This is a genomic window from Polynucleobacter sp. es-MAR-4, from assembly GCF_018882055.1.
GTDB lineage: Bacteria > Pseudomonadota > Gammaproteobacteria > Burkholderiales > Burkholderiaceae > Polynucleobacter.
Genome location: NZ_JACVPF010000001.1, coordinates 461,374 through 689,830, shown reverse-complemented (window position 1 = coordinate 689,830; position 228,457 = coordinate 461,374). Strand labels below are relative to the sequence as shown.

Here is a 228,457-nt window from a genome sequence, read left to right as displayed (position 1 = left end):
TCACTTCCGCGTAGTGTTCCTGCCTCACGAAGATGTGCTGAAAGAGGCTATTGGCCGTCTTGCGCGTTTTCTTGAGCGTTATCGTCAAAAACATAGTCGTAAAGCGGCTAATTCAACAGCAACAAAGGCATCATGAAACCGATTCAAGTTGGTCTATTAGGTATTGGCACTGTAGGTGGTGGCGTATTTACTGTTCTCGAGCGCAATCAGGAGGAAATTACTCGTCGCGCTGGTCGTGGTATTCGCATTAACACTGTTGCTGATCTCAATGTAGAGCGCGCCAAAGAGTTGGTGAAAAATCGCGCTGAAGTAGTGAGTGATGCTCGTGCAGTAATTAATAATCCTGAAATCGATGTCGTAGTTGAGTTGATTGGTGGCTATGGCATTGCTAAAGACTTAGTGCTGGAGGCGATCGCCGCTGGCAAGCATGTAGTTACAGCGAACAAGGCGTTAATTGCTGTACATGGCAATGAGATTTTTAAAGCCGCCCATGAAAAAGGTGTGATGGTTGCATTTGAGGCAGCTGTTGCCGGTGGAATTCCAATTATTAAAGCGCTTCGCGAAGGTTTGACTGCAAACCACATCGAGTGGATCGCCGGCATCATTAATGGCACAACGAACTTCATTCTTTCTGAGATGCGCGACAAAGGCCTGGACTTCGCGACTGTCTTAAAGGAAGCGCAGCGTTTGGGCTACGCAGAGGCGGATCCTACTTTTGATATTGAAGGCGTAGATGCTGCTCATAAGGCAACCATCATGAGTGCGATTGCATTTGGTATTCCAATGCAATTTGAGAAGGCACACGTTGAAGGTATTACAAAGCTGGATGCCATCGATATTAAATATGCTGAGCAATTGGGCTATCGCATTAAGTTGCTAGGTATCGCTAAGAAGACAACGACCGGCGTTGAATTGCGTGTACACCCAACCTTGATTCCAACTAAGCGTTTGATTGCAAACGTTGAAGGTGCTATGAATGCCGTTCAAGTATTTGGCGATGCAGTTGGCACTACGCTTTACTACGGAAAAGGTGCGGGCTCTGAGCCAACTGCTTCCGCAGTGATTGCTGACCTAGTTGATATCACTCGTTTATTGGGTGCAAGCCCTGAGAACCGAGTTCCTTACTTGGCGTTCCAGCCTGATGCAGTTCGAGATATTGCAGTGTTACCAATGGGTGAAATCACCACCAGCTATTACTTGCGTTTGCGTGTAGCAGACCAAGCTGGCGTGTTGGCTGACATCACAAAGATTTTGGCGGCTCATGGCATCTCGATTGATGCGCTCTTGCAAAAAGAGGCTGATGAAGGTGAAAGTCAGACTGATTTGGTTGCGCTAACTCACGAGACTAAAGAAAAACACATGTTGGCAGCAATTGCTGAAATCCAGAACCTCAAAACTGTTGCTGGCGAAGTAGTGAAGATCCGTTTAGAAAATCTTTCCTAAGTTAAAGACATGCGTTACCAATCAACTCGGGGCAATAGCCCACAACAATCCTTTTTAGAAATCCTGCTTGGTGGCTTGGCTCCAGATGGCGGCTTATACCTGCCAACAGAATATCCACAGGTAACTAAAGAGCAGTTGGATTCATGGCGTGGTTTGTCTTATGCTGATCTCGCTTATGAAGTATTGAGTTTGTATTGTGACGACATTCCAGAAGCGGATTTACGCGCATTGTTGCGTAAGACGTATACAGAGCAGGTCTATTGCAATGGCCGCGCTGAAGATAACGCCAAAGACATCACCCCATTACATTGGCTGGGTGAAGAGCGGGGTACGCGTATTGGTTTGCTGAGTTTATCCAACGGACCTACCCTTGCATTTAAAGATATGGCGATGCAGTTGCTCGGCAATCTCTTTGAGTACGCCTTAAAGAAGAAGGGTCAGAAGCTCAATATTTTGGGCGCGACCTCTGGTGATACCGGTAGTGCTGCTGAATACGCAATGCGTGGCAAAGAGGGTGTGAAAGTATTTATGCTTTCTCCACGCGGCAAGATGAGCGCTTTCCAATCCGCGCAAATGTATTCTTTGCAAGACCCCAATATTTTTAACTTGGCGGTTGCTGGCGTATTTGATGACTGCCAAGATATTGTTAAGGCAGTGAGCAACGATCACAGTTTTAAAGCGAATCATCAAATTGGTACCGTGAACTCGATTAACTGGGGTCGTGTAGTTGCCCAAGTGGTTTACTACTTCCAAGGATATTTGCTGGCCACCAAATCGAGCTCAGAAAAAGTTTCTTTCACCGTACCATCTGGCAACTTTGGCAATATCTGCGCTGGTCATATAGCTCGTATGATGGGTTTGCCAGTTGCGCATTTGATTGCCGCTACCAATGAGAATGATGTTCTCGATGAGTTCTTCCGCACAGGTGTTTATCGTGCGCGTAAGTCTGCTGAAACATTGCATACCTCAAGCCCATCCATGGACATTTCCAAGGCGAGTAATTTTGAGCGTTTTGTATTTGATCTCATGGGTCAAGATGGCAAAGCGACTGCAGGTATGTTCAAGCAAGTTGATGAAGCTGGTGGCTTCGATATTTCTAAAGATGCTGTCTTTAAAGATGTCGCCAAGTATGGATTCCAATCTGGTCGCAGTACTCATCAAGATCGCCTAGATACGATTCGCAATATTGACTCGCAGTATGGTGTGATGATTGATACGCACACAGCTGATGGCGTGAAGGTAGCGCGTGAGCATTTGCAAGCAGGCATTCCGATGATTGTTCTGGAGACTGCTTTGCCAATTAAGTTTGAAGAAACGATTGAAGTGGCATTAGGACGTCCTGCAGAGTGCCCAGCTGCATTTAAAGATATCAAGTCCAAGCCGCAGCGCGTTGAAAATATCGATGCTGACGTCAATCAAGTTAAAAACTTCATTACTGCCCACATCAACTAACTCAGAAATTAAGCGCCATGACTAAGCCTCCGATGTTGACTGCTCAGCAGGCCTTAGATCACCTCCTTTCTCACGCAAAGCCTGTGAATGAGGTTGAAACACTTGCAATGCAAGCCTCTCTGGGCCGAGTGCTTGCAGAGAATGTGAATAGCCTAGTAGATGTGCCACCACTCGATAACACCTCGATGGATGGTTATGCAGTCCGTACAGCAGATACCCAAACTACTGGAAGTACTCTTCGAGTTGCGCAACGTATTCCAGCGGGATCCATGGGTACCCAACTAGAGCCTGGTACTGCCGCCAGAATCTTTACCGGCGCTCCAGTCCCCCCAGGTGCTGATGCCGTTGTCATGCAAGAAGACTGCGCCATCCCTGATGGATCAACCGATCAAGTGCAGGTTAATATCGCGCCAACATCGGGTCAATGGATTCGTCGAAGAGGTGAAGACCTAACTGCAGGCAAAACAGCTCTGACTGCGGGTACCTTTTTACGTCCACAAGAATTAGGTGTTGCAGCATCTGCTGGCTTAACGCATTTAAATGTCAAACGTAAAGTTAGAGTTGCTGCATTTTTCACGGGTGATGAACTTTCTCTGCCGGGAGAGCCGCTTAAGCCAGGCGGTATCTATAACTCGAATCGCGACACATTACTGGCGTGCATCAAATCCTTGGGCTGTGATGCCACAGACTTTGGAATTGTTCCTGACAGTCTTGAGGCTACTAAAGAAACCCTTCGTAAGGCCAGCAAAGATCATGATCTGATCATTACTTCTGGTGGTGTATCGGTTGGCGAAGAGGATCACATTAAACCTGCGGTGACTGCTGAGGGCAGGTTGGATCTCTGGCAGATTGCCATTAAGCCTGGTAAGCCTTTGGCCTTTGGTGCTGTGCGTAAGTCAGATAATTCAAGCAACAATGCGGAAACCTGGTTTATCGGTTTGCCGGGTAACCCGGTATCCAGCTTTGTAACTTTCCTATTATTTGTACGACCATTTATTCTCAAGTTACAAGGGCGAGATGCGGGTGCGCCGCAGTCTTACCCAATGCGAGCTGATTTTGATTGGCTCAAGGGTGATCGTCGTAATGAGTTTCTGAGGGTCAAGATCAATGCGCAGGGCGGTTTAGATCTATTTCCGAACCAGAGTTCTGGGGTGCTGACTAGCGCTTCATGGGGTGATGGCTTGGTAGATTGTCCGCCAGGTCAAGTATTTAAGGCTGGCGAGATGGTCAAGTACATCCCGTTTAATGCACTTCTCTCTTAATCGTATTACGATCTCTTTATGAAACTTGAGCTACGATTCTTTGCCTCCTTAAGAGAGGGCCTTGGGCTTTCCAGTGAGAGCATTGCTACGCCAGCTGAAGTAAAAACTATTGCTGACTTAAGAAGCTACCTTGCTCTGCGTGGAAATCCTTGGTCTGAAGTGTTGGCAAGCGGCAAGGTAATTCGTTGTGCCTTAAATCAAGAGATGGTGAGCGACTCTGCTCCGCTAGTGGAGGGTGCTGAAGTAGCTTTCTTCCCTCCGGTTACAGGTGGCTAAGATGCAGATGGATTTCATCCGCGTTCAGGAGGTCGATTTTGATCTATCGACCGAAGTCAAAGCACTCCGTCAGGATGACGCGCGAGTGGGTGCTGTAGTGACTTTTGTGGGTACTGTCCGAGATATGAATGACGGCAGTCAAGTCAAGGGCATGACGCTGGAGCACTATCCTGGCATGACTGAAAAATCCCTAGAGGAAATCATTAATCAGGCCAGAGGTCGCTGGGATCTTTACAAGACCCTAGTCATCCATCGAGTGGGTCCGCTTCTGCCAGAAGATCAAATTGTCCTCGTAGCGGTTACTAGCGCTCACCGGGGTGAAGCATTTTCTGCTTGTGAGTTCATCATGGATTATTTAAAAACAGCGGCTCCCTTCTGGAAAAAAGAAGAAACTCCGGAAGGTAGTAAATGGGTTGATGCCCGCGTCACTGACGATGCTGCAATGGCGCGTTGGAAAAATAACTAATATTTAAATTATTAATTTTGTTTCAGTTTTACCCCTATTAGGATAAGTTCAATGAAGAAGATAATCACTCTGGTGCTCAGTGGAATCGCATTCGCCGTCAGTGCCAGCGAGGGCCCGATTGTACAAATTGAAAATGGCCGGCTTCAGGGCGCCATTGAATATCAGATGCAGGCCTTTAAGAATATTCCTTATGCAGCCCCGCCCGTGGGTGAGCTGAGATGGAGGCCACCACAACCAGCAATTTCCTGGAGCGGAGTTCGTGATGCCAGAAAATTTGGCGCTTCGTGTCCGCAAATGTTCGTTAAAAATCTCAGCGCAGGCCTTATTCTTCCTGGTAGCGAAAATTGCCTAAAGCTTAATGTCTACACGCCACAAAACGTCAGTCAGAACATGCCAGTCATGGTTTGGTTTCATGGGGGTGGGTTGTTGGTGGATGGCGCTAGTGATCCGCAATTCACACCCATTAATTTAGTAAAAAATGGTGTCATTGTCGTTACTGTGGATTACCGTTTGGGATCACTAGGTTTTTTTGCCCCTAAAGAGTTAATAGACGAGGCAAAAGCCAAGGGTGAGCCAGTGGGCAATTACGGAACCATGGATCAAATTGCCTCACTCAAGTGGGTTAAAAATAATATTGCTGCATTCGGTGGGAATCGAAATAATGTGACGATCTTTGGACAGTCAGCCGGTGGTCGCAGTGTGACTTGGTTGATGGTTTCTGATGCGGCCAAAGGTTTATTTCATAAGGCAATCGCACAGAGTGCTCAACAAAGTCCCTTGCGCGGTATGACCGAGAAGCGATTAGGTCTCATGCCTGAGGTAGACATTGATGCCAAATACATGACCGCATTGGGCGTGAAGTCGCTGGCAGAATTGAGAAAACTGCCTGTAGATAAGTTAACTCTTGATGGCACCTCTTATTACTCTGGTGAGTTTGGTGGACCTTTTATCGATGGTCAAATCATTAAAGGCGATCCGATACCCTTATTTGCGGCTGGTAAGCAGGCGAAGGTGCCATTCATGATTGGTACGAACTCGTTTGATTCCGACTTTATGTTGCCTGGTGAACCCTCGTTGGATGTCTTTTTAAAGCAAGTTCATGAAGATCCAAAGATCATCGAGAAGCTCTATTCCAACGTGAAAGACAAATGTATTTTGAACTCATTTGTGATTCAAGATCTAATGTATCGAGCCAGCACCAAGTTGTTGGCAAATAGTATGAATGGTGTGGCTCCTGGGTACGCTTACTACTATGATTATTTAACAAAAAATATTCGACCCGCTTTCCCGGGTTCCCCACATACCTTTGAAATCACTTACGTATTTGGAAGTTTGGCATTGATGCCTCAGGCTCCTAAGCAGGTTGAGTCTTCAGATCAATGCGCCAGAATTGAAAGGGATATTGCTAGCTTTAAGAAAACCCGTGATTGGCCAAAAGATTGGTATCCAATTGTTGATAAGAGTAGCCCTCAAGATCAGGCTATAAGCAAGAGAATGTCTGAAAGTTGGGCTGCATTTGCAAAAACTGGTAATCCCAATGTCAGTGGGCAGCTTAGCTGGCCTATTTACAATCTGAATGCGGATGTAATGAGAAATTATTCTGATGGCCCAGAAACCATTACTGGTTTGCTTAAAGATCGTGTGGCTTATCAAATGCTGCATTTGAGAGAAATTTACGCACTAGAGCGACTCAAGAATGCATTCTAATTTCTTGTTCAGAACTCAATAAACCACTTTACGAGGTGGTTTTTATCAATTCAATCTCTGCTGCCAATTCCATGCCGCTTAGCCAGGCGCCTTCTACTCTGCCACCATTGAGCCAGTCCCCACAAAGCCCTAGACCAATATCTGGTAGCGAAAAAAAGCCGATTGAATTTTCTAAGCCACCGCTCGCATAGCGCCAACGGTGCATGCTGATTTCAGCATCCTGACAATTTAATCCAAGACTAGTCATACATTTCACCATTTGATCTTGGGCATCCTCTTTACTTGACTCAACATGGTTTTGGCTCCATGTCGGATTGCCATGAATGGTCCAGATATTGCCGTGGCGCATTGGCTTGGATCCATTCTGACAAATCCAGCTAATGATTTCTTGATTGATAAAAGCGGAATCAAAATCTGTGCTTTTTTGATTCGGGAGATGCGCCATCATGGTCCAACAGGCTTTCATTTGCGCTGAAGAAGCAATATCGGCGGCTCTCGCATCAAGATCCTTAAGCAAAGCATTTGCCTGAGGGGCGGGTATAGCTATTACGACAAAATCATATGCCCCTCTCATTTCAGTAAGCTCACTGCATTGAAGGGTCCATTGATCTCCTATGCGCTCTAATCCGCAAACCGTTGCCTCATAATGAATTGATAGATCTTTGGCAAGATGCTTCCCGGGTGAGTTCATATTGGGGGTGCCAACATAGCGGTATTCTTGTGAGTTACTTTCACGCCATATCCCCGCCTCATAAACTTTGATATTAGGTTTCCAGATGGCAGCAGTGCCGGCTTGGACCCAACCTTGTACTTCCTGAATAAAACGGGGGTCTCTAGCTGTAAAGTATTGAGCGCCATGGTCAGCCGACCATTCTTCACTTCGACGAGTACTCATCCGTCCACTGGGGCCTCGACTCTTCTCAAAGATATCTACTGTTATGCCATGTGATTGAAGCTTCCTTGCGCAAGAGAGGCCCGCTATCCCTGCGCCAATAATTGCCACCCTTTTAATTTCTTTATTGGTATTCATGTTCTGGGAAGTATTTTTCGAAAGGTGAGATTGATTCGCGGACTTATCACTGTTTTTGTCTTGAGAAGACTGTGCTGCCAATATTCTTGAATAGGAGGATGCATGATGAGTAAACTCCCATGCTCTAAAAATACCGTGCTAGTAGTTTTATCTTGCTTATGGCGAAAAGCAAACTTACGTCGAGCCCCTAAGCTAAACGACGCGATAGGATTGGAGCTATCTAACTCCTTTTCGTTGTCACTATGCCAGCCCATACCCTCGGCACCACTGTGATACAGATTGAGTAAGCACGAGTTATAGGCATGGCCAGTCAATTGTTCAATCCCTTGCTTGATTTGCAGTAAATCTTTAGTCCAGGCTTGAGGTATTTTTTGAACTCCAGAGTAGGTATAGAGACAATCGCGATCACCTACCCAGGCAACCTTTCTTGCAGTTCGGACCAATCTCCCAAACATGAGAATTTCATCGGACTCCCAGGTAAGCGAGTCCAATAGATTTGCAAACAGGCTATCGGAGACTTCTGCATCGTAAAAATTACTGAGATATTCAGCTCGACCATCTTTTGCCAATATCACTACAGGCTCTGCGGCATCTTGGCGATCAAATAACTGTTTTTGCATGGTTCGTCAATCAGCCTGAGGTGGGTACGCTATTTCAATAAAAACTCTAGAATAGACTTCATTATGAATTGTTTAGGATTGGTAGATTAATTATGAAGGCACCAGATAAGCGTTGCTGTGGCTCAGGCGTTTGCATCATCAATGAAGCAGGAGAGTGTTGGTGTGGGCAAGTATGGGATGGCGAAAAAATGAGTGCACCACCCCTGATGTCGGCTAAAAGCCATAGCAACGATCCGCAAGTAAGTCCGGAAAAATCTAAGTCCGGATCGCCGGACCCTCTTTGATGCAAGCTTTGCTGGCTTGCTGTTCAGCGGCCTTAAGCCAGGCTGGATTACCCCCACTTTGATTGAGCTCTTTTACTTGGTCTGAGCTGATATTGGTGATCAGTTTGCGTGCGGTGCAATCGCAGTACTCGTTAAATGATTCTGCCGAAATATCTTTCATCTTCGCATGTATTTGAGCCTGCTGTTTTGTGCATGACTCTTTGTAGCTCTTAGCAAACTTCTCTGCATTTAACTCTTGAGCATGGGTGCCTGTGGCGAACCCCACAAATAGATTGGTAAGAATGAGTGTCTTGATTGGTTTCATTATGTTTTAGCCAGTAGATAGATAAAAATACACAGCTGCAAGAGATTGATTGCAACGCTAAGCCCGTGTAATACATGGAACTGTTTACTCTTACCTTCATCTTTTGCAGCATTGATTTTCCCTGTTAGAAAAAATAGGGTAAAGGCAAATAACACAGCGCATGCTATTAGGTAAAGTCTGTTAGCAGAATCCTGTTCAAAGAATATGGCCAGCAAAGTCACAAGACCTAAGCTGGCATAGTATTTTGGGAAGAAGTTTCTGACATATTTACTGGACCACTCAACAGGGAGCACCTTAAATATGGTGGGGGCCACTACAACAGTAAAAAACAGCATGATTCCCACCATGCCAGAAATAAGATAGTTCGTAATCATGCTTACCTTTTTATTTTGGTGATCCGTAAACTCTACGCAGTGAATGGGCCGCTACGCCATCCTTCAGTGCTTCTCTGACTGGAATTGCCATCAGTCGAATGGCCGAACTTATTGCTAGCCGTTCAAGTCGTCCTGGAATAGGTCGATCAATGATGGGGTACACCCAATCGGGTAGATTCAAAAATCCTGCGCGACTAATCATTTTGACAAAAGGCTTGGAGCTGAGATTGCTTGGGAAATGATCAAGTAACGCAATGATGGATTTGGCCCTATCCCCATAGTGAAGTTGGGGTATGTATTGTTTGATAGTTTGCTCTGTAGCGAGATAGGTATTAGGCAGATTTTTAGCACCTAATTTTTCGCCGAGCATTTTCATTTCTGCAAAATATTGATCCTTCTGCTGACTTTGTAGGGTTTCGCTTCGGTATGACTCGTAGGAGCGCATAAAGCTACGAGTTTCTGTTAGATGAACCCATGCAAGCAAGTTGGGGTCATCAGCTCTGTAGGGCTCGTTAAATTCATCAAATCCGGTGACTTTCCGGTGAATCTGATTAACGCGACTGATAGCGTTATCGGCCATTTCTTGAGAGCCGTAGGTAGTTGCGGCAATGAAGAATGCTGTTCTTCCCAGTCTGCCTTTGAGATCTTCCCTAAAACTAGAGTGATCCCATACCCCCGCAAGTGCTTTGGGGTGAAGGGCTTGAAGCACTAACGAGCTGATGCCGCCAATCATCATGGAAATAAAATCCGCATGTACTTTCCAGGCGATTGACTCTGCACCGAATAGACCTCTATCCCCAGGTGGCTCTAAAAATGCGACAGGAGGGCCTCCACCGCCCACCATTTCTCGAATTGACCGACGGATGAGCTCATCAATCATTTCGTTAGTGAATCACGATATTGCGTAAGCCATCATCCTCAATAATTTCTGAGATTAAATCGAGTCGGATTCTAGGATTACTTTGAGCAAGTAAATGGTTCTTCTGGGCTGGAGGGAGTGGTAAGAGTTCGGCCAATCGATTGGCAACCCATCCGCAATCATCCAGGTTTGCTGGCATTTTGAATGCATCATCTCCAAGTAGATCTTCACTTTGGATAACGGAAATAATTTCTTGAAGTAGTGCCGCTACCTTTTCATGCTCTTTTGGTAAGGGCATCTCAGGATCGGGGTCTATCAGCTCAACTTCACCCATCCATAAGCCATCAAGCTCTTGTTTAATAGAGATCAACTTAAAGCGTTGTGTCCCGTAGGACTTAGTCATGTAGAGGGCAGGCTGAACTGCATCAAACTCCTCTAATTTCGCCAAGGTGCCAATATTAGAAAATTGGGCAGATGCACTAGTATCTGATTCACTCGAATTACCATCAAGGATGCTCACAACACCGAACGCGGTATCTTCTCGCAGGCAACGTTTCATCATGTCCAAATAACGTGCCTCAAAGATTTTGAGGGCAATAACGCCCCCTGGAAATAAGGTGGTGCCCAGCGGGAAAAGGGGAATCCAGAGGGCATTTGGTGAGGACTTATGCATGCATTTAATTTAAAGGATTTCAGCTAGTTTTGCTGAGCGCCTGAAAAGGTGTCGCGCTCAGCAGTAATTCTGGATTTCAGCTAAATTGCAAGTATTCAAAGGAGAAACAATATGATCCAAAAGTTTCGGGTTAAGCTTGCGCGCTGGATTCTGGGTAAGCATTGCCCTTGCTACCAAATGGGGTATCACTCGATGGTTGATTTTCAGCAGCGAAGCGCTGATCAGCTTGGGAGGGCTAAACAAGCCAAGGCAGTCAGTAACTAGACCATAGTTTCGCTAGGATCCTCACCTTACAATGAAAACCTGGAAGATGAGACGAAATTGCGCGTTGACCCCTGGCCAACTGCTCAAGTTTTACCTCGCTCTTGTAGCCCTCTCCTTAACCGTTGCCACAGGGTTTTTATTGGCCGGGGTGAAAATTATCCTCATCTTCACTGCGATCGAGTTGACTGCTGTTACTGCTGGTTTTTTGATTTACTGTCGGCATGCCCTGGATTACGAGGAGATTGAGATTAATGGCACGCGCCTCATTGTGAGGAAATTTATCGCCTACAAAGAGACTGTTTTGGAATTTAATACCCGTTGGGCCAGGCTATCTCAGCCAGAAGAGCATGCCAAGGTGTTTTCCATTGCGCAAACAGGGCAGAGTGTCGAGCTAGGCCAGTTTCTGAGGCGTGAGCAATTTAAGTGTCTTCTTGTTGAGCTACGACCGTATTTGGGTTGATTGCAACCATGGATCCTTCAGGGTTAAAGCTTGGCGCCCTGCAGAAATATGCGTTTAACTTGATACTGAATTCAATTCAACATATTTGCAAAACTAATCATGAACGTCAATACAGCAGTGAAGGCCGCCCTCAATACTTTGGTTGATATTGCATCCAATTCAAATAGCATTCAGCCTATCACCGGATTAGAGCTGGCGCAACGCCAAAAATTATCGATTAGCAGAATAGAGCTTTTACTCAGCGCCTTACGTGCCGCAGGAATCGTCAAGGGTACTAAAGGTCGTAATGGTGGCTATACCCTTCTGCAAGATCCGCGAATGGTCACCATTAAAGACGTGGTCTTGGCAATGAATTACATCAAGAAGCGTAAGGTTGAGGCTTGCGACATTGCAAGTGAGTTATATCAATCCTTGGAGACTTATATGCTCAGTTGCATGGCCAATATGAATCTCTCTGATGCTATTAAAGATTATGTGCCGCGATTTAGCGAGGCCAAAACCGCTCCAGAGCGCAAGACTTTTTCTTATCCAGAATTGAAGGCGCATAAGCCATCTAAGGGTGAGATTCAGAGGGTTATCAAGGCGCCATTTAAAAAAGTAGAAGACGTTCCTCTGGGACCAAACTCGATTTTTAGTTTTGGCGACTATTTGCACAAAGCAGGATAGATATAAGGCCCCACATGATTAAGGCAACAAAGCGTAATTTCATTAGCAAGCTATTTTTATCTCTTGCCCTTGTAATGACACCCTGGGTGGTTTCAGTGGCTGCTGACAGCGCTCCAGCGAAGTCTGATCCAGCTTGGCTAACGGATGCCCGTGCCAGCATTAAATCCAATAATTATGATCAAGCAATAAAGCAATTGCAGTCGGCAAACGAAGTCAACTCGGCAGACTGGAATAATCTCATGGGATACAGCCTTCGTAAAAAACAGCCACCAGATTTAGTGTCATCTGAGAAGTATTACCAGGCGGCACTCAAGATTGACCCAAGTCATCGGGCAGCTTTGGAGTATTACGGCGAGTTACTTTTGATGAAGAAGGATTTGCCTGGAGCTGAGGCTATGTTGGCAAGACTCGACAAGGCGTGTTTATTAAGTTGTGAAGAGTACAGAGATCTCAAAGCGAGTATTGCGAAGTATCAAGGTAAAAAGTAATTCTTTGTCACCGATGTCAACGAGCGATCTTGAGTATCCCCCACTAGCATTTGTTGATATCGAAACAACGGGCTCTCATTTTGAGCGCGATCGTATTACTGAGGTGGGCATCAAGTCTCTGATTCATGATCAAGTAGAGATTTGGGAAAGCCTCATTAATCCTCAAACATTTATTCCGCAAAACATACAGGCCTTGACTGGCATCCGTCCGGACATGGTGAGTAAGCAGCCTCCCTTTGGGTGTCTTGCAACAGAAATCGCCCGAGAGCTCGAGGGAAAGATTTTCGTAGCCCATAACGCTCGATTTGACTATGGTTTCTTGAAGGCGTCTTTTAAGCGAGTGGGTATCAACTTCAAACCCAAAGTGCTTTGTACCGTAAAGCTATCTAGATTGTTATTTCCTGAGCAACCTAGACATAACCTAGACACCATCATTAGCGCTCATAAGTTAAAAATTAGCGCTCGGCATCGTGCGCTTGGTGACGCGGACTTATTGCTCCAGTTTTGGCGAGTATGTGAAGCAAAGTTGGGGCGTGAAGCTCTGCTTAAAGCAGTTAATCAGCTTATTGGAAACCCTAGCTTGCCACCTAATATCGATAAGGCGCTTGTGGACTCGATTCCGGAGAAGCCGGGTTGCTATATTTTTTATGGTGAGAATCGGGTTCCGATTTATATCGGTAAGAGTATTTCACTGCGAAGTAGAGTGATGGGGCATTTTCAAGGCGCGCTCACCCAGCGCAAGGAAATGAAACTATCAATGCAGGTTTGGGATATTGATTGGATTGAGACCAGTGGAGAGTTGGGCGCACTGATTTTAGAATCGCGACTCATTAAAGAGCGCATGCCTAGTATGAACATTAAGTTACGTCGCTCTAAAGATCTCTGCGCCTGGAGACTGGGGCTCGATGAGGTCGGCGTACTAACTCCTCACTTAGTCGGTCATCGTGAATTAGATCCCGGGGTTCAAGATAACTTGTTTGGCTTGTTCTATAGCAAAAGAGAAGCCAATAATTACCTTAAGGCAATAGCTAAAAAACATCGTCTCTGCGAGGCCCTTCTGGGCCTGGAAAAGCATGTTGAAGGTAAGGCTTGCTTTGGTTATCAAGTCAAGCAATGTAGTGGTGCATGCATTGGAGACTCCGCGATTGAGCTCCACAATCTTCAGCTCAAAACTGCATTAGAGTTATTTCAGGTTCAAGTCTGGCCCTATAAAGGAGCCATTGCAATTAGAGAGGCTGGTCATATGCATGTAGTTGATCGCTGGCGCTATCTAGGCACCGCAATCAACGAGGATGAGCTCTATGAGCTGGCTGATTCTGGAGGGGCTGAATTTGATCTGGATATTTACAAGATCTTAAAAAAAGCGCTGGCAGGAAGCTTTAAGAGCCAAGTGATTCCGTTAAAGCTTGGGGATCCCGTCTAAGTCGAACCTAACTTTTAGGTTTTAAAAAACCCCAACTTTTCAGATCTCGGTAATTTCTTCAGTCTAGCCTCGGCCTTAGAGGCCTCAGATCGGTCCGGATGCTCTTGAGTTGCCAAAAGGGTAACTGGTCTACGAGCCCTCGTATAACGAGCGCCATCCCCTGAGTTATGCGCATCCAAGCGATGTTCTAGCCGGTTGGTAATGCCAGCGTAATAGCTGCCGTCCGAGCACTCGAGGAGGTAAACAAGCCAGGTCAAAATAGGGGTAAATTCGCTTAAAAAGTGGTCTAACAGACTTGAAATTATGAAGAATGCCCCTATATTCTATAGGTAGAAATAGATAAAAATAGTTGAGGTAAATAGGACTTAAAAATGAGAATAGATAAATTAACTACGAAGTTTCAAGAAGCCCTCAGCGAGGCTCAAAGCCTTGCTTTGGCAAAAGACAATCAATACATCGAGCCAGCACATTTGCTCTTGGCCATGTTGCGGGATTCCGATGGTGGCGCTAAGAGTTTATTAACTCGCGCCGGTGTAAATGTTCCTGGTCTTGAGAAGGCAACCGAGAAGCTCATCAGCAACTTCCCAGAAGTGCAGGGTACTAGTGGCGAAGTTCAGGTTGGACGTGATTTGAGTAACTGGCTTAACTTATGCGAAAAGGAAGCCAATAAGCGCAATGATCAGTTTATTGCTGGCGAGCTCTTCTTGCTGGTGGTAGCGGATGATAAGGGCGAGCTCGGCAAGATTGCTCGTGAGAACGGATTAAACCGTAAATCGTTAGAAGCGGCTATTGATTTAGTGCGCGGAGGAGAATCAGTGAATAGTGCAGATGCTGAAGGCCAACGAGAAGCCTTAAAGAAATACACCGTCGATTTAACTGAGCGTGCTCGTATGGGCAAGCTCGATCCGGTCATTGGTCGTGATGATGAAATTCGTCGCACCATTCAGATCCTGCAGCGTCGCGGTAAAAATAATCCAGTACTGATTGGTGAGCCAGGTGTAGGTAAGACTGCCATTGTGGAGGGTTTAGCCCAACGCATCATTAATGGCGAAGTTCCTGAGACCCTGAAGAACAAGCGCGTCCTCGTGCTAGATATGGCTTTGTTATTGGCTGGCGCTAAGTATCGCGGTGAATTCGAAGAACGCCTGAAGGCTGTTCTGAGTGATGTTGCCAAAGACGAGGGTCAAACCATCATCTTTATTGATGAGATTCATACGATGGTAGGTGCTGGCAAAGGTGATGGCGCTATGGATGCTGGCAATATGCTCAAGCCTGCATTAGCCCGTGGCGAATTGCATTGTATTGGCGCTACTACTTTAGATGAATACCGTAAGTACATTGAAAAGGATCCTGCGCTCGAGCGTCGCTTCCAAAAAGTGATGGTGGAAGAGCCGAGTGTAGAAGCTACCATTGCTATCTTGCGTGGCTTGCAAGAGCGTTATGAGCTTCACCATGGAATTGAGATTACTGATCCTGCAATTGTTGCAGCGGCTGAGTTGTCTCATCGCTACATTACCGATCGCTTCTTGCCGGATAAGGCTATCGATCTGATTGACGAAGCTGGCTCTCGCATTCGTATGGAGATTGACTCCAAACCGGAGGTGATGGATAAGCTCGAGCGTCGCCTTATTCAGCTCAAAATTGAGCGTGAAGCTGTCAAGAAAGAAAAAGACGAAGCATCGCAAAAACGTTTCGGCTTGATTGAAGATGAAATCAAGCGTCTGGGTGCTGAGTACGCTGATCTAGAAGAGATCTGGAAGGCGGAAAAGGGCGCTGTATTAGGTGCTGCTCACCTCAAGGAAGAGATTGAAAAGGTACGCGCTGATATTGCCAAGCTTCAGCGCGACGGTAAGTTGGAGCAAGTTGCTGAATTGCAATACGGCAAATTACCTGAACTTGAAGCTAAGCTTAAATCTGCTGCTGCTGCCGAGGCAAAAGGCAATAAAGATGGCGTAGTGAAGAATAAGCTCTTGCGAACTCAAGTGGGCGCAGAAGAGATCGCAGAAGTAGTGTCACGTGCTACAGGCATTCCAGTATCGAAGATGATGCAAGGTGAGCGCGATAAGCTGCTCAAGATGGAGGAGCTTTTACACAAGCGCGTGGTTGGTCAGGAAGAAGCTATTCGTGCGGTGTCTGATGCAATTCGACGTTCCCGTGCCGGTCTTGCTGAAGAGAATCGTCCTTATGGATCATTCTTATTCTTGGGTCCTACTGGTGTTGGTAAGACTGAGCTCTGCAAAGCTTTGGCTGGTTTCTTGTTTGACAGCGAGGATCATCTCATCCGAATCGACATGAGTGAGTTCATGGAGAAGCACAGCGTAGCGCGTTTAATCGGTGCGCCTCCAGGCTATGTAGGTTACGAGGAGGGTGGTTACTTAACCGAGCAAGTGCGTCGCCATCCATACAGCGTCATCTTGTTTGATGAAATTGAAAAAGCGCATCCAGACGTTTTCAATGTACTTCTACAAGTATTGGATGATGGCCGCTTAACAGATGGTCAAGGTCGTACTGTTGATTTCAAGAACACGGTGATTGTGATGACCAGCAACATCGGCTCACATCTCATCCAGTCCATGACAGATAAGAAGCAATCTGAAATTAAAGATGCGGTATTCGAAGAGCTGAAGAATCATTTCCGTCCTGAGTTCCTCAATCGTATTGATGAGATCGTGGTATTCCATGGTTTGGACAAAGGCAATATTGCGAATATCGCGAAGATCTTGCTGAAGAACTTGTCAGATCGCTTGGCAAAGGTCGATATGCAGATGGAAGTGAGTGATGCTGCTCTTAGCAAGATTGCAGAGGTAGGCTTTGACCCTGTGTTTGGAGCTAGACCACTGAAGCGTGCGATTCAGCAGCATATTGAGAACCCAGTGTCCAAGATGATCTTGGAAGGCAAGTTTGGTCCTAAGGATACCGTTCCTGTGGGTGTTGATAAGAATGGGGATTTCAGCTTCAGCAAGTAATATCGCTGTATTTCAGCAGGAATTTCCCTGCGCCAGTAAACTCGGTACATGACTGATGCCCTGAAAAGTAGGCGCGCCAGTGATGTCCGGGTTGTTGGTCTTATTAGCCTGGCTCACGGCAGCTCCCATTTCTTTCATTTAATTCTGCCGCCCATGTTCCCATGGTTGAAGGCAGAGTTTGGCTTTAATTATGCTGAGCTAGGTTTGCTCATGACCATCTTCTTCGTGGTCTCTTGCGCTGTTCAGGCTGCATCAGGTTTCTTGGTGGATCGTATTGGTGCTCGCCCCGTATTGTTTGCTGGTGTAGGCTTGCTTGCGGTAGCTGCACTCACGTACTCCCAAAGCAATGGCTATGCCATGTTGGTTCTAGGTGCAGTAATTGCGGGTTGTGGCAATGGCGTCTTTCATCCAGTCGATTACACATTAATCAATCATAAAATTTCACCACCAAATTTGCCTTACGCTTATTCCATTCATGGGGTGACGGGTTATATTGGTTGGGCTGCAGCCCCAGCTTTCATGGTGGCGGTCGCTAGCATCGCCGATTGGCGTATTGCTTTTCTATCTGCAGCAGCGCTCGAAGCACTGATCTTATTAACGCTATGGATTAGTAGGGCGCGCTTAATTGATGATGTAGCTGCAAGGCGTGCGGAATCGCAGGCTAGTCATGCCCAAAGCAATCCCGGTGGAGCCCCAATGAGTACCTTTGGTTTTCTGAAGCTTCCCGTTGTTTGGCTTTGTTGGATTTTCTTTTTCTTCAGCATGGCTGCAACTACCGGCTTGCAATCATTTGCACCCACAGCGCTTTTTAAAATCCATGACATTGCTGTCAGTTCTGGAAATTACTATCTCACGCTCATGTCTATAGGCGGCGCCGGAGGAATGCTATTGGGCGGTTATCTGGCCACTAAATTAAAGGTGCCCGAGCGCATTATTACGATCTGTTTTACGGTCAATATTGTGATGGGTCTTTTATTGGCCACCGGTCTGGTGCCTATCGAATTGATTGTGATTGCATTCATTGTGATTGGTCTTGGCTTGGGCATTGCCGCGCCATCACGTGATTTGATGATTCGCTCAGCGACACCCTCCGGGTCATCGGGTAGGGTGTACGGCATCGTCTACTCTGGCATTGATCTTGGAGCGGCTATGAGTCCATTAATCTTCGGGATCTTCTTAGATGTCGGTTTACCTAAGCTGCTTTTTGTAGGTGTAGCCCTTCTACAACTCATGATTATCTTGACTGGATTTAAGGTCGCATCCATAGGTAATCCTAAAACCGCCTAAAAGAGCTGCTTAGATGGTAAGTTGTTTAAACTGAACCATATTGCACTTTCTCGGAGTCTCTTGGCGCAAAGCAGATGAATACCCAGCAGTTTGACCTACAAGCCTCCCTCAATCATTTTTTGAATGCAGAATGCTTAGCCCTAGAAGCTAAGGACATCGAAGCATTTTTATGGTTAATCGACGAAAACGTTGATAGCATGCATGACTTTTTGCAGGCATTAGTTCAAACAAAATTATGGGCAAGCTGGAGTATTGATCGAAACCCCTATGTATCGATGATTTTATCTGTGGGTAAAGAAATTGATCGCCTAGCATCAGTTCATGCTGCACCTGCTTTTCATTCTAAAAAGCACATGATGGAAGTGTGTCTGATGCTTTCTTATTTTCTGATGCATGAGGATGAATGTATTCATGCAAATTCCATTAATTCCGCCTGGGTAAGCTCATCACTGGAAAAGTGGCAGCTATTGCTGGCAGCTGCCGCTCATGATCTAGGGCACCCCGGATTGATTAATGCCACTCCTGGTCAATTGGAGCAGCACAGTTTGGATTTATTAAAAGAGCTGTTGACTAATTCAGCTTACTCATCGTCCATGGTGGGTGAAGTGTTGAAAGTTTTAGAGCCTTGGGTTATGGCCACTGATCATGGGCAATACAAGACCTTATTGGAGCGCCTCAGCTTTGATCCTCCTGCCCATGTAGATTGCCTTGCGATGCTGTTAGTAGAATCCGATCTAGCAGCCAGTGTTTTGCCAAAGAGAGGTCAGGAGCTAACCAATAGACTGGTTCAGGAGTGGGCAGGGCCTTATCCTGAAAAATCGATTGCTCTTCAAAATCAGCTGGGTTATCTTAGCTTTCTTGCCAGTCTGCAGTTTATAAGCCCTCACTCCTCCAGGAGTGGACTACCAAACATATTGAATAATTCCCTCTCACAGCTTCGCTCCCCATCGCCATGAAAATCAAGCACAGTATTTTTTCCTTGCCTAAACCTATATTTTGGCTTTTGATTCTTGCCAACATCGTCTATGCATTTTGGTTGGATCAGCAGTTTGGTTCATTTTGGGCTTGGAATATTGCTGATTTAGCTAATAAGCATGATTTCAAAATAGATGATTTTGTTGCGGTAGGCCAATTTATCCTTTTTGCAGTTACTGTAGATATGGCCATCCGCCATTTTGTGGTTCGCTTTAATGAAACTACCGAAGGTAATCATCTGCCTGCAATTTTGGTTCAGGCTATCACCATCGTCTGTTATGCAGTAATCGGCTTAATTGGTTTTGTTGTGATGTATGACCACTCAGCTGGTGAGGTATTGGCCGCGTCGGGAGCCGTAGGTTTCGGCATTGTTTATGTGTTGCGTGAATTCATTGCAGATATTGTTGCTTGCATTCAAATTCAATCAGAAGGCCTAATTAGTATTGGTGATTATATTGAGGTTGAGGAAGGCGAATACTACCAAGTAGTGCAAATCGATCACCGCATGGTGATCTTAAGGAATGCGGTCAAGCATACTATTCGAGTTCCGAACCGTCGCTTTATTGGCATGACTTACGTGAATCTCAACAAGCAATCTGAAAAGGTGGGCGCTCGTCGAATTATTGATATTGAGTTGGATTCCGGGAATGATGCCGATAGGATCATTGAGTTATTAACCCAGGCTGCAGACTACATTGTTAAGGCTGATCCTCGATATCCTTGGTATCAAATACGGTTAGCAAAAATTAATAATGGAACATATACATTTACCTGGCAATATGAATGTGATCCCTCTGTAACTCCAAAGGGTTCAAAGCATATGGTGAGCTTGGCCGCTGCTCGGTTTCTCAAGTTGGGCGGCATGAATATGAATTCCACTGTTGAAGTAACTCGTTCCTCGGAGTTGGTCCGTACGATTAATAGTCGTCTCAAGGATGTTTATCGATTTGGAGTTCTTAAGGCTTTAAGTATGGAGCAGGTGACTCGTTTATCCGATGTTGCTCAGATTGTGACGTGTCGGGCCAATCAGTTGCTCATCGAAAAAGGTCATAACGCAGATAGCATGTATATCTTGATGGAAGGTGGCCTAGAGGTAACTATTCCTAACGATCAAGGTGAGCAGGTAGTTGTCGCCACTATTTGGCCTGGCGAATGTGTGGGTGAGATGTCCCTGTTGACTGGTGAACCTCGTTCAGCCAATGTTAGAGCAAAGATGAACTCCACGCTTCTAGAAATTACTAAGGCAGATATTACCCCGATTTTTGAGGATACCCCTGAGTTAATAGATGAAATTTCAACCCTACTCGAAGAGCGGAAGGCCGCAAACCAAGCTTACTTTAACCAGGCGCTAGAGCCAGAAGAAGTTAGGAAAAATATCAAAATCCTCGCTAAGAAGATTTTGAAGTTCTTTTTCAATAAAGGTTAGTCGGACTTAAGGCTTAGGCATGACTCCATTTTCTTGATATCTAGCTAGCTCGAAATGGTAATTGCCTTTGAGAAATTTGTTAGTATCGGAACAAATTTGATTTATTCTTTAAATGCCAGCATATTGAGTCAGCTCAAAGCTAGACTCTCACCCCTATTTAGGAATCTGTGGAAAAAGTTCGCGTTCTAGTTGTCGATGATTCTGCCGTGATGCGCAAAATTATTGCAAGCGCCTTGCAAAAAGAACCTTCAATTGAGATTGCAGGCTTTGCTGAGAATGGCTTGCAGGCAATAGAAGCCATTCAAACTTGTAATCCAGATGTGGTCACTTTAGATATCGAGATGCCGGAGATGGATGGCTTAACGGCGTTAAGAGAGATTCGTAAAGAAAATAAGTATTTGCCGATCATCATGTTTAGCTCCTTAACCCATCAGGGTGCTCAAGCAGCAGTGATGGCGTTGACAGCAGGCGCAAGTGATTATGTGGGTAAGCCTGCCAATACTACCGGTGGAATTGATGACACATTTAAGATTTTAGAGTCTGAATTAATTCCTAAGATTATTGGTTTAGCTAAGCGCGTTAAAGCACGCAGGGCTAAAGAGGCTCAGGCTGGCGGTATTGTTAAGCCTGCCATTCCTGCGCCAGCTAGAGCTCCCATTCCTCCAATCAAGTCAGAACCACCGCTAGCAGCTCAGATCAGCAAAGTCAGTTCAAGCATCTTGGCAAAGCCTGCAGAAGCGGTCTGTATTGGTGTTTCTACGGGCGGCCCTGAAGCTTTAATGCAAGTATTCAGCGCCTTTACCGCCCCGATTAATGTACCTATTTTTATTGTTCAGCATATGCCAGCTGAGTTCACAGCTCTTTTGGCTGCCCGATTGACTGCCATTGGCGTCATGACGGTGAAAGAGGCAAAAGAGGGTGAAAGCGCCGAACCAGGCATGGTTTATGTGGCGCCGGGTGGATTTCATATGACTCTATCAAGATCAGGCACCAAGATCATTACCCATCTCAATACCGATCCCCCTGAAAACTCTTGTAGACCGGCTGTCGATGTCTTATTCAGGTCGGCAGCCGCAGTCTATGGCAATAGATTGCTGGCGGTCATACTTACTGGTATGGGTTATGACGGCTTAAAGGGTGCGCAACTCATCAAGGAGCTCGGTGGACAAGTCATCGCGCAGGATGAGGCATCCAGTGTGATTTGGGGGATGCCTGGTGCGGTAGTTCAAGCTGGTTTAGCTGACAGCATTCTGCCAATTGATCAAGTTGCTAACGAGATTGTTTTTAGAACCCGAAAAGTTGTTGCTGGTCAACAGCATGTCTAAGGACTATCTGCCGCAGTTTTACGTCATGCTAGAGAAGCAGGTGGGAATCGCTTTGGATGACACTAAGCAATACTTGCTTGAGTCCCGTTTGCTACCCCTTGCAACTAAGAATGGATATCTTGATGTATATGCTTTCATTAAATATCTAACCCAGAATGCTGTAGGCCCAACTCATTGGCAGGCATTTGAAGCGCTCACTACTAATGAAACCTTTTTTTTCCGAGATAAGCATGTATTTGAGGCCTTAAAAAATACCATCTTCCCGGAACTCATTCAGGCTCGCAAGAATGAGAAAACACTACGGATATGGAGCTCTGCTTGTTCTGCAGGTCAAGAGGTATATAGCTTAGCGATGATGCTGAGGGAGGATTTTGCGCAACTCCATGATTGGGCTATTCAGCTTCAAGCTACAGATATCTCTGAATCAATCTTAAAAAAAGCAAAGTCTGGAATTTATAATTCAATGGAGGCGCATCGCGGTCTTGATGCTCATTACTTGAGAAAGTATTTTTCACATCTTGAGGATGATACTTATCAAATTTCGCCTGCAATTCGACAGATGGTCAATTTCTCGCATCATAATCTTGTGGGCAGTTGGCCGTTTTATCCCAAGTTCGATTTAATTATGCTCAGAAATGTCCTTATTTACTTTAAGCAAGATGCCAAAGATAAGGTGCTCTCAAAAATACGGAAGCAATTAAATGGTGATAGCAGTATTTTAATTTTGGGTGCTGCAGAATCCATCCATTCAAACGACCTATATAAATTAGTGCAATTAGATAAGATTTCGTATTACAAACCCAATATTCTCACCAAGGTCTGATATGGATAACCCAAGCGCTTCTCCTGCAATTGCAATTGACCCAATATATGCAGATGCATCCGTATTGGTGGTTGACGATAGTCGCACGCTAAGAAAGATTTTGATCCGAGAGTTAAATTCTTTGGGATTTAAAAATATATCTGAAGCTGCTGATGGCATCGAGGCGATTGCGTTTGTCAAATCCAATCCTGTAGACCTGATGCTTCTTGATATGGAAATGCCGGAGTTGGATGGTCTGGGAGTGCTCACGCAATTAAAGGCGGATGATACTCATAAAGCATTGCCAATTATTGTGATATCCGGGGCAGATCAGTTTGAGAAGACTATTAAGTGCATTGAAATTGGTGCGGAAGACTATTTGCCAAAACCGTTTGATCCAATTCTATTGCGAGCACGGATTTTTTCTTCGCTCGAGAAAAAACGCCTCCGCGACCTAGATCGCAAGCATTTAGAAATGCTTAACCATGAAAAGCAGCTGTTAGAAGTTGAGCAGATGAAGACTGAAAAGCTCATGCTAAACATTCTTCCTCGGCCTATCGCTGAGCGTCTTAAGCGTGGTGAAAAGAACATATCTGGCAGCTATCCTGATGCCACAATTTTATTTAGTGACCTAGTGGGTTTCACCAAAATGTCATCCAAGACCACAGCAACTGAGCTTGTGAAGTTATTAAATGATTTATTTACTCGGTTTGATATTCGAGCAGAGGCTTTGGGCTTAGAAAAAATTAAGACTATAGGTGATGCTTATATGGCAGTAGGTGGTTTGCCTATTCCACGCCCTGATCACGCTGCTTTATGCGCTGAAATGGCTTTGGGAATGTTTGAGGATCTGAAGAGTTTTAACCAAGAAAATAATGCAGAGCTCAATATGCGGATTGGGATGAATTCAGGTCCAGTCGTAGCGGGAGTGATTGGTTTTACTAAGTTTTCTTATGATTTATGGGGCAATACTGTAAATACAGCAAGTCGTATGGAGTCGACATCCCAGCATGGGAGGGTGCAGGTTTCACCAAGTACTTACGAAGCTCTCAAGGATGCTTATGACTTTGAGGATGCCGGTCTGATGGAGTGCAAGGGGTTGGGGGAGATTAGCACCTACCTATTGGTCGGCAAAAAGTAGTAGGTTGATTAGCTGTATTCAGTCTAGAGCCTTCCTTCATATCCGTCTTGTGAGCGCTAAACCTATAAAGTAAAAAGGCATCCAATGGATGCCTTTTTACTAACTGTTAAGATTGCTTAGCACTCAAATTTAGATACCAACTCTTTAAGTTTGGCAGCGACTCGAGCCAATTCAGCGGATGAGTTTTGAATTTCAGAAGATCCCGAGGAGATTCCACGAGAGGCAATAGCAACGGCTTCAACCGTTTCTGTAATTCTCGCTGAACTACCTGCAGAAGTAGAGATATTTCGCGATATCTCGCCAACCGTAGCGGCCTGCTCCTCAACTGCAGTAGCGATAACGCTGGAGATGTCATCGATCTTATTGATGATGAGTGTAATCTCTGCAATGGATTCAATAGCTCCCTTTGCGTCAGCTTGGATAGCGTCAATTGACTGGCCAATTTCGTTAGTTGCTTTAGCGGTAGAGCGCGCCAATTCTTTAACTTCATTTGCTACTACAGCAAAGCCTTTACCTAATTCACCAGCACGTGCAGCTTCAATAGTGGCATTTAAGGCTAGAAGATTGGTCTGCTCTGCAATGTCGGCAATGACTGCGACTACCTCACCAATTTGAATACTGCTACTGCTCAGCTTGGACATTTGCTGATTTGTGCTATTTGCAATAGTGACTGCCTGATTGGCGACCCGTGATGCCTCCATTGCATTAATGGAAATCTCGCGGATGCTTGTGCTGAATTCTTCTGCAGAGGTAGCAACAGATTGCGTATTTTGACTCACGATATCGGATGATTGCGCTACTTCATTGGCTTGAGAAGATGTCTCTTCAGCATTGGCATTGAGTTGCGCACTTACTACTGCCAATTCTTCAGAGGAGGCGCTAATCATTAATGCATTATTGCTAATTTCCTGGATGGCGCCACGCAGATTGTTTTGAAGTGTTTGGGCTGACTGCGCAATTTGGCCAACAACGCCAGCGTAATCCAGACCTTCAATGGTGGTGTTTAGACGGGAACCAGCCAAATCATTCAGGGCTTCTTTAGTTTTATGCAAAGGATCAATAATCGACTGTCTGAAGCGAATACCAATCAGAATGCTGAGTAATATTGAGATCGCGATAGTGACAAGCGTATAGATAATTGCGTAATGTTTCGCCGCTTCTGCTTCTTGATGAAATAGGCTGGCGCTCTCTAATTTAGCATCTACAAAGTCTTGTAAATTCTTATTAATACGTGGTTTAAAGCCTTGAAACTTTTCACCAAAATACATAGTAGTAGCGGTAGATGGCGCGCTCTTTTCGAGAAGGGCAATTTGCTCAATAGCTACTAAATAAATATCAAAGTCTTCAACGAGCTCATTAAATTCAATTCTTGTTTTGGAGCGAATGATATTTTCGTCAACACGTTTGATTGTCGTTCTTAAGCTTTCTTTTAGCTTTTCAATATTGCCTAGAGACTGCTCACGTAATACTTGACCTTCAGATTTATTTGCAAGGGTGGAGGATAGCAATAAGTGATTGAGTTCTATATCTAGTGCAATAGCCTCAATTTGTAATTGCTTGGAATCCTCAATTCCTTTGGCGCCTTGTACATATAACCAATCAGCACTTTTGCCCATCACGTTGTAGCTGTAAATCGAGATGCCGCCAACAATGAGTGTAAAAAATAGAATTAGACCAAAGCTCGCTACAAGTTTGGTTTTGACGGTTGATCGTCTGTCGAAGTTGTCTAAAAGGGTGCGAAACATTCGGTAGGGCTTCCTGTAGAAGGTTCATGCTTAAGTCAGGCTATTGGGTGGTGCTTGCTTGTTAGATTATTGCCTAATATAGGCTAATATCTCATTAGCCCACATTCTATCCGCCCGCCCAATTAAATGTCCATTACTATTAGCCTACATGGAAAATCACGACGAAATCCTTGCTGAATTTATCCTGGAAGCGCGGGAGATCATTGATCGATTAGATGTGGATTTTGTACGTCTGGAGGAAGATCCTAGCGAACAAGCTCTCGTTGGAAATATTTTTCGCGGTTTACACACCCTAAAGGGTAGTAGCGGCTTCTTTTCTTTAAAGAGGCTGGAGAAGCTGTCCCATGCGGGAGAAAGCTTGCTGGGCAAGATTCGTGCCGGTCAAGTGGAGCTTGATTTTGACAAATCCACTCGTCTCTTGGAGATGAATGACATTCTGCGGCAAATTATTGATGGTGTAGAGGCGAGCCATGTCGAGCCTGCAGGTGACGACCAAGAGCTCATCAATGCATTATTAGGCTTATCTCAGGCCGAAAGGATCAGTCCAGCTGAGATGAGTGCCCCTGATGTTGAGGTCAAGTTGCCGGACGCGACAGTACGGGAGGAGTCTGTAGAGGTCCTAGAGTCTACTGAAATCGCTGTTTCTGGCATTTCTGGGCAAGAAGTTGTGGTTCCCGTCAAGGTCAATCCAGAGGTGCTGGATAAGTTAATGAATATTGCTAGTGAGATGGTGCTGGCTCGCAATCGACTACTGCCGTTTTCTCAGCAATCTTCCGATAAGCTCTTTACTAGCGCAGTTCGCAGTATTGACCTTCTGACTCTAGAGTTGCAGGAGCGCATGATGAAAATGCGAATGCAACCAATTTTTCATATTTGGGATAAATTTCCGCGTCTAGTGCGAGATGTTGCGGCTGAATGCGGTAAGAAGGTACGTCTTTTGCAAGAGGGTGCAGAGACTGAATTGGATCGAATCTTATTGGATAGTATTCGAGATCCCTTGGTTCACTTAATCCGAAATAGTATCGACCACAGCATTGAGTCTCCAGAGATGCGTCTCGAAAAGGGGAAGTCTGAGTTAGCCTATTTAGTGCTTCGTGCCGCCCATCAAAATGGAACGGTGATAATAGAAGTTATTGATGATGGCGCTGGTATAGATTATGAGCGTGTTAGACAGCGTGCCATCTCTCGCGGGTTGATTAGCGTTGAAAAAGCCCACACCCTCGGCCACAAAGAACTAATTGATTTGATTTTCTTGCCAGGATTCTCGACACGTGAAACGGTTTCCAACCTTTCCGGAAGGGGGGTTGGCATGGATGTGGTCAAGAACAATATTGAGAATATTGGCGGCAGCATTGAGATTACGAGCGTTCCTGATGAGGGTACACATGTCAAATTAAAGATTCCACTTACCTTAGCCATCTTGCCAACGCTATTTGTCAGATGTGCTGATGAAATCTTTTTGATCCCTCAAAATCGTATTTTAGAGTTAGTGCGCTTTACTCCAAATGAGCCTAACAATGGAATTGAAGATTTCTACGGGACGCCTACTTTCAGGTTGAGGGATAAGCTCATTCCTTTGTTATTTTTGAATGAGCAACTAAATTTAGCTTCTACTCCTCTCAAGCCCAAGCAAAAGTTATTTATCGCAGTGCTCAATTTTAATGGCACGCTCTTTGGTCTGGTTGTCGAAGAAGTTTTGAATATTCAGGATATTGTGATTAAACCTTTGGGTGATTTGCTCAGGGATATGTCTAATTTTGCGGGCGCCACCATCATGGGCAATGGGGAGGTTGCATTGATCTTGGATATTGATGGAATTGCGCGACAGTCTGGCCTGATTGAGCGCCTGCAGGCTAATCCACTCAGGCAGGAAGAGCGTTATGTGGCACCGGTTGTAGAGATGATTTCGGTCCTACTGTTCGAAATAGCGGGACTGCATAAAATTGCTCTGCCATTGGATGCGATTGACCACATTATCAAATTGGATTCTGAAAAGATTCAACAAAACGGTAACCGTGAAGTGGTGTATTTCAATGAGCAACTGATGGATTTGGTGCGTCTAGATAAATATGTAAGTGGAGGCCTCAGAGAGGCTCAGGTACAAAATGCGGGAGCACCAGTGCTTACATGCCAGTATCGAGACCGCTTATATGGATTGGTAGTGAAGCAAGTGACCGACATTATTGAAGTTCCTGCAAAGTTACATGAATTGTCGACCCCTCAAAGGGGTTTAAATGGATGCATCATTTATAACGATCAGGTGATTAATGTATTGGATCTAGAGGAGGTGCTCATCATGCACAATATTCAGGAGGAATCCAATGAATATCCTCAAGTCATCGATGTATATCTGCCTAGTTAATCATGGAACGTTCATTTTTAGTTTTTCATGTTGGGTCTTACACTTTGGGCGTACCTGCCGAAGAGTTGATTGAGGTTAATCGTAATTTGGGATACACCAAGGTGCCGGGCAGTCCAAAAATGATTCGTGGAATACTCAATTTACGCGGATTGTTGATGCCTGCTGTAGATATGGGGGCCTATCTTGATATCCCTGATTCAACTTGCAACTCTTTCAGCATCATTTTAAAAGTGCAGGAAAATCATATTGCCCTCATGGTTGACTCCATTGGGGACATTATGGGTTTTCATATTCAGGAGTTGGTATTGCCGCCAACCCATTTATCTGGGCAGTTCCAAGAAGCTATCGAAGGGGCGTTTAAATTACCCAACAGCCTGCTTATTATTTTAGATACGAAGGCCATTTCTCGTAACGCTCAACATCCTCATGGGGTCATTCCTCTTGGGTCATTAGTCCAAAGGTAGGTCGGGCTAGATTCGAACTCGCGACCAGCGGATTAATTGGCTGCCATTCTTTTCATAATATGAAAAGACATTCCCGTACGCAAAATGCGGTGCAAGATTCTCACTTGGGTCGTATCTCGCCCCTTGATTCATTATTTCATAATGTAAAAATATCAATTTAAGTTATTGAATTAATTCAATTAATTATTTTTAGTAAATGCTGAAATAGTTCTTGCATGCTTTTCTTGGATGCTTAAACTCTTATATAAGACATAAGACTTGAATGTCTAAATATTTGAAGTACTTGTTTAACTTAGGGAGAAAAACATGGCAGATCGCAAAGCAGAAATCGCAGCACTACAAAAAGACTGGGATACCAATCCGCGCTGGAAAGGTATTACTCGTGGTTACACGGCTGAGGACGTTATTCGTCTTCGTGGCTCATTGAAGATTGAGCACACATTGGCTAAGCATGGCGCAGAGCGTCTTTGGGAATTGGTTAATAACGAAGCTTACGTTAACTGTTTAGGTGCCTTGACTGGTGGTCAAGCAATGCAACAAGTTAAAGCGGGTGTTCAAGCTATCTACTTGTCAGGTTGGCAAGTTGCTGCTGACGGTAACTCATACGCAGCGATGTATCCGGATCAATCTTTGTATCCAGTTGACTCAGTTCCTAAGATGGTTGAGCGTATCAATAACTCATTCCAACGTGCTGATGAAATCCAAACTGCCAAAGGTATCAACAAGGGCGACGCTGGTTATATCGAATATTTCGCTCCAATCGTTGCTGATGCTGAAGCTGGTTTCGGTGGCGTATTAAATGCATTTGAATTAAGCAAAGCCTTGATCAAGCAGGGCGCTGCTGGCGTTCACTTTGAAGATCAATTGTCTTCTGTTAAGAAGTGTGGTCACTTAGGTGGCAAAGTATTGTTGCCTACTACTGAATCTGTTCAAAAATTAATCTCTGCGCGTTTGGCTGCTGACGTAATGGGTGTTCCAACTATCATCTTGGCTCGTACTGATGCTGAAGCCGCTGACTTGTTGACATCTGACTATGATGCAAACGACAAGCCATTCTTGACAGGCGAGCGCACAGCTGAAGGCTTCTACAAAACACGTAAGGGCTTGGATCAAGCGATCTCACGTGGCTTGGCATACGCTGCTTATGCTGACATGGTTTGGTGTGAAACAGGTACACCTGACCTCGAGTTTGCTCGTCAGTTCGCTGAAGCAATTCGCGCGAAGTTCCCAGGCAAGATGTTGGCCTACAACTGCTCACCATCTTTCAACTGGAAGAAGAACTTGGATGACGCAACGATTGCGAAGTTCCAGCGCGAATTGGGTGCAATGGGCTACAAGTATCAGTTCATCACATTGGCTGGTATTCACTCTATGTGGTACAACATGTTCGACTTAGCTCAAGACTACATGCAGCGTGGCATGACTGCTTACATCGAGAAAGTACAAGAACCAGAATTCGCTGCTCGTGATCGTGGTTACACATTCGTATCGCATCAGCAAGAAGTTGGTACTGGTTACTTCGACGATGTTACTACTGTGATTCAAGGTGGTAAATCTTCAGTAACGGCATTGACTGGTTCTACAGAAGAAGAGCAGTTCCACTAAGAAATCCCTAAGTAGTTCGTAGCAGCAGTAATATCCTTACTGTCGCGGCATCTAAATTACCCCACAAGGGTGACTTAGATGCCGTTTTCGTTTACATTCTTCACATGACTAACTGCATACTTTGTAAAGAAGAGCTTAAGCCTGAAGAGGGCCAATTGATCTGGCGAGGAGATGACTGCCGAATCATTCTTGTGAACGATCCCGACCTACCTGGGTTTTGCCGTGTTATTTGGAATCACCATGTCGCAGAAATGACCGACCTGACCTATGGCGAGCGTGAGCATCTGATGGCTTTAGTATTTGCAGTAGAGGGGGCGGTACGTCATGTAATGCACCCAGATAAGGTCAATATTGCCGCCTTGGGCAATATGGTTCCGCATATTCATTGGCATGTCATCCCGAGATACAAGGATGATGCATTCTTTCCGGGATCGGTTTGGTCTGAAAAAATTCAAAAAACTGATGCAGGTAGGCTGGAAGAGCGTAAGCTTTTAGCGCAAACATTACCCACTGCAATACGCAGCGCTATTTCATTCCTTGCTTAATTTAAATGAGGGTAGCTAAATGGTGAGTCCAAGAAATCAAATCTTGACACCCACCTTTAAAAGCTTTTACTGTAATTTATCGCAGGTCTCTGGCTTGATTTGGTCAGGTTTTTCTTGGCCCAAATAAACTCCTATTACAGAAACTGGCCCTTTTCCAGATGATTTTCCATAGTGGCACCAATTTATTGCCTCAACGTATGAACTACCAGCAGGAATAACCTTTTTTCCTTTGGAGCCGTAATCTACTTCGAGCTCGCCGGATACTACATAGACATAGAGCGGCACAAGATGTTGATGAATATCAGTTTTCTTGCCTGGAGCAATTTCAATATTGAAAGCCTTGATGAGAGGTGCGCCAGATGGAAATTTAAATTCTTGTCCAATAATTGTTTTATTGGCTCCAATCATAGGAATTGCAGTCGCGGTAATATCCTCGTAGGCTGTTTTCCCATCAACATGATTAACCGCATTTGCAGATGCAGCAATCAATATAAAGCTTGAAGAGATAATCAGTTTATTTGTTAATAATTTAAACATATTCATACAGGCTTCCTATTGAGTTCATTATGAAAAAACCAATTATGATGGAGAGAATTTTAAACCGCAAGCGGTAGATTAGATTCAATCAAGCTCCCACTGTTTCTAGTCCCTTATTTCCGGGTTGAATCAGTTTCATCTATTTGCATCATTCGAAAACCCTTACCAGTTATTCTATAAACCAATGAATACATCTTCAAATTGCCCTGGTTCAGTTGTAGCTGGAATCTCTGGGTTTGGTACTTACGCTCCTGAGACGCGGATCTCAGCAGAAGAATTGGCGCGTGATGCCAATATTCCCGTAGAAAAATTAACAGAAGGGATTGGTTTTACTCATATTCATAAGGCAAATGAGGAAGAGCATCCGTTCACTATGGGGTTAGCCGCCGCCAAGGATGCGCTTGAAGATGCTGGACTTGATGGCAAGGACGTTGATCTCATTATTTTTGTATCTGCCGGAGATTATGACTATCGTTTTTGGTGCCCATCGAGCGCTGTGGTTCGCGAGCTGGGTTGCCATCATGCTTATGCCTTTGAAGTCAGAAATGGTTGTGCTGGCGGAAATTTAGCATGTAACGTAGCGATGGGATTGATGGAAAGAGACTCATCAATTAATCATGCGCTAGTTATTTGTGCTGATACATTGACGCGGGTGGTTTCCTCCAAGATTCCAGAGTGCCGACCTATTCTCTATTTTGGTGATGGCGCTGCTGCGGTGGTTCTGAAAAGAAATCATCCGCGCTACCAACTGTTAAGTTTTGCTGAGCATACGGATGGTGATTTAGGTGATTTGCTGAGAGTCGATGCAGGAGGAACTCGATTACCAATTAAGCCGGGCTTCAATGAATGGGAAAAGACCTACTCTAGGGTGGATGAGGATGCATTTGCAAAGTTGGTGAATCAAATCTATTTAAAAGAGTATCTGAGCGTCATGAATAAAGCGCTTGAGCGCTCAGGGCACACTGCCTCAGAAATTGAATATGTACTAATGAATCAGATTAAGAATTCTTTGCGAATTCATATTATGGAGGGCATTGGAGTGCCCGAGGATCATACGTACATCACTATGGGGGAGTTTGGCCATATTGGCCCTGCGGATTGTCTGTTTACGATGGCAAAAGCGCATCGTGAGGGTTTATTGCCTGAAGGCAAGTTAGCAATCTTGGCCGCCAGTGGCCTGGGATTTTCATGGTCGGCCAGTGTTATTCGGTGCTAATTGCTTAATCATTGTGATGCTACTGAAGTCTTTCATTATGGAAAAATCTGCGGGTGAATAAAGAATCCAAAGGAATGCTGATTGGCTTCATTGGCATTCTGATTTTTAGTCTAACTTTACCCATAAGCAAAATTACTGTTGTCACTTTCAATCCCTATTTCATTGCGTTTGGTAGGGCTGCTTTAGCCGGCTTAGTGGCATTAGCCTATCTCTCATACAAGCAGGAGCCGCTCCCCAGCAAAACAGACTTAGTGAAGTTTGCCGTTATAGCGCTGGGGGTTGTATTTGGATTTCCGATCTTTACTACTGTAGCTATGCAAGATGGATCTTCTTCCCATGGTGCTGTTATTTTGGGGATGATGCCTTTGGCTACTACTGTGATCGGAGTGATTCGCTTTAAAGAGCGCCCCTCCATTGGTTTCTGGTTGGTATCGATGCTAGGCGCTGGCTTGGTAATAACGTATGCGTTTCTTAAAGGTTCCGGCAGTTTTACCTACATCGATGGCCTCTTAGTGCTTGGCGGGATCTGCGCATGTATTGGTTATGTAGAAGGTGGCGAGCTATCCAGAAAAATGAATCCTCGCACCGTGATTTCTTGGGCTTTGGTGATTTCATTGCCCATCAACCTGGTTATGACTTATTTCACATTCTCTTCTTCGTACTTGAATGCAGATGTCATTGCTTGGACTAGTTTTGTATACCTGAGCTTATTCCCAATGTATTTAGGCTTTTTCTTCTGGTATGAGGGACTTGCAATCGGTGGCATTGCGAGGGTCAGTCAAGTTCAGCTGATTCAACCTTTTTGCACGCTATTAGCCTCAAGCTTCTTTTTGGGCGATCATCTTACGGCCATGAATATGGTATTCGCTTTTCTGGTCGTCTCAACCGTCATTTTGAGTAAGCGGATGCTGGTAAAGCGCAGCACCTAATTCAAGCGCTGCAAGGCCTCTAAATATTTCTCAGGGCTTAATGGTTGACCTTCTCTCTGCGCTTCCCACATTACTTGCCCTAGGCATTCCATCATGGCGTGCTGTGCCTCATGTTTGGATCCTAGCTTCTTAGCTAAGGTTTCCGAGATCTCTTTGATTCCTGGTGGTTGATCAATGGAGATTTGTTCGCTAATCGATAGGTGCATTGAGAGGTGCAAGAAGGGGTTGGTCTCACCGCGCTCTGGTGTGTAGTCTTGCGCAACAGCACCTTCTGGATCGGCGAGTAAGGAGTGATATTCCGGGTGTTCAAGCATCCAGTCGCTAGCAATCATTTCCATTGGTGTCAGAATTTGATTGTCAGTTTTCTTCTTCCAGGTATCGCAAAAAAAGCGACGCACTTCTTCACGGGTTGGATTAAATATTGCCACGAACTTTTCCTTTGCCAGTTTTTTGTTTGAACTCACACAGTGGTTCAACAATGCATTGCTCGCAATCCGGATTACGTGCTTTGCAGGTATATCTGCCGTGCAGAATAAGCCAATGATGCGCATCCATCAAAAACTCTTTTGGCACGCGTTTGAGTAATTGCTCCTCTACCTTTACAACATCCTTGCCTGGCGCCAAGCCGGTACGATTGGAGACTCTAAAGATATGGGTATCAACAGCCATAGTGGGTTGGCCAAAAGCGGTGTTGAGGATGACGTTCGCAGTTTTTCTGCCGACACCTGGAAGCGCCTCTAATTCTTCGCGATTTTGGGGTACTTCACCGCCATGTTTATCTATCAGTAATCGACAAGTCTCTTGTATATGCCTGCCTTTAGAGTTAAACAAGCCGATGTGCTGAATGAAAGGCTTAACCCCTTCCTCACCCAGATTTAGGAGCGCCTGAGGCGTGTTGGCAATCTTAAATAGCTGCCGAGTGCCCTTATTTACAGAAATATCAGTTGCTTGTGCAGACAATAGAACAGCAATCAGTAGCTCAAATGGGGAGCTGTATTCCAGTTCTGTTTCTGGGTGGGGATTATTTTCCCTGAGCAACTCAAAGAAGGTTTGGCGCTTTTCAAGATTCATCATGTTTTCTGCTGAGCTCTCGCAATGGCAGCGGCAATGATGGCACGCTTTCTCTCTTGTTCTTTGATAGCTTCTTCTGAGTCTGGACTTTCTGCATTAACTGATGCCAATTTAGCCGCAGCTTTCTTTGCTAGCCGCTCATCATTGTCGCGTTGCTCGCGATCCAGTCGGGCATCACGCGCTTCATATCGTGAGCGTGCGAGTTGTGCTAATTCTGGGGACCAGGCATCCCAACCAGTTTCATTGCCGGTGACATCAATCATGGTGATGCAGTCTACGGGGCAGGGCGGAATACATAGATCGCAACCAGTGCACCAATCACTCAAGACTACATGCATTTGTTTTGAGGCGCCCACAATCGCATCCACAGGACAAGCTTGAATACACAGGGTGCAACCAATACAAGTATTAGGATCGATAAATGCAACTGGCCTAGGGCGCTCCAACCCACATTCAGGATCAATCTTGGGATGCAGTTCAAAAGCATCTTTGGGGAAGGTGGGCTTGAGGATATCGCTAAGCCTTTGAATACCCTCTATACCCCCAGGCGGGCAGCGATTAGGTAATACATCACCCGTTGCCATTGCTTCTGCATAAGCTCGGCAATCTGGGTAGCCACATTTGGTGCATTGGGTTTGAGGAAGCGCGTCCTCGAGACGATTGGCAAGTTCTTTCGTCTGTTGAATGTTCATTGCAATTAGGGTGCCCTGAAACTAGAAGCGCGACCCGAAAGTCGCGCCGCTGGTTTATGCAGCTTTCTTAGATCCCAGCTTTGGGGGTCGAGCTTTTGTTTTCTTCTGAACACCTTGATGCTCACGAATAAATGACTTAATTTTTGGATACACCTTTTCGCGCCAACGACGACCAGAGAAGATGCCGTAGTGACCAGCACCAGCAACTTCATAATGGTCTTTGGAAGCTTTTGGAATGCCGGCACACAAAGCATGTGCTGAGCGGGTTTGTCCGCTACCAGAAATATCATCCAGCTCACCCTCAACAGTGAGGAGGGCAGTTTTCTTAATATCCTGCGGTTTAACTAATTCGCCCGCAACTTCCCAAGTGCCATTTGGCAGTGAATAGTCCTGGAACACAGTCTTGATAGTGTCCAAGTAAAACTTAGCATCCATATCGAGAACTGCGTTGTACTCATCATAGAAGCGAATATGCGCTTCCGCATCTTGCTCGTCTCCACGCACCAAGTTTTGGAAATAATCCCAATGTGACTGCAAGTGGTTCTGAGGGTTCATGGCGATAAAGCCCGTGTGCTGCAAGAAGCCTGGATATACCTTGCGCCCAGCCCCTGGATAGCTTGGCGGGACCTTGTAAATGACGTGGCTTTCAAACCAGTCATAGGATTTTTGATCAGCCAAATTATTTACAGCAGTTGGAGACTTACGTGCATCAATTGGGCCGCCCATCATGATCATGGAGGCTGGCGTCTTTTCACCAGCTGAGGCCATCAATGAGATTGCGCCTAATGTTGGAACTGTTGGTTGGCAAACGGAGATCACATGTAAGTTCTCGGCACCAATGGTGCGAATGAAATCTTGCACATAGTGAACGTAGTCATCGAGACCAAAATCACCTGCATCAGCTGGAACAATGCGTGCATCGATCCAGTCGGTAATGTAAACCTTGTGGTCTTGCAATAGGGTGCGAACAGTATCACGCAACAAAGTGGAGTGATGCCCAGAAAGCGGAGCAACAACTAGTACTGCTGGATCATCTTTGAGCTTCTTAATGACATCCAAATCATCGGAGAAGCGTTTGAAACGAATCAGGTTGCAGAATGGCTTTGCGACAATTGTTCTTTCATGAATCGCTACTTCGCGACCGTGCGCTTGCACTGAGCGGATACCAAACTCTGGTTTTTTATAGTTTTTTCCTAAGCGGTATAAAAGCTCATAGCTAGCAGCCAAACGATCTGAACCTGGAACCTTGGACGCGGGGTTTGAAGCATTAATAAATGCTTCGGATGCTGCTCGAGCCCATGAGCTTACTGGTTGAAGTAGAGCTTTTTGAAATTCATGTAACTGATATAGCATGTTGCCTCCTGATAATTCAGTGTAACCGCTTATTACACGTTATTACGCCAATACGCGGGCTATTGCTTTAGCTACCTTATCAATATTTTTAGTATTGAGGGCGGCGACACAAATACGGCCTGTGGAAAGGGCATAAATGCCATCTTCCTTCTGTAAACGCTCTACTTGCTCAGCACTTAAACCTGAGTAAGAGAACATGCCGCGCTGCGCTTCAATAAAAGCAAAGTCTTGCTTTACGCCAGCAGCAGCGAGTTTTTGTACAAGTCCTTGACGCATTGCTTTAATACGATCACGCATCTCGGCTAATTCATCTTCCCAAAGCTTTCTGAGTTCTGGTGAATTTAGAACTGCAGCTGCAATTGCAGCACCATGAGTAGGAGGATTTGAATAGTTTGTGCGAATCACGCGCTTCAATTGGGAGAGCACGCGAGTAGATTCATCTTTGCTCTGAGTCACGATAGACAAAGCACCAACACGCTCACCGTAGAGTGAGAACGATTTGGAGAAAGAGCTGGATACAAAGAAAGACATTCCAGATTCAGCGAACAGACGTACTGCAATGCCGTCTTGCTCAATACCAGCAGCAAAGCCTTGGTAAGCCATATCCAAGAATGGAATCAATTCTTTTGCTTTACAGATAGCGATTACTTGACGCCATTGAGCTTCAGTAATGTCTGCACCAGTTGGGTTATGGCAGCAAGCGTGCAGCAGAACAGTGGTGAACTTTGGGAAAGACTCTAAAGATTTCACCATGCCATCAAAATCAACGCCACGGGTCTTGCCATCAAAGTAGGTGTACTCAACCACTTCAAATCCAGCAGATTCAAAAATGCCGCGATGGTTTTCCCATGTAGGGTTGCTAATTGCGCAAGGCGCATTCAAGTTGAGGCGCTTAATAAAGTCCGCGCCAACGCGCAATGCACCAGTTCCACCAAGGCACTCAGCAGTAACAACGCGACCATCTTTAATGAGGGAGGAGTCAGCACCAAATAACAAGTTTTGAACTGCACTGTTATAGGGGTTTGGACCTTCGATTGGAATGTAGCTACGAGGAGAATGCTTTGCAACAATTGCCTCTTCAGCTTTGATAACGGCCTTCAAAAGAGGTACCTTACCTTCGTCCGTGTAATACACACCTACACCTAAGTTGACCTTGTCTGCACGTTGATCGGCGACATAGGCTTCTGTGAGGCCAAAAATAGGGTCTTTAGGGGCTAGTTGGACTGAGTTAAAAAGGTTCATTTGAGGGTCGAAAAGGGTTGTTAATAAGGTATTGCAGGGTTAATTGCCGTTAAATTCAGTTAAATTTACTTTAAATGGCTGTTTTTGAGGCTAGATTCAACTATTTCTAAATAAAAACGGCAAAATCATTGTTTGTACAAAATTCTCTGTGAACTAAAAGTCACAGGTGAAATGATAGCTGAGATGCCCCCTAAGTTGCCTAAAACTTCCTCAAATTCCAAAGTTGCTGAAAGCAAGAAAAGCCCCGTGGCCGATCCTTTGGGTGAGGTAGGTCATGACCTAGATCCAGCTAAGTTCGTTTCCTTCCCAGATTCGCCATTTCAGCTCTATCAGCCCTTCCCGCCGGCAGGGGATCAGCCGGCTGCAATTGACGCTCTAGTGGCTGGAATAGAAGATGGATTGACCTTTCAGACCCTTTTAGGGGTTACGGGCTCGGGTAAAACCTTCACCATGGCCAATGTGATTGCTCGAACTGGGCGTCCTGCCATCATTTTTGCTCCTAATAAGACCTTGGCTGCTCAGCTTTATAGCGAGTTTCGGGAGTTTTTCCCAAAGAATGCAGTTGAGTATTTTGTTAGTTACTACGACTACTACCAGCCCGAGGCCTATGTGCCGACGCGCGATTTGTTTATTGAAAAAGATTCGTCAATCAATGAGCACATTGAGCAAATGCGATTGTCTGCTACTAAGAGTTTGCTGGAGCGACGTGATGTGATCATCGTTGCAACTGTCTCTGCAATTTACGGTATCGGTAATCCAGGTGACTATCACAGCATGGTGATGACTTTGCGTCCGGGTGACAAGATGAGTCAGCGCGATATTTTGATGCGCCTAATTGCGATGCAATACGACCGCAACGAAACTGATTTCAAGCGTGGTGTTTTTCGAGTGCGAGGCGATACGATTGATATCTTCCCTGCTGAGCATAACGAATTGGCGGTGCGCGTTGAGCTCTTTGATGATGTTATTGAGAGTTTGCAATTCTTTGATCCGCTCACCGGAAAAATTCGCCAGAAAATTCCACGCTTTACGGTCTACCCAAGTTCTCACTACGTCACACCACGCGATACCGTTCTTAAAGCGATTGAAACAATTAAGGCGGAGTTGCGTATTCGCCTAGATGAATTTGTTAAGGACGGTAAGCTGGTTGAAGCGCAACGCTTAGAGCAGCGTACTCGCTTTGATCTAGAGATGCTTAACGAGCTGGGCTTCTGTAAAGGCATTGAGAACTACTCTCGCCACCTCTCCGGCGCTATGCCTGGTGAGGCGCCGCCTACCTTGGTGGACTATCTGCCAAATGATGCTTTGATGTTCTTGGATGAGAGCCATGTTCTCATTGGGCAGCTTAATGCCATGTACAACGGTGATAAGTCTCGTAAACATACTTTGGTGGAGTTTGGTTTCCGTTTGCCGTCAGCAATGGATAACCGACCTCTCAAGTTCACAGAGTTCGAAACGAAGATGCGTCAAACCGTATTTGTTTCTGCAACACCAGCCGATTACGAAAACACGCATACCGGACAAGTGGTGGAGCAGGTGGCTAGACCAACAGGATTGGTTGATCCAGAAATTGAAGTATTGCCAGCAAGCACACAAGTGGATGATCTATTGAATCAGATTCATGAGCGCGTCAAAGTACATGAGCGTGTCTTGGTAACGGTGCTCACAAAACGAATGGCTGAGCAGTTGACTGATTACTTATCGGATAACGGTGTGAAAGTGCGTTACGTGCACTCAGACATCGACACTGTAGAGCGTGTAGAAATTTTACGCGACTTACGATTGGGTGTCTTTGATGTATTGGTGGGTATTAATTTATTACGTGAAGGCTTGGATATTCCAGAGGTCTCACTAGTTGCTATTTTGGATGCGGATAAAGAGGGCTTCTTGCGTTCTGAGCGGAGTTTGATTCAAACAATCGGTAGGGCAGCGCGGAATATCAAAGGTAAGGCCATTCTGTACGCTGACAGGATTACTGACTCCATGAAGCGGGCGATGGGGGAGACCGAGCGCCGCCGAACCAAGCAAATTGCTTTCAATAAGGCGAATGGAATTGAGCCACGCGGCGTCCAAAAGCGCATTAAAGACATTATTGATGGGGTCTATGACGTCCAGGAGAAGCGCTCTGAGATGCAGGTGGAGCAGGAGCGGGCTCGCTATGAAGATATGAGTGAGAAGGATCTAGCGGGCGAAATTAAGCGCCTGGAGAAGCAAATGAACTCCGAAGCTAAGAATTTGGAGTTCGAAAAGGCTGCGGCCACCCGCGATCGCCTTACTAAGGTTAAGGAAATGGCCTTTGGCGCCCGTTCCAGGGATGCTGTTTAATCCTGAGCAGATTAGTGGGGTATATGGTAAAGTTGAGTGGAATGGTCGGGTATTACCCGCCCGACTGTTAGCTGTCCATAACAATCCATTACCAAGGTGACATATGAGACTTACAACCAAAGGCCGTTTTGCAGTAACCGCAATGATCGATTTAGCCCTCCGGGAAACCCATGGGCCCGTAACTTTGGCTGGAATTAGCCAAAGACAAAAGATTTCCCTGTCTTACTTGGAGCAGTTGTTCGGCAAATTACGCCGCTTCAATATTGTTGAGAGCACTCGAGGCCCCGGCGGTGGATACACCCTGGCGCGTAAGTCAGAAGAAATTAGCGTAGCCGACATCATTGTGGCTGTGGACGAGCCATTGGATGCAACCCAATGTGGCGGCAAAGGAAATTGCCATAGCGATGAAGAAAATCATGGCCGTTGTATGACGCATGACCTGTGGTCGAATCTGAACGCCAAGATGGTTGAGTACCTGAGCTCCGTATCCTTGCGTGACTTAGTGCAACAACAAGCTGGGCGTGGAATCGTATTGCACGATTTGCGCCCTAAGAAATTGAAGGCGGATAGCGTCAAGGCTGATAAGCCGGCAGCAGCCGTTACAGCAGCAAAAGAGGCCGCTCCGAAACAGCCTCTAGTGAATTCTGTTTTTAACCTGGCTAGACAAAGTTAATCTCAAAGATTTACTTTTTTAAACCAATTAATTGATAAGTAAAAAATGAACGCACCACAAGACATTCCTCAGCAGCCAGTACCGATGTTTAGTCCAAAACACTTCCCGGTGTACATGGACTATTCAGCTACTACGCCGATTGATCCACGTGTAGTGGACAAGATGTTGCCTTATTTGCGTGAGCAGTTTGGTAACGCGGCATCTCGCAGTCATGCTTATGGTTGGGCTGCGGAAGAGGCGGTTGAATGGGCGCGTTCAGAAGTTGCTCAGCTAGTTCATGCTGATCCAAGAGAGATCGTATTTACTAGTGGAGCCACTGAAAGTATTAACTTGGCGCTGAAGGGTGCCGCCCACTTTTATAAAGAGCGCGGCAATCACATCATTACCGTGAAGACTGAGCACAAGGCGACCTTAGACACTTGTCGGGAGCTCGAGCGCGAAGGCTTTGAAGTTACTTATTTAGATGTTTTGCCAGATGGCTTAATTGATTTCGCGCAACTTGAAGCAGCAATGAAGCCTGGCACGATCTTGGCTTCAGTAATGTATGTGAATAACGAGATTGGTGTAGTGCAAGATATCCCTCGCATCGGTGAGTTATGTCGTTCCCGTGGCGTGATTTTCCACGTAGATGCTGCGCAAGCGACTGGTAAGGTAGAAATTGATTTAGAAAAAACCAAAGTCGATTTAATGAGTTTCTCCGCACATAAATCCTATGGTCCAAAAGGTATTGGTGCGTTATTTGTACGTCGTAAGCCTCGTATCCGTATTGAGGCTCAGATTCATGGTGGTGGTCATGAGCGCGGTATGCGTTCAGGCACTTTAGCTGTGCATCAAATCGTAGGCATGGGCGAAGCTTTCCGTATCGCTCGGGTTGAGATGGCTGAAGAAAATAAGCGTATTCGTGCGTTGCGTGATCGCTTGCTGACTGGCTTGAAAGATATCGAAGAGGTCTATGTCAATGGCGATATGGATCACCGTGTTCCGCACAACCTCAACATTAGTTTTAATTATGTTGAAGGCGAGTCGATGTTGATGGCATTGAAGGATCTGGCTATCTCTTCTGGCTCTGCATGTACTTCGGCCTCCCTGGAGCCTTCTTATGTATTGCGTGCGCTTGGCCGCAATGATGAATTGGCTCATAGTTCAATTCGTTTTACCTTAGGTCGTTTTACTACCGAAGAAGAAGTGGATTTCACAATCAAGTTGGTGAAAGAGAAGATTGCTAAGTTGCGCGAACTCTCACCACTTTGGGAAATGTTTAAAGATGGTATTGATCTTAGTACCATTCAGTGGGCGGCGCACTAAGCGGCCTTGTACATAGTTAAGCAAGATAAAAGATATAACGAGGAAATGCCATGGCATATAGCGACAAAGTAATTGATCATTATGAGAACCCCCGCAACGTAGGCTCTTTCGAAAAGGGCGATGACCAGGTTGGTACTGGAATGGTTGGCGCACCTGCTTGCGGCGACGTTATGAAGTTGCAAATTCGTGTGAACGATCAAGGCGTGATTGAAGATGCTAAGTTCAAGACCTATGGTTGTGGCTCTGCAATTGCGTCTTCTTCCCTGGTAACCGAGTGGGTTAAAGGAAAAACTCTGGATCAAGCTTTAGAGATTAAGAATTCCCTGATTGCTGAAGAGCTGGCTTTGCCCCCTGTAAAAATTCACTGTTCTATCTTGGCTGAAGATGCCATTAAGGCGGCAGTGGCTGATTACAAAGAAAAGCATCCAGCCAAGTAAAGATAAAGAGGCTTTCATCATGGCAATTACCTTAACCGACAAAGCAGCAAAACATGTTCAGCGCAATTTAGATAAGCGCGGCAAAGGTTGTGGCTTGCGCTTAGGTGTTCGCACGACTGGTTGTTCTGGATTAGCTTATCAACTGGAATATGTGGATGAGGCTGCGCCTGAAGATACTCAGTTTGAGTCTAATGGCATCACCATCTTCGTTGACCCTAAGAGCTTGGCCTATTTAGATGGTACTGAATTGGATTTTGTGCGCGAAGGCCTGAATGAGGGCTTTAAGTTCCAAAATCCAAATGTAAAAGACGAGTGTGGTTGTGGTGAATCCTTCCGCGTCTGACGATTACTTTCGCTTCTTTGGTTTAGAGCAGCAATTCAATCTTGATTTGTCTGCGTTAGATCAGGCTTATCTAGCAATTCAGAAAGAAGTGCATCCCGATCGCCATGCCCGGGGTAGTGATACCGAGCAAAGGCTAGCCATGCAAATGGCTACCTTGGCTAATACCGCTTTTCAAACCCTTAAGAACCCCATTCAGCGCGGACTCTATCTTTGCCAGCTCCACGGGGTAGATGCCCGTCTAGAAACTAATACCGCCATGCCGGCTGCTTTTCTCATGAAGCAAATGGAATGGCGCGAGAGTCTGGAAGATCAAGATGAAGATCTTGGCGCTCTGGAGGCCTTGGCTGAAGAGGTTGATCAGTCCAAACGCGATACCTTAGTGGAAATTACACAAGCCATTGATGGCGCCAAGAACTATGAGCGCGCTGCTGAGTTGCTCAGAGGCCTACTCTTTATAGATAAGTTTGCGCTTGAGCTAGATGACGCTATCTCAGCCTTGGTATAGCTTTACACTCTAGTCCCCATGGCCTTATTACAAATCTCCGAACCCGGTAAATCACTCGCTCCACATCAGCGTCGAATTGCAGTGGGTATTGATCTGGGCACTACCAACTCCTTAGTGGCTATTGTGCGTGATGCCTTGCCTAAGGTTCTCCCAGATTCAGAAGGTCGAGAATTGCTTCCCTCGGTTGTGCGTTATCTCCCAAATGGCAGAACGCAAGCTGGTTTTGAGGCCATTGAAAGCATTGTTTCCGACCCAAAGAACACGATTGTCTCTGTAAAGCGCTTTATGGGTCGCGGCATTATCGATGTAGAAAACATTGAGAGTGCGCCATACGACTTTGTTGATGAGCCTGGAATGTTGAAGTTACGCACGGTGGCTGGTGATAAGAGCCCCATCGAAGTTTCTGCAGAAATTCTGGCGCGTTTACGTCAGTTAGCTGAAGACTCGGTAAATGATGACATCGTTGGCGCGGTGATTACTGTGCCAGCCTATTTTGATGATGCTCAACGTCAAGCAACGAAAGATGCTGCCAAGTTGGCTGGTATCGAAGTCTTGCGTTTGTTGAATGAGCCAACAGCAGCTGCCATTGCCTATGGCCTTGATAATGCCTCTGAAGGTATCTACGCTGTTTACGACTTAGGTGGCGGCACATTTGATATCTCTATCCTGCGTATGAGTAGGGGGGTATTTGAAGTGCTCTCGACTGGCGGCGATTCTGCTTTGGGTGGTGATGACTTTGATCATCGCCTGTATTGCTGGGTGATCGAGCAAGCCAAACTTCCACCGCTCTCGATTCAGGATCATCGTAAGCTCCTACTCTCTTGTAAGCATGCAAAAGAGCAATTAAGTCATAACCCATTAGCCCGTGTTCATGAAACACTCACCGATGGCACCGTTGTGAACGTCGGCATTAGTCAGGCGCAGTTCTTTGAAATCACTCAGAACCTAATTAGCAAAACACTCACAGCAGTAAAGAAAGCCTTGCGCGATGCGGGCCTCAAAGCGGATGAAGTTAAAGGCGTTGTCATGGTGGGCGGCGCAACTCGTATGCCTCATGTTCAGCGTGCCGTTGGTGAACTCTTTGGCACTAAGCCTTTAAATAACCTCAATCCAGATCAAGTTGTCGCACTGGGTGCGGCTATGCAGGCCGACTTACTTGCCGGCAATCAAAGCAAAGATGATGAGTGGCTCTTATTGGATGTCATTCCACTTTCTCTCGGTATTGAAACTATGGGTGGTTTAGTGGAAAAAATTATTGCGCGTAATACGCCCATTCCAGTAGCGCGTGCCCAGGATTTCACGACCTTTAAAGATGGTCAAACGGCTTTAGCTATTCAGGTAGTGCAGGGCGAACGTGAGTTAGCACAAGATTGCCGCTCTTTGGGTAAGTTTGAGTTGCGCGGTATTCCACCTATGGCTGCTGGCGCTGCCCGCATTCGTGTGACATTCCAAGTAGATGCTGATGGCCTGCTATCGGTCAGTGCAATGGAGCAGGGCTCAGGAGTTCAAGCCTCGATTGATATTAAGCCGTCTTATGGTTTGACTGATGCTGAGATTGCTCGCATGCTGCAAGACGGTTTTGCTTCCGCCAAGGTAGATCTCTTAGCGAGATCTTTGCGTGAAGAGCAGGTCAATGCGCAGCGACTATTGGATGCTGTACAAACTGCATTAAATTCTGACCGTGGATTGTTGAGCCCTCAGGAGCAGGATGCCGTGGATCAAGAGATGGCTACTTTGCAAAAGATTCTCACAGAAGAAAAAGATAGCGATATTCTCAGAAAAGCAGTTGATCATGCAGCTAAAGCTACTGATGAGTTTGCCCAGAAGCGCATGAACTCAAGTATTCAGAAGGCCTTAGCTGGCAAGAACGTAGCAGAAATTTAATCAAAGAAAATTACCAAGATGACTCAGATCGTTGTTCTACCTCATAGTGAATATTGCCCAGAAGGCGCTGTAGTTGAAGTAACGCCTGGTACTTCTATTTGTGAGGCTTTACTGGAAAACAATATTCCAATTGAGCATGCTTGCGATATGGTTTGCGCTTGCACTACTTGTCACGTGATTGTGAAAGAGGGCTATCAGAGTCTCAATGAGCCGGATGAGAATGAAGAGGATTTATTGGATCGCGCATGGGGACTCAATCCTCAGTCGCGCTTATCTTGCCAGGCTATTGTTGCTCGCCAGGATCTGGTTATTGAAATTCCGAAGTATTCAATTAACCACGCAAAAGAAAATCACTAAATTCAAACTCGGTATTAAACTCTAGAAATCTTAGAGGATTAACGGGCGTATGAATATTCAATATAAGGCATGCTACTTCATTGGTTTGGCGACTTTATTAAGTGCTTGCTCAAATAATAGTGACCCCTATCAAAATTCTGCCTACCCCCAGGCTTATGCGCAAAGTGATGGCTATAGCGCATCTCCGCAACTAATTTCTTCTGCGCAATTGCAGTCATTGGTTTCTCCAATAGCGCTGTACCCAGATTCCCTTTTATCCCTGATGTTCTTGGCTTCCACCTATCCGCTGGAAGTGGCAGAGGCTTATAACTGGCGCAGAACGAATTCCAATCTGAGTGGAGCTGCATTGCAAGATGCCCTGAAGGCTCAATCTTGGAACGATAGTGTCAAGTCTCTCATCTCCTTCCCCCAAGCATTTGACATGATGGGCAGTAAGCTGCAGTGGACTCAGAATCTCGGGAACGCTTATAAATTACAGCCGGGCGATGTCATGAAGGCTGTGCAGGTTTTGCGTAAGCGCGCTATGCAGGCCGGCAGCCTCAAAACCAATCAGCAAATCACAGTGAGTACGGATGCAGATTCTAATATTTTGATTGCACCTGCTAATACCCAGGTTGTTTATGTACCAAGTTACAGTCCAGCAGTAGTTTATGGACCGTGGCCATACCCGGACTATCCTCCATATCCTGCCTATAACCCTGCTTGGGGAATGATGTCTTTTGGAGTTGGTTTAGCGGTTGGTGATGCATTTTGGTCAACGCCTAGCTGGTCTAACGGCACGATCAATGTCAACAATAATGGCGGTATTAATGGCAGTAATAATTCTGGACGTTCTAACAGAGGCTTAATTGGCCCCAGTAGCATTCAGAATCAGCAGCGGCTTCTCAATGATTGGAAAAACAATGCCACCCCTCAAGAGAGGCAGGCTGCGAGATCCGCAGGCCAACGTGCTGATAGCGCTTTTCAGAAGGATGCCACTCCACAAGAGCGTACCCAAGCTAATCGCTTAAACCAAAAAGCTCGCAACGATTATCAGCAAGATAAGGCAAATCCAAATGCCTATCGTGAGGCTGCTCAAGAAAATGCGATGCGAGATCAAGCGCGTTACGACCGAATGAATGATGATCGATTTGGCGGCCGTGGTGGTTTTGGTGGTGGTCGTATGGGTGGATTTAGGCGCTAATAGATAGAGAGCTAAGAGATGAGATTATTTAAAAGTACCCTATGCTTATTGAGCGCAATTTTGCTCATGCAGTCAAATGCATTTTCTCACGCTAATTTGCCAAAAGGGGATGCATCTACCGCAGCTTTGGTTGATCTGTGTAAGAACCTAGATGACATTGATGGGCAAAACTTTTGCTTTGGGTTTGGTGAGGGCGTTTATCAGGCTTACCTGGCAAGTCGCAATCCAAAATTAAAACCAAGCATTTGTTTTTCATCTGATTCCAGTACAAGAGAAGCCATTCTGCAGGAGTTTTTAGCTTGGAATCAGGCTAACCCCCAATTCAACCAAGAGCGCGCAGCCAAGACTTTAGTTCGATTCTTCGAAACTAAGTACCCCTGCAAGTAGGGCTAGAAGCGCCATCCACTCTATTTGCACCAATTTAGAGCATGACGCACTTAAAGCAGGCAAAGCAATAATTGAGAGAGGGGCTGTGGGAATAGTATGAAGTTGTTGTTCATTCTTTAGTAATACCTCCATAGATTTTCTTTCAAACCACCCTGCGGGGTGGTTTTTCTTTGTATCTTGACGGTCGGCAATTTTCCTAAGGGAGTAGCGAATTAGAATTTAGCTATCAATGTTTAAGCTAATCAAAAATTATTTCCCTGGCCTGATGGTTTGCTTGGTCATCGCCATGTCAACCAGTTTTCTTTCTGAGAATTATGGTGGGCCTCAGTTGTTGTATGCCTTGCTGATTGGTTTGGCACTCCACTTCCTCTATCTTAATGAGACAGTAAAACCGGGAATCGATTTCTGCGCAAAAACAGTTTTACGTTTAGGTGTTGCGTTCTTGGGTATTCGAATAACCTTTGCAGATATTGGTGCAATAGGATTGAATACCGGCTTAATGGTGATATTTTCCGTCGGTGCTACGGTAGTCCTTGGATTTTTTCTTGCCAAACTATTGAAGCTGTCGCCGGACTTTGGCTTGATTGCAGGTGGTTCCGTGGGTATTTGTGGGGCTTCTGCTGCTTTAGCGGTGGCCTCCGTTCTTCCTAAAACAAAAGAGAATGAACGATTTACTTTGCTTGTCGTGGTGGGTGTAACCGTTCTCTCAACAATCGCAATGGTCGTGTACCCCTTTGCATTGCAGTTACTCAATATCACTGCTTTACCTGCGGGTATTTTTTTGGGGGCCACAATTCATGATGTCGCACAGGTAGTTGCTGCTGGTATGTTATTTGGCCCTGAGGCAGGTGATGTAGCCACGGTTGTGAAGCTATTCCGTGTTGCATTGCTATTGCCCGTTGTTTTATTTATTTCTATTTTCTTTGGTGCTGAAAAATCATCTCAGCGATTGGGTTGGGGCAGTTTACGGCTAATACCGACATTCTTATTGGGATTTGTTGCCTTATCAGTTGTTGCATCCATGCAGATTTTGCCCGGTTCCGTAACCCATTCTATTGGCGACTTATCTCGTTGGATGCTGGTAATTGCTATTGCCGCCGCCGGGCTAAAAACCAATTTTCAAGAATTAGCGAAGTTGGGATGGCAGCCGGTGGTAATGTTGGTCGTTGAGACTATATTTATTGCCGCCATCGGACTAATCTTTATTCTCAAAATGACCTAAGTTGAACTAGGCAATGGCCGCTCGAATCATTCCGGCTGCAACTGTATGGTTTGTGGCTTCATCAATTAGTATAAATGCGCCAGTTCGTTGTGATTGATTAAATAAGTCAGAAACAATGGGCTTTTGCAGAACAAAATCTACGCGACCTATTTCATTGGCATTAAGAGGGTGCGTTTCAAGAGCGTGAGACAGTGTTTGCACATCTAACACTTGTTGAATTTCTTTAACCTTTGCGCCAATCGTATTAGTGGTGTGGCGCAAGGCATATTTACGACTTAATGACAGTGGCTCACTATCTAGCCAGCAGAGATCAGCAGATATCTGCTTGCTGAGTGTCGGTGGATTGAGATCTTCAGCGCTGATAAATAAGCAACCTCTAGAAACATCGATATCCTCAGTCAGGCCAATTGCTACAGCCTCACCAGTTTTGGCGGACTCTACTTCATTGTTGGTATTTTCGTGATTTAAACGATTGCCTAAGTAGATCTTCGAAACAGTTGCTTCGCGATTTTCTGGAAGGACTTTAATTTTTTGACCAACTCGAACGCTGCCAGATTCAATTTGACCTAGATAGCCGCGGAAGTCATCGGAAGCACTGCCATCCTGACGAGCAACATATTGCACTGGAAAGCGTAATCCAGTCTTTTCAGACTGAGGGCTTGTATCTAGGCTTTCTAGCCACTGAAGTAATGTAGGGCCCTTGTACCAAGGCGTCTCTTTACTAGCAGTGACAACGTTTGCACCCAATAAAGCCGACATCGGAATTAATGTAGGTGCAGGTAAGTCAATCTTGCTGCATAAGTCTTCAATCGATGCCTTGATGGTATTGAACACTTTCTCATCAAAGTTAAGTAAATCCATTTTGTTAACGGCAAAGACAACGTGACGCAGGCCAAGTAAATGAACGATGGCTGCATGACGTTTAGTTTGCGCCAATAAGGTGGCAGGATTGGTGCTGAGATCAACACGGGTTGCATCAACCAAAATCACTGCCACATCAGATTGAGATGCTCCTGTGACTAAATTACGGGTGTATTGCTCATGTCCAGGGGCATCGGCTACGATAAACTTACGCTTTGGTGTCGAGAAATAGCGATAAGCTACATCGATGGTGATGCCTTGTTCACGCTCAGCTTCAAGACCATCAGTGAGTAGTGCCAAATCAACGCCTGCATCTGATGAAGTCACACGGGCATGCTTAGTTTTCGATAAAGACTCAAGCTGATCAACTAAGATGGACTTGGTGTCATATAGCAATCGACCAATTAGGGTGCTCTTACCATCATCTACGCTACCGGCGGTGATGAAGCGGACCACATTTTGATTTTGAGTTTGGTTCGTAGTCATCAGAAGTAACCTTCTTTCTTGCGGCGCTCCATCGAGGCCTCATTGGTTTGATCGTCCATGCGCGTTGCGCCGCGTTCTGTAATTTCAGTAATGGCGGTTTCGGCAATGATGTCAATTGGCGTAGCGGCAGTACTGAGAACTGGGCAAGTGCAGCTGATATCACCAACAGTGCGAAAACGCACGCTCAATACTTCGCTCACATCACCAGGCGCTTTAGGGGTGATGTTAGTAACGGGAACTAAGAGACTATTCTTTCGAACTACTTCACGTTCATGTGTGTAGTAAATGCTTGGAAGCTCTAATTTCTCGCGCGCAATGTATTGCCAGATATCAAGCTCGGTCCAATTGGAGATGGGGAATACGCGCATATTTTCTCCTTTTGAAATACGTGCGTTGTAAAGGTTCCAGAGCTCTGGACGTTGTGCCTTAGGATCCCATTGGCCGAATTCATCACGGAAGGAGAAGATGCGTTCTTTAGCTCGGGCTTTTTCTTCATCACGGCGTGCGCCACCCATAAGGGCATCGAATTCATATTCGGCAATAGCTTCAAGTAGGGTTACGGCTTGAGCAGCATTGCGTGAATCGGTTTCCTTGCGGAGACGTACAGTGCCTTTTTTGATGGAGTCTTCAACATGACCCACAATGAGTTTTACACCAGTATTTTTAACCACCGCATCACGATAAGCGATGACTTCTGGGTAATTATGTCCGGTATCAATATGTAGAATTGGGAAGGGGAGTTTTACTGGGCGATCACCAAACTGAAAGGCTTTTCGGGCCAAGTGAAACATCACAATCGAATCCTTGCCTCCTGAAAACAGCATGGCAGGATTGGCGCACTGAGCAACTACTTCACGAATAATGTAGATTGACTCTGCTTCTAGCCAATCCAAATGATCATCTAATAATTTTCGTTCTTGCATTTCGTAATTCGTTCTTTGCTAAGTTTTACTGCTGAAGTAATTATTTATTGACGTGTAGACCACACTCTTTGCTATCGCTCTGTAACCACCACCAGCGTCCTGCACGAATATCCTCGCCTTGTTTCACTTGTCGTGTACAAGGTTCGCAGCCAATGCTGGGGTAGCCTTTTAAGTGCAGCGGATGAATTGGTACATTCTCTTGTTTGATGTATGCCCAGATATCGCTTTCAGTCCAGTCAAACAAGGGATTAAATTTGACAATACCGCGTGCATCATCATGCTCTTCAAAATTCAACTCAACACGGGTGGTCGATTGCTCTCGTCTCTGACCGGTAAGCCATGCGTCAGCGCCAATCAATGCAGCGTTCAAAGGTTTAATTTTACGAGCGCTACAGCAAGCTTTCTTGGCTACTTCGCCATCGTAAAAACCATTCATGCCATATTGATCAATGAATGCTTGAATATCACTTTCTTCTGGATAGACTTGAGCAATCGAAATCCCATAGTGGTTTTCAGTTGTCTTGGTCATGTCCACCGTCTCTTGATGCAGGCGACCAGTGGCTAAGGTGAATAACTGAATATTGGCCTTAGACTTAGCAATCGCATCAGTGATCACCATGTCCTCAGCTGCCAGACTCGTAGCAAAGCGAACATCAGAAAAGCGTGAATCGATATCTAGTAAGCGGTGTTTGAAGGTGGCCGTCTTTCTGGCTAATTCAGACTCGGAAGGTGTATCTGCGGGGATTGACCAAAATTCTGGAGCAATCATGAAGACACCAGCTTAATTCCGACCAAAAATAATGTTCCCGCAAGCGTTGTTCTTGTGGCTCGCTCAGACAGCACGCTGGAGAGTTTTGCGCCTAACCAAATAGCGGGCACGGATCCAATGAGTAATCCAAACAGCAAGTCAAAATGCACGTTGCCGAGCCACCAATGCCCCAGTCCAGCCAGTGCAGTCAATGGCACAGCATAGGCAATATCCGTGCCTGCAACTTCAGATGCCTTTAAATGCGGGTAAAGCAACAAGATGAGCGTTGCTCCAATTGCGCCAGCGCCAATTGAAGAGACGGTTACAAGAATTCCGATTACAGCGCCAACGCTTATGGTTGCAGTCTTGAGGGCGGTGCCAGTAGGGAGGTAGCGTGGATTCGCCTGCACCCATTTTAAGATCTTGGCTCTAAAGAGAAGGGATGCTGCCGTTAATAAAACAGATATTCCAATGGAAATGCTAATGACATGATTCCAGTCTTTTGAAACTGGGCCGACATATTTCAAAACGAGGATGGAAAGTATTGCGGTGCTAATACTACCTATGCAGAGAAGGCGAACAATATCCCAGCGTACATTTCCGTGAAGACGATGTGCGGCAGTTCCAAACCCTTTGGTAATTGCTGCGAATGCTAGGTCCGTACCAACGGCGGCCGTGGGAGCAACCCCGAATATCAGCGTCAGCAATGGCGTCATCAGTGATCCGCCACCGACACCTGTCATACCAACCAGTAATCCAACTAGTGCGCCGGAAATAATGAAATGTGAAGAATCAATTAAGAAGTGAATCATCGGTGCGCCCAGTCAATTAAGCAAAGGTTTGCTCAAACTCGTCGAGCTTGATGGCATTCATGAGAAACAGAATTTGACGCTGGAAGCTTTTGCGTTCCGCCACATTCTCATGTGGCAAGCGATCATGTTCGCGTAATAGCTTGGTAATGATCGGGTTGTAGTGCTCGCGTACGGGGGACATCTGAATTCCTTGGTAAATATCTTGTTAAGAAGAATTTACCAAGGGGTCTATATATCCACAAGGAATATATAGAGATATCTAAATTACTTTTAGATATATAGGTTAAATTACTTTTCTACGAACGCACGTTCAAATACGTAATCACCTAATTGACCGAGGCTGGGAGATACCTTAAAGCCTTTGGCATCCAGCATCTCAGCGGTTTCTTTGAGCATAGATGGGCTGCCGCAGATCATCGCGCGATCTACCGCTGGATCTAGTGGAGGCAGGCCAATATCTTTAAAGAGTTGACCAGATTCAATCGCAGTAGTTAAGCGACCGGTGTGCTTAAAAGCCTCGCGTGTCACTGTTGGGTAATAGATCAATTTCTCGCGAATGATCTCGCCGATATATTCATCCTGAGTGAGTTCATTCTTAATGTAATCAGCGTAGGCTAATTCACTTACTAGGCGCACGCCATGAATCAGAACGACTTTTTCAAACTTCTCGTAAGTATCCGGGTCACGAATGATGCTCATGAATGGTGCTAGCCCTGTGCCCGTACTAAACAAGTAGAGATGTTTTCCAGGATTTAAGTCATCAATGACTAGGGTGCCAACGGATTTCTCGCTCACCAAAATAGGATCGCCCACCTGAATCTTCTGCAGTCGGGAGGTGAGGGGGCCATCCTGAACCTTAATACTTAAGAACTCTAAATGCTCTTCGTAATTAGGGCTTGCCACGCTATAGGCACGAACCAATGGTTTGCCTTCAACCTCTAGGCCAATCATTAAAAAATGACCGCTACGGAAGCGTAAGCCCTTGTTGCGAGTGGTAGTGAAGCTAAAGAGGGTGTCGTTCCAATGATGAACAGTGAGAACGGTTTCGGTGTTGTAGGCTGCCATAAACGCTTAATAATGAGGTCTAAAACTTAATTATCCTCATTCTGAGCGTGGTTCTATAGATATAAAAGTATTTAGCTTATAAAAAGGGATTCTTTTACTTATAAACGCCAAGCCCATAAGATCCTCTTGTACCTAATTGAAGGAAGTCTTATGTCTACAAAGCCATCGAGCGAAAAAACCTTATTTTTCACCTTAGCCAGAGTTTTGCTGGGTTTGGCTCTCTTGAGTCTGTCGACTTACCTTGCCCTGGAAAGTGCTAGCTATCTTGAGGTGCTTAATCAAAATGGCCTCAATCAATTCCACGCCTTTGGTTTATTGGTCTGCGTTAGTTTTTTTTCGGGAGTGTTCTTGATTGCTCAGCACGTATTGGCGCAAGATCAAGCTGATGTTGATGAGGCTTTTGAAAAGGCCATTACTTACTGATTGGGTTGGGCTGTTGGCCTATCCATACAAACTGGCTCTCCAGAATTTAGCGTCTAGCACTAAATTCCAATCCCTTCTTGTCCGCTGCCTTCTGTTATTTAAGCGGGCGGTACCTTTATATCAATAAAGATATATAGATTCTACATTTAATTATTTGTTGAAATATGACTATCCCTAGACAATGTGCTGGCTATGTATAAATATGACCATATTGACCAAACGCTAGTAGATCAGCGGGTTACTCAATTTCGAGATCAGGTTGAGCGTCGCCTTAACGGCACTCTCGCTGAAGAAGAATTCCGCCCACTTAGGCTACAAAACGGCCTCTACCATCAGCGCCATGCTTACATGTTGCGCGTTGCTATTCCATACGGCTTGTTGAGTGCGAGACAGTTACGTACCCTCGCTTTCATTGCAGATAAGTATGACCGTGGTTATGGCCACTTTACGACTCGTCAAAATATTCAATTTAACTGGGTAGAGCTTGAGCAGACTCCCGATATTTTGGCTGAACTAGCCAAAGTCGAGATGCATGCCATTCAAACTTCGGGTAACTGTATTCGCAATATTACGAGCGATGCTTTTGCTGGAGTCGCGGCTGATGAATATATCGACCCTAGGCCCATTTGCGAATTGCTACGCCAATGGTCTACCTTGCATCCAGAGTTTGCCCATCTGCCGCGTAAATTTAAGTTTGCAGTCAATGGCGCCAAAGAAGATCGCACCGTATTACTTTGTCATGATGTCGGCATTGAGCTCAAAAAAGATTCTCAAGATCGATTAATTGCCGATATCTACGCGGGTGGCGGTATGGGCCGAACACCTATTCTGGGTTCACTCATCAAGCAGAATGTTCCATGGGAGGTTCTGCCTAGCTACTTAACGGCACTCTTGCGGGTATATAACCGATTTGGTCGGCGTGACAATCTGTACAAGGCTCGGATCAAGATTTTGGTCAAGGCTTTGGGTCCAGAAGAATTCGCACGGCAAGTGGAGGGTGAATGGGCTCAACTGCATAATGCAACTAAGCAGGGTAAAGATAACTTCACACAAGCTGAGTGGGAGCGTGTCGCTAAGCACTTTACCAAGCAAAGCTACAAAACACTTCCAGCATTAAGTGATGAGCAATTACAGTCTCATGCTCAATCAAAGTTGGATGCCAATGAGAAGATTGTATTTACTCGCTGGCTAGAGCGCAACGTAAAGCCGCACCAAGTACCTGGTTATGCTTCCGTCATTTTGTCTCTTAAGCCACATGGCACTGCGGCTCCTGGCGACGCTACTAGCGCGCAAATGAATGCCATCGCCGACTTAGCTGACCAATATAGTTTTGGTGAACTTCGTGTAACGCATGAGCAGAATTTAGTTTTAGCTGACGTGGAACAGGCCGAGTTGCTTAACCTCTGGCGAGCAGCAAAAAATTACAATCTTGTACTGCCTAATATTGGTTTATTGACCGATATCATCGCTTGCCCAGGTGGTGACTTCTGCTCACTAGCCAATGCCAAATCTTTACCGATTGCTAAAGCCATCCAAGAACGTTTTGATGATTTGGATTACCTACATGACTTAGGTGATATCACTTTAAATATTTCAGGCTGCATTAACTCTTGTGGACACCATCACGTTGGCAATATCGGGGTGCTCGGCGTTGATAAAGATGGCGAAGAGTGGTATCAGATTACGCTGGGTGGAGATCAAGGTAATGATGCTTCTATCGGGAAAGTCATTGGACCTTCTTTCTATGCCAATGAAATTCCGGATGTGATGACCAGCATCATCAACACTTATGTAGAGCAACGCTCAACTGATGAACCATTTATTGAGACCTATCGCAGATTGGGCGTAACTCCATTTAAGGAGGCTGCCTATAAAAATAATGGAAAACACTCTAAAGGTGCAGCGGTCTAATTACAAAAACACTATGAACCAGCAGATTATTTATTACCCTAAAGACGGAAAACCCACTTTGATTGCCAATGATTGGCAGGTATGGGATGGCGAGCGCGATGAAGGCGGTATTCCGGATTTGGAGCATGGCTTTAATAAGGTTCTAGTGCCATTCCATTGGTGGATTACACATCACAAGAACGCTGATGTAGCCAGTAGAGCAGGTAAAGGCGAGATTGGTGTTTGGTTTGCTGCCGATGACGACATTCTGAAGCACTCTGAAATCATTGAAGAGGGTAAATCACTCTGGCCGGTGGTTGGGGCGCATTTCCCTATTTTTAGAGATGGTAGAAGCTTTAGTACCGCCGCCTTGCTAAGAGATCGCTTTGAGTGGCAAGGTGAGGTACGTGCCATTGGCGATGTCTTGATTGACCAGCTATTACAAGGCGCACGCGTCGGCTTTGATGCCTTTGAATTACGTCCCGATCAAAACCTCGATATTGCTCTCAAGCAGTTTGATCTTTTTTCGGTGGTGACGCAAAACAGCTGGCGCGATCAACGCGCCACTATTGCATAAACTCCTCACAGAAACAGCGAATGTCTACAACTCACACTCCAGAGCTTGGTAAGGTTTTTTTGGTCGGAGCAGGCCCCGGGGCTGCAGACCTCATCACTTTGCGTGGTGCAAGATTATTGGCGCAGGCGGACATCGTGTTTCACGATGCTTTGGTGGATCCAACAATGTTGGAGCTTTGCCCTCAGGCAACTAAAGTAGCTGTAGGTAAACGTTGCGGCAAGCTCTCTTCCGCACAGCATTTTATTAATAAGCGCTTAGTGGATGCGGCAAAAAACCATCAAATTATTATTAGGTTAAAAGGTGGCGACCCCATGATGTTTGGTCGTGCCGATGAAGAAATCCAAGCACTCAAGCGAGCTGGTATTCAGGTGGAAGTGGTGCCTGGTATTACTGCGGCTTTAGCTGGGGCCGCTTCGATGCAGCAATCACTCACCTTACGTGGCGTTAGTAGAAGTGTTGCTTTTGTCACTGTAGCGCAAGGGCAAGACCCAAGCAGCGATAGTCCTTCAAAATCAGAGCATATCCCTCTAGCGCAACCCAATGCAGATACCTTGGTGTATTACATGGGGCGTAAGGACGCAACAAGCATTGCTAAGCAATTAATTGAGGGCGTTACAAACCACGATGATGGGACGCCTGTCCATATTCTGGAGGCCGTCAGCACCAAGAATGAACGTCACTGGTCTAGTACTCTTGGTCAATTGGCTAATGGTGAAGCAGATGAGTGGTTTAATGCCGCTTCGCCGGCGTTAATTATGATTGGCGAAGCTTTAAGACAGAAGCCACAAGTGCTGTCCTCAGAGCTAGATAGCTCTTGCAGCGAACTCAATGATGGACTGCAAAACAGCATCGTCCTCACCAACTGCCGGCGTAGCGCTTAAAGTAATTTCAGGAAATTTTTCACGACAAGCAGTTAGAAGGGCGGGGAAGTCATTCCGTAAATGGCCGCCTTGCCCAAAAAAGACTGGCAGAACCGTTATTTCTTTGGCGCCCTTGGATACTAAAGAACTTACTGCCATCTCAAGGCTTGGCTCCATCAGCTCCAAAAAGGCGAGCTCGACCACTATATTGGAATGCTGCGCTACCCATTTTTCCTTTAAGCGGTCAAATGGCTCACGCCAGCGAACATCACGGGCGCCGTGGCCAAATAAAATGAGAGCTTTCATGCAATCCTTCTGATTGAGATTCTTTTATGTTTCAAAGCTTACCCTGAATTTCATTAAGTGTCTTTAATACCGTGATAACAGGGTGATTGCCTTTAAAGCGAACGAGACTTTTGACGGGGCCAGCACTTGCTGTTATGGGTAGACTGTGACATTCTCCCCAGAAGGCCTTAGCAATGAACAACTTTTCTCCAAAATCTATTATTGAACGCGGCGCTTGGTATGTCGTCATTCAGGCAATTCTGATTGGCTTGATTTTGTTCGGCCCTAGGGGGCAAGATTTACTGACTTCCGAGCCTCTCAAAAATATCTTTACGTCGTGTGGTATTTCAGTTGGCCTGATTTCAATCTTGGTGATGCTTATTGCAGTGATCAATCTTGGTAAAAATCTTACCCCCTTGCCATGCCCAAAAGACAATGCGCAGTTAGTGCAGTCTGGCCTCTATCGTTATGTGCGCCATCCAATATATTTTGGGGTGCTTCTGGCAGCTTTTGCTTGGCTGCTTATCTTCCCCGGTGTTTATGTTTTGGCTTATGCAATTGCCTTACTTGTTTTATTTGATATCAAGGCAAGGAGGGAGGAGATTTGGCTGGTAGAGCGATTTCCTGCCTACACAGCATACCAATTGAAAGTTAAAAAATTAATTCCAGCTATCTATTAAGATGGTGTTTTAAGTGATTGGAGAGTATATGAGCATCGAACCCTCTGTAAGACTTGTTCAGCAAAACGATTATCAGTTTGCTATTTATTACAACGAAGAGCGAGAGCCAATGATCGGTGATGAGCCACCGCCCTTGGGTCAATCGCAGGGTGCAACGCCATCACAATTTTTATTGGCAGGCGTTGCCAATTGCTTATCTGATTCTTTGTTATTTGCTTTGAGAAAGTTTAAGCAAAATCCTGAGCCAATAGAAACTAAAGCCAGTTGTGAGATAGGTAGAAACGCTGAAAATAGATTGCGTATCTTGGCAATTCAGGTCGAGATTCGGATTGGTGTGCCTGGTAACACTCTTGAGAACCTGGAGCGTGTATTGGCTCAGTTTCAAGACTTCTGCACCGTATCTTCTAGCGTTAGCCTGGGCATTCCAGTCAATGTCACAGTCATCGATAGCGAGAACACAAAACTATATCCAGCAAGTTGAGTCTTCCAGGTCTGAAATAAAAAAAGCCGCAGAGGATTATCTGCGGCTTTTTTTATTTCTAAAAATAGAGTTTGAGCTAATTACTCTTCTTCGCGACGGAGATGTGGGAACAAAATCACATCACGAATATTGGGCGCATCAGTCAATAGCATGACTAAGCGGTCAATACCGATGCCGCAGCCACCAGTTGGAGGCATGCCGTATTCAAGTGCGCGAATGAAGTCATGATCGAAGTACATTGCCTCTTCATCACCAGCTTCTTTTTGCTCTACTTGCTTGCGGAAGCGATTGGCTTGATCTTCAGCATCGTTCAACTCGGAGAAGCCGTTAGCGATCTCGCGACCAGTGATAAATAGCTCGAAGCGCTCTGTAATACCAGGGCGTGTATCGGATTCGCGGGCAAGAGGGCTCACTTCGATTGGGTAATCGATGATGTAGGTTGGCTCCCATAGGTGTGACTCGGCAACCAATTCAAATAGAGCTAATTGAAGGGCGCCAATACCAGCGTTCTTCAAGGTAGGGGAGTCTGGATTCTCACCACCTTTTTTCAATTCAGCGCGAATGAATGCAGCATCATCTAACTGAGCTGGTTCATAGCTCTTGTTGGATTGGCCGCAATATTTAAGAATTGCTTCGGTGATAGTTAGACGCTGGAAGGGTTTGCTCAAATCGAGTTCACGGCCCTGGTGAGTCAGAACAGCAGTGCCTTGCGCATCGATCGCTGCGGCACGAATCAAACCTTCTGTGAAGTCCATTAACCAACGGTAATCGGTATAGGCCGCATAGAATTCCATCATTGTGAATTCTGGATTGTGACGTGGGCTAACGCCTTCGTTGCGGAAGTTGCGATTGATTTCAAACACGCGTTCAAAACCACCAACCACTAAGCGTTTTAAATATAGTTCTGGCGCAATACGCAAGAACATCTGCATATCTAAAGCATTGTGATGCGTAATAAATGGCTTAGCGGTAGCGCCACCAGGAATGGGGTGGAGCATTGGTGTTTCGACTTCCATGAAGTCTGCATCAAGCATATGGCGACGCAAGGAAGCGATCGTATTGCTACGCGCTCTAAAAGTATTGCGGCTCTCTGGATTCACAATCAAATCAACATAGCGCTGACGATACTTAGTCTCTAAATCTGAGAGGCCATGGAACTTATCTGGAAGAGGGCGCAACGATTTGCTTAGGAGACGTAGATTGCTACATTCAACTGAGAGCTCACCCTTATTGGTCTTGAATAAATTACCTTCAGCAGAGATAAAGTCACCCATGTCCCAGTGCTTAAATGCACCATGGGTATCCGCACCACTGATTTCATCATTAATGTAGAACTGAATCTGGCCGCTACGGTCTTGGATGGTTGCGAAGCTAGCTTTACCCATGACGCGCTTGAGCACCATGCGGCCAGCCACCTTGACATGTACCTTCTTGGCAGCTAATTCCTCTTTGGTGAGGCTATCGTAGTGAGTGTGTAGATCCGCAGCTAAGTGGGTTGGCACGAAGTCATTTGGAAATGCCACTCCGCCTTCGCGTAACTTGGCTAATTTCTCGCGGCGCTCTGCAATGATGTGGTTTTCATCAACAGCTTCAGTAGCTTGATTAGGATTGGAGTTCACTTGATCGTTCATATGGAATATAGATAGCTGGAATAGGGGTAATGAATCAAACGCCTTGCTTGAGGCTGGCTTCAATAAAGGCGTCGAGATCACCATCCAAAACTTTTTGTGTATTGGAGATCTCAACGTTGGTGCGTAAGTCTTTAATGCGGCTTTGATCCAGTACGTAGGAGCGGATCTGATGACCCCAGCCCACATCAGTTTTGCTGGCCTCAAGCTTGTCTTGCTCTGCACGACGCTTTTGCATCTCATGCTCATACAAACGTGATTTCAACATCGTCATCGCTTCTGCTCTATTGCGGTGTTGACTTCGGTCATTCTGACACTGCACCACAATTCCGGTTGGCAGGTGGGTCAAGCGAACTGCAGAGTCGGTTTTGTTAATGTGCTGACCACCCGCACCAGAGGCGCGATAGGTGTCGGTACGAATATCTGCTGGATTGACATCAATCTCAATCGAGTCATCAATCTCTGGATAAACATAGATACTGGCGAAAGAGGTGTGACGACCATTGGAGGAGTCAAATGGTGACTTGCGTACCAAGCGGTGCACGCCAGTCTCTGAGCGAAGGTGCCCATAAGCGTACTCGCCATCTACCTTAATAGTGGCACTCTTAATACCAGCAACGTCTCCATCTGATTCTTCAAGAATTTCTGTTTTATAGCCTTTGCGTTCGCAATACTTAAGGTATTGGCGGAAGAGCATGCTAGCCCAGTCGCAAGCCTCTGTTCCGCCAGCGCCCGCTTGAATATCAATAAAGCAATTACAGGAATCCATTTCGTTATGGAACATGCGACGGAACTCAAGATCATGAATGATCTTGCTGTAGCTCTCTACGTCCTGTTCGATAGCGCCAATGGTTTCAAAATCACTTTCTTCTTTGGCCATGTCGAATAGTTCGATGGCACCGGTGATATTGCTATTTAAATCAGTGAGGGTAGCAACAACACCATCGAGCAATTTCTTTTCTTTGCCGAGGGCTTGTGCTTTCTTTTGATCGTCCCAGATAGTGGGATCTTCAAGAATTGAGTTAACTTCAGTAAGGCGTCGTGACTTTACTTCGAAGTCAAAGATACCCCCGAAGTGCTTGCTCACGGGTGAGCAGATCGGACAGGGTATTTGAAATAATATTGAGTTGTTCGGCTTCCATCCCCTGATTATAAGGGGGTTATTAGAGCTCAGGCCTCGTCGTGGGCCTCAATCATGAGTTGCACGCGGGCCTGCCCCTGAAAGCGGTCAGTTACTAGGCGATAGGCCAGCTTGGCCTTGGCTGGCAATGGTTGGGTCCGATTGAACCAAACCCCGGTAAATGGCTTGCTAGCGATTTGACCATCTCCAATTGGGCGGAGTTGCAAGCGTAAATGTTTTTCTTTCATGAGGCTCTGTTGCCCAACCTCAAATTCCCCGTAAAAAATGGGTTGCGGAAAGCCCTGTCCCCAGATTTCTTCAGCCAGGAGATCGCCAGTTTCTGGGGTGAACTCAGATAGATCAAGGGAGCCATCATGAATATGGCGGCGCTCTAATAATTCGTCATTTAGTAATTCATTGGCAACTTGCTGAAATACCGCATCAAACTTTTCAAAATCTGCTTTTCTAATACTGAGGCCCGCTGCCATCGCGTGGCCACCAAATTTGAGAATGAGGCCAGGCTCACGTTTAGAAACAATATCCAAGGCATCTCGCAGATGAAAGCCTGTTAATGATCTACCGGAGCCACGTAACTCTTCTCCACTAGCGCCATCTGCGGGTGCAAAGACAATCGCAGGGCGATTAAAGCGTTCTTTGAGACGGGAAGCCACGATACCAACCACGCCTTGATGCCATTCTGCATTCCAAAGGCAAATGCTAGAGCGATCAGCCATAGTGCCCGCCAATTGATCTTCGGCAAGATGGGCGAGGGCGGCTTCTTGCATTCCACCTTCAATCACGCGTCTCTCTCGATTAATGCGGTCAAGTTCATAAGCCAGCTCAATAGCCTCATCAGGTTTATCGCTGAGCAATAGGCGAATGCCTAAGGTCATATCTGCCAGACGCCCTGCTGCATTTAGGCGAGGGCCGATGGCAAAACCTAGGTCAAAGGTATTGGCCTTGCGAGGATCACGCACGGCCGCCTGAAATAGCGCCTGAATACCAGCTTGAGATACGCCAGCACGTATGCGCTTTAAGCCATTCGAAACCAAGATGCGGTTATTGCGATCAAGCTGTGCAACGTCTGCTACGGTACCTAAAGCCACAAGGTCTAATAGGTTCTCAATTTTTGGCTGAGTCTCGGCAGTAAATTTTCCGCGCTTGCGCAGCTCCGCACGTAGAGCCACTAGTAAATAGAACATCACACCCACACCTGCAAGTGCTTTGCTTGGAAAGGTGCAGCCAGGTTGATTGGGGTTCACGATTGCAGTCGCCTTAGGCGGTCGATCGCCTGGCAAATGGTGGTCGGTCACGATGACTTCCATGCCTAACTCGCGAGCTCGCTCAACCCCGGCTTCGCTGGCAATGCCGTTATCTACGGTGATGAGATATTTGGGCTTAGGATTTTGCTGAGCTGCCAAGTCAACCACTTCTGGAGTGAGTCCGTAACCCATCGTAAAACGATTTGGCACCAAGAACTGAATGGGTGTATCTGGACTACCTAGCATCTTTAGGCCTCGGAGCGCAACGGCACACGCAGTAGCGCCGTCACAATCGTAGTCCGCCACCACCAGCATGGATTCCTTGCGCTCCAGGATATCGGCGAGTAGGGCGGCAGTGCTGATGCAGTTCTTCAGCTCAACTGGTGAGAGTAGTTGCTTGAGATCTAGCGAGAGTTCATCGGGTTTATCAATGCCACGTGCTGCATATAGTCTGGCAAGTAGTGGGTGTAAGCCGCTTTGTTGCAGCCAGCTGGCCGTGCGATCAGAGAAGGGGCGCCTTGAAAATACGCTCATGCTGAAATGATTTCTGACCAAGTTAAGGGCTCTGATTTTTTCCAGAAGGCCCATGACTTTTTATTTAAGTCTTTAGCCGTAAAGATTCTGTGGCGAGCTTGGCCCTTTGGAAAGTCGATAATTTCAATTTCATCTAACTCATGGCTCAAGAGGGCGCTTCTCAAGTTATCCCAAATACTCTCAGGACGTTCAATCCAGGCAAAGGTATTTTGTAGATCTGAAAAATGAATTTCATTCTGTTGAGGTATACCAAGATATTTGGCCAATCCAGCCAATAGTGGGTGGTCTCCATAAATCTGAGATGTATTGCCCAAGAACTTAGGCGCCTGAATATCCGCTAGCTTTCCGATGCCGCTAATCCAAAGGGAGTTAATGCTTGGATATCCACGTTGCTCACGTTCTTCATTAACTGGGTCAATGTGCCAAAGCATTTGAATTTCATTTTGAAGTTTGCGCCAGAGTTTGGCAATTCCAATTTCGCTCGTATCGCGCGGCATCCACCAATCGATATTGCGGCCATGCGCCTGATCAATGGAGTGGGTGGCTAAGCTAGCGAATGGGCCGGCTGGAATAAACCAATCGCGCTGTCCTTGGAATAAAACTTTGACCCCAAAATCTTCTTCGATAAAAGGGAGAGCAACTTGAAGTAAGTTGGCGGATTCATTTACTGTCAGATCAATCTGACTTTGGGCCATCAAAATCAGATGATCTCTGGTGGCATGAAGGTGAACCGGCTGAAGGCAAGCGATGATTTCATTCGGGTCTACCGATAAATCACTTTGACCTAATAACATTACTGGAGCAATCGGCAAGCGATCTCCTAAGAGAAAGCGTTCCTGCGGCAAGCCGCTGGGCGGCTCATTCTGGTCCAATCCAGCGTCAATAGCATCCTCTCCTGACACCATCAGGGTGAAGCGTCGCAAAGCGCTTGCTGGGGAGGTGAAATTGGCAGTCATTCCCCTGATTTTAGGTGGCATTTACAGAAACCATTGGATTACCCATTTAATTCACTAAACTGTAACTATGTTGAGACTTCCTATCGAGCTAGAAATTGGCCTACGCTATACCCGTTCCAAGCGTCGTAAGACCGTGGGCAAGCGTGATGGCTTCCTTTCCTTTATTTCCGGAATCTCCACCGCAGGCATCGCTTTAGGCGTTGCCGCCCTGATTGTGGTGCTTTCGGTGATGAATGGGTTCCAAAAGGAAGTGCGCGATCGGATGCTTTCCGTACTTTCTCACGTTGAAATTACCGCTCCAGATGGTCTCGCCAATTGGGAGCCAATTGCTCTGAAGGTAGCTGCTCAGCCCCACGTAGTTGGTGTCGCCCCAATGGTGAGTTCACAAGGTTTATTGAGTCGTGATAGCGTGATGCGCGGCGTCTCTATACGCGGGGTGCTACCCAGTGAAGAGGGTAAAGTTTCTGATTTACCTAAGCAGTTCGTCGCTGGCAGTATTGAAGATCTCAAGCCGGGTGCTTTTGGAGTTGCCTTGGGTGCACAGCTTGCCAATATCGTTGGTGCGCGTGTGGGCGATCGTATTAATTTGATCGTGCCAGAAAGTGATCTCACGCCTGCAGGTGCTATGCCTAGAATGCGAACACTGCAAGTAGTTGGCATTGTGGATAGCGGTCATTATGAATATGACAGTTCTTTAGCCATCATGCATTGGAAAGACGCCGCTGCTTTATTACGCTTGAAAGACCCATCTGGTTTACGTGTCAAGGTAGACGATATGCAGCGGGCGCCAGAGATTGCTTCTGAGTTAGCTCAGGTTGTTCCACAAGCTTTATGGGTGAGCGATTGGTCGCGCTCTAACCGAAATTGGTTTGCTGCTGTTCAGACTGAAAGAAAGATGATGTTCATCATCCTGACCTTGATCATTGCTGTAGCTGCATTTAATTTGGTTTCTACTCTGGTGATGACTGTCAATGAGAAGCAGGCCGATATTGCGATCTTAAGAACCATGGGTGCAAGCCCAGGGCTCATTCAAAGAATCTTCTTAGTGCAAGGCTTAGCGATTGGCTTATTAGGCTCTCTCGCGGGAGTTGGTTTGGGTCTACTAATTGCTTTAAACATTGATGTGATTGTTCCTGCTATAGAAGCGATCTTCCGAGTGCGCTTCCTGCCACGCGATGTGTACTTTATTAGTGAGTTGCCTTCCGATGTGCGTTTATCTGATGTAGTGACGGTTGGTTTGATGGCTTTCGGCCTCTCTGTGTTGGCTACCTTGTACCCAAGTCGCCGCGCCGCCCAAGTTCAACCTGCGGAGGCATTGCGCTATGAGTAATTCCAATCAAACCATTCTGAGCGCTTCTGGTTTAGCAAAGACCTACGGCAAAGGTGCAACAGCGGTTGATGTCCTCAAAGAGATTGATTTGCAAGTGAACGCCTCCGAAAAGGTTGCCATCGTAGGATCTTCTGGCTCAGGGAAAAGTACCTTATTGCACCTTTTGGGTGGCTTAGATACTCCGAGTGCGGGCACTGTGATTCTTGCTGGGAACAATCTACATAAATTGCCAGTGAGTAAATTAGATCAGCTTCGTAACCACAGTCTGGGATTTATTTACCAGTTTCATCATCTCTTAGACGAATTCAGTGCCGTTGAGAATGTGGCTCTTCCATTACGCATTCGTGGGCTAAGCAATGAAGAGTCCATGGAACGTGCAAATACAATGTTGCACGCAGTAGGCTTGGCAAAGCGAGTGCAACACACCCCAGGTGAGTTGTCTGGCGGCGAACGCCAACGTGTTGCTGTAGCTCGTGCGCTAGTCGGTAACCCCGTTTGCGTTCTAGCGGATGAGCCAACGGGTAATCTGGATACCGAAACTGCTGATGGCGTATTTGACTTGATGTTGGATATTGCTCGTGAGCAGGGCACTGCTTTTGTGATCGTGACCCATGATCCTATTCGCGCTAAACGTTGTGACCGAATTTTGCATTTAGAGCGCGGAGTATTAAAGACGTTCGCACAATGAGCGATGCCAGCACAGAGCTCACTTGGGTTGATACCCATTGCCATCTAGATGCGCCAGAGTTTGATGGCACGCTTTCGGAAATTATTTCAAGTGCAGTGAATAAGGGTGTTAAAGCCATTTTGCTGCCGACAGTTCAAGCCTCCGATTGGAAGCAGGCTAAAAATTTAGCAAACCAGTATGGCAATCAAATTCCAGGATTAGTCTACACGCTAGGTATTCATCCTCTGTATATCAATCAAGCCCAAGAGAGTGATATCGAGATTCTTAAAAATCAAATTGAGCAATCATTGAATGATCCTCGATTTGTCGGGATTGGTGAGATTGGCTTAGATTATTTTGTCGAGGGCCTCGATCCTCAGCGCCAAGAGTATTTTTTCCATAAGCAACTCGATTTGGCTCAGCATTTCCGGCTGCCAGTAATTTTGCATGTGCGCCGTTCACAAGACGCCATCCTGAAAGCGTTACGCAAAAGAAAGGTGCCCGGTGGCATCGCACATGCATTCAATGGCAGCCATCAGCAAGCCGAGCAATTTATCGAGCTAGGTTTCAAGCTTGGCTTTGGCGGTGCTGCAACCTACGATAAAGCCTTACAAATTCGTCGCCTCTTACAAGAGTTACCTCTCGAAAGTATCGTTACCGAAACCGATGCTCCTGATATTCCACCGGCATGGCTCAAGGAGGAGGGCGGTCGGCTTAATGAGCCCGCCTTACTCCCGAGAATTGCTCAGCAATTGGCTGGCATTCGAGGCGCTAGTGAGGAAGTATTTGCAAGGTCAGTTTGGCAAAATGCCATGCATGCATTACCTCGTTGGTCATCTCTCATGACTTGCAAACCAAACCCACAATCCGCTTCCTAAGAACTTGCGCATCAATATTGCGGCGTTCATCGCCGGGGGATCGCTTCTTCTATTTTTGCCTGTCGTGCCAGAGAATTGGGCTTGGATCTGTGCGGCGACCATTGCCATCTCCCTATTTGGTGTTTGCATCAATTACACCTCAATCCAAAACTGTTATGCGAGTAGCGCATTCCTAGCGGTTTGTTGTTTCGCCTTGGGGTTTGCCTGGAATGCCCGGTACGCACAAAGTCGATTGGCTAATGTCCTTTCAATAGAGTATGAGAGCAAAGATCTTATTCTCGAGGGCAGAGTTAATGCCTTGCCACAGAGCTCTCCTGGTGGCGCAAAGTTTTCATTTGAGGTAGATCATGCATTTCTAGGGAAAGAACTTATTCAGTCGTTTCCTTCGCAGGTCTATTTGAGTTGGCAACCAGCATGGCGTAATCCCCATAGCATTCCAGAGATTATTCCGGGTCAGCGTTGGGAATTCAAAGTCAAAATCAAAAGACCCTATGGATCTCTAAATCCCCACACTTTTGACTTTGAGCGCTGGTCTTTTCATCAAGACTTTGGTGCCAGCGGATCAGTTAGGTCGGGAAAGTTATTGCTTGAAAAAGATATTGCCTTTACTGAGTTCGTTCTAGCCATGGAATATCAGCGCTGGAAATTAAGGCAAAAGATTCAACGTTTATTGCCAAGAGATGCGCGCTATGGCGGTGTGATTGCAGCTTTGGTGATGGGTGATCAGAATGCGATTGCTCAAGAGGATTGGCGTGTATTTAATGCAACCGGCATCGGTCATCTTATAAGCATCTCTGGTCTTCATGTAACGATGTTGGCGGGATTTGGTGCCATGCTTGCTGCATTTATATGGCGCCGAAATTCTCTGCCCCTATTTATTCCGGTAAGTAAAGTTGCTGCAGCAGCAGGATTTTTGACGGCATTTGTATATGCTTGGTTAGCAGGTTTTCAGATTCCGGCGCAGCGGACAATGTATATGGTCGGAGTAGTTGCTTTTGCTCTCTGGTCAGGCAGAAATCCCCGTTCATTCGATATCTGGTGGTGGGCACTTGCATTTGTTCTGTTGGTTGATCCGATGGCACCCTATACACCTGGGTTCTGGCTATCGTTTGGCGCTGTAGCGGCAATTTTGTATGCGATGCAGGATTCGGATGGCTTATTGGGTGTACCTACTGGCAGAGAGCTGCAGCTTGATTGGCGACATAGAGTGACGCAAGCTCTTAGAGAGGCTTGTCGAGTTCAGGCGGTTGTCACTATTGCACTTCTACCATTGACCTTGTATTGGTTTTCTCAGGTCTCGATAGTGTCACCGCTAGCAAATGCAATCGCCATTCCCGTGGTGAGTTATATCGTAACCCCTCTAGCTATCGCAGGCGCTTTACTCCCCGACTTTATTGGTAAATGGCTGTTGATCCCAACACATATCACGATGGATTACTTAGCAATCATGCTTACTTGGATGGCTAATTGGAAATGGGCAATCGCCTGGTCTAGTCAGCCCGCTTGGTGGGCGATGTTGTTCTCAACTATCGGCATTATTGTGGCGATTCGTCCGGGCTCTATCAGGGAAAGTTGGATGTCTAGAGTGGTCGGGCTCATGCTCACTACAAGTTTATTTATTTATCCAACTCAAAATACCAATTTATCTCAAGGTGAATTTCGGGCAACAGTGTTGGATATTGGCCAGGGCACAGCAGTCCTTATCGAAACCAAAACAAAAAAATTGCTTTATGACACCGGTCCCATTCAGGGGAAAGATAATGCTGGTCAAAGAATTATCCTGCCGTATTTAAGAGGGAGAGGAATTGATCATGTTGATCGGATGGTAATTAGCCATAGTGACAGTGATCACATTGGAGGTGCTGCAACCCTACTGAAAGAGATTCGCTTTGAGTCAATGATGGGTTCTTTGCCAAGCACCAATCCATTGCTCGCTAATCTAAGAGATAGAAGAATCCCTGCGATACCTTGCCGCTTTGGTCAGAAATGGAGGTGGGATGGGGTGGGGTTTTACATTTGGCATCCGAATGAGTTCACAGTTTTTGAGGATCAACATCCTAGAAAGCCAAATGAGGTCAGTTGTGTTCTAGAGGTTCGTAACTCAAGAACTTCATTCTGGTTGACGGGGGATGTAGAAAAGCAGGGTGAGGCCGAAATCACTGAGCGATTAACTCGTGCTGCCCTCAATGATTTGAATGATAAGAGTTTGATATTCATGGCCCCACATCACGGTAGCAAAACATCCTCATCTCAAGAGCTCTTAACTGCGCTAAATCCTGATGAAGCATTTGCACAAAACGGATATCGCAATCGATATGGTCATCCACATCCAACGGTCACCGCCCGATATGAGGAGATGAGTATCCCCTTCTATCAAACACCGATGACTGGTGCGCAGATATGGCAATTTTCGGCCGCATTAGAGTTAAACCAAGGAGAACCGCTATTTTGGCGAAAGCATGACAAGCGCTTGTGGCATCGACACTCTAAATACAGCGTAAACTGAGTCTATGAAGAAGTTCATCACATTTTTATTTATCAGCCTCTTTGTCAGCCAAATCAATGCTGCGATGATGCCTGTTGATTTAAATGCAGAAAGCACTGCGGTAATAGTTTCCGGGCATGATCATTGCCAAGAGATGGCATCAGTTGGCCACTCTGAAGAAGGTATGTCCAGTACCAACATTAGTCCTACCCATTACTGCTGTGCAGTCGTTGCGATTCTTACTGCTTCACCCGAGTTTTTTTCAGTCAAGCAGGCCGATGTATATGTGCGCAGCGATATTTCAAGACCAAAATCTAGTATTGCTGAGTCTATTTACAAGCCTCCCAAAAATTATCTTTAGTCACTTTTGATTGTGGCATTTAGATGCCTTTTGATAATTTCCGTTTTGGAGAAGACTTATGAACATGACTCACTACATGGAGCTATTGGCTGACAATCAGCCTTGGAACCTCTTAATCTTTATGGCAATACCAATTGTGCTTGCTGAAACTTTGGCAATCACTGAGCTGTATATCCTATTTACTAGGAAGTTTGATGGCTTTGTTTATCACCTGAATCGATTTGCGGGCACGACAGTAGGCCTGTATTTTATTGGTGTGATCGCCTATTTAATGACTACTGCTGTGCTGCCGATTACTAAAAATCATGAATGGCGTACTGCAATTGATGTGATAGCGGTTGGTAGTTATCTGATTGGGGGCTTGCCTTTGATCTGGATAGCCTTGCAAGAGTTTGGTTTTGTAAATAAAGCCCTAGATCAAATGGGTAAGCTCAAGATTCATGCTATCTGCGTAGCTTTGTTCTTAGTCTTTGGGCACATCGCCATGATTGCCGGCATGCTTGATCCTTCCTTACTTGGTTACAAAGGCGGTGGCGCCCATCAAATGGGTGCTGCTGGCAGTAGCGCTGACCATGAGTTCTGTCATCCAGAGATGCATGAGCAAATGAAGGGGGCGCATCAGCAGATGATGAATGGTGAAAGCATGAAAAATGTTAGTCCCAATAAAATGCCAATGAGTTCGCAAGGTCATTCGCATTAATGGTTGGTGTGCATGAATGTAAAAAGACCGCCCGAGGGCGGTTTTTTCATTGCGCTACTGAGGAATTACTCTAATTCTAATTTTTGCTTGGCAACAACGTCTTTATAAGTTGCCAGCTCTGCAGCCATTTCTTTCGAGAAGGCCTCAGGACCATTTACGTTAATGATGGAGCCGGTATCTTCAATACGTTTTCGTACTGTAGGGTCAAGGACTGCTTTTTGAGCCGCGGCATAAATCTTGTCTACAACATCTTTAGGCAAGCCTGCAGGTCCTAATAGACCGTAGTAGGCCATTCTGTTTGCAGGCGCTAAACCCACTTCAGTAAATGTAGGTACGTTTGGCAAAATCGCAAGGCGTTTAGGTGCTGCGATCACAATCGGAATCAGGCGACCATCTTTAATGAAGGGAGGGGCGGAAGGTAAGTTGTCAAACATGATGGGTACTTGGCCAGCTACAACATCGATAAGGCCAGGGCCTGCACCACGGTATGGGATGTGAACAATATAGGTCCCAGTCAAACTCTTGAAGAGTTCTGTTTGCATATGACCAATGCCGCCAGTGCCAGAGCTTGCATACGAGTATTTGCCGGGATTCTTTTTGATAACCTCAATAAACGTTTTGTAGTCTCTGGCTGGAAAGGATGGGTTCACCACAATCACATTCGGTGTCGCAGCAATATTCGTAATTGCTGTGAAGTCTTTCAGTGGGTCATAGCCAATCTTGCCATTAATTGCTGGATTGGATGCCGTAGTAGAAATGGTTGCAATTCCTAAGGTGTAGCCATCTTTTGGTGCGCGCACAACTTCTAGGGCGCCAACAGAGCCGCCACCACCAGCCTTGTTTTCCACAATGACAGATTGGCCTAATTGCTTGCTTAAAGGATCAGCCATGCTGCGCGCAATGATGTCGGTACTGCCGCCCGGGGCAAATGGAACAATGATCTTGATCGGTTTGTTAGGGTAGTTTTGGGCTATTGCGCCAAAGCTAATGAGTGAGCCGCAGGCTATTGCGACTAATTTACTAACTAATGTCATTACTTGTTCTCCAAAATAGACAATTCATGGGCATTGAGAATTCATGCCTCTATTTAGGATAGTAGACGACTGAGAGTATCCGAATAGACCTTTTCCCTACTTTGGGGCGTTATGCCTAGACATTGGGTGCCCGGAAAAGCAAAAAGGCTTCTGAGTCATATGACCTAGAAGCCTTCTACTTGTTTGGTTGCGGGGGCAGGATTTGAACCTACGACCTTCGGGTTATGAGCCCGACGAGCTGCCAGACTGCTCCACCCCGCGTCTGAAGCTGAAATTCTACCATTTTTTAAGGGTCTCTGTCGAGCAATACCTTTAAATAGAGCTCAAATAAGCGGCTTTTAGGGCTAAACATCACCCCTGAGTCAGTCTGCATAAGGAGTAACATATTGCCGTGCAACATCACCTTAAGGTTTTGAGATGTCGATTAGCAATCCAGAATTTTCCAGCTCCACACTTTTGAACCCAGTTGAGGTTCATGGAACAGGGGGCGAGCATAAAAAGAGCCTCGGCGTAATGATGCTTGCGGCAATCGGGGTGGTCTTTGGAGACATTGGTACCAGTCCACTCTACGCTCTCAAGGAGTGTTTTGATCCGGAGCACGGCATTGCATTTACACCAGAGGCGCTGTTTGGTGTGATCTCGATGATGATCTGGGCTCTGATTTTGGTGGTGACCGTGAAGTATGTGCTGTTCGTTATGCGGGCAGACAATAAAGGTGAGGGCGGCGTTCTCTCATTAATGGCGCTAGCTCTTCGCTCCTTCGATAGCAAATCAAAGAGTTACTTTTTCTTCATGATCATCGGCATGTTCGGTGCGTGCATGTTGCTTGGTGAGTCTGTGATTACGCCAGCAATCTCTGTTTTATCTGCGGTAGAGGGTATTGAGATTGCGGCACCCGCTTTGCATAAATTTATTATTCCGATCTCATTGATCATTTTGGTTGCCTTGTTTCTGATTCAGAAATACGGTACGGCTGCTGTAGGTAAATTATTTGGACCTGTGACGTTGGTGTGGTTTTTAACGCTAGCCGCCTTAGGGATAATTAATATTGGCGATGCGCCACAAATCATTGCAGCATTTAATCCTTGGTATGCCGTGAGCTTCATCATCAGTCATCCAACAACCGCTTATATCGTGGCGGGTGCGGTGGTATTGGTGGTTACGGGTGTTGAGGCTTTGTACTTAGATATGGGTCACTTCGGACGAACCCCGGTGCGTTATGCCTGGTTGATCGTAGTGCTGCCTAGCTTGTTGATTAATTATTTAGGTCAAGGCGCTTTAGTTCTGTCTAACCCAGAAGCGATTAAAAATCCGTTCTATTTAATGGTACCCGATTGGGCTTTGTGGCCAACAGTGGGTTTAGCTACTGCAGCCACTGTGATTGCTTCGCAGGCAGTTATCTCTGGCGCCTACTCTTTGGTTAGTCAGGCAATCTTGTTGGGCTTTATGCCTCGCATGAATATCCTGCACACATCTGATTCTGAGCAGGGGCAGATTTATATTCCGATTGTGAACTGGGCTCTGCTCTTTATGGTCGTAGCGACCGTAGTTTCGTTCAAGGGTTCCATGAATTTGGCGGCCGCTTATGGTATCTCGGTGACGTCAACGATGCTGATCACGACTATCTTGCTGGCTGTAGTGATGTTCCGTGAGTGGAAGATGAACATTATTCTCGTCAGCATTGTGACGATCGCATTCTTCATTGTGGATCTTGCTTTCTGGACTGCTAACTTAATTAAGATTAAGGATGGTGGTTGGTACCCATTAGCGCTTGGCTTACTTTGCTTTACTTGTCTCATCACTTGGTTCAGAGGTCGTCAGATTTTACGTAAGCGCGCCATGGAAGAAGGTATTCAACTGGCTAGCTTTATTGAGTCCTTACTCAAACATCCGCCACATCGTGTAGAGGGCACTGCAGTGTTCCTTACTGCGCACGTTGATTACTTGCCAGTTTCTTTCTTGCATAACCTCAAACATAACCACGTTTTGCATGAGCGTGTTTTCTTCCTAAAGGTCAGCATTTGGGATGTGCCTTATGTTAGCGACGAAGAGCGCATCACCATGAAAGATCTCGGTGGCAACATCCACGTAGTACGCGCTATCTACGGCTTTAAAGAAACTCCAGATATGGGCTCCATCATTGATTTGATTGAGAAGACCTTCGGCATGAAATTCGATTTGATGAATACCTCATTCTTTTTATCGCGAGACACGATCGTTCCATCAGCAATTCCAGGTATGGCAATGTGGCGTGAACGTCTGTTCTGTTGGATGTATCAAAACGCTGGTCGCCAATCTGACTTCTTCAAGATTCCTGCCAATCGTTTAGTTGAGCTTGGCGCAAAGGTCGAGATTTGAGAAAGCCAAGTTCTTTGCGCTCCTTAGTTTCATTAGGCGCTTTTCTGCTCGTTTGCTCCTTCAGCAACTTAGTGCTCGCCACTCCTGCTGAAGAGGCTCAGTTAGAGCAACTCGACAAGATTGAGCGTGAATTAGAGTTGCAGCGAGATTGGGCTAAATACCGTTGGGATAAATCAAACTCGGAGTGCTATCAAAAGTATTGGGTTAATAGTTGCTTAAAAGACTCCCGTGCTGAGTACCGTAAAGAGATTGATCCGATTCGTGCGCAAGAGGTGGAGTTGCATGAAGTGCAGCGTAAGTTGCGCGCTAGCATTAAAGATCAACGTGATGCCGCTAAGATCGCCGAACGTGCCTCTGCTGAAAAAGCGGCTGAGCGCTCAGCCAATCAGAAAGAATTTGAAGAGAAGCAAAAAGCAGCAGCAGCTCGTGCAGCAGATGTAGAGCAACGTCGTAAAGATGCGCCTAAGCGTGCTCAAGAGAATAAAGCGGGCACACAGCTCGATTAACTGATTTTTACTGCTGCACTAACTAATTACTAGGTAATACTTTGGCCAAGATTAAAACAATCTATATCTGTCAGTCATGCGGTGGGACTTCTGCTAAGTGGCAAGGACAGTGCCCTTCATGTCAGGCGTGGAACACGCTGGAAGAGGGCTTACCTGAGGTGAGTTCAAATACACGTTTTCAAGGTCTAGCGCAGTCGCTACCACGTCAAAAACTCTCTGCCATTTCTGCTGAAGACCTTCCGCGTTTTAGTACTGGCGTAGAAGAGTTTGATCGCGTACTGGGCGGCGGACTAGTTCCTGGAGGTGTAGTGCTCTTGGGTGGTGACCCAGGCATTGGTAAATCCACCTTATTGCTACAAGCGCTCGCTGAAATGAGTGCCGCAGGCATGAACGTCCTCTACAGTAGTGGTGAAGAATCTGCCGCTCAAATTGCACTGCGAGCAAAACGTATCGCATTGGATGCTCCTCAATTAGAGGTGTTGGCTGAGATTCAGTTAGAAAAGTTGTTATCCATCATGGATACGGTCAAGCCACAGGTATTGGTGGTCGACTCTATTCAGACCTTGTATTCAGAAGTGTTGAGCTCAGCTCCAGGGTCTGTTGCGCAAGTCCGCGAGTGTGCGGCACAACTCACCAGAGCTGCTAAATCTAGTGGCATCTGTGTCCTCATGGTGGGACACGTCACGAAAGATGGTCATTTGGCCGGCCCACGTGTACTTGAGCACATTGTCGATACGGTACTTTACTTTGAGGGCGATACCCATTCTTCATTTAGATTGGTGCGCTCGATTAAAAACCGCTTCGGCGCAGTCAATGAGCTCGGTGTATTTGCTATGACTGAAAAAGGTCTGCGCGGAGTGGCTAATCCTTCAGCAATTTTTCTGTCTCAGCATGCAGAGATGGTGCCTGGCGCCTGCGTATTGGTTACGCAAGAGGGCAGTCGCCCACTCTTGGTAGAGATTCAGGCGCTCGTAGATACTGCGCACATTCCCAACCCTCGCCGCTTGGCTGTTGGTTTGGAGCAGGCTCGTTTAGCCATGCTCTTGGCGGTACTACATCGTCATGCGGGTGTTGCCTGTTTTGATCAAGACGTCTTCTTAAACGCAGTGGGTGGTGTGAAGATCTCTGAGCCAGCGGCTGACTTAGCAGTGTTGTTGGCAATTCAATCATCGATTCGGAATAAGGCGTTACCTAAAGAGTTGATTGTCTTTGGTGAGGTTGGTTTGGCTGGAGAGATTCGTCCCTGCCCACGTGGTCAGGAGCGCCTGAAAGAAGCTGCAAAGCTGGGCTTCACGGTAGCAATTATTCCGAAGGCCAATATGCCCAAGACAAAGATTCCGGGATTAAGGGTGATCCCGGTAGAGCGAATTGATCAAGCGATCTCTGCAGCAGCAGAGTTAAGCTAAGTCAACAATGAACTTAGCGTAAGTCTTCTGCCTGAATGAGTAGGACTTGCTCGTCGCCTGCGGATACTTCCATCCAAATGACGGGGATCTGCGGAAACGCTCTTTTAAAGTGCTCATACTCATTGCCAATCTCAATCAAAATGGCACCACGTTCAGATAGGTAGTCAGAGGCACCAGCAATAATTTTACGGATGAGGTCCATACCGTCATCACCACCTGCTAATGCCAAGGCAGGTTCTGCGTGATATTCAGCAGGAAGAGCGTTCATGGAATTGGCATTGACGTAAGGCGGGTTGCAGATGATGAGATCAAAGAGATTGTCTTCATGGGGTTCTGGAAGCGCATCCCATAGATCGCCTTCAAAAAGTTCTACTTGAGAAGTGAGGCTATGACGATCAAGATTTCGAGAGGCAACTGCTAATGCAGGCAGACTAATGTCACAAGCGCTGACATGAATATCAGGACAAGCCAAGGCTAGCAAGATCGCTAAAGAGCCGTTACCGGTACATAGGTCCAAGGCTTTGCCATCGGCGGGCAACCAAGGCTCCAGTGAGCCATCAACAATGAGCTCAGCGATCCATGAGCGGGGAACAATACTTTGCTCGCTGGAGTAAAAAGGTACGCCCATTAACCAAGCTTCACCCAAAATGTAAGCCAAGGGCTTGCGTGTCGAGATGCGAGTTTCGGTAACTGCAAAAGCCCTGGTAATTTGCTCGGCAGTCATGACTTGTTCTAGGTGGTCGAGTGCATCTGCAGGACTTAGATTCAGTTGTTTGCTGGCGATCCACAGTGCCTCGCTCCCGGCATCAATGGCACCATGCCCATAATGCAAATCCGCTGCTTCTAGTCGTTGTGCAATTTGATCAATGCATTGATCAAGCGTCAGAGATTGCTGGGGCGCAGGGGCCATTATGTATAGAAAGTAATTAACTAAGCAGTCTTAAGCAACAAGTTGCTCGAGAGTCTTGCGGAAGATATTTTTGAGTGGCACAACATCATCCACAATCACGCACTCATCAATTTTGTGACTTGTTGCGTTAAGTGGACCAAACTCGACCACCTCTTTGCAGATCTTAGCAATGAAGCGACCGTCACTTGTGCCACCAGTTGTGGAGAGCTCAGTATCGATTTTGGTTTCAGATTTAATGGCTTTACGAAGAGCGCCAGCAAGAGCGCCATCGCCAGTAATGAATGGACTGCCGCCTAGGACCCAGTCAATCTCAAAATCTAGGCCTGCGGCACTGAGGATGCCCTCTAGGCGACTACGCAACTCTTCTGGCTTGCTCTCGGTAGAGAAGCGGAAATTGAAATCAATTGCTAGCTCGCCTGGAATGACATTGTTCGCGCCAGTGCCCGCATGAATATTGGAGATCTGAAAGCTAGTAGGTTGGAAATACTGATTACCTTTGTCCCACTCAGTTTCAACAAGTGCTTGAATCGCTGGTGCTGAAATATGAATCGGATTTTTACCAAGGTGAGGGTAGGCAATGTGCGCCTGAATTCCTTTGACCCGAAGTTTGCCTGAGAGTGATCCACGACGACCGTTCTTAATCATGTCGCCAAGCCGATCAACAGAAGTGGGCTCACCAATCACGCAGTAATCTAAACGTTGGCCATGCTTCTGCAGGCGCTCACACATAATGACCGTGCCATCATTTGCGGGACCCTCTTCATCACTCGTAATCAAGAAGGCGATAGAGCCTTTGTGATTAGGGTGGGTGATGACAAATTCTTCTGTGGCAACCACAAATGCCGCCAGTGAGGTTTTCATATCCGCAGCGCCACGACCATAGAGCATGCCATCTCGAATGGTCGGGGTAAATGGATCGTTGGTCCATTTTTCTAGTGGGCCAGTAGGTACAACGTCGGTATGGCCGGCAAACATTAAGACTTCGCCTTGATCCCCAGCCGTACCTTTTTTGATTGCCCACAAATTAGTAACCTGAAAACTCTCCGGGCCACTAACCACGCTCTCAGTATGAAAGCCTATAGCTTGAAGGCGTTTAGCAATGAGCTCCTGACAGCCCCCGTCCGCTGGGGTTACCGAGCGGCAGGAGATGAGGGCTTCAGTTAGCTCAAGGGTGGCGCTCATAGATTTAGCTTAATCGCGCAAGAGTTCGTTGATCGCAGTCTTAGCTCTAGTCTGAGCATCAACCTTTTTCACGATGATCGCTGCGTACAGGCTGTACTTGCCACAGGCAGAAGGAAGTGAGCCTGGAACCACAACAGAACCCGCTGGTACACGACCGTAATGGATTTCACCGGTTTCGCGGTCGTAGATCTTGGTACTTTGACCAATGTATACGCCCATAGAGAGAACTGCGTTTTCTTCAATAACAACGCCTTCAACGACCTCAGAGCGGGCGCCAATAAAGCAGTTATCTTCAATAATCACTGGGCCGGCTTGGATTGGCTCTAGAACACCGCCAATACCAACGCCACCAGAAAGGTGAACGTTTTTACCGATTTGAGCGCATGAGCCTACGGTTGCCCAGGTATCAACCATGGTGCCTTCACCTACATAAGCGCCAATATTGACGTAAGAGGGCATTAAAACGGCATTTTTGCCAATAAATGAGCCACGGCGAGCCATTGCAGGGGGAACTACGCGGAATCCGCCATTGGCGAAGTCTTCTGCGGTGTAGTGCTCAAACTTGCTTGGCACCTTGTCGTAGAACTGGGTATAGCCACCAGCACCCATGGGTTTGTTGTCTTCCAGGCGGAAAGAGAGCAAAACAGCCTTCTTTACCCACTGATTTACTTCCCATTTGCCGACGCTACGGCGTTCAGCCACACGAATGCTGCCGGTATTGAGGCCTTCGAGTACGGCGTTCACGGCGTTGCGAATTTCTCCAGAAACGGCCTCAGGAGACAGGTTTGCGCGGTTTTCCCAGGCTTGTTCGATGATGCTTTGTGGTGATTGGCTCATGCTTTTCAGTTAACTATCAGATTGTTAAGGGGTTTTGCCCCTGGAAGTAGATTAATCATTATATCGGTGGGGCAAAAACCCGTGTGAGGAGCCCCAAGCTTGCTATCATCTTCCCACTTTAGTAATAATTTTTACCCCCTTATTTGAACCCCTTTTTTCCCTGCAAAGTACGCCGTGCAACTGAAATCCATCAAACTTTCCGGCTTTAAGTCATTCGTAGACCCAACCCATTTCGAAATGCCAGGTCAATTGATCGGTGTTGTGGGTCCTAACGGTTGCGGAAAGTCGAACATTATTGACGCTGTACGCTGGGTTTTAGGTGAGTCTCGCGCTAGTGAATTGCGTGGCGAATCGATGCAGGACGTGATTTTTAATGGTTCGGGTTTGCGTAAACCATCTGGCCGTGCCAGCGTTGAACTCATTTTTGATAATTCAGAAGGACGTGCTCAGGGTCAGTGGAGTGCTTTTACAGAATTAGGTATCAAACGCGTTTTAACGCGTGATGGCAATTCCAGTTACTACGTCAACAATCAAGTTGTACGCCGTAAAGACATTCAAGATATTTTCTTGGGCACAGGTATGGGTCCAAGAGGCTACGCCATCATTGGTCAAGGCACGATCAACCGCATCTTGGAAGCAAAGCCAGAAGAATTGCGCGTGTTCTTGGAAGAAGCTGCGGGCGTTTCTAAATATAAAGAGCGCCGCAAAGAAACCGCCTCCCGTCTTGAAGATACAAAAGAAAACTTAGTACGCGTAGAAGATATTCTGCGTGAGCTCGATCAACAGCTCAACCGCTTAGAGAAACAGGCAACCGTAGCCGAGCGCCATGCTGAACTCTCTACTGAGATGAAGTCTCAGCAGCAGTTACTCTGGTTTGTTCGTCAGACTGAGGCTGGTAAAGAGCAAGAACGTCATGCCAATGGCATCCGCGACACTCAAGTTAACTTAGAAGAGCAGACTGCAAAAATGCGTCATGCTGAAACTGAGCTTGAGACTATGCGTACAGAACAATACGCATTGCAAGATAAGGTGTCTCAAGCTCAAGGTGACTTGTATCAAACCAATGCTGATGTCAGTCAAGTAGAGGCACAGATTCGTTACGTGCAAGAAGCACGTCAGCGCCTGCAGCAGCAATCTCAAGATTTACAAGCCCAACTTCAACGTTGGACTGTTCAAGAAACAGATGCTGCGCAAGCACAGCGCACTGCCGAGCAAGAACTCAGCTTAGCTGCAGAAAAAGAACAAACACTCATTGCTGATTTATCTGGCTTGCAAGAGCAAATGCCATCCCGCGAAGAGGCTTATCAAGTTCACGCACGCGAACTCAATGATGCTCGTGAGAACTTGGCAACGATTGATCAGCGCTTAGCTAGTTTGGGTGAGCGCGTTAAAGCTATTACTACTCAAGTTGAAGAGCTCAAGGGGCGCGATACCCGTCTTGAGGCAGAGCTTGCTGGTATGCGTAGACCCGATGCCGAAGCATTGCAAATGGCAATTGATCGTCATGCGATGGCGCAGCGCAAAGTGGATGAAGCAAGACAGAAAGCAGGCGAGGCGCAGCAACGTGTGCCAGCTGCCGATGAGGCTCGCAACACTGCACAGCAACAGATTCAATCAGCTAATCAAGAATTAGCTCAAACCGAAGCAAAGCTCACTGCATTAACTGCATTGCAAGCGAGTGTTCAGGCGCAAGGAAAGATTGGTCCATGGCTTGAGAGTAAAGGTTTAAAAGAGAGCAAACGTTTATGGCAAGAGCTCAAAGTTGAGAGTGGCTGGGAAGCGGCATTAGAGTCTGTATTGCGCGAGCGCTTAGCTGCCGTTACAGCGAAAAGCGTTCAAGAAACTTTGGCTTTAGCGAATGACGCTCCTCCAAGTCGTTTAGCGATTTTATTAACAGAAGATATTTCTCCTGCGCACACTGCTGTGCCAGCAGATTTCATTCCTCTATTGACCCGCGTTCAAAGCGCAGGTGCACCACGTGTTGCCGCCGTATTACAAGAGTGGTTAGATAATATCTATATTGCCAATAGCTTGGAAGATGCATTGCATCGTCGCGAGAAGTTACCCGCTGGCGGCGCTTTCGTTACCCAACAAGGTCATTTGGTTAGTCGTGTGGGCGTCCAGTTGTATGCGGCAGACTCTGAGCAAGCGGGTATGTTGGCACGTGCTCAAGAGATGGAAGGTCTTGAGAAGCAATTGCGTGCTCAGAAGCTAATTCAGAGTGAGTTGCAAGGTGAGTTGGATCAATGTGTTGTCAACTATCAAGCCGCCCACCAGGCTGCTGAACAAACTCGCATCGCTGCTGAGCAAGCCGTTCAAGAAGTGCATGGTTTTGAAGTAGAAAGAATGCAATTAACTCAAGCCGAAGAAAAATACAGCCAACGCGCTGAACAAATTCAGGGTGAGTTAAGTGAGCTGCGTCAGCAAATGGAGCAATTGACTCAAACTCAAGAGCAATCTGCAGAAGAGCTTGCGCAATCAGAAGAATCTAAACAAGGCTTACAAGAGAATCTGGCAATTGCTCAAGAAAAACTCGAGTTAGCCACTCAAGAACGTGATCGTCTCCGCGAGGCTTTACGTTCGTCCGAGATGTCCGCTCAAGAAGCGGCATTTGCAACTCGCTCTTTACAACAGCGGATTGCTGACTTACAGCGCGATCAAAGTACTGCTCGTATCCAGATCATGGAGATCCAGGATAAGCAGGCTACTTCTGAGCAAGAGCTTGAAACGCTCAGCGATGAAGAAGCGCAAGACAAATTACAAGGCCTCTTGTTGGCTCGCAGTGCTCGTGAAGCTGCATTAGCCAATGCCCGTACTGAACAAGATGCGTTATTGCATCAATTACGTGAAGCGGATGAAGTGCGTTTACAGATTGAGCGTAGCCTTCAGCCAATGCGTGACAAAGTGGTTGATTTACAGTTGCGTGAACAGGCTGCCCGTTTGAACTTCGAACAGTTTGCAACCTTACTTTCAGATGCTGAAGCAGACCTCACTGCATTGGAATCTAGCTTTAGTCCTGATCTCAAAGTAGGCGCATTGCAAACTGAGGTTAACCGTCTGAATTCTGAGATTCAGTCTTTGGGTCCAGTCAATATGGCTGCGCTGGATGAGCTATCCAGCTCACGTGAGCGCAAGCAGTTCTTGGATGCACAGTCTGCTGACTTGAATGAAGCAATGCAGACTTTGACGGATGCGATTGCCAAGATTGATGCTGAAACCCGTGATCTCTTGCAAGGCACCTTTGATCAGGTTAATACCCATTTTGGAAAACTATTCCCTGAGCTATTCGGTGGTGGTCATGCTGAGTTGGTAATGACTGGCGAAGAGATTCTCGATGCTGGTGTGCAAGTGATGGCACAACCTCCAGGCAAAAAGAACAGCTCTATCTACTTACTCTCCGGTGGTGAAAAAGCCTTGACCGCGATTGCCTTGGTCTTCTCCTTATTCCTCCTCAATCCTGCACCATTCTGTTTGCTCGATGAGGTTGATGCACCATTGGATGATGCGAACACCTTGCGTTATGCGCAGATGGTTGCCAAAATGTCTAATAAGACTCAATTTGTGTTCATCTCACATAACAAGATCACTATGGAAATTGCTCATCAGTTGATTGGTGTCACCATGCAAGAGCAGGGTGTATCTCGTATTGTGGCGGTGGATATTTCTTCTGCAGTATCTATGGTGGAGGCAGCTTAAGTGGATCTAGAGCAATTCATGACAATGCTAGGTTTGTCTGATTTGCAATTCGCTTTGGCTGTTATTGGCCTACTGATTCTGATTTCAGTAGCCGTTCTCAATCTCAAATACGCTCGCGCACGCCGCAAGGCAAAAGCTGCTGGTGAATACTCTGCTGATAATCGCTTTATAAAAGAACCCTCATTTGGCCAAGGTTTTGCTGAGGCTGAAGAACGGGCCGAGCCTTCTTTTGGCGAGATTAATCTCCCAGTAATCTCTGTCCCGGAAAGTTTCTCGATTGATCCTCGGATTGATTGCGTGATCACTCTGCGTTTTGACGAAGGCATTAGTGGTGCTGAAATTCTTGAAGAGATGAAGTTATGGGCTGATGGGCCATCTAGCTCAACAGCGCGCTGGATGTGTGAAGGATTAAATGCAGACGTTGATGCTGCTGAAGATTGGGAAGCCCTGCGTCCAGAAGCTTCTTATTCTGAGTTGCAGTTAGCAATTCAATTGGCTAGCCGCCGTGGCCCGATTGGTGTTTTAGAGTTGTCTGATTTCTGTTCACGCGCTCAAGCGCTTGCAGAAACTCTGGGTTCTCAAATTGATATGCCAAGCGTCAGCACTATGCTCGAGAGCGCTAAAGAGCTTGATTCCATGGCAGCAGAGAGTGATATTCAATTGAGTATCAATGTGTTGTTTGATGAGGCATGCCCTGGAGCTAACTTTGATGCACTGATGCGTAAGCGCGGTTTTAGACTCTCTCGCAATGGCCGTGCTTATGAGTTCTTTAGTAATGGCGCACTGATCTTTACTAGCGCGGAAATTGATCCTAATGCGCCAGTTCAGCAGGTGACCTTGTTGCTCGAGGTGCCTTTGGTATCTCATGAGGAACGTGCTTTTGAGCGCATGCTCGGTGAAGGTATTGAGATCGCCCAAGCCGCCCATGGTCGCTTGGTAGATGACAACGGTATTAATCTGACAGAAGCTGCTGTGATTAGCATTCGTCAGCATCTCGATGTTTTATATGCGAACCTCGAGAAGGGTGGCGTTTCAGCTGGCTCTTCTACCGCTAGCAGACTCTTTAGCTAAGGAATTGCTTTGTCGTCCTCTAGTCCGATAAATTTAGCGGATCGTTACGCATTCTTACAAGCTGAGTTAGCGCGTTTAGAGCATGCGTACTACGTTTTAGATAACCCAATAGTCCCCGACAGTGAATACGATCGTCTATATCGTGAGTTGTTAGAGATCGAGGCAGCCCACCCTGAGTGGATTACTTCGGATTCACTCTCACAAAGAGTGGGGGGTACAGCACTTAAAGAATTTGATTCGGTTGCCCATGCTGTGCCAATGCTTTCATTGAATAATGCGTTTGAAGATGCTGAGCTCATTGCTTTTGATCGGCGTTGTCGTGATGGTTTGCATGTTGATCAAGTGGATTACGCTGGAGAGCTTAAATTTGATGGTTTGGCGATCTCATTGCGCTATGAGCATGGTTCCTTAGTTAGGGCTGCCACTCGTGGTGATGGTGCCAGCGGTGAAGACGTCACTGCCAACATCAAAACCATTCGAGCGATTCCATTAAAACTATCTGGTGACAAAATTCCAGCAGTCTTAGAGGTGCGTGGCGAAGTCTTTATGTATCTTAAAGACTTTCAGAAAATGAATGAACAAGCTGCTGCCCAGGGTGAGAAAGAATTTGCCAACCCTCGTAATGCGGCAGCAGGAAGTTTGCGCCAATTGGATTCCAAGATCACTGCCAAAAGGCCGCTCTCATTCTTTGCTTATGGCTTAGGTGCATTGGAGCCACAATCTTGGCTACCTAATACCCATGAAGAATTGCTTAATGCCTATCTCAAGCTAGGCTTGCCAGTTTGTTCGGAGCGCCGTGTTCTCAAATCTGTAGAAGAGATTTTGGCTTTCTATAGCGAGGTAGGTGCCAAACGGGATTCTTTACCTTATGACATTGATGGCGTGGTTTATAAGGTCAACTCATTTTCAGAGCAAGCTAAGTTAGGTTTTGTATCCAGAGCTCCACGCTTTGCTTTAGCCCATAAGTTCCCAGCCCAAGAAGCCTTAACTACAGTTCTTGGAATTGATGTTCAGGTAGGACGCACGGGCGCTATCACTCCAGTCGCAAGACTTGCTCCTGTAGAAGTGGGTGGGGTTACTGTCACAAACGCGACTCTCCATAATGAAGATGAGGTGAAGCGCAAAGATGTACGCATTGGCGACACCGTTTCAGTGCGAAGAGCGGGGGATGTCATTCCGGAAGTAGTTTCGGTAGTGAAAGAGCGTAGACCTGCTAATGCAACAGAATTCATAATGCCAACACATTGCCCTGTATGTGATTCACATATTGAGCGCTTGGCAGATGAGGCGGTTGCGCGTTGTAGCGGCGGCTTATTCTGCGGAGCACAGCGCAAGCAGGCATTAATTCATTTTGCGCACAGACGTGCATTAGACATTGAAGGTCTGGGCGAGAAGATTGTGGATCAATTGGTTGATCACAATTTAGTTCGAACACCCGCCGATCTTTATCGTCTTGGATTTACCGCTATCGCGAATCTAGAACGCATGGGTGAGAAGTCTGCAGATAATCTTATGCAGGCAATCAATCAATCTAGAAATACGACGCTAGCGAGATTTATCTTTGCATTGGGCATTCGCCATGTCGGCGAAACCACCGCTAAAGATCTTGCTAATCACTATCAATCCATGCACGCCCTGATGGATGCGAACCTCGAAGACTTGCTAACAGTTAAAGATGTTGGCCCTGTAGTGGCCAACTCCATCACTAGCTTTATGGAAGAATCCCATAACCGTGAAGTGATTGAGCAGCTCTTAGCCTCAGGAATGCAACTCTCTGTCGAAGAAAAAGTCATCAGTGCAGCTGTGGCAGGAAAAACCTTTGTACTCACAGGTACATTCCCAACAATGACAAGGGATGAAGCAAAAGATCTACTCGAAAAAGCAGGCGCCAAAGTCGCTGGATCAGTCTCTAAGAAAACTGACTACGTCGTAGCTGGAGCAGACGCCGGAAGCAAGCTCACTAAAGCGGAAGAACTGGGTGTGCCTGTGATTGATGAGGCGGCTATGGTGGGTCTCCTTAAGTAGGTAATTTCCTACACAAACATCAGGTAGGCATTTTTGTTTCTCGTCGATAAGCTTAAGGCTTTGAGAGGGAAGAATGCATCAAAAGACAGTCAGCAAGCTCTTGGGGGTCTCCGATTGTTTGAGGATCGAGAGCAATATATGTTCAAGCGAACCGCTTACTAGCATTGCAATAATTGGGTGCGGCGCCTCAGGAGTTGCGACTCTAGCAAGCCTAATTGAATTTATTAAAAATTCAAATTATCAAAAATACAAAATAAATATTTTTGAGAAAAATTCGAACTTTGGGTCAGGGCTCGCATATCAATGCGATAGCGATGATTTATTGATGAATATGGTTAGCTCAACCACTTCCATATTTGAGAATCGAGAAACTGATTTTTGGGAATGGGTGGTTGATAAGGGTCATCAGATGGGTTCAGGCCAAGTCTTGTCGGGATCTGGGGTTTCGCCAGATGGTTACATCTCACGACAATTCTTTGGTCTGTATTTGAAAGATCGTCTTCAAGATGCAATTTCTGATGCCAAAAAAATCAATGTCTCAGTAGGGTTAGAAAATCATGAGGTGATTGATATTAAGCGTAGGAATCAATACTTTGAGGTGGCTGATTGCGCAGAACGTGTAAGCCGGTTTGATTATGTAATTTTATGTATCGGAAACATTGAGCCACATGACATGTTTAAGTTAAGGGGCAAGAGTCGGTACGTTAATAACCCATACCCTACTAATCGCTATGCCATGGGGATTGGAAGGAGTGATTCTGTTGGCATTATTGGTGGCCAACTAACTGCTGCAGATATAGCTGTGGTGTTAGCACGACAAGGACATGCTGGACCAATTCATTTTTTTACTAGAGGATCAAATCACCCCTTAATGAGGTGCTCCAAGGAAAAATTTGAGTTGATCTATTTCAATCTTAAAAATTTAGAAGTTATCAAGTCCAGGCAGTTTGGTGAAATTTCATTAAGACAGGCGCTAAGACTTGCTAGAAAGGATTTTATAAGGGCTGGAGTTAAGTGGAATAAGTTCTTTAATCCAGTGCAGCACTCCTATGAGGACTGGATAAGACACCTACTGTCCAAAGGGGATATGTATGCAGAATGGCAGAATTTTGCTATTGCAAGTGATGCTGTTATCAGCAATTATTGGGATGCCTTATCTACCTCCAGCAAACGAATTTTTATGAATAAGTATCACCGGCTTTGGATGTGCAAGAGGGTTCCGCTCCCAGTGCACACTTATTTAAAAATATATTCCCTACTGAAGGCCGGAATCCTAAATCATCAAACCCCATTGCTTGGCATTGAGGTTAGAGACCCTGACAAGTTTGTTGCCTCAATTTCAAAGGCTGACTGTTCAGGTGAGTCAATCAAGGTTGAGTGTGACTGGATTATTAATGCAACTGGACCAGCCCGATTGATTGATGGCAACTCCGGATCACTGCTATTAAACAACCTTATGAAATCGGGATTGGTAATGGTCAACCCATTTGGCGGTATTCAGGTTGATTATGAAACATCGATGGTTCGAAGGGGTGGCGATAAAGTGAAAAATTTTTACGCTATTGGGCACCTTACTTCCGGCACCTACTACTTTGTCAGTTCCTTGGATATGGTTTCAATGGGCGCCAAGAGGGTAGCTCGTGATTTAGTTGGCTCTTATTGGCGATCAATTAATCCAATGGAGTCTATAAGGAAAAAACAATTTGGGGTGGAAAATGCAAATTAAGCATCCCTTTTTATTGCCGCTTCTAATGATTTTGGTTGTAATCCCCATGCTGGCAACTGACATATATTTGCCCGCCATTTCATCTATGGGTGAAGATCTGATTGCCAATCACTCCGCGTTAATGTGGACCTTAACCTCTTACATGGCTGGCTACTCTATTAGCTTGCTAATTTCAGGCGTCCTTTCAGATATATATGGTCGAAGAGTGATTGTTCTTTACGGCATCTTGATATTTACCTTGGCTAGCCTAGCGAGCTGTTTTGTAACTTCAGTCGAGCAGTTAACTTGGTGTCGATTTTTTCAGGCCTTGGGTGGTGGGTGCAGCACTCTGTTGGCTAGAGTAATTGTTAGGGATTTGTATGATTTCAAATCTCAAGTGAGGGTTTTAAGTTATTTGGCGGCCGGTCTAATTGCATCCCCAATTTTGGGGCCAATAATTGGGGCTTACCTGACAATTAATTATGGCTGGAGATCAATATTTTATGCCCTTACCTTTTTTTCATTTATTTCATTTGGGCTTATTTGTATTTTTATGAGGGAGTCTAGACCGATCGAACTTAGTGGAGATTTATTGGTTGGCAATATTCTCAAGAAGTATTTAAAACTACTGACCCACCATGAATTTATTTTTCATACGCTAGTTATCAGCTTTGCTTGGACGGTGTATTTTTCCTTTACCTCTTCCTCTCCAGGATTGATTCAAAAGATTCATAAATTCAGCCCATTGGAATATAGCTACATCTTCTCCTTATCAGTTTGTGGATATATATTTGGAACAATTTTCATTCGTCGCAATATTGATCGCATGGACCTTAAGGACTTGGTTTATTTTTCAGGATTAATTATTTTAATTTCCACATCTTTTCTGGTGATTCTCTCTTTGTTGAATATAGACTCACTCTTCATGTTGCTGCCCTGTATTTTTCTCTCATTATTCGGAGTCGGTGTAATTTTTCCTGCTACTCAGGCAGGCGTGACACGGTCATTTAAAGCAGATATTGGATTAATTTCAGGATTGTTTTACTCTATTGAGATGATGTTTGGTGCATTTGCGAGTCTTATTCTTTCGAGCTTTTCTAGTGCCTCGTGGATCTCTACCTCGTTACTGATGCTTTGCGGCGCTGTCATGATTGTCACTCTAGCTTGCCTAGACCGGTTTTCAAGTCCCAGGCTCATTGGTCGCCATACAAAGGAGATTCTATGATGGACCTCAAATTTGCTTTTGCTGCACTTTCACGGAAAATATTGGCCTCAGATAATCCATTCTCAAGGGCTAATCGGATGGGGCACATCACGGCAAGCGGTCTAGTGATCAATGATGGTAAAGCCCTTCTTATATTTCACCCTTACGTTAAGCAATGGTTCCAGCCTGGCGGTCATATTGATGATGGAGAGGCGCCTATTCAGGCGGCGATTCGTGAAGTATTTGAAGAGACTGGTGTGGTTTGTGAATCTCTCAGCGAATTCTTAGATCCTATAGATATTGATTTGCATGAAATACCTACAAATCTAAAGAAGGGTGAGGGTGCGCATTTGCACATCGATCTTTTATTTGCGCTGCAGGTGATTGAGGAGCAAGAATCTCCTGAGGAGATTGAAAAGGCATGGGTACCTTTTGATCAAGTTAGCAGCCCGCGTATTAAGCGAGCGTTGCTAAAACTACAAGGTCAGACTTAAGCCCCTAAAGCCTCTAATAAATCCGTTTCCAACAAGATCTGCAACTTAGGGTTCTTGCTCAGGTTAGCCGCATCCAAAAGGAATACGTCTTCCACTCGCTCGCCCAAGGTGTTGATGCGTGCGGTATGAAGTGAAACCTGATGCTTGGCCAGGACTCTGGAGATGGCATAGAGCAGGCCGGTTCGGTCACTAGCCGACAGAGACAGTGCGTAGTAATGGCCACGTTCATCTGGAATCATGTGCACACGTGGCTGAATTGGGAAAGTACGCGACTGTCTTGAGAGTCTACCCATGCTTGGTGATGGCAGGGGATCATTGTTTTGCAATGCAGCTGTCAGTTCATACTCCACTAACTGTATGAGGTCACGGTAACTTCCACCTTCATCAACTAAATTACTGCCAGAGATTTGGAATGTATCCAGTGCATAGCCATGCTTTGTCGTATGAATACGCGCATCCCAAATCGAGAAGCCGTGGCGTTCAAAGTAGGCACAAATTCTGGCAAAGAGGTCTTCTTGGTCTTTGACGTAGACAGCAATCTGCAATCCTTCGCCAACTGGAGAGAGTCGAGCACGCACAACGGGTATCTCGCTATCTACTTTATTAAATAGATGTCTTGTGAGCCAGGCGATATCAGCTGCATCTTGACGAAGGAAGAAGGCAACATCCAATTGCTTCCAGAGATTCTCATAAGCCGAGTCCTCGATTGCATAAAGTCGTAGCTTGGCCCGAGACTCTTCTTGATGTTGCGCCAGCTCAGAAGATGCATCTGGTTTTGCGCCACCTAATATTCGCAACGTTACTCGATATAGATCCTCTAATAATTTTCCTTTCCAGGCATTCCATACTTTAGGACTGGTTCCACGGACGTCTGCAACAGTTAACAGATATAGGGCGGTCAGATGACGCTCATCCCCAACCTTTTTAGCAAACGCTTGCACCACTTCCGGGTCTGTAATGTCTTGTTTCTGAGCAACTTGGCTCATGTTCAAGTGCTCTGCAACTAGCCAAACCAATAGCTCGGTATCTGCTTTGTCTAAACCATGGTCTTTTGCAAACTTGCGCATGTCTGCTTTACCAAGCTCAGAGTGATCACCGCCACGACCTTTAGCAATGTCATGAAAGAGGGCGGCAATGACCAATAGCCAAGGCTTTTCAAAATGGGCGATCAGGCTACTGCAGAAAGGAAACTCGTGCGTGTGCTCAACCACCATAAAGCGTCGTACATTACGCAGCACCATCAAGATATGTTGGTCAACCGTGTAGACGTGAAATAAGTCATGCTGCATCTGGCCAACGATTTTTCTGAAGGCTGGTAGATAGCGACCAAGCACGCTGGTGCGGTTCATGAGTTGAAAAGCGCGACTAACTCCTTCAGGCTCTTTTAGGATTTCAATAAAGAGTGCACGATTTACTGGATCTTTACGCCATTTGCTATCCATCTTCTGGCGAGCGTTATACAAAGCTCTAAAGATGGTTGCAGATAAGCTTTTGACGTTAGCGGTTTGCGCAAAAACCAAAAAGGTTCGCAGAATTTGTTCTGGGTGCTTCTGAAATAGCTGGGGGTCGGTGATATCTAAGACACCTTGACGCTCAATGAAGCACTCATTGCCTTCGCCGGCAATCGCGTGAGTTGTTTTGGACTCTTGAGGGAAGAGAAGTGCTTCAATGTTCTGTAGCAGTACGTCATTCAATTGAGTGACTGCTTTAGCTGCCCAATAGTAGCGACGCATGATGGCTTCGCTGGCCAATCTGGAGGATTCTTCTTCGATACCCATTGCTGCAGCAAGGGGTGCCTGCAAGTCAAAAACCAATACATCTTGCCTACGCTTTGCAAGGAGGTGTAAGTTAGCGCGCAGTGCCTCTAAAAAACGCTGGTTGCGATTGAGTTCGGTTAACTCACGTTGAGTAACTAGACCGGCAAGACTGAGATCTTTGAATGTATTACCTAGGTGCGCCGCTTTACTGACCCAAGAAATTACTTGAAGGTCACGTAATCCACCGGGACTCTCTTTGCAGTTGGGCTCTAGGGAGTAGGGCGTATCTTGGTATTTGTAGTGACGTTGAATTTGCTCAGCAAGCTTAGCCTGAAAGAATGCCTTTGGATCCATGGCCGCTTCAAAGGCTTTTTCAAAGTCTTTAAACAGTTGTTTATTGCCGCACAGTAATCGCGCCTCTAAGAGTGAGGTGCGTACAGTGACATCTTGCTCAGATTCGGACATGCATTCTGCAGTGTTCCGCACTGAAGACCCTATCTCCAGCCCCATATCCCAGCAGCTGGCAATAAATTGTTCAACCTGTTTTGATAAAGCGAGCGCTTGTTTTTCTTCGGATGGGAGCAGAATAAGAATATCGATATCAGAATGAGGGAATAAAGCATTCCTTCCGTATCCGCCAACGGCAATTAAGCTAGCTTGATTGTTTAAGCCGCAGCCATTCCAAAGATGGGCGAGCACTTGATCGCTCATCTTTGTAAGTTGTTTGGTTAACCTGCCTACTGACTGTGTTTTTCTAAACTCGTCGTACACAACTTCGCGAGCTGCTCGCAGACTAGCTGCATCACTAATATTGCTGGCTGCCCGAGGCTCATTCATGAATTTATGCGCTTGCTAGACTTGGCCTAAAGGATAGCCCTTTAACGCAATCAGGTGCTGGGTTACTACCTTCCGACCAAGTGAGCACTTCAACTCCAGTAGCCGTTACCAAGAGGGTGTGCTCCCATTGTGCAGAGAGGCTGCGGTCTTTAGTCTTCACAGTCCATTGATCGGGCATGGTTCGTATATCTCGCTTACCTGCATTAATCATTGGCTCAATCGTGAAGGTCATTCCTTCTTTTAATTTCTCACCAGTACCAGGGCGACCGTAGTGAAGAATTTGTGGATCTTGATGAAACACTTTGCCAATGCCGTGACCGCAGTATTCACGGACTACTGAGTAGCCAGCTTTTTCAGCATGAGTCTGAATAACATGGCCAATATCACCAAGCGATGCACCAGGTTTTACTTGGGCGATGCCAAGCCACATACATTCAAAAGTAATTTGAGTCAGACGTTTCGCTAATACTGAAACTTCGCCGACCATAAACATGCGGCTGGTATCGCCGTAGTAACCATCGGGAGTAATCACGGTGATATCGAGGTTGACGACGTCACCAGTTTTTAAAATCTTCTCACCAGGAATGCCATGGCAAATCACATCATTGACAGAGGTGCAGATGGATGCTGGAAAGGGTGGGTAGCCTGGTGGCTGGTAGTTCAGTGGTGCTGGAATGGTCTTTTGGACATCGCGCATGTATTCATGGCAAATGCGATCCAATTCAGCTGTGCTGACCCCAGCTTTAACGTGCGGGGCTACATGGTCAAGAACTTCGCTGGCTAAGCGGCCAGCTTCGCGCATCCCTTGGATGTCTTTTTCGGCGGTAAATACACTATTCATGCCTTGATTATCAACGACTTGGCGGTTTTTGGTAGATCTCTAATGCTCAAAAATGAGGCATATAGCTCGTTGGAAGGTATATCCAAGGGGATTTAGATTGCTTGGGTGGGTTATGGGGTGCCTAGGTGATTGATATTTAAGCTATAATTTCGCTCTCAGGTCAATTTTGATCTGAAATCGCGGGTTGAGCCTTCCAGGGTGGCGCTTTTTAGCGCAGCTAGGACTCAATCTTAGAAATTAACCCTTAGGAGAAGTTATGTCAGTAACTATGCGTCAAATGCTGGAAGCCGGTTGCCATTTTGGTCACCAAACCCGTTTCTGGTCCCCAAGAATGGCCCCTTACATTTTCGGCCATCGCAACAAAATTCACATCATCAACTTAGAAAAAACATTGCCAATGTTTCAGGACGCCCTGAAATTTGCAAAACAAGTTGCTGCTAATCGTGGAACTATCTTATTCGTTGGTACTAAGCGTCAGTCACGCGAGATCATTGCTGAAGAAGCTGCTCGTGCTGGTATGCCTTACATCGACAGCCGTTGGTTGGGCGGTACGCTCACTAACTTCAAAACTGTTAAAGGTTCCCTCAAGCGTTTGAAGGATATGGCAGTTGCTAAAGAAGCTGGCGATTGGGAAAAGCTTTCTAAGAAAGAGGCTTTGACTAACGATCGTGATCTCGACAAGTTGCAAAAAGCACTTGGCGGTATTCAAGATTTGAACGGCGTTCCTGATGCGATTTTCGTAGTGGACGTTGGCTATCACAAGATTGCTATTACCGAAGCCAACAAGCTTGGTATTCCTGTTATCGCTGTGGTTGATACCAATCACTCACCAGAAGGTGTTGATTACATCATCCCTGGTAACGACGACTCCAGCAAAGCTGTTCTTCTCTACGCTCGTGGCATTGCTGACGCAATCCTCGAAGGTAAATCAAACTCTGTTCAAGAAATCTTGACTGCCGTTAAAGAAGGCGAAGAAGAGTTTGTTGAAGAAGGGAAAGCTGAATAATGGCCGCTATTACCGCTGCAATGGTTGGCGAGTTACGCGCCAAGACAGATGCTCCGATGATGGAGTGCAAAAAAGCATTAACTGAAGCTGATGGCGATATGGCTCGTGCAGAAGAAATTCTGCGTGTAAAGCTTGGTAGCAAAGCTGGTAAAGCAGCATCCCGTGTTACTGCTGAAGGTATTGTTGCTTCTGCCATCAATGGCACTACAGGTACTTTGCTTGAAGTGAACTGTGAGACTGACTTCGTTTCAAAGAACGATGATTTCTTGGCATTTACACAAGCCTGCGCAAATCTGATTTCTGAAAAGAATCCAGCTGATGTTGCTGCGCTACTTGCATTGCCAATGAATGGTCAAACTGTTGATGAAGTTCGTAGCGCCTTGATCGGCAAAATCGGTGAGAACATCATGCCACGCCGCTTCAAGCGTTTTGCTGGTAGCAACAAGTTGGTTTCTTACCTCCACGGCACTCGTATTGGCGTCATGGTTGAGTTCGAAGGCGATGAGACTGCAGCTAAAGACGTAGCAATGCATATTGCTGCGATGAAGCCAGTGGCTTTGTCGATGGCTGATGTTCCTGCTGAAGCAATTGCTGTTGAGCGTAGTGTTGCTGTTCAAAAAGCTGCTGAATCTGGCAAACCACCAGAAATCGTTGAGAAGATGGTTGAAGGTTCTATTCAGAAGTACCTCAAAGAGGTTTCTTTGTTGAACCAAACTTTCGTTAAAAATGACAAGCAGTCTGTTGAGCAAATGCTCAAGGCCGCTAACACCACAATCAAGGGTTTCACCATGTTTGTTGTGGGCGAGGGCATTGAGAAGCGTCAAGACGACTTTGCGGCTGAAGTTGCTGCTCAGGTGGCTGCCGCCAAAGGCGCTTAATTAGCTTCAAGATTGCTGGGCTTACCCAGTAAGGCTGTAATACCCAAAAGGGCGTAGAAATCTCGGTTTCTATGCCCTTTTGTTTGATCTGTGCCAAGCCCTTTATAATTTGGGCAAGATATTAAAAAGTACTTAAAGATCAATAAGCTAAGCAAATAAATTGCTTGGCAAATTACGGAAAATAAAACGATGCCAGCCTACAAACGTGTTCTCTTAAAACTTTCTGGTGAAGCCCTCATGGGGGATGATGCTTTTGGTATCAACCCAGTAACCATCGACTCCATGGTGAAAGAAATTGCCGATGTAGTGAATAGCGGTGTTCAGTTGGCAATCGTGATTGGTGGCGGAAATATTTTCCGCGGTGTAGCAGGTGGTGCGGCCGGTATGGATCGTGCAACAGCTGACTACATGGGAATGCTTGCCACCATGATGAACTCACTTGCACTCCAAGATGCTTTGCGCCAAAAAGGTGTTGAAGCACGCGTGCAATCTGCTTTAAGAATGGATCAAGTAGTCGAGCCCTACATTCGTCCACGTGCGATTCGTGCGTTGAGCGAAGGCAAAGTAGTAATCTTTGCTGCGGGCACTGGTAACCCGTTCTTTACTACTGATACAGCTGCAGCCTTGCGCGGCGCTGAGATGGCCGCAGAGATCGTTCTAAAGGCTACTAAGGTTGATGGTATTTACAGCGCTGATCCAATGAAGGATCCAACCGCCACCCTATACAAGACAATTACTTTTGATGAAGCAATCATCAAAAACTTACAGGTGATGGATGCAACTGCTTTTGCATTGTGTCGTGATCGCAAATTACCCATCAAAGTGTTTTCAATTCTCAAGCCAGGCGCATTGATGCGCGTGGTTCAGGGTGAATCTGAAGGCACTTTAGTACACGTTTAATAGGAGGCTTGATGTCCGCAGCAGAAATTAAAACCACTACCGATCAAAAGATGCAGAAGTCTCTTGAGGCTTTGAAATCTAACCTGGCCAAGATTCGTTCTGGTCGTGCAAATCCAGGAATTTTGGAGCACATCCAAGTCGATTATTACGGTAACCCAACACCACTAAGCCAAGTGGCTAGCTTAGGTTTGGCTGATGCCAGAACGATTAACGTTCAGCCATTCGAAAAGACTATGGTTGGCGCAATTGAGAAGGCGATTCGTGATTCTGACTTAGGTCTTAATCCAGCCTCACAAGGTACCGTGATTCGCGTACCAATGCCAGCTTTGACAGAAGAGCGCCGTCGCGATTTAACTAAGGTGGTAAAGAACGAAGGTGAAGATGCCAAAATCGCCGTACGTAATTTACGTCGTGATGCAAACGAGCATCTCAAGCGCCTCACTAAAGATAAAGAAATTTCTGAGGATGATGAGCGTCGTGCGACTGACGATATTCAGAAGATGACTGATCGCACAGTTGTCGAGATCGACAAGATCGTCTCTGAAAAAGAAAAAGAGATCATGACGGTTTAATCGTCAGATCTATTTTTTATTATTCGCCTGATGACTCAGCACACTAGTTCTACCTTAGCCGTTCCAGAGGTTAGTGCTATTCCTCGCCATGTTGCCATCATCATGGATGGTAATGGCCGGTGGGCTAGTAAGCGCTTCATGCCGCGAGTAGCGGGGCACTCAGAAGGGCTGGGGGCGGTTCGCAAAATTGTTCAAGAGTGCCGCCGTCTTGGTGTTGAATATCTCACTGTATTTGCATTTAGCTCTGAAAATTGGCGTCGCCCACCTGAAGAGGTAGGCTTCTTGATGAAGTTATTTCTAAAGTCATTAAAAAGCGAAGTTTCACGTCTTGCTGAAAACGATATTTCTCTTCGCCTCATTGGAGACCTTAGTCGCTTTGATTCCGCCATTCAGGAAATGGTGCAATTCTCTGAAGAAAAAACTGCTGCTTGTAAGGGGCTGACTTTTACGATTGCCGCTAATTACGGCGGGCGTTGGGATATTTTGCAGGCAATGCGTCAATGCCTGGCTGCCAATCCTGACTTGAAGCCTGAGCAGATATCTGAAGAGTTGCTTCAACCGCACCTCTCAATGGCTTATGCGCCAGAGCCAGATTTATTTATTCGTACCGGTGGTGAGCAGCGTGTTAGCAACTTCTTGTTGTGGCAGCTAGCCTATACCGAGTTGTATTTCACGGATACCCTCTGGCCTGATTTTGATGAAGCTGAATTACACAAAGCGTTCAACTGGTTTAGCCAGCGCGAGCGTCGTTTTGGACGCACGAGTGCTCAACTGGCTTCCGAGCCCTTGAGCGACGCGGTTTAAGTACCCCCCAAACCCTCATATGCTAAAAACCCGAATCATTACTGCCACTATTTTGATGGCAGTGCTATTGCCTATCTTATTTTTGCTGCCCCCAATCTACTTAGGTGGATTTTTTCTTGTGGCGCTAGTTGTCGCTGCTTGGGAGTGGAGTCGCATGATTGCGCCTGAAGCAAAAAAGGCCGCATGGCTCTATGCCACTTTTTGCTTAACCATTATTTTATTTTTGCTGGGTACGCAGGCGATTTCATGGCAGTTTTCTTTGTTGATGATGGCGGTCTTGTTTTGGTTCTTTCTAGCGCCATTTATTTTGGCAAAGGGGATGAACTTATCTCTTCAAAAATTCAAACCTTTTTATAGCATTCTGGGTTTAATTGTTCTTCCGGCAACTTGGTTTGCTTTGGTCTTCTTACGCGAGTTGGGCTTAGTATTTTTATTAAGCAGCATGGCGCTAGTTTGGGTTGCTGATATTGGCGCTTACTTTGTCGGCAAGGCTTTTGGTAAACATAAGCTGGCCGTGAATATCAGCCCAGGGAAGTCGATTGAAGGAGCGTTGGGCGGTCTTGTACTTTGCTACATCTATGCCTTCTTGTGTGTAATGTACCTCCCTCTTGGCGATACGCTCTTTGGTGCTTGGGCTATTCGATTTGGTTGGGTGCCGATGTTCTTGATGGTTACTGTATTGGCTGCGTTCAGCGTCTTCGGTGATTTGTTTGAGTCTCAGTTAAAGCGCTTGGCTGGTGTCAAAGACAGCAGTCATTTGTTGCCTGGCCATGGCGGCGTTCTGGATCGCGTTGATGCACTCATCCCAACAATGCCAATTGCTGCATTACTAGCCGGACTAATTTGATGTCTCTTAAACAGATTGCTATCTTAGGATCGACGGGATCGATTGGCGTCAACACCTTAGACGTGATCCGTGCCCATCCTGAACGCTTCAAAGTGGTAGCCCTGACTGCCGCAAAACAAATTGAGCGTCTTGCTGAGCAATGTATTGAGTTCAAACCAAATATTGCAGTAGTGGCTGACGCTGAGGGTGCTGCCAGGCTGAGTCAGCTCCTGCAAGGGAAAAAGATTGCCACTCAAGTTCTCTATGGCCCTAAAGCCTTGGTGAATGCCATCACCGAATCGGGTTGCGATACCGTCATGGCGGCGATCGTAGGTGCTGCTGGTCTAGTGCCGGCCATGGCCGCGGCGCAAGCGGGTAAGCGCGTCTTGCTGGCCAATAAAGAAGCGCTAGTAATGTCGGGTAATTTATTCATGCAAGCCATGAAAGTCGGTGGCGGCGAGTTGCTCCCAATCGATAGTGAGCACAATGCGATTTTCCAATGTTTGCCAGATCAATTTACAAAAAATCCATCCGAGCATTTAGGCGTTGAGGAGCTCTGGTTAACTGCTTCTGGTGGGCCATTCAGAGATAGGCAGCTTGTTGATTTAGCAGGCATTACTCCTGAGCAAGCTTGTGCACATCCAAATTGGGTGATGGGTCGAAAGATTTCAGTTGATTCCGCAACCATGATGAACAAAGGTCTTGAAGTTATTGAGGCTTATTGGCTATTTGGTTTGCCGCTTGAAAAAATTAAGGTATTGATTCATCCGCAGAGCGTAGTGCATTCGATGGTGCGTTATCGAGATGGCTCGGTGCTGGCGCAAATGGGCCAGCCTGATATGCGGACGCCCATCGCTTATGGATTGGCTTGGCCTGAACGTATTGATGCTGGTGTTGCCCCTTTAAATCTGACTCAGTTGACTGGCCTTAGCTTCACTGAGCCGAATTTTGCTCAATTCCCTTGTCTTGCTCTAGCCTTTGCTGCTGCAAAAGCAGGCGGTACTGCTGCTGCCGTCCTAAATGCCGCTAACGAAGTTGCTGTAGCAGCTTTTTTGGATGATGGCTTGCCATACTTAAGCATTCCAAATGTAGTAGAGCACTGCTTAAATACTTTACCTTCAGTAGATGCAAGTTCCCTAGAGACGATTCTCGAGGCTGATGCTCTAGCTCGTCAAACTGCGAATCAGTTCATACGAAATAGCAAAAGATAGATCGGTAGATTTGTGCAGGCTTTAATCACTCTTGCTGCATTCTTAGTCACGCTCGGTGTGCTGGTGAGCTTTCATGAGTACGGCCATTTTTTAGCAGCCCGTTTATGCGGTGTCAAAGTACTTCGATTTGCTTTAGGTTTTGGCAAGCCATTATTTACTTTTCGTGCCAGTAACGGGACGGAGTGGGTTCTGGCTTCCATCCCTTTGGGTGGCTATGTCAAATTATTGGATGGCCGCGATGGTCAGCAACGTATTTCAGTAGAAGATCGTCCGGAATCTTTTGATGTGAAGCCGCTATGGCAACGCTCTGTCATCGTCGCTGCTGGACCACTTGCCAACTTCCTATTGGCAGTTATTTTATTTTCGATTATTTATGTCTCGGGCGTTCCTCAGTTGCCGGCAAAGCTTCAAGCTCCTCCTGAGCAGTCGATTGCTGCAAAACTGGGAGTAGCAGCAGGCGATCAGGTTATTGGTTGGCAATCGCTGTCATCTGATTACAGCAGCACCCCGATTCTTGATGATTTTGATGCCGTTCCCAGTTGGAATGCTTTGCGTTGGCTTCTTTTGGATGCACTTACTGGAGAGCAGGGTTTTGCCTTGGAGGTGCAGGACGTAACTGGTGCTCGCCACGTTAAATCTTTTAGGCAGGATGATTTACCCCCAATTGCGCCAGAATCTGACCCATTTCAAGCGCTGGGATTGCTTCCTCAAGTCAGCGCACCCTCCGAGTGGAAAGAGCTCAAATTGGGGCCTATAGATGCCCTAGGCTTTGCTACCCAACGGGTGTACCTGATAACCAAGGTCTCCACCCGACTCATGTTGGGCTTGTTTACGGGCAAAACGACTCTAAAACAGCTTGGCGGCCCATTGAGTATTGCCGATATGGCAGGGAAGTCTGCTCAGGTCGGCTGGCAGCCGTTTGTTGCCTTTTTAGCCCTCATGAGTATCAGTATCGGACTCTTGAATTTGGTGCCCTTACCAATGCTAGACGGGGGTCAGCTCCTGTATGATGCATGGGAGTTGGTTGCTGGTAAGCGAATTTCAGTATCTCTGCAGGAAAAGCTCCAAAAAGTGGGTTTTTTGCTGTTGATAGGCATTTCCTTGCTAGCCTTGTTTAACGATTTGCAACGCTACCTTTCACCTTGAATTTTTTGATCCCTTCTTTTCGCTCTGTAACTCGATTTGTTGCTCAAGTCGCCTTGATTCTTGCTGCTGGTTTTTGTGTGAATGCGCAGGCTGCTGACTCCTTTGCCATTAAAGACATTCGAATTGAAGGTTTGCAGCGAGTAGAGCCGGGTACTGTATTTAGTTATTTGCCAGTTCAAGTGGGCGACACCTTCACCGAAGAGAAGAGTGCCGAGGCCATTAAAGCTCTCTACAGCACTGGCTTTTTCCGAGACGTCCAGATCCAAGCGCAAGGCAATGTGTTGATCGTGATCGTTGAAGAGCGTCCAACAATCTCCCGTATCGAATTTACTGGGATGAAAGAGTTTGATCAGGAGGTAGTGCGCAAATCCTTAAAGGCGGTCGGTGTTGCCGAGGCTCGCTTCTATGACAAAGCATTGATTGATAAGGCAGAGCAAGAGCTTAAGCGTCAGTATGTTGGCAAGGGTATGTATGCTGCTGAGGTGGTTGCAACGGTTACTCCGGTGGAACGCAATCAAGTAGCGGTTTATTTCAATATCGATGAAGGTCCTGTGGCCAAGATTCAAGAGATTAATTTCATCGGTAACAGTATTTATAGTGAGAGCACTCTCAAGAGTCAGATGCAGTTAAAAACTGGCGGCTGGCTCTCCTGGTATAGCAAAGACAATTTGTATTCCAAGCAAAAGCTCACGGCTGACTTAGAAAACATTCGCTCCTACTATCTCAATCGCGGTTACCTTGAGTTTGTCATTGAGTCGACTCAGGTTTCTATTACCCCAGATAAAAAAGGCATCTATCTCACGATCAGTATTCGTGAGGGCAATAAGTTCACCGTTAAAGATGTTCGTTTGGCTGGTGATTTATTGGGTAAAGACGCTGAGTTGATCCAGCTTGTAAGTCTTAAACCAGGCGATACCTTCTCATCCGCTAAGTTGACTGAGAGCACTAAGGCGATTGCAGATATTTTAGGTTCGTATGGTTATGCGTTTGCAACCATTAACCCGCAGCCAGATATTCGTCGTGAATTAAGCGAGGTAGACCTCACTTTGGTGGTTGATCCAGGCCGTCGCGTTTATGTTCGACAAGTGAACATTACCGGTAACGCCAAGACTCGTGACCTGGTGATTCGTCGAGAGATGCGTCAGTTTGAAAGCTCTTGGTTTGATAGCGAAAAGATTGAGTTATCCAAAAAACGTTTGGGCCGCCTCGGCTACTTCACCGAGACTGATGTATCTACACAAGACGTTCCTGGCTCTCCGGATCAGGTTGATGTGGGCGTTAAAGTGACCGAAAAGCCAACTGGGGCGGTTACTTTGGGTGCTGGTTTCTCCTCAACTGAGAAGTTGATTCTCTCTGCAGGTATTAATCAAGAGAATGCCTTTGGTACCGGTACTTCAGTAGGCTTGAATTTCTCTCTCGGCAAGATTAATCAAAGTTTGGCATTGTCAAACTACGACCCGTACTTTACTGAAGATGGCATCAGTCGCTATACCGATTTGTTCTATCGCTCATCCAAGCCTTTGTACTACGTTGGGGATCCTGATTACCAGATCAAGTCCGTTGGCTCAAACATTAAGTTTGGCGTTCCCTATACCGAGGTAGATCGCGTATTCTTTGGTTCGGGTATTGAGGTGTTCCAGATTCAATCGACTATCAATACGCCTCAGCCTTATTTGAATTACATGATGGATTACGGTGCGCCTTCACCAGGCTATCCTTCAACGCTAAATACTTACAACATACCAGTTACTGTTGGTTGGTCACGTGACGGACGTGATAGCGCATTGATCCCATCAACAGGTTCCTTGCAGCAGTTGAATGCTGAGGTAGGTACACCCCTGGGCAACATGATGTTCTATCGCCTCTTTGGCCAATACCAGAAATATCACTCTTTCTCTAAGGGAAATATTTTGTCCTTTAATGGTGAAGTGGGCTACGGCGAAGCTTATGGAAAGTATCCGTTCCCAATTACCAAGAACTACTATGTTGGTGGTATCGGATCGGTTCGTGGATATGCCCCAGGATCTCTTGGGCCAACCTATTTCAACACCAATACCGGCCTAAATCAGCCAACCGGTGGACAGTCTAAGATTGTTACCAATGTGGAGTACACCGTGCCGGTTCCTGGATCTGGTGTTGATAAAACCTTGCGGGTATTTGGCTTCGCAGACGGCGGTAATGTCTATAACGAGAATATCAATCTTGTCTTGCGATATTCTTATGGCTTGGGTTTATCATGGATATCACCACTAGGTCCGCTAAAATTCAGTTACGGTATTCCGATCAAATCTTTACCAACGGATAATATTCAGCGTTTGCAGTTCCAAGTGGGTACGGCGTTTTAATTGTTTAAGGAAAGTTTTATGAAGCTTCATCAATCTGCTAAATGGATTCAATACGGTTTAATTGCCGTTTCATCACTGATTGCTCTCCCGCAAGCACTTGCGCAAGATGCAGGAACTCGAGTTGCGGCTGTAAACGTTGAAAAAGTATTCAATGAGTCCAATATGGCTAAAGCAAGCCAAACTAAATTGCAAAATGAATTCATGAGGCGTCAGAATGAGATTCGTGACAGCGCTCAAAAAATTAAGTCTGCTGCTGAAAAATTAGATCGTGATTCAGCTGTCATGTCTGAGGCGGATCGTGTTCGTCGTCAACGTGAGTTGTCAGATCAGGATCGTGAACTGCAACGCAAGCAACGTGAATACACAGAAGATCTCAATCAGCGTAATTTTGAAGAGCGTGCCAAGATTGCTGAAAAAGCCAATCAAGCCCTCAAGCAAATTGCTGAGCAAAGAAAAATTGATGTCATTATTCAAGATCCAGCCTATGCCAATCCAAAGGTTGATGTTACTGATGATGTCATCAAGGCTTTGAATAGTCTCAAGTAAGTTTTATGCCCACCGCCATCGAGCTGGCCGAACAGTTTCAAGTAAGCTTGGTGGGGGATGGCTCCCTCGCGCTTCAGGGTCTCGCTCCTCTCGAGCGAGCCCAGTCAAGCCAAATATCTTTTCTCTCCAATCCGCTCTACCGACAGCAAGCTAGTGATAGTGGCGCAGGTGGCTTGATTGTTAATCAAGCAGATCTCGATTTTCTGCAGGCAAATCCTGGAGGTCAATCGGCAGGCCGGGTGTATTTTGTCTCCAAGAACCCCTATGCTACTTTTGCCAGAATGGCGCAGCACTTTGCTAAGATTTTGGCGCCCATTTATGCCGCAGGAGTTCACCCTAGTGCAGCAATTGACCCTTCTGTAGTCATTCCTGCTTCATGTCACATCGGACCCTTTGTGCACATCGGTCCTGGTGTGAAATTAGGTGAGCGCGTTACCTTGTTGGGTAATACTTCGGTTGCCAGAAATTCTGCTATTGGCAGCGACACTTTGATATACCCGAATGTCTCGATTTATTCAGAAACCATTATTGGTGAGCGCTGCATTATTCATAGCGGTGCTGTAATTGGCTCTGATGGTTTTGGTTTCGCCCCTGACTTTTCAGCTGCAGGTGGTGAGTGGGTCAAAATTCCTCAGACTGGTGCTGTAGCAATCGGCAATGATGTTGAGATCGGGGCATCGACTACGATCGATCGCGGCGCCATGAGTAATACCGAAATAGGTAGCGGAACAAAGATTGATAACCAAGTCCAGATCGCCCATAACGTAGTAGTGGGTAACTGCTGTGTGATCGCTGGTTGCGCAGCGATCTCAGGTAGCACCAAAATTGGTAATTTCTGCATCATTGGAGGCGCGGCTAACTTTGCCGGGCACCTCACAATTGCTGATAGAACGACAGTATCTGGAAACACATCAATTATTCGCTCCATTACCGAGCCCGGACAGCACTACACAGGCGTTTATCCTTCAATGCTCCATGGTGCCTGGGAGAAAAATGCAGCGATTCTACGCGGCCTCGATAAAATACGTCAGCGCTTACGATTATTAGATAAATCTAAATAATATCGTCACCATATTAAAAAATTAAAAACTTTATCCAGCAGGTAAACATATGAGCAAACCCATCGCTATCGATATCAATCAAATTTTGAAATTGTTGCCACATCGCTATCCATTTTTATTGGTGGATCGTGTATTGGAGATTGAGCCTCGCCAAAGTATTACAGCACTCAAGAATGTCACTATGAATGAGCCATTCTTTCAAGGGCACTTCCCAGATTTTCCAGTAATGCCCGGCGTCTTAATTATTGAAGCGCTTGCTCAAACTGCTGCACTACTTACTTTTTCAGAGGTGCGTGAAGAGAATGCCATTTATTACTTTGCTGGTATCGATGGCGCTCGCTTCAAGAAGCCAGTTTTGCCTGGTGATCAACTAATTATGACTGCCAAGTTAGAGCGTGAGCGTGCTGGTATTTATAAGTTTCAGGTGCAAGCTACTGTAGATGGGGAGTTGGCTGCAGAAGCTAACATTACTTGTGCTGTTCGTACGAAAGGTGCGTAATGACTCGGATTCATGCATCCGCTGTAGTCGATAGTAAAGCTGAGATCGCTAGCGACGTAGAGATTGGGCCATATTCTGTCATTGGTCCTAATGTCAAAATTGGCGCTGGCAGCAAGATTGGGTCTCATACCGTCATCGAGGGTTTCACCACGATCGGTAAAGAAAATAACTTTGCCCATTTTGCTGCAATCGGTGGCGCTCCCCAGGATATGAAATACCGCGGTGAGCCTACTCAATTGATCATTGGTGATCGCAATACGATTCGTGAGTTCACCACGATTCACACGGGCACATCACAGGATGAAGGCATCACCAGAATTGGTGATGACAACTGGATCATGGCTTATGTACATATTGCACATGATTGCCAAATTGGTAACCACACCATTTTCTCAAGCAACGCACAAATTGCTGGTCATGTGAAGGTGAGTGACTGGGCGATTATGGGTGGCATGTCCGGTGTACATCAATTTGTCCGTATTGGTCAACATGCCATGTTGGGTGGCGCCTCCGCACTAGTGCAAGACATTCCACCATTTGTTATTGCTGCTGGAGATAAAGCTTCTCCACACGGCATTAACGTGGAAGGTCTAAAGCGTCGCGGTTTCTCAAGTGAAACGATTTCTGCATTGCGTCAGGCATATAAAGTGCTTTACAAGGATGGCCTTAGTTTTGAAGAGGCTAAGGTAGAGATTCAGAAGATGGCGAAAGCTAGTGCATCTGATGCCGCTACAGCCGAAAAGCTGACAGAGTTTCATGACTTTATTGCCGCCTCTACACGCGGCATCATTCGATAGAGTAGATCGAGTGTCTAAACTTGCTTGTGTTGCCGGAGAGCCTTCGGGTGACTTGCTGGCAGCGCCAGTACTCAGTGCGCTAAAGCAGATACCCGATACTTCTAATTTGGAGGTTTTCGGTATTGGTGGTCCGCGTATGCAGGCGGAGGGTCTGCGTTCAGATTGGCCAATGGAGACCCTCAGCGTGCGTGGTTACGTAGAGGCAATTAGGCAGCTGCCTGCCATTCTGAGATTGCGCAAAGACCTAATTGCTAATCTAACGGGCGAAGCTCGCCCAGATGTCTTCTTGGGTATTGATGCCCCCGATTTTAATTTAGGTGTCGAGTTAGCTTTGCGTAAAGCAGGCATTCCAACCTTGCATTTTGTTTCGCCATCAATTTGGGCGTGGCGAGCAGGGCGCATTACTAAGATTAAGCAGGCGGTTGAACGCATGCTTTGCATTTTCCCTTTTGAAACTGAGATTTATGAGCGTGCTGGAATTAGCGCAAGCTATGTTGGGCACCCGCTAGCGAGTGAAATTCCTCTAGAGCCAAATCCAGCGATAGCAAAGCAAAAAATAGAAAAAATCTTGGGCCTTCCAGCTGATGCTTTGAATGGAGTTGTTATTTCCGTTCTACCGGGCAGTCGTGGTTCTGAAATTGAATTGATTGCACCAGTCTTTTTTGAGACGATGGCAGAGCTTGCGAAGCGCATGCCAGGACAAGCACTCCACTTTGTCATTCCAGTGGCAACCCCACGCCTGCGTACACCCCTAGAGATCCTACTTAAAAATACTCTTGAGAAAAATCCTGATCTCAAAATTTATTTGATTGATGGGGAGGCTGATGCTGTACTTGAAGCTGCTGATGTCGTGTTGATTGCCAGTGGAACAGCAACATTACAGGCGGCGCTCTGGAAAAAGCCAATGGTGATTTCCTATAAGGTGCCTTGGTTAACCGCGCAGATCATGAAACGACAGGGTTACTTACCCTATGTTGGGCTCCCAAATATTTTATGTGGTGAGTTTGTTGTTCCTGAGCTTCTGCAGGATGCGGCTACTCCAACTAATTTAGCCGATGCCTTATTGGCTTGGTTAAATAACCCTAGCAAAGTCACCCAACTAAAAACGCGTTTTGCAGAAATGCACGAGACCTTGCGCAGGCCAACCGGTTTATTGGTTGCTCAGGCTGTGGCTCAAACGATTGCCGCCACTAAAAATCGGGCTACTGTGTGAGTGTAATTTGGGTATGCGGTGTTGATGAAGCGGGGCGGGGTCCATTGGCGGGGGCAGTTGTCGCTGGTGCGGTCGTTCTCGATCCTGAGAACCCTATTGCTGGATTAAAAGACTCTAAGAAGTTATCGGCTGCGAGACGCGAGTTTTTATTTGAGCAAATTCAGCTCAAAGCAAAAGCATGGGGTATTGGTGAAGCGAGCCCAGCTGAGATCGATGAGATCAATATCCTCCAGGCAACAATGCTGGCAATGCGCCGAGCGATTGAGGATCTCACCACGCGTTTAGGCGCCTGGCCAGATAAAGCTTTGATCGATGGCAATCGCTGTCCCGAACTTCCAATTTCAGCAGAAGCTATTGTGAAGGGCGACACTAAGGAGCCAGCAATTTCAGCGGCATCGATCTTGGCTAAAGTGACGCGCGATCGTCAAATGATGGCTCTGCATGAGCTGCACCCACAGTATGGTTTTGCTCAACATATGGGCTATCCAACAGAGGCACATTTTTCTGCCTTAAAGGAATTTGGTGCCTGCGATCAACACCGTCGAAGCTTTTCACCGGTTCGCAATGTCCTAGCTCTGCATAGTCGATAATCCTCATTATGAAAATGGAATTTATCAGCTCAAAAGACAATTCCTTGTTTAAGGAAATTCGTCAATTACAAGCTCCCGGCCCTAAAGGCCAAAAGGCGAGATTTGCTTGTGGTCAGGCTTTGCTGGAAGGCATTCATTTAGTGCAAACCTGGGTGGGCAATCCAGCGCTAAAGACCTTGATTACCTCTGATCTTGGTTTGCAAAACCCGGAGATCGCGCAGGCTGTATATGACCATGTAGAAATTTGTCCTGAGACTCGTGTTTATCAACTGGATAAAGGTCTATGGGACTTACTCAGTGATTTAGTCAATGCTCCGCAGATTGCAGGCCTATTAGATCTCCCTGAGTCTGCATTAAACCCACAAAAATCGGTTGCAACAATTTCTGGGGATGTGATTATTTTGGATCGCATTCAGGATGCGGGTAATGTGGGTTCTATATTGCGTACTGCGGCAGCAGCAGGCTTTACCCAAGTAATTGCGCTGTCTGGTTGCGCTCACCTTTGGTCAAGCAAGGTATTGCGTGCTGGCATGGGTGCTCATCGCTTGCTAGATCTTTACGAGGGTTGGTCAACTCCGCAAGTATTGAGCGCGGTAACAGCACCTTTACTGGCTGCTACTGCTGATGGTGAGTTAGATCTCTTCAATATGCCCAAGGTATTAATGCATCCAGTTGCTTGGGTGATGGGAAGTGAAGGCCAAGGCGTTTCTGAAGACCTCATGGCTCAAGCTAAAGGTATATCGATTCCAATTGACCCCCGCGTGGAATCACTCAATGTATCTACTGCTGCAGCAATCTGTTTATTTGAAACGGTTCGAGTGCGCCGTAGTTAAAAAAATCAGGCTAAGCTAAGTCAATAAAAGACTAGCCTAAAATGGTTTTATCGGACTTAATGGATTGCAAGACAGTGGTAGCAATCTCTTCAATCGATTTGCTGGTTGTGGCCACCCAAGGAATGGATTCTTTTTTCATCATGGCGGTGGCTTCATTAATTTCGTAGCGACAGTTTTCCAACTTTGCGTAGTTGCTACCAGGACGTCGCTCATTGCGAATCTCAGATAGGCGCTCTGCATCGATCATTAGGCCAAAAATCTTATTGCGGTAGGGAATCAAATCCTTTGGCAATTGTCCACGCTCAAAATCTTCGGGAATAAGTGGGTAGTTGGCTGCCTTCATGCCATATTGCATTGCCAGGTACAGACTAGTTGGCGTCTTACCTACGCGAGATATTCCAACGAGAATGACATCGGCTTCAGCAAGGTTGCGGTTGGACTGGCCATCATCGTGGGCCAAGGAGTAGTTAATGGCCTCTATGCGGTTTTTATAGGCTTCGGTATCGGCATTATGGTGAAGTCGATTCATGGCATGGGTCGATTTAACCCCTAGGGCTTGCTCCAAAGGCGCCACAAAAGTCTGGAACATATCGAGAATCAGGCCATTAGCCTTGCCGACAATCTTATTCAGGTCTGGATTCACCAAAGTGGTGAAAACGATAGGCTGAACCCCGTATTTGGAGGCCGCCTGATTGATGCTAGAAACGGCGTCATGGGCTTTTTCAGGGCTATCTACAAAAGGTACCCGAATATGCTTAAAAGTGGCCTCAAATTGAGCCAAAATCGACTGGCTGAAGTTCTCGGCGGTAATTCCGGTGCCGTCAGAAACAATAAAAACAATGCGGGTTTGGGTAGACATGAGATTGGCCTATCGGTCGTGGTCAGCACTACAATATGTAGTTAATGAAGTATGCCGTATTTTATTCGGCCGCTCGACCAGTTTTCTTATCTTTAGAGAGTATTTTATGTCCAACCAACAGCAACAAAGTAATGATGTAGCAAATGCCTATGTTTTGCCTTTTGAGCAACTCCGGATGACCGATGTTGAGTCAGTCGGCGGTAAAAATGCCTCACTCGGTGAAATGATTTCTCAGTTGTCCTCCACGGGGGTTCGTGTTCCCACTGGATTTGCAACGACATCATTAGCGTTTCGTGATTTCTTAGAGCATAACAATTTGACCGAGCGCATTCAGAAGCGTTTGGAAAATCTCAATATTGATGATGTTCGCGCTCTAGCTGAAGCTGGTAAAGAGATTCGAGGCTGGATTGAAACTGCCCCGTTTCAAGCGCGTCTTGACGAAGAGATTCGTGCAGCATTTAAAAAATTGGATGACTCTGGTAAAGGTTCTTTCGCGGTGCGCTCTTCTGCAACCGCAGAAGATTTGCCTGATGCCTCTTTTGCTGGACAGCAAGAAACTTTCTTGAACGTTGAAGGTATTGACGATGTTCTGAAGAAGATTCGTGAAGTATTTGCCTCCTTATACAACGATCGCGCGATTTCTTACCGCGTCCACAAGGGCTTTGCTCACGCTGAAGTAGCCTTATCTGCTGGTATTCAACGTATGGTTCGCTCTGACTTGGGCGCAGCTGGTGTGATGTTTACTCTGGATACCGAATCTGGCTTTGAAGATGTCGTATTCATCACTTCAAGCTATGGCCTAGGTGAGACAGTGGTGCAGGGTGCAGTGAACCCGGATGAGTTCTATGTATTCAAAACCACTTTGGCTCAAGATAAGAAGGCGATTATTCGTCGCTCCTTAGGCTCGAAGTTGATTCAGATGCAATTCGCCCCAGCAGGTTCCGCTGAGAAGGTAATGACTGTGGATGTTGCTCCTGAGAAACGTAATCGTTTTTCATTGGAAGATGCCGACATTACTGAATTAGCTAAATATGCCGTGATCATTGAGAAGCACTATGGCCGTCCAATGGATATTGAGTGGGGTAAGGACGGTCAAGATGGTCGTATTTACATCCTGCAAGCACGCCCAGAGACAGTGAAGAGTCAGGCTGCAGGCCAGGTTGAGATGCGCTACAAGCTCAAGGGTACCTCTAAGGTTCTCGCCAAAGGCCGTGCAATTGGTCAAAAGATTGGCGCAGGTCCGGTTCGCGTGATTCGTGATCCAAGCGAAATGGATCGTGTGCAGCCGGGTGACGTATTGGTTGCTGATATGACTGATCCTAACTGGGAGCCGGTCATGAAGCGTGCTTCTGCGATTGTGACCAATCGTGGTGGCCGTACTTGTCACGCTGCGATTATTGCTCGTGAGTTAGGTGTTCCTGCGGTAGTGGGTTGCGGCGATGCGACTGAGCATTTGCAAGACGGCATGATGGTGACAGTTTCTTGTGCAGAAGGCGACGAAGGCCATATTTATGATGGCTTGATTGAAACTGAAGTAACTGAAGTGTCTCGTGGTGTATTGCCAGAGATCCCAGTCAAGATCACCATGAACATTGGTAATCCACAGTTGGCATTTGATTTCTGCCAGATCCCTAATGCTGGTGTTGGTTTGGCTCGCCTCGAGTTCATCATCAACAACTACATTGGTGTACACCCACGCGCTGTGTTGGAGTACCCAAATATTGATCCTGACCTCAAGCGCGCTGTAGAAAGCGTTGCTCGTGGCTATGCAAGCCCACGTCAGTTCTATGAAGACAAATTGGTTGAGGGTGTAGCAACGATTGCTGCTGCTTTCTATCCAAAGCCAGTCATCGTTCGCTTGTCCGACTTTAAGTCAAACGAGTACAAAAAGCTGATCGGTGGTTCACGCTATGAGCCGGATGAAGAGAATCCAATGCTGGGTTTCCGTGGCGCATCCCGTTACGTATCAGCAGATTTCGGCGAAGCCTTTGCTTTAGAGTGCGCTGCGATGAAGCGTGTTCGTGAAGATATGGGTCTGGATAACGTCGAGATCATGGTGCCGTTTGTTCGTACCATTAAGCAAGCTGAGCGCGTGATTGACATGATGGCGAAGTTTGGTCTCAAGCGTGGTGAAAAAGGTTTGCGCCTAATCATGATGTGTGAGATTCCTTCCAATGCTATTTTGGCCGACCAATTCCTCGAGCATTTCGATGGATTCTCAATCGGTTCAAACGATATGACTCAGTTAACACTGGGTCTTGATCGTGACTCCGGTATGGAATTGCTGGCAATTGACTTTGATGAACGTGACCCTGCGGTTGAGTTCATGATCGCTCGTTCTATTGAGGCTTGCCGCAAGCAAAACAAATACGTTGGTATTTGCGGTCAAGGTCCTTCAGACCACCCAGACTTTGCGCGTTGGTTGGTTGCTAAAGGCATTACTTCAATCTCTCTCAACCCAGATAGCGTAGTTGCCACTTGGGAAATGTTGGGCAAGAAAGAGGCATAAGCCACGCTAGCTAATCACTAGCAATATGCAAAAAGGCCTAGAGAAATCTAGGCCTTTTGTCTTTTGAGTAGCAGCTAAACTATCGTTTAGTTTTTACAGCCACCTTTTTCTTTGGACTGGCTTTGACTGTTGTCTTGGTTGGTGAAGCTACTTTTTTAATAGCTTTGCTGTTGCGATGAATTGGTACTGCACCCATCTTCTTGGCAGGAGATGCAATCGAGCGCGATGGGGTTGCTCCCGACCAACTAGGCTCGGCAATCGAATTAAACGCGGAGCGTAATTTTTCACCCCATAACTGATGAATCATTTGGAAGTAGGGGTTGGACTCATCCATGGTGACCAACTTACTCGCTTGCAATGAATTCTTTTCATAAACCAATAGATCTAGCGGTAGGCCAACAGAGATATTGCTGTTGAGTGTTGAATCCATTGAGATGAGGGCGCACTTGGTAGCTAGATTAAGTGGGGTATCAAAGCTAATAACCCTGTCCAAGATTGGCTTACCGTATTTGGATTCCCCGATCTGGAAATAACAAGTCTCTGGCGTAGCCTCAATAAAGTTGCCAGCTGAATAGATGTTAAAGAGTCTTGGGCGCTCGCCCTTAATCTGTCCGCCAAAAATGAGATTGCAATTGAAATCAATGCCTGCTTTTTCTAGCGCTTTGTGATCTCGGTCATAAACCTGCTTGATGGCATCGCCGATGACTACAGCTGCATCGTGAGTGCTATCCACATTCCACAGATTCTTCCCATTGAGGAGTTGGCCTTGTAGCAAGATCTCTTTAACTGCTTGGGTAATAGCAAGGTTGCCAGCGCTCATTAGGGTGAAAAAGCGATCTTTATCCTTCTGGAATAAGGACATCTTTCTAAAGGTGCCAATCTGATCAACGCCCGCATTGGTGCGGGTATCCGATAAAAATACCAAGCCATCTTTTAGGCAAAGCCCAACACAATACGTCATCCTGCAGCCCCTTTAATTATTCCTCTGAATTATCTCTTACTTGACTTTACTGGGGGCTGATTTAATTGGCTTGGGCAATTGAGATGCTGGCACTCAACTCTTCACCGCCGCCACCAGAACGAACCCCTTTGACGGGGGCTGCCGAGTAGTAATCTCTGCCAATCGCTAGGCGAACATGGCGCGCATCGGTAAAACAGGCGTTGGTGATATCAATGCTAAGCCAGAGTCCTTTATCAATATCTGAGCAGAAATCAATCCAGGCATGGCTTGCGAGGTTAGGGGCATCTTCAGCAAAGAAATAGCCGCTGACATAGCGTGCCGGTATGCCTGAGGCGCGGCAAAGACCCAGCATGATGTGTGCATGATCTTGGCAAACGCCAGATTTCATGGCAAAGGATTGTGCGGCAGTTGTTGTGGAATTGGTTTGCCCTGGGAAATACAGAATAGTTCCTTGAACTGCTGCTGCTAACTCTAGAACCTCATCAATCGAGTTTGTCTTTGGAAGGGATGCTGCGAAATATTCCAGCATCTCTGCTGTGGGTTCAGTCAAATTGGTTTGTTGGAGTAGGTGATAAGGTGAAACAGCCTTAGGGTCATCCATAAATTCAAAAGCATCTTGTGTATGTACTTCACCCTCAGCCTCAATCATCATGGAGGTGTATGCATTCTCTTGAACAAATACGCTGTAGAGGTTTCCAAAAGCATCCAGTGATGTGCTTGCCTTAATCGGGGTGCTGACTTTCCACTTAGCAATAGTTTGTCCAGCTACATCGGGTGGCGTGAGTCGTAACTCTTGAATGGAGTAGCGTACCGGCATTTCATAGCGGTATTCTGTGCGGTGACGAATCTTCAGGTGCATAGTGATCTTTAAGCTACTGCTAATGGTATGAGGTAGGCATTACTGAATTCATCAGCAATATGATTGATGCGCTCTAAGAACTCCTCAATGAACTCCTCTAAGCCTTGCGAGAAGACCTCATCAATATCGGAATAGTCCAGACTTGCTTTGAGCTTACCAAGCAGGCGTTCAATTTCTTTGGATTGCTGATTCTTCATCTCTGCAATTAGAGGGATCAGTTCATTGACGCAGCACACCAGTGAGCGCGGCATTTGCTTATTGAAAATCAAGAGTTGAGCCACTTGCTTAGGGGTCACTTGATCGGAGTAGATCTGACGATAGATCTCAAAAGCAGAGACTGAACGTAGAAGTGCAGCCCAGTGGTAGAAGTCAAAAAAGTCACCATCAGCTCCATCGATAGTCTCAGCGGCCTCACCTTCAACTGCCTTACCTTTTTTATCGGTGCGCAGTACCTTTAGTGCAGCCTGACCTTCATATTTAGTTTCTAAAATACGAGCAGTGTTATCAGCTCTTTCTAGGAGGGTGCCGACATTCATAAAGTAAAAGGCTTCATTCTTGAGCATAGTGCCATGCATCACGCCCCTAAAGAGATGGCAGCGATGTTTTACCCATTCCAGCAATCTGCTTGGATCGGCTTGATTGCGGGCTTCAAGAATGCGCTGTAACTCCAGCCAAGTGGTGTTCTGAGTTTCCCATGCCTCGGAAGTAATTTTTCCTCGAATGACGCGAGCATTCTCACGAGCGGCAAACAGGCAGGACACGATGCTAGAAGGATTGCTAGTTTCATAAATCATGAAATCTAAAACATTCTCACGAGTAACTACATCGTATTTCATCAAGAAGGCGTCTTCTAGTTTAGAAATCGTCAGTAATTTTTTCCAGCTTTGCTCTAAAAACTCTGCAGGCTGCGGGAGAAGGGAGGTTTGATGATTGACGTCCAACATACGTGCAGTATTTTCTGCGCGCTCTGTATAGCGGGCCATCCAGTAAAGGCAATCAGCGGTACGACTCAACATAATTACTTATCCCTTTTATTCTTCTAGAACCCAGGTATCTTTAGTGCCGCCACCTTGTGAGGAGTTCACGACTAAAGAACCTTCTTTGAGGGCAACACGCGTAAGGCCGCCTGGCACCATCTTGATTGTTTTTCCTGATAAAACAAAAGGACGCAAATCAATATGGCGCGGCGCAACACCCGACTCAACAAAAGTTGGGCAGGTTGATAGCGCTAGAGTTGGTTGTGCAATGTATTTATCTGGGTTGGCAATCAAGTGCTTCCGAAATTCTTCTATCTCAGCTTTGCTCGATGCTGGCCCGACCAGCATGCCATAGCCACCAGCACCATGTGTCAACTTCACCACCAACTTATCTAAATTGGCTAAGGTATAGGCGAGATCATCCGGCTTACGACACTGGAAGGTTGGCACATTATTCAGAATGGGCTTCTCACCCAAATAGAACTCAATCATGTCTGGTACATAAGGGTAGATCGATTTGTCATCGGCAATGCCGGTACCAATCGCATTAGCCAGAGTCACATTACCCGCACGATGTGCTGAAAGCAATCCCGCAACCCCCAATGTTGAGTCGGAGCGGAAGGCCAGTGGATCCAAAAAGTCATCATCGACGCGACGGTAAATTACATCAACACGTTCAGGCCCTTGGGTGGTGCGCATAAAGACTTGCTCATTCTTTACAAACAAGTCTTTGCCTTCCACTAATTCAACCCCCATTTGTTGGGCGAGGTAGCTATGCTCAAAATAAGCCGAGTTGTACATGCCTGGAGTTAGCACTACAACATTGGGTTTTTTGACATCATCAGGTTTGACTGACTTTAAGCACTCTAGTAAAAAATCGGGATAGTGCTCAACGGGTGCTACACGATACTTTTGAAATAGATCTGGGAAGAGTCGCATCATCATCTTGCGATCCTCAACCATATAAGACACACCAGATGGAACACGCAGGTTATCTTCTAAAACGTAGAACTCACCTTCGCCAGCCCGGACGATATCAATCCCGGCGATTTGTGCATAAATATCTCGCGGCACATTGACGTTGCGCATTTCAGGGCGGTATTGCGCGTTGTTATAAATCTGCTCAGCGGGAATGATGCCGGCTTTGATAATTTCTTCTTCGTGATAGACGTCATAAATAAACCGATTGAGTGCTTTAACCCGTTGGCGTAGACCGGCCTCAAGTTGTTCCCATTCTTTGGCGGTGAAGATGCGGGGCACTTGATCAAAGGGAATGGTTCTCTCAGATCCAAGATCGTCTCCATAGACGGCAAAGGTAATGCCAACTCTTCTGAAGATGAGGTCGGCTTCAGCGCGTTTGAGGCCCATCAGCGTATCGCTTTGCTGCTTGAGCCAGTTATGGAAAACTTGGTAATGGGGACGCGCTTTTCCGCTGGCGTCGAGCATTTCATCAAAAGGCAATTTCATAGTTACAAACTAATGCCTTTGGCTTAATTGCATTTAGGGATATGGGGCAGCTTGGTGCCTGAATGCACTTTATTGGTGCATTAAAGGCTGAGAAACCTGCTCCAGGGCTTAGGCGTTGAGGTCGCCCCTAGCAATGCGTCCCTTTTGAACTTCCCACTCACGTTCTTTAGTGGCTGCGCGTTTGTCGTGCTGTTTCTTGCCTCGGGCCAGCCCAATCTCGCACTTCACGTTGCCTTTGGAGAAATGCAGATTCAGCGGCACGAGGGTGTACCCCTTTTGCTCCACTTTACCGATGAGTTTTTTAATCTCAATTGCATTCAGCAGAAGCTTGCGGGTACGAGTGCTGTCTGGGACGATATGAGTGGAGGCCGATAGTAGGGGGGTGATGTGACAGCCGATGAGGAATAGCTCCGCCCGACGGATGACAACATACGCTTCTTTAATGTGGACTCGACCGGCGCGAATGGCTTTTACTTCCCAGCCTTCCAGAACCAGTCCTGCCTCGAACCGTTCCTCGATAAAATAATCGAAGAAGGCTTTTTTGTTATCGACGATACTCATATTTATTTAGCTTCTCAAGATCGATTATGGCAGACGTCTACAAGACCGTTTTAATTGGCCAGTCAGCCGACCGCATGTATGGCTTAGTCACCGACGTTGCCCGCTACCCAGAGTTCTTGCCCTGGTGTGGCGGAGTGGAAATTTTTGAGCAAACAGAGACGGTTTTGGATGCCAAAATCAATATCCACTTCAAGGGTATTAATCAATACTTTCATACTCGAAACATCAATCACCGCCCTGAAACCATCGATATGGTCTTTGTAGATGGCCCATTCAAGCATTTTTCTGGGCAGTGGAACTTTATCCCCCTGAAGGAAGATGCCTGTAAGGTGGAGTTCAAGCTCCACTGGGAGTTCAAAAGCGTCATCCTGGATAAGATTATTGGCCCGGTATTTGGTCATATTGCAGGTACCTTTGTAGATTGCTTCGTTAAGCGAGCTGAAGACCTCTATGGCTGATCAGTCAATGGAGATTCTGATTTGCGATGCCCGCTTGGGTGAGCCCCAGCTTAAACCCTTCACCTTCTATTTATCGGCATCCGAGGCCCCTACAGTGGGCCTAGCCCTGCTTAAGTCTGGGATTGCCCAAGGCCCTGACGACCCCATCTTGGCTAGAAAAGGCTGTTTTGGCGTCTTTGGTAAGCGCAAGGACTGGGACAGCCCTATTTACGAAGGTGATCGTCTAGAGCTGTATTCGCCGCTCCTGGTGGACCCCAAGGCCGTCCGCCGCAAGAAGGCCAACCAGAACCAAGATGCCAAATTCCAGGCCGCCGCAGCTAAAAGAAAGGCTAGGAGGCTATAATCGGTTTTTGCGACTAGGGGTTTTGCATGCGACTCATTCAAAAAGCACTCACTTTTGACGATGTGCTCCTTGTACCGGCTTATTCATCGGTACTCCCTCGAGATGCCAGCTTGGCAAGTAAGTTAACTCGAGATATTTCACTCAATACACCATTGGTGTCCGCTGCAATGGATACCGTCACAGAAGGTCGTTTGGCAATTGCCATGGCCAGCGAAGGTGGCATTGGGATTGTTCATAAAAATCTCAAGCCTGCTGAGCAAGCTAGGGAAGTGGCTAAGGTCAAACGTTACGAGTCTGGCATTTTGCGTGATCCTATTACAGTGGGTCCGGATGTCACGCTACGTCAAGTCATTCAACTTTCTCGTGAGCATGGTTTTTCAGGTTTCCCAGTTCTTACTGGCAAAGAAGTGGTGGGCATTATTACCAACCGCGACTTGCGCTTTGAGGAAGACTTGGATGCGCCAGTGAAATCCAAGATGACTCCACGTGAGCGCTTGATCACGGTGAAAGAGGGTTGCTCTTTAGAAGAGGCGAAGCGCTTGATGAGTCAGCATCGCTTAGAGCGCGTGCTGGTCGTGAACGACAGGTTTGAATTGCGCGGCCTCATCACTGTTAAAGATATTTTGAAAGCTACAGAGCATCCAAATGCTTGTAAAGACAGCGAAGGTAAATTGCGCGTTGGTGCAGCTGTTGGCGTAGGTCCTGACAACGATGAGCGTATTGAACTTTTAGTGCGCGCAGGCGTTGATGTCATCGTAGTGGATACTGCTCACGGCCACAGTCAAGGCGTATTGGATCGCGTGAAGTGGGTTAAGAAAAACTACCCTCACGTGCAAGTGATTGGTGGAAACATTGCCACTGGTGATGCAGCTAGAGCATTGGCTGATCATGGTGCAGATGGCGTTAAGGTGGGTATTGGCCCTGGCTCTATTTGCACAACCCGAATTGTTGCTGGTGTAGGTGTTCCGCAAATTAGCGCAATTGTGAATGTGGCAGCGGCACTCAAAGGCACAGGCATCCCTTTAATTGCTGACGGTGGTGTGCGTTACTCTGGTGACGTTGCTAAAGCGCTAGCAGCTGGCGCAAGTTCAGTCATGATGGGCGGAATGTTTGCTGGTACAGAAGAAGCTCCCGGTGAAGTATTTCTCTATCAGGGTCGTTCATACAAGAGCTATCGCGGAATGGGTTCTCTGGGCGCGATGGCCGATGGTTCTGCAGATCGTTATTTCCAAAGTGATATCAGTGCAGCGAATGCTGAGAAGCTGGTGCCTGAAGGTATCGAAGGTCAAGTGCCTTACAAAGGTAGTGTTCTTGCGATCTTGCATCAACTGACTGGCGGTATTCGTTCCTCAATGGGTTACTTGGGTTGCAAGACGATTGATGAGCTTCATGAAAAAGCGAATTTTGTGGAAATCACTTCAGCGGGTGTACGCGAGTCACACGTTCATGATGTGAAGATCACGAAGGAAGCCCCGAATTACCATATTGATTAAGACTGTTCCTTTCGTGCACGACAAAATACTGATTCTCGACTTTGGTTCACAAGTCACCCAATTAATTGCCAGACGCGTGCGTGATGCACGTGTCTATTCCGAAATCCATCCCTACGATTGCGATCCAGAATTTATTCGCAAATTTATTCAAGAGCAGGGTGGCAAGGGAATCATTCTTTCTGGTGGACCAAGCTCTGTTACAGAAGAGGGTAGTCCTCGTGCACCACAAATCGTTTTTGAATTAGGTGTTCCTGTTCTGGGTATTTGCTACGGCATGCAAACCATGGCAACCCAGCTTGGTGGCGCCGTTGCTTCTGCTGAATCCTTGGGTAAAGCCCGTGAGTTTGGTTACTCCGAAGTACGTGCTCATGGTCACACTAATTTGCTCAAAGGTATTCAGGACTTCTCTACTAGCGAAGGCCACGGCATTCTGAAAGTGTGGATGAGTCATGGTGATTCAGTCACGACATTGCCGCCAGCATTTAAGTTAATGGCTTCAACAGAGTCTTGCCCGATTGCTGGCATGGCAGATGAAGAGCGCCGTTTTTATGCATTCCAGTTTCATCCAGAAGTAACGCATACCTTGCAAGGCGAGGCTATCCTAGGTCGCTTTGTACATGAGATCTGCAAGTGCAAGCCTGACTGGGTGATGGGTGACTACATTAGTGAAGCGGTTGAGCATATCCGCAAACAAGTTGGCGATGAAGAAGTCATTCTTGGCTTGTCCGGCGGCGTTGACTCTAGCGTAGCAGCAGCATTAATCCACCGTGCGATTGGTGAGCAACTCACTTGTGTGTTTGTGGACCATGGCTTACTTCGTCTAAACGAAGGCGACATGGTGATGGAGATGTTTGCTCGCAACCTTGGCGTCAAGGTAATTCGAGTAGATGCCAAAGAGAAATTTATGTCTGAGCTCGCCGGTGTCGCTGATCCAGAGGCTAAACGCAAAATTATTGGCAAAGAATTTGTTGAGATTTTCCAAATCGAGTCTGGCAAGATTAAAAATGCCAAGTGGCTTGCCCAAGGAACTATTTATCCGGATGTCATTGAGTCTGCCGGTAAGGGTAAAAAGGGCGCGCATACGATTAAGAGCCACCACAATGTGGGTGGCTTGCCTGAAGATATGCACCTCAAGCTGCTTGAGCCATTACGTGAATTATTTAAAGATGAGGTGCGTGAACTCGGCGTTGCCTTAGGTTTGCCGCGTGAGATGGTCTATCGCCATCCATTCCCAGGACCTGGTCTTGGTGTGCGCATCTTAGGTGAGGTTAAGGCTGATTTTGCTGACCTCTTGCAACGTGCTGATGCCATTTTCATTGAAGAGTTGCGCAATACGATTGATGAAGCAAGTCAAAAATCCTGGTACGACCTCACCAGTCAAGCCTTTGCAGTGTTCTTGCCAGTCAAATCTGTTGGCGTTATGGGTGATGGCAGAACCTATGAGTATGTTGTTGCGCTCAGAGCGGTGCAAACACAAGACTTTATGACTGCACACTGGGCCCACTTGCCACATGAGTTGCTGGGCAAGGTATCTAATCGCATTATTAACGAAGTGCGCGGCATCAATCGCGTGGTCTACGACATCAGCGGAAAACCTCCGGCAACTATCGAGTGGGAATAGTTTTTATTTTGTAAGTTGTTGATTTAATTGATTTTTCAACTTACACAAAAGTGACACAAGGCGTAATAAGTACTTGATTTTATTGAGCGCAGGATTTACAGTTGCACGTAAACCTACACAAAAAAGTACTTATTGATTTTCATAAGTGCTCATACGCCAAAAATGACGCTTAAAAAAACCGAATACGCTGACGATGAAATTCCGATCTATGACGAAGCTGTAATCTACAAGCGTGGAGATTACTGGCAGATGCGTATGTGGCTGGGTAAAGAAAAAAAGTACGCACGCTTCAGCCTAAGAACACGCAACAGAGATACGGCAATAGATAAAGCCAAGAAGCAATACCATGAGCTGATGGCTATGGAGCTTTCTGGAAAGACCTACTTTTCACTGACAACAAAGCAAGGCGTTGAGTTTTATCTTGAGCAGCGCAAACGTGACATACCAGAACACATTACTGAAGGTCGCTGGAAAACAATCAATACACATTTACAGCACTGGCTTAAATTTATTGGGAAAGATGTAAAGTTAAAAGAATTGAGCAGGACTGACTGCGAGAACTACTTTAATGAGCGAAGACAGACAAAAAAGCGGAATGATATAAAAATTAGCCAGAGCACCATTGTTAATGAGCAAGCAAGCATAAATGCAATGATTAACTGGCTTTTTAAGAGGAACGAAACTTATATTGATGCGTTTGATTTTAAAAGATTAAAGCCTATTGATGCAGGTGATTTAGCACTCAAGAGACCAATTTTTACAAAAGAAGAATTGAAGCACATAGATGATGTTCTTCGGGTATACGTACATGAGCCTGCGGAAGATAAGAACGATAAAAATAATTTAACTAAGGCTGTTTGTGGCTACTTCAACGCAATATCGATGCTTACAGGGATGCGCCGTGGCGAGATGATGCAATTACAATGGAAGCACATAAGCTTTAAAGATAGTGAGCTACAAGTTAGAAAAGCGGATGGCAGGTTTGTCGATACACTCTTTTTTATTACTGTTCCTGGGGCAATAAGCAAGGTAAGGCGTACACGTCAGTTTATGGTCGGCGATGATGGATATGTATACGGCTTGTTATATCTTGCTGCAAAGCGTATTAAATTTAAAGGGTTGCCATCAAGCTATTCGAGAAAAGCAGAGCAATTCATTGAAAAAAACTTTAATCTCATACAAAAAGAAATTGCAGAAGATTTAATCTTTAGTGTTGATGGTGATACTCCAATAACGCCAAGGGCGCTGTACGTTCATTTTGATAACTTGCTTCAAAGAGCCAAAATTACAGATTCAATTCAGCGCGGTATCGTCCACTATAGTTTTAGGCACTCATTTATCACCCATAAGGTCAACAGCACAAAAGACATGATTGCTGTTGCTGAAATGGCTGGTACTAGTGTTGCGCAGATTGAGAGAACCTACTATAGAACTACTAGAGAAAAAATGCGCAAAAACGCACTCGCAGAATAGTTATACAAGTTCTACAGCGTTACGCAGCACACCTGGTCTCAAGTCAATGTAACGTTGCGTGGTTGCCATATTGGCATGACCAGCGAGTGCCATCATTACGCGAACGCTGACACCTTTCTCAGCTAAGTTTGTCAAAAACCCTCTACGTCCACTGTGACTGCTAGCACCATCAAAACCAGCGTGTTTATAAATGCCGTTTACAACTTGGGTAAGCGAGTTGGCTGTAAATGCTGCGCTACGCTGTGTTGCAAACAATGCTTGCTTGCTGTCGCGTACACGGACTGAGCGAATGTAAGTTGCTAATTCCGATTGCATGCGCTCGTTAAGCAAAACGCTGCGGCTGCGGTTGCCTTTGGTTTGTGCTGCGCTAAGGTTGATTTCTTCGCGAACGCTGCCATCGCTTGCAAGCACATCACAAACACGTACAGCAGCAACTTCGCCAATGCGCATGCCAGCTAAGTGTGTTAGAAGCAAGATGGCGCGGTTGCGTGTTGCGTTCTTTGTCGTTTTCACGAAATCCAACAAACGTTGCAGTTCGCGTTCGTTTAGTGTTTTGGCTTGCTTTGACATTTGCACCTTTCGCGTTGATATGTTTAAAGTGCTATTAGTATGTTTTCGTATGTGCAAAATTCCTACCCCTTTTTTGCCTCGTGCAAGCCTCATATAAATCAACAACTTAGCTGCACTGAGCATATTTTGTGTAATTTATGCTCAGTGATATTTAGCCCAGTCTCGTGGCTAAAGCGCCACGATTTACAGCGCAACTTGCAATTTGCAAGTTTGCAGCCCTACAAGCGTTTTGACTGCATTTCGCTGGTTTGGGTAGCTGGGCTGGCACTAGCGCAGCTTGTAGGGCTTTACAGACGGTGGACTTGCGCTGAAAAAGGGTTACAGCCCCCAAAAAACAAGCTGCGCAAAAAGTTGCAGGGGAGTACTTATGCTTTTGAGGTGGTGATTTTTGACCACTGTGTCCGCAATGTTCGCTGTCCGTGACTGTTCGTGAACATTTTGCTGGTAACTGAACCGATATTAATGGTAAAGTGGATACACATTGGAGACACGGAGGCAGTATGAAAGATGCTGGAATGCGGATACGGGTTGAACAGGATTTGCGGGAAGAGTTCGTTGCCGCTTGCCAAGCTCAACATGTGCCAGCGGCGCAGGTGCTTCGACAGTTTATGAGGGGCTACGTAGAACAGTTGAAAACGAATGCAACCAAGACTAAAGCAGCAATTAAAACTAAAAAGATGGCAGGTTAACTATGGCTGAAATCGTATACGTACTTACAAATGAAGCAATGGACGGTCTCGTAAAGATCGGCAGGACTTCAACAAGCGTAGAGCAGCGCATCAAAGAACTTGACAACACAAGCACTCCACTGCCATTCCAATGCTTTTTTGCAGGTGAGGTGAACGATTCGACCTATGTTGAAGCACATTTGCATAAGGCATTTGCTGATAAGCGAGTCCGAAGTAATCGGGAGTTTTTTCGAGTTGACCCCAACCAAGTCCGTGCTGCAATCATGATTGCTAGTCCAAAAGACGTTACGCCAAGAACTGACGTTGTTGTTGATGCTAGTGATGTACAGGCATTGCAGAAGGCAGCAGTCGCACAGGATAGACGATCAAGGCTTAAATTCAGCGAGCTGAACATTCCTGTTGGCGCAACGCTTGTTTTTGTAAAAGATGAGGCGGTGACTTGCACGGTTGTTGCAAACGGTGAAGTGGACTTCCAGAATCAAATCATGTCGCCAAGCAAGGCGGCACTCATTGCTACACAAAAGATGGGCTACAAATGGGCGGCTGTAAGCGGTAGTGATTACTGGAAATTTGAAGATGAGACGTTGACAGCTCGACGTTTGCGCTTGGAGGATGAGCAAGACTAACGCTCACATCATGCGCCCGTATTCAACCTACCAATCAAAGCTGTTTGCTACACAACTTACGTTGCGGCAACCAGCTAACAGCATTGACAAGCTCAGTCATGCAATAGCCTCAGCACGAGTTGACTTGAATCCACACCAAGTAGATGCAGCGTTGTTTGCTGTACGCAGCCCACTTAGTAAGGGCGTAATACTTGCTGATGAAGTTGGTTTGGGGAAGACCATTGAAGCTGGTATCGTCATCAGTCAAAAATGGGCTGAACGTAAACGCAAGCTGTTGATCATTGCACCAGCAACTTTGCGAAAGCAATGGCAGCAGGAGTTAATGGACAAGTTCAACATTCCAAGTACTATTCTTGAAAATGGCACATACAAGCAATTAAAGAAAGACGGGACATTGTTAAGTGGCAATAGCTTGCTTATCTGCTCTTATAACTTTGCTGCATCAAAAGCTGATGTGCTTGAGGATGTTGAGTGGGATTTGGTCGTTGTAGATGAGGCGCATAGGCTGCGCAACGTCTACAAAGTTGGAAATAAGATGGCATCAGCAATTGCTGGTGTTGTTGCAGATGTGCCCAAGTTACTGCTGACAGCTACACCGTTGCAAAACAGTTTGCTTGAGCTGTACGGACTGGTAAGCATCATTGACCCGCACGTGTTCGGTGACATTACTAGCTTTAAAGAACAGTACATCCGTGGCGTAAATGAAAACCTGCGTAACTCAAGATTAAAAGAGCGCATCAAACCTTTTTGCCAGCGCACACTCCGTAAGCAAGTTCTTGAGTACATCAAGTTCACGCAGCGTGTGGCGATGACGGAAGAGTTTGTTCCAAGCGATGATGAGCACAGGCTTTACGAGCAAGTGTCAGCGTATCTTCAACGTGAAAAGTTAAATGCACTGCCAAGAAGTCAGCGAACGTTGATGACGCTTGTTCTGCGAAAATTATTGGCATCGAGTAGCTATGCTATTGCTGCAACACTGCAAAAACTGGTCGAACGACTTGAACAAACCCAAGCACGCCAAAGTGTTCTGGAATTGCTTGATGGCGAGATTGAAGGTCTTGACGAACTGACGGACGAAATTGGCGCTGATGCAGTAGAAGAGGCAAGCGGTAAGTTGACTGAAGAAGAGCTGCAAGACTTGCGGCTTGAGTTAGCAGAGTTGCGAGACTATGCAAAACTTGCCAGCGGTATACGTGAGAACGCAAAGGGTGCGGCGTTACAAAAGGTCTTAGCTACTGCGTTTGAGAAGCTGCAAGGTATCGGTGCTGCGAAGAAGGCTGTAATTTTTACCGAATCAACACGCACTCAACGTTACTTGGCTGAGCTGCTTTCGCAGTCTGGCTTTGAGAACCAAATCTGCTTGATGAACGGGACAAACACAGACCCACAATCAAAAGCAATTTACGCTGACTGGGTTAAGAAGCATGCTGGAAGTGACAAGGTATCGGGTTCAAAAACTGCTGACATGAAGGCTGCAATTGTTGAGCACTTTAGAGACACCGCAACAATCCTAATTGCCACTGAGAGTGCGGCAGAAGGTGTGAACTTGCAGTTCTGCTCTCTTGTAGTTAACTTTGATTTGCCATGGAACCCTCAGCGTGTAGAGCAGCGTATTGGGCGTTGCCATCGTTACGGCCAGAAGTTTGACGTGGTTGTCGTTAACTTTTTGAATAAACGCAATGCTGCTGACCAGCGTGTGTATCAACTACTGGCTGAAAAATTTAAATTATTTGATGGTGTGTTCGGGGCAAGCGATGAAGTACTTGGCGTAATTGAGAATGGCGTAGATATTGAGAAGCGGATTGCAGGGGTTTACCAAACGTGCCGAACAGCCGATGAAATTCAACTTGCATTCGATGAAATACAAGAAGAGCTTGACGAGCAGATTAAGGCCGCACTTGAGACAACACGCTTAAAGCTGCTTGAGAACTTTGACGAAGAGGTAAATGCACGTTTAAAAGTTAGTCACGATCAAACTAAGGCAATGCTGGACAAAAGAAGTAGCTTGCTGCTCATGCTTGCAAAAACTGAGTTAGCAGATATTGCTAAGTTTGAGGCTAGCGGAACAGTCTTTGACCTACATGAAAGTCCAGTAGACAGTGGCGCTCTAGTGGGCACATATAACTTTGATTGGCGAGCTGCCGATAGCAAAGACCAGCACTTTTTTGCAGAAACAAGTCCACTTGCAAGTTGGATTGTTAGCAATGCGTTGGGACGTGATTTAGATAGCAACGTTACGCTTGAGCTTGATTACAACGCATATCCATTCAAAGTCAGCGCACTTGAGCCGCACCTTGGTAAAAGTGGCTGGGTTGCCGCAGAAAAGATAACTGTAAGCAGCGTTGAGGATGAGGATTTCTTGGCTATCACTGCAATAACAGATGATGGTGAAGTGCTTGATGCTGAATTAGCTGAACGGCTAATGGCAATCCATTGTTCAAGCATTAGTTCTTGTACTTCTCAAGTACCAACAGTGCAGCTTGAAATGGCAATAGGTAAACAACGTGATGCCGTGGCAAGAAAACTGGATGAGCGTAATGCTGTTTACTTTGATGAAGAGGCTGGCAAGTTAGATAGCTGGGCTGATGATTTGAAGTTTGGACTTGAGACTGAAATCAAACAGCTTGACAAGGACATCAAAGAGGCTAAGAAGTCTGCCTCCACAGCCATGTCACTTGCATCAAAGTTAGAGCATCAAAAAAACTTACGCACCCTTGAACAAAGTAGAAATGCTAAACGTAGAAGCTTGTATGAGGCGCAAGATCGCATTGACGAACAGCGTGATACGTTAATCAAGAAAGTGGAAAAACAATTGCAATGTACTGTGAACAAGACGAAACTGTTTGTTGTGCGATGGAGCTTGAAATAATGACTAAAAAACACAAATTAGAATTGAATTGGGTTGGCAAAGATAGCCGCAATAAAGTTGAGCCGCGAATACTTATTGAAGATGCAGAGCTTTCCTACCACGCTTCAAAGCGATTTACAAATGAGGACTTATTTGATAACAAGTTGATATATGGTGACAACCTGCTTGCACTTAAGGCGTTGGAGCAAGAGTACACGGGTAAAGTTAAATGTGTGTTTATTGACCCACCTTATAACACTGGCTCAGCATTTGAGCATTATGAAGACGGACTTGAGCATTCAATTTGGTTATCGCTTATGCGTGATCGAATTGAAGTGTTGCATAAACTTTTAACTGAGGATGGTTCTCTTTGGATAACGATTGATGATAATGAAGTTCACTATCTAAAAGTATTGTGCGATGAAATATTTGGAAGAAATAATTTTGTTATTCAAAACACAATTAAAAGAAGTGCTCCAACAGGTCATAAATCAATAAACCCATCACCAGTCCAAGTTGCTGACTATTTGCTTGTTTATGCAAAAAATAAAAGTAGATGGAACTATAAGCAGCAGTTTACTGAGCGTGAATTTGATACTGCTTACAACAAATTTATTGAAAATTATGAGAAAGGTACTCAATACTGGTCTTTTGTGTCTTTAAAAACAGCCTTAAAGAAATTGAACTTAACCTTGGATGAATGCCTTGAGCGTTTCCCCGAGAGGATTATTAGATTTGCACAGCCTAACTTTGAAGGCGTGGGCAAGGAAACCAAAGAACTTATTTTGGAATCAAGAAGTCGCCCAACTGAAATCTTATTGCAAAAGCGCGAAGATAACCCAGACATTTATTTGATAAAAGGCGACAGAATTCTTTTTTATAAAGACAAGATGAAAGTTATCGATGGCAAGCTAGTGACTGGTGAGTTATTAACAAATATGTGGCTTGATATTCCATATCAAGGCATCGCAAATGAAGGTAATGTGGTTTTTCCAAAAGGCAAGAAGCCAGAAAAGTTATTGCACAGAGTTATTGAAATTGCGACTGAAAAAGGCGACATAGTATTGGATTCGTTTGCGGGTTCTGGAACAACAGGTGCAGTTGCTCACAAGATGGGGCGAAAATGGGTAATGCTTGAGTTGGGGGAGCAATGTCATACGCATGTGATACCTAGATTGAAAGCAATTATCGATGGAGATGACCATTCTGGGGTAAGTAAGGCGTTAAATTGGAAAGGCGGCGGGGGTTTCCGTTACTACAAACTTGCACCATCTTTGCTTGCAAAAGACAAATGGGACAACTGGGTAATTAATAAAGACTACGACGCCAATATGCTTGCTGCTGCTGTGTGCAAGCATGAGGGGTTTACGTATAGCCCAAGTGAAACTGAATGGTGGGCACATGGTTACAGCACTGAAACAGACTTTATATATGTAACTACGCAAACGCTTACAGAAGAACAGTTGGTTGCACTGAGCGAGGATGTTGGTAGCGATCGCACGTTGCTAGTCTGTTGTGCCGCATTTAAAGCAAGTTCGTCAATGCTGAATGACAAGCTATCAAACTTAACACTTAAAAAGATGCCGCATGCACTGCTATCTAAGTGTGAGTGGGGCAAAGACGACTACAGCTTAAACATATCTAATTTGCCTTTAGCAGAGATAGCCGACGAGGAATTAGTAGCTCCTAAAACGAAAGCAGCAATGAAAGAAGCTGACTTGTTTGGCGAAGAGTAAAGAGAGTAAACATGACAGCCTTCTACAGCCTCAACGAACAATCAAAGCGCAACGTGAATGCAATCAGTTCACGGCTTAGCCTTCGTCAGCCTCAGCGCGACAGTCTTGAAATTTTGGCTTACATACTTGAGCTAAATCCACCTGTAAAAGGTGGTGACTTAGTGGCTGAACTAGCAAAGGTGCAGGAGGCCTACCCAAACGTTGCAAGCTTTGATCGTGACTTTGTGTCACTTTGCTTTGCGCTAGCCACTGGCGTTGGTAAGACACGCTTGATGGGGGCATTTATGGCTTTGCTCTACACGCAATACGGTGTGCGTAATTTCTTTGTACTTGCGCCAAACTTGACCATCTACAACAAGCTAATTACTGATTTTTCACCAGCATCGCCCAAGTACGTGCTCAATGGCTTGCAAGAGTTTGCAAATAATCCACCATTAGTGATTACTGGCGACAACTATGACAGCGGTATTGACGTTGGCAGCGGACGCTTAAATCAAGATGAAGTAACCATCAACGTTTTTAACGTTGCAAAGATTAGCAGTGAGGTGCGTGGTGGTAAAGCCCCGCGCATCAAACGCCTAAGCGAGTACATCGGTCAAAGCTACTTTGAGTATCTAGCCAGCTTGGACGACTTAGTAATGATCATGGACGAGAGCCATCGTTATCGTGCAAGTGCAGGTTTTAAGGCAATCAATGAACTCAAGCCTATGCTTGGATTGGAATTAACTGCTACACCGCAGATTGAAAGCGGCACAACACCCGAACGTTTCAAGAATATTATTTTTGACTACCCATTGGCTAACGCGATTGCGGATGGCTTTGTAAAAGAGCCAGCAGTTGCGACACGTGAAGACTTCAACGCCGATAACTATGGCGAGGAAGAACTTGAAGATTTGAAAATACGTGATGGCGTTGTGGTGCATGAAGACACAAAGATCGAGCTTGCAACATTTGCCCGTAATCACAATTTACCAATTGTTAAGCCGTTCATGCTTGTTGTGGCAAAAGACACTGCACATGCGGACAATATTGTTGAACGCATAAAGCGTGATGACTTTTTTGATGGGCGCTACAAAGACAAGGTAATCACCGTTCACTCCAACCAAAAGGGTACTGAGAGCGATGAGACGATTGCACGTTTACTTGCAGTCGAAGACCCAAATGAGCCGACAGAGATTGTTGTCCACGTAGATAAATTGAAAGAAGGCTGGGACGTTAGGAATTTGTACACCATCGTTCCATTACGTGCTGCCAACTCCTCGACACTGGTTGAGCAAAGTATTGGTCGTGGCTTACGTCTGCCGTACGGTAAGCGCATGGGTGTTGCTGCCGTTGATAGATTGACCATCGTTGCGCACGACAAGTTTGATGCCATTATCAACGAGGCAAACAAACCAAACTCAATCATTCGTTCTGTCGTTCGTATCGGCAAAGACGTTAGCTTGGTTGGTAAAAAGGCTGTGACAGTGACCAATACTGCCATTGAGCAGCTCATTGGTCGCCCTACAGTTCAACCCGTGCCATCCCAGCAATTTGAGTTGGGCGTACAGGAAAAGCCCGTGCTAACAACACGCGAAGAACAGACCGTGGTCAACTTAATCGTTGAGGCGATCAAGGAAAACGAGCGTAGGGTATCGGATGTACCAAATCTTGAAGCCCTTATCAAGCCAGACGTACAAGAACGTATCGCAAAGAAAGTGACTGAGGCATACGAGACCACTTACCAACCAGCGCAAGCTGAATTTGCTGAAACAAGTACAAAGCCCGATATTGCAGCCATTGTCAAAGATAGCTTGAAGCGGTACTTGGACTTGAATATTGGTATTCCGCGTATCAGCGTAAGACCAAAGGGCAATGTGCGAACAGGCTTTAAAGATTTTGAACTTGATACCAGTGCTATCAATCAGCAGCCAGTTGATCAAAACATTCTTATTCAACACTTGAGGACTAGTGACAGGTCAAGAATTCATGCGGACTTAGCCTACGCAACTGAAGAGCGGTTTGAGGATTACATCGTCCGTAATTTGGTGGATTTTGATGACATCAGCTACGACGAGCATGCGGACATTCTTTACAAGCTTTCTAGTCAAGTGGTAGCCAAGCTACGCAGTTATTTGGATACCGATGAGAAAGTGCTGAATGTCATTCAGTTCAACCAGCGTCAGTATTCCACCTACATTCATGCCCAAATGCAGCAGCACTGGTGGCAGGAGGCTGACGAGGGCTACGAGGTAACTGTTAGTCGTGGCTATCAAACGTTTACGGATACAAGCTACTCGGCTGATGGCGATGAGAAGCTGCGTAACGTACATCAACCTTTGGCAACGGGTGAGCGTGACAGGATCGGCGGTATGTTGTTTGGTGGCTTTGAACGCTGTTCATATCCAGTGCAAAAATTTAGCAGTGATAGTGAACGTGCCTTTGCTAGCTTGCTGGAAAAAGACTTGGACGTTAAGAAGTGGTTTAAGCCTACTCGTGATCAATTTTCTATCAGCTACCGAGATGCAAGCGGCAGTACTGCTAACTATGAACCAGACTTTGTGGTTGAAACGGCGACACACAAATACATCATCGAGCCTAAGCAAGCCAGCATGATGGATGATGTTAACGTGCTAGCTAAGAAGAGTGCTGCGGTTACGTGGTGCCAGAATGCAACTGCGCATGAGGTGAAGAATGGCGGTAAAGAGTGGGCCTACATTCTTATTCCGCACACTGCAATTCTTCCTAGTGCAACACTGAGTGGACTGGTCAAGCAATACAAGGGTTGATATGCCTAAGCTGACTGATCAAGACCGTCAAATCCGTATAGACAAAAGGATTGCTGAACTTGAGGCAGGTGCAGAGGTGCATCCTAGAGATAAAAAAAATTTACTGACACCTGCACAGCGATTGGAGTTAGATGCGGCATGGGCTGACCAGAAAGCATTGCGTAGTAAAAAAAGGGCAAGAACTCAAGAAGAAAAAGATGCCCTAGGTTGGAAATCTAAACGTCAAGTACAAATTGAAATCCTTAAAAAGTCTAGCAAGGAGATAGAAGATGGCTTGCTAGATGCCTATGAAAAGTCGATTGATAAGATTGAAATTCGGCGGGCTAAGACTTTTATAGATGCTTTTTTTAAAGCAGTTGATGAGAATAAAAGTCCTTATCCAGCAGCAAATAATGCGCTTGTTCGTTCTGGACTTAAGCCTTTCAATCGTGTGGTGTTGTCAAACCAGACTACTCGGGACAAGCAGGTACAGGAAATTGAGGAACAATTACTTAAAATGCTAAAGAGCGAGGCAGATGACGAACAGTGATGAATTCGTGAACGCGATGAACGCGATGAACACGATGAAACGGCGGCAATTTTGTGAACAAATGACCAAAATTGCGTCAATTAATGGCTAATGGCTGGCTGAGTAGTGGTTTTTGGAAATGCAGGTTTTTTGCCAACTTTTACGAAAAACCATGCTTTTTCATAAACCCGAGGGTTTTATCCCATCTCTAAGTCTGGATTTGAATGAAGCAAACTGCGTTTGCTTGTGCCTTCGTCAAGCCCATTCGCTATCGCTCTTGGCTTAACTTGGCACTTTTTAAAGCTGAACACAACGGAGTTGTGTGAAGTGGTTTTGGTTGATTTAGATTAGATTGGACGCACGACGGCTATAGCACGAGGTTTGAACCTTGGTGCTATGAACCGCCGTGTCGTGTAGTTGATTTGAGTTGAGTCGTTACTACACGAACGTAACAGAGTTGGTTTGGAGACTGATGTATTGAAACTCCCAGCCGTTTTTACACGTACTGCTCTGCGGCACACCTATTTTTTCACACGCTGTTACGTCAACATGTGTAGGGCGGGGTCATTAGCCGTCATATTTCAACCCGCGTTTTACCTGTTTTTTTACGGTTGGTTGTACCGTGGATTTGCCTATTAAATTCCCTGCGCTAGTTTGTGCGCTTTACGCTTGATTTGAGTGCTGATGACAAATATGGCCTTGGCTGCCTCTGGTTTTAGCTTCTTTCGTATGTGCCCTGTGTTCATTTTTATTTGGAAGTCTTTCAGCTTTTTCTCTTGTGCCGGTGTCAATAGATTTTTGTAGTTGTTAAGTAGGTCATGCGCCTTTTGTTTTGCCTGTATTAGCTTTACGTGTGTAAATGCAAAGGTTTGAGAGTTGATGCCATTCTCTTTTAACCAATCATTGGACTGTTTTGTGTCCTTTTGCGTCTTTGATTCGATCTGTCTTTGTAGCTGTGTTGGTTTGCGATTTTTCATGCAAGTATTTAGCCGCATTGATATGAATTCGTGAAATTCTTGGCTCTATTCAATTCAGTCCCCATCTTTCCGGTTGCCCAGCCAATGTCGGTGAAACTAAATTTGTGTTGCCCTGTAAAACATGAAAGGAAACACAAATGGCAACACTTGCATCACTCAAGCTCGTAGCAGCGAAAAAGCCGACAAACCAACCGCCTGTCTTGCAGCGTAGGAACAAACTTAGCAGCAAAGTTTTTGAACAAATCCAGCTAGCTAAGGCACAAAGCGAGGGCGGTACTTACGCTCCTACAAAGCATAAAACCGTCACAAACGCCGATGGAGAGCGTGTCGCAGTGACTGTGCCCAAGCGTATCAAGCCATGGTGGTTTGTTGCAGAAAACGGCAAGTGCTGCATTGCAATTCGATATGGCGCAAAGGTGATTGAACTTGCAAAAGGCAAGACTGCAATTGAGGTGGCTAGCCCAGATGCATTGATTGAGGCTTTGGAAGCTGTTAACTCAGCAGTCTTGGCTGGCGAACTAGATGCGCAGATCGAATCTGTTTCTGGTCAATTGCGTAGTGGGTTTCTTAAGTAAGTAGGTGGTGTGCTTGCCTAGCGCTAGCACACCCATAAATACTTTTTTAGGAACGTATATGAAAGCATTTGAATTTGTTGATGCCGCCCAGCAGCGTGTAGATGCAATGAGGCAACAAGCTAAGGCGCTACAGAAAAGAGCCAAAGAAGCCGCGCTGCGCTTAAAGCTTCAAAAGACACAGCAACGATTAACCCAAGTAGTTACCAAACCCGTATGAAATTATCAACCCAAGAACTTGTAGAAAATCTCAGTCAATTCATTGGCACAGAGCGTTACTACAGACTGCTACCAACCTTTGTGGTTACCGATGGTCTAAAGTATTTGATGGAACAGGCTGACTGCTATTGGCTTGGTCAACTTTATGGCCTGCATTTGGTAGACGTAGATTTCAACCAAAATCCGTTCACCGTCTTGAAATTCATGCGCAAAGGTCATGGTGGCAGGGTGAATATCGAAGATGGCAACGGGAAATTGCTATCTTTCCAAGGTTTTGACTACACCGACTTTCCTCTAGAAAAGTTCAGTTTGTATGGCTGTTGGAATGGCGAATACTGGGTTGGTATGCTGACTAGTGAGTACTGAAACTCAGTCAAATGAATCAAATGGCGGGGGTTTTTTCTCCCTTAGGTATGTCGCTGCAATCTTGATGACATGCTATGTGAAGAGAGTAAAAAATAAAATTACTTTTTGCTCTTTGGGTTAAATCAATTTCTTCCAGCGAGCATATTTATTTTTGCCATTGGTTTGACAAGCACACCGTGTAACTTTCTTTTCACGTAAAATATGAACTGTCCAGCGGGTGCACGTAACTATGAGATGGCGATAAAAAATGATGTTGCACAAAAGTTACACACAATCAAAACGAGCTTGTAAGTTGTTGAAAATAAACAACAATTTACAAGGTAATTATTGAATGGGAATAGGCGACTAAGTCCGCCTTTACCCATGACCATGCTTGAGTTACGAGAAACCTCCCTCGCAATACTGGCAAATACCGATGTGCAGTCCAAGGTGAGCCAGTTAGCTAACTTGTTTGCAGAGCATCAGGCTGGACGCATTGCTATAAATCCTTCCAGCAACCTTGATAGTCAAAATCATTGCCTCCCTGGGCGACCAGCTAAACCAGATTTAGTTGCACCAAAGTTTGTTCCTAAAAGAAAAATGGATACGGTTGAAGGCAGAGTCATTCTTTGGCATTCCTTGGCTCACATTGAATTTAATGCTATGAATTTAGCGCTGGATGCCATCTGGCGTTTTCCGAATATGCCTGAGGCGTATTACGAAGATTGGCTCAGGGTTGCAAAAGAAGAGTCATATCATTTCAGTTTGATTAATGCGCACTTACAGTCCTTCGGATTTGGCTATGGTGATTTCCCGGCCCACAATAGTTTGTGGGAGATGGTTGAGAGAACGACCGATTCGGTGATTGCGCGCATGGCCTTAGTTCCTAGAACAATGGAAGCAAGAGGTCTTGATGCGGTTCCGGAGATTCGGGATCGATTCAAGCAAATCAAAGATGATCGCGCTGTAGAAATCCTGGAAATTATTCTCCATGATGAAATTGGGCATGTACTTGTAGGTAATCGCTGGTTTAATTTCTTATGCGCCAATGACAATTTATCTCCGGTTGCGACTTATCGAGAGTTAGCTGAAAAATATCGCGCACCTACTTTGAGGGGGCCATTTAATTTCGAAGCACGCGAGCAAGCAGGGTTTACTGCTGAAGAATTAAATTTACTAGAATCCGTCAGTGATAAACGGACGCAGGCGGCATGAAGATTCTGAGTCTCATTCCGCCGATGACGCAGCTTAATACGCCGTATCCATCGACTGCTTATCTCACTGGATTTCTGCGCTCACGTGGTTTTGATGCCGTTCAAGAGGATTTGGCCTTGGCCTTAGTGTTGGGCTTCTTTACTCAACAGGGTTTATTGGAGATAAAAGATCAAGCGCTGAAACTGCCCGAAGAAAATCGTAGTGCGAGCATCAACTTTTTCTTGGATTACTTTGCGGATTATCAGAGCACCATCGCTTTAGCTATTGCTTTTTTGCAAGGGCGGGATAGTACGCTTGCGCATCGCATCAACAGCCGCACTTTGTTGCCTGAAGGCCCTCGATTTGCATCGTTAGACGCCTACGACGAGGAGGAGGGTGGCGATTCATTGGCATGGGCATTTGGTGCGCTAGGCTCTCAAGATCGCGCTCGTCATTTGGCCACCCTGTATCTCAATGATCTATCCGATGTCCTGCGTGATGCAGTAGATGAGCGTTTTGAGTTTGTACGCTATGCAGAATCCTTGGCTGGTAGTCAACCTACGTTTACGCCTTTAGCAGATGCTTTGGCTGCAAGCCCTACATTAATGGATGTGCATTTACAGGAGCTGACACGAGCCTCAATTGATCGGCATCAGCCTGGCTTGGTTTTGCTCTCAGTGCCATTTCCTGGAGCAATGTACGCCGCATTAAGAATCGCCCAAACCATCAAGCGAGATTACCCCAGTATCAAAATTGGCCTTGGTGGTGGCTATGTCAACACTGAGTTACGTGAACTCACGGATCCGCGGATATTTGATTTTGTGGATTACATCACCCTAGACTCGGGTGAGAGGCCATTACTTGCTCTACTTGAGCATTTGAATGGTAAGCGTTCTGCAGAAAGATTGGTGCGCACCTTTATCCGGAATGCTGATAATGAAGTTCGTTACATTAACTGGCAAGAACCGGATATTCCATTCGAGGAAGTCGGAACTGCCACTTGGGATGGCTTGCCGCTCAATTCCTATTTATCTTTACTGGATATGCTCAACCCCATGCATCGCTTGTGGAGTGATGGGCGCTGGAATAAGCTTACCGTTGCCCATGGTTGCTATTGGAAAAAATGCAGCTTCTGTGATGTCAGTCTAGATTACATCTCTCGTTATGAAACTGCTTCAGCAAACCTTTTGGTAGATCGTATTGAAGCAATTGTTGCCGAGACTGGTCAGACAGGGTTTCATTTTGTAGACGAGGCGGCACCACCCAAAGTCTTGAAAGCCCTTGCTGAAGAATTGATTCGTCGTAAGGTAGTGATTTCCTGGTGGGGCAATATCCGCTTTGAAAAGACCTTTACACCAGAGTTATGTGAGTTGTTAGCACAAAGTGGGTGTATTGCAATGTCGGGAGGCTTAGAGGTAGCCTCTGACAGGCTGCTTGATCTTATGAAGAAGGGAGTCTCAGTCGAGCAGGTTGCTCAAGTAACCAAAGGATTCTCGGATGCAGGTATCCTGGTTCATGCCTATCTCATGTACGGCTTCCCAACCCAAACCGTTCAAGAGACTGTCGACTCGCTTGAATACGTTCGCCAGCTTTTTGAGAACGGTTGTATTCAGAGCGGTTTTTTCCATCGATTTACTTGCACAGTACATTCGCCTGTAGGTCTTGACCCAGCGGCCTATGGAATCGAGCTTGTGCCATTGCCTCCCATTAGCTTTGCTAAGAACGATGTTGCCTTTATTGACCCTGCTGGAGTGGATCACGATCTACTTGGGATTGGCCTTAAAAAAGCGATTTATAACTTTATGCACGGCGTAGGTTTTGAAGAAGACGTCCATAAGTGGTTTGATATTCGGGGTATTCCAAAAGCTTCAGTAGGGCGCAATAAAATCGCCAAGGCACTGAAGCATATATAAGCATTATTCACTCAACTTATTTATTTAATTCACTGTGAGTAGCAATATGAATCTATCTCGTCGCACTTTCATCGTATCGGCCGCTTTGTCTCCAGTAGCTTGTGGCGGACTCTCGTATGAGCATGGCATTCCAGTGGTTCAGCCAAATCCATTGCCAGTAGTTCGTCCGCCGAAAATTGGTCAAGAGTGGACCTATATCAAGAAAGATGTCTTTGATGGCAAAACTCTGGATGTGATTACTGAGCGGGTTTCCAATATTGGCTCAACCATTGTGATTGACCGCATGACTGCTGATGGTGCTCGCCTACCTAGTGAAATTCAAACTTCATGGGGAATGGTTTCTACAGATACCCAGTGGTCACGCTTGCTGAACTTCAGTCCGTCTTTGCCGCTTTGGCCGGAGCAACTCTCCAGTACCTGGGCTAAGCAGTTCAATACTAAATACAGTATTGCTGGCTACCCTGACTCGCGAATGTACTGGCAGGAGTATATGAGTGTGCAGGGATGGGAAAAGATCACTGTTCCTGCTGGAGAGTTTGTAGCGCTTCGTTTTCAGACCCTGATCTATTATGAGAGTGATGATGACAACAAGGTCGATTGCATTCGCAAAGAAACAGTTTGGTTTGCCCCTCAAATTGGACGCTGGGTTGCCCGTGAAGCATCTGGTTCTTATCAAATTCAAGGGCAAATTGGGGCGGTCATTCTAGAAGGTAGCTACCAGTGGCAACTGAGTTCTTACAAGTAAACGCAATACGAAGATTGCTTTTATTATTGTCGCCAGCATTGCTGGTGGCCTGTATTGCTACGCAGCCTTATCCGACTTCAATAGCTTTGCCTCAGCCGATTACCCCTCCAAAGGTGAGGGCCCCGCAAGTTGGTCAGCAGTGGGTATATAACGTTCGCAATGTCTTTAACCAAGAGTTGGTGGATGTTGTTACGGAGAGGGTAGTTGCTATTGGGCCCCAGATTCGAATTGAGCGAAGTGGACTAAAGGCAGGGCAGCTCCCTGATGAGATTCAGCAGCCGTGGGGTTATATCTTGCAGGACCCACACTGGAACCCTCCTCAAAAGTTTTTGCAGCCAATTCCATTGTGGCCCGAGCAACTTGTCCCGGGATGGTCAGGTTTTTATCGAAACCGCTATCAAGTAGTTGGATACCCCGACGGCGACTATTACTGGGGCCTCAATATATCCGCAGTAGGGTGGGAGCGCGTTAGTGCTCCAGCCGGGCAATTTCCGGTCTTAAAGTACCAAAACGAGGCACCTTACTTCACCAGCAATGACTTCTCTCGGATTGCTAATTACCGCCAGGAAGATGTTTGGTTTTCCCCAGAAATCGGTCGTTGGGTTATTCGGCGCGGCTATGGGCGTTATTTATGGCCGGGCATGTTTTGGAATAATGCTCTCTGGGAAGACTATTTAGAGTGGGAGCTTGTGTCCTGGAAGTAAGCAAAGCGCATAAAATCAAGATATAGCTATGTATACCGTTAAAGAACTCTTTCCAACCCTTCAAGGTGAGGGCGCCCACGCTGGTCGCGCGGCTGTATTTTGTCGTTTTGCGGGGTGCAATCTATGGAGTGGTCGCGAAGAGGATCGCTCAACTGCGATTTGCCAATTTTGCGATACCGACTTTGTTGGAAGTGACGGCATTGGTGGCGGTAAGTTTGAGACTGCTGCTTTACTAGCGGACACCATAGAAGAAGTCTGGAGTAGTACTTCGGCGGGACCGCAGCAGCGTTATGTTGTCTTTACCGGTGGTGAGCCATTATTGCAATTAGATGCCGCTTTGATTGATGCTTTACATGCCAAAGGTTTCGCCATTGCTATCGAGACCAACGGCACGATTAAAGTCCCTAAGGGCGTTGATTGGGTATGCGTCAGTCCTAAGGCTGGCTCTGATCTAATTGTCTTGCAGGCAGATGAGATTAAAGTGGTTATTCCTCAGGTGGGCCATGGTTCTGTTGAAGTCTTATTGGCTCGGTTTGAGAAGATGGATTATCGCAATCGCTTCTTGCAAGCCATGGATGGACCAAACCTTCAAGAGAACCTCGCATTAGCAGTACGTCTATGTCAAAAGCGTCCTTTATGGCGCTTGAGTGTTCAGACTCATAAAATGATCGGTATTCGATAGTAGTTTTATTTAGCGTTATTTCAGAATTCAGAAAAGTAATTATGACCACCAAGCAAGAAGCTATTTCCATTACCCGCCGACTTGAATTTGACTCGGGACATCGCATTCCGAATCATGATGGTCAGTGCCGCCATTTGCATGGCCATCGTTATGCTATTGAAGTAACACTCACCGGTGTGATTGCTGATCATCCAGGTAAGGCAGACGATGGCATGGTTCTGGATTTTGGGGACATCAAGCGCCTTACCAATCAATATGTAGTGGAGCCATGGGATCATGCATTTTTGGTGGCCAAAGAAGATGCTGGGTTGGTGAATTATTTAAATTCGATTCCGAATCACAAGACGGTAGTGATGGAGCACGTTCCTACTGTTGAAAATCTAGCGAGTGCAGCCTTTAAGGTATTGCAACCTATTTTTGAAAAAGCATTTGATGGTCGACTTAAGCTGGCATCTATTCGCCTCTATGAAACCCCCAATTGCTGGGCTGACGTTTCTCACTCCTAAGAAGCAATATGCAAGCAGAGCTTGATCGCCAATTTATGCAGCAAGCTTTGGATCAAGCCAAGCGCGCTGCGGTCGCAGGTGAAGTACCGGTCGGCGCTGTATTAGTGCGAGATGGTCAAGTAATCTCAACTGGTTTTAATCAACCAATTAGCAACAGCGACCCTAGTGCCCATGCCGAAATGATGGCCTTGCGCGCAGCAGCACTAGAGGAGTCTAACTATCGTCTACCAGGCACCACCCTCTATGTCACTCTTGAGCCTTGCACCATGTGCGCTGGGGCGATGCTGCATGCCAGGGTAGACCGCGTAGTATTTGGTGCGCCTGATCCTAAAACAGGTGCCGCAGGAAGCGTGCTTAATGTATTCTCGGAAAAACAGATTAATCACCAGACCCAAGTTGAAGGTGGCATCATGAGCGAGGAATGCGGGCAAATACTGCGTGATTTTTTTAAGGAGCGGCGTTGAAGCAAATTCATTTGATTGCTCCTTCGGGGGCCAGTCTAGACACTCGTAGCCCATTGGCTGGAATCGAGTGGCTGCAGAAGCAGGGTATTGAGGTTCTCAATACTTCATGTGTAAACCGAGTTGAGCAACGTTTTGCTGGCTCCGATGCCGAGCGTTTAGCTGAAATTAACCGACTTGCTGAGCTACCTCCTGAAGTAGCTGTGGTTGCTATGCGTGGAGGCTACGGCTTGCATCGCTTGCTTCCAAATATTCAGTGGGATGCGATTGCCAATACTATTAAGAGCGGTCTACAGATTTGTGGGCATAGTGATTTCACGGTCTTCCAGCTCGGTTTATTGGCCAAGACTGGGGCAGTAACGTTGGCAGGCCCCATGCTCAATTTTGATTTTGCTTGTCAGGGCGAACAGGGCACAAACCCCAATGAATTTATGTGGGCACATTTCCAACAAGCCATCAACGAGCGCAAATTGGAGTGCACTATTCAGTCCAATCAAGCCTTCTTAAAGCAATCCGTTAAAGGTCAAGCTTCGGGTATGCTTTGGGGTGGAAATTTAACCGTATTAGCAGGTCTAGTTGGAACGCCATACTTGCCAAGCCAGCAACAAACCCAAGGCGGGATTCTGTTTCTAGAGGATGTGAATGAACATCCTTACCGAATAGAGCGTATGTTGATGCAATTATTGGATGCTGGCATATTGAGCAATCAAAGCGCTATTCTCTTGGGTGGATTCTCGGCCTATCGTCTTTACGACAATGATCGTGGCTACACGCTGGAAAGTGCAATTGAGGCCATTAGTAAATGCCTCCCCGACAATATCCCGTTATTAACAGGATTGCCCTTTGGCCACCAGGCGGAAAAGCTGACTTTGCCTGTGGGTGCGCAAGCGCACATTCAATATGATCTCTCAGGATTTACCATTCAGTCTCAGTGGTAGTTTTTCACATTAAGGATATCTCCTTGCGAGTTTTAGCATTTCTCACCAGCATATTGATTGCGAGTACTGTAATGGCAACTGAAGAGCCGAAATATGTTGTCTTGGAGAAATCTGAGCCATTTGAATTGCGTTCCTACGCACCACAGATTGTGGCGGAAGTGAAGGTAGAAGGTGATTTGGATGCAGCCTCTAACCAGGGATTTCGTTTAATTGCGGCTTACATCTTTGGAAAAAATCAGGTATCTGAAAAAATTGCCATGACTGCGCCTGTTGGCATTGAGTCAGGTGACCAAAACAAGAGTGCAAAGATTGCCATGACTGCTCCTGTAGGCATTGAGAGTTCGGGTAAGCAATGGACGGTATCGTTTGTGATGCCTGCAGAGTACACCTTAGCTAGCTTGCCAAAACCATTGGATCCACAAGTCAAAATTAGAGAAGTACCAGCCGACCAAAGGGCTGTGATTAATTTCTCTGGTTTTTACAATGCAGAGAAAGTGCAGGAAAAAACTCAGGCGCTAAGAGATTGGATGCAGCAGAAGAATTTAAAGCCGGCCGGCGAACCTCAGTTTGCTCGCTACAACCCGCCTTGGACATTGCCCTTCATGCGTCGGAATGAAGTGATGATTCGAGTTCAGGAATGAGTCTCTCAGCCTGAATTACCAGCTCTTAGACTTCAAAACTCTTTAAGACAAACCCAGCGCCTCTATCTTGGCCTAGCGCTTTGACAAGAGTAGGTAGACTTTCAGCCAATTGCTTTTCTAGAGTCCATGGTGGGTTAATGATGAACATGCCGCTAGCCTGAAGCCGGCGTTCTTTAGGGGCATTTTCAACCCGCAGTTCAACCTGTAACCAAGAGCGATTATGAGTGGCCGCAATCTTTTTCATGTGATCGGGCAGAGACGCTGATTCTCTTCTGGAAAGACATGGATACCAGATGGCATAGCAACCAGTAGCAAAGCGTTGTAGCGCCTCCTCCATCGTAGTTTCTAGGTAACGATAATCCTGCTTATCTTCGTAAGAGGGGTCGATTAAAACTAGCCCACGCCTACTGGGTGGCGGCATCAATCCCTTTAATCTTGCAAAGCTATCTTCCGCATAGATATCAATTTGCTTTGATTGCTTAAGCTCGCCGATATTGTGGCGCAGGATATCAATCTCTTTCGGGTGCAGCTCAAACAGCTTGAGTCGATCTTGCGATCTCAGTAAGCGCGCCAAAATAAATGGAGAGCCGGGATAGATCGCGATCTCTTCAGCAATGTTCTCTGCTCGAATGCATTCTAGGTAATTGGCAATGCCAGGGCTTACAGAGTTTATCTCCGAAAATTTGGCTAAACGATAAATGCCTTGATCAGCCTCATTGCTAACTGCTGCAAAGCCATCAATCAGGCTATAGATACCGGCACCAGCATGTGTATCGACAATGGTTAGGGCGCCAGGCTTTTCTTGTAGATATTCAACTAAATGAATCATCACAAGATGCTTCAGAATATCGGCATGGCTGCCCGCATGAAATGCATGGCGATAGCTAAACATCTTTATATGCCTCTCGGTTTTTGCGCTCTAATAAATAAAACTAGGGTGATGCTGATTAACACCGTACAAGCATATTGCAAAGATTGATTGAGTTCTGAGTCAAGAGTTTGTGTAAGCAGGACATAGATCGCCGCGAGACCACCCAGAGCTAGCAAGCGAGGCCCGATTTTATTGGGCGCTAGCTGAGTATCTGGAATAAACCTGACGGCAAAAGCGCCTAGCATGCCTGACCACAATCCAATAGCGCAGCCCGCCAGAACATCGGTGAGCCAGTGAGCGCCAAGCGCATTTCGAGAGAGGCCAGCGAAGCACGCAATGATAAAGATCCACCACAAGGAAGATCTTCTATCTCGATTGCTAGCAAAGTAGATGCCGGAAACTACCGCAAAAGCAGTAAGCGTGTGCCCTGATGGCATTGCTCTGTGTAATAAAGGTTCACCAATACGATAAAAATCTTCTAGGGCCAATACTCCCGCGGGACGAGGTAGGGCTAAAAAAGGTTTAATGATTTGACTAATGCTTCCGCCAATTAGTGAAGCCACCAGTCCAGCGCTCAGCAATCGGGGTGCTAACAAAAGGAGTGGAAAGCACAGGGCGAAGATACCCCAGCCATTTCCGAGAAACGTCATCCAGGCCCAGAAAGTGTCCGGGAGAATCTGGGTGTAGCGATTGATAAATAAAAAAGTCGGAGTTTGCAATTCACCAAAATAAATGGCGGTTGCTAAGCCTAGTGGTAACAGCGGGAAACACCAAACCCAAATTGATGCAATTGCTAAAAGCGATTTGCGCTGCTCAACCATGCGAATTAACGTGCTCGCCCTTGATCAGCTTCATTGAGTTGATGCACCATCTTCTCCAATACTTGGGGAACGGTAATGGCTTGCATGCAGACATTGTTGTGGCACGGTGTCTTACGGTGGTTGGCTGCGCTGACGCAGGGGGAGCATGCGAGATTGGCTGTAATGGCAATCGAGTTACCAACGGAGCCATAGAGTGCTGGAGTTTCTGGTCCAAATAGAACCACAGTACGCAAAGGCGTGACAGCAGAGAAATGACCTGGCCCGGAATCGTTAGTCACCATCACATCAGACAGTGTGTAGAGCGGCGGCAATTCTGCGAAGCTCACTTGACCTGCAAAGTTCAAAGCATTTTTAACATTAGCAACTGCACGAACTTTTTCAACATACTCAAACTCAGCGGGGGAGCCAGTGATCAAAATCAGATCATTGGGATAAAGCTGGTTTAGGCCTTGAATGAGCTCGGAGAAGCGCTGTTGTGCCCAACGTCTTTGAGGCAACAAATCACTTGCATTAGGATTTACCAAGATGAGGCGTTGCTGACCTTGTTTAAATTGAATGCCAAAAGTCTCACTTAGTTTCTCAATGCGTTCGCGAACTTTGTCCAATACTGCTGGATCAATTACCGCCTGCTCTAAGCGAACCTCTGAGTCTGCAATATGTATTTTGCTGAACGGTACTTCTATATCTTTGGCAAATGCCGCATGAATGAGGGACAGGAAATTCTTGGTAATGTGGATGTGTGGGTTGTAGTGAACTTTTCGAGTCAGCATAAAGCCACGCCACAAGCCTTCACCATGAAAGATGTGATAACCCACACGGCGACGAGCACCACAGAGGCCAGTTAGCAGGGCGGTAAAGCGGGAAAATAATTCTAAGTCAATGACGGTGTCGATGCGATGCTTGCGTGCTACAAGTAAAAATTTGAGCGTGTCTTTAATTAGGCCGCCTAAGCTAGAGGAATCAATCGTAAAAATATTCTCAGGCTTTACTGTATTTAATAAGGTCAAGCTGGCACGATTGCTTTTAAAGATCAGAAAAAATAGTTCAGCACCACGTGCCTGCGCGTTACGCATAGCTGGGTCTACCAAAATTGCACTACCCATCTCTGATAACTCAATAAAGAGTAGTTTGCGTGGCGTATCTGGGCCACGACTAAAGAGGTTCTTAATGCCATCCATCAAGGCAACTATTGGGCTTACGATTGCGCAAAGTGGCACACCGACCCAATGGTCAATGGCGCGCATGGTGCTGACGCTAATACTCATAGTTGGACTCTAGAAAATTATTTCCGTTTTAATAAAAAGTAAGCGCCAGGCAACACTGATAAAACAGTAATGGCGCCATAGCTAATGGATGCTAGTACCGTCATAGAAGGACTTACTCCCCACAATGCCAGTACAGAAGAAAGGGTGGCCTCGCGCAAACCCCAGCCAGAAATGCTGATTGGCAACATCAATAAAAGGCTCAATGCGGGTAAGCCAATCATGAGGGCTTCAATAGGTGCGTCTACTCCATAAGCCTTGAGACAGAACAGTAGCGTCAAAATGGTGAGTGAGTGAATGCCAATTGCAAATACCGCTTGAGCTACATTCATGGGCCAAGAAAAGGCTAGCTTAATGCCTGGCAGAGCATGATTCATTTTGAGGCGGTCTAATAATTTTTGCAGCAAATTACAACTAGGGCCCCAGGCCAAAATTGCAGCAATCAGCAGGCCGGAAAAGATCATGATGCCTGTAACTGCATAACCTAAGTCTGTTCCCCAGGCAGCCAAAGTGGCGCCACCCAAGATGAGGCCAAGTCCACCCAGTAAATTGTTTCCCGCTAAGCCCAGTAGGCGATCTACTAAAACCATGGAAAAACTCAGTCGGAGTTTTGGGGTTGCGTGCTCTAGGTCAACGGAGTGATGGAGTTCTTCATCAAGCTCTTTTGCTTCGGTTAATTTTCCGCTGCTATTTAAATGGCTTGCAGTGATGGCGCGATAGCTGTCACCACCAAGCGTACTTGGCAATCCTTGATTGATTAGTCCGCCAGCAAAGTAGAGTGCTACAAAATTGGCGAGGCTTCCTTGAAACCCAACTTTGCGCATTAAAAATCCCCAGCGTAGTCCACCGCAAATAAATGCGGACAGCATGGTCAAGCCTGCTGCCAAAAACCACCAAGGCTGCATCCGAATCTCAGAATCTAAAAGAGCGTGCCAATCAATTCCGCTAGTGGCTTTCCAGAGGAGGGCGACCGATAGCAAAATACGAATCGTGGGCCAAGCCCGTTTGAGGATTGCTTTCCACCCAGATGTGGCTTTTGGGGTGGTTTGGGGTTGTGAACTCATAGGCGTAAGGATAATGCCTTGAGAGTCTAAGGTCTTGAATTTGGGGAATTAACGCGCTATCCCAGCGTCCTGCCAGTTGCGGCAAAGGCTATAGTCAAATTTAGATAAAACCTGCCCAAATCGGATGATTTCTAGGCTGTCTAAGGGTTCGCATAGCTCAAAAGCCAGATTGCCTCCTATTGGCGGCTTAAATGCCATTCCTGACCAATTGATGAGTACAACACTTGCCCCGGCTGGTAATTGCCCAAACCACAGGTCAAACTGATCCTGTCGTTGGTCCAGGACAAAGACAGGAAGTGGTTGGGCATACCAAGCAGCGCGACTACCCAAAGTCCAGTTTTGGACTGCAATACCATTTGCCTTAGTGGCCTGCGCTAATTGAGCCGCTTTTTGACCGGCAAGTTTCCAACCATAGATATCGGCAATTGGATTGGACTTAATGGCGGCGGAACTAATGCCTCCCGCTAATACAAAGCCAAAGCCTAGTAAGCAAATGAGTAATTGCCCAATCAACAAGATGCGAATTGCCAGGCGATGCTGCATAGCCCAAGCTTTGGCTAAGCCAATGCCGGCAAAGGGTGCCAAACAAAACCAGGCAGGAGTAGTCCAGTGGGGTAGGCCGCCGCCTCCAGATAGCGCTGCAAAAATCACAAACGGAATTGCAAAGAAACTCAATAAGGCAATGAGAACCAACTTCTGCGAGTGTAGGCAGTGCTTCAGAAATATATAAACACCTAAAAGCAATAAGGGGCCAAAGCATGCAATCTGAATGCCCATAAAGGCTGCAACTCTGCGCCATACCCAAGTGCCACCACTGCCATGAGCAATTTGATATTTGAATGAGATCCAATCATTAATCCAGTTCCAGTAAAGAACTGGGCTAATGACAATCAAAGCAATTGCTGCTGCAAGCCAAAAGCCGGCTTTGGTAATCCAGGCTTTTTTGGGGGATGCAACGAAAACGAAGAGTAAGGCAAATGCGGTGAAGGCAGCGGTGTACTTACTCAGGCCTGCTAAACCCAGTATCAAGCCGGTAATCACCCAGTCCGCAATGGTGAAATGATCTTTGCGGGTCCAGCGCAAAGCCATCAGCATTAAACCCAAACTTAAGGGGGTAAGTAGGGTATCGGGCAAAAGGCCGATTGCTAAAACATGAGGTAATGGTGCCGCAATAATAGTTAGTACAGCCAGCAATCCACATAGATTGGCAGAGGGAAGGGTGGTAGTTAAGTAGCCCGCATTACGCCCCTGTAGGAGGTGATGAATTTCTAACGTGACTCGATATACGAAGAAAGCAGAAAGCACCCAGAGCAACTCCGGAATCAGACGAATGATTCCCTCAGATGAGGTTAGGGTAACTAGCGGCAACTGGATCCAACCGACTAACGGCGGATGATCAAAGTAACTCCAAGCAAGATGCTTTGCGTATAAAGCGTAATGGGCCTCATCTACAGAGAACTCCACCGAAAAGCCGAGGGCAAAATGCACCAGCGCAGCAATGCAGATGCTGATGAAGGCCCAGCTAGAGGGTGATTGATGGCGCATTTGATGATTTTAGACTTAGCGCACCATTGTTTGGGACAATTCAAGGGATGTCTGCATATAACCACTTTCGATCCCTGCTGCTTGTAACAGCTACGGCCATCTCTTTGGCGGGTTGTGCGGGCTTGACTGGGAACTCGATCGAGAATGAAGCGGGCCAACCATTTAATGCCGATCAGCTACCAGCGCAAGAGGATTTACCGAAATTCTCTGCTGAGAAGCCAAGGGATGGAATGCCAGATGGTTGGCATTTCTATCGTATAGCACCTTATAAAAAGAACACGATTTACCGACTTGAGAAATACCAGGGGCGCACAGTGCTAGCTGCCAATTCCAAAACATCAGCATCTGGTCTTGCAGTAAAGCTTCGTCCGCGCTCAGCACAAAACTTAATGCTTCAGTGGGAGTGGAAGGCGGTAGGGGCAATACCGCAAGCAGACAATGCTGAAAGTCAGAATGACGATGCACCGCTCCGTATTTTGGTGGCTTTCGATGGAAATAAATCTAAGCTTCCCTTAAAAGAAAAACTCACCTTTGAAATGGCTAGTTTAATTAGTGGCCAAGAGATGCCGTATGCCACGGTAATGTATATCTGGTCAGGAAAAAATCCGGTCAATACAGTTCTGAATAATGCCCATACCTCTCGTGTAAAGATGATTGTGGTTGACTCTGGTTGGGATGGTTTGGGCGAGTGGCGTAAACACGAGCGAGATTTGGCGGCAGACTACAAGCTGGCTTATGGTGAGGCGCCAGGTAATGTGATTGGTATTGCACTTCTTACAGATACTGATAACACTAAATCAGAGACCCGTGCCCTTTATGGCGATATTGAGTTGGTGCGCAAGAATCCCAAATAAGCATTAAGAATGCATAGGGCGCCAACGCTTTAGAAGTAGGGCATTGCTCAAGACGCAGAAACTAGAGAGCGCCATCGCACTGCCTGCTAGCATGGGTGATAAATAACCCAGTGCTGCCATTGGTATGCCAATGGTATTAAATGCAAATGCCCAAAATAAATTTTGACGAATCTTGTCCCACGTTTTCTTAGAGATATCAATTGCATCTGCTACCAAAGTAGGGTCTCCGCGCATCAAAGTAATTCCAGCGGCCTGCATCGCCACATCAGTCCCAGTAGACATTGCCATGCCAACATCCGCCGTTGCTAATGCTGGCGCATCGTTTACACCATCACCAATCATCGCTACAAATTGTTTTTGACCTCCAGAACCAGTTTGTAAACGTTGAATGATTTCTGCTTTATTGCTTGGCATCACTTGAGCATAGACTTCATCAATTCCGATGACTTTGCCTACACGGTTTGCGGCAGCTAAATTATCGCCAGAGAGCAGCACTGTTCGAATATGTAATGTATGTAATGCATCAACTGCGGATTTGGCGTTGGGCTTGAGCTCGTCGCCAAAGCTAATTACAGCGATTGGAGTTGATGCTGTATTTTCCATATTGCCCGCATTCATCAATACGGAAACAGTCTGACCCTGTTCTAAATAAGCTTGCGCCTTTTGCAAAATGAGAGGGTATTGACTGCTACCTTCGAGAGAGAAAACGCTTTGAAGGCGAAGTGTTTGGCCTGTAAATGGACCTGCGCTAGGCACGCCTTCAATTCCAATACCAGGCAATCCTTTGCTCGCTGAAGTCGCAATCGGTGCAATGCCTTTATCTTTGGATGCATTTAGGAGCGCCTTAGCTAAAGGATGCTCACTACCCAATTGCAAGCCTGCAGCACTAGCGAGTATTTGATCGACATCTATAGATGAATGCTCAAAAGGAAGCAGTGCCAGCATACGTGGCTTACCAACAGTTAATGTCCCAGTCTTATCAAAGGCGACGAGATTTAGTTTGTGCGCTAGCTCCAATACTTGTGGATCCTTAATCAGAATTCCAAAGCGTGCGGCAACACCAGTGCCCGCCATGATTGCAGCTGGAGTGGCCAAGCCAAGCGCACAAGGGCAGGCAATGACTAGTACAGACACGGCGCGCAATATGGCAATAGAGATGGAGTCTAAGTACAGCCAGTTGCCGATACCAGCGATGAGCGCAAGAATAATGACAGTGGGGACAAAGATGGCACTCACCTGATCTACTAATTTTTGAATCGGCGCTTTTTGAGTTTGCGCTTCTTCTACTAAATTAATAATTTGGGAGAGTACGCTCTCAACACCAACGGCTTCTGCTCTTACGATAAGTACGCCTTCATCATTTAAGGCGCCTCCAATCACTTTTGATTCAATCGATTTTTTAACGGGCGCGCTTTCACCCGTGAGCAGAGATTCATCAACATGGCTAGAGCCAGAAATAATCACGCCGTCGACTGCAATGCGTTCTCCGGGAAGTATCAGCACTCGATCTCCTGGGAGCACTTGATCTAAAGGTAAGTCGCGGTATTGATTTGTACCCATGCCAACCTGGCTTTGTAGATCAACATCGGCGTTTAACACTTTTGCATGCTCAGGCCAGAGTTTTTGCAGGGCGCGAATAGCTTCACTGGTTTGTTGCTTGGCGCGCGCCTCTAGCCATTTGCCCAATAAGACCATGCAAATAATGACTGCTGATCCCTCGAAGTAGAGCTCATGTGCATGATTTGAAGTAAGCAAGAGATATAGACTGAGTCCGTAAGCAGCGCTCGTACCTAGGGCGACCAGTAAGTCCATATTGCCCGCACCAGCCATTAAGGATTTATAGCCCGCTACATAGAAGCGCCACCCTAAAATGAATTGCACTGGTGTGGCTAAGGCCAATTGCCACCAGCCCGATAAAGACCAATGAATACCAAGAGGCATCAATAACATTGGCAAGAAGAGGGGGGCGGAAAGCAAAAAACTGAGGACGACACGACCCAAGCCGTCAGCGGCCCAAAATGACTTGGTATTTTTCTGATCCAAATTGCCCCGAGCTGAACTCTCTTTAGCCTCGTAGCCCGTCTTATTAACTAATGTAATGATTTCTGTCAGGGTGGACGAGCCCCTCCGCACCCGAATCCTTGCCTGCTCGGTAGCTAAGTTGACAGTGGCTGCCTCAACCCCAGGAATCCTGTCCAAAGCTTTTTCAACCCGACTGACGCACGAGGCGCAGGTCATTCCGCCGATATCGAGACTAAAAAACTCTGAATTACTGGATTCTGTAGGGGTCATGTAGAAGATAATCTACTGTAAGGTGAAAAAAAGCCATCCACAACCGTATTTTGACAGTTTTAAGGGGTAGGTTATGTTTACGCTAAAAGTATCAGGAATGACTTGTGGTGGCTGTATTAATGCGGTGACACGAGCTGTTCAGGCCCAAGACCCTCAGGCTCAAGTTCAAGCGGACTTGGCGACTCAGCTTGTAACCCTTGAAACAACCCTAACTCCAGAGCTAGCTGCAGAGCTGATTACAGATGCGGGATTCCCCGTTTTGCAATAGTCTCTCAGTTCGGCTTTAGCAATTTTTTGCATGTGCGGTTAATCTACCCACTATTCCATTATTTGTAGTCAATCCCAGTAGATCCTATTGGGATTCCCTCGCGGGATTGTTTATCTTAGGAGAAGTCGGTGGCGCTTACTGTAGAGGCTGTGCAAGCAGCATTAAAGAATTTAATTGACCCAAATACGCAAATTGATTTTGTGTCGGCAAAGAGCGTCAAAAATTTAAAAGTAGACGGCGGCGATATTAGTTTAGATATCGTTTTGGGTTATCCAGCAAAAAGTCAGTTTGATTCGATTCGAAAATCCGTTATCGCTGTTCTTCGCGAATTACCCGAAGTCAAAAATGTGAGTGTTAATGTCAGCAGTCAAATCGTTGCTCATGCTGTTCAGCGAGGCGTCAAGTTATTGCCTAATGTAAAAAATATTATTGCAGTGGCCAGTGGTAAGGGTGGGGTAGGAAAGTCCACCACAGCGGTAAATCTAGCCTTAGCCTTAGCGGCTGAAGGTGCGCAAGTGGGTATGTTGGACGCAGATATCTACGGCCCGAGTCAGCCGATGATGCTCGGTATTACTGGCAGACCGGAATCCATTGAAGAAAACACGATGGAGCCGATGGAAGGTCACGGCCTGCAAGCAAGCTCAATTGGTTTCTTGATCGATGATGATGCACCGATGGTGTGGCGTGGCCCAATGGTGACCTCAGCTTTAGAGCAGTTACTGCGTCAAACTCGTTGGCGTGATCTGGATTACCTGATTGTGGATATGCCGCCAGGCACTGGTGATATTCAGTTGACGCTGGCACAGAAGGTGCCTGTTACTGGCGCAGTCATTGTGACCACTCCTCAAGACATTGCTTTGCTTGATGCACGCAAGGGTCTCAAGATGTTTGAGAAGGTTGGCGTTCCGATTGTGGGCATCATTGAAAACATGAGCACTTATGTTTGCCCAAGTTGCGGCCATGAGGAGCATGTATTCGGTACTGGCGGTGGTCAGAAGATGTGCAAAGAATACGGCGTTGATTTCTTGGGTGACTTACCGCTGAATTTATCAATTCGTGAACAGGCCGATGCAGGGCGCCCAACAGTAGTGGCTGATCCTGATGGTGCTATTAGTGCAATTTATAAGACGATTGCAAGACGAGTTGCCATTAAAGTGGCGGCCTTGTCTAAAGATATGAGCAGCAAATTTCCTAACATCGTGGTTCAAAATACCTGAGGCCTTATGCGTTTTGCAGTTCTCATGCGCAAGCAGTTCGTTGACAACCCCTGGATTTCTTATCGGTGGGCGCCGCAGGAGGTATTGCCAGATTTTGGTCAATTCAATCATGTAGCTGCCGATGCGGGAAAAATTGTTGGGCAGTTTTTAGGGCGCGATGATGAGGGTGAGTCCTGGTTATTTACTGGATATGAGCTTAATCTTTTCCCGGATGAGGCTGAAGGCTACTACCTGAACCTCTCTGCTGCACAACCTTGTTGGTTTGTGATGTGGCGCTTAGAGGAAGATATTGAGCGCTATATTGATGCTCAGTCCATAGAGTTGGCCAAGTCGGAGTCCACGATTGCTGTCCCGCACCGGATTTGTGTAAGTTACAACGAAGCGGGTCGCTTATTGGATGGTGGCGAATCAGTGGATAACATCCCCCTATCTTTGGAACACGCTTCTTGGTTGCAGGAGTTTGTGAATGAGCATTACCGCCCTGAGCCTAAGAAGCGCCATCGCCCTGAATCTTTCAAAGGCGCTAATCGTGGGGTAGAAGATTAATGGCTGGCGGATTTCTAAATCGTTGGTCGCGCCTTAAATCTGGTGAGCAGCTCGAGCCCGAGAAAAAACAAACTGATCAACTCAAGCAAGAATTAGCATCTAGTTCAGATACAAGCAATCCGAATGCTGTCGCTCAAGACACTCCTCCATCTGCAACCCTCGAAGACGTCGAGAAAATAGATCGCTTTGCACCTGACTTTTCTGCTTTTATGAAGCCAGATGTAGATCCTGCAGTTCAGCAAGCTGCGATGAAGAAGATGTTCTCGGATCCGCACTTCAACATCATGGATGGTCTGGATATTTATATTGATGATTACTCCAAGCCAGACCCCATTCCTTTGGAAATGCTCAAGCGCATGGTGCAGTCCGACATGCTCAATATTTTCCGTAAAGATAAGGATGAGGAAGTCCCGGCCACACAAACTGCTGCCAATGCGGTATCTGAACCGGAAGAGCAGGCTTTACCCCTAGCTCCTCAGACTGATTTAACATCCACCCCAGCACCTATTCAGGAAGTGGGGGATAAAGAGCCCTTGCCCGTGGATAAGAAAACCAGTTAAGAAGAAATCAATGAGTCAAAAATTAGTCTGTAATTGCAATGGAACCATGCCTTTAGATGGAAAGGCGCTTGGTGTCACCATGCATACCTCCTTATGTAGACAGGAGATTGGTTCTGTCATCAAGGCATTCGATGGTAGCGACTCTATCGTGATTGCCTGTACTCAAGAGCGCGCTTTATTTGGTGAGCTGGCCGAGCAATCTGAAAAGCCTTTGATAGCGCCATTACGCTTTGTCAATATTCGTGAGTTGGCTGGCTGGACTCAAGAGGCTAAAACTTCTACACCGAAGATTGCTGCATTGCTTGCCCTGGCGGATATGGCTGAAGCAGAGCCTGTGCCGGTGGTGAATTATGAAAGCCAAGGCCGTTTGCTGATTGTTGGTTCCGGAGATCAGGCTTTGCCTTGGGCTGAAAAACTCAGCGACTCTCTTGATGTCTCGGTTCTCTGCACAGAACCAGGCGCATTGCCGATCGCCAAAAATTTTCCAATCTACACCGGCGAAGTGATTAAGTTGGATGGGTATTTGGGTAAATTTTCTGTTGACTGGAATTTACAAAATCCGATCGATCCTGAGATGTGTACTCGTTGTGGTGCTTGTGTTGAGGCTTGCCCAGAAGGTGCAATTGATGATTCGTTTCAAATTGACTTGGATAAATGCAAATCTCACCGCGCTTGCGTAACAGCCTGCGCTGGTATTGGCGCCATTAATTTTGATCGAGTAGAGCGTCAGCGTAATGCTGAGTTTGATTTGATTATGGATCTACGCGCTGATCCCAAGATGCGTATGAGCCAAACTCCTCAAGGTTACTTTGCCCCCGGAAAAGATCCGCTTGAACAAGCATTAGTGGCAAACCAATTATTAGGTTTAGTTGGTGAATTTGAAAAGCCTAAATACTTTGCTTATAACGAGAAAGTTTGCGCCCATGGCCGTAACGGCAAAGTGGGGTGCAGTGCTTGTATCGATGTCTGCTCTACAGGTGCCATCTCCTCCTTATTTAAGAATGGACAAGGCACGGTAGAAGTCAATCCTAATTTGTGTATGGGTTGTGGCGCCTGCTCCACAGTTTGTCCATCGGGTGCGATGCGCTATAACTACCCAAGCGTGACACATCAGGGTAAAGAGATTAAAACTCTTGCGAATGTATTTACCGCGGAGAGTGCTAAGACTAAACAATCACAAGCGCCTGCTTTGCTATTGCATACCCTTAAGTCGGGCACCCAAGCTCTGGATTCACTGGGACGCTTGGCGCACTTAAGGTCAAAGCAGTTTGAGGGATTGCCATCCTTTGTCCTGCCTTATGGAATTGAGCACATTGCCTCCACAGGCTTAGATCTCTGGCTTGGCGCGCTTAGTTATGGTTTTGGTGAAGTTATTCTGCTGCTGACAGGTGATGAAGATCCTGCATATCGCGCCGCACTAGAAACACAGGTTGATTTGGGCAATGCCATCTTGGCTGCCTATGGTTTTGATGCCAGATTCTCGCTAATACAACTTGGATCTACTGATGATCTCCAGCCTGCATCTGCAGCAATGGGCAAGCTGCGTCAGCGTGGCGCTTTGCCAGCAATTTGTTCGCCTGCCACTTTTGGGTTAGGTAATCAAAAGCGTGAAACTGTCGAGATGGTCTTGGAGCATTTACAAAAGCAAGCTAAAGCACCGCTTCCAGCTGGTGGCGCTGCTTTGCCAAAATCTTCCTTCTTGGGTGGTCTCAATATTAATAAAGATGCCTGCACACTCTGCATGTCTTGTGTGGGTAGCTGTCCCGAAGGCGCTTTGCTTGATAACTTGGACGAACCTAAGCTTTCCTTTATTGAGAAGCAATGCGTTCAGTGCGGTATCTGTGTTCAAACTTGCCCAGAACAAGCCTTATCCCTAGCCCCTCGCTTATTGACCGTAGAGGATCGCAAGCAAAAGGTGGAGCTCAACGAGACCAAGCCTTTCCATTGCATCAGCTGTGGCAAGGTCTTTGGAACTGCCAAGATGGTGGATTTGATGTTGGTGAAGCTGGGTGCTCATGGCGCCTTTGCTGGTGCTGGACTGGATAGACTCAAGATGTGTGGCGATTGTCGCGTTGTAGATATGGTGAAGAAAGAGTTATGAGCGAGCAGATAAAAGAGGGCACCTCTACTGAGGTTGGTGACGTTGGGCTACCAGAGGATTTGGCCAGAGCGGATTTATACGGTTTGATTGCCAGATTCTTTCATCAGCCGCCAGATCAAGAGTTATTAGATCAAATAGCCGCGTCCATTCCAGATGGGCAGGAGAGCCAGCCTGATGACGCACCACTAGCCAAGGTTTGGAATAGCGTGGTTGAGGTTGCTAAAAATAACCCCGCGAAAGCCTGGCACGAGGAGTTTGACCGCAACTTCATTAGCGTAGGTCGCCCTAATGTGATCTTAAACGGCTCTTTTTATATGGCGGGCCATTTAAATGAAAAACCGTTGGTTGATATTCGCCGTGCTTTAGACACTTTTGGCTTGGAGTCGGCTGAGGAGGTTACGGAGACTGAGGATCATCTATCTGCCCTATGTGAGGTGATGCGCTACCTCATAGCTGGGGATGATGTCGAGATCTCCAATCTGACTAATCAACGTGCATTTTTTAATGACCACATCCGTCCTTGGTATGACGAGTTGTGCGATGCAATAGAAGATATTCCAGATATGCATCTTTACCACCCGGTTGCTGCTTTAACCAGGGAGTTTCTAGCCATCGAAGGGCAGAGTTTTGACATGATTTAATGTTGCGCTGCACAAGAGGAAAACCCCTAGAAGAAAAAAAATTCCAAATATGCAAAAAATACAATTACCAATTACACTTTGACCTATATCAAATTTGCACTAACCAGGAGCATGCGATGACCACTAAATCCGCAACTGCAGTAAATGAAGAAAACAAACCTTCACGCAGAAAGTTTTTTATCGGAGCGGGTGCCACCGTTGGTGCCGTTGCCGTTGCTTCGCAAACCTCAATTGGTAAGGCAGTAATCCAAGAAATCGGTAGCACTGTTCAGGGCAAAGATGACGGCTATCAGTTGTCTGCGCATATTCGTAAGTATTACGAAACCACCATGCTTTAAACCCAGTTGTTAATGAAGTCGTTTCCAAATAATTAAATAAAAATATTTTTCAGGGACAACATATGAGTCTGACTCGTAAATCCAATACCCCACAGAGCGGTCGCTCTACACCTGCATCACGCCTCATCGGTAGTTTGTCACGTGGACTTCAGTCTGCAGTGCCAACGATGGATCGTCGTACCTTCCTCAAGCGCTCTGGCGTTGGCGTTGGTGCTGGTATCGCAGCAAGCCAATTAAGTTTGGTGCAAAAAGCGGTTGCTGAGCCTAGTAAAGCAATGCTAGATGGCAAGGGCAAGATTGAAGTTAAGAGAACGATTTGTACTCACTGCTCCGTAGGTTGCGCAACTGACGCTACTGTTGAGAATGGTGTTTGGGTTCGTCAAGACTCTGCATTTGATTCCCCGATTAACTTGGGCGCTTATTGTGCCAAGGGTGCGTCATTGCGCGAGCATGGACACGGAGATTTCCGTCTTCGTTACCCAATGAAGCTGGTTGATGGTAAATACCAAAGAATTTCTTGGGATCAAGCTTTAACTGAAATTACTGCACAGATGAAAGACTTGCGCAGCAAGTACAGCCCAGATTCACTGTTCTTTATCGGCTCTTCTAAGCACAATAACGAACAAGCTTATTTAATGCGTAAGTGGGTTTCTTTCTTCGGAACCAACAATACAGACCATCAAGCTCGTATCTGTCACTCCACTACAGTTGCCGGTGTTGCTAACACCTGGGGCTATGGCGCGATGACCAATAGTTACAACGACATGATGAATGCCAAGGCAGCTTTGTATATTGGATCAAATGCTGCAGAAGCGCATCCAGTATCCATGCTCAGCTTGTTGCATGCAAAAGAAAATGGCTGCAAGGTTATCGTAGTTGACCCACGCTACACACGTACTGCAGCGAAGTCTGATCAGTATGTCCGTATTCGCTCGGGTACTGATATTCCATTCTTGTTTGGTGTTCTGTATCACATCTTCAACAATGGTTGGGAAGATAAGAAGTACATCAATGACCGCGTGTACGGCATGGATGAGATCCGCAAAGAAGTCATGGAGAAGTGGACTCCAAAGAATGTAGAAGAGGCTTGCGGAGTTCCAGAAGCGCAGATGTATAAAGTTGCTGAAACAATGGCTAAGAATCGTCCAAGCACATTGGTCTGGTGTATGGGTCAAACACAGCACACCATTGGTAATGCCATGGTTCGTGCGTCTTGCATCCTGCAATTGGCCTTAGGCAACATCGGTAAGTCCGGTGGCGGCGCAAACATTTTCCGCGGTCATGATAACGTTCAAGGCGCAACTGACGTTGGTCCTAACCCAGATTCATTACCTGGCTACTATGGTCTTGCAGCGGGCTCATGGAAGCATTTCGCATCTGTATGGGGTGTTGATTACGATTGGATTAAAGGTCGTTACGCTCCAGACATGATGGAGAAATCGGGTACTACGGTATCTCGTTGGGTTGATGCGGTGCTCGAAAAGAATGACATGATTGATCAGCAAACCAATGTAAAAGGTTTGTTCTTCTGGGGTCATGCACCGAACTCACAAACTCGTGGCTTAGATATGAAGCGCGCGATGGATAAGTTGGATTTATTGGTTGTTGTTGACCCATATCCAAGTGCTACTGCAGCCATGGCAGCAATGCCACCTGCAGAAGGTCAGACAGTAAACAAAAATCGGAATGTTTACTTATTGCCAGCCACCACTCAGTTTGAAACAACTGGTTCGTGCACAGCTTCAAACCGCTCATTGCAGTGGCGTGAGAAGGTGATTGATCCACTGTTCGAGTCTGTTCCTGACCATGTGATCATGCAGGCATTTGCTGACCGCCTTGGTTTCGGTGAAGAGCTTTCAAAGAACTACAAGATGCTCAATTCCAAATTTGCTGGTAAGCAATGGAAAGAGCCTCAAATTGAAGATATCTTGCGTGAAATTAACCGCTCTGTTTGGACGATTGGTTACACCGGTCAAACCCCTGAGCGTTTAAAAGCTCACATGAGAATGGCGGGCGTATTTGATCCGAAGACCTTGAAGTCACGCGGTGGTGTTGATCCGGTGACTGGTTACGATACAACTGGTGATTACTACGGCTTGCCTTGGCCTTGCTACGGTACTGCTGCGATTAAGCATCCTGGTTCACCAAACCTCTATGACACCAGCAAGAGCGTCATGGAAGGCGGCGGTAATTTCCGTGCCAACTTTGGTGTTGAAAAAGACGGTAAGAATTTGTTGGCTGAAGATGGGTCTTACTCTAAGGGCTCAGCAATTACTACTGGCTACCCAGAGTTTGACCATGTATTCATGAAGAAGTTGGGCTGGTGGAGTCAACTGACTGAGGAAGAACAAAAGGCAGCTGAAGGTAAAAACTGGAAGACTGACTTGTCAGGCGGTATCCAGCGCGTTGTTATGAAAAACGGTTGCCATCCATTTGGTAACGCAAAAGCGCGCGCAGTGGTTTGGAACTTCCCGGATGCCATTCCAACTCACCGTGAAGCGCTCTACAGTACTAATGAGCCAATGATGCGTAAGTACCCAACATCTGCGGATAAGAAGAATTTCTGGCGCTTGCCGACTCTCTACAAAACAGTTCAGGATAAGAACTTGAATGAGAAGCTCTACGAGAAGTTCCCAATCATTTTGACCTCTGGTCGTTTGGTTGAGTACGAAGGTGGAGGAGACGAAACTCGTTCCAACCCATGGTTGGCTGAGTTGCAACAAGAAAACTTCGTGGAGATCAATCCTAAAGCTGCAGAAGTTCGCGGCATTAAGAATTGGGATTACGTATGGGTTAAGTCACCAACAGGCGCCAAGATCAAAGTGCGTGCATTGGTAACTCCACGCGTTGATCAAGGTACTGCATTCGTACCATTCCACTTTGCTGGTTGGTGGCAAGGCAACGACTTGCGCAAATATTACCCAGAGGGCGCTGCCCCAGTAGTTCAAGGTGAAGCAGTGAACACTGCAACAACCTATGGCTACGATCAGGTAACGATGATGCAAGAAACCAAAACCACCATGTGCCAAATCGAAAAATTTGCCTAAGTTAAAAAATAAAGTCAGGAGAACATCATGGCAAGAATGAAATTTATTTGCGATACAGAGCGATGCATTGAGTGCAACGGCTGTGTCACGGCTTGTAAGAACGATAACGAAGTACCTTGGGGCATTACCCGTCGCCGCGTTGTAACGGTAAATGACGGTGTAATTGGTCAAGAGAAATCTGTCTCAGTAGCTTGTATGCACTGTTCAGATGCGCCTTGTATGGCCGTCTGCCCAGTCGATTGCTTCTATCGCACCGATGAGGGTGTAGTGCTGCATGACAAAGATATCTGCATTGGTTGCGGCTATTGCTCTTTTGCCTGCCCATTTGGTGCGCCTCAATTCTTGAGCAAGGGCGCCTTTGGTTCCCGCAGCAAGATGGACAAGTGCACATTCTGTAGCGGTGGTCCAGAAGCTAACGGTAGCGTTGCTGAGTTTGAGAAGTATGGTCGTAACCGCTTGGCTGAAGGTAAGTTGCCTTTATGTGCTGAGATGTGTTCAACCAAGGCTTTGATTGGTGGCGATGATGAAGTGATTTCTTCAATTTACGCTAAACGGGTATCCGTACGTGAAGCGAACGGGAGATATCCAAGTAACGATATCTTCGGTTGGTCTACGGCTTATGGTCCATCAGGATCGCCTGCACCTAAACCAACACCTGCTGACAAAATTCCAGGAGCAAAGTCATGAAATTGAATTTCAAAACTCTCGGTCTATGCATAGCAGCTGGCGCTTTATTGGCTGCTTGTTCAGAACCTCCTGAAATTGCAGCAAAAGCTGCAAAGCGTCCAGACGTAGCTCCTTACATGGGTGCTGACAATGGATTCATGACGAAGGGTTGGACTCCGGGTGATCAAGCCAGTTGGACGGAGGCGATTAACAAGCGCAATCAGAAGCAATCTGAGTATTCACGCGCTAAGTGATCAGTTAAACAACAATAAATAAAACGAAAACGTTTAAGGATATTTGTATGAATCGATCATTTTCAAGTGTTAGTCGCTCCTGGGTCTTGGCTCTGGGCGTATCACTTAGCTTGCTAAGCGGTGTGAGCTTGGCCGAGCGTGCGCCAATGCAACCATTGCCATCACCAAGCGGAATTGATATTCCTAAGAATCTCAATGCAATTCCTAATGGCACTCAAGCTCAATCACAACCAGCAAATACTGCGCCTAAAGAGGGTGCAATTTGGGATACGGCTAATAGCGATCCTTACAACTACGTGAGCATTCCAGACAAAGAAGCGAGTGTATTGATTCAGCGCTCAGGTCAGCAGTGGCGCTTAATTCGTAACGGCGTGATTACTGTCTATGGTGGCTGGTTACTAGCTATTGCATTCTTTGGTGTGATTGCAATGTATACCCTCAAGGGCTCAATCAAGCTACATGAGCCGATGTCTGGTGTAAAGATCAAGCGTTTCAATGGCTTTGATCGACTGACCCATTGGACTATGGCATTTAGCTTTATTGCTCTTGCATTTACTGGCTTGTTGATTTTGTACGGCAAGTTCTTTGCCATGCCATTGATGGGTGGTGCAGCTTATGGCTCATTCTTAATGGTTTGCAAAAACATTCATAACTTTGTTGGTCCGCTATTTACATTAAGCATCGTTATTTTCTTCCTCCTCTTTGTTCGCAAGAACATTTTCGGAGAGGGTGACATGGCTTGGTTAATGTCTTTCGGTGGAATCTTCTCTGGTAAGCATGTGCCAGCCGGCTTCTTTAATTTTGGTGAGAAGTTCTGGTTCTGGTTTGGTATGGTTTTCTTGGGCTTGATTATTTCTGCCTCAGGATTTGTGCTCGATATGATCGTGCCATTCATGGATATCCAGTACTTGCGCGGCACTATGCAATTAGCCAACATCATCCATAGCTCCGCTGCTATCTTGATGACCGCAATGGCAATGGGTCACATCTACATTGGTACGATTGGTATGCAGGGCTCAATCGACGGCATGAAGACTGGCTATGTTGACGCTACTTGGGCTAAAGAGCACCATGAGCTCTGGTATGACAAGATTAATAAATAAGGACATGGCCATGAAAAAAATCATTGCTTTCACTCTCTGTTCATTTGCAAGTGCTGCTGCATTCGCTGCCTTGCCGCCTTTGACGCCAGAGGCTCAAGCAGCAGCCGATCTTGCAAAAGCTAAGACAGCATATTCTGGAAGGGTTGGGGCTTATCAGCTTTGCCAATCTATGAATAAGGTGGCTGATAAATTCCGAGTGGCTGGTACGCCTGCCCCTGCAGCTTGTGTAGCACCGCCACCATTTGTAGCACCGGTGGCAGCAGCAGCTGCTCCAGCGCCAGCAGCAAAGTAATTAGTCGGCGAGCAACTCTTGATGTAAGTAGCGCTTAGCTGCTTGTGTTTGAGGATCGGCAAAGAAAGGACCTACGGGTCCTTTTTCTTTTATCTGACCCTGATCGATGAAGATGATGTACTCCGCCAGTCTTTGCACTTGTGCGAGTTGGTGGGAGGTGAAGATGACATCTGAACCCTGCAGCTTAAATTGACGCATCATTTCTTCAACTTGCTCTGTGGTGTTTGGGTCTAAATTGGCCGTAGGTTCATCTAGTAAAACCAGATTCGGCTTTTGCAAAATAGCGCGACCTAAACACAACTTTTGCCTTTCTCCTGCGGAGAGCTTATGCGCAGGGCTATTGGCAAGTTGGCTTAAGCCGATCTGCTCCATGACTGCATTAATGGCGGCTGAGTGAATTGAGGGATCAGAGTCCTTGACCATGGCCATGTTGGCTCTCGCTGAAGCCTTGATCATTGGCGTATGGTGCAATACCAGCGATGACTTAACGGGTCCATTCGAATAGGTGATGGTGCCTGAATCCGGTTTAATCAAGCCATCGATTAGCTTGAGGAAGGTTGTTTTTCCAGCGCCATTGGGGCCAATGCAGGCACAGATTCGATCGGCGGGAATAATGGCATGAGGAATATCTAGAATGATGCGCCCATCGCTTTTGACGATGACGCCTTTCAGTTCGATAAATTGCTTAAATTGTTCGGAGGTATTAACCATAGCGACGCTCCGCAATCTCGCGTACTGCAAATGTAAAGAGGTTTGCCAGTAGCACAATAGCTAGCAGCACAATACCTAAGGCTAGAGCTAAGGGTAGATCACCCTTGCTGGTTTCTAGTGCAATGGCTGTGGTCATAGTGCGGGTGGAGTGATCAATATTCCCACCTACGATCATTACAGCGCCAACTTCCGATATTGCCCTAGCTAGTCCAGCCAATATGGCAATCGTGAGTGAAAAGCGGCAGTCCCAAACTAGCCATTTCAGGGCAGAAAGCCTTGGCAGTCGAAGTGCCATAAATGATTCCCGATGAATTCTCCAGGAATCTTCTAGAATTTGGCGGCTTAGAGCCGCAATTAAGGGGGTTGTGAGCAGTGTTTGGGCTAGGATCATGCCCTTGGGTGTAAAAAGCCATCCCCATACGCCTAAGGGCCCTGTACGTGAAAGCAGGAGGTAGACCACGACGCCAACGATCACTGTTGGGACGCCCATGAGCGTATTCAGAGTGATCGTAATTGTCTGCTTACCCTTAAATTCTTCTGTTGCCAGCAGGGCGCCGATGGGCAAGCCAAGCAATGTGCCGAGCAGCAAAGCGCTCAAGCTGACTAAGAGGGAGACCTGCACAATACCGATAACCCCAGCATCGAGATGTGCGAGGAGTGAAAAGGCGTCCTGAAAGGTCGTAAACATGGGCTCGATTCTAGCAAGGCGATGGCAAAATGGCATAAATGCAAACAATTCCTCCTTTTTTGACCCATGGCTGAAGTTATCTGCCTCTGCAATGAGGTTCTTGATATAGATCTTCGCGAATATCTCGACGAGCATCCGATTAACTCCATTGATGAGTTACGTGAGCAGGCTTCCATTTGCAATAAGTGCATGCAATGCCAGGATTTGGTTGAGGGTGAAATTTATTTGGCACGCGTAAGACGCCAACGCGCTGCAGGACAGTTTTAATGACTCAAATTCACTTAGGTCGATTTAGCGTCATGACGATGAATGTGCATAAAGGTTTATCTCCTTTACACAGAAAGTCCACTATTTATGAGTTACGTCAAAAAATGCGTAGCCACCACCCGGATTTACTATTTCTGCAAGAACTTCAACAAGAACATCGCGGGCGAATTAGGCGATTTGGCCAATGGCCTTTGACTGAGCTAACCCATTTTTTATCTGAAGACTTTTGGCATGATTGGCATTACGGAAAAAATGTCGAGTATCCCAACGGTCATCATGGCAATGCGATCCTCTCTAAAAGGCCATTGCATAAGGGTGAGAACTATGACATCTCTGCTTATCGATTTGAGAGGCGGGGTTTGCTTCACAGCATTACCCAATTAGAGGGAGTGGCAACGCCAATACATTGTTTTTGTGTCCATCTCGCTTTATTTGAAAGAGGTCGGGAGCGTCAACTAGATGAGATTATTCATTACATAGATTCTCTTGCTGGTGGTGGCCCAGCGATTGTGGCGGGCGACTTTAATGATTGGCGCAACCGCATTAGTGCACCGATGCGTGCCGCTGGTTTTGACGAAGTTTTTGAGGTGCTCACCGGCGCCCCTGCAAAAACTTTCCCAAGCGTAAAGCCGATGCTGCCGATGGATCGAATTTATGTGCGGGGCTTAAAAGTCCATTCTGCAGAAGTGCTGCATGAATGGTTGAAATTATCTGATCACTTAGGCATTACAGCGGAACTTGAAATCTTATGAACATATTAAATTACCTACTGGGATCCATCTTTGGTTTTTCATTAATTTGGGTGCCAATAGCACATGCCATTATTGTGATTCTGTTCGGATTCAGATTGATTTCCGTAAGAAGGCCGGTAGGTGTTGTTCTCGCATGGTTCCTGATTGTGGTTTTGTTCCCGGTTCTAGGTATCAGTCTCTATATCTTGATTGGCGAGCGCCCCGTTGGTCGTAAGTTGACTCGAAAAATTATTCGCATGGATAAGGAGTATGCGGCTATTACCGACAGTATGCGCAAGCGCTACTCGGCAGATAGGCAGCAGTTACCAGTAGAGGGAAGGGCGCTCAGCTTATTAGCAGAGGCCAAAAATGGCTCTCCAGTAGTTGCTGGCAATAAGATTGAGCTCCACACTAACTCGCTAAATATTCTGCAGCAATTTATTGATGAAATAAATCAAGCAAAGAAAACGCTGCATTTGGAGTTCTATATATGGGCTCTGGGCGGTGATGCGGATCGTGTTGGCGAGGCCTTAATTGCTGCAGCTAAGCGCGGCGTAACTTGTAAGGTATTACTAGATTCCCTTGGTAGTAAAGACTGGTTTAAATCTACCTGGCCTAATCGCTTCAGAAAAGCAGGAATTCAGGTAACAGAGGCCTTACCCATTCAAATCGGGCGCTTTCAATTTCGCCGCGCTGATCTCAGGCTGCACCGCAAGATTTTTGTAATCGATAACGCTATCGTGTGGACCGGTAGCATGAATATGGTTGACCCGCGTACATTCAAACAAGACTCAGGGGTGGGTGAGTGGGTTGATGCCATGGTCAGAATTGAGGGACCTGTTGCATCCCAGTTTGAGCTGACATTCTCATTTGACTGGAGTGTTGATAATCCAAATATTACGCACTTCAATGATGTAGTGCCGGCCTCTAGTCCGGATGAGGGAAAGGTCTTGGCGCAAGAGTTTTCTTCTGGGCCAGTCTATCGTGACGATATCTTGTATCAGGTACTGCTCTCTGCAATCATGGATGCGCGAGAAGAGCTCACCATTACTACACCTTACTTTGGGCCAGACGATGGTTTGATTCAGGCCTTAATGGCTGCGGCTAGTCGGGGCGTAAAAACTACTTTGATTGTGCCGAAGTTAAATGACTCTACTTTGGTCGCTTGGAGTAGTCGCAGTTATTACGCCGATCTGATGAGTGCTGGCGTCAATATCGCTGAATTTCATGGCGGCTTATTACACACTAAGAGTTTGTTGATTGATAAGAAAGTGGCGATTTTTGGTTCAGTGAATTTTGATCAACGTAGCTTACGTCTCAATTTTGAGATTAGCTTAATCGTCTATAACGATGAGTTTTGCGCCAAGCTTGAAACTTTGATTGAGTCCTACTTGGCTCAATCCGATATGGTCGATCCAGTCAAGTGGAGCAAGCGTCCACGTTGGCGCTTCATGCTAGAGAATGCCGCCCACCTGTCTTCACCTTTGCTTTAAATCGCCCCTTGAGTGCGCATCGATTCAATTTCATTTGCTGAAATGCCTAACTCAGACAGGATTGCATCAGTATGTTGGCCAACTGCGGGAATGGAATCCATGCGGTAGTCGAAGCTGTTATTGCTACCCGGGGGTAGCATGGCTGGAATAGGGCCCACAGGTGAACCCACTTGCACCCATCGATCTCGTGCTTTGAGTTGATCGTGATTCCATAGGCCTTGCATATCATTGAGGCGGGCATTGGCAATTTGGGCCTTATCTAGTTTTGCAATTACCTGCTCGGTGGTGAGCTTGCTAAAGCAAGCGTCAATGATGGAGAGCAATTCATCTCGCTTTTCATTGCGCTTGAAGTTTTTATCAAAGCGCTCATCTTTAGCAAGGGCTTGATTTTCAAGAACCACCTCGCAGAATAAAACCCATTCACGATCATTTTGTAGGCCCAGCATGACGGTGCCACCATCACCCGCCTTAAAAGGTCCATATGGGTAGATCGTTGCATGAGATGCGCCATTACGAGGAGGGGGTGTGGCTCCTTCATACGCGTAGTAGAGCGGATAACTCATCCATTCACCTAGGGACTCGAGCATAGATACATCGATAGTGGATCCCTTGCCAGTTTTACCTCTCTGCAGAAGTGCCGCCAGAATATTGGTGTAGGCATACATGCCTGCCGCAATATCTGCAATCGAGTTTCCTGCTTTGCTCGGAGTTTCTGGTGTGCCGGTAACCGATAGGAATCCGGCCTCACTTTGAATCAGTAAGTCGTAAGCTTTTTTATCGCGATAAGGACCATCATTTCCATAGCCCGAGATATCGCACAAAATCAAACCTGGATTATCTTTTTGTAAGAGCTCTGCAGTTAGCCCCATACGTGCTGCTGCACCAGGTGCTAAGTTCTGCACGAGTACGTCCGCAGTTTTGAGAAGTGCTTTGAGTGCCGCTAATGCGGATTCTTGCTTGAGATCTAAGGTCAAACTCTCTTTGGAGCGATTCACCCAGGTGAAGTGAGAAGACATGCCATTAACGCGCTCATCATAGGCGCGGGCAAAGTCTCCAGCGCCTGGCCGTTCAACCTTGATGACGCGTGCACCTAAATCAGCTAACTGGCGCGTACAAAAAGGAGCTGCAATGGCATGCTCCAGGGAAATTACGGTAATGCCATCTAGAGGGCGAATGCTCATGTAATTACTTATCCAGCTGAATGAATGAAAAGACCTGACTTCCTAGAACGAGCGAGGGAGCCCCAGAACGTGCTCGGCTACATAGGAATAGATTAAGTTAGTCGAAATTGGTGCTACCTGATAGAGACGAGTCTCTCGGAACTTGCGCTCGACATCATATTCATTAGCAAAACCGAAGCCACCATGAGTTTGCAGGCAAACGTTGGCAGCTTCCCAGGAAGCTTTAGCGGCCAGGTACTTAGCCATATTTGACTCTGCGCCACAGGCTTGTTTGGCATCGAAAAGTTCACAGGCTTTAAAGCGCATCAGGTTGGCAGCTTCCGTCTCAATATACGAATCCGCAATTGGAAACTGAATACCTTGGTTCTTGCCAATCGGGCGATCGAAAACTACGCGCTCATTAGCGTAACGACGTGCTTTATCTACAAACCAATAAGCATCACCAATGCATTCGGCAGCAATCAGCGTGCGCTCTGCATTGAGTCCATCCAGGATGTACTTAAAGCCTTGACCTTCCTCGCCGATTAAATTCTCAGCAGGAATCTCTAAGTTATCAAAGAAGACTTCATTGGTTTCATGATTCACCATATTGGCAATTGGCTGGATTGTCATACCTTTGCCAATCGCATCCTTGAGATTGACGATGAAGATGGACATGCCTTCTGATTTTTTCTTTACCTCTGCTAGTGGGGTAGTGCGCGCCAGCAGAATCATTAAATCAGAATGCTGAATGCGAGAGATCCAAACCTTCTGACCATTCACCACGTACTTATCACCTTTTTTGATGGCGGTAGTTTTGAGTTTGGTGGTATCAGTTCCGGTAGTAGGTTCTGTCACTGCCATAGTCTGAAGGCGCAATTCTCCGGTAGCGATTTTAGGGAGGTAGAGTTTCTTTTGGGCATCCGAGCCATGGCGCAGCAAAGTACCCATGTTGTACATCTGACCATGACAAGATCCCGCATTACCGCCAGAGAAATTGATCTCCTCCATGATGACGGAGGCTTCGGCAAGACCTAGGCCGGAACCACCGAATTCCTCTGGAATTAAGGCGGCCAACCAACCGGCTTGCGCCATGGCATCGACAAATGCTTCTGGATAGGCTCGCTCATGGTCCACTTTTTGCCAGTATGCAGAGTCAAAACTTCCGCAAAGGTCGCGCAAGGCTTCGCGCATATCTTGGTATTGGTCTGGCTTGGGGATAGGGTGATTCATTTGGCAATCTGTAAATAAGAGTAGTTGAACAATAGGCGTATTCCTACAGTTTAAGCAAGAATTCAGAATTGCGGGCGAGCCAAAACCAGTCTTGCCCATCCAGCTGATTGTTAGCCTTGATGGGGCTTGGGGCATACTTGGGGGATGACTAAGAACTTGCTTGCTAGCTTACCCGGGGCCCTTGCTTAATGGAGCAAATGCTGAGCCAGTTCTTCGACTTCTTTGGTATGCCATCAGTTGGTTTGCCCGCAGTATTTATCAGCGCCTTTGTCTCTGCAACTTTGTTGCCCGTTGGCTCCGAGCCCATCCTGTTTGGATATGTATCTGTTAATCCACATCTGTATTGGATTGCTATCCTTGTTGCCACCATTGGCAATACCTTGGGGGGTATGTTCAATTGGTGGCTTGGACTGCTCAGTCGCAATAGTTTCGAGTCTCTTAAGGGGCCCTCAAACGGCAGAATGCAGCGTTGGTTGGAAGAGCGGGGCCCAAAGATGCTCCTATTATCTTGGCTGCCTGGATTTGGTGACCCCCTTTGTTTGGCTGCAGGGTGGCTTAGGCTGCCTTGGGCGCCTTGCTTGATTTATATGGCCATAGGCAAGCTACTGCGTTATCTCACGATGACTTGGCTTCTAACCCTGGTGCCTAATAGCGTTTGGCATCAATTGGGGCATTGGCTTCATCTCATCTAAATTCTTCCGTTGTATCCTATATTTTTCTTGTATATCTCTAGAGGGCAATCATGTCTCAATTAAAAGGTAAAACCGCACTTGTCACTGGCTCGACTAGTGGCATTGGTTTAGCAATAGCTATTGGATTGGCAAAGCAGGGCGTCAATATTATGGTCAATGGCTTCGGTGAAAAAGATGCTGCTATTGCTGCCATCAAGGCTTGTGGTGTTGAGGTGGATTATCACGGTGCAGATATGAGCAAGCCTGCTGAGATTGAAGATCTGATTCAGCAAACTGAAAAGCGCTTTGGCGCCCTCGATATATTGGTGAACAACGCAGGCATTCAGTACACCGCTAATGTAGAAGACTTTCCAGCGGATAAGTGGGAATCAATTATTGCGATTAACTTAAGCTCAGCTTTTTACACTTCTCACCACGCTTTGCCTGGAATGAAGAAGCGTAATTGGGGCCGCATTATTAATATTGCTTCCGTACACGGCTTAGTTGGTTCAGTTCAAAAGTCGGCTTATGTGGCTGCTAAGCATGGCATTGTTGGCCTAACTAAAGTGACTGCACTAGAAAATGCAAAAACCGGCATTACCTGCAATGCAATTTGCCCGGGATGGGTGTTGACGCCCCTGGTTCAGAAGCAGGTGGATGCACGTGCTGAGCGTGATGGAATTTCAAATGAAGAGGCTAAGAAGGCGCTGGTTTCTGAGAAACAGCCTTCAGGCGAATTTGTGGCTCCAGAGCAATTGGCGGCCCTGGCTGTGTTCCTCTGTGGCCCTGACGCCTCTGAGGTGCGGGGAGTGGCCTGGAACATGGATGGCGGCTGGACAGCCCAGTAAGCTTCAGAAGGGGATTTCAAGCGAAACCCCTGTTTTCATGCCCAAACAAAATCGCCAGAATCGTCTATAGTTAGGGCGAATATGGCTGCTATAGCTATCCGTTTAAAACGATTTACAAGGAAGAAATGATGGAACATACATTACCTCAGTTACCTTACGCACTAGATGCGCTTTCACCATTTATCTCAAAAGAAACTCTCGAGTTTCACTATGGCAAACATCATCAGACTTATGTTACCAATCTCAATAACTTAATTAAAGGGACTGAGTTTGAAAATGCTTCTTTGGAAGACATTGTTAAAAAATCTGCGGGCGGTGTTTTCAATAACGCAGCCCAAGTATGGAATCACACTTTTTATTGGAACAGCATGAAGCCAAATGGTGGCGGCGCTCCAACAGGTCCATTAGCTGACGCTATCAATGCCAAGTGGGGTTCTTTCGATAAATTCAAGGAAGAGTTTGCAAAGTGTGCAATTGGTACCTTTGGATCTGGTTGGGCTTGGTTGGTGAAGAAGGCTGATGGCTCCCTAGACTTGGTTTCTACAAGCAATGCTGCTACTCCACTGACAACTGATGCAAAGCCTTTAATGACTTGCGACGTTTGGGAGCACGCTTATTACATCGACACCCGTAATGCGCGTCCAAAGTACCTAGAAAATTTCTGGAATGTAGTGAACTGGGATTTTGCCGGCAAGAATTTTGCCTAATTTCATCTGACATCCATATTTAGAAAGCTTTCATGTCATCTATTTTTACCTCATTAGGACGCACTGTTTTAGCTGGTTTTGTCCTCCTTGTTTTAATTGTTTTGGCTTTAGGTGCAAACCTCAGTTCAATTGAATTGCCATTTCTGTTCCGCTGGATTCACGTGATGGTTGGTGTAATGTGGATTGGTCTGCTTTGGTACTTCAATTTTGTGCAGATTCCTTCGATGCCAAAAATTCCGGATGAGCAAAAGCCGGCCATTGGAAAAGTCATTGCTCCGACAGCTTTATTTTGGTTCCGCTGGGCGGCCTTATTCACTGTTGTGAGTGGCTTGATCTTGGCCGTATTGAATGGTTATGCACATCAAGCATTTACGCTGCAAGCTCCATTCCGCGCAATCGGTTTAGGAATGTGGATTGCTTTGGTGATGGCATTCAATGTTTGGTTCATTATCTGGCCAAATCAAAAACGTGCCTTAGGTATCGTTGCAGTTGAGCCAGATGTAAAGGCAAAGTCAGCTCGCATCGCGATGTTGACTTCACGTTTCAACACCATGCTGTCCGTTCCAATGCTGTTTTTGATGGTTGCTCAATCACACAACTCAACATGGTTTGTTGTTGTTGCTTAAGTAAATCACTGCAGTTCATTAAAAAGGCCCGCAATTGCGGGCCTTTTCTTATCTCTAGATCCATTCAGACCATTTGAGGTCGCCTACAAAGGCTTGCCTCTACTGCAGTATTGGCGGTAGCTCTTTTGTCAGTGCGCCACGTTGTGCTGTTGCCGTTCCAAGTAGGGCAAAGCCAAGTAACTTACCATCACCAGATTCAAAGCGTGCCTCAAGACCATCCTCAGACGAGATTGTTTTCCAAGTGCCGGTTGCCCCTTTAGCTGGCGGCGAAACAATGGTCGGTAGCGAGGGGGTCTTCACCATTACTGGCATAGCAGGGTAGGTGAGAGTGGCCGGCTGTCCAATGAGGCTTGGTGCTAGAGCGCGTGCTGCCTGCATGATCGGCATGACATAGGGTAGAACCAGGCCGTCGACTTCAGCGCAATCACCAATCGCAAATATATTTTTCGAGCTAGTCTCTAGTTGGCGATTAACGGTAATGCCTACACCCGTTGCAATCCCTGCAGCCTTCGCTAAATCCAGGCGGGGCTTAAGACCTACAGCTGACAGAAACACATCGCTAGTAATCACAGATCCATTTGCGAGAGTGACTGAAATGGAATCCCCGTTGCGGTCAATCGATTGCACGGTCGTATTAAAGTGCCAGCGAATACCAGCCTCACTTAACTTTGATTGCAGGGCTTGAGCTGCTGCCTGGGGTAGTAATCGACCTAAGACCTGTGGTGCTAAGTCAATCACGTCTACTTCATAAGAATCTAATGCCAAGTCATTTGCAAATTCGCAGCCAATAAGGCCGGCCCCTAGAATGACAACACGCTTCTTACCTTCAATTTTTTTGCGAAATTGGGCATACTCAACGAGGTCATTAACGGTAATGACTTCATTGGCTGCATTGCCTTGTAAAGGCAGGCGAATTTGATCTGCGCCCAAACCCAGCACTAGCTTTCCATAGGAAATTTGTCCCTTGGAAGTTTCAATGGTCTGAGTGGCGGTATCGATGGCTGATACATCAGTCTCCCCTAGAATCGTTATTTCTAGTTGAGCTGCCATACCTTCTACATTAGTGGAAACCAATTGCTCCGCAGACTTCTTACTAGCTAGCGCAGTAGAAAGCATTGGCTTTGAGTAAAAGTAGCCTGGCTCGCGAGTCACGAGCGTGATCGGTACGGTCTTATCGAGCTTGCGCAATTCGCGAATAACTGTAAAGCCAGCTAATCCGCTGCCAATAATCACAATGCCGGATTGAGATAAATCTTTTTGATGATCCAAAGCTGGACTCCCTAATAATGCAGTTGAAAGAATGGTGTTTTGCTTAAATTAGGAGACTTGCACCATCTCAAAATCAGACTTTGCTACGCCGCAGTCTGGACACTCCCAATCATCAGGAATATCAGCCCAAGCAGTGCCAGGGGGGATGCCTTCTTCAGGCAAACCTTTTGCTTCGTCATAGTTAAAGCCGCACACGATACATTGCCAAGTTTTCATCAGGATTCCTTGCTAATAAAGATTACGAGCAGTTTAAATTCAAAATCAGTTGTTAGTTGGGATCCCATTCTTTTGCACTCAGCTTCTCAATATTGATTTATATGCTGAATAGGAATGCTATTATTTATCCAATAAATTGATTATAGGGATACCTACACATTATGGCCGCTCTACCTTCATTGCGTCAGCTTCGCTATTTTGCGGCCGTTGCTCAAGAGCTTAATTTCACTAGGGCAGCAGAGATCTGCTTCGTAGGTCAATCCACGCTGAGTGCTGGTTTAAAAGAGCTGGAAGATGTCCTGGGTGTTCGCTTGGTCGAGCGGGATAGGCAAAACGTAGCCATTACTCCAATTGGTCTAGAGATTTTGGAGAGGACGAAGACGATCTTGGCCTCATCTCAAGATCTGGTGGAATACGCGAGTGCGTCTGGTCAGTCTATGGCGGGGACAATTCGCTTGGGTGTGATTCCGACTATTGCACCATTTTTATTGCCATATGTATTGCCTGATATTCGAGAGCATTACCCCGATCTGAAAATTGCTTTGCGCGAGGATTTGACTGCAAACTTGTTGGCGCGATTGGCTGATCACCAACTCGATTTCGCATTAATTGCCTTGCCCTATGACACGTCTGGACTCTTGGTGAAAGAGTTATTTATCGATGAATTTTGGTTGGTCGCCGGCGAAAATGATCCTGCACTAAAAGGCAAGGAAATTCATTTGCCGACCAAAATGGTGGAGAGGTTGTTATTGCTGGAGGAGGGTCACTGCCTTCGAGATCACACCATGCAGGCCTGCAAGCGTTCCGATATTCGTAATGTTGACGGCATGGAGGCAACTAGCCTGCTCACCCTGTTGCAAATGGTGGAATCTGGCATGGGTATTGCGCTACTTCCTGAGATGGCAATCAAAGGAGGGCTTTTAAATGGAACCACACTGGTAGCTCGGCAGCTTGCTCCACCCGCCCCCAATAGGGTGATTGCGCTTGTTGCCCGCGCATCTACTGCACATCTTGAAGAGTTTCAGGTGCTGGCTGAAAGCATTGAGTCCAGATTTAAATCTAATCCAAAAGTGAGTCGCGCTACTCGAAAGGGCGCTCAAAAGGTTTAATGGGCTACAGGCAAGACTTTGTTATCCCTGCTAAAGTTGCTCATCAATTCACATATCCAATTTCAAAGAAAGTAGTTCATGTCCGGAAAAGAAATCATGTTTACCCCCGTCAAGCTTGGCTCTATTGAGTTAAAGAATCGCCTAGTGATGGCGCCGCTAACTAGAATGCGCGCTATCGATGGAGATGTGCCAAGTCCATTGGCAAAAACATACTATTCACAGAGAGCAAGTGCCGGCCTCATTATTAGCGAAGCAACGCAAATCTCTCCAATCGGAAAAGGTTACCCTGCAACCCCTGGAATTTATTCTGCCGAGCAAACTGCAGCGTGGAAAGAGATTGTGAGTGCTGTGCACGCCAAGGGTGGCAAGATGGTTGCCCAGTTATGGCATGTTGGCCGTATTTCTCATTCATCTTTACATCCAGAGCAGGGTCTACCTGAAGCGCCTTCTGCAATCCCACCTGCTGGCCAAACCTACGGTGCCGATTGGAAGTTGCATGATTACGAAACTCCTAAGGCGATGACGACTGAGGATATTGCGCGCCTACTAAAGGATTTTGAATTGGCTGCCGGCAATGCTAAAGCAGCAGGTTTTGATGGTGTGGAAATTCATTCTGCGAATGGCTATTTACTCGATCAATTTTTGCAAGATAAAACCAATCAACGTACTGATGAGTATGGTGGCTCTATCGAAAACCGTATTCGCCTATTGGGCGAGGTAATTGAGTCGGTTGCTAAGGTGTTCCCGAATGACCGTATCGGTGTACGCCTGTCGCCTTATGGCAGCTTTAACGATATGGCCGATAGTGATCCTATCGCCTTGTTTAATGCAGTGATCCAAAAGCTCAATGGTTACCAGTTATCTTACGTCCACATGATTGAGCCGCGCTCAACGACTGCTGGCGGGAATGATCAGGTTGATGCAGGCGCTCCAATCACTTCGGAGATGTTCCGAACTGCATACAAAGGTCAATTTATTAGCGCTGGTGGATATGACCAAGCTATGGGTGAGGCTGTCCTTGAGGCTGGTTTAGCGGATGCAGTGGCCTATGGACGTTTGTATATTGCTAATCCGGATTTGGCTGAGCGTTTTGAGCAGGGCGCAGCTCTGAATGCTTATAACCGCGCAACATTTTACGGCGGAGCGGAGGTCGGATACACCGACTATCCAACACTCTAATCTTCAAAAGATGAATCAGGGCCTCTATCGAAAAATGGGGGCCTTATTTTTTGTCTTCAGGATCTTTCAGTAGATCGTAGTGGTTCGCAACGAGCAGTAGCGCAATTGAAGCGCAGCCCATGGCAAAGAATTCCCATTGATGCAACATGGCAGTGCCAACGACAGTCATTAAGATAGTCCATCCAACTGCCATCTTGGCTTTTTTACTTAAGGGTTTCATATATCAGAATTCAGTTAAGAAGTTATCGAACAGAAAGTCTAGCTCTAGCGCTAAGCTCATTTAGGGCTCCGCGTTTATCGATCTGAGAAAGTCGTAGCGCCTCTTGTTCAAAGTCAATTTGAGCTGGATGAAACTCAATATTGCCTAAGTGAATGACATAAGTCCACACCAACTCACGACCTCGATCTTTGTATACATCTACAACGCGCTTCATTTTTTACCGCCTATAGTATTTGCAGGACTCTGCACAGAATTCATATTGTGTTTTAAATCAATTAAATTTCGTGGATCAATGCGAATCACGCCACCACGAGGGCTATCAATGTCTGCAATCAAAAAGAATGCAACAGAAATCATCATTGGAAATATCATAAAGAGGCCGACATTGCGCTTAAAGTTTCTAGCGCCAAAACCCACTAAAACATTTGCGCATACAGCAACTGCAGCCATTAACCACCAGGCGGCTGTCGGAATGCGATTCCACCATGCAGCCTGTGTATATCCCTGAGAGTTGATGACGTCATTCATTCCAGAGACCGCTAGCGCAATAGTTGGGGTGGATTGTGCGCGCGCCACTGGGAGTAATTCATTCCACATGGCATTTTCTATTGAAAGAGTGCGCTGTGTAATTTGCTTGGCAGTCTCTCGATCTTGTTTGGAGTAGAACAAGATGCGCTGATCCAAGTAATCGTTCAAAAGCCCCTTGATAGTTTCCGCCACTGGGTTCGGCAAGAGATCAGCTCTTAAAAACTCAGTGCCGATGGCATTTGCCTCTGCTTCCTCGTAAGTCTGGCGCAGATCATATCGAGCCATGGCCATGGAGAAGGTGAAACCAATAATGAGACCCAGCAAGGTCAGTGTCGCAGTCTGAATAATCCCTAAATCTGCAGAGGTCTCGGTATCCTTGGTGCGGTACTTGCTGAGTATTGCATTGCCAAACCAGACTGAGCCCGAGAGGGCTACAGCAGAAACGGCAAATACCAGTTCGGGGTAGTTGGCTAAGTGTGGAATATTAAAAAGTTCCTGGATACAAAATATCTTTAGTCACGTTTTGAATGTCACGGTGGCCTGTAAATGCCATAGTGATGTCCAATTCGTTATGAATGATTTCGAGACATTTGGTAACGCCCGCTTCACCCATAGCGCCCAAGCCATAAAGGAAGGGGCGGCCAATCATCGTGCCACGAGCGCCGAGCGCCCAAGCCTTCAATACATCCTGTCCAGATCGAATGCCGCCATCCATCCAAACCTCAATATCTTTGCCAACGGCGTTCACGATACCCGGTAAGGCTTTGATGCTAGAAATCGCGCCATCTAATTGACGACCACCATGATTGGAAACAATCAAGGCATCTGCGCCAGAGTTAGCAGCATGGCGCGCATCTTCTTCATCCAAGATGCCTTTAATGATGAGCTTGCCACCCCAGAGTTTCTTAATCCACTCTACGTCATCCCAGCTTAGCCCAGGATCAAACTGCTCAGCTGTCCAAGAGGAGAGGGAGGACATATTGCCAACACCAGTGGCGTGACCAACAATATTGCGAAAGGTTCTGCGTGGCGTCATTGCCATACCCATGCACCAACGCGGTTTGGTCATCATGTTGATCATGTTGGCAATAGTCAGCTTTGGAGGCGCAGACAGACCATTCTTTAAATCCTTATGACGTTGCCCTAAGATTTGTAAATCCAAAGTCAGAACAAGGGCAGAGCACTTGGCTGCCTTCGCGCGCTCAATCAGACGCTCAATAAAGCCACGGTCTTTCATGACATAGAGCTGAAACCAAAATGGCTTAGTGGTGCGTTCTGCAACATCTTCAATAGAGCAAATACTCATGGTGGATAGGCAGAATGGAACGCCAAATTTTTCCGCAGCACGAGCAGCCAGAATTTCACCATCTGCATGTTGCATGCCCGTTAATCCAGTTGGCGCAAGTGCTACTGGCATCGCAACCTCTTGACCGACCATGGTAGTTTTAGTGGTGCGGTTGGTCATATCTACAGCAACGCGCTGACGCAATTTGATTTTCTGGAAATCGGATTCGTTGGCTCGGTAAGTGGATTCAGTCCATGACCCGGAGTCTGCATAGTCATAGAACATCTTAGGGGTGCGCTTCTGATGCAAAAGTCGTAAATCTTCAATATTGGTGATGATTGCCACTAAAACCCCTTTGTATATTGCCAATGCCAGATGTCTGGCGCTAATTTAAGCTCTATCTTAGCAATACCAGGCAATTTGTTTCTACAATGCGTAGGCAAGGCCCTTCTTGGGGCTCAAAATACCCATTTATTCACTTATATCCTCCTGAATGCCTCAAATACCCCTGTCGACCGTCTTCTATTTAACGCTGGCTACTTTGCTGTGGGCGGGTAATGCGATCTCTGGACGGGTATTAGTGGGAAGTATTTCTCCAATTACCTTAAGTGCAGTTCGGTGGGGTCTGGCGGCACTACTGTTGCTCCCTATGGGGTGGAAGGTGTTCAAACCGAGCAGCGCCCTTTGGCAAAACAAAGGCCGTTTCTTGGTCTTAGGGCTTTTGGGGGTAGGTAGCTATAACGTGCTGCTGTACCTTGCTTTGCAAACCTCCACCGCCATCAATGTCACCCTCATCGGCGCAAGTATGCCGATTTGGATGCTCTTTATTGGCGCCGTCTTTTATAAGGTGAAGCCAACGCTGTTGCAGATGTTGGGTGCAGTTGTTTCTTTAGTGGGTGTTGCTGTCGTTCTGACGCGTGGCGAACCCACTAGTCTATTGAGTATGGAAGTAGTGATGGGTGATTTACTCATTATGTTGGCCACCATTCTTTGGGCTTTCTATAGCTGGATGATCAGTCGCCCGGGGAAGAGTACCGAACGACAATGGCCGTGGGCTGAGTTTTTGATGGCGCAAGTCTTCATTGGATTTATGTGGACGATGTTGTTTGAAGGTGCAGAGATTGCCTCAGGACACGCTTTTATTGATCTCAACTACTGGACGGGTGCACTGATTATCTTTGTGGCAATTGGACCTTCCTTGATTGCCTATCGTTGTTGGGGTTTGGGAGTGAACGGCGCTGGGCCGACAGTAGCGGCATTCTTTGCCAATTTCATCCCCTTATTTACAGCTTTACTCTCGGCTGCCATTTTGGGCGATCCACCCCAGCTTTTTCATGGCCTGGCTTTTGCCCTGATTGTTATCGGAATACTGGTCTCTTCTACAGCGAAAAAAAGTAGCTAACCCGTCTCATTTGCTTAAAAAGCCTGTTTTCAGGGGGTGGGTACCCAAACAGCACTAAATCAGTATCATTTAGGGCTAATCACACGATTTACTAGGAACTTACTATGCCAGGCTTACTCCCGAATGTTGATCCAGACGGTTTATTAGAGTTTTCGGTTGTTTATACAGACCGCTCGCTCAACCACATGTCTGAAGAATTCAAAAAAGTCATGGTGGACATCTCTAGCGTCCTGAAGGATGCGTATAACGCTAGCTCAGCTGTCATCGTTCCGGGTAGCGGTACTTTTGGTATGGAGGCAGTTGCTCGCCAATTTGCCAATAATGAAAAGTGCCTTGTTTTGCGCAACGGTTGGTTTAGCTACCGTTGGACTCAAATTTTTGATCTAGCCAATATTACTCAGGACGTTACCGTTATCAAAGGTAAGCAATTGGAAGATACTGCGCAGGGTGTTTTTGCTCCGGCACCGATTGAAGAAGTAGTGGCCTTCATTAAGAAAGAAAAGCCAGCAGTTGTTTTCGCTCCTCATGTAGAAACCTCTGCCGGAATTATTTTGCCGGACGACTATCTCAAAGCGGTTGGTGAAGCAGTTCGTTCAGTCAATGGTTTGTTTGTGCTGGATTGCATCGCTTCAGGCGCAATGTGGGTAGATATGAAGGCTTGTAATGTTGACGTGGTGATTACGGCGCCTCAAAAAGGCTGGAGTAGCTCACCTTGCTGTGCCTTGATTGCGATGGGCGACAGAGCACGCGAGCGTATTGAGTCTACACAAAGCAGCAGCTTCTCAATGGACCTCAAGAAGTGGCTCCAAATTATGGAAGCCTATGAAAAGGGTGGTCACGTGTATCACACCACCATGCCAACAGATGCACTCAAAATCTTGCGTAATGTAATGAAAGAAACTCAGGCCTTAGGTTTTGCTGCGCTGAAAGCTAAGCAACAAGAGTTGGGTGATAAGGTTCGTGCCTTATTGGTATCCAATGGCTACCACTCAGTTTCGGCAAAAGGCTTTCAGTCTCCTGGCGTAGTAGTGAGCTATACCAAGGATCCAGAAATTCAATCAGGTAAGAAATTTATTGCGCTGGGTTTACAAACTGCTGCTGGCGTGCCATTGCAGTGTGATGAGCGCCCAGACTTCCGTACTTTCCGAATCGGTTTGTTTGGTCTGGAAAAGTTAGCTCATGTTGACCGTACTGTTGGTCATCTTGCAGCAGCTCTGGAAAAAATTACTGAGACTGAAGCGCAACCAGCTTAAGCAGTAAAAAAGAGTAAGCCAAAAAGCCGTCTTAGGACGGCTTTTTCATTGCCTCAAGTGCAAGCGGATTAGGGGTGGCTTCGCTTACCTTGGTTAGGACATTGGTATCTAGGTGATGAAAAGGTTCAGCCTGGCCTTTAATCATCATCACGGTATCTTGTTCGTAAGACCAGGTGCCATCCTCCAGGATCGTCACCATAATGCGGTACTCAATCGTTTTAAACGCGTAGTCTAAAAAGGGGCTGGAGGAAATTCCGGCAGTTGGATCATCAATTTTGGCTACGCATTCAAACTGGGTTGCATTAGCTGAAGCTTTGCCTGTCGCCATGGTGATCATGCCGCGAGGAATGGTGAGCGTATGAACAATGGATCCAGTCGCCGGCTCCCAAAGCCAGTAGCCAACTTGATCATGATAGGTTTTGACTTGATCTGGTTTGGTGATATGGAGGTGATAGCGCAAACCATAAAACAACTGTGGCCCATTGGTTTGTGGATCAATTGGCTGCATCTCAATACGCTCGGTATACACCTGCTTCTTTGAACCTTCGGCTTTGGGTTTAATGTCTAAGCCCCGCTGACCTTCCCAGATCCCAGCAAGGCGGGTAAGGGGGCCTAGGTTTTCTAGGGTATTGATGGAATATCCCTGAGGCTCTGTATAGATATCAGTGGGAAAAGAGTTCATGCGACGCCTTAGTGAAATGAAGCATTAATGCCAAATAATTGAGTATTATCAAATTATCCCAAACCTGATGGAGTCTTAAATGAATATTCGCTTTGCAAAACTGACTTTGGCCACACTCATTTCCGCCTCTATTGGTTTATCACCGCTGACTGTGATGGCGGCTGATCCAGCGCCGGCTCCTGCTCCAGTAGCTGCTCCAGCAGCAGTGCCTGCTACTCCTGCACCTGCTGCCCAGCCAGAGAAGGCTGCTAAGAAGTCTAAGAAGCAGGCAAAGAAAGATAAAAAAGCAGAGAAAAAAGCTAAGAAGAAATCAAAGAAAAAAGCAAAAGCAGCGCAAGAGCCTGCAGCAGCTCCACAGCAATAAATTCGTAGTAATTAAGTTAGGGGGTCGGATCCCTCAAGGTCTAAGGGCTTTGTGGAATTCAACCCCTTTTGCTTTTCTGGTGCATTGTTACGCACCAACAACCACATAGCCCCCATTACCAAACTCATTCCACCAAGCTGAATCCAGGTAATTGGTTCGGATAGCACGATCCAGCCCATAAATAGTGTTGAGACTGGTCCAAGTATTCCGGCTTGGGCAACGAGAGGTGATCCAATGCGATTAATCGCAATCATGATTAAGAGCATGGGAATGACAGTGCACAGACTGGCATTGAGTAGGCTGAGCCAATAAATCTGATGTACTTGTACAAATACAGCTGCAGGATCGTAAATCAGAATTTGAATGATGCTCAGCAGTGCAGACGCAGAACTGGCATAGACCACTAAGCGCACGCTACCCACGCGCTTTACCATTTCTCCAGATCCAATCATGTAGATTGCATAGGAGCATGCGCTGGCAAAAACCAGCAACATGCCGAGCGCGGCCAAAGAACCAGTCGAGCTGGCATCTTGGATGAACACTACGATCACGCCAAGATACCCAACAACCAGCGCATACCATTGCAAGCGACTAATGGATTTATTTAATACAAAATAAGAAATCAACAAGACGATAGTTGGGGTGAGGTAAAGAACAATTCGCTCGAGCCCAACAGAAATATATTGCAGTCCCAGAAAATCGAGATAGCTCGAAAGAAAGTAACCCATAAATCCCAGGGCAAATATCTTGACTTGATCACGCCAAGTAAGTGCACTCATGACTTGTCGACGTGCCTGCCACCAATAAATTCCCCAGAAGAGGGGAAGGGCCATTAGCATCCGCAGGGCAATTAAAGTTTCCGCATTTGCGCCATAGCCAAATGCAAGTTTGATCAGAATAGCTTTTCCGGAAAATAGGACTGAGCCTAAGCCGGCCATTAGGAGGCCGTATACATAACGACGATGCTGGAGAATTCCGCTAGCTGATTGCATGCTGTTTTATAACAGCTTATTTAAGAGGCTCCGCATTTCTAAAATGACCTCTGATGGAGTAAGTCCAATCGGCCCAATTTGCTTAGCAACCAAACTATCTGCTGCGGATGCATGGAGCTGAACTCCTACGCAACTAGCTTCCCACAGGTTGAGATTGTGGCGTATGCCTTGGGCGGCAATTGCTGCAATAGTGCCGGTTAAGGCGTCACCCATTCCACCGACAGCCATCCCAGGATTGCCTTCGGCGCATTGGACTGGTAAATGAGTGGAAGAGGCAATCAGTGTATGTTGACCCTTGAGCACCACAATGGAGTTGGTGAGTTTCACTAAATCAGATAGGGCGCCAAGGCGGTTTGCTTGGATATCCGAGGTAGTCGTATTCAGAAGATGTGCAGCCTCTCCAGGATGCGGGGTGAGAACACTCATGCCTGGGAATGCTTGATTACGTTGCTTGAGAAGATCTAAATACTCCGGAGTATCGGCAATTAAGCCCAGAGCATCAGCATCAATCACTACTGGCACTGTTGGGTAGCGTAGTACGGCTATCAGCCAATCTCTTGCAAGATCTGAGAAGCCTAGTCCTGGACCAATGGCAATCACATCGGGTGCCGTAGACTGCAATTGCTCTTCGGCGTGAAAGCTAGCTAAGCGCACCATCAATTCAGCTTGTTCTGGCATGGCATGAGCGGCTGTAGGATCGAGCATTTCCAAAATGGTCCAGCCAGCTCCTAAGTGGAGTGCGGCGCTACCAGACAGCATCAAGGCGCCGGCCATACCAGGTGCGCCACCAATGAGCAGGACTTTGCCGGCATTTCCTTTGTGCTCTGAGGGTGCTCGCTTGAGGCGGGTGATGAGCTCAAGCGAGTTGAGTTTGGCGGGAGAATTCATACAAATAGTATCGCTCGAATCAGTGTCTTAGCAATGAATCTTATCGGGAGTATGCTTTAGGAATGAAAATCCAATTTCTCGGTGCGGCAGGTGAGGTTACAGGCTCAAGACATTCTGTGGAGGCCACTGTTAGTGGGCGTGAAGTCCGATTTATGGTGGATTTTGGTATGTTCCAGGGCGGGCGCGAAGCGACTACAAAGAATTTAGAGCCCTTACCATTTTCTCCCAAGGAAATTGATTTCGTCGTACTAACGCATGCGCATATTGACCATAGTGGTCTCTTGCCAAGACTATGCGCCCAAGGTTTTTCTGGCCCCATCTATTGCACGGATGCCACATTCGAGTTACTTAAGATCTTGCTGCCTGACAGTGCTCACCTTCAGCGTTCGGATGTTGAGCGGGCGGAACGTAGACAAAAGGCAGGTAAGTGGCGAGGGGATTTGCCTGTCGCGCTGTATTCCATGGAAGAGGCTGAGCTCGCACTTGGTCAATGCGAAGTTCTAGCTTATGGGGAGCATCTAGAGCTATGCAAGGGTATTGATTTGGAGTTCCAGAACGCGGGACATATTCTGGGATCTGCAATTGCACTGATCGATGTCACCGAAGACCATGCTAAGAAAAAACGCTGCGTTTTCTCCGGGGATATTGGTATGAAAGGTAAGCTCTTAATGCCTGATCCCACCAGGATTGAGCAGGCAGATGTAGTGGTGGTGGAATCAACCTATGGAGATCGCCTGCATAAAACTTTGGCTGATACCGAGGCAGAATTAATTCAAGTGGTGAATAGTACTCTGAGCGGTCATGGAAATATTGTCATACCCGCCTTTGCTGTTGGCCGTACACAGGAGATTCTATTTCTATTGATTGATTTGGTAAGGCGTAATTTATTACCCCATCTGAGTATTTGGGTTGATTCTCCGATGGCAACTGCAGCTACCCACTTGACGCAACGTTTCTTTGCGCAATTAGATAAAGAGTCCCAATCCACCTTTGAGTGGTTTCAGAAAAATCCGGGTGCGGTGGATCTGCGATTTATTGCTGATGTAGAGGAATCTAAAGCGCTCAATAAGATCAAGGGCGGGGCGATCATTATTTCTGCGAGCGGGATGTGTGATGCTGGCCGGATTGTTCATCACTTGCAAAATAATTTGCCGCGTGCACAAAATGCAATTGTCATTACTGGTTTTCAGGCCTATGGCAGTTTAGGTCGTCGCTTGGTAGATAAGGCAACTAAAGTACGCCTCTTTGGTGAAGAGGTTGCGGTACGTGCATCTATTCATACGATTGGTGGTCTATCCGCCCATGCTGATCAAGCGGGCTTATTAGATTGGTTGCGTGGTTTTAAATCTTCACCCCAATCCGTTTTTGTGGTCCATGGCGAACCCGAGGCATCGGCCGTCTTGGCTCAATCAATACGGGAAGAGTTGGATTGGAATAATGTCATCATTCCAGAGCGTCTTCATACCTATTCTTGTTAACACTTACTCTGCGACTTTGGCGCCCTGAACTTGGTGACGTTGCATTGCCTCTGCAATGAAACCAGAAGTCTTGAGCTGCTCTATCTCATTACTAAGATAGACATTTGTTCTTTCAAAATTAATTCGTGCTTTAGGAATTCCAATGGCCTGGTTGATCACCATAAAGCGGCCGGGAAGCAGTCGCAATCCTTCATAGCGTTGTGCATCACTCTCTAATTGCTGTTTAACTCCAGCGGCAACATTTCCCGCTCCAGACATAAAGTCATCTACCACTGCTTGTGAGTTGGCTGAACGTAACAAACTTGCTTGTTTGATCTCGCGAGTGAGATAAAGGTCGTAGGCACTACCTTTGCCAACGACAATTTCGTTGCCTGCTGCATCTACATCTTCATTCTTAGTCAGCGGTGAGGATTCCTTAACCATATAGGCACCTTCAATCTGAATGTAGGCGGGGGTGTAGCTGATGTCGGTTCCACGAATAGGGTCAATTGCCACAAATACCAAATCTATATCCCCCGATTTCACGGCTTCAACTGTCGCCCCAGCCATCTGATAGCAGGTGAAAGCAATTGGCAGCTGTAGATTGCTGGCAATGTGATTTGCAATGTCGACAGTAATCCCTTTGGGTTTGCCTGTATTTTCATCTAAGCTGGCTAAAAGAGGATTGCCTAAATTAATACCCACTCGCAAGATGCCAGTGGGAGCAAAAGAGCTCAGTGCTGAAGGGTTCAATTTATGCATTTGAGGGAGGGGTGAATAAAAAGTTATAAAAAAACCGCGGCGAACCGCGGCTTGTTTTTCTCTGGAAGAGATTATTTCTTAGCGTCAGCCGCTGGAGCTGCTGCAGGTGCAGCTGGAGCTGCAGGAGCATCCTTCTTAGCTTCTTCCATGTGAGCTGCTTCAGCACCATGCTTTTCGCCACCCATATCAATGTCGCCGTCGCCCTTGATGAGTAAGTAGGCTGTAGCACCAAGTAATACTAGTACCATGATGATGATTGAACGGTTGCTCATTGCTTTTCCTTCGGTTTGGTTAATATCTTCTAATATTAACGCCTGTAGCGCTAGCGGTAAATCCGAATAAGCCCTAGATGCCAAATTAATGCAATATTCTAGGTAGTAATACTAATTTTGATGGTGCATTTCTGGATTCAATCGTCTCACTAATAGCACTCAGAATCTAAGATAAACCATTATGAAAGCTTGGAATAAAGGTCCATAGATGAGCTCAAGACTCCCTGTCAATAACTCCCAAACCATCACTGATTTTCTGAATCTACAGAGAAGCCAGCTGGAGGAAAATAATTCTGAAGATTCCTATCGTTTTGCGTTTGACGATCAAGCCTTTTTAGCCCGCCGTGAAACTTTGGGGCTACGCTTTCAGTTGGAGCTATTAAAGCCGGAAATACTCTTGCATGAGCGGGGAATTGAGCACACGATTACGGTTTTTGGGTCTACTCGCTTTGTAAGCTCTGAAAAAGCGCGAGAGTTAGAGAAGGATGCAAAAACACCAGAAGCTATAGCCGAGGCTAAACAAGCATTACTTCACTGCAAGTACTATGATTCCGCAAGAGAATTTGGAGCAATTGTCGCAGGCTATAACGCCACCCAATCTGAAGATCGAAATAAATTACACATCGCTACTGGTGGTGGCCCCGGAATTATGGAGGCTGCAAATCGCGGTGCGTTTGAGGCAGGGGATCAGAGTATTGGTTTTAATATCAGCTTGCCGAGAGAGCAGCATCCCAATCCCTATCTCACCCCAGGTTTAAGTTTTCGCTTTCATTACTTTGCCATTCGAAAAATGCATTTCATGCTCAGGGCGAGGGCGATTGTGGCCTATCCAGGGGGCTTTGGTTCCTTCGATGAGCTTTTTGAGGTCCTTACCTTAATGCAAACTAAAAAGGTGGAGCGCTTTCCGATCATTTTGGTGGGCAAGACCTTCTGGCAGGAAGTGATTAACTTCAAGCAAATGCTTGAGCATGGAGTGATAGACCAGGCAGATATCGATTTAATCCACTTTGTTGAAACTGCCCCAGAAGCGTGGGCAGTCATTCGAGACTGGTATCAGTTGGCCTAAAGATCTCGCGGGAACTGTAAAATAGGCATGCAGACACTATGACTATCTCTAACACCATAAACCTAAGCTCCGAACTGGATCTTCCCGCCTATTTATTTGGTATCGCCATGCTTTTGCTAGTGATGCTGGTGCATGGCCTTGTATTGCTCCAAATTGCAAAGCGCTACGAGGTTAAATCATTTCTATATCTTTCGGAGCAGAAGTACTCTTCAGTCGCTTTGGTCTTTTATATCAGTGTGCTGTGCTTATTTCTGACGCATATTTTTGAGATCATCCTCTGGGGTATCTCCTTGCGAGCATTTAATCTTCTACCAAATTTAGGTGAGAGTATTTTATTCAGCGGTAGCACCTATACCGCAATGGGTTTCATGGATGATCTCTTGCCAAAAGGTTGGAAGATGTTGGCAATTATTATTGCTTTCTCAGGCATGTTTGCTTTCGCTTGGACTGCTTCGGTCATGATCTCCATGACCAAGAATTTTCGTCAAGCCTATACCCGTTTGCATATGCAAAAACTTAAGCTGCCGACTGAAGTCATTGAGCGGTTTAAGTGAGTAATGAGTAAATCATGGGATGCCATCGTCATCGGTGGCGGTGCAGCTGGGCTCTTTTGTGCTGGCGTTGCAGGTCAGCTGGGTAAAAAAGTTTTAGTACTAGACCATGCCGAGGTCTTATGTGAAAAAATTCGTATCAGCGGTGGCGGGCGTTGCAACTTCACTAACTTACATAGCAGCCCAGCCAATTTCCTCTCTCTAAATCCACACTTTGTAAAAAGTGCTTTAGCTCGCTATCCCGCACGGGACTTTATTAAGCTAGTGCAGTCCTATCGGATTGCTTATCACGAGAAACATCAGGGTCAATTATTTTGCGATGATTCTGCCAAACAGATTATCGAGATGTTGCTTAGTGAGTGCGCCAAAGGAGGTGTGGATATTCGTTACCCGGTTACGGTCGAATCTATCTCCAATGAAGCTGGGGTTTGGAGCGTTAAAACTAATACAGGCATTGAGAGATCCAAGTCTATCGTGATGGCAACAGGCGGGTTGCCGGTTCCTGCAATTGGTGCGACGGCATATTCCTTGGATATTGCTAAGCAGTTTGGATTGAAGGTGGTTGACCCCCGTCCTGCATTAGTACCGCTCTCATTCACTTCTGGAGAATTTGACAACCTGATGGCGCTATCGGGACTCAGTTTGCCGGTTCGTATTGCCGCGGGATCAAAGGGTAATCGCTATGGTGCCTGTCGATTTAACGAAGATTTACTCTTAACGCATAAGGGTCTTTCGGGCCCTGCAGTCTTACAGGCAAGTAGTTATTGGGTTGAGGGTGAGGCAGTTCATATTGATTGGCTAGGCGCAGTAGAGGCCAATGGGCGCTTTAGCTGTGATGAGTTATTTGATCATGAAGACAATCGCCTCAAGCTGACCGAGAATATCCTGGCCTCAGTGATGCCTCTGCGTCTAGCTAAAGCATTTGCCGAACAAAAGAATCTTTTAGGTAAAAAGTGGGTCGAGGTTTCTAAAAAAGACAGGCAAGCCCTGAAAGAGCTCATTACCAATTGGTCGGTAAAGCCGGCTGGAACCCTGGGCTGGAAAAAGGCGGAAGTAATGTTGGGTGGTGTGGATACCAAAGAGTTAGATGGTCAAACCATGATGGCTCGCAATCACCCGGGTTTGTATTTCATTGGTGAGTGCGTTGATGTCACGGGACATCTCGGTGGTCATAACTTCCAGTGGGCTTGGGCTAGTGGTTTTGCCTGCGCACATTCAATCTAGGGCGCTCAAAAACTAGCTAGTACATTAGTTTGGCTGGTTCCTCATCCAGTCTGCGGTATTAAAAAATGACTCCTCTAGTTGCGCACCAATCTGGCCATCAATACCGCAATCTTCCATAGCGCGATACATACAGGCTAACCATTGATTGCGCTCTTTTAAGCCAATCTTGAAGGGTAGATGTCTCGCACGTAGCATTGGATGACCGTACTTGGGTGAGTAGACATCTGGGCCACCCAACCATCCTGATAAAAAAAGTTTGAGCTTATCTCTGGAGCTCGATAGGTCTTGGGAGTGCATGGCTCGCAGCTCGGCAAAAGGCTCTTCTAGTGCCATCAAGTCGTAGAAGCGGTCAACCAATTCTTCAACCTTAGCCGCGCCACCAATAATCTCGTAAGGGTTTTTTCTTTCGCTCATAGCTTAATTTTAATGCCAATAAAGCCAGGATTTGGCAAGTGACAGATTTGGGTATAGAGTAAGAACATAAGGTAGCACTCTAATTTAACTAAGGGAGAGATGTAATGGATAAGAAAGACATTCAAGCATGGCAGCAAGAAAAGGCAAAGGAGTTGTTTGCTTATTCCCATAGATTATTGGATGCAGCTAAGGACCTCAGCGCACACCATTTGGAAGAGATTCAGTGGGGCATGAAAAATGCTATGGAGAGCGCTAAGTCAGCCGCTAAAAACGACCTTACTAAACTTAAGGAGCTGCAAGAGTCAGCCACCAAAGAAGCGGCTAAGCGTGCGACCGTATATCAGAAGAAGGTGAAATCTGTTCTAAAGGATATCGGTGACGATGCTGCCGATGGAACTGAAAAACATTTAGAAAAAGTTCGCAGTTCTTTAGTGAGTTGGCTCGAAGATGTTGAGGACAAAATCCCAGGCCATGCTGATAAGTTATCCAAAGTAGTTCACGATATGTCCACTGCAGGTCAAAAGATGTTTAAAGAAGGTCGAAAAATTGTGAACCAAGTAGCGGATGCTGCAGAGAAAAATATTGAAGAATTCAAAAAGCCTTCAGATGCCAAGAAAAAATCGAAGTAAGGTTTTCTAATTCAGTTAGAAGTAAAAAAGCCGTCTGTAGCTCAGGCGGCTTTTTTATACCCAGCCCTGAAGCCAGGCCTCAGTTTCTTTGAGATCTCGCCAGGGAATGACTTGGATGCTCTTGTCAAAGACGGCCTCCAGTTCGATGAATTCAATTGCACCCTCAGGAGGCTCTGGAAGGATGACCTTGCTCACCAAAAAATGCTTTCGCTTATGAGTGGGCTTTACTGCTGTCCATTTACTCAGTAGCAGCTTCTTAGGGTTGAGGGGGTTTTGTTCTTTAGAGTTCATTGCACTGAAATTCTTGGGTATTGCTAATGAGCTTGCCAGAGCTTGGCGTAAAAACTTTACTGGAGTCCTGAATTTGAGCGGGACACTTTGAAGCAAAATAACTTATTGGACCCAAGCTTCCACAGTAGTCAAATTGACTATCCTGAAACTGCATCTGCGCTTTTTTGAGAACCATTGGAAATTTAGATCCAGCGCTATCGATGCATGACCAGGTGGTGTAGGTTTCTCTCTCGCAGCCTAAAAGACCAATCGACAGAATGACAAGGGCAATGGTTTTATACATAGAGCATTCTAAGTTGGTGGCACCAAAGTGGCGCCACCAAGATGGATTAAAGAACCCAGAAGTGATGTGTACCATCCTTGCCTAGCTGCTCAACCAAGCCAAACTCCCAGTCTAGGTAGGCCTGCATTGCTGCTGGGTCTACGCTGGTGCCCTCGTATGGACGTTTGTAGCGATCCATTGGTGGCGATGCCAAATGGGTAGCGCCTTTTTCAATCTCTAGTCCAGCATCAATCCAGGCTTTATTGCCACCAGTTAATACAAAAATCTCGGCGCTTGTCAGTGCTTGTATTTCTTTTGCAGCAAATACGGCTAGTTCACCCGTCGTGCTGGTGAGTACGTATCGATTGGCTTGCGGTAAATTTTTCAAGGCATTGGCAAATTGAGAGCGAAGTGCAAACCAGCTTCCAGGAATATGACCTTTGACGTAATTTGCATGGGTGCTGAGATCGATGCAAATCGTTGTGCTATCGCTACCCAGCCATGAAGACGCCGTCTTGATATCAACCATTTGAATCTGAGGTGTGCTTGGCAGGGCGGGGCTCCAAGGACCTTTTTCAGTCAGGTCTGCCGCCTTAATATCATCAATGACATAGACATCCCAAGCCATCTGGGCAAGCCATGAGGCCGGCATATTGGCTCGAACACCACCTGGGTCAGATAGCACAATGCGCGCACCACGAACTGGGGCGACCATTTCAGTCTCTTGCACCAGTTGTCCACCTGGTGTCGACCGGAATCCAGGTAAATGACCCGCTTCATATTCTTCAGGAGTTCTTGGGTCAAAGAAGTAGGTAGTGCGTTCAGCTTGAGATTTCCATTGCTCAATATCAGCAAGTTTGACTCGTTTCACTCCAGCCTGATCAGCGACGCTACGTGCGCGCTGAGCGGCTTCCATCGCAGTACTTTCGCTAACCTCTTTGAATTTACGACTTTGTCCTTTGTCTAATTCTTGTCCTGCTAAGGTCCAGCCAATCGTGCCATTGCGCAAAGCGTTTACTTCATTGGGGATACCTGCATTAATGAGGGATTGGGTGCCGATGATACTGCGCGTTCTTCCGGCGCAGTTCACGATGATCTTCGTCTTTGGATTGGGTGCAAGCTCTGGAAGACGTAGGACCAATTCAGCGCCAGGAACGCTGATGCCGGTCGGTATGCTCATGGTTTGGTACTCGTCAAAACGACGCACATCTACCACCACAACATCTTCTTTGTCGTCTATTAACTTCTTCACTTCTTGTGCTGACAAAGAGGGTGTGTGTCTTTTGGATTCGACGAATTCACCAAAAGATTTGCTCGGAACATTCACATCTTTAAATACTTCTCCGCCAGCTGCTTTCCAAGCTGGGACGCCGCCTTTAAAAACGGAAACATCTACGTAACCTAGTTCAGAGAGTCTTTGTGCTGCCAATTCTGCAGCACCCTCGCCATCATCAAGTGTGACGATGGGCACATCTTTTCTGGGGAGTTTGCTAAATGCATCTACCTCAAGACGTGACAGCGGAAAGTTGGCTGCAAACAAGGGATGCTCTTGAGCATGGGGATCTTCTTCGCGAATATCTAGCAGCGCAACTTCTTCTTTTTTAAGCAGCTTGTTGCGAACAAAGGCGTAATCTTGATATTTGATGGACATGTGTTTATCTCTTTAATTTTTATGTGTACCGATTGATATCACTCTAGTGCAGTATTTTTAGGTGATGGAGCGATCATTGGCTGAAGGGGGTCGAAGTAAGGGTTTTGGCCTTAAAACAGGGCTATTTCTCATTTTTGGGTGTGTCTCCGTTGGTTTTTTTATGTTTTTTCTATTTTGGAGGATTTATAACATCTAAGAGTTATCCCTGATATTACCGGTGAAATCCAGTGGTTTTTATGGGGATATACTAATTCCGAGCTTAGTACTCAAACATTGAACGGATATATAGGAGACAAGATGTCACAACACGATACATTGTTGGCTGCTTTCGAAACTTACAAAGCAGAAAACGAAAAGTTTATTGAAAAAGGCGTTAAGGCATCTGCTGCACGTGCACGTAAAGCTTTGCAAGAAATTGCTGGGGCATGTAAAGAGCGTCGTAAAGAAATTACAGCCGCTAAAGAAGCGATGGAAGCCAAGAAGTAATTCGTCTTACTCCGAATTGAATTCAGCCTGGCCCCCACAAGGAGCCGGGCTTTATTTTTTATATGCTGACAGAAAATAATGTCAACTTCATAGCCTTGCTTCGAATGGGTAGTAGGTTTTGATATTCGGGGCTGCTGGCCCAGGCCTCCGATGCTGCCACATTTGGAAACTCCAGTTCCACAAAGCCGCTAAAGGTATCGCACTGTAATTCATTCCAGAGGAACGCATTGAACGATCCTCGAGAGCTAATGTTGCCTTGATAGAGGGCTACCGTATTTCCTACCTGAGACCGGTACTCCTCAAATGCTTCCGGATCATTTAGTTGAATAAGGCCAATCACTTTAACGCTCATGCCATCCCCCAGTAATTTATAGGACTAGTTTATAAGCAAGCTATAGTGAGATATTAGAACTTCACCATCTCATTAGAGGCGCATATGAAAGTTGCATTTTTAGGCTTGGGTAATATGGGGCTGCCCATGGCTCTCAATTTAATTAAAGCAGGGCACCAGGTCCGTGGCTTTGATTTAGTGCAAGCTCAACTTGATGCTTTTAAAGCTGCCGGGGGACTTCCTATGGGTAGCGCATCTGAGGCCTCAGGGGATGCGGATGTCATCATCAGCATGCTTCCGGCCTCACGACATGTAGAAGCTTTGTACCTGGGCGATTCTGGCCTGCTATCCACTGCTAATCCCAAGGCCCTATTGATTGATTGCTCTACGATTTCACCTAAGGTTTCCCAGGCTGTGGCTGCTGCGGCAAAAGCGAAGGGCTTTGCCATGGTTGATGCGCCGGTTTCTGGCGGAACTGCGGGTGCCCAGGCCGGAACCTTAACCTTTATGGTGGGTGGAGATGGAGCTGATGTTGAGCGCGCTCGACCGTTACTAGAGCAGATGGGTAAGAACATCTTTCATGCGGGTCCGAGTGGCAGTGGTCAAACTGTCAAAGTCTGCAACAACATGTTGCTGGGTATTCAGATGTTGGGGACTAGCGAGGCCTTGCGTTTGGGTATCGCAAATGGCATGGATCCTAAAGTGCTCTCAGACATTATGTCTAAGAGTTCAGGCCGAAATTGGGTCTTGGAGCTTTACAACCCCTGTCCTGGCGTTATGGAGAACGTGCCATCCTCGAAAGGGTATGCAGGCGGCTTTGGCGTAGATTTGATGCTGAAAGATTTGGGTCTGGCGACTGAGAATGCAAGTGACCTAGATGCTAGCGTTCCATTGGGAGATCTATCCCGCAAGCTTTATGAGGTGCACAGTCAAGCAGGTAATGGGCAGCTTGATTTCTCAAGCGTCTTTAATCTCAAGGCGGATTAAAGCAATACCTCTACAGATTGAGTTTGCTTGTCGATCATTTTTCCAATGACGCAGGCGCTAGTGAAGTCATGTTTTTTAAAGATATCTAACACAGCACTCACAGCATCTGCGCTACAAGAGACAAGTAGTCCACCACTAGTTTGGGGATCCGTAAGCAGAGCCTGCTGCGCAGGGCTAAATTGTTCAGGCAAGCGAAGCTCGATCCCATAACTTTGCCAGTTACGATCAGATGCACCTGTAATGACGCCTTGGTCGGCTAAAGCCTGAACATTCGATAGAAGGGGAACTTGAGGCCAGTGAATTTGAGCGGTGAGATTGGAGCCACGAGCCAATTCCAAAGTGTGGCCTGCTAGTCCAAAGCCTGTCACATCAGTTAAGGCATGTACGCCTGGCAGCTTGGCTAGTTCTGGGCCTGCGGAATTTAACTTTGTTGTATTGGCGATCATCTCTTGATAGCCTGCATCATCCAGAAGATCTTTCTTGAGTGCGGCAGACAGGATGCCTACACCAAGGGGTTTACCCAAAATAAGTACATCTCCAGCCTGAGCAGCGGCATTGCTCTTTACGAGCTTAGGATCAACGATCCCGATGGCAACTAAGCCATAAATAGGCTCAACCGAATCAATTGTGTGGCCGCCCGCAATTGGAATTCCAGCGGCCCTACAGGCTTCGGCACCACCTTCTAAGATGCGGGCAATGGTTGCATTCGAAAGAACCTTAATGGGCATACCAACAAGCGCTAAGGCAAATAGTGGGGTGCCTCCCATGGCGTAAATATCACTGATTGCATTTGTAGCGGCAATCTTGCCAAAATCAAATGGATCATCCACGATGGGCATGAAGAAATCAGTTGTCGCAACAATCGCCTGAGATTCATTTATTTGATACACAGCAGCATCATCCGAAGTCTCAATGCCAATTAAGAGTTCTTTAGGAAACGGTAGTTGTGGAACACTTTTTAGAATCTCTGAAAGAACTCCAGGAGCAATCTTGCAGCCACAGCCGCCGCCATGCGAGAGTGAGGTTAAGCGAGGCTCTTGAGGATTGGTGGTATTCATATCAATTAACTCTATGTATCAATAGTGTGGATGCAATATTAGCGGAGATTTATCGATTAAAACTTCTCTTTGGTGGGCTACTACGTTTAGCCGCAGGTTTGCCTCCGCCATTACCACCACCGGCATTACCTGGCCGAGGCTTTCTAGATTGTTGGTGCTGTTGGCTGCGCAATTGGATTGGTTGGGCTACGGCATTAGGGTCTGGCTCAAATCCAGCAATCACCTCTTGGGGAAGTTTTTGCTTAATTAGTTTTTCAATATCTCGCAGCATCTGATGTTCATCAACACAGACCAAAGATACCGCAACACCATTTGATCCAGCTCTACCCGTTCTTCCAATGCGGTGCACATAGTCTTCGGATACGTTGGGCAAGTCATAGTTCACAACATGGGGGAGTTGATCAATATCGATTCCACGAGCTGCGATATCGGTAGCTACTAAGACGGTGATTTTTCCATCCTTAAATTCAGCTAAAGCTTTAGTGCGAGCACTTTGACTCTTATTGCCATGAATCGCCATCGCAGTAATGCCATCTTTTTCAAGCTGAGTAACCAACTTATTGGCGCCATGTTTGGTACGTGTAAATACGAGAACCTGTTGCCACTGATTGGTTTTAATCAAATGCGCCAACAAAGGATGCTTTTGGGTTCTGTCTACCGGATGAATGAGTTGAGCAATGGCTTCATTTGTGCTGTTACTGCGCGCCACTTCAATCAATGCTGGTGAATTAAGTAAGCCATCAGCCAAAGCCTTGATCTCGGTAGAGAAGGTTGCTGAAAACAGTAAGTTCTGACGTTGCTTTGGCAATGCAGCCAAAATCTTTTTGATATCACGCAGAAAGCCCATATCCAACATGCGATCTGCTTCGTCCAAGACGAGGATTTCAATATTGGCGAGTGAGACGCAGTTCTGAGACATGAGGTCAAGTAGGCGACCAGGCGTTGCAACCAAAATATCTAAGCCTGCAGCAATCGCTTTAATCTGTGGGTTTGCACCGACACCGCCAAAGATGACAGTGGATTTCAAGCCCGTATATTTACCGTAGGTCACGACAGATTCTTGAACTTGTGCCGCTAACTCACGGGTAGGGGTCAGAATCAATACGCGTAATTGACGTTTGCCGCCAACTTTGGCGGTGCTGCTTAGGCGCTGCAAGATCGGCAGAGTAAACCCTGCAGTTTTACCAGTGCCGGTTTGAGCGGCAGCAAGTAAATCTCCACCCTTTAAGACGGCGGGAATGGATTTTTCTTGAATAGGGGTAGGGCTGGTGTAGCCTTCCTCGCTAATAGCGCGAAGAATGGATTCTGATAAACCGAGATCTGTAAATAACATAGGGGCCAAATAAATATTGACCCGTATTCAATTAAACGACTATCCCGGTCAATGGGGTGAGCTGCCACACTTACAGTGTTTGCAGAAAGAGTCCATATTTTAAGCTATCAGGACACTTTCTCTGCTGCATTCCAAAGATTGGGTGTTACAGAATTAGCATATCCCGAGATAAACAATTTTTCTGAGCCCGTAATGGGGTCGAATACTGCGCGTTGGATACGGCCAATATTTCCGCCATACACATGGATGCTGATAGATGTTTGGTCGCTTAAAGCATTCTCCACTACGTGGATGTCATGCGTATCAGGGGATACGGTGGCTACTTGACCTGGCTGGCAAAGGAAGGATTCATCAGCCTTGTAACTGCCATCAGCTTGTTGGTAGTAGTTTGCACTTCGTTCTTGCCCACGTAATTGACCGACCATGCCCCAGACAGTATGGTTATGTAATGGCGTCTTTTGACCAGGACCCCAAACAAAACTAACAACTGAAAAACGATCAAGTGGATCTGCATATAGCAAGTATTGTTGGTAGTACTGTGGATGCGGTTTACAAAATTCTTCTGGCAACCAGTCATCAACGCGAATCAGATTTTCTAAAAGATTCTTTCCTTTGGAGAAAATAATCTCTTCGCTAGGTTTGCTCTCTAGCAGTATTGCGAGCTCTTTTACAAATGTCAGTAACTTGCCTTCTTGCATTGAAGTCTCTTCAGTAGTGATGTTATTGGTCAGCCGCAAATAGCCAGTCAGGTAGACCCTTAGGCTTTAGGGTGGTGGTGTCAACGCAGACAATATGAAGTACCGCGCTAGCAATGAGCTCTGGCTCGAGGCCCTCAACAATCCGTTTTGCAGTTTGTTTCACCGCAATTTGGGTTCTTCCACGATGCTCGATGATTTGATCAATGCTCAGCAGATCATCTAAACGCCCAGGCCTATGAAAATTCATCGTGATTTCACGAACGGGGAGAACGATCCCAAATTCCTTAACTAATTTTGTTGGGCTCAAACCTCTTTGTTGCAACCATTCGGAGCGACTACGCTCAAAAATCTCGAGATAGCGAGCGTGATACACAAATCCTGCGGCATCCGTATCCGAATAGCAAACACGAAAGAGGAAGGGCGGGTTGGTCAATTGAGTCATGTCAGTAAGATGCTTTTAGATAAATAGAATCATATCGCGATGTGCAATACCTGCCTCGTTATAGACATCACCTTCTGCAATAAACCCAAATTGCTCATAAAACGGAATAGCAGTGAGTTGGGCATGTAACTTCAGTTTAGTAATACCCTGGGACTTGCTCTGATCAAGCAGGGCGCCCATTAAATTTTTGCCAATGCCTTGTCTGCGATAAGCGGGCAATACAGCCATGCGCCCAATCTTCCCCATATTGTTAGGTAAGGTCAGCAGGCGAGCTGTCCCGATACATTGGGATCCTATGTAAGCTAGGGCATGCAGTGCCGCTGGGTCATGTTCATCAAGCTCCATTTCCTCAGGAACATCTTGCTCTTTAATGAAGACACGCTTGCGGATTGTCCAAGCATCTGGTTTGGCATCCTGCCAGGATTTAATCAAGATCACGCGCTGTCTCTTTGTTATCAATCTATTCAGGAGAATGGGCCATTAAGACTCCAATGTAGCAAATTGCACCGATTTAGGCTTTAAATATTAGCTCTAAGGCTTATAAGTAAGCCACTTCATGGTTAAAATGGATTGGTGGTGCCAGATGATTGGCGCCCCTCATAAACCTTTATCTAGGAGTTATCTTGAAGAAATCTTTATTGGCTACATTAGTTGCCTCACTCGGTTTGGTAGTTGCAAGCTCAGCATTTGCTCAAGCTCCTGCAAAAATGTTGCCTTTGGCAGCTGAAGCAGTTGTATTGACCGCTACCGTTGATTCAGTGGACGTAAAGAATCGTATCGTTGTTCTTAAGGATGCTAACGGTAACTTGGCTCAAATGAACGTATCTAAACAAGTAAATGATTTAGATAAAGTGAAGAAGGGCGATGTGTTTGTGGTTGAGCATGCTCAAGCGATTGCAGTTGGTTTAGTTGCTGCTCCTAAGGGCGCAAAACCAGGAGTTTCAGGTGTGCGTTCAGTAGTGGTTTCGGGCAAAGGTTCCGCAAAGCCATTTGAAGAGACTACTGATACTGTTTATGCAACTGTGAAGATTGGCACAATCGATGCGAAAACTCGTGTAGTGACATTCACATTGCCATCAGGCGAGAAGCAAAAAGTGAAGGTAGATCAGAGCGTTTTAGGTCTTGAGAAATTTAAGGCTGGTGACGACGTGTTGGTTGAGTTCGTTGATGACACAGCAATTGGTTTTGTAGCGCCAAAGAAATAAGTATTCAAAACTAATTCAGCATTTAAAGTGCTGAAGCAGTAAAGAAAAAAGGCCCGCAATGCGGGCCTTTTGCATATCAACTACTGATTAAGCGTCTTTAGCAATCATGACATCAGAAGCCTTGATTACTGCCCAAGCTTGATCACCAACCTTGAGTTTGAGTTCATCCACAGCCTCATTAGTAATGGAGGCGGTTACGATATGACCGGCGCCAATATCCAGCTTCACATGAGAAGTGGTTTGACCCATTTTGAGCTCGACTACTTTGCCGCTGAGGGTATTGCGTGCGCTGAGTTTGACTTTTAGTTCCATGATTTTTCCCGGTTAATTATTTCTTAGCATTTGGAAAGAAGAGTTGTTCGCCACCAATTTGGTAGCTAGCAATCACGTCTTGACCATTCTTGGAAGTGATCCAATCGATAAATGCTTGTCCTTCAGCTTTTTTCACATGTGGGAACTTAGCTGGATTTACCAACATGACACCATATTGATTAAATAGTTTTGGATCGCCTTGAACCAAGATAGCTAGGTCACCACGGTTTTTAAATGCCAACCAGGTAGCGCGATCAGCCAAGATGTAGCCATTCATTGCGGATGCAGTATTGAGAGCAGGACCCATGCCTGAACCAGTCTCTTTATACCAGGCGCTAGGTGCTACTGTGACGCCAGCATCTTTCCAGTAGCGTAACTCTGCAGCATGTGTGCCGCTCTTATCGCCGCGTGATACGAATGGAGCTTGAGCAGTTGCAATCTTCTGAAACGCAACTTTGATATCTTTGCCGCCGCCAATTTTGGCTGGATCAGATTTAGGTCCAATCAATACGAAGTCGTTATACATAACTTCTGTGCGCTTGGTTGCATAACCCTCGCTAACAAACTTCTCTTCTGCAGGCTTGTCATGCACAAACACGACGTCTGCATCACCACGACGACCAATGTCTAGTGCTTGGCCAGTACCAACAGCAACCACTTTGACATCAATACCGGTTTTCATTTTGAAGATTGGCAACATGAAGCCAAAAAGACCTGATTGCTCTGTTGAGGTTGTGGATGACACCACAATACTTTTCTCTTGCGCGTAAGCAAAATTGCTTAAAAGTGCTAGCGCAGTAATGGCGGTTGCCAGTAATCTGTTAAATGACAATTTCATTTGAGTTCACTTCCCTTAGGTAGGTTCGGTTAAGATTTGTCATATTACAAAACATGAATATGCAAAAAATTACATATGAGAATTCAGATCCGGCCAACCCTCGTTTTTGGTAGTAAAAACGCAAAAGACCCGGCAGTGGTCGATTTGGTGTGGTTGACCGTCCTGTTAAAAGACATTGAGCATGGCAAAACACTTATGTCTGCCTGTAAGAAAATGGGCTTGTCTTATAGAAATGTGTGGCAAAAACTCAACGATGTAGAGCAGGCGCTCGGCTTTAAGCTCATAGACAGGGTGAGGGGGCATGGATCCCAGTTGTCGGAATACGCCAGATACTTGATTCAATTTACCGAGGACTTTGATCAAAAGACGATGCGTTTGGGTCAATCCAGTCTGTTGCACTTAGAAGAGGGTTTTGCTCAGTTTAGGGTCAAGGCAAAAAAACAGTGGCGCTTTGCTAGTAGTAGCGATCCCATTATTCAAAAGGCAGTTTTCGAGATTGGTGGCTTTGAGCTAATTACCGCTGGATCGGGTGAGGCTCTGGAGCGCCTATTGAATTACGAGGTTGATATTGCGGGCTTCCATGTTTCAGATCCACAAAGCTCTCAGATTATTTCCAAGAGACTCCAAAAAGAGGGAATGCAAATATTTCCGGTAATGAAACGTGTACAAGGTCTATTGGTTGCCAAAGGTAATCCGCTCAATATTATTTCGCCCAAGGATTTATTAAGACCCAAGATTCGCTTTATCAATCGGCAGAAGGGGTCTGGAACGCGCCTATTGCTCGATACTATTTTGGCAAAAGATGGTATCGATGCTATCCGCATTAAGGGTTACGAGAATGAGGAGTTCACCCACTCTGCAATTGCTACGGCGATATTGGCTAAAAAAGCAGATGTCGGTATGGGTGTAAAAAGTATTGCCTTGGAGAATGGCTTGGATTTCATACAGCTCAAGGAGGAAATTTTCTTTCTGGCTATGAATGAGGACCTCAGTACTAATCCCGATCTAGCCAAACTCATTCGAAAAATTCGAGTCCTTTCCAGCGCTAGTCCTGGTTATAAATCCATTGGATTAAAGAAGCAGATCGCCGGGTGGCTTTAAGGTTTTAATCACCCAATCTGCAACCCATTTGTGCTGGAATTGGGCTTAATTAATACATTCGTTTAAAAATTGAGATACATTGTTGTCATTCCCAACAAACTTTATTGGTATCGATATGACTCTATCTCTTCGCCCTTGGATTCTTGCTGCTAGTGTTCTGAGCTTTTCTGCCTTTGCTGAGCCGGGTGAAAATACTTATAAGCAAGTTTGTGCAGCCTGTCATGGCTCTGGCGTTTTGAATGCGCCTAAGTTTGGCGATAAGGCTAAGTGGGCTCCTTTGATTGCTGAAGGTCAGGTCACTCTGACGGCTCACGCTTACGTTGGCGTGAGGGGTATGCCTGCCAAGGGTGGCAATCCTAACCTCACAGTTGAGGCTTTCTCGGACGCTGTGGCTTATATGGCCAATAAAGCCGGTGGCAACTGGAAGACTCCGGATGCAAAAACCTTGGCTGCAATTAATAAAGAAATTGAAGCGCGCAAAGCCGGTCTTAATAAAAAGCAGTAATTGAATGAACTTACAGCCACATCAGATTGAGATTATTGGTTACTGCGCTGCGTTTCTGACAACGATCGCTTTTCTGCCCCAGGCTATTCAATCCTGGCGTACCCGAGATCTCTCTGGAATATCGGTAGGCATGTATAGCTTATTTACTGCTGGGGTAGGTTTATGGCTTATTTATGGCCTCATGATTGAGACCTGGCCTTTAATTCTGGCCAATGCCTTAACCTTTGCCTTAGCTTTGAGCATTTTGGTTCTCAAGCTGCGTACCAAAGATCACAAATGACCTTCCTTCAAGTAATGTCATAATGAATTCACACAATAATTATTAAAAATTAGACACCCATTAGAAAGGCTAATCATGAGCACCGCATACGTTATTGATCCACCGATCGTTCCATCACTTCCTGTAGTGGGTGACACACGTCGATTTGCCGTGAACCGGATTTATTGCGTTGGTCGTAACTATGCTGATCATGCTCGCGAAATGGGTCACGATCCCGACCGTGAGCCACCATTCTTTTTCATGAAGCCGGCGAACTCAATCGTGGCTGATGGTAAAGATATGCAATACCCAAACCTGTCGAACGATGTGCATCATGAGGTCGAGATGATCGTGGCTATTGGCAAGGGTGGCGCCAATATTCCTGCGGATAAAGCGCTCGAGCATGTATATGGTTATGGCGTTGGTTTAGATATGACTCGTCGTGACTTGCAAGGCGAGGCTAAGAAAATGGGGCGTCCTTGGGATACTGGTAAAGCCTTTGATCAGTCAGCCCCTTGTGCAGCTATTACTCCTGCCGCTCAGTTCGGACATCCGAGCAAGGGTGCAGTAAAGCTATTGGTGAATGGTGAAGTACGCCAAGAGGGCGATTTAAACCAGCTAATCTGGAATGTTCCAGACACGATTGCTTACCTCTCTACTTTATTTACGCTCGAGCCAGGCGATTTAATTATGTCTGGTACACCTGCAGGTGTAGGCCCTGTTAAAAAAGGTGACGTGCTTGAGGGTAGCGTCGAAGGCCTTACTCCACTCAAAATCAAGATTATTTAATCTAATAGGATTTACAGAGCACTACTTGCCAAGCCACTTTGGTGGGCGTCCTTCAAGGAAGGCATTCACTCCTTCTTTGAAGTCGACGCTGTTGTAGGTCTCTCTCATGAGTTCGGTGCAATCCGGTAAATTGCTTTCCATCAAGCGTGCCAATGTGACTTTGCTGGCCTTTTGAGTAATTGGCGCTAGTGCTGATAATTTGCTAGCCAAAGCTTCAGCTGCACCTGTCATTTCTTCTGGGGTAGCGGTTTGATACAGGTAGCCTGAGTTCTGCAACTCTGGCGCCTTGATGAGTTCTGCGGTGAGCAGCATCCGTTTCACCATTGGAACGCCTAAATGGTTTGCTATCCATGACAGATTGCTTGGTGATAGACAATTTCCCAAAGTCTTTGCTACTGGAATGCCAAAGCGTGCATCAGTAGTTGATATTCTGAAATCGCAAGCAGTAGCAATCAATAAGCCGCTACCGACAGCTAAACCTTCGATCAGCGCAATGGTGGGAATGGGTAGGTGCTGCAAGGAGTGAAAAATGGCATCGACTGCAACTTCATAGGCCTCATTTTCTTTCAGGTCGACAAATTGCTGAATATCGCTACCTGACACAAATGCCTTGTCGCCAGCACCCCTGAATATCGCTACCTTGATCTCTGGTTTATCTGCTATGTCATCGCAAATTCGCTTGAGCTCTTCGTACATTGGCCAGGTTAAGGCATTGCGTGCCGTAGGATTATTGAAGGTAATTCGGGCGATAGCTCCGTCGAGCCGGAGGTCGATACAAGGTGGGGTGGAGTTCATGAGTGCATTCTATACAAAAGACCCTTTGAACTGCTTGTTTTCAGGGTTTGAATCGACCTGCGATAGAATTCATTTATGTATATGTTTCTACCTTTCCTGACGGCCTTTATCGGCCTTGTCCTCGTTTGGTTTGAGAAGCGTCTGGCAGGTCTTGCAGTGCTCGCTATCACCGTCGGTATTCTGATGTTCTGGTTCCGAATTCACGCAACAAACCACTTAAATATTAGTCTGTGAGGAAATGTGAATAAGCATTCCCTTCCTTCGCTGGCCGGTCTAGGTAATCAGCTCGCTCTAGCTGCGATCGTTGGCATGCTGTCTTATGCTTTTGTCGATCAACTTTATTTTGGTGAGTTGCCTTGTCCTCTGTGCTTAATGCAGCGAATTGGTTTTGTGATCATTGGTTTTGCCCTAGTGCTCAATATTCGATGTGGCGCCCATTCTTCTCACTATGGATGGGGCATCATTGGTGGCTTAGTGGGAATGACCGTCTCTTTGCGCCAAGTACTTTTGCATATCTTGCCGGGCGATAAAGGATTTGGGGCAACCTTTCTAGAGTTGCATTTTTACACTTGGGCTTTTGTTGGCTATCTCGGTTTGATCGCTGGCCTTGCTATTTTGTTAATGCTGCCTAATCGCGAAGTGCGTTCACGTTCCCTGTTTGCAAATATATTAGTCATTCTATTTATCGTTTTAGTCTTTGCTAACTTCGCATCCACGCTCTTGGAATGCGGTATCGGCCCTTGTGCTGATGATCCTGTTAAATACGAGGGATGGATCTGGTTGCGTAACCGTTTTGGTATTTAACAAAATGCGAGTGATTGCATGAAGATCACTTTTCAGATGCTAAAGAGTCTGGCGATCCTGATTACTTGTCTGAGCTTTGCTAATGCGGCTCAAGCACAAACAGCTAAATCCAGCACTAATACTACTTGGCCTAAGCAGGCGATTCGGATTGTCGTGACGTTTACGCCAGGTGGTGCACCCGATATTTTGGCTCGCGTACTTGCTGAGAATTGGCAGCAAAGTTTGGGAGTTCCAGTTCTAGTCGAGAATCGTCCTGGCTATGGCGGCAATATTGGCGCTGACCTAGTGGCAAAGAGTGAGCCCGATGGATATACCTTACTCATTGGCACGGTGGGTATTCATGCGATCAATGGGGCGCTTTATGAAAAGCTTCCTTTTCATCCGATAAATGATTTCACGCCCATCAGCTTCTTGGCGAGCACACCCAATGTACTAGTAGTGAATAAGAAGTTGGGTGTGAACAATTTGCACGAACTAATTGAGCTCGCTAAAGCAAAACCCAATGAGCTCACTTTTGGCTCCTCAGGTGTTGGCACTTCTTTACATATGTCCGGTGAGCTTTTTAAAGAAATGACTGGAGTGCAGATTCGGCATATTCCGTACAAGGGGAGGGCGCAATCTTTACCCGATCTAATTAGCGGTCGGATTTCAATGCTCTTTGATAATCTATCTTCATCCTTGCCCCTGATTAAGGCCGGTGAGGTGCAGGCTTTGGCGGTAACCACCTTAAAGCGGTCATCGGCAGCCCCCGAGATTCCAACTATGGCTGAGCAGGGCTTGCCTGGTTTCGAGGCAATATCTTGGTTTTCACTGATGGCGCCCGCCAATCTACCCCCAGTCCTGCAAAAACGCTTGAATACCTTAACTCGCCAAGCCCTCAGTCAGCCTGATGTCAGAAAGAAGCTACTAGCTAGCGGTCTCGAGCCTGCTCCAGGTAGTCCGCAAGAGCTTTCCAAGTTGATTCAGTCCGAGACCAATAAATGGGGTAGAGTGGTTTATAAGTCAGGCGCAAAATTAGAGTAATAAGCCCTTTTTATGTCAGCCTTAGCCTGTTTTCAGGCGTTATAGGCATGACAGCCAAATGAAGTCGCAATTGTTTTTCTTCCAAATCCACCAAACTACTAATTTGCTTAAATTTTCAGCATTAGACTTTTCTAAACTCAGCATCATGCTTGCGGTTGCCTTATTGGCTGGCTGTGCAACCCAGACTCAGCAGTTGAAGATGAATGAAACTAAGGAGTCGTTCAAGAACGGGGATCTGCAAAATACTGCCGCGGTTATTCAAGGTGCGTTCAAAGATAAAAATACCCTCTACTACATGGAGATGGGTGAAGTGCAGCGCTTACAAGGGCCTGCTCGGATTCCGAATAGTACGCAAAATCTATTAGCTGCAGACCAATTGGTAGATCGTTGGGAGATAACAACCAGCGACAAGCTAAGACGCTCTTTTTCAGGGGTCAGTTCTTATGTTTTATCTGAAGGCTTGAGTAGTGAGTACGAACCCAAGCCTTATGAAATCAGTTTATTAAGTCAAACTTTAGCTTTGAACCATCTTTCTCAAGGTCGATGGGATGACGCCATGGTGGAAGCTAAAAAAATGGCGCAGCGAGAAAAGGTCATTGAAGGGCTGATTCAAAGCAAGGTTTCGGCAGTATCCAAGGTGGAGGGTGAGCAGAAAGCTAACCCAAAGACTCAGGGCGCTACCAGCCGCATTGAAAATATCAGTGGTTATCCCATTAATTTATTAGATGATGAAGAAACGCGTAGCCTCAAGAACTCGTATCAAAATCCGGGGGCTTATTACTTGTCAGGTTTTATTCATGAGTCACAAGGCGAGGCTAGCTTGGCTGCTCCGGGATATCGTCTCGCAATTGAGTTACGTCCACAAGTCAATTTCTTTAAAACCAGTATTGCCAAGTTAGACTCAAATATTGCCAATCGCAGTAAAAAATCATTTGCTGATACCTTGATCGTGATCGATACGGGATACATGCCAAAAATTGTCCCTTATCAAATTAGCCAAACTTTTAATATCGGCGGCAATTCAAAGTTGGTTACCTTAACCTTTCCGGTTATCGAGCCATCGACCGAGCGCTTTAGACCATCATTGATTCAATTAGGTGATAGGGTGGCTAACCCGGAACTGGTTGCGAATATTGATGCGATGGCTCGCAAGAACTTGCGCGATGAAATGCCGGCCTATGTCTTAAGAGCCTCCTCAAGAGCACTTGTATCCCTGGCAGCACAATATGCGGCAGATCAAGCTGCCCAGCAAGCAGCAAATAGAAATAACCAAAATAACCAGAACAACGGTACCGCTGTCCTCATTGGCGCTATTGCAGGAATGATCATGGGATATGGCTTGCAAGCAATTAACGTGACCGATGTACGTCATTGGTCAACCTTGCCTGCACAAACTTATATGGCCAGAATGGGTCTGCCAATTGGGCCCACTGTGCTGAAATACACTTTGCCATCTGGAGTAACAGCGTCTCAGACAGTCAATTTAGTAGGTGGGTATAACGTTGTCTATATTCGTATGTTTAGAAATCGGGCGACAGTACTGACATCAAATGATCCTGCGGCGCTTCCGCCCAAATCAGTAGTTCCTGCACCGGTTGTCGGTAGCTTGAATGAAGTCCCGGCCGCCATCCCTGCGACCGTTTCTTCCTCTATATTGCCGCCATCCCAACCATCAGGAAGCGCTCTTGATGGTCTCAAGAAACTCTGGGGCAGTTTTCAGGATCCAAAACCTGAGGAGCCTGCTCCTACAGCACCACTCCCCGTTACTAATGCGGTAGTTGCCCCCGCTCCAGTCGGAGCTCAGTCTAAATTGCCAGATTCCAGTCCGGCTTCCACTGACAGCCCCGCAAGCAGTAATATAGAAGAGGTAAAGGTGGATGAACAACCCAATCTGCTAAACAGTTTGCAGCAGTTTTTTAAATAGGAAAGACCCCGATGAATAAGTACCTTGCCATTCTGTTAACAGCGCTTGCACTAGCGGCATGTAATTCAACTCCATCCATGAAAGATATGACAGTACGTATGGGTGATACAGATAGCGTTCAAATTACTGATATGCGAAGTCTGGTGCGTAACGGTGTATTGACCGCGCAAGTGACTATTCAGAATGACAGCAAATCCAATCTTGTTTCTTATCGATTTAAGTGGATTGGTAAGAACGGTATGACCGTAACCGATGAAGAGCCATGGAAGCCCGTGACAGTCGGAAAGGGTCAGTCGACCGTTATTATGGGGATAGCCCCAACACCAGATGCTACAGACTTTCGTTTTGAGTTAAATCAATACAAATAAAAAAAGTACATTAGAAGATATTAGGACTTAATAAAATGACTATGAACATGAAAACTATTCAGTTATCCGCCATTGCTTTATCTGCAGCAACTCTAGCTGCATGTTCAGGCCCGCAAGTGCGCTATGGGGATGCGAAGGCTGTTGAGACAGTGAATGCCAATTATGGATCGACTGATCTGCAAATGATTGCCGAGGCAATGACAAGATCATTGCTGCAATCTAAAGCAATCTCTGGTAGCAAGGATGCCCCCATTGTGACTTTGGCAGATGTGAAGAACAAGACATCTGAGTATATTGATACGCGAGTGATTACGGATAAGATCCGCACGCAACTCATGAAGAGTGGCCAAGTGCGATTTGCGGTTAGTGTCTCTGAAATGCAAAATCAAACAGATGAGCTGAAGCGTCAGAACCAGTCAGGCCTCTATAAGAACAGCACAATTGCTAAAACAGGCAATATGCAAGGCGCGCAATATCGTATTGAGGGATCCATTGCTTCTATTGTGAAAAACACCAAGGATGTTAAAGATGTTTACTACGTCTTTAATTTGAATCTCATTAATAATGAATCCGGCCTACTTGAGTGGGCTGATGAAAAAGAGATTCGTAAGACTGCAACGCGCTGATACGCCACACCATACAGTAGAGGATTGAATGTTATTAAGTAAAAAAACCTTATTCGCTTGCACGAGTGTTGGTCTGGTATTTTTGGCTGGCTGCGCTACCAAACCACCCGCTCCAAAAGCGGAATCTGCGATTGTTGGTCAGGTACCTGCTGATCCACCAAAGAATCCAGTCATTAATGCCGAGGCTCTGAAAGCGGATTCGAAGTCGATTGCTGTGACTGATATCTATTTCAAAAGGGAAGGTAAAAACCTAACCTTTATTGAAGAGACTAGAACAACTACTGGCAATAGCATCTCTTCCACGATTGCCCCAAAAACAATTGAGGTGGATGCCGATAAGGCGGATGCTTCTGCGCTTACTGGCGGTGCAAATTCATCTGCGTTTCCTGTGAAGTTCACTAATTTGGCTGATCCAAAGGCGACTAGTCCTGGTGCAGGCGCGCCCCCAGCCCCCGTGGTTGATTCAGCGCCATCAAGTGCTAGCTCTTCGAGTGCCAACACTCAAAGCATGAAGAAGTCTGGTTACCAGGCTAATAATGAGTATGGCGAATTGCGTTACTTGGCAAACCCAATTCGTGGTTTATTAATTAAGTCAGGCTACAAAGTGGTGCAAGCTAAGGCTACCGTAGCTGCGCCTAATCAAGGTGACGAGTTCTTTGATATCGTGAAGCGTATTAAGGCGGGTGATTTCGGTGATGCTGATTATGTGCTGTATGGCGTTTTAGCTGAGGTCTCTACTACAGATAATGTGGCCGATATTCCTGGTACAAAATCGACATCGCAACAGATCACTCTTGAGGTGACAGTGGACTTTAATATTGTCGACACTAAGACATCTCAAATCGTGGCATCATTTGTCGCCTCAGGTGAAGGCAAGGATGTTCAGATCGACGGAAGAGATACCGGTCATAAACCTAGTAATGCAAAGTTAATGAAGTTGGCTTCTTTAGATTTGGCGGAAGATGTTCGCAAGCATTTGGCCGATCAAAACTTTATTACGAATAATCCAGGATCTGCAGGGCAGCAGCGCAATCTAAAGAGACGCTTGGATGATGATGCTTCTACTTTGAAAGTTTACAAGTAAGTAGACAAGCAAAGCAAAGGCGTGACTAAGGCCTTTCATTAAACCTCGACCGGCGGATGCGTTTTCTCAAAGCGCGCCGCCGTTTTTCTAAAGAGGTAGAGCAAGAGCAGGGCGGCTAATCCCAGGCTCATACTGTTGCCAGCCCAAAAGCCATTTGCGCCCTGTAAAAACTCTGGCGTATTGCCAAATACATTAAAGCCCATCAAGTAGCCGCCACCCAGGCCGACGCCCCAGAGTGAACCGGCATAGATGACCATAGGCCAAAAGGCAATACGATACGCCCTCAGAATAAATGCTGCAGTAATCTGCAAGGCATCAAACACTTGATAAAAAGCAATAAACAAAAAGAGCGGGATGGAAAATACTTTCACCTCTTCTGGTGGGTCATATAGATCTAGCAGCTGCACTCTAAAAATCCATACTGCAATACCAATCGAAACACACAAGGTGGTTGTAAAGAAAACGGATGACCAGCCAATCTCTTCGGCACGTTCTTGCTTATTGGCCCCAATCGATTGAGAAACTAGCGTCATGGTTGCAATGGATAGGGACAGGGGAACCATATAGATTACTGTTCCCATATTGGCCACAATTTGATGTCCGGCTAAGGCGGTAGTCCCTAGACGCGCGATGAAGAGTGACATAAACGTAAACGAGGTCACTTCAATCAAGTAGCTAAAGCCAATCGGTGCACCTAATTTCAAAAGAGTCCAGATGCGATGCCAGTCGGGCCAGCTAAACCGGGCAAAGATCTTAAATGGTTTGTAAAAGCCATCAAAGAGCACAAAGCCAAGGGTGATGATGAGCCAAAACCAATTGATGATGACAGTAGCTACTGCACAGCCAGGGCCACCCATACCTTCAATGCCTAAGCCACCATAGATGAATAACAGATTGAGCGGTAGCTTTAAGCCTAAGCCAATCAGTTGCACTACGGTGATAACTGCTGGCCTAGAAACGGCGTTATGCAGAGCCATGAGCACGCGCATTGCCATGCTTGCCGGTAGGCCAATGGCAAGAATATTGAGATATAGCTTGGCTTTGCCTTCAATGTCTGGTGTGACTTGAGAGATTTGTAGAAGGTAATCCGCATTGAGCAGAATGGCGCCGCCCAATACAGTTAAACCTAAGGCTAGCCAAGTGGCTTGACGCACCTCTTCACCAATCTCGCCAAAACGCTTGGCGCCAAACAGTTGCCCAGCAATTGGGGCAAGGGCGGAGACTACACCAGTGAGGCCAACATAGATGCTAATAAAGATAGCTGACGCCATCGCCAGTGCCGCTAGGTCATCGGCAGAGTACCGTGCCGTCATGGCGGTATCCAGTACGCCGAAAGTAATGACAGCGAGCTGACCAATCAGTAAAGGGCCAGCTAGTTTTAGTAGAGAGGGGATATCCTCGCGCAAACGCGATAATTTAAAGTGCAACACGTTTTATTCTTTGCCGGCGGGAGTAATTTGATAGAGGCGCAAGCGCTCATCGCGGTCAGATGCGCGGCGATCTTCCCAAAGTAATTCAATTTTCTTTTTGTTGAGGCTAGCGTATGCCTTGGCCTCTGAAGAGCTGTGAGTCAGCATGAGATTGCAACTCGGGTCATCACGCAAAGGGAGTTTGGTGAAGTAGCTAAATGAAGCTAACTGTGCGGGGCCAAGATTGCTGGTATCAATGCATCCAGGTGTATTGGCGATAACTTGTACCAGTCGATCGGATACATAGCGATAGGTCTTTGCGTAATTAATCGTCGGCAACCATAAGGTCATCAATAAGACCCACATTAATGTGGTGCCGGAGGCGGAGATGATGAGGCAGCGCCAAATTTCTTTTGGAGCGCGAGAAGTTCTCCAGCGCACAATCGCCAACCAAACGCCGGTAATGATGAGGGCAATCACAAAGCCAATGTAATCAAACTGCGCCTGAAAGCCTGGCAAGATTCGCGCCAAATTGGCGGCGGTCGTTTCTGGGAAGCCAGTGACCTTAGCGAGCCAAATAATCCAAATAGCCAAAGCGATCATGGTGAAGCTAAACATCGCAAACCAATCGATGAAGCTAATCAGGCTACGCTTGAGAATCGGTAGGCTAAATGCGGCAATGATTGATAGGCTTGGAATCAAAATGATGAGGTCATGTTCGTTTGCCTCTAAGCGGAACAGAACATAAATCAGGCAGCCAATAAATAAACTGAGTGGTATGCAAAGATGGGGAGCGCGCCATTGACCTGCTTCTTTAACTCGTCCCCAGTGAGCGAGGGAGATGATGGCTAATGGCCAAACGGGCCAGGCATAAGCCCAAAAGTTGACGCTTAAAAATCCAAGTGACTCAATTGATGGTGTGGCGCGCATTTCTGGCATATTGCGCCAGCCTTCTTCAGCGATGTGGCGCCACTCGGGAGTGAGGTTACCTAAATACCAAAGCGCAGGCCAAATTGCAAAACCAATCAAGCCTAAAACCGTGCTGGTTAAAGTCCAACGAAACCGTAGCTTAGCGTTGCTTGCAATGACGGCGATGATGGTGGAGCTCACAATGATTAAGCTGAGTGTGAGATTGCTTGAGAGGGCGACGATGGCAATGCCAAGACCAGTCCATAAGCCGCCTTGCCATGGCTTATCTAAGCCACGTACTGTGCCGTACAAGACAATGCTAATACCCATGAGTTGCGCCATCATTGGCGTAGTCTCATGTGCGCGCTGTGCAAGACCGACGCAGGCTAAGAAAATTAACAGCGCACCATCGGCTAAAGTCATGCCGTAGTTTTTGCGGCCAGGCTGACCACCAACCGCTAGGACCATCGGCTGGACTTCTGGGCGACGCCCCAATAGATAGGTCGCATACCAAATAGCTAGAGCAGCAGCAAAGAAACAGATTGCTGCGTAAAGTCGTGCGGCATTTGCCATGCCAATCAACGGACCAAATAGATCCATCAGTGTGGCACCTAGCCAATAGGGAAAGGGTGCACCAAGAGAAACATCGCGTCCCGCAAGATGCGGAACAATCCAGTCAAGTGCTTTACCGCTCTGTAGGGCCCACATACCACCAAATCCGATTGCATCTTCATTCTTCCAGGGATCGCGCGCAAAGAGGCCGGCAAAACCATAGACCAAAGTCAACGCAAAAATAATGATGCGTGGAATCGAGGTGGTGGCGGCGGCGGTGAGTTTGACCATATAAAACTAGCAATAAAAAAGGCAGCAAACGCTGCCTTGATTATCTCGCAGGGGAGGGTGAGTAGTAATTACCCAGCCCCTTTGGAGAGTAAGCCTATTACTTCTTCTTAGCTGGCTTTTCAGCAGCTTTAGCTTCTGCAGCAGCAGCTTTTTTCTCAGCTGTTTTAGCAGCGCCATCACCGGAAGCTTTAGCAACAGCTTTAGTACCGAATTTCTGACGGAATTTCTCAACACGACCAGCAGTATCCATAATCTTCTGGGTGCCAGTGTAGAAAGGGTGTGACTCAGATGAAGTCTCGATCTTGGCTAATGGATATTCATTGCCATCTTCCCACTTGATTGTCTCTTTAGTAGACATAGTGGAGCGAGTCTTGAAGCTGAAGTTATTAGAAACGTCTACAAAGACGATTTCACGATATTCGGGGTGAATGCCAGGTTTCATTATTAAGTCCTATTAGCAGGCAGCCGTTTAAGTCCAAAGACCCAAATACTTACCCAGTTAAATGCAAATTATTAAAGCGGTAAAAGCGAAATTATGCCATGAAATCAACAACAAAGCCCACTTTTACCGACTCTGAGAGCCTAAATTAGCCACCCTTACGCATTAAATCGAAGAATTCACCGTTATTTTTGGTGGATTTGAGCTTATCAACGATAAAGTTCATCGCCTCAATATCGTCCATATCGGCCAATAATTTACGTAAAACCCAGATTTTCTGGAGGTTTTCAGCTTTAACCAGCAACTCTTCGCGGCGGGTGCCAGACTTGTTGAGGTTGATCGATGGGTAAACACGACGCTCAGCAAGGCGACGCTCAAGGTGAACTTCCATATTGCCGGTACCTTTGAACTCTTCGTAGATGAGGTCATCCATACGGCTACCAGTTTCAATCAAGGCAGTAGCGATGATGGTGAGTGAGCCACCTTCTTCAACGTTACGTGCAGCACCGAAGAAACGTTTTGGACGTTGTAATGCGTTTGCATCCACACCGCCGGAGAGTACCTTTCCAGATGAAGGGATGACGGTGTTGTAAGCACGAGCAAGGCGGGTAATCGAGTCAAGCAAGATGATGACGTCTTTTTTCATCTCAACTAAACGCTTAGCCTTTTCAATCACCATTTCGGCAACTTGAACGTGACGCACAGCTGGCTCATCAAATGTAGAGGCAACTACTTCACCACGAACAGACCGCTGCATTTCAGTAACTTCTTCAGGACGCTCATCCACCAGCAATACGATCAAGATTGCATCTGGATTGTTCGCAGAAATCGCATGAGCGATGTGCTGCATCATCACAGTCTTACCGGATTTAGGTGAAGACACGATCAAGCCACGCTGGCCATAGCCAATTGGGGAGATCATGTCGATGATGCGGCCCGTTAAATTCTCTTCAGCTTTGATGTCACGCTCTAATTGAACAACGCGATTTGGGTGCAAAGGCGTTAAGTTCTCGAACATGATGCGGTTCTTTAAAGCCTCAGGAGGCAAGCCGTTGATCTTGTCTACCTTAACCAATGCAAAGTAACGCTCGCCATCTTTAGGGGTACGAACCTCGCCCTCAACGCTGTCACCAGTGTGCAGGTTAAAGCGGCGGATCTGCGCAGGGGAGATATAGATATCGTCCGGAGATGCCATATAAGAGGCATCTGGGGAGCGCAAGAAACCAAAGCCGTCAGGCAATACTTCCAAAGTGCCGTCGCCGAAAACAGATTCACCTTCTTTAGCGCGCTTTTTCAGGATGGCAAACATCAACTCTTGTTTGCGCATACGTTGCGTATTTTCAATCTCTAGGCTAGCTGCCATTTCAAGCAGGGCGGATACGTGGAGTACTTTGAGTTCAGATAATTGCATGTGGTTCTCGGGTGTAGATAAGGATGTAGATGTGTTTTGGGATATCGCTGTCTAGATGGACATCAGACAGATTGGAAAAACAGAATTTGGGAGTATTTGCTAAATGAAGGGGGGGAAATTGCTAGAAATCGGGGCACTGAAAGTGCGTTGAAATAGATACTACACTAAAAACTGCTGAAAACCACAGGCTCACCCAGTGAACCTGTGATCTAAGACTATTTACAGATGACTATCAATAAACGCAGTCAACTGGGATTTAGCCAAAGCGCCTACTTTTTGAGCAGCAACAGTGCCGTTCTTAAAGAGGATCAATGTAGGGATGCCGCGAATATTGAACTGGGCAGGAACGCCTTGGTTCTCGTCCACGTTCATCTTAGCGATTTGGATCTTGTCACCGTATTCGCCAGCCAGCTCTTCAAGGATAGGGCCGATCATCTTGCAAGGACCACACCACTCAGCCCAGAAGTCGAGGAGAACAGGTTTATCGGACTTGAGAACGTCTTGCTCGAAAGAAGCGTCAGTTACATATTTGATGCCGGCACTCATGAAAATTCCTTAATTAGTCTATTTAGTTTTATATAGTTATTGCGCTACAACGCTTATATTAGCAATAAGCCACACTTTCTGCCTAAATACTAAAAAACCAGCCCCAGAACCACCCTCAATGCCGCACCCATTTCCAATCCTGAATGATCAAAAGCAGCCACATGCTTGGGCAATAGCACCTAGTGCCAGTGCTCTGAAGTCGCTCGCCGAGGGTATTTGGAGTTGTGCGGTGCAAACGAACCAGCGCCCCTTGGTGGTGCTGAGTACGGCAGGCCCATTAATGGGGGTGAGAGCCGCCCTAGAAAAGTACCGTCCAAGCAATCTGCCAAATCAGATTACTTTCCTGCCGCAAGTCATGAGTTTTAATGATTGGCTGGAAGCAGCACCAGGCGCATGGAAGTTTCCTAAGAAACAAGCCGATCTAGAGCGTTGGTTGTCTGTATATGCAACTCTGCGCAAACACAAACAATTGCAAGCTTGGTTTAAAGCAGAAACCGAAGCAGGGTCATGGGGTTTGGCACAAGCCATCATTGCGGCCTGCGATACCTTATCCAATTCCATAGCACCCAGTCTTCAGCAAGAGCTGCATCAGCTGATTAGCAATCAAGAAGAAGTATCCACTCAAAATACCCAATCTTGGATTGAGACCCTTGAACCATTATTGGATCGCACTATTGGTCAGGCATATCCAGCGCTAGCTAGAAAAGTAGTGGATCAAGAAGCGCAAGTGCTACTGACATTTTGGAGATACATCACCAGTCCAAGCAATCCTGCTTTCAGAAAACAATTTGCTATGGCCGCCCATCTCGAGGCTGCCAAAAAAACTTCACAAGCAAGCACAAGACCTTTGATTTGGGTAGAGACTGCAGACCCAACTCCGATTGAGAAGCAGCTTATCCAAGGATATTTAGCGGACTATGCACAGTACGCCCCAGCAGTTGAAGTAACGATGAACTGGGACTCAGTTGCACTCTGGGCGGAAGCATTAAGCCCTCAGATGCCCGAAGAGAAAAAGCTGCAGGCAATTCAAAGCAATATCGATTACGCGAATCCAGAGCATTGGCATTTGACTGCCGCTAAACGATTTGAAGAGTTAGCATGGGCAACAGCTAAAACCATTGAGCAACAATTAATAGAGGGCAAAACTAATATCGCCCTAGTAGCGCAAGACCGTCTCGTTGCCAGAAGGGCACGTGCATTGCTGGCACGTCTAGGCCCATCCCTCAAGATTCAAGATGAAACGGGTTGGAAGTTATCCACCACCAGAGCGGCAGCGGCACTCAATAGTTGGTTAGAGTTATTGCGTGCACCGCCAGAGGGTCCGAGTGCTGCTGACCTATTGGAGTTTTTGCAAAATCCATTTTTAGATCTTGGAAAGTGCCTTAGTTCCAGCATTGTGCGTGACGCAGAATCTTTAAATGGATTAGTGGCAGAGCTCGAAGATATTTTGATTGCTAGCCAGGCTAAATCTGGCTGGGAAACTTTTCATATGGCGATTGAGGCATCGGTTTCTCACGGTTCAGCTGCACCCAATCCGCTGCTACTAGAGCTTCTACAAAACATTCGTGGACGATTGAATCGCTGGCGCGGAATCAAAATTAACTGCGCTGTTGCTCATCAATACCTGATGGATGATCTGATTCAAATGGGAATGACCCAGGGTTTAGAAAAAGATTCCGCTGGCAAACAATTGATTGAGCTCTTGGAAACATTTGATTTTGATGCAGAGCATCAGCAAATAGCGATGCGCCTCAATGAGTGGTTGAGTTTATTAAAGACGGTGATTGAAGAATCTTCTTATGAAGAGAAGGGCATAAGCGCAGAAGCTACTTTGAGCATCTTGCCATTGAGCTCCACCCGCTTTAGAGAATTTGAATCTGTAGTCATGGTAGGTTGTGATGAGCAGCAACTCCCTGCATTTTCTGAGCCACCATTATTTTTCTCGGATGCTTTAAATCGACTCTTAGGTGGATCTAGTATTGAGGCTCAATTTATTCAGCAGGCACGAGATTTATCTCAGCTACTCATCTCATTTCCTAGTGTTAATCTCCTTTGGCAAAGCAAGAGCAAGAGTGGGGAGCCACTAAGGCCATCCGCCTGGATTCAGAGACTCCAGATAGATTTACCGGAATGGCAAGTACAAAATGCCACTAATCTATTTGCACCTCGCAGTGGTATAGCAGCCCCATCACAGATGGCTACCGCAACATTGGATTCAGATTTACCAATGCCAGTCTCGATGAGTCCGAGTGCTTACAAAGCATTACGTGACTGTCCATATCGCTACTATGTGCGCAGTCTGCTGGGTCTACGGAAACTCAAAGGCTTTGAAGAGGGCTTTGATGCCTCGCTGGCTGGTCAAACTTTGCACAAGATCTTGCGCAATTTCTATCACGCTATGAAAAGCGAGGCGCAAAAATCCTCCTCGCCAATTAATACCGATCCAGAATTACGTCGTACTTGGATGCGGGAACAGTTAACACTGATCTCTGAGCAGGTCTTCAAGCGTTTAATTGAGGGTGACGCCAGAGTCTTGGGAGTTTTGAGAGATTGGCAAAAGCAAATCCCGAGTTTTATTCAGTGGCAGTTGGATCGTGAGAGTCAAGGTTGGCAGTTCTACGACGCTGAAGTAAAGGTCGGCTTTGATCTGCCATTCACTGATGTAGATGGCAATGAGCGTCATATTCGTATTGAGGGCTATGCGGACCGCTTTGATGTAAGCGTTCATGACCCTAAGGCTGCATCAGTGATTGACTATAAAAATCAGAGCCTCACTAAAGTTGAGTGGCGCTCTGAAGTGGTGTTGGATGATCCACAGCTATTAATCTATGCCAGAGCTTCTAATGAGAGCAAGAAAATCCCCGGGCGCGCAGTCAATGCAGCCGAGTGGGTTGCTTTAAAGGCCGACGTAAAAAAAGGTGGGGATGAGGCTGAGCGTTCTGTAGTCATTTCAGAAATGCCAGAACTCATGCAAGAATTTTCTGAGCAAATTACTGAAGATGTGGAATCACTTTGGTCCGGAAAGCCTCTCAAAGCATTTGCACCTGATAGCGTTTGCCAGTATTGCGAAGCTAGGGGTATTTGCAGAAAGGGGATGTGTTGAGTAAGTCTACGTTCCCAGTTGATATTGCTTGCGATCCCAATCGTTCAGTCATCGTATCCGCTTGTGCGGGTAGCGGTAAGACTTGGCTATTAGTCACCCGAATGGTTCGCCTCCTGTTGGCGGGAGCAAAGCCTCAAGAAATCCTCGCACTCACTTTTACTCGTAAAGCGGCTCAAGAGATGCGTGATCGTCTTTATCGCCTGCTAGAGGAGTTTTCTCAATCGAGTGAGGAACAACTTATTGGGCATTTAACTGAGCGCGGTCTGAGTGCTGATGAAGCTAAGGCATTGCTGCCTACTGCCAAATCCCTCTATGCCAAAGTTCTCGCAAACCCACAAGGCATTGTGATTGATACCTTCCATGGCTGGTTTGGCAGACTCTTAGGTGCAGCGCCAATTTCAGCTGGCATACAGCCGGGCTTTAGCTTGCGAGAAGACGCGAAGCGATTGCAGGAAGAGTGTCTAGATGATTGGTGGGGTAATTTGCCTGACGGTATCCAAGTGCACTACGACACCTTGCTAAAGGCGCTGGGTGCAAGTGAAACCCAGAAGTTCCTGATGAGCAATTACAGTCTCTTCAAACAAAGAGGCGCTTGGGTATTTTTCTCGCAAGCATGTAAAGCTCATGGCACTACACCCATCGAGAAACTCAAAGCAGATTTGCCCAGACTGAAGATCGATAATCCGCTCAACTTGGTTTGGGATGCCATCAACGCTAAGGCAGATTTGGAGTTTCTACATCGCTGCTTTAGTAATAGTAGCGCCACAGAAATGGCCTATGCGCCGATTATTCAAACCGCCATCAATCTCAAGGCTAGTGGTGGTGATGTGATGGAGATGGCTTCCGCACTGCAGTCAGTATTTTTGACTCAAGACGACAGCAATCGCACCTCGAATGACAAAGCCGCAGGCGACCTCAAGAAATATCTCAAAAAAGAGGGTGAGCAAGATCGCGAGCTAGAGCATGTGACTTATAAGCAAGCTTGGGCAACAGCATTCCTAGAATTTGTTGCCTGGAAAAAGGAGCAAGAAGCCTACGCCCTGAATGAAGCCTGGTTCGCAATGAGTGCCGCAATGTTGGATCACGTAAATACGACTAAAGAGTCTATGCGTGTGCGGGACTTTGATGATCTGGAGATTGGTGTCAGTCAACTAATGGCAGATTCTGCTAATGCGGCCTATTTACAGTCTCGACTGGATGCGAAGTACAAACATATTCTGGTGGATGAGTTCCAGGACACCAATCCCTTGCAGTGGCAGATTCTGCGAGCATGGCTAGAAGGTTATGGTCAGGATGAATCTAAGCCTACCGTCTTTATCGTAGGGGATCCTAAGCAATCGATTTACCGATTCCGTCGGGCTGATCCGAGATTATTTAATGATGCGCAGGCTTTTTTAGTAAAAGAAATGAACGCGGCCTCATTAAATCAGAACACCACCCGCCGCAATGCTCTAAAAATTAACGAAGCAGTAAATCAGATCTTTGGCACTGAGCAATTGCCGCAGGCATATCCATTTACCGCGCAAAATACTTTGTGGAAAGCGCCGGCAGGAAGTGCTGCTAATACGCAATACTCAAATGAGGGTGAAGCCTATTTATTGCCTTTAGTGAAATACGAAGCTGAAGAGTTGGAGCAAAGAGCCGGCAACGCCTTTGAAGAGGCGATTGTGGATGCGCGACAAACTGCTGATGTCACTCAGCGCTACGTTGAGGGACAGCAGGTCAGCGCATTGATCCAGTACCTCATCGAGACGCGCCCTGTAGCCGATCGTATCAATGGTAAAGAAGTCTGGCGCAAGGCTAGAGAGAGTGATTTCTTATTATTGGTTAAACGCCGCAAGTATCTTCCGCAATTTGAGCGCGCCCTGCGTGAGGCGGGTTTAGCATTCGAGAGTTCAAGACTGGGTGGATTGCTCAATACTCTAGAAGTTGATGATCTCATTGCGCTCTTAACGGTCTTGGTAACGCCGCGCCATGATTTACCACTCGCGCAGGTGTTAAGAAGCCCGATCTTTGCATTTACCGAAAGCCAAATGCAGGCTCTCAGCAAATCAATGGCATCGAATCAATACCGCTCTTGGTGGGATGCATTGCAAGATAGTCCCGATGTAAGTCTGATGCAGGCGGCACGTTATTTGGAGCATTGGCGCATGCTAGGTGAGCGCTTGCCAGTGCATGACTTGCTCGATCGCATTTATCAAGAAAGTGATTTGCGCATTAAATACGCAAGCGCTTCCCAAGAGATTGCCCGCGCACAAGTCTTAGCAAACCTCGATGCCTTCCTGGAGTTGGCACTGAATCAAGATGGTGGCCGTTACCCAAGTCTGGGTCGCTTTATTGAGGAGATCAATACTATCCGCCGTGGCGACGATGATGAAACTCCAGATGAGGGTGATGTTGAGGCGGAGGTGGATCTCGTTGAGCTCGATGAAGAGAGTGAGTTATCTGAGGAAGATAAGCATAAGCGAGTACGCATGATGACGATTCATGGAGCAAAAGGCTTGGAGTCGCCATTTGTCATCATGTTGGACGCTAACCATACTGAAGGCAAGGCAGATCATCGCGGCGTCTTATTGGATTGGCCGCCCGAGAACGAAAGCCCTAGTCATTTGTCAATGTATACCTCGGCCACCTTAACCAATCCGCGTAGAGAAGTGCGTGAACGTGAGCTACTGATTGGTAAGAACGAGAACTGGAATCTGCTCTACGTAGCAATGACTAGAGCAAAGCAGGGGCTTTGGATTAGTGGTGTGGCAAAAGCACCCACCGCAAAAAATCCTACAGGTCTAGATGAGAAGTCTTGGTATGGCAGGGCAATGCTAGGTCAGTTAGCCACCCTCGAAGATCAATTCACACCACCAACCAACATAAGCCCAGCACCAACAAGCCAAAAGCCAAATAATCCGACGGGTTTCATGATGGATGACTTTGAGCTTTCCTGGGGTGCCGCTAAGGTGAGTCACGAGCAGCAGCTTAAAGATATTGAAAGCGGTATGACTCTCGAAGTCTTTCAGGGCGATGACAGTGCACCCGATAACTCCAAAATATTGGAAGAGGGCGTGCACTTTCATCGTTTACTCGAGCATCTCGCCCATCAAACTGGTGCAACAAGTCCTGAACCGATGAGTGCGGATCAAATAGCCCGCTGGCTTGGTATTGGTCATGAGTTGGCAAGCAAAGCATTGGACCAGGCAAACACCGTTCTGAATACCCAAGAACTCCAGCCATACCTCACAGCAAATCAGTGGGTGCAGGCCTGGAATGAGATTGATGTTGTGAGCCTAGATGGCAGAAGCTTCCGCTTGGATCGCCTAGTGGAGTTTGATGATCACTTGGCTATTCTTGATTACAAGCTCACCATCCCTGAAGCGGGTAGCGAGGCGCATAGTAAATACCGTGCGCAACTCAATAACTACAAACAAGAGCTAACCAGAATACGTCCGGACAAGCCTGCTAAGGCGTATTTAATCTCCGCCAAGGGTGAGCTCAAGGAAATGAGCTAGTCTACAAACCCCTTGAAATCCCCCTAAAAGACCCTATATATGTAGGGAATAGCAATAATCCCCAAACTAGGGATAATGAAATTCACACGAAACATCCTACAAGGAGTCATGATGACAATTCGTAAAGTAATTCATTTATTCGTTGGCGTATTCGCAGCGGCGGTACTGCTAACTAGCAATGCGGCATTTGCTGAGGCAACTTTGCCTGAGGTATATCAAGCCGTGCAATCTGGGCAAATGGCTAAAGCCGATGCCATGATGAAAGAGGTTCTGCAAAACCACCCTAATAGCGCCAAAGCGCACTACGTAGCTTCTGAGCTTTACCTTAAAGAGGGTAAGTTAGAAGCGGCGCGTAATCATTTCATCAAAGCGCAAAACTTAGCCCCTGGTTTGCCATTTGCTCAACCTGAGTCTGTGCAAAAGCTCCAAGTGCAATTAGCAAGCGGCGCAGGTATTCCTGCTGCTGGCCAGACATCTATTTTTAGCAATCCAATTTTTTGGGGTTTGATTGCCATCTTGGTAATTGGTGTCATGATCGTGATGAAGCGTCGTAAGGCTGAAGCAGTGCAGGTCTACAACGCACCAAGTGCTGGTTATCCTGGAACTCCAGGTGGCCCAGCTGGCTATCCCGGTGGTCCTGGCGGCCCCGGTACTCCTGGGTATCCTGGTGCCCCAGCTGGCGGCATGGGTAGCGGCTTGATGAGCAGTCTTGCAACTGGTGCCGCATTGGGTGCCGGTATGTATGCTGGTCAAGCATTGGCAAGCAACCTCATGGGTGGTCACGATAATGGCCATTCCAACGCCGGCTCCAACCCTAACTTAAATCAAGTTGGTGGCCCAGCGTCTTTAGATCCAAACTTTGGTGTACGTGATGCCAGCTCTTGGGATGATGGTGGCGCAAGCTCGTGGGATGACAGCGGTGGTGGCGACTTTATGAGTGATGTTTAATCCACTCTCAATCTAGTATTCATATAAGAAAGTATTTATGGCAATTTCCATGTACCAAGCATCGGTTCCTCAGTTAAAGAAAATGCTGGTTAATCTGACCACCATTTTGACGAAGGCTGAAGAGCATGCAGCCGCAAAAGGAATCGATGGCAAGGTCTTGGTAGAGGCGCGCTTGTTTCCAGATATGTTCCCTTTGGCCAAGCAGGTGCAAATTGCTTGTGATCAAGTGAAGTTTGGTTTGGCACGCTTGGCTAGTGTTGAAGCGCCTAAATTTGACGATACCGAAAGCACGCTTGCGCAATTAAAAGAACGCATCGCTAAAACGATTGCCTTTATGGATAGCATTAAGCCTGAGCAGATCGATGGCACAGAAGCCAAAGAGATTAAGTTCTCGATTAAAGAATGGAGCTTTGAATTCGTAGGTGAGCAATATGTACTCACTTGGATCATTCCAAACTTCTACTTCCACGTTACAACCACGTACAACATCTTGCGTCACAACGGTGTTGAGCTTGGTAAAGCGGATTACCTCGGCTAATGGAGCGAGTAATCGAGATTATCGAAGTAGGGCATGCCTGGCTGTATCGGGCAAGTATCTATACCTCGAATGCATTCTTAGATGATCCAGCCATTCTGGCATTTGCTTTTTGCTAGAAACCCACTAGCTACTCCCGCTACATTAGCCACCTGCGGGTGGTTTTTTATTGCCTAATATTTAGGCAAATAGCTCAAAAGCAACAAAAAGAGCGTCATTTTTAAGGTTTTTGCATATACTGTATAAACATACAGTATATTAATACCTATGACGACTCAGATGACCTCCCAAAAAGTGACCTTAAGCCAGGCCCCACAAGCCTTAGCTGCTCATGGCACCTATGAGTTCAAGCTTCTGAGTCACCGTATTTCAGCAGGATTTCCGAGTCCAGCGGCGGATTATGCGGAGGAAGGACTCGACCTAAACAGCTACCTCGTTCAAAACAAGCCGGCCACCTTCATGTTCACCGTAAAGGGTGATTCGATGATGGGCGCGGGTATTTGTGACGGTGACAAGGTGGTGGTCGATAAGGCCCTCAAGCCAAAACATAAAGACATAGTGGTTGCCGTAGTGGACGACGAGTACACCATCAAGCGCTTGTATCAATTGCGCGGCAAAACTGAGCTCCAGCCAGAGAACCCAAATTACGAGCCCATTACCTTTAACGAGAACAGCGAACTCCAAATCTGGGGTGTAGTCGTTGGGGTGGTTCGTAAGTACAGCCACGCAAGCAGCAGAAACGGGAGGTCCGCATGAACCAGGCTGGTCAAACCAATCAACTCTTCGCACTCGTGGATGTGAACAATTTCTACGTATCTTGCGAGCGGGTGTTTGCTCCTAAGTTGGAAGATGTGCCAATGGTAGTGCTATCCAATAACGATGGCTGTGCAGTAGCGCGTAGCGCTGAAGTCAAAGCGCTGGGCGTGAAGATGGGTACACCCTGGTTTCAGATGAAAGATCTGGCTAAGCAACATGGCATCCAAGCTTATTCATCAAACTACACCTTGTATGGTGATATGAGCGGCAGGGTAGTAGAAGTCTTAAGAAAGTTCACACCCAATTTAGAGGTCTACAGTATTGATGAGAGCTTTCTGCAAATCGAGACCGTACTCAAGCAATATGCTGACCCAACCAGCTTAGGTCAAATCATTAAGCAAGATGTGAAAGACACGACAGGCTTGCCTGTATGCGTTGGTATTGGTGCTAGCAAGACACTCGCTAAATTAGCTAATCACTTAGCCAAAAAGAATCCCCAGTTTGCTGGCGTGTGTGACATCAGCTCCATGTCCAAAGAAGCGCTTTATCAATGGATGGCAGAGACAGCGGTAGGTGAGGTATGGGGCATTGGTGGCAAGACTGCCAAGAAACTCAAAGAGCTCAAGATCAATAGCGTATTTGATTTGGTGCAAATATCACCACAAGCCATGCGTCAACAGTTTGGTGTTGTGGTTGAGCGTATTTGCTACGAGTTGCGTGGCGTATCTTGCCTGCAGCTCGAAGAAGTGGCTCCAGCTAAACAGCAGATTATCTCTTCAAGAAGTTTTGGTAAGCCGGTGACCTCCATGGAAGAGTTAGCTGAATCTGTTGCTACCCATGCCGCAAGAGGTGCTGAGAAACTCAGAAGCCAAAAGTCAGTCACGGGCGCGCTCACTATTTTTGTGCAAACCAATCCACATAAGCCATTTGAGCCACAACATCACCAAAGCATTACGGTAGTGCTGAGCGATCCAAGCGATAACACCCTAACCCTCACTAGCGCTGCATTGAAAGGCTTAAAGCAAATCTACAAGACAGGCTTTAAGTACAAGAAGGCGGGCGTCATTCTCAATCTCTTGGCTGACAAACCCACCATGCAGCAATCTTTATTTGATGACATGGAGGTCAAAGGTAAGTCTGCTGGATTGATGAAAGCCATGGACTCCATCAACAGTCGCTTTGGTAATGCCGCCATCAAAACTGCAGCATCTGGAACTAAGCAAGACTGGCAAATGAGATCAGGCAATAGATCACCGAACTACACCACGCAGTGGGATGAGTTACCCGTAGCGCGATAAAAAATTAATCAACCAATCAAGTAACAAGTAAGCAAAAAGTAAATAAGGAGAAATTAAATGGAACTATTAAATAACTTCAACGGCATCTCACTCGCAGTCATCATGGTTTTGTCTTACTGCGCAGTGCTGAAAAACACCAAGCGTAATGAGTCTAGCAATAATCAAGTATTTAGCCGCAAGTACCAATAAGCAGTAGCTGCCTGGAAGGGGAATAAGGAAATCACGGATTCCTTATTCCCTAGTAAAGGCAATTATTTTGCTTCAAGAGCTTTACGCAAGAACTCCGATACATTGTCTTGGCGTAGCATCCACTGCTTATAGTCAGATGGAACCATGCTGATCAACTCACCTTTGTGTTTACCAAAAGGCATAACCGTTGGAATGCGAGCTTTCCCAGAAATTTCCCATAAAGCATCTAAAGAAGATGGCTTAAGCTTCTCAATGATCTGTCCAAGAATCTTGGAGCAGATCCATACATCAGCTAACGCGCTATGCGCATCACGTAATTGTTCTCTAGCAGTAGCTCTTTCGAAGTAATAGAGTAGGGCACTTTGAGTATGACTATCAAGATCAGGCCAAAGACTACGAGCTAATGCAAGGGTGCAAATACGTTTCACATCAGGCTTACCAATAGCCTCCCAGTCAAAATCAACGCTATGACCAATGATGTATTTAGTGCCACCAGGCAATCTAAATGAAGTGCTAGCAGGGCAGTTAACCAACTCCTCATCCATGATGTGGTGAGTAGCTAAAGCGCCCAAGCTAATTGGCTTGCCAGGGTTGTAACGCTGGACCCAAGGATTGCCAACTGCTAGAGGATTGATGGAGGTGACGTCTAAAGATGCGGCCTCAATAATGACGGCATTGTTCTTATCGGTTGCTTCTACATCGAAAATAATGGCTTGGGGCATGGGCTTCTTTAGTAAAAGATATTTGAGAGACTATTGTGCCTTGAGTTTGGATTGCCTCTGCCAAAAATCGTATTTAATAAAACTTAAACCGCTTTCATTTCAAACTTAATCATCTTGCCAAGTGCAGATGCAGCGCTTGTTAGTGTCAGCAGCGTGAGGCTAGTATCCGATTCATCAAGTAAACGATTGAGGGCTGCCCGGCTGGTATGCATTTTCTTGGCCATCAAGGTCTTGGTAAGCTTTTGCTTAATCATTTCTTGTTCAATTTGCCAGGCGATGACTCTTTTGACTGCCACTGCACTGGAGTGGTCAAAGATCGATTCTTCTTTTAAGAAATCATCAAAGTTACTGCCAATGTGTTTTTTCTTCATGAGTGCCTCCTTAATTTCTTCACCCTATCTTTTGCCAGATCTAAATCAGACTTCAAGGTTTTCTGCTGCTTTTTGATAAACCCGTGAATCAATACTATTGAGCTCTTATCTAGTACAAACAACACTCTGGCGATGCTCTTGCTAAGGTTCACCCGAACCTCCCAAATGCCCCCATCAAGATGCTTTACCAAGGGCATCCCTAATGGCCATCCAAATTGAACAGTCTTGATATCTTCCCCAATACGTTTCTTATCAAAAGCACTCAAGGACTTCAGCCACTCCCTAACTGGTTCATTTCCTTGTTCTGTTGCATAAAAATTAACTTCTAGGATGGGATTTCTCATCCAAGTAGCGTACCAATTATGGTACGTATCTTACATCATCTTTTACTGAAAAGATTGTAGGAAGGTACGTAATTTAGAAAAAACAGCTCAGTTGGTTAGAGCGGGGGACTCATAAGAAAGAAGCCCTAGGGGTCTTGTAACAAAGACCTCAATAGTTTCAAGAGGTTAGTGGTGAATTAGGCGGTATAAATTCACTACGCACCGCTTACACACCGGAGCTTTTTTCATGGTGTGTAGTAAATGCGGTTTTAGTGTGGTTTTGAAGCAGTTAAGTAGTACAAAACTGCATGTAAAGATTAACGGGCCTATAGCTCAGTTGGTTAGAGCAGAGGACTCATAATCCTTTGGTCCCAGGTTCAAGTCCTGGTGGGCCCACCAGAAATGAAAATACCAACCTTCGGGTTGGTATTTTTTTTGAAGCAAATAAAGCTCATAATCACCCAATGAGCACTAACTTTAGTTTTACCAAAAATCAAAAATTAATTATTGAAAAACTTAATTCCTTAAATGTGGAATATTTGGTTATTGGTGGACTGGCTGTAAAGAATTATTACTCAAAAAGAAAGCCTAAAGATCTAGATATATTGTTGCCATGTAATTTGATTAACTCTCTACAGGTAGCTTTAATATTCAGAGCGATGAGGATGAATGAAGATCCTCATAAGGGGTGGGAAGAGGTACTAGTTACACCGGGCGTGAGATTAGCGTGCCCCAATGAGTTCAATGTAGAAGTTGATATCCTAACTTCTATTGATGGAATAGATTTTCAATCTTGCTACAGTAGATCAAATCAAATAAATATGAATGGACTGAATTTTAAGATTCCTTCAATCCTAGACCTTATCCATATGAAAAACATTTCACTTCAGTCGGGTAATTCCGTTGAAGCGCACGAGAAAGATCGGCAAGATATTTTAATTCTTACCAAATTGGTTTCGAGCGTTACTTAAAGTAACGCTCACCCCCTTCCGTAATTCCCAATACTCTTTCACAGCTAGCCATACTTTCTTTTGGCTAAACTACTCGAATGAGTGCCAAAGAAAAATCCTTAGATCAGATTCTCCAGGAATCCAGGGAGATTCACGCTTGGACTATTTCAAGCTTAGATGACATACCCTTTCCAGTGAATAAAAGGCTGCTACTTTCTATTGCAGCTTTTGATGTTGTTTTAGACCACTTCACGGGAATCACGGCTTTAATTGAAAAGCGGGTATACGGAGCTGCATTTGCTTTAGTGCGACCATTGTTTGAAACTTTTGTTCGAGCTGTTTGGCTAAAAGATTGTGGAACAGATCAGGATCTCCTTCTATTTGAGCGTGATGAGTTTTCTAGAAGCTGTGGTCAGGCTTTAAAGGAGATTGAGCAATTAGAGTCCTTTAAAAGTGGAGCGCTATCAAATCTAAAAAGGCAAGCTTGGTCAGCAATGAGTAGCTATACCCATGGAGGGTTTCAGCAGATTGCTAGAAGGGTTAAAGGTAAGACTATTAACCCCAATTACACTGATGAAGAAATTATTGAGGTTTTAAGGCTTTCGCAAGCATTTGCCTTGATGGCTTTTATACAGATTGTTTTAGTGGCCAATAGAAGGGACTTGGAGCAGCTGGCAATTCAAAAGCTTTATCAGACGGACTTATTTCGGAGGTAATCTCCCTAGTGGTCTTCACTGGGCCCCAACTAGTTGGAGGATGGGCTTAAATCCTATATCCTTTTATATATAGCAATTATAAGAATAGTAAAAAATATGGAAAATTTAGCCCTTCAAAAAACTCTCGCTGGACCATGGAGAAGATTTTTTGCACGAAATTTCGACTTGTATCTTGAAATAATGATTCTGGCAATGATTTTGAATCCAATACTTTCAAAATACTCGGCAGGCTATACATCAATCTTAAATATGCCAAATAATGATTATGTGATGGGAATGATCTATGTGCCTATCGCATTATTTGTTGATGCAATCATTTGTAAGATATTTGGTAACTCACTTGGTAAGCACCTTTTAAATCTTAAGGTTGAAAAAATAAAAGGTGATATGGATGCGAGAGATTGGTTCCGTCGGACCCTGGGACTTTGGGTTAGGGGTTATGGATTAGCATTTCCATTAGTCTCACTCTTTACTTTTTGGAATCAGTATTCGAGGGTCAAAGACCGAAAGCAAACGAGTTACGATGAAAAAATAGATTGCCAAGTTTATGCAACCCCACTCTCAAAAGGGCGGATGATATTGGCAGTAGTTGCTATTGTCACCATGTATGCAGTTGTAATTGGTTTATCTGCAGTTGGAAAGCAGGACGAACAGCAAATTAGTAAAGCTGTTAGTGCTCCTCCGTACGTTTGGCAGAATCCGTATACAAAAATCGATGCATCAATAAGCGCAATTTGGAAGTATTCTGCAACTAAAAATTCAGATCAGCAGTCTATATATACTTTTACAGAGGTTACTCAACATGCTGTAGCTATATTAGGTCTTGAAAGTGCAGATATAACCCTTAATAACTATGCAAATGCATTTATGTCCGCCTCTAAAAAGACGATGAAGTTTGATGATGGCGGGAAGTATTCAACCAAGGATGGATTTGAGTCTTGGGATGCATATGGAGCTATGACTGATTTTCCAGATTCCAGATTGCATGTGGCAGTTCGCAAGGAGGGGCCTAATTTTTGGCGTGTGGTGACAATTCAAGATAAGCCATATGCATATACGGATGCCGAAGTAGAAAAATTAAGTAATGAGCTCTGGAAAACTACAACCGCAATAGCTAAAAAATAAAGGATTGGTATATGTGGATTGGTTTTGGGCTAATTTTTATCGGGTTTGTAATGTTGTACATATCAACCAAAGATCGCTGGAATTGGGGTAGATTTGGATCGTTGGCATGGAAGGTTATTGCAGCCCTGATAGTCATACCACTTATTATTTTGATGATTGTTTTGGCTAATGACAAGCTTGAGTCTAATGCTCGAAAAAATAAAGAAATTGAAGATGCAAAGCCTAAAGCACTTATTGGTTGGTATGGGGTCGAAGTAGGTGAAAAATTGGCTGATGTGAAGTTTAAGATTGCAACGAAAAAAATGGATGCTTCGAAAATCACCAATAGTCCAGAGGTTGATGTATATGCAATTGCTGGGGATGGCCAAGGATTTGGCCAAAACTTTATAGAGGTTGATTCAACAGTTAGTAAAGTTGAGGCAATATTCCACGTGTGTAAGTATGATGGGTCGACTGACTATGCTTCGCTTAATGGGGTTGCGTGTGGTTCTAGTGGCGATTCTATTGTTGATCGTTACGGATTATCTAAAACTAAAATATTATGTGGCACCTCAAAAGAGCTTGATGCTGCCGTAGTTCGTTACTACTTCTTGCCTGATTTCAATATCTATTACACAGTTGTACGAAATAAGGTCACAGATATGTCGATATTGAGAGCTGCATTTTTCAATAAAGAATATGCTTCTCTGAAGCCATGTGATCAAATTGTTGGAAAGTAGTCGGGAATCATTTTGTTCGATCTGTGGAAATTAGCTACCTATGGCTACGGTAATGCCCCCTGACATATGTACCATCTTTTCTATAGTACCCGTCAACCGGAACCGTCTTAGGTAGATCCGTAACGTTGCTGATATCACCATAGCAAGATCCATTTTCAGCGCATGGACCTATGTTTTGTATCGGTGCAGAAGGTGCGTAAGTCGTTGAATTATTTTGAGCTGAAGGTTGGGGACTTGAATAAGTCTGGTTTTGATTAACTCTTGGTTGATGCGATAGCGCTAAATTGCTTGAGTTCCCATCAAGCAATGATTTATTGCAGTACCCGATACCACTAATGCAATTATTATAATTTCTCTTCAGCTCACTTTTGTGAACTGCCTCAGCTTGAGTCTCGGTAAGGTTGGGCTTACTGCAAAATCCTATGCCGCTTATGCAACTATTGTAGTTACGGTGAAGCTCATTTTTTTTCACCGTTTCAAGTTCATTGACGCTTAATAAATTGCGGTCGCAATAGCCAATTCCAGAGCTGCAGTTATTGAGGTTTCGTCTTATTTGATTGGACTTAACAGTTTGAGCTTCTTTATCTGTTAATTGAGAGGCATTGCAAAATCCAATGCCGGTTGCGCAGTTGTTGTAGTTTCTTTGAATTTCACCTCGAGAAACCGCTTCCAACTGTGGGGCTGTAAGTTCAGTTTTATTGCAGAATCCTATGCCACTTAAACAATTGTTATAGTTGCGCCGAAATTCGCTTTGGCGAACTTGCTCGAGTTGAGTTTGTCCATAGCTATTTGAGCTACAAGCCAGCAAGAAAAGGATCGCCCCATAACTGGCGAGCATTTTTTTGATTTTTGAATTCATATACGAATATTACTACTGCCTGCCCACAAACTCACCATATTCCCCCCATTCACCACCACTCTTAGCCACACTTTCTTTTGGCTAAATTGACCTTGATAATTCAGCCAACTTGGTTGCTCTAGCCTAGTGTAAGAAGCTAAAGTATGTGTATGGCAATTAAAAAAGAAAGTACACATCAACTCATACACCGTAACCTAACCCTCTATCAACGCGAGCATAGTGCCGTATGGCAATGTCGCTATAAGGTGGATAACAAGTGGATACGGGCTATTACCAAAGAGACTCAGTTTGA

At 46.2% G+C, this 228,457-nt stretch carries 235 protein-coding genes and 2 tRNA genes (2 of these 237 running past the window's edge); 154 read left to right on the top strand and 83 right to left on the bottom strand.

What is annotated here, in order from left to right; genetic code table 11:
* The 7 genes in view from ICN16_RS03450 to ICN16_RS03420 are tightly spaced (at most 51 nt apart) and all read left to right on the top strand, a layout consistent with a single transcriptional unit that may run on beyond the window.
* Positions 1–136 carry the 3' end of an aminotransferase class I/II-fold pyridoxal phosphate-dependent enzyme gene (locus tag ICN16_RS03450; protein WP_216134059.1) on the top strand. The gene continues 1,124 nt to the left of window position 1, outside the view, so only the last 136 of its 1,260 coding nucleotides appear in the window; its start codon lies off the left edge, out of view; its stop codon occupies positions 134–136.
* Entirely contained in the window at positions 133–1,443 is a 1,311-nt protein-coding gene (locus ICN16_RS03445) for a homoserine dehydrogenase (RefSeq protein ID WP_216134057.1), read from the top strand. Before ICN16_RS03450 ends, ICN16_RS03445 begins: the two co-directional genes overlap by 4 nt.
* A gap of 9 nt (positions 1,444–1,452) precedes the next feature.
* Positions 1,453–2,895, top strand: a complete 1,443-nt coding sequence (gene thrC, locus ICN16_RS03440; RefSeq protein WP_216134055.1) for a threonine synthase — start codon at positions 1,453–1,455, stop codon at positions 2,893–2,895.
* A gap of 17 nt (positions 2,896–2,912) precedes the next feature.
* On the top strand, positions 2,913–4,157 hold the full coding sequence (glp, locus tag ICN16_RS03435) for a gephyrin-like molybdotransferase Glp (RefSeq protein WP_255533582.1): 1,245 nt from the start codon (positions 2,913–2,915) through the stop codon (positions 4,155–4,157).
* Positions 4,158–4,175: 18 nt separating this feature from the next.
* On the top strand, positions 4,176–4,433 hold the full coding sequence (gene moaD / locus ICN16_RS03430) for a molybdopterin converting factor subunit 1 (protein ID WP_216134053.1): 258 nt from the start codon (positions 4,176–4,178) through the stop codon (positions 4,431–4,433).
* A gap of 7 nt (positions 4,434–4,440) precedes the next feature.
* Positions 4,441–4,899, top strand: a complete 459-nt coding sequence (gene moaE / locus ICN16_RS03425) for a molybdopterin synthase catalytic subunit MoaE (RefSeq protein WP_216135641.1) — start codon at positions 4,441–4,443, stop codon at positions 4,897–4,899.
* Positions 4,900–4,950: 51 nt separating this feature from the next.
* On the top strand, positions 4,951–6,606 hold the full coding sequence (locus tag ICN16_RS03420) for a carboxylesterase/lipase family protein (protein WP_216134051.1): 1,656 nt from the start codon (positions 4,951–4,953) through the stop codon (positions 6,604–6,606).
* Between the two features lie 28 nt (positions 6,607–6,634).
* Here the strand turns inward: ICN16_RS03420 and ICN16_RS03415 are convergent, their stop codons facing one another.
* The 6 genes from ICN16_RS03415 to ICN16_RS03390 form a co-directional block, all read right to left on the bottom strand.
* Positions 6,635–7,636 carry an NAD(P)/FAD-dependent oxidoreductase gene (locus ICN16_RS03415; protein ID WP_216134049.1) on the bottom strand — a complete coding sequence of 334 codons (1,002 nt, stop codon included), beginning with the start codon at positions 7,634–7,636 and terminating at the stop codon, positions 6,635–6,637.
* Positions 7,633–8,256, bottom strand: coding sequence for an alpha-ketoglutarate-dependent dioxygenase AlkB (locus tag ICN16_RS03410; RefSeq protein ID WP_216134047.1), 624 nt, complete (start codon positions 8,254–8,256; stop codon positions 7,633–7,635). The genes ICN16_RS03415 and ICN16_RS03410 overlap by 4 nt, the downstream gene beginning before the upstream one ends.
* A 255-nt stretch (positions 8,257–8,511) precedes the next feature.
* Positions 8,512–8,844, bottom strand: coding sequence for a hypothetical protein (locus tag ICN16_RS03405; RefSeq protein WP_216134045.1), 333 nt, complete (start codon positions 8,842–8,844; stop codon positions 8,512–8,514).
* On the bottom strand, positions 8,844–9,218 hold the full coding sequence (locus ICN16_RS03400) for a DUF4149 domain-containing protein (protein ID WP_216134043.1): 375 nt from the start codon (positions 9,216–9,218) through the stop codon (positions 8,844–8,846). The genes ICN16_RS03405 and ICN16_RS03400 overlap by 1 nt, the downstream gene beginning before the upstream one ends.
* Positions 9,219–9,228: 10 nt before the next feature.
* Positions 9,229–10,098 (bottom strand): oxygenase MpaB family protein, encoded by an 870-nt coding sequence (locus ICN16_RS03395; RefSeq protein ID WP_216134041.1) that lies wholly within the window; start codon positions 10,096–10,098, stop codon positions 9,229–9,231.
* A 4-nt stretch (positions 10,099–10,102) separates the two neighbouring features.
* Complete coding sequence (locus tag ICN16_RS03390; protein WP_216134039.1) at positions 10,103–10,750, bottom strand: LON peptidase substrate-binding domain-containing protein; 648 nt, start codon at positions 10,748–10,750, stop codon at positions 10,103–10,105.
* A gap of 111 nt (positions 10,751–10,861) precedes the next feature.
* Between ICN16_RS03390 and ICN16_RS03385 the strand changes: the two genes are divergently transcribed.
* The 5 genes from ICN16_RS03385 (at position 10,862) to ICN16_RS03365 (ending at position 14,051) form a co-directional block, all read left to right on the top strand.
* Positions 10,862–11,014, top strand: coding sequence for a hypothetical protein (locus ICN16_RS03385; RefSeq protein WP_216134037.1), 153 nt, complete (start codon positions 10,862–10,864; stop codon positions 11,012–11,014).
* 46 nt (positions 11,015–11,060) lie between these two features.
* Positions 11,061–11,474, top strand: a complete 414-nt coding sequence (locus ICN16_RS03380; RefSeq protein WP_255533580.1) for a DUF2244 domain-containing protein — start codon at positions 11,061–11,063, stop codon at positions 11,472–11,474.
* 99 nt (positions 11,475–11,573) lie between these two features.
* On the top strand, positions 11,574–12,140 hold the full coding sequence (locus ICN16_RS03375) for an Rrf2 family transcriptional regulator (RefSeq protein WP_216134033.1): 567 nt from the start codon (positions 11,574–11,576) through the stop codon (positions 12,138–12,140).
* Between the two features lie 14 nt (positions 12,141–12,154).
* On the top strand, positions 12,155–12,628 hold the full coding sequence (locus ICN16_RS03370; RefSeq protein ID WP_255533579.1) for a tetratricopeptide repeat protein: 474 nt from the start codon (positions 12,155–12,157) through the stop codon (positions 12,626–12,628).
* A 13-nt stretch (positions 12,629–12,641) separates the two neighbouring features.
* The gene (locus ICN16_RS03365) at positions 12,642–14,051 is read left to right on the top strand and encodes a 3'-5' exonuclease family protein (RefSeq protein ID WP_216134031.1); all 1,410 of its coding nucleotides are present in this window, start codon (positions 12,642–12,644) and stop codon (positions 14,049–14,051) included.
* 14 nt (positions 14,052–14,065) lie between these two features.
* Here ICN16_RS03365 and ICN16_RS03360 read toward each other — a convergent pair whose 3' ends face one another.
* Entirely contained in the window at positions 14,066–14,308 is a 243-nt protein-coding gene (locus ICN16_RS03360) for a GIY-YIG nuclease family protein (protein ID WP_216134029.1), read from the bottom strand.
* Positions 14,309–14,422: 114 nt separating this feature from the next.
* On the opposite strand from ICN16_RS03360, the gene clpB reads away from it, so the two are divergent.
* The 7 genes from clpB (at position 14,423) to ICN16_RS03325 (ending at position 23,973) form a co-directional block, all read left to right on the top strand.
* Positions 14,423–17,017 (top strand): ATP-dependent chaperone ClpB, encoded by a 2,595-nt coding sequence (gene clpB / locus ICN16_RS03355; RefSeq protein ID WP_216134027.1) that lies wholly within the window; start codon positions 14,423–14,425, stop codon positions 17,015–17,017.
* Positions 17,018–17,065: 48 nt separating this feature from the next.
* On the top strand, positions 17,066–18,304 hold the full coding sequence (locus ICN16_RS03350; RefSeq protein ID WP_216134025.1) for an MFS transporter: 1,239 nt from the start codon (positions 17,066–17,068) through the stop codon (positions 18,302–18,304).
* A gap of 74 nt (positions 18,305–18,378) precedes the next feature.
* Complete coding sequence (locus ICN16_RS03345; protein WP_216134023.1) at positions 18,379–19,260, top strand: 3',5'-cyclic nucleotide phosphodiesterase; 882 nt, start codon at positions 18,379–18,381, stop codon at positions 19,258–19,260.
* Positions 19,257–20,705, top strand: coding sequence for a mechanosensitive ion channel family protein (locus ICN16_RS03340; protein WP_216134021.1), 1,449 nt, complete (start codon positions 19,257–19,259; stop codon positions 20,703–20,705). Before ICN16_RS03345 ends, ICN16_RS03340 begins: the two co-directional genes overlap by 4 nt.
* A gap of 167 nt (positions 20,706–20,872) precedes the next feature.
* Positions 20,873–22,030, top strand: coding sequence for a chemotaxis response regulator protein-glutamate methylesterase (locus tag ICN16_RS03335; RefSeq protein WP_216134019.1), 1,158 nt, complete (start codon positions 20,873–20,875; stop codon positions 22,028–22,030).
* Positions 22,023–22,853 carry a protein-glutamate O-methyltransferase CheR gene (locus tag ICN16_RS03330; RefSeq protein WP_216134017.1) on the top strand — a complete coding sequence of 277 codons (831 nt, stop codon included), beginning with the start codon at positions 22,023–22,025 and terminating at the stop codon, positions 22,851–22,853. Before ICN16_RS03335 ends, ICN16_RS03330 begins: the two co-directional genes overlap by 8 nt.
* Position 22,854: 1 nt before the next feature.
* Positions 22,855–23,973, top strand: coding sequence for an adenylate/guanylate cyclase domain-containing protein (locus tag ICN16_RS03325; RefSeq protein WP_216134015.1), 1,119 nt, complete (start codon positions 22,855–22,857; stop codon positions 23,971–23,973).
* 116 nt (positions 23,974–24,089) lie between these two features.
* Here the strand turns inward: ICN16_RS03325 and ICN16_RS03320 are convergent, their stop codons facing one another.
* Positions 24,090–25,718 (bottom strand): methyl-accepting chemotaxis protein, encoded by a 1,629-nt coding sequence (locus ICN16_RS03320; protein WP_216134013.1) that lies wholly within the window; start codon positions 25,716–25,718, stop codon positions 24,090–24,092.
* A gap of 148 nt (positions 25,719–25,866) precedes the next feature.
* Here ICN16_RS03320 and ICN16_RS03315 point away from each other — a divergent pair, with 148 nt between their 5' ends.
* From ICN16_RS03315 to ICN16_RS03300, 4 genes are all read left to right on the top strand, one after another.
* The gene (locus tag ICN16_RS03315) at positions 25,867–28,080 is read left to right on the top strand and encodes a chemotaxis protein CheA (RefSeq protein ID WP_216134011.1); all 2,214 of its coding nucleotides are present in this window, start codon (positions 25,867–25,869) and stop codon (positions 28,078–28,080) included.
* A 2-nt stretch (positions 28,081–28,082) separates the two neighbouring features.
* Positions 28,083–28,544 (top strand): chemotaxis protein CheW, encoded by a 462-nt coding sequence (locus ICN16_RS03310; RefSeq protein ID WP_216134009.1) that lies wholly within the window; start codon positions 28,083–28,085, stop codon positions 28,542–28,544.
* Between the two features lie 306 nt (positions 28,545–28,850).
* On the top strand, positions 28,851–30,149 hold the full coding sequence (gene aceA, locus ICN16_RS03305; RefSeq protein WP_215348597.1) for an isocitrate lyase: 1,299 nt from the start codon (positions 28,851–28,853) through the stop codon (positions 30,147–30,149).
* A gap of 104 nt (positions 30,150–30,253) precedes the next feature.
* On the top strand, positions 30,254–30,694 hold the full coding sequence (locus ICN16_RS03300; protein ID WP_216134007.1) for an HIT family protein: 441 nt from the start codon (positions 30,254–30,256) through the stop codon (positions 30,692–30,694).
* Between the two features lie 66 nt (positions 30,695–30,760).
* Here ICN16_RS03300 and ICN16_RS03295 read toward each other — a convergent pair whose 3' ends face one another.
* Positions 30,761–31,237 (bottom strand): cupin domain-containing protein, encoded by a 477-nt coding sequence (locus ICN16_RS03295; protein WP_216133998.1) that lies wholly within the window; start codon positions 31,235–31,237, stop codon positions 30,761–30,763.
* Positions 31,238–31,415: 178 nt separating this feature from the next.
* On the opposite strand from ICN16_RS03295, the gene ICN16_RS03290 reads away from it, so the two are divergent.
* Both ICN16_RS03290 and ICN16_RS03285 read left to right on the top strand, forming a co-directional pair.
* Positions 31,416–32,447 (top strand): 3-oxoacyl-[acyl-carrier-protein] synthase III C-terminal domain-containing protein, encoded by a 1,032-nt coding sequence (locus ICN16_RS03290; protein ID WP_216133996.1) that lies wholly within the window; start codon positions 31,416–31,418, stop codon positions 32,445–32,447.
* Positions 32,448–32,500: 53 nt separating this feature from the next.
* Positions 32,501–33,376, top strand: coding sequence for a DMT family transporter (locus ICN16_RS03285; protein WP_216133994.1), 876 nt, complete (start codon positions 32,501–32,503; stop codon positions 33,374–33,376).
* Here ICN16_RS03285 and ICN16_RS03280 read toward each other — a convergent pair.
* Genes ICN16_RS03280 through ICN16_RS03260 form a run of 5 tightly spaced genes read right to left on the bottom strand, consistent with a single transcriptional unit; the run spans position 33,373 to position 37,734 of the window.
* The gene (locus tag ICN16_RS03280; RefSeq protein WP_216135636.1) at positions 33,373–33,798 is read right to left on the bottom strand and encodes a DUF1841 family protein; all 426 of its coding nucleotides are present in this window, start codon (positions 33,796–33,798) and stop codon (positions 33,373–33,375) included. The two genes, ICN16_RS03285 and ICN16_RS03280, sit on opposite strands and share 4 nt — an antisense overlap.
* Entirely contained in the window at positions 33,791–34,447 is a 657-nt protein-coding gene (gene nth, locus ICN16_RS03275) for an endonuclease III (RefSeq protein WP_216135633.1), read from the bottom strand. The genes ICN16_RS03280 and nth overlap by 8 nt, the downstream gene beginning before the upstream one ends.
* Complete coding sequence (gene rsxB / locus ICN16_RS03270; protein WP_216133992.1) at positions 34,447–35,139, bottom strand: electron transport complex subunit RsxB; 693 nt, start codon at positions 35,137–35,139, stop codon at positions 34,447–34,449. The genes nth and rsxB overlap by 1 nt, the downstream gene beginning before the upstream one ends.
* Before the next feature lie 54 nt (positions 35,140–35,193).
* Positions 35,194–36,492, bottom strand: a complete 1,299-nt coding sequence (locus ICN16_RS03265; protein ID WP_216133989.1) for a polyhydroxyalkanoate depolymerase — start codon at positions 36,490–36,492, stop codon at positions 35,194–35,196.
* A gap of 42 nt (positions 36,493–36,534) precedes the next feature.
* The gene (locus ICN16_RS03260) at positions 36,535–37,734 is read right to left on the bottom strand and encodes an amino acid aminotransferase (protein ID WP_216133987.1); all 1,200 of its coding nucleotides are present in this window, start codon (positions 37,732–37,734) and stop codon (positions 36,535–36,537) included.
* A gap of 171 nt (positions 37,735–37,905) precedes the next feature.
* Between ICN16_RS03260 and uvrB the strand changes: the two genes are divergently transcribed.
* From uvrB to ICN16_RS03205, 11 genes are all read left to right on the top strand, one after another.
* Positions 37,906–40,059 (top strand): excinuclease ABC subunit UvrB, encoded by a 2,154-nt coding sequence (uvrB, locus tag ICN16_RS03255; protein ID WP_255533577.1) that lies wholly within the window; start codon positions 37,906–37,908, stop codon positions 40,057–40,059.
* 103 nt (positions 40,060–40,162) lie between these two features.
* Entirely contained in the window at positions 40,163–40,732 is a 570-nt protein-coding gene (locus tag ICN16_RS03250) for a Fe-S cluster assembly transcription factor (protein ID WP_216133975.1), read from the top strand.
* 45 nt (positions 40,733–40,777) lie between these two features.
* Positions 40,778–42,037, top strand: coding sequence for an IscS subfamily cysteine desulfurase (locus ICN16_RS03245; RefSeq protein ID WP_370625600.1), 1,260 nt, complete (start codon positions 40,778–40,780; stop codon positions 42,035–42,037).
* Between the two features lie 50 nt (positions 42,038–42,087).
* Entirely contained in the window at positions 42,088–42,474 is a 387-nt protein-coding gene (gene iscU, locus ICN16_RS03240) for a Fe-S cluster assembly scaffold IscU (RefSeq protein ID WP_215333536.1), read from the top strand.
* Positions 42,475–42,493: 19 nt separating this feature from the next.
* The gene (gene iscA, locus ICN16_RS03235; protein ID WP_015421521.1) at positions 42,494–42,817 is read left to right on the top strand and encodes an iron-sulfur cluster assembly protein IscA; all 324 of its coding nucleotides are present in this window, start codon (positions 42,494–42,496) and stop codon (positions 42,815–42,817) included.
* Complete coding sequence (gene hscB / locus ICN16_RS03230) at positions 42,798–43,322, top strand: Fe-S protein assembly co-chaperone HscB (RefSeq protein WP_370625599.1); 525 nt, start codon at positions 42,798–42,800, stop codon at positions 43,320–43,322. Before iscA ends, hscB begins: the two co-directional genes overlap by 20 nt.
* Positions 43,323–43,340: 18 nt before the next feature.
* The gene (gene hscA / locus ICN16_RS03225; RefSeq protein WP_216133971.1) at positions 43,341–45,206 is read left to right on the top strand and encodes a Fe-S protein assembly chaperone HscA; all 1,866 of its coding nucleotides are present in this window, start codon (positions 43,341–43,343) and stop codon (positions 45,204–45,206) included.
* Positions 45,207–45,224: 18 nt separating this feature from the next.
* The gene (gene fdx, locus ICN16_RS03220) at positions 45,225–45,563 is read left to right on the top strand and encodes an ISC system 2Fe-2S type ferredoxin (protein ID WP_215301387.1); all 339 of its coding nucleotides are present in this window, start codon (positions 45,225–45,227) and stop codon (positions 45,561–45,563) included.
* Positions 45,564–45,612: 49 nt separating this feature from the next.
* The gene (locus ICN16_RS03215) at positions 45,613–46,746 is read left to right on the top strand and encodes a DUF3300 domain-containing protein (RefSeq protein ID WP_216133969.1); all 1,134 of its coding nucleotides are present in this window, start codon (positions 45,613–45,615) and stop codon (positions 46,744–46,746) included.
* Between the two features lie 66 nt (positions 46,747–46,812).
* Positions 46,813–47,133 (top strand): Rap1a/Tai family immunity protein, encoded by a 321-nt coding sequence (locus ICN16_RS03210; RefSeq protein ID WP_216133967.1) that lies wholly within the window; start codon positions 46,813–46,815, stop codon positions 47,131–47,133.
* A gap of 229 nt (positions 47,134–47,362) precedes the next feature.
* Positions 47,363–48,355: a YeiH family protein gene (locus tag ICN16_RS03205; RefSeq protein WP_370625598.1), complete on the top strand. Its 993-nt coding sequence runs from the start codon at positions 47,363–47,365 to the stop codon at positions 48,353–48,355.
* Between the two features lie 6 nt (positions 48,356–48,361).
* Here the strand turns inward: ICN16_RS03205 and ICN16_RS03200 are convergent, their stop codons facing one another.
* The 6 genes from ICN16_RS03200 to ICN16_RS03175 form a co-directional block, all read right to left on the bottom strand.
* Entirely contained in the window at positions 48,362–49,702 is a 1,341-nt protein-coding gene (locus tag ICN16_RS03200; protein ID WP_216133965.1) for a sulfate adenylyltransferase subunit 1, read from the bottom strand.
* A complete protein-coding gene (gene cysD / locus ICN16_RS03195; protein WP_216133956.1) occupies positions 49,702–50,625 on the bottom strand; it encodes a sulfate adenylyltransferase subunit CysD in 924 nt (307 codons plus the stop codon). Before cysD ends, ICN16_RS03200 begins: the two co-directional genes overlap by 1 nt.
* 40 nt (positions 50,626–50,665) lie before the next feature.
* Positions 50,666–51,394, bottom strand: coding sequence for a phosphoadenylyl-sulfate reductase (locus ICN16_RS03190; protein ID WP_216133954.1), 729 nt, complete (start codon positions 51,392–51,394; stop codon positions 50,666–50,668).
* A complete protein-coding gene (locus tag ICN16_RS03185) occupies positions 51,391–52,185 on the bottom strand; it encodes a sulfite exporter TauE/SafE family protein (RefSeq protein ID WP_216133951.1) in 795 nt (264 codons plus the stop codon). The genes ICN16_RS03190 and ICN16_RS03185 overlap by 4 nt, the downstream gene beginning before the upstream one ends.
* 16 nt (positions 52,186–52,201) lie before the next feature.
* Positions 52,202–52,366 (bottom strand): hypothetical protein, encoded by a 165-nt coding sequence (locus ICN16_RS03180; protein ID WP_215330946.1) that lies wholly within the window; start codon positions 52,364–52,366, stop codon positions 52,202–52,204.
* A 107-nt stretch (positions 52,367–52,473) separates the two neighbouring features.
* Positions 52,474–53,250 (bottom strand): ferredoxin--NADP reductase, encoded by a 777-nt coding sequence (locus tag ICN16_RS03175; protein WP_215333516.1) that lies wholly within the window; start codon positions 53,248–53,250, stop codon positions 52,474–52,476.
* Between the two features lie 150 nt (positions 53,251–53,400).
* On the opposite strand from ICN16_RS03175, the gene ICN16_RS03170 reads away from it, so the two are divergent.
* The 4 genes from ICN16_RS03170 to cobA all read left to right on the top strand — a co-directional run bounded on the left by ICN16_RS03170 (position 53,401) and on the right by cobA (position 57,021).
* Complete coding sequence (locus ICN16_RS03170) at positions 53,401–53,673, top strand: hypothetical protein (RefSeq protein WP_216133949.1); 273 nt, start codon at positions 53,401–53,403, stop codon at positions 53,671–53,673.
* A 192-nt stretch (positions 53,674–53,865) separates the two neighbouring features.
* The gene (locus ICN16_RS03165; protein ID WP_216133947.1) at positions 53,866–55,584 is read left to right on the top strand and encodes a nitrite/sulfite reductase; all 1,719 of its coding nucleotides are present in this window, start codon (positions 53,866–53,868) and stop codon (positions 55,582–55,584) included.
* A gap of 13 nt (positions 55,585–55,597) precedes the next feature.
* A complete protein-coding gene (locus ICN16_RS03160) occupies positions 55,598–56,140 on the top strand; it encodes a DUF934 domain-containing protein (protein ID WP_255533576.1) in 543 nt (180 codons plus the stop codon).
* Between the two features lie 20 nt (positions 56,141–56,160).
* The gene (cobA, locus tag ICN16_RS03155; protein ID WP_216133943.1) at positions 56,161–57,021 is read left to right on the top strand and encodes a uroporphyrinogen-III C-methyltransferase; all 861 of its coding nucleotides are present in this window, start codon (positions 56,161–56,163) and stop codon (positions 57,019–57,021) included.
* On the opposite strand, the gene ICN16_RS03150 is transcribed toward cobA, so the two are convergent.
* A complete protein-coding gene (locus ICN16_RS03150; protein ID WP_216133941.1) occupies positions 56,944–57,306 on the bottom strand; it encodes a sirohydrochlorin chelatase in 363 nt (120 codons plus the stop codon). The genes cobA and ICN16_RS03150 overlap by 78 nt on opposite strands.
* 173 nt (positions 57,307–57,479) lie before the next feature.
* On the opposite strand from ICN16_RS03150, the gene ICN16_RS03145 reads away from it, so the two are divergent.
* Positions 57,480–57,965: an isoprenylcysteine carboxylmethyltransferase family protein gene (locus ICN16_RS03145; RefSeq protein ID WP_216133939.1), complete on the top strand. Its 486-nt coding sequence runs from the start codon at positions 57,480–57,482 to the stop codon at positions 57,963–57,965.
* Positions 57,966–57,993: 28 nt separating this feature from the next.
* Positions 57,994–58,446 carry an OsmC family protein gene (locus ICN16_RS03140; protein ID WP_216133937.1) on the top strand — a complete coding sequence of 151 codons (453 nt, stop codon included), beginning with the start codon at positions 57,994–57,996 and terminating at the stop codon, positions 58,444–58,446.
* Positions 58,447–58,526: 80 nt separating this feature from the next.
* On the opposite strand, the gene lysS is transcribed toward ICN16_RS03140, so the two are convergent.
* From lysS to ICN16_RS03120, 4 genes are all read right to left on the bottom strand, one after another.
* Positions 58,527–60,077, bottom strand: coding sequence for a lysine--tRNA ligase (gene lysS / locus ICN16_RS03135; protein ID WP_216133935.1), 1,551 nt, complete (start codon positions 60,075–60,077; stop codon positions 58,527–58,529).
* 34 nt (positions 60,078–60,111) lie between these two features.
* A protein-coding gene (gene prfB / locus ICN16_RS03130) for a peptide chain release factor 2 (protein WP_215301335.1) occupies positions 60,112–61,216 on the bottom strand; the annotation gives its coding sequence in 2 pieces (ribosomal slippage) (positions 60,112–61,134 and positions 61,136–61,216; 1,104 coding nt in all).
* 28 nt (positions 61,217–61,244) lie between these two features.
* Positions 61,245–62,990 carry a single-stranded-DNA-specific exonuclease RecJ gene (gene recJ / locus ICN16_RS03125; RefSeq protein WP_216133932.1) on the bottom strand — a complete coding sequence of 582 codons (1,746 nt, stop codon included), beginning with the start codon at positions 62,988–62,990 and terminating at the stop codon, positions 61,245–61,247.
* Positions 62,987–63,946 (bottom strand): hypothetical protein, encoded by a 960-nt coding sequence (locus ICN16_RS03120; RefSeq protein ID WP_255533575.1) that lies wholly within the window; start codon positions 63,944–63,946, stop codon positions 62,987–62,989. Before ICN16_RS03120 ends, recJ begins: the two co-directional genes overlap by 4 nt.
* 70 nt (positions 63,947–64,016) lie before the next feature.
* On the opposite strand from ICN16_RS03120, the gene ICN16_RS03115 reads away from it, so the two are divergent.
* From ICN16_RS03115 to ICN16_RS03090, 6 genes are read left to right on the top strand one after another with little or no spacing between them, the layout of a single operon-like run.
* Positions 64,017–65,276 (top strand): lipoprotein-releasing ABC transporter permease subunit, encoded by a 1,260-nt coding sequence (locus ICN16_RS03115; RefSeq protein WP_216135623.1) that lies wholly within the window; start codon positions 64,017–64,019, stop codon positions 65,274–65,276.
* Positions 65,269–65,964 (top strand): ABC transporter ATP-binding protein, encoded by a 696-nt coding sequence (locus ICN16_RS03110; protein ID WP_216133928.1) that lies wholly within the window; start codon positions 65,269–65,271, stop codon positions 65,962–65,964. The genes ICN16_RS03115 and ICN16_RS03110 overlap by 8 nt, the downstream gene beginning before the upstream one ends.
* Positions 65,961–66,821 (top strand): TatD family hydrolase, encoded by an 861-nt coding sequence (locus ICN16_RS03105; protein WP_216133926.1) that lies wholly within the window; start codon positions 65,961–65,963, stop codon positions 66,819–66,821. The genes ICN16_RS03110 and ICN16_RS03105 overlap by 4 nt, the downstream gene beginning before the upstream one ends.
* A gap of 4 nt (positions 66,822–66,825) precedes the next feature.
* Positions 66,826–69,327, top strand: a complete 2,502-nt coding sequence (locus ICN16_RS03100) for a DNA internalization-related competence protein ComEC/Rec2 (protein WP_255533574.1) — start codon at positions 66,826–66,828, stop codon at positions 69,325–69,327.
* 4 nt (positions 69,328–69,331) lie between these two features.
* Positions 69,332–69,667, top strand: a complete 336-nt coding sequence (locus tag ICN16_RS03095) for a hypothetical protein (RefSeq protein ID WP_216133924.1) — start codon at positions 69,332–69,334, stop codon at positions 69,665–69,667.
* Between the two features lie 58 nt (positions 69,668–69,725).
* Positions 69,726–70,367: a DUF6803 family protein gene (locus ICN16_RS03090; protein WP_216133922.1), complete on the top strand. Its 642-nt coding sequence runs from the start codon at positions 69,726–69,728 to the stop codon at positions 70,365–70,367.
* Positions 70,368–70,432: 65 nt separating this feature from the next.
* On the opposite strand, the gene ICN16_RS03085 is transcribed toward ICN16_RS03090, so the two are convergent.
* Positions 70,433–71,401, bottom strand: a complete 969-nt coding sequence (locus ICN16_RS03085) for a tripartite tricarboxylate transporter substrate binding protein BugE (RefSeq protein ID WP_216133920.1) — start codon at positions 71,399–71,401, stop codon at positions 70,433–70,435.
* 184 nt (positions 71,402–71,585) lie between these two features.
* Positions 71,586–71,662: transfer RNA gene (locus ICN16_RS03080), tRNA-Met, on the bottom strand.
* Between the two features lie 156 nt (positions 71,663–71,818).
* On the opposite strand from ICN16_RS03080, the gene ICN16_RS03075 reads away from it, so the two are divergent.
* The 3 genes from ICN16_RS03075 to radA are packed head-to-tail and all read left to right on the top strand — an operon-like array spanning position 71,819 to position 75,671.
* The gene (locus ICN16_RS03075; protein WP_216133919.1) at positions 71,819–73,759 is read left to right on the top strand and encodes a potassium transporter Kup; all 1,941 of its coding nucleotides are present in this window, start codon (positions 71,819–71,821) and stop codon (positions 73,757–73,759) included.
* The gene (locus ICN16_RS03070) at positions 73,756–74,265 is read left to right on the top strand and encodes a hypothetical protein (RefSeq protein ID WP_216133917.1); all 510 of its coding nucleotides are present in this window, start codon (positions 73,756–73,758) and stop codon (positions 74,263–74,265) included. The genes ICN16_RS03075 and ICN16_RS03070 overlap by 4 nt, the downstream gene beginning before the upstream one ends.
* A 41-nt stretch (positions 74,266–74,306) precedes the next feature.
* Positions 74,307–75,671, top strand: a complete 1,365-nt coding sequence (gene radA, locus ICN16_RS03065; RefSeq protein WP_215301308.1) for a DNA repair protein RadA — start codon at positions 74,307–74,309, stop codon at positions 75,669–75,671.
* Between the two features lie 13 nt (positions 75,672–75,684).
* On the opposite strand, the gene prmB is transcribed toward radA, so the two are convergent.
* The 3 genes from prmB to dapD are packed head-to-tail and all read right to left on the bottom strand — an operon-like array spanning position 75,685 to position 78,600.
* Positions 75,685–76,581, bottom strand: a complete 897-nt coding sequence (prmB, locus tag ICN16_RS03060) for a 50S ribosomal protein L3 N(5)-glutamine methyltransferase (protein WP_216133914.1) — start codon at positions 76,579–76,581, stop codon at positions 75,685–75,687.
* A gap of 30 nt (positions 76,582–76,611) precedes the next feature.
* A complete protein-coding gene (gene dapE, locus ICN16_RS03055) occupies positions 76,612–77,763 on the bottom strand; it encodes a succinyl-diaminopimelate desuccinylase (protein ID WP_216133912.1) in 1,152 nt (383 codons plus the stop codon).
* 9 nt (positions 77,764–77,772) lie between these two features.
* The gene (gene dapD, locus ICN16_RS03050; RefSeq protein ID WP_215333495.1) at positions 77,773–78,600 is read right to left on the bottom strand and encodes a 2,3,4,5-tetrahydropyridine-2,6-dicarboxylate N-succinyltransferase; all 828 of its coding nucleotides are present in this window, start codon (positions 78,598–78,600) and stop codon (positions 77,773–77,775) included.
* Between the two features lie 174 nt (positions 78,601–78,774).
* On the opposite strand from dapD, the gene smc reads away from it, so the two are divergent.
* The 6 genes from smc (at position 78,775) to ICN16_RS03020 (ending at position 88,795) form a co-directional block, all read left to right on the top strand.
* Positions 78,775–82,296, top strand: a complete 3,522-nt coding sequence (gene smc / locus ICN16_RS03045; RefSeq protein ID WP_216133910.1) for a chromosome segregation protein SMC — start codon at positions 78,775–78,777, stop codon at positions 82,294–82,296.
* Between the two features lie 18 nt (positions 82,297–82,314).
* Positions 82,315–83,367 (top strand): cell division protein ZipA C-terminal FtsZ-binding domain-containing protein, encoded by a 1,053-nt coding sequence (locus tag ICN16_RS03040; RefSeq protein WP_216133908.1) that lies wholly within the window; start codon positions 82,315–82,317, stop codon positions 83,365–83,367.
* A 9-nt stretch (positions 83,368–83,376) separates the two neighbouring features.
* Positions 83,377–85,392 (top strand): NAD-dependent DNA ligase LigA, encoded by a 2,016-nt coding sequence (gene ligA, locus ICN16_RS03035; protein ID WP_216133906.1) that lies wholly within the window; start codon positions 83,377–83,379, stop codon positions 85,390–85,392.
* A gap of 73 nt (positions 85,393–85,465) precedes the next feature.
* On the top strand, positions 85,466–87,118 hold the full coding sequence (locus ICN16_RS03030; protein WP_216133904.1) for an FAD/NAD(P)-binding protein: 1,653 nt from the start codon (positions 85,466–85,468) through the stop codon (positions 87,116–87,118).
* Positions 87,108–88,322 (top strand): multidrug effflux MFS transporter, encoded by a 1,215-nt coding sequence (locus tag ICN16_RS03025; RefSeq protein WP_216133896.1) that lies wholly within the window; start codon positions 87,108–87,110, stop codon positions 88,320–88,322. The genes ICN16_RS03030 and ICN16_RS03025 overlap by 11 nt, the downstream gene beginning before the upstream one ends.
* Positions 88,319–88,795 (top strand): NUDIX hydrolase, encoded by a 477-nt coding sequence (locus ICN16_RS03020; protein ID WP_216133893.1) that lies wholly within the window; start codon positions 88,319–88,321, stop codon positions 88,793–88,795. Before ICN16_RS03025 ends, ICN16_RS03020 begins: the two co-directional genes overlap by 4 nt.
* On the opposite strand, the gene ICN16_RS03015 is transcribed toward ICN16_RS03020, so the two are convergent.
* Positions 88,792–91,389 carry a [protein-PII] uridylyltransferase gene (locus ICN16_RS03015; protein WP_216133891.1) on the bottom strand — a complete coding sequence of 866 codons (2,598 nt, stop codon included), beginning with the start codon at positions 91,387–91,389 and terminating at the stop codon, positions 88,792–88,794. The genes ICN16_RS03020 and ICN16_RS03015 overlap by 4 nt on opposite strands.
* Before the next feature lie 4 nt (positions 91,390–91,393).
* Entirely contained in the window at positions 91,394–92,230 is an 837-nt protein-coding gene (gene map, locus ICN16_RS03010) for a type I methionyl aminopeptidase (RefSeq protein WP_216133889.1), read from the bottom strand.
* A gap of 256 nt (positions 92,231–92,486) precedes the next feature.
* On the opposite strand from map, the gene rpsB reads away from it, so the two are divergent.
* The 16 genes from rpsB to ICN16_RS02930 all read left to right on the top strand — a co-directional run bounded on the left by rpsB (position 92,487) and on the right by ICN16_RS02930 (position 107,457).
* A complete protein-coding gene (gene rpsB, locus ICN16_RS03005; protein WP_015421433.1) occupies positions 92,487–93,236 on the top strand; it encodes a 30S ribosomal protein S2 in 750 nt (249 codons plus the stop codon).
* Positions 93,236–94,114 carry a translation elongation factor Ts gene (tsf, locus tag ICN16_RS03000; RefSeq protein ID WP_046330462.1) on the top strand — a complete coding sequence of 293 codons (879 nt, stop codon included), beginning with the start codon at positions 93,236–93,238 and terminating at the stop codon, positions 94,112–94,114. Before rpsB ends, tsf begins: the two co-directional genes overlap by 1 nt.
* Positions 94,115–94,303: 189 nt before the next feature.
* Positions 94,304–95,014, top strand: coding sequence for a UMP kinase (gene pyrH / locus ICN16_RS02995; RefSeq protein WP_215374847.1), 711 nt, complete (start codon positions 94,304–94,306; stop codon positions 95,012–95,014).
* A gap of 11 nt (positions 95,015–95,025) precedes the next feature.
* Entirely contained in the window at positions 95,026–95,586 is a 561-nt protein-coding gene (frr, locus tag ICN16_RS02990) for a ribosome recycling factor (RefSeq protein ID WP_216133887.1), read from the top strand.
* Between the two features lie 30 nt (positions 95,587–95,616).
* Positions 95,617–96,390 (top strand): isoprenyl transferase, encoded by a 774-nt coding sequence (locus tag ICN16_RS02985; RefSeq protein ID WP_216133885.1) that lies wholly within the window; start codon positions 95,617–95,619, stop codon positions 96,388–96,390.
* A gap of 19 nt (positions 96,391–96,409) precedes the next feature.
* The gene (locus tag ICN16_RS02980; RefSeq protein WP_216133883.1) at positions 96,410–97,237 is read left to right on the top strand and encodes a phosphatidate cytidylyltransferase; all 828 of its coding nucleotides are present in this window, start codon (positions 96,410–96,412) and stop codon (positions 97,235–97,237) included.
* Positions 97,237–98,427 carry a 1-deoxy-D-xylulose-5-phosphate reductoisomerase gene (ispC, locus tag ICN16_RS02975; protein ID WP_216133876.1) on the top strand — a complete coding sequence of 397 codons (1,191 nt, stop codon included), beginning with the start codon at positions 97,237–97,239 and terminating at the stop codon, positions 98,425–98,427. Before ICN16_RS02980 ends, ispC begins: the two co-directional genes overlap by 1 nt.
* Before the next feature lie 12 nt (positions 98,428–98,439).
* The gene (locus ICN16_RS02970; RefSeq protein ID WP_216133866.1) at positions 98,440–99,573 is read left to right on the top strand and encodes a site-2 protease family protein; all 1,134 of its coding nucleotides are present in this window, start codon (positions 98,440–98,442) and stop codon (positions 99,571–99,573) included.
* The gene (bamA, locus tag ICN16_RS02965; protein WP_216133864.1) at positions 99,570–101,918 is read left to right on the top strand and encodes an outer membrane protein assembly factor BamA; all 2,349 of its coding nucleotides are present in this window, start codon (positions 99,570–99,572) and stop codon (positions 101,916–101,918) included. The genes ICN16_RS02970 and bamA overlap by 4 nt, the downstream gene beginning before the upstream one ends.
* 18 nt (positions 101,919–101,936) lie before the next feature.
* Positions 101,937–102,464: an OmpH family outer membrane protein gene (locus ICN16_RS02960; RefSeq protein ID WP_216133856.1), complete on the top strand. Its 528-nt coding sequence runs from the start codon at positions 101,937–101,939 to the stop codon at positions 102,462–102,464.
* Positions 102,465–102,469: 5 nt separating this feature from the next.
* A complete protein-coding gene (lpxD, locus tag ICN16_RS02955; protein WP_216133854.1) occupies positions 102,470–103,525 on the top strand; it encodes a UDP-3-O-(3-hydroxymyristoyl)glucosamine N-acyltransferase in 1,056 nt (351 codons plus the stop codon).
* A 49-nt stretch (positions 103,526–103,574) separates the two neighbouring features.
* Positions 103,575–104,024, top strand: coding sequence for a 3-hydroxyacyl-ACP dehydratase FabZ (fabZ, locus tag ICN16_RS02950; RefSeq protein ID WP_015421422.1), 450 nt, complete (start codon positions 103,575–103,577; stop codon positions 104,022–104,024).
* The gene (gene lpxA / locus ICN16_RS02945; protein WP_216133852.1) at positions 104,024–104,821 is read left to right on the top strand and encodes an acyl-ACP--UDP-N-acetylglucosamine O-acyltransferase; all 798 of its coding nucleotides are present in this window, start codon (positions 104,024–104,026) and stop codon (positions 104,819–104,821) included. The genes fabZ and lpxA overlap by 1 nt, the downstream gene beginning before the upstream one ends.
* Complete coding sequence (gene lpxB / locus ICN16_RS02940) at positions 104,781–106,034, top strand: lipid-A-disaccharide synthase (protein WP_216133850.1); 1,254 nt, start codon at positions 104,781–104,783, stop codon at positions 106,032–106,034. The genes lpxA and lpxB overlap by 41 nt, the downstream gene beginning before the upstream one ends.
* Positions 106,031–106,624, top strand: a complete 594-nt coding sequence (gene rnhB, locus ICN16_RS02935; RefSeq protein ID WP_216133848.1) for a ribonuclease HII — start codon at positions 106,031–106,033, stop codon at positions 106,622–106,624. The genes lpxB and rnhB overlap by 4 nt, the downstream gene beginning before the upstream one ends.
* 8 nt (positions 106,625–106,632) lie before the next feature.
* Positions 106,633–107,457, top strand: coding sequence for an RNA methyltransferase (locus ICN16_RS02930; protein ID WP_216133846.1), 825 nt, complete (start codon positions 106,633–106,635; stop codon positions 107,455–107,457).
* Between the two features lie 31 nt (positions 107,458–107,488).
* Here ICN16_RS02930 and ICN16_RS02925 read toward each other — a convergent pair whose 3' ends face one another.
* Complete coding sequence (locus ICN16_RS02925; RefSeq protein WP_216133837.1) at positions 107,489–108,316, bottom strand: pyruvate, water dikinase regulatory protein; 828 nt, start codon at positions 108,314–108,316, stop codon at positions 107,489–107,491.
* A 106-nt stretch (positions 108,317–108,422) separates the two neighbouring features.
* Here ICN16_RS02925 and ppsA point away from each other — a divergent pair, with 106 nt between their 5' ends.
* Complete coding sequence (gene ppsA, locus ICN16_RS02920; RefSeq protein WP_216133835.1) at positions 108,423–110,825, top strand: phosphoenolpyruvate synthase; 2,403 nt, start codon at positions 108,423–108,425, stop codon at positions 110,823–110,825.
* A gap of 79 nt (positions 110,826–110,904) precedes the next feature.
* On the opposite strand, the gene ICN16_RS02915 is transcribed toward ppsA, so the two are convergent.
* The 5 genes from ICN16_RS02915 to smpB all read right to left on the bottom strand — a co-directional run bounded on the left by ICN16_RS02915 (position 110,905) and on the right by smpB (position 115,650).
* Positions 110,905–111,786, bottom strand: coding sequence for a proteasome-type protease (locus ICN16_RS02915; protein ID WP_255533573.1), 882 nt, complete (start codon positions 111,784–111,786; stop codon positions 110,905–110,907).
* Positions 111,787–111,847: 61 nt separating this feature from the next.
* Complete coding sequence (locus ICN16_RS02910; RefSeq protein ID WP_216133833.1) at positions 111,848–112,645, bottom strand: transglutaminase family protein; 798 nt, start codon at positions 112,643–112,645, stop codon at positions 111,848–111,850.
* An 8-nt stretch (positions 112,646–112,653) separates the two neighbouring features.
* Positions 112,654–113,661 carry an alpha-E domain-containing protein gene (locus tag ICN16_RS02905; RefSeq protein ID WP_216133824.1) on the bottom strand — a complete coding sequence of 336 codons (1,008 nt, stop codon included), beginning with the start codon at positions 113,659–113,661 and terminating at the stop codon, positions 112,654–112,656.
* 15 nt (positions 113,662–113,676) lie between these two features.
* Complete coding sequence (locus ICN16_RS02900) at positions 113,677–115,089, bottom strand: circularly permuted type 2 ATP-grasp protein (RefSeq protein ID WP_216133822.1); 1,413 nt, start codon at positions 115,087–115,089, stop codon at positions 113,677–113,679.
* Between the two features lie 108 nt (positions 115,090–115,197).
* Complete coding sequence (gene smpB, locus ICN16_RS02895) at positions 115,198–115,650, bottom strand: SsrA-binding protein SmpB (protein WP_015421400.1); 453 nt, start codon at positions 115,648–115,650, stop codon at positions 115,198–115,200.
* Positions 115,651–115,676: 26 nt separating this feature from the next.
* On the opposite strand from smpB, the gene ICN16_RS02890 reads away from it, so the two are divergent.
* The 5 genes from ICN16_RS02890 to ICN16_RS02870 all read left to right on the top strand — a co-directional run bounded on the left by ICN16_RS02890 (position 115,677) and on the right by ICN16_RS02870 (position 121,038).
* Positions 115,677–116,108 carry a type II toxin-antitoxin system RatA family toxin gene (locus ICN16_RS02890; RefSeq protein WP_216133814.1) on the top strand — a complete coding sequence of 144 codons (432 nt, stop codon included), beginning with the start codon at positions 115,677–115,679 and terminating at the stop codon, positions 116,106–116,108.
* A complete protein-coding gene (locus tag ICN16_RS02885; RefSeq protein WP_216133812.1) occupies positions 116,101–116,451 on the top strand; it encodes an RnfH family protein in 351 nt (116 codons plus the stop codon). Before ICN16_RS02890 ends, ICN16_RS02885 begins: the two co-directional genes overlap by 8 nt.
* 26 nt (positions 116,452–116,477) lie before the next feature.
* Entirely contained in the window at positions 116,478–117,944 is a 1,467-nt protein-coding gene (gene guaB, locus ICN16_RS02880; protein WP_216133810.1) for an IMP dehydrogenase, read from the top strand.
* A 13-nt stretch (positions 117,945–117,957) separates the two neighbouring features.
* Positions 117,958–119,565 (top strand): glutamine-hydrolyzing GMP synthase, encoded by a 1,608-nt coding sequence (gene guaA, locus ICN16_RS02875; RefSeq protein WP_216133808.1) that lies wholly within the window; start codon positions 117,958–117,960, stop codon positions 119,563–119,565.
* Between the two features lie 162 nt (positions 119,566–119,727).
* A complete protein-coding gene (locus tag ICN16_RS02870; RefSeq protein ID WP_216133806.1) occupies positions 119,728–121,038 on the top strand; it encodes a tyrosine-type recombinase/integrase in 1,311 nt (436 codons plus the stop codon).
* Here ICN16_RS02870 and ICN16_RS02865 read toward each other — a convergent pair whose 3' ends face one another.
* Positions 121,039–121,608, bottom strand: a complete 570-nt coding sequence (locus ICN16_RS02865) for a site-specific integrase (RefSeq protein WP_216133796.1) — start codon at positions 121,606–121,608, stop codon at positions 121,039–121,041. It abuts the gene before it with no gap.
* Between the two features lie 500 nt (positions 121,609–122,108).
* Here ICN16_RS02865 and ICN16_RS02860 point away from each other — a divergent pair, with 500 nt between their 5' ends.
* Genes ICN16_RS02860 through ICN16_RS02835 form a run of 6 tightly spaced genes read left to right on the top strand, consistent with a single transcriptional unit; the run spans position 122,109 to position 130,804 of the window.
* Positions 122,109–122,297, top strand: a complete 189-nt coding sequence (locus ICN16_RS02860) for a hypothetical protein (protein WP_216133794.1) — start codon at positions 122,109–122,111, stop codon at positions 122,295–122,297.
* 2 nt (positions 122,298–122,299) lie between these two features.
* A complete protein-coding gene (locus tag ICN16_RS02855; protein WP_216133792.1) occupies positions 122,300–122,923 on the top strand; it encodes a GIY-YIG nuclease family protein in 624 nt (207 codons plus the stop codon).
* Positions 122,910–125,792, top strand: a complete 2,883-nt coding sequence (locus ICN16_RS02850) for an SNF2-related protein (RefSeq protein ID WP_255533572.1) — start codon at positions 122,910–122,912, stop codon at positions 125,790–125,792. Before ICN16_RS02855 ends, ICN16_RS02850 begins: the two co-directional genes overlap by 14 nt.
* The gene (locus ICN16_RS02845) at positions 125,792–127,507 is read left to right on the top strand and encodes a site-specific DNA-methyltransferase (RefSeq protein ID WP_216133790.1); all 1,716 of its coding nucleotides are present in this window, start codon (positions 125,792–125,794) and stop codon (positions 127,505–127,507) included. Before ICN16_RS02850 ends, ICN16_RS02845 begins: the two co-directional genes overlap by 1 nt.
* Before the next feature lie 11 nt (positions 127,508–127,518).
* Positions 127,519–130,275, top strand: coding sequence for a DEAD/DEAH box helicase (locus tag ICN16_RS02840; protein ID WP_216133788.1), 2,757 nt, complete (start codon positions 127,519–127,521; stop codon positions 130,273–130,275).
* A 1-nt stretch (position 130,276) separates the two neighbouring features.
* Positions 130,277–130,804: a hypothetical protein gene (locus ICN16_RS02835; protein WP_216133786.1), complete on the top strand. Its 528-nt coding sequence runs from the start codon at positions 130,277–130,279 to the stop codon at positions 130,802–130,804.
* A 614-nt stretch (positions 130,805–131,418) separates the two neighbouring features.
* On the opposite strand, the gene ICN16_RS02830 is transcribed toward ICN16_RS02835, so the two are convergent.
* Complete coding sequence (locus ICN16_RS02830) at positions 131,419–131,760, bottom strand: hypothetical protein (protein WP_216133784.1); 342 nt, start codon at positions 131,758–131,760, stop codon at positions 131,419–131,421.
* 137 nt (positions 131,761–131,897) lie between these two features.
* On the opposite strand from ICN16_RS02830, the gene ICN16_RS02825 reads away from it, so the two are divergent.
* The 12 genes from ICN16_RS02825 to ICN16_RS02770 all read left to right on the top strand — a co-directional run bounded on the left by ICN16_RS02825 (position 131,898) and on the right by ICN16_RS02770 (position 140,680).
* Complete coding sequence (locus ICN16_RS02825; protein WP_216133782.1) at positions 131,898–132,335, top strand: DUF6641 family protein; 438 nt, start codon at positions 131,898–131,900, stop codon at positions 132,333–132,335.
* 58 nt (positions 132,336–132,393) lie between these two features.
* Entirely contained in the window at positions 132,394–132,552 is a 159-nt protein-coding gene (locus ICN16_RS02820) for a hypothetical protein (RefSeq protein ID WP_216133780.1), read from the top strand.
* A complete protein-coding gene (locus tag ICN16_RS02815) occupies positions 132,549–132,917 on the top strand; it encodes a DUF6876 family protein (protein WP_216133770.1) in 369 nt (122 codons plus the stop codon). Before ICN16_RS02820 ends, ICN16_RS02815 begins: the two co-directional genes overlap by 4 nt.
* Before the next feature lie 369 nt (positions 132,918–133,286).
* Entirely contained in the window at positions 133,287–134,111 is an 825-nt protein-coding gene (locus tag ICN16_RS02810; RefSeq protein WP_216135616.1) for a ferritin-like domain-containing protein, read from the top strand.
* Positions 134,108–136,003 carry a radical SAM protein gene (locus ICN16_RS02805; protein WP_216133767.1) on the top strand — a complete coding sequence of 632 codons (1,896 nt, stop codon included), beginning with the start codon at positions 134,108–134,110 and terminating at the stop codon, positions 136,001–136,003. Before ICN16_RS02810 ends, ICN16_RS02805 begins: the two co-directional genes overlap by 4 nt.
* A gap of 46 nt (positions 136,004–136,049) precedes the next feature.
* On the top strand, positions 136,050–136,748 hold the full coding sequence (locus ICN16_RS02800) for a hypothetical protein (RefSeq protein ID WP_216133765.1): 699 nt from the start codon (positions 136,050–136,052) through the stop codon (positions 136,746–136,748).
* A gap of 14 nt (positions 136,749–136,762) precedes the next feature.
* On the top strand, positions 136,763–137,452 hold the full coding sequence (locus ICN16_RS02795; RefSeq protein ID WP_216861862.1) for a hypothetical protein: 690 nt from the start codon (positions 136,763–136,765) through the stop codon (positions 137,450–137,452).
* Between the two features lie 28 nt (positions 137,453–137,480).
* On the top strand, positions 137,481–138,134 hold the full coding sequence (gene queE, locus ICN16_RS02790) for a 7-carboxy-7-deazaguanine synthase (protein WP_216133761.1): 654 nt from the start codon (positions 137,481–137,483) through the stop codon (positions 138,132–138,134).
* A gap of 41 nt (positions 138,135–138,175) precedes the next feature.
* Positions 138,176–138,640 carry a 6-carboxytetrahydropterin synthase QueD gene (queD, locus tag ICN16_RS02785; protein ID WP_216133759.1) on the top strand — a complete coding sequence of 155 codons (465 nt, stop codon included), beginning with the start codon at positions 138,176–138,178 and terminating at the stop codon, positions 138,638–138,640.
* Between the two features lie 8 nt (positions 138,641–138,648).
* Positions 138,649–139,104: a tRNA adenosine(34) deaminase TadA gene (gene tadA, locus ICN16_RS02780; protein WP_216133757.1), complete on the top strand. Its 456-nt coding sequence runs from the start codon at positions 138,649–138,651 to the stop codon at positions 139,102–139,104.
* Complete coding sequence (locus ICN16_RS02775; protein WP_216133755.1) at positions 139,101–140,039, top strand: LD-carboxypeptidase; 939 nt, start codon at positions 139,101–139,103, stop codon at positions 140,037–140,039. Before tadA ends, ICN16_RS02775 begins: the two co-directional genes overlap by 4 nt.
* A 23-nt stretch (positions 140,040–140,062) precedes the next feature.
* A complete protein-coding gene (locus tag ICN16_RS02770) occupies positions 140,063–140,680 on the top strand; it encodes a heme-binding protein (RefSeq protein ID WP_255533571.1) in 618 nt (205 codons plus the stop codon).
* A 25-nt stretch (positions 140,681–140,705) separates the two neighbouring features.
* Here ICN16_RS02770 and ICN16_RS02765 read toward each other — a convergent pair whose 3' ends face one another.
* Genes ICN16_RS02765 through ICN16_RS02745 form a run of 5 tightly spaced genes read right to left on the bottom strand, consistent with a single transcriptional unit; the run spans position 140,706 to position 146,243 of the window.
* On the bottom strand, positions 140,706–141,572 hold the full coding sequence (locus tag ICN16_RS02765) for a 23S rRNA (adenine(2030)-N(6))-methyltransferase RlmJ (protein ID WP_216133752.1): 867 nt from the start codon (positions 141,570–141,572) through the stop codon (positions 140,706–140,708).
* 2 nt (positions 141,573–141,574) lie between these two features.
* Positions 141,575–142,372: a phosphatase PAP2 family protein gene (locus ICN16_RS02760; RefSeq protein ID WP_216133744.1), complete on the bottom strand. Its 798-nt coding sequence runs from the start codon at positions 142,370–142,372 to the stop codon at positions 141,575–141,577.
* A gap of 5 nt (positions 142,373–142,377) precedes the next feature.
* Positions 142,378–143,637 carry a glycosyltransferase family 9 protein gene (locus ICN16_RS02755; RefSeq protein ID WP_216133742.1) on the bottom strand — a complete coding sequence of 420 codons (1,260 nt, stop codon included), beginning with the start codon at positions 143,635–143,637 and terminating at the stop codon, positions 142,378–142,380.
* A gap of 17 nt (positions 143,638–143,654) precedes the next feature.
* Positions 143,655–144,698: a lysylphosphatidylglycerol synthase transmembrane domain-containing protein gene (locus ICN16_RS02750; protein WP_216133740.1), complete on the bottom strand. Its 1,044-nt coding sequence runs from the start codon at positions 144,696–144,698 to the stop codon at positions 143,655–143,657.
* Positions 144,699–144,746: 48 nt separating this feature from the next.
* Positions 144,747–146,243, bottom strand: a complete 1,497-nt coding sequence (locus tag ICN16_RS02745) for a glycosyltransferase family 39 protein (protein WP_216133738.1) — start codon at positions 146,241–146,243, stop codon at positions 144,747–144,749.
* 47 nt (positions 146,244–146,290) lie between these two features.
* On the opposite strand from ICN16_RS02745, the gene ICN16_RS02740 reads away from it, so the two are divergent.
* Positions 146,291–147,097: a DUF3047 domain-containing protein gene (locus ICN16_RS02740; protein ID WP_216133730.1), complete on the top strand. Its 807-nt coding sequence runs from the start codon at positions 146,291–146,293 to the stop codon at positions 147,095–147,097.
* 3 nt (positions 147,098–147,100) lie between these two features.
* On the opposite strand, the gene ICN16_RS02735 is transcribed toward ICN16_RS02740, so the two are convergent.
* On the bottom strand, positions 147,101–149,389 hold the full coding sequence (locus tag ICN16_RS02735; protein ID WP_216133728.1) for a cation-translocating P-type ATPase: 2,289 nt from the start codon (positions 149,387–149,389) through the stop codon (positions 147,101–147,103).
* A gap of 73 nt (positions 149,390–149,462) precedes the next feature.
* Here ICN16_RS02735 and ICN16_RS02730 point away from each other — a divergent pair, with 73 nt between their 5' ends.
* From ICN16_RS02730 to ICN16_RS02675, 12 genes are all read left to right on the top strand, one after another.
* Positions 149,463–149,657 (top strand): heavy-metal-associated domain-containing protein, encoded by a 195-nt coding sequence (locus tag ICN16_RS02730; RefSeq protein WP_216133726.1) that lies wholly within the window; start codon positions 149,463–149,465, stop codon positions 149,655–149,657.
* A gap of 128 nt (positions 149,658–149,785) precedes the next feature.
* Positions 149,786–150,874, top strand: coding sequence for an iron-sulfur cluster carrier protein ApbC (apbC, locus tag ICN16_RS02725; protein WP_216133724.1), 1,089 nt, complete (start codon positions 149,786–149,788; stop codon positions 150,872–150,874).
* Positions 150,875–150,880: 6 nt separating this feature from the next.
* Positions 150,881–151,420 carry a DUF3305 domain-containing protein gene (locus ICN16_RS02720; RefSeq protein WP_216133722.1) on the top strand — a complete coding sequence of 180 codons (540 nt, stop codon included), beginning with the start codon at positions 150,881–150,883 and terminating at the stop codon, positions 151,418–151,420.
* Entirely contained in the window at positions 151,420–151,980 is a 561-nt protein-coding gene (locus tag ICN16_RS02715) for a DUF3306 domain-containing protein (RefSeq protein ID WP_216133720.1), read from the top strand. Before ICN16_RS02720 ends, ICN16_RS02715 begins: the two co-directional genes overlap by 1 nt.
* A 10-nt stretch (positions 151,981–151,990) precedes the next feature.
* Complete coding sequence (locus ICN16_RS02710) at positions 151,991–154,081, top strand: 4Fe-4S binding protein (protein WP_216133718.1); 2,091 nt, start codon at positions 151,991–151,993, stop codon at positions 154,079–154,081.
* Complete coding sequence (locus ICN16_RS02705) at positions 154,078–154,722, top strand: molecular chaperone (RefSeq protein WP_216133716.1); 645 nt, start codon at positions 154,078–154,080, stop codon at positions 154,720–154,722. The genes ICN16_RS02710 and ICN16_RS02705 overlap by 4 nt, the downstream gene beginning before the upstream one ends.
* A 116-nt stretch (positions 154,723–154,838) precedes the next feature.
* Positions 154,839–155,060, top strand: a complete 222-nt coding sequence (locus tag ICN16_RS02700; protein WP_015421362.1) for a hypothetical protein — start codon at positions 154,839–154,841, stop codon at positions 155,058–155,060.
* A gap of 62 nt (positions 155,061–155,122) precedes the next feature.
* Entirely contained in the window at positions 155,123–158,107 is a 2,985-nt protein-coding gene (locus ICN16_RS02695) for a formate dehydrogenase subunit alpha (protein WP_216133714.1), read from the top strand.
* 27 nt (positions 158,108–158,134) lie between these two features.
* Positions 158,135–158,794, top strand: coding sequence for a formate dehydrogenase FDH3 subunit beta (gene fdh3B, locus ICN16_RS02690; RefSeq protein WP_215333439.1), 660 nt, complete (start codon positions 158,135–158,137; stop codon positions 158,792–158,794).
* Positions 158,791–159,027: a hypothetical protein gene (locus ICN16_RS02685; protein WP_216133708.1), complete on the top strand. Its 237-nt coding sequence runs from the start codon at positions 158,791–158,793 to the stop codon at positions 159,025–159,027. Before fdh3B ends, ICN16_RS02685 begins: the two co-directional genes overlap by 4 nt.
* Positions 159,028–159,074: 47 nt before the next feature.
* Entirely contained in the window at positions 159,075–160,130 is a 1,056-nt protein-coding gene (locus ICN16_RS02680) for a formate dehydrogenase subunit gamma (protein WP_216133705.1), read from the top strand.
* 10 nt (positions 160,131–160,140) lie between these two features.
* Positions 160,141–160,422 carry a hypothetical protein gene (locus ICN16_RS02675; RefSeq protein ID WP_216133703.1) on the top strand — a complete coding sequence of 94 codons (282 nt, stop codon included), beginning with the start codon at positions 160,141–160,143 and terminating at the stop codon, positions 160,420–160,422.
* On the opposite strand, the gene ICN16_RS02670 is transcribed toward ICN16_RS02675, so the two are convergent.
* Both ICN16_RS02670 and ICN16_RS02665 read right to left on the bottom strand, forming a co-directional pair.
* Positions 160,423–161,133: an ATP-binding cassette domain-containing protein gene (locus ICN16_RS02670; RefSeq protein WP_216133694.1), complete on the bottom strand. Its 711-nt coding sequence runs from the start codon at positions 161,131–161,133 to the stop codon at positions 160,423–160,425.
* Positions 161,126–161,821: an ABC transporter permease gene (locus ICN16_RS02665; protein WP_216133692.1), complete on the bottom strand. Its 696-nt coding sequence runs from the start codon at positions 161,819–161,821 to the stop codon at positions 161,126–161,128. The genes ICN16_RS02670 and ICN16_RS02665 overlap by 8 nt, the downstream gene beginning before the upstream one ends.
* A gap of 66 nt (positions 161,822–161,887) precedes the next feature.
* On the opposite strand from ICN16_RS02665, the gene ICN16_RS02660 reads away from it, so the two are divergent.
* From ICN16_RS02660 to cls, 3 genes are read left to right on the top strand one after another with little or no spacing between them, the layout of a single operon-like run.
* On the top strand, positions 161,888–162,088 hold the full coding sequence (locus ICN16_RS02660; RefSeq protein ID WP_216133690.1) for a hypothetical protein: 201 nt from the start codon (positions 161,888–161,890) through the stop codon (positions 162,086–162,088).
* Positions 162,088–162,840 (top strand): endonuclease/exonuclease/phosphatase family protein, encoded by a 753-nt coding sequence (locus ICN16_RS02655; protein WP_216133688.1) that lies wholly within the window; start codon positions 162,088–162,090, stop codon positions 162,838–162,840. The genes ICN16_RS02660 and ICN16_RS02655 overlap by 1 nt, the downstream gene beginning before the upstream one ends.
* Complete coding sequence (gene cls / locus ICN16_RS02650; RefSeq protein ID WP_216133677.1) at positions 162,837–164,312, top strand: cardiolipin synthase; 1,476 nt, start codon at positions 162,837–162,839, stop codon at positions 164,310–164,312. Before ICN16_RS02655 ends, cls begins: the two co-directional genes overlap by 4 nt.
* Here the strand turns inward: cls and ICN16_RS02645 are convergent.
* Positions 164,309–165,493 (bottom strand): CaiB/BaiF CoA-transferase family protein, encoded by a 1,185-nt coding sequence (locus ICN16_RS02645; protein ID WP_216133675.1) that lies wholly within the window; start codon positions 165,491–165,493, stop codon positions 164,309–164,311. The two genes, cls and ICN16_RS02645, sit on opposite strands and share 4 nt — an antisense overlap.
* 42 nt (positions 165,494–165,535) lie before the next feature.
* The gene (locus tag ICN16_RS02640) at positions 165,536–166,705 is read right to left on the bottom strand and encodes an acyl-CoA dehydrogenase family protein (protein WP_216133673.1); all 1,170 of its coding nucleotides are present in this window, start codon (positions 166,703–166,705) and stop codon (positions 165,536–165,538) included.
* A gap of 188 nt (positions 166,706–166,893) precedes the next feature.
* Between ICN16_RS02640 and ICN16_RS02635 the strand changes: the two genes are divergently transcribed.
* The 4 genes from ICN16_RS02635 to ICN16_RS02620 all read left to right on the top strand — a co-directional run bounded on the left by ICN16_RS02635 (position 166,894) and on the right by ICN16_RS02620 (position 169,557).
* Positions 166,894–167,397, top strand: a complete 504-nt coding sequence (locus ICN16_RS02635; protein ID WP_216133671.1) for a YqaA family protein — start codon at positions 166,894–166,896, stop codon at positions 167,395–167,397.
* A gap of 50 nt (positions 167,398–167,447) precedes the next feature.
* Positions 167,448–168,224 carry a 3-hydroxybutyrate dehydrogenase gene (locus tag ICN16_RS02630; RefSeq protein WP_216133663.1) on the top strand — a complete coding sequence of 259 codons (777 nt, stop codon included), beginning with the start codon at positions 167,448–167,450 and terminating at the stop codon, positions 168,222–168,224.
* A 128-nt stretch (positions 168,225–168,352) separates the two neighbouring features.
* The gene (gene sodB / locus ICN16_RS02625; protein ID WP_216135614.1) at positions 168,353–168,931 is read left to right on the top strand and encodes a superoxide dismutase; all 579 of its coding nucleotides are present in this window, start codon (positions 168,353–168,355) and stop codon (positions 168,929–168,931) included.
* A gap of 32 nt (positions 168,932–168,963) precedes the next feature.
* The gene (locus ICN16_RS02620; RefSeq protein WP_216133661.1) at positions 168,964–169,557 is read left to right on the top strand and encodes a urate hydroxylase PuuD; all 594 of its coding nucleotides are present in this window, start codon (positions 168,964–168,966) and stop codon (positions 169,555–169,557) included.
* Positions 169,558–169,656: 99 nt separating this feature from the next.
* Here ICN16_RS02620 and ICN16_RS02615 read toward each other — a convergent pair whose 3' ends face one another.
* Both ICN16_RS02615 and ICN16_RS02610 read right to left on the bottom strand, forming a co-directional pair.
* A complete protein-coding gene (locus tag ICN16_RS02615) occupies positions 169,657–170,826 on the bottom strand; it encodes an NAD(P)/FAD-dependent oxidoreductase (protein WP_216133658.1) in 1,170 nt (389 codons plus the stop codon).
* A 48-nt stretch (positions 170,827–170,874) separates the two neighbouring features.
* A complete protein-coding gene (locus tag ICN16_RS02610) occupies positions 170,875–171,042 on the bottom strand; it encodes a rubredoxin (protein WP_215333414.1) in 168 nt (55 codons plus the stop codon).
* A 161-nt stretch (positions 171,043–171,203) separates the two neighbouring features.
* Here ICN16_RS02610 and ICN16_RS02605 point away from each other — a divergent pair, with 161 nt between their 5' ends.
* Together ICN16_RS02605 and ICN16_RS02600 are read left to right on the top strand one after the other, a co-directional pair.
* A complete protein-coding gene (locus ICN16_RS02605) occupies positions 171,204–172,151 on the top strand; it encodes a hydrogen peroxide-inducible genes activator (protein WP_216133651.1) in 948 nt (315 codons plus the stop codon).
* Between the two features lie 78 nt (positions 172,152–172,229).
* A complete protein-coding gene (locus ICN16_RS02600; RefSeq protein WP_216133649.1) occupies positions 172,230–173,330 on the top strand; it encodes an alkene reductase in 1,101 nt (366 codons plus the stop codon).
* A gap of 43 nt (positions 173,331–173,373) precedes the next feature.
* On the opposite strand, the gene ICN16_RS02595 is transcribed toward ICN16_RS02600, so the two are convergent.
* The 4 genes from ICN16_RS02595 to ICN16_RS02580 form a co-directional block, all read right to left on the bottom strand.
* Positions 173,374–173,550 (bottom strand): hypothetical protein, encoded by a 177-nt coding sequence (locus ICN16_RS02595; protein ID WP_216133647.1) that lies wholly within the window; start codon positions 173,548–173,550, stop codon positions 173,374–173,376.
* Positions 173,551–173,572: 22 nt separating this feature from the next.
* Positions 173,573–173,764: a hypothetical protein gene (locus tag ICN16_RS02590; protein WP_216133645.1), complete on the bottom strand. Its 192-nt coding sequence runs from the start codon at positions 173,762–173,764 to the stop codon at positions 173,573–173,575.
* Positions 173,761–174,369 (bottom strand): hypothetical protein, encoded by a 609-nt coding sequence (locus ICN16_RS02585; RefSeq protein WP_255533568.1) that lies wholly within the window; start codon positions 174,367–174,369, stop codon positions 173,761–173,763. The genes ICN16_RS02590 and ICN16_RS02585 overlap by 4 nt, the downstream gene beginning before the upstream one ends.
* Before the next feature lie 193 nt (positions 174,370–174,562).
* Positions 174,563–175,708 (bottom strand): L-lactate dehydrogenase, encoded by a 1,146-nt coding sequence (locus ICN16_RS02580; RefSeq protein WP_216133643.1) that lies wholly within the window; start codon positions 175,706–175,708, stop codon positions 174,563–174,565.
* A gap of 148 nt (positions 175,709–175,856) precedes the next feature.
* Here ICN16_RS02580 and ICN16_RS02575 point away from each other — a divergent pair, with 148 nt between their 5' ends.
* Together ICN16_RS02575 and ICN16_RS02570 are read left to right on the top strand one after the other, a co-directional pair.
* Entirely contained in the window at positions 175,857–176,765 is a 909-nt protein-coding gene (locus ICN16_RS02575) for a DMT family transporter (protein ID WP_216133641.1), read from the top strand.
* Positions 176,766–176,869: 104 nt separating this feature from the next.
* Positions 176,870–178,018, top strand: coding sequence for an aminotransferase class V-fold PLP-dependent enzyme (locus ICN16_RS02570; protein WP_216133639.1), 1,149 nt, complete (start codon positions 176,870–176,872; stop codon positions 178,016–178,018).
* A gap of 31 nt (positions 178,019–178,049) precedes the next feature.
* Here ICN16_RS02570 and ICN16_RS02565 read toward each other — a convergent pair whose 3' ends face one another.
* Positions 178,050–178,700, bottom strand: coding sequence for an FABP family protein (locus tag ICN16_RS02565; protein ID WP_216133637.1), 651 nt, complete (start codon positions 178,698–178,700; stop codon positions 178,050–178,052).
* A 79-nt stretch (positions 178,701–178,779) separates the two neighbouring features.
* Here ICN16_RS02565 and ICN16_RS02560 point away from each other — a divergent pair, with 79 nt between their 5' ends.
* Positions 178,780–179,064, top strand: coding sequence for a protein tyrosine phosphatase (locus ICN16_RS02560; protein ID WP_216133635.1), 285 nt, complete (start codon positions 178,780–178,782; stop codon positions 179,062–179,064).
* Between the two features lie 11 nt (positions 179,065–179,075).
* Here ICN16_RS02560 and ICN16_RS02555 read toward each other — a convergent pair whose 3' ends face one another.
* Together ICN16_RS02555 and ICN16_RS02550 are read right to left on the bottom strand one after the other, a co-directional pair.
* Positions 179,076–180,056, bottom strand: coding sequence for a DMT family transporter (locus ICN16_RS02555; RefSeq protein WP_216133633.1), 981 nt, complete (start codon positions 180,054–180,056; stop codon positions 179,076–179,078).
* Between the two features lie 6 nt (positions 180,057–180,062).
* Positions 180,063–180,944 (bottom strand): NAD(P)H-hydrate dehydratase, encoded by an 882-nt coding sequence (locus tag ICN16_RS02550; RefSeq protein WP_216133631.1) that lies wholly within the window; start codon positions 180,942–180,944, stop codon positions 180,063–180,065.
* 62 nt (positions 180,945–181,006) lie between these two features.
* On the opposite strand from ICN16_RS02550, the gene ICN16_RS02545 reads away from it, so the two are divergent.
* Positions 181,007–182,422, top strand: a complete 1,416-nt coding sequence (locus ICN16_RS02545; protein WP_216133629.1) for an MBL fold metallo-hydrolase RNA specificity domain-containing protein — start codon at positions 181,007–181,009, stop codon at positions 182,420–182,422.
* A gap of 3 nt (positions 182,423–182,425) precedes the next feature.
* Here the strand turns inward: ICN16_RS02545 and ICN16_RS02540 are convergent, their stop codons facing one another.
* Entirely contained in the window at positions 182,426–183,163 is a 738-nt protein-coding gene (locus tag ICN16_RS02540; RefSeq protein ID WP_216133622.1) for an ABC transporter substrate-binding protein, read from the bottom strand.
* 71 nt (positions 183,164–183,234) lie between these two features.
* A complete protein-coding gene (locus tag ICN16_RS02535; protein ID WP_216133620.1) occupies positions 183,235–183,435 on the bottom strand; it encodes a hypothetical protein in 201 nt (66 codons plus the stop codon).
* Between the two features lie 208 nt (positions 183,436–183,643).
* On the opposite strand from ICN16_RS02535, the gene ICN16_RS02530 reads away from it, so the two are divergent.
* The 3 genes from ICN16_RS02530 to ICN16_RS02520 are packed head-to-tail and all read left to right on the top strand — an operon-like array spanning position 183,644 to position 186,276.
* The gene (locus ICN16_RS02530) at positions 183,644–184,501 is read left to right on the top strand and encodes an LOG family protein (RefSeq protein ID WP_216133618.1); all 858 of its coding nucleotides are present in this window, start codon (positions 183,644–183,646) and stop codon (positions 184,499–184,501) included.
* 38 nt (positions 184,502–184,539) lie between these two features.
* Positions 184,540–185,055: a hypothetical protein gene (locus ICN16_RS02525; RefSeq protein ID WP_216133616.1), complete on the top strand. Its 516-nt coding sequence runs from the start codon at positions 184,540–184,542 to the stop codon at positions 185,053–185,055.
* Between the two features lie 3 nt (positions 185,056–185,058).
* The gene (locus tag ICN16_RS02520; RefSeq protein WP_216133614.1) at positions 185,059–186,276 is read left to right on the top strand and encodes an NAD(P)/FAD-dependent oxidoreductase; all 1,218 of its coding nucleotides are present in this window, start codon (positions 185,059–185,061) and stop codon (positions 186,274–186,276) included.
* 24 nt (positions 186,277–186,300) lie between these two features.
* Here ICN16_RS02520 and ICN16_RS02515 read toward each other — a convergent pair whose 3' ends face one another.
* Positions 186,301–186,690, bottom strand: coding sequence for a group II truncated hemoglobin (locus tag ICN16_RS02515; RefSeq protein WP_216133612.1), 390 nt, complete (start codon positions 186,688–186,690; stop codon positions 186,301–186,303).
* A gap of 104 nt (positions 186,691–186,794) precedes the next feature.
* On the opposite strand from ICN16_RS02515, the gene ICN16_RS02510 reads away from it, so the two are divergent.
* The gene (locus ICN16_RS02510; protein WP_216133610.1) at positions 186,795–187,319 is read left to right on the top strand and encodes a phasin family protein; all 525 of its coding nucleotides are present in this window, start codon (positions 186,795–186,797) and stop codon (positions 187,317–187,319) included.
* Between the two features lie 54 nt (positions 187,320–187,373).
* Here ICN16_RS02510 and ICN16_RS02505 read toward each other — a convergent pair whose 3' ends face one another.
* From ICN16_RS02505 to ICN16_RS02495, 3 genes are read right to left on the bottom strand one after another with little or no spacing between them, the layout of a single operon-like run.
* Complete coding sequence (locus ICN16_RS02505; protein ID WP_216133609.1) at positions 187,374–187,610, bottom strand: TIGR02450 family Trp-rich protein; 237 nt, start codon at positions 187,608–187,610, stop codon at positions 187,374–187,376.
* Positions 187,600–187,893 (bottom strand): hypothetical protein, encoded by a 294-nt coding sequence (locus ICN16_RS02500; protein WP_216133601.1) that lies wholly within the window; start codon positions 187,891–187,893, stop codon positions 187,600–187,602. The genes ICN16_RS02505 and ICN16_RS02500 overlap by 11 nt, the downstream gene beginning before the upstream one ends.
* 46 nt (positions 187,894–187,939) lie before the next feature.
* Positions 187,940–189,523 carry a rhodanese homology domain-containing protein gene (locus tag ICN16_RS02495; protein ID WP_216133599.1) on the bottom strand — a complete coding sequence of 528 codons (1,584 nt, stop codon included), beginning with the start codon at positions 189,521–189,523 and terminating at the stop codon, positions 187,940–187,942.
* A gap of 297 nt (positions 189,524–189,820) precedes the next feature.
* Here ICN16_RS02495 and ICN16_RS02490 point away from each other — a divergent pair, with 297 nt between their 5' ends.
* Positions 189,821–190,009: a hypothetical protein gene (locus tag ICN16_RS02490; RefSeq protein ID WP_173942993.1), complete on the top strand. Its 189-nt coding sequence runs from the start codon at positions 189,821–189,823 to the stop codon at positions 190,007–190,009.
* Between the two features lie 58 nt (positions 190,010–190,067).
* On the opposite strand, the gene ICN16_RS02485 is transcribed toward ICN16_RS02490, so the two are convergent.
* Positions 190,068–190,361 carry a DUF1330 domain-containing protein gene (locus tag ICN16_RS02485; protein ID WP_216133597.1) on the bottom strand — a complete coding sequence of 98 codons (294 nt, stop codon included), beginning with the start codon at positions 190,359–190,361 and terminating at the stop codon, positions 190,068–190,070.
* Between the two features lie 84 nt (positions 190,362–190,445).
* On the opposite strand from ICN16_RS02485, the gene mmsB reads away from it, so the two are divergent.
* Positions 190,446–191,327 carry a 3-hydroxyisobutyrate dehydrogenase gene (gene mmsB / locus ICN16_RS02480; protein WP_216133594.1) on the top strand — a complete coding sequence of 294 codons (882 nt, stop codon included), beginning with the start codon at positions 190,446–190,448 and terminating at the stop codon, positions 191,325–191,327.
* Here the strand turns inward: mmsB and selD are convergent.
* The 5 genes from selD to ICN16_RS02455 all read right to left on the bottom strand — a co-directional run bounded on the left by selD (position 191,324) and on the right by ICN16_RS02455 (position 195,296).
* Entirely contained in the window at positions 191,324–192,385 is a 1,062-nt protein-coding gene (selD, locus tag ICN16_RS02475) for a selenide, water dikinase SelD (RefSeq protein WP_216133584.1), read from the bottom strand. The two genes, mmsB and selD, sit on opposite strands and share 4 nt — an antisense overlap.
* Before the next feature lie 49 nt (positions 192,386–192,434).
* Positions 192,435–193,718: a DEAD/DEAH box helicase gene (locus ICN16_RS02470; RefSeq protein ID WP_216133582.1), complete on the bottom strand. Its 1,284-nt coding sequence runs from the start codon at positions 193,716–193,718 to the stop codon at positions 192,435–192,437.
* Between the two features lie 107 nt (positions 193,719–193,825).
* Positions 193,826–194,416 carry a hypothetical protein gene (locus ICN16_RS02465; protein ID WP_216135612.1) on the bottom strand — a complete coding sequence of 197 codons (591 nt, stop codon included), beginning with the start codon at positions 194,414–194,416 and terminating at the stop codon, positions 193,826–193,828.
* A gap of 22 nt (positions 194,417–194,438) precedes the next feature.
* Positions 194,439–194,858 carry a YbgC/FadM family acyl-CoA thioesterase gene (locus ICN16_RS02460; RefSeq protein ID WP_216133580.1) on the bottom strand — a complete coding sequence of 140 codons (420 nt, stop codon included), beginning with the start codon at positions 194,856–194,858 and terminating at the stop codon, positions 194,439–194,441.
* 15 nt (positions 194,859–194,873) lie between these two features.
* The gene (locus ICN16_RS02455; protein ID WP_370625597.1) at positions 194,874–195,296 is read right to left on the bottom strand and encodes a GNAT family N-acetyltransferase; all 423 of its coding nucleotides are present in this window, start codon (positions 195,294–195,296) and stop codon (positions 194,874–194,876) included.
* A 185-nt stretch (positions 195,297–195,481) separates the two neighbouring features.
* Between ICN16_RS02455 and ICN16_RS02450 the strand changes: the two genes are divergently transcribed.
* Complete coding sequence (locus ICN16_RS02450) at positions 195,482–196,063, top strand: hypothetical protein (protein WP_255533567.1); 582 nt, start codon at positions 195,482–195,484, stop codon at positions 196,061–196,063.
* A gap of 87 nt (positions 196,064–196,150) precedes the next feature.
* Here ICN16_RS02450 and ICN16_RS02445 read toward each other — a convergent pair whose 3' ends face one another.
* Positions 196,151–196,375 carry a molybdopterin-binding protein gene (locus ICN16_RS02445; protein ID WP_216133578.1) on the bottom strand — a complete coding sequence of 75 codons (225 nt, stop codon included), beginning with the start codon at positions 196,373–196,375 and terminating at the stop codon, positions 196,151–196,153.
* 16 nt (positions 196,376–196,391) lie between these two features.
* Positions 196,392–197,213, bottom strand: coding sequence for a substrate-binding domain-containing protein (locus ICN16_RS02440; protein WP_216133576.1), 822 nt, complete (start codon positions 197,211–197,213; stop codon positions 196,392–196,394).
* A 75-nt stretch (positions 197,214–197,288) separates the two neighbouring features.
* On the opposite strand from ICN16_RS02440, the gene ICN16_RS02435 reads away from it, so the two are divergent.
* The 4 genes from ICN16_RS02435 (at position 197,289) to ICN16_RS02420 (ending at position 199,867) form a co-directional block, all read left to right on the top strand.
* Positions 197,289–198,314: a substrate-binding domain-containing protein gene (locus ICN16_RS02435; RefSeq protein WP_216133574.1), complete on the top strand. Its 1,026-nt coding sequence runs from the start codon at positions 197,289–197,291 to the stop codon at positions 198,312–198,314.
* Between the two features lie 115 nt (positions 198,315–198,429).
* Positions 198,430–198,819, top strand: coding sequence for a cytochrome c5 family protein (locus tag ICN16_RS02430; RefSeq protein WP_216133572.1), 390 nt, complete (start codon positions 198,430–198,432; stop codon positions 198,817–198,819).
* Between the two features lie 4 nt (positions 198,820–198,823).
* Entirely contained in the window at positions 198,824–199,099 is a 276-nt protein-coding gene (locus tag ICN16_RS02425) for a SemiSWEET transporter (protein WP_216133570.1), read from the top strand.
* A 75-nt stretch (positions 199,100–199,174) separates the two neighbouring features.
* On the top strand, positions 199,175–199,867 hold the full coding sequence (locus ICN16_RS02420; RefSeq protein WP_216133568.1) for a fumarylacetoacetate hydrolase family protein: 693 nt from the start codon (positions 199,175–199,177) through the stop codon (positions 199,865–199,867).
* Between the two features lie 21 nt (positions 199,868–199,888).
* Here ICN16_RS02420 and ICN16_RS02415 read toward each other — a convergent pair whose 3' ends face one another.
* Positions 199,889–200,662: an enoyl-CoA hydratase/isomerase family protein gene (locus tag ICN16_RS02415; RefSeq protein ID WP_216133566.1), complete on the bottom strand. Its 774-nt coding sequence runs from the start codon at positions 200,660–200,662 to the stop codon at positions 199,889–199,891.
* A gap of 75 nt (positions 200,663–200,737) precedes the next feature.
* Here ICN16_RS02415 and ICN16_RS02410 point away from each other — a divergent pair, with 75 nt between their 5' ends.
* The 7 genes from ICN16_RS02410 to ICN16_RS02380 all read left to right on the top strand — a co-directional run bounded on the left by ICN16_RS02410 (position 200,738) and on the right by ICN16_RS02380 (position 206,491).
* Positions 200,738–200,896: a DUF5993 family protein gene (locus tag ICN16_RS02410; protein ID WP_216133557.1), complete on the top strand. Its 159-nt coding sequence runs from the start codon at positions 200,738–200,740 to the stop codon at positions 200,894–200,896.
* Positions 200,897–200,902: 6 nt separating this feature from the next.
* Positions 200,903–201,466 carry a disulfide bond formation protein B gene (locus tag ICN16_RS02405; protein WP_216133555.1) on the top strand — a complete coding sequence of 188 codons (564 nt, stop codon included), beginning with the start codon at positions 200,903–200,905 and terminating at the stop codon, positions 201,464–201,466.
* An 18-nt stretch (positions 201,467–201,484) separates the two neighbouring features.
* The gene (locus ICN16_RS02400; protein WP_216133553.1) at positions 201,485–202,489 is read left to right on the top strand and encodes a tripartite tricarboxylate transporter substrate binding protein; all 1,005 of its coding nucleotides are present in this window, start codon (positions 201,485–201,487) and stop codon (positions 202,487–202,489) included.
* Positions 202,490–202,592: 103 nt separating this feature from the next.
* On the top strand, positions 202,593–204,413 hold the full coding sequence (locus ICN16_RS02395; RefSeq protein ID WP_255533566.1) for a COG3014 family protein: 1,821 nt from the start codon (positions 202,593–202,595) through the stop codon (positions 204,411–204,413).
* 11 nt (positions 204,414–204,424) lie between these two features.
* Positions 204,425–204,781 (top strand): YcfL family protein, encoded by a 357-nt coding sequence (locus ICN16_RS02390; RefSeq protein ID WP_216133551.1) that lies wholly within the window; start codon positions 204,425–204,427, stop codon positions 204,779–204,781.
* Positions 204,782–204,816: 35 nt separating this feature from the next.
* Positions 204,817–205,407, top strand: coding sequence for a penicillin-binding protein activator LpoB (gene lpoB, locus ICN16_RS02385; protein WP_216133549.1), 591 nt, complete (start codon positions 204,817–204,819; stop codon positions 205,405–205,407).
* A 28-nt stretch (positions 205,408–205,435) separates the two neighbouring features.
* Positions 205,436–206,491 carry a hypothetical protein gene (locus ICN16_RS02380; protein ID WP_216133547.1) on the top strand — a complete coding sequence of 352 codons (1,056 nt, stop codon included), beginning with the start codon at positions 205,436–205,438 and terminating at the stop codon, positions 206,489–206,491.
* 38 nt (positions 206,492–206,529) lie between these two features.
* Here ICN16_RS02380 and ICN16_RS02375 read toward each other — a convergent pair whose 3' ends face one another.
* The 5 genes from ICN16_RS02375 to trxA all read right to left on the bottom strand — a co-directional run bounded on the left by ICN16_RS02375 (position 206,530) and on the right by trxA (position 212,048).
* On the bottom strand, positions 206,530–207,921 hold the full coding sequence (locus ICN16_RS02375; RefSeq protein WP_216133545.1) for an MATE family efflux transporter: 1,392 nt from the start codon (positions 207,919–207,921) through the stop codon (positions 206,530–206,532).
* A gap of 3 nt (positions 207,922–207,924) precedes the next feature.
* On the bottom strand, positions 207,925–209,652 hold the full coding sequence (locus ICN16_RS02370) for a glycosyltransferase family 39 protein (RefSeq protein ID WP_216133537.1): 1,728 nt from the start codon (positions 209,650–209,652) through the stop codon (positions 207,925–207,927).
* 97 nt (positions 209,653–209,749) lie between these two features.
* Entirely contained in the window at positions 209,750–210,094 is a 345-nt protein-coding gene (locus tag ICN16_RS02365) for a type B 50S ribosomal protein L31 (protein WP_216133535.1), read from the bottom strand.
* 145 nt (positions 210,095–210,239) lie between these two features.
* Positions 210,240–211,502: a transcription termination factor Rho gene (gene rho / locus ICN16_RS02360; protein ID WP_015421283.1), complete on the bottom strand. Its 1,263-nt coding sequence runs from the start codon at positions 211,500–211,502 to the stop codon at positions 210,240–210,242.
* A gap of 219 nt (positions 211,503–211,721) precedes the next feature.
* A complete protein-coding gene (gene trxA / locus ICN16_RS02355; protein WP_062309025.1) occupies positions 211,722–212,048 on the bottom strand; it encodes a thioredoxin TrxA in 327 nt (108 codons plus the stop codon).
* Positions 212,049–212,166: 118 nt separating this feature from the next.
* Here trxA and ICN16_RS02350 point away from each other — a divergent pair, with 118 nt between their 5' ends.
* The 7 genes from ICN16_RS02350 to ICN16_RS09845 all read left to right on the top strand — a co-directional run bounded on the left by ICN16_RS02350 (position 212,167) and on the right by ICN16_RS09845 (position 222,380).
* Positions 212,167–215,151, top strand: coding sequence for a PD-(D/E)XK nuclease family protein (locus ICN16_RS02350; RefSeq protein ID WP_216133532.1), 2,985 nt, complete (start codon positions 212,167–212,169; stop codon positions 215,149–215,151).
* Positions 215,148–218,654, top strand: a complete 3,507-nt coding sequence (locus ICN16_RS02345) for an exodeoxyribonuclease V subunit beta (protein WP_255533565.1) — start codon at positions 215,148–215,150, stop codon at positions 218,652–218,654. Before ICN16_RS02350 ends, ICN16_RS02345 begins: the two co-directional genes overlap by 4 nt.
* A 108-nt stretch (positions 218,655–218,762) precedes the next feature.
* A complete protein-coding gene (locus tag ICN16_RS02340) occupies positions 218,763–219,602 on the top strand; it encodes a tetratricopeptide repeat protein (protein WP_255533564.1) in 840 nt (279 codons plus the stop codon).
* A gap of 37 nt (positions 219,603–219,639) precedes the next feature.
* Positions 219,640–220,140: a DUF1993 family protein gene (locus ICN16_RS02335; RefSeq protein ID WP_216133530.1), complete on the top strand. Its 501-nt coding sequence runs from the start codon at positions 219,640–219,642 to the stop codon at positions 220,138–220,140.
* A gap of 264 nt (positions 220,141–220,404) precedes the next feature.
* A complete protein-coding gene (locus ICN16_RS02330) occupies positions 220,405–220,893 on the top strand; it encodes a LexA family transcriptional regulator (RefSeq protein WP_216133528.1) in 489 nt (162 codons plus the stop codon).
* Positions 220,890–222,191, top strand: coding sequence for a Y-family DNA polymerase (locus ICN16_RS02325; RefSeq protein WP_216133526.1), 1,302 nt, complete (start codon positions 220,890–220,892; stop codon positions 222,189–222,191). The genes ICN16_RS02330 and ICN16_RS02325 overlap by 4 nt, the downstream gene beginning before the upstream one ends.
* A gap of 57 nt (positions 222,192–222,248) precedes the next feature.
* Positions 222,249–222,380, top strand: coding sequence for a hypothetical protein (locus ICN16_RS09845; protein ID WP_255533563.1), 132 nt, complete (start codon positions 222,249–222,251; stop codon positions 222,378–222,380).
* Positions 222,381–222,442: 62 nt separating this feature from the next.
* Here the strand turns inward: ICN16_RS09845 and ICN16_RS02320 are convergent, their stop codons facing one another.
* The 3 genes from ICN16_RS02320 to ICN16_RS02310 form a co-directional block, all read right to left on the bottom strand.
* Positions 222,443–223,102 carry a putative quorum-sensing-regulated virulence factor gene (locus ICN16_RS02320; RefSeq protein WP_216133524.1) on the bottom strand — a complete coding sequence of 220 codons (660 nt, stop codon included), beginning with the start codon at positions 223,100–223,102 and terminating at the stop codon, positions 222,443–222,445.
* Positions 223,103–223,185: 83 nt separating this feature from the next.
* Positions 223,186–223,473, bottom strand: coding sequence for an XRE family transcriptional regulator (locus tag ICN16_RS02315; protein WP_216133522.1), 288 nt, complete (start codon positions 223,471–223,473; stop codon positions 223,186–223,188).
* Positions 223,470–223,817 carry a type II toxin-antitoxin system RelE/ParE family toxin gene (locus ICN16_RS02310; RefSeq protein ID WP_216133520.1) on the bottom strand — a complete coding sequence of 116 codons (348 nt, stop codon included), beginning with the start codon at positions 223,815–223,817 and terminating at the stop codon, positions 223,470–223,472. Before ICN16_RS02310 ends, ICN16_RS02315 begins: the two co-directional genes overlap by 4 nt.
* A 301-nt stretch (positions 223,818–224,118) precedes the next feature.
* Between ICN16_RS02310 and ICN16_RS02305 the strand changes: the two genes are divergently transcribed.
* From ICN16_RS02305 to ICN16_RS02285, 5 genes are all read left to right on the top strand, one after another.
* A tRNA-Ile gene (locus tag ICN16_RS02305) sits at positions 224,119–224,195 on the top strand.
* A gap of 65 nt (positions 224,196–224,260) precedes the next feature.
* A complete protein-coding gene (locus ICN16_RS02300; protein ID WP_216133518.1) occupies positions 224,261–224,767 on the top strand; it encodes a hypothetical protein in 507 nt (168 codons plus the stop codon).
* Between the two features lie 77 nt (positions 224,768–224,844).
* Positions 224,845–225,462: a hypothetical protein gene (locus ICN16_RS02295; RefSeq protein WP_216133511.1), complete on the top strand. Its 618-nt coding sequence runs from the start codon at positions 224,845–224,847 to the stop codon at positions 225,460–225,462.
* 96 nt (positions 225,463–225,558) lie between these two features.
* On the top strand, positions 225,559–226,587 hold the full coding sequence (locus ICN16_RS02290) for an RDD family protein (protein ID WP_216133510.1): 1,029 nt from the start codon (positions 225,559–225,561) through the stop codon (positions 226,585–226,587).
* Between the two features lie 11 nt (positions 226,588–226,598).
* A complete protein-coding gene (locus tag ICN16_RS02285) occupies positions 226,599–227,306 on the top strand; it encodes a hypothetical protein (RefSeq protein WP_216133508.1) in 708 nt (235 codons plus the stop codon).
* A 34-nt stretch (positions 227,307–227,340) separates the two neighbouring features.
* On the opposite strand, the gene ICN16_RS02280 is transcribed toward ICN16_RS02285, so the two are convergent.
* Positions 227,341–228,165 (bottom strand): hypothetical protein, encoded by an 825-nt coding sequence (locus tag ICN16_RS02280; RefSeq protein WP_216133506.1) that lies wholly within the window; start codon positions 228,163–228,165, stop codon positions 227,341–227,343.
* 149 nt (positions 228,166–228,314) lie between these two features.
* Here ICN16_RS02280 and ICN16_RS02275 point away from each other — a divergent pair, with 149 nt between their 5' ends.
* A protein-coding gene (locus tag ICN16_RS02275; RefSeq protein ID WP_216133504.1) for a hypothetical protein crosses the window boundary here: on the top strand, positions 228,315–228,457 show its 5' portion. It continues 43 nt past the right edge of the window; only the first 143 of its 186 coding nucleotides appear in the window; the start codon lies at positions 228,315–228,317; the stop codon falls past the right edge of the window.

Bases quoted from the DNA above. Each gene is read 5' to 3' on its own strand.
- ICN16_RS03445 (WP_216134057.1), top strand. From the start codon at position 133: ATGAAACCGATTCAAGTTGGTCTATTAGGTATTGGCACTGTAGGTGGT.
- thrC (WP_216134055.1), top strand. From the start codon at position 1,453: ATGCGTTACCAATCAACTCGGGGCAATAGCCCACAACAATCCTTTTTA.
- glp (WP_255533582.1), top strand. From the start codon at position 2,913: ATGACTAAGCCTCCGATGTTGACTGCTCAGCAGGCCTTAGATCACCTC.
- moaD (WP_216134053.1), top strand. From the start codon at position 4,176: ATGAAACTTGAGCTACGATTCTTTGCCTCCTTAAGAGAGGGCCTTGGG.
- moaE (WP_216135641.1), top strand. From the start codon at position 4,441: ATGGATTTCATCCGCGTTCAGGAGGTCGATTTTGATCTATCGACCGAA.
- ICN16_RS03420 (WP_216134051.1), top strand. From the start codon at position 4,951: ATGAAGAAGATAATCACTCTGGTGCTCAGTGGAATCGCATTCGCCGTC.
- ICN16_RS03415 (WP_216134049.1), bottom strand. From the start codon at position 7,636: ATGAATACCAATAAAGAAATTAAAAGGGTGGCAATTATTGGCGCAGGG.
- ICN16_RS03410 (WP_216134047.1), bottom strand. From the start codon at position 8,256: ATGCAAAAACAGTTATTTGATCGCCAAGATGCCGCAGAGCCTGTAGTG.
- ICN16_RS03405 (WP_216134045.1), bottom strand. From the start codon at position 8,844: ATGAAACCAATCAAGACACTCATTCTTACCAATCTATTTGTGGGGTTC.
- ICN16_RS03400 (WP_216134043.1), bottom strand. From the start codon at position 9,218: ATGATTACGAACTATCTTATTTCTGGCATGGTGGGAATCATGCTGTTT.
- ICN16_RS03395 (WP_216134041.1), bottom strand. From the start codon at position 10,098: ATGATTGATGAGCTCATCCGTCGGTCAATTCGAGAAATGGTGGGCGGT.
- ICN16_RS03390 (WP_216134039.1), bottom strand. From the start codon at position 10,750: ATGCATAAGTCCTCACCAAATGCCCTCTGGATTCCCCTTTTCCCGCTG.
- ICN16_RS03385 (WP_216134037.1), top strand. From the start codon at position 10,862: ATGATCCAAAAGTTTCGGGTTAAGCTTGCGCGCTGGATTCTGGGTAAG.
- ICN16_RS03380 (WP_255533580.1), top strand. From the start codon at position 11,061: ATGAGACGAAATTGCGCGTTGACCCCTGGCCAACTGCTCAAGTTTTAC.
- ICN16_RS03375 (WP_216134033.1), top strand. From the start codon at position 11,574: ATGAACGTCAATACAGCAGTGAAGGCCGCCCTCAATACTTTGGTTGAT.
- ICN16_RS03370 (WP_255533579.1), top strand. From the start codon at position 12,155: ATGATTAAGGCAACAAAGCGTAATTTCATTAGCAAGCTATTTTTATCT.
- ICN16_RS03365 (WP_216134031.1), top strand. From the start codon at position 12,642: ATGTCAACGAGCGATCTTGAGTATCCCCCACTAGCATTTGTTGATATC.
- clpB (WP_216134027.1), top strand. From the start codon at position 14,423: ATGAGAATAGATAAATTAACTACGAAGTTTCAAGAAGCCCTCAGCGAG.
- ICN16_RS03350 (WP_216134025.1), top strand. From the start codon at position 17,066: ATGACTGATGCCCTGAAAAGTAGGCGCGCCAGTGATGTCCGGGTTGTT.
- ICN16_RS03345 (WP_216134023.1), top strand. From the start codon at position 18,379: ATGAATACCCAGCAGTTTGACCTACAAGCCTCCCTCAATCATTTTTTG.
- ICN16_RS03340 (WP_216134021.1), top strand. From the start codon at position 19,257: ATGAAAATCAAGCACAGTATTTTTTCCTTGCCTAAACCTATATTTTGG.
- ICN16_RS03330 (WP_216134017.1), top strand. From the start codon at position 22,023: ATGTCTAAGGACTATCTGCCGCAGTTTTACGTCATGCTAGAGAAGCAG.
- ICN16_RS03325 (WP_216134015.1), top strand. From the start codon at position 22,855: ATGGATAACCCAAGCGCTTCTCCTGCAATTGCAATTGACCCAATATAT.
- ICN16_RS03320 (WP_216134013.1), bottom strand. From the start codon at position 25,718: ATGTTTCGCACCCTTTTAGACAACTTCGACAGACGATCAACCGTCAAA.
- ICN16_RS03315 (WP_216134011.1), top strand. From the start codon at position 25,867: ATGGAAAATCACGACGAAATCCTTGCTGAATTTATCCTGGAAGCGCGG.
- ICN16_RS03310 (WP_216134009.1), top strand. From the start codon at position 28,083: ATGGAACGTTCATTTTTAGTTTTTCATGTTGGGTCTTACACTTTGGGC.
- aceA (WP_215348597.1), top strand. From the start codon at position 28,851: ATGGCAGATCGCAAAGCAGAAATCGCAGCACTACAAAAAGACTGGGAT.
- ICN16_RS03300 (WP_216134007.1), top strand. From the start codon at position 30,254: ATGACTAACTGCATACTTTGTAAAGAAGAGCTTAAGCCTGAAGAGGGC.
- ICN16_RS03295 (WP_216133998.1), bottom strand. From the start codon at position 31,237: ATGAATATGTTTAAATTATTAACAAATAAACTGATTATCTCTTCAAGC.
- ICN16_RS03290 (WP_216133996.1), top strand. From the start codon at position 31,416: ATGAATACATCTTCAAATTGCCCTGGTTCAGTTGTAGCTGGAATCTCT.
- nth (WP_216135633.1), bottom strand. From the start codon at position 34,447: ATGAATCTTGAAAAGCGCCAAACCTTCTTTGAGTTGCTCAGGGAAAAT.
- rsxB (WP_216133992.1), bottom strand. From the start codon at position 35,139: ATGAACATTCAACAGACGAAAGAACTTGCCAATCGTCTCGAGGACGCG.
- ICN16_RS03265 (WP_216133989.1), bottom strand. From the start codon at position 36,492: ATGCTATATCAGTTACATGAATTTCAAAAAGCTCTACTTCAACCAGTA.
- ICN16_RS03260 (WP_216133987.1), bottom strand. From the start codon at position 37,734: ATGAACCTTTTTAACTCAGTCCAACTAGCCCCTAAAGACCCTATTTTT.
- uvrB (WP_255533577.1), top strand. From the start codon at position 37,906: ATGATAGCTGAGATGCCCCCTAAGTTGCCTAAAACTTCCTCAAATTCC.
- ICN16_RS03250 (WP_216133975.1), top strand. From the start codon at position 40,163: ATGAGACTTACAACCAAAGGCCGTTTTGCAGTAACCGCAATGATCGAT.
- ICN16_RS03245 (WP_370625600.1), top strand. From the start codon at position 40,778: ATGAACGCACCACAAGACATTCCTCAGCAGCCAGTACCGATGTTTAGT.
- iscU (WP_215333536.1), top strand. From the start codon at position 42,088: ATGGCATATAGCGACAAAGTAATTGATCATTATGAGAACCCCCGCAAC.
- iscA (WP_015421521.1), top strand. From the start codon at position 42,494: ATGGCAATTACCTTAACCGACAAAGCAGCAAAACATGTTCAGCGCAAT.
- hscA (WP_216133971.1), top strand. From the start codon at position 43,341: ATGGCCTTATTACAAATCTCCGAACCCGGTAAATCACTCGCTCCACAT.
- fdx (WP_215301387.1), top strand. From the start codon at position 45,225: ATGACTCAGATCGTTGTTCTACCTCATAGTGAATATTGCCCAGAAGGC.
- ICN16_RS03215 (WP_216133969.1), top strand. From the start codon at position 45,613: ATGAATATTCAATATAAGGCATGCTACTTCATTGGTTTGGCGACTTTA.
- ICN16_RS03210 (WP_216133967.1), top strand. From the start codon at position 46,813: ATGCAGTCAAATGCATTTTCTCACGCTAATTTGCCAAAAGGGGATGCA.
- ICN16_RS03205 (WP_370625598.1), top strand. From the start codon at position 47,363: ATGTTTAAGCTAATCAAAAATTATTTCCCTGGCCTGATGGTTTGCTTG.
- ICN16_RS03200 (WP_216133965.1), bottom strand. From the start codon at position 49,702: ATGACTACGAACCAAACTCAAAATCAAAATGTGGTCCGCTTCATCACC.
- cysD (WP_216133956.1), bottom strand. From the start codon at position 50,625: ATGCAAGAACGAAAATTATTAGATGATCATTTGGATTGGCTAGAAGCA.
- ICN16_RS03190 (WP_216133954.1), bottom strand. From the start codon at position 51,394: ATGATTGCTCCAGAATTTTGGTCAATCCCCGCAGATACACCTTCCGAG.
- ICN16_RS03185 (WP_216133951.1), bottom strand. From the start codon at position 52,185: ATGATTCACTTCTTAATTGATTCTTCACATTTCATTATTTCCGGCGCA.
- ICN16_RS03180 (WP_215330946.1), bottom strand. From the start codon at position 52,366: ATGTCCCCCGTACGCGAGCACTACAACCCGATCATTACCAAGCTATTA.
- ICN16_RS03175 (WP_215333516.1), bottom strand. From the start codon at position 53,250: ATGGCAGCCTACAACACCGAAACCGTTCTCACTGTTCATCATTGGAAC.
- ICN16_RS03170 (WP_216133949.1), top strand. From the start codon at position 53,401: ATGTCTACAAAGCCATCGAGCGAAAAAACCTTATTTTTCACCTTAGCC.
- ICN16_RS03165 (WP_216133947.1), top strand. From the start codon at position 53,866: ATGTATAAATATGACCATATTGACCAAACGCTAGTAGATCAGCGGGTT.
- ICN16_RS03160 (WP_255533576.1), top strand. From the start codon at position 55,598: ATGAACCAGCAGATTATTTATTACCCTAAAGACGGAAAACCCACTTTG.
- cobA (WP_216133943.1), top strand. From the start codon at position 56,161: ATGTCTACAACTCACACTCCAGAGCTTGGTAAGGTTTTTTTGGTCGGA.
- ICN16_RS03150 (WP_216133941.1), bottom strand. From the start codon at position 57,306: ATGAAAGCTCTCATTTTATTTGGCCACGGCGCCCGTGATGTTCGCTGG.
- ICN16_RS03145 (WP_216133939.1), top strand. From the start codon at position 57,480: ATGAACAACTTTTCTCCAAAATCTATTATTGAACGCGGCGCTTGGTAT.
- ICN16_RS03140 (WP_216133937.1), top strand. From the start codon at position 57,994: ATGAGCATCGAACCCTCTGTAAGACTTGTTCAGCAAAACGATTATCAG.
- lysS (WP_216133935.1), bottom strand. From the start codon at position 60,077: ATGAACGATCAAGTGAACTCCAATCCTAATCAAGCTACTGAAGCTGTT.
- recJ (WP_216133932.1), bottom strand. From the start codon at position 62,990: ATGAGCGTATTTTCAAGGCGCCCCTTCTCTGATCGCACGGCCAGCTGG.
- ICN16_RS03120 (WP_255533575.1), bottom strand. From the start codon at position 63,946: ATGACTGCCAATTTCACCTCCCCAGCAAGCGCTTTGCGACGCTTCACC.
- ICN16_RS03110 (WP_216133928.1), top strand. From the start codon at position 65,269: ATGAGTAATTCCAATCAAACCATTCTGAGCGCTTCTGGTTTAGCAAAG.
- ICN16_RS03105 (WP_216133926.1), top strand. From the start codon at position 65,961: ATGAGCGATGCCAGCACAGAGCTCACTTGGGTTGATACCCATTGCCAT.
- ICN16_RS03095 (WP_216133924.1), top strand. From the start codon at position 69,332: ATGAAGAAGTTCATCACATTTTTATTTATCAGCCTCTTTGTCAGCCAA.
- ICN16_RS03090 (WP_216133922.1), top strand. From the start codon at position 69,726: ATGAACATGACTCACTACATGGAGCTATTGGCTGACAATCAGCCTTGG.
- ICN16_RS03085 (WP_216133920.1), bottom strand. From the start codon at position 71,401: ATGACATTAGTTAGTAAATTAGTCGCAATAGCCTGCGGCTCACTCATT.
- ICN16_RS03075 (WP_216133919.1), top strand. From the start codon at position 71,819: ATGTCGATTAGCAATCCAGAATTTTCCAGCTCCACACTTTTGAACCCA.
- prmB (WP_216133914.1), bottom strand. From the start codon at position 76,581: ATGGCCCCTGCGCCCCAGCAATCTCTGACGCTTGATCAATGCATTGAT.
- dapE (WP_216133912.1), bottom strand. From the start codon at position 77,763: ATGAGCGCCACCCTTGAGCTAACTGAAGCCCTCATCTCCTGCCGCTCG.
- dapD (WP_215333495.1), bottom strand. From the start codon at position 78,600: ATGAGCCAATCACCACAAAGCATCATCGAACAAGCCTGGGAAAACCGC.
- ICN16_RS03040 (WP_216133908.1), top strand. From the start codon at position 82,315: ATGACAATGCTAGGTTTGTCTGATTTGCAATTCGCTTTGGCTGTTATT.
- ICN16_RS03030 (WP_216133904.1), top strand. From the start codon at position 85,466: ATGCATCAAAAGACAGTCAGCAAGCTCTTGGGGGTCTCCGATTGTTTG.
- ICN16_RS03025 (WP_216133896.1), top strand. From the start codon at position 87,108: ATGCAAATTAAGCATCCCTTTTTATTGCCGCTTCTAATGATTTTGGTT.
- ICN16_RS03020 (WP_216133893.1), top strand. From the start codon at position 88,319: ATGATGGACCTCAAATTTGCTTTTGCTGCACTTTCACGGAAAATATTG.
- ICN16_RS03015 (WP_216133891.1), bottom strand. From the start codon at position 91,389: ATGAATGAGCCTCGGGCAGCCAGCAATATTAGTGATGCAGCTAGTCTG.
- map (WP_216133889.1), bottom strand. From the start codon at position 92,230: ATGAATAGTGTATTTACCGCCGAAAAAGACATCCAAGGGATGCGCGAA.
- rpsB (WP_015421433.1), top strand. From the start codon at position 92,487: ATGTCAGTAACTATGCGTCAAATGCTGGAAGCCGGTTGCCATTTTGGT.
- tsf (WP_046330462.1), top strand. From the start codon at position 93,236: ATGGCCGCTATTACCGCTGCAATGGTTGGCGAGTTACGCGCCAAGACA.
- pyrH (WP_215374847.1), top strand. From the start codon at position 94,304: ATGCCAGCCTACAAACGTGTTCTCTTAAAACTTTCTGGTGAAGCCCTC.
- frr (WP_216133887.1), top strand. From the start codon at position 95,026: ATGTCCGCAGCAGAAATTAAAACCACTACCGATCAAAAGATGCAGAAG.
- ICN16_RS02985 (WP_216133885.1), top strand. From the start codon at position 95,617: ATGACTCAGCACACTAGTTCTACCTTAGCCGTTCCAGAGGTTAGTGCT.
- ICN16_RS02980 (WP_216133883.1), top strand. From the start codon at position 96,410: ATGCTAAAAACCCGAATCATTACTGCCACTATTTTGATGGCAGTGCTA.
- ispC (WP_216133876.1), top strand. From the start codon at position 97,237: ATGTCTCTTAAACAGATTGCTATCTTAGGATCGACGGGATCGATTGGC.
- ICN16_RS02960 (WP_216133856.1), top strand. From the start codon at position 101,937: ATGAAGCTTCATCAATCTGCTAAATGGATTCAATACGGTTTAATTGCC.
- lpxD (WP_216133854.1), top strand. From the start codon at position 102,470: ATGCCCACCGCCATCGAGCTGGCCGAACAGTTTCAAGTAAGCTTGGTG.
- fabZ (WP_015421422.1), top strand. From the start codon at position 103,575: ATGAGCAAACCCATCGCTATCGATATCAATCAAATTTTGAAATTGTTG.
- lpxA (WP_216133852.1), top strand. From the start codon at position 104,024: ATGACTCGGATTCATGCATCCGCTGTAGTCGATAGTAAAGCTGAGATC.
- lpxB (WP_216133850.1), top strand. From the start codon at position 104,781: ATGACTTTATTGCCGCCTCTACACGCGGCATCATTCGATAGAGTAGAT.
- ICN16_RS02930 (WP_216133846.1), top strand. From the start codon at position 106,633: ATGAAAATGGAATTTATCAGCTCAAAAGACAATTCCTTGTTTAAGGAA.
- ICN16_RS02925 (WP_216133837.1), bottom strand. From the start codon at position 108,316: ATGTCTACCCAAACCCGCATTGTTTTTATTGTTTCTGACGGCACCGGA.
- ppsA (WP_216133835.1), top strand. From the start codon at position 108,423: ATGTCCAACCAACAGCAACAAAGTAATGATGTAGCAAATGCCTATGTT.
- ICN16_RS02915 (WP_255533573.1), bottom strand. From the start codon at position 111,786: ATGACGTATTGTGTTGGGCTTTGCCTAAAAGATGGCTTGGTATTTTTA.
- ICN16_RS02910 (WP_216133833.1), bottom strand. From the start codon at position 112,645: ATGCACCTGAAGATTCGTCACCGCACAGAATACCGCTATGAAATGCCG.
- ICN16_RS02905 (WP_216133824.1), bottom strand. From the start codon at position 113,661: ATGTTGAGTCGTACCGCTGATTGCCTTTACTGGATGGCCCGCTATACA.
- ICN16_RS02900 (WP_216133822.1), bottom strand. From the start codon at position 115,089: ATGAAATTGCCTTTTGATGAAATGCTCGACGCCAGCGGAAAAGCGCGT.
- smpB (WP_015421400.1), bottom strand. From the start codon at position 115,650: ATGAGTATCGTCGATAACAAAAAAGCCTTCTTCGATTATTTTATCGAG.
- ICN16_RS02890 (WP_216133814.1), top strand. From the start codon at position 115,677: ATGGCAGACGTCTACAAGACCGTTTTAATTGGCCAGTCAGCCGACCGC.
- ICN16_RS02885 (WP_216133812.1), top strand. From the start codon at position 116,101: ATGGCTGATCAGTCAATGGAGATTCTGATTTGCGATGCCCGCTTGGGT.
- guaB (WP_216133810.1), top strand. From the start codon at position 116,478: ATGCGACTCATTCAAAAAGCACTCACTTTTGACGATGTGCTCCTTGTA.
- ICN16_RS02870 (WP_216133806.1), top strand. From the start codon at position 119,728: ATGACGCTTAAAAAAACCGAATACGCTGACGATGAAATTCCGATCTAT.
- ICN16_RS02865 (WP_216133796.1), bottom strand. From the start codon at position 121,608: ATGTCAAAGCAAGCCAAAACACTAAACGAACGCGAACTGCAACGTTTG.
- ICN16_RS02860 (WP_216133794.1), top strand. From the start codon at position 122,109: ATGAAAGATGCTGGAATGCGGATACGGGTTGAACAGGATTTGCGGGAA.
- ICN16_RS02855 (WP_216133792.1), top strand. From the start codon at position 122,300: ATGGCTGAAATCGTATACGTACTTACAAATGAAGCAATGGACGGTCTC.
- ICN16_RS02850 (WP_255533572.1), top strand. From the start codon at position 122,910: ATGAGCAAGACTAACGCTCACATCATGCGCCCGTATTCAACCTACCAA.
- ICN16_RS02845 (WP_216133790.1), top strand. From the start codon at position 125,792: ATGACTAAAAAACACAAATTAGAATTGAATTGGGTTGGCAAAGATAGC.
- ICN16_RS02840 (WP_216133788.1), top strand. From the start codon at position 127,519: ATGACAGCCTTCTACAGCCTCAACGAACAATCAAAGCGCAACGTGAAT.
- ICN16_RS02835 (WP_216133786.1), top strand. From the start codon at position 130,277: ATGCCTAAGCTGACTGATCAAGACCGTCAAATCCGTATAGACAAAAGG.
- ICN16_RS02830 (WP_216133784.1), bottom strand. From the start codon at position 131,760: ATGAAAAATCGCAAACCAACACAGCTACAAAGACAGATCGAATCAAAG.
- ICN16_RS02825 (WP_216133782.1), top strand. From the start codon at position 131,898: ATGGCAACACTTGCATCACTCAAGCTCGTAGCAGCGAAAAAGCCGACA.
- ICN16_RS02820 (WP_216133780.1), top strand. From the start codon at position 132,394: ATGAAAGCATTTGAATTTGTTGATGCCGCCCAGCAGCGTGTAGATGCA.
- ICN16_RS02815 (WP_216133770.1), top strand. From the start codon at position 132,549: ATGAAATTATCAACCCAAGAACTTGTAGAAAATCTCAGTCAATTCATT.
- ICN16_RS02810 (WP_216135616.1), top strand. From the start codon at position 133,287: ATGCTTGAGTTACGAGAAACCTCCCTCGCAATACTGGCAAATACCGAT.
- ICN16_RS02805 (WP_216133767.1), top strand. From the start codon at position 134,108: ATGAAGATTCTGAGTCTCATTCCGCCGATGACGCAGCTTAATACGCCG.
- ICN16_RS02800 (WP_216133765.1), top strand. From the start codon at position 136,050: ATGAATCTATCTCGTCGCACTTTCATCGTATCGGCCGCTTTGTCTCCA.
- queE (WP_216133761.1), top strand. From the start codon at position 137,481: ATGTATACCGTTAAAGAACTCTTTCCAACCCTTCAAGGTGAGGGCGCC.
- queD (WP_216133759.1), top strand. From the start codon at position 138,176: ATGACCACCAAGCAAGAAGCTATTTCCATTACCCGCCGACTTGAATTT.
- tadA (WP_216133757.1), top strand. From the start codon at position 138,649: ATGCAAGCAGAGCTTGATCGCCAATTTATGCAGCAAGCTTTGGATCAA.
- ICN16_RS02765 (WP_216133752.1), bottom strand. From the start codon at position 141,572: ATGTTTAGCTATCGCCATGCATTTCATGCGGGCAGCCATGCCGATATT.
- ICN16_RS02760 (WP_216133744.1), bottom strand. From the start codon at position 142,372: ATGGTTGAGCAGCGCAAATCGCTTTTAGCAATTGCATCAATTTGGGTT.
- ICN16_RS02755 (WP_216133742.1), bottom strand. From the start codon at position 143,637: ATGAGTATTAGCGTCAGCACCATGCGCGCCATTGACCATTGGGTCGGT.
- ICN16_RS02750 (WP_216133740.1), bottom strand. From the start codon at position 144,698: ATGAGTTCACAACCCCAAACCACCCCAAAAGCCACATCTGGGTGGAAA.
- ICN16_RS02745 (WP_216133738.1), bottom strand. From the start codon at position 146,243: ATGCGCCATCAATCACCCTCTAGCTGGGCCTTCATCAGCATCTGCATT.
- ICN16_RS02740 (WP_216133730.1), top strand. From the start codon at position 146,291: ATGTCTGCATATAACCACTTTCGATCCCTGCTGCTTGTAACAGCTACG.
- ICN16_RS02735 (WP_216133728.1), bottom strand. From the start codon at position 149,389: ATGACCCCTACAGAATCCAGTAATTCAGAGTTTTTTAGTCTCGATATC.
- ICN16_RS02730 (WP_216133726.1), top strand. From the start codon at position 149,463: ATGTTTACGCTAAAAGTATCAGGAATGACTTGTGGTGGCTGTATTAAT.
- ICN16_RS02720 (WP_216133722.1), top strand. From the start codon at position 150,881: ATGCGTTTTGCAGTTCTCATGCGCAAGCAGTTCGTTGACAACCCCTGG.
- ICN16_RS02715 (WP_216133720.1), top strand. From the start codon at position 151,420: ATGGCTGGCGGATTTCTAAATCGTTGGTCGCGCCTTAAATCTGGTGAG.
- ICN16_RS02710 (WP_216133718.1), top strand. From the start codon at position 151,991: ATGAGTCAAAAATTAGTCTGTAATTGCAATGGAACCATGCCTTTAGAT.
- ICN16_RS02705 (WP_216133716.1), top strand. From the start codon at position 154,078: ATGAGCGAGCAGATAAAAGAGGGCACCTCTACTGAGGTTGGTGACGTT.
- ICN16_RS02700 (WP_015421362.1), top strand. From the start codon at position 154,839: ATGACCACTAAATCCGCAACTGCAGTAAATGAAGAAAACAAACCTTCA.
- ICN16_RS02695 (WP_216133714.1), top strand. From the start codon at position 155,123: ATGAGTCTGACTCGTAAATCCAATACCCCACAGAGCGGTCGCTCTACA.
- fdh3B (WP_215333439.1), top strand. From the start codon at position 158,135: ATGGCAAGAATGAAATTTATTTGCGATACAGAGCGATGCATTGAGTGC.
- ICN16_RS02685 (WP_216133708.1), top strand. From the start codon at position 158,791: ATGAAATTGAATTTCAAAACTCTCGGTCTATGCATAGCAGCTGGCGCT.
- ICN16_RS02680 (WP_216133705.1), top strand. From the start codon at position 159,075: ATGAATCGATCATTTTCAAGTGTTAGTCGCTCCTGGGTCTTGGCTCTG.
- ICN16_RS02675 (WP_216133703.1), top strand. From the start codon at position 160,141: ATGAAAAAAATCATTGCTTTCACTCTCTGTTCATTTGCAAGTGCTGCT.
- ICN16_RS02670 (WP_216133694.1), bottom strand. From the start codon at position 161,133: ATGGTTAATACCTCCGAACAATTTAAGCAATTTATCGAACTGAAAGGC.
- ICN16_RS02665 (WP_216133692.1), bottom strand. From the start codon at position 161,821: ATGTTTACGACCTTTCAGGACGCCTTTTCACTCCTCGCACATCTCGAT.
- ICN16_RS02660 (WP_216133690.1), top strand. From the start codon at position 161,888: ATGGCTGAAGTTATCTGCCTCTGCAATGAGGTTCTTGATATAGATCTT.
- ICN16_RS02655 (WP_216133688.1), top strand. From the start codon at position 162,088: ATGACTCAAATTCACTTAGGTCGATTTAGCGTCATGACGATGAATGTG.
- cls (WP_216133677.1), top strand. From the start codon at position 162,837: ATGAACATATTAAATTACCTACTGGGATCCATCTTTGGTTTTTCATTA.
- ICN16_RS02645 (WP_216133675.1), bottom strand. From the start codon at position 165,493: ATGAGCATTCGCCCTCTAGATGGCATTACCGTAATTTCCCTGGAGCAT.
- ICN16_RS02640 (WP_216133673.1), bottom strand. From the start codon at position 166,705: ATGAATCACCCTATCCCCAAGCCAGACCAATACCAAGATATGCGCGAA.
- ICN16_RS02635 (WP_216133671.1), top strand. From the start codon at position 166,894: ATGGAGCAAATGCTGAGCCAGTTCTTCGACTTCTTTGGTATGCCATCA.
- ICN16_RS02630 (WP_216133663.1), top strand. From the start codon at position 167,448: ATGTCTCAATTAAAAGGTAAAACCGCACTTGTCACTGGCTCGACTAGT.
- sodB (WP_216135614.1), top strand. From the start codon at position 168,353: ATGGAACATACATTACCTCAGTTACCTTACGCACTAGATGCGCTTTCA.
- ICN16_RS02620 (WP_216133661.1), top strand. From the start codon at position 168,964: ATGTCATCTATTTTTACCTCATTAGGACGCACTGTTTTAGCTGGTTTT.
- ICN16_RS02610 (WP_215333414.1), bottom strand. From the start codon at position 171,042: ATGAAAACTTGGCAATGTATCGTGTGCGGCTTTAACTATGACGAAGCA.
- ICN16_RS02605 (WP_216133651.1), top strand. From the start codon at position 171,204: ATGGCCGCTCTACCTTCATTGCGTCAGCTTCGCTATTTTGCGGCCGTT.
- ICN16_RS02600 (WP_216133649.1), top strand. From the start codon at position 172,230: ATGTCCGGAAAAGAAATCATGTTTACCCCCGTCAAGCTTGGCTCTATT.
- ICN16_RS02595 (WP_216133647.1), bottom strand. From the start codon at position 173,550: ATGAAACCCTTAAGTAAAAAAGCCAAGATGGCAGTTGGATGGACTATC.
- ICN16_RS02590 (WP_216133645.1), bottom strand. From the start codon at position 173,764: ATGAAGCGCGTTGTAGATGTATACAAAGATCGAGGTCGTGAGTTGGTG.
- ICN16_RS02585 (WP_255533568.1), bottom strand. From the start codon at position 174,369: ATGGCCATGGCTCGATATGATCTGCGCCAGACTTACGAGGAAGCAGAG.
- ICN16_RS02575 (WP_216133641.1), top strand. From the start codon at position 175,857: ATGCCTCAAATACCCCTGTCGACCGTCTTCTATTTAACGCTGGCTACT.
- ICN16_RS02570 (WP_216133639.1), top strand. From the start codon at position 176,870: ATGCCAGGCTTACTCCCGAATGTTGATCCAGACGGTTTATTAGAGTTT.
- ICN16_RS02565 (WP_216133637.1), bottom strand. From the start codon at position 178,700: ATGAACTCTTTTCCCACTGATATCTATACAGAGCCTCAGGGATATTCC.
- ICN16_RS02560 (WP_216133635.1), top strand. From the start codon at position 178,780: ATGAATATTCGCTTTGCAAAACTGACTTTGGCCACACTCATTTCCGCC.
- ICN16_RS02555 (WP_216133633.1), bottom strand. From the start codon at position 180,056: ATGCAATCAGCTAGCGGAATTCTCCAGCATCGTCGTTATGTATACGGC.
- ICN16_RS02550 (WP_216133631.1), bottom strand. From the start codon at position 180,944: ATGAATTCTCCCGCCAAACTCAACTCGCTTGAGCTCATCACCCGCCTC.
- ICN16_RS02545 (WP_216133629.1), top strand. From the start codon at position 181,007: ATGAAAATCCAATTTCTCGGTGCGGCAGGTGAGGTTACAGGCTCAAGA.
- ICN16_RS02540 (WP_216133622.1), bottom strand. From the start codon at position 183,163: ATGCATAAATTGAACCCTTCAGCACTGAGCTCTTTTGCTCCCACTGGC.
- ICN16_RS02535 (WP_216133620.1), bottom strand. From the start codon at position 183,435: ATGAGCAACCGTTCAATCATCATCATGGTACTAGTATTACTTGGTGCT.
- ICN16_RS02530 (WP_216133618.1), top strand. From the start codon at position 183,644: ATGAGCTCAAGACTCCCTGTCAATAACTCCCAAACCATCACTGATTTT.
- ICN16_RS02525 (WP_216133616.1), top strand. From the start codon at position 184,540: ATGACTATCTCTAACACCATAAACCTAAGCTCCGAACTGGATCTTCCC.
- ICN16_RS02520 (WP_216133614.1), top strand. From the start codon at position 185,059: ATGAGTAAATCATGGGATGCCATCGTCATCGGTGGCGGTGCAGCTGGG.
- ICN16_RS02515 (WP_216133612.1), bottom strand. From the start codon at position 186,690: ATGAGCGAAAGAAAAAACCCTTACGAGATTATTGGTGGCGCGGCTAAG.
- ICN16_RS02510 (WP_216133610.1), top strand. From the start codon at position 186,795: ATGGATAAGAAAGACATTCAAGCATGGCAGCAAGAAAAGGCAAAGGAG.
- ICN16_RS02505 (WP_216133609.1), bottom strand. From the start codon at position 187,610: ATGAACTCTAAAGAACAAAACCCCCTCAACCCTAAGAAGCTGCTACTG.
- ICN16_RS02500 (WP_216133601.1), bottom strand. From the start codon at position 187,893: ATGTATAAAACCATTGCCCTTGTCATTCTGTCGATTGGTCTTTTAGGC.
- ICN16_RS02495 (WP_216133599.1), bottom strand. From the start codon at position 189,523: ATGTCCATCAAATATCAAGATTACGCCTTTGTTCGCAACAAGCTGCTT.
- ICN16_RS02490 (WP_173942993.1), top strand. From the start codon at position 189,821: ATGTCACAACACGATACATTGTTGGCTGCTTTCGAAACTTACAAAGCA.
- ICN16_RS02485 (WP_216133597.1), bottom strand. From the start codon at position 190,361: ATGAGCGTTAAAGTGATTGGCCTTATTCAACTAAATGATCCGGAAGCA.
- mmsB (WP_216133594.1), top strand. From the start codon at position 190,446: ATGAAAGTTGCATTTTTAGGCTTGGGTAATATGGGGCTGCCCATGGCT.
- selD (WP_216133584.1), bottom strand. From the start codon at position 192,385: ATGAATACCACCAATCCTCAAGAGCCTCGCTTAACCTCACTCTCGCAT.
- ICN16_RS02470 (WP_216133582.1), bottom strand. From the start codon at position 193,718: ATGTTATTTACAGATCTCGGTTTATCAGAATCCATTCTTCGCGCTATT.
- ICN16_RS02465 (WP_216135612.1), bottom strand. From the start codon at position 194,416: ATGCAAGAAGGCAAGTTACTGACATTTGTAAAAGAGCTCGCAATACTG.
- ICN16_RS02460 (WP_216133580.1), bottom strand. From the start codon at position 194,858: ATGACTCAATTGACCAACCCGCCCTTCCTCTTTCGTGTTTGCTATTCG.
- ICN16_RS02445 (WP_216133578.1), bottom strand. From the start codon at position 196,375: ATGGAACTAAAAGTCAAACTCAGCGCACGCAATACCCTCAGCGGCAAA.
- ICN16_RS02440 (WP_216133576.1), bottom strand. From the start codon at position 197,213: ATGAAATTGTCATTTAACAGATTACTGGCAACCGCCATTACTGCGCTA.
- ICN16_RS02435 (WP_216133574.1), top strand. From the start codon at position 197,289: ATGAGAATTCAGATCCGGCCAACCCTCGTTTTTGGTAGTAAAAACGCA.
- ICN16_RS02430 (WP_216133572.1), top strand. From the start codon at position 198,430: ATGACTCTATCTCTTCGCCCTTGGATTCTTGCTGCTAGTGTTCTGAGC.
- ICN16_RS02425 (WP_216133570.1), top strand. From the start codon at position 198,824: ATGAACTTACAGCCACATCAGATTGAGATTATTGGTTACTGCGCTGCG.
- ICN16_RS02420 (WP_216133568.1), top strand. From the start codon at position 199,175: ATGAGCACCGCATACGTTATTGATCCACCGATCGTTCCATCACTTCCT.
- ICN16_RS02415 (WP_216133566.1), bottom strand. From the start codon at position 200,662: ATGAACTCCACCCCACCTTGTATCGACCTCCGGCTCGACGGAGCTATC.
- ICN16_RS02410 (WP_216133557.1), top strand. From the start codon at position 200,738: ATGTATATGTTTCTACCTTTCCTGACGGCCTTTATCGGCCTTGTCCTC.
- ICN16_RS02400 (WP_216133553.1), top strand. From the start codon at position 201,485: ATGAAGATCACTTTTCAGATGCTAAAGAGTCTGGCGATCCTGATTACT.
- ICN16_RS02390 (WP_216133551.1), top strand. From the start codon at position 204,425: ATGAATAAGTACCTTGCCATTCTGTTAACAGCGCTTGCACTAGCGGCA.
- lpoB (WP_216133549.1), top strand. From the start codon at position 204,817: ATGACTATGAACATGAAAACTATTCAGTTATCCGCCATTGCTTTATCT.
- ICN16_RS02380 (WP_216133547.1), top strand. From the start codon at position 205,436: ATGTTATTAAGTAAAAAAACCTTATTCGCTTGCACGAGTGTTGGTCTG.
- ICN16_RS02370 (WP_216133537.1), bottom strand. From the start codon at position 209,652: ATGGTCAAACTCACCGCCGCCGCCACCACCTCGATTCCACGCATCATT.
- ICN16_RS02365 (WP_216133535.1), bottom strand. From the start codon at position 210,094: ATGAAACCTGGCATTCACCCCGAATATCGTGAAATCGTCTTTGTAGAC.
- rho (WP_015421283.1), bottom strand. From the start codon at position 211,502: ATGCAATTATCTGAACTCAAAGTACTCCACGTATCCGCCCTGCTTGAA.
- trxA (WP_062309025.1), bottom strand. From the start codon at position 212,048: ATGAGTGCCGGCATCAAATATGTAACTGACGCTTCTTTCGAGCAAGAC.
- ICN16_RS02350 (WP_216133532.1), top strand. From the start codon at position 212,167: ATGCCGCACCCATTTCCAATCCTGAATGATCAAAAGCAGCCACATGCT.
- ICN16_RS02340 (WP_255533564.1), top strand. From the start codon at position 218,763: ATGATGACAATTCGTAAAGTAATTCATTTATTCGTTGGCGTATTCGCA.
- ICN16_RS02335 (WP_216133530.1), top strand. From the start codon at position 219,640: ATGGCAATTTCCATGTACCAAGCATCGGTTCCTCAGTTAAAGAAAATG.
- ICN16_RS02330 (WP_216133528.1), top strand. From the start codon at position 220,405: ATGACGACTCAGATGACCTCCCAAAAAGTGACCTTAAGCCAGGCCCCA.
- ICN16_RS02325 (WP_216133526.1), top strand. From the start codon at position 220,890: ATGAACCAGGCTGGTCAAACCAATCAACTCTTCGCACTCGTGGATGTG.
- ICN16_RS09845 (WP_255533563.1), top strand. From the start codon at position 222,249: ATGGAACTATTAAATAACTTCAACGGCATCTCACTCGCAGTCATCATG.
- ICN16_RS02320 (WP_216133524.1), bottom strand. From the start codon at position 223,102: ATGCCCCAAGCCATTATTTTCGATGTAGAAGCAACCGATAAGAACAAT.
- ICN16_RS02315 (WP_216133522.1), bottom strand. From the start codon at position 223,473: ATGAAGAAAAAACACATTGGCAGTAACTTTGATGATTTCTTAAAAGAA.
- ICN16_RS02310 (WP_216133520.1), bottom strand. From the start codon at position 223,817: ATGAGAAATCCCATCCTAGAAGTTAATTTTTATGCAACAGAACAAGGA.
- ICN16_RS02300 (WP_216133518.1), top strand. From the start codon at position 224,261: ATGAGCACTAACTTTAGTTTTACCAAAAATCAAAAATTAATTATTGAA.
- ICN16_RS02295 (WP_216133511.1), top strand. From the start codon at position 224,845: ATGAGTGCCAAAGAAAAATCCTTAGATCAGATTCTCCAGGAATCCAGG.
- ICN16_RS02290 (WP_216133510.1), top strand. From the start codon at position 225,559: ATGGAAAATTTAGCCCTTCAAAAAACTCTCGCTGGACCATGGAGAAGA.
- ICN16_RS02285 (WP_216133508.1), top strand. From the start codon at position 226,599: ATGTGGATTGGTTTTGGGCTAATTTTTATCGGGTTTGTAATGTTGTAC.
- ICN16_RS02280 (WP_216133506.1), bottom strand. From the start codon at position 228,165: ATGAATTCAAAAATCAAAAAAATGCTCGCCAGTTATGGGGCGATCCTT.